202 protein-coding genes, 1 tRNA gene and 4 pseudogenes (2 of these 207 cut by a window edge) are annotated in these 230686 nt (G+C 59.1%); 114 read left to right on the top strand and 93 right to left on the bottom strand.

Annotation, left to right across the window (positions count from 1 at the left end; genetic code table 11):
- A protein-coding gene (locus tag D8779_RS10530) for a multifunctional CCA addition/repair protein (protein ID WP_136664352.1) crosses the window boundary here: on the top strand, positions 1-186 show its 3' end. 1053 nt of this gene lie to the left of the window's left edge; 186 of the gene's 1239 nt are visible here — the last part of the coding sequence; its start codon lies off the left edge, out of view; its stop codon occupies positions 184-186.
- An 11-nt stretch (positions 187-197) separates the two neighbouring features.
- Here D8779_RS10530 and folK read toward each other — a convergent pair whose 3' ends face one another.
- Together folK and folB are read right to left on the bottom strand one after the other, a co-directional pair.
- Entirely contained in the window at positions 198-734 is a 537-nt protein-coding gene (folK, locus tag D8779_RS10525) for a 2-amino-4-hydroxy-6-hydroxymethyldihydropteridine diphosphokinase (RefSeq protein ID WP_136664351.1), read from the bottom strand.
- Positions 725-1081, bottom strand: coding sequence for a dihydroneopterin aldolase (gene folB, locus D8779_RS10520; RefSeq protein WP_136664350.1), 357 nt, complete (start codon positions 1079-1081; stop codon positions 725-727). Before folB ends, folK begins: the two co-directional genes overlap by 10 nt.
- A 74-nt stretch (positions 1082-1155) precedes the next feature.
- Between folB and plsY the strand changes: the two genes are divergently transcribed.
- On the top strand, positions 1156-1725 hold the full coding sequence (gene plsY, locus D8779_RS10515) for a glycerol-3-phosphate 1-O-acyltransferase PlsY (RefSeq protein ID WP_136664349.1): 570 nt from the start codon (positions 1156-1158) through the stop codon (positions 1723-1725).
- A gap of 35 nt (positions 1726-1760) precedes the next feature.
- Here the strand turns inward: plsY and tsaD are convergent, their stop codons facing one another.
- The gene (gene tsaD, locus D8779_RS10510) at positions 1761-2786 is read right to left on the bottom strand and encodes a tRNA (adenosine(37)-N6)-threonylcarbamoyltransferase complex transferase subunit TsaD (protein WP_136664348.1); all 1026 of its coding nucleotides are present in this window, start codon (positions 2784-2786) and stop codon (positions 1761-1763) included.
- Positions 2787-2992: 206 nt separating this feature from the next.
- Between tsaD and rpsU the strand changes: the two genes are divergently transcribed.
- The 15 genes and pseudogenes from rpsU (at position 2993) to D8779_RS10435 (ending at position 21457) form a co-directional block, all read left to right on the top strand.
- The gene (gene rpsU, locus D8779_RS10505) at positions 2993-3208 is read left to right on the top strand and encodes a 30S ribosomal protein S21 (RefSeq protein ID WP_003296736.1); all 216 of its coding nucleotides are present in this window, start codon (positions 2993-2995) and stop codon (positions 3206-3208) included.
- Between the two features lie 165 nt (positions 3209-3373).
- Entirely contained in the window at positions 3374-5350 is a 1977-nt protein-coding gene (gene dnaG / locus D8779_RS10500) for a DNA primase (protein WP_136664347.1), read from the top strand.
- A gap of 65 nt (positions 5351-5415) precedes the next feature.
- Positions 5416-7260 (top strand): RNA polymerase sigma factor RpoD, encoded by a 1845-nt coding sequence (gene rpoD, locus D8779_RS10495; RefSeq protein WP_136664346.1) that lies wholly within the window; start codon positions 5416-5418, stop codon positions 7258-7260.
- 103 nt (positions 7261-7363) lie between these two features.
- Positions 7364-11098, top strand: coding sequence for a bifunctional diguanylate cyclase/phosphodiesterase (locus D8779_RS10490; RefSeq protein ID WP_136664345.1), 3735 nt, complete (start codon positions 7364-7366; stop codon positions 11096-11098).
- 15 nt (positions 11099-11113) lie between these two features.
- Positions 11114-11190 (top strand) — tRNA-Ile (locus D8779_RS10485).
- Positions 11191-11552: 362 nt separating this feature from the next.
- The gene (locus tag D8779_RS10480) at positions 11553-12080 is read left to right on the top strand and encodes a PAAR domain-containing protein (protein ID WP_136664344.1); all 528 of its coding nucleotides are present in this window, start codon (positions 11553-11555) and stop codon (positions 12078-12080) included.
- Between the two features lie 11 nt (positions 12081-12091).
- The gene (locus D8779_RS10475; RefSeq protein WP_136664343.1) at positions 12092-13123 is read left to right on the top strand and encodes a hypothetical protein; all 1032 of its coding nucleotides are present in this window, start codon (positions 12092-12094) and stop codon (positions 13121-13123) included.
- 86 nt (positions 13124-13209) lie between these two features.
- Positions 13210-13716 carry a hypothetical protein gene (locus tag D8779_RS10470; protein WP_136664342.1) on the top strand — a complete coding sequence of 169 codons (507 nt, stop codon included), beginning with the start codon at positions 13210-13212 and terminating at the stop codon, positions 13714-13716.
- 29 nt (positions 13717-13745) lie between these two features.
- Positions 13746-14177, top strand: a complete 432-nt coding sequence (locus D8779_RS10465; protein WP_136664341.1) for a hypothetical protein — start codon at positions 13746-13748, stop codon at positions 14175-14177.
- Between the two features lie 73 nt (positions 14178-14250).
- Positions 14251-14904 carry a CHAP domain-containing protein gene (locus D8779_RS10460; protein ID WP_136664340.1) on the top strand — a complete coding sequence of 218 codons (654 nt, stop codon included), beginning with the start codon at positions 14251-14253 and terminating at the stop codon, positions 14902-14904.
- Positions 14905-15093: 189 nt separating this feature from the next.
- Positions 15094-16227, top strand: a complete 1134-nt coding sequence (locus D8779_RS10455) for a Fic family protein (RefSeq protein ID WP_136664339.1) — start codon at positions 15094-15096, stop codon at positions 16225-16227.
- Between the two features lie 105 nt (positions 16228-16332).
- Entirely contained in the window at positions 16333-16689 is a 357-nt protein-coding gene (locus tag D8779_RS10450) for a DUF7079 family protein (protein ID WP_136664338.1), read from the top strand.
- Positions 16690-16756: 67 nt separating this feature from the next.
- Positions 16757-17526, top strand: a pseudogene (locus D8779_RS10445) (nuclease-related domain-containing protein).
- A 38-nt stretch (positions 17527-17564) separates the two neighbouring features.
- Complete coding sequence (locus tag D8779_RS10440; RefSeq protein ID WP_136664337.1) at positions 17565-18485, top strand: restriction endonuclease; 921 nt, start codon at positions 17565-17567, stop codon at positions 18483-18485.
- A 47-nt stretch (positions 18486-18532) separates the two neighbouring features.
- Complete coding sequence (locus D8779_RS10435; protein ID WP_136664336.1) at positions 18533-21457, top strand: P-loop domain-containing protein; 2925 nt, start codon at positions 18533-18535, stop codon at positions 21455-21457.
- Between the two features lie 546 nt (positions 21458-22003).
- Here D8779_RS10435 and D8779_RS10430 read toward each other — a convergent pair.
- Positions 22004-23089: a GGDEF domain-containing protein gene (locus D8779_RS10430; protein ID WP_136664335.1), complete on the bottom strand. Its 1086-nt coding sequence runs from the start codon at positions 23087-23089 to the stop codon at positions 22004-22006.
- 363 nt (positions 23090-23452) lie between these two features.
- Here D8779_RS10430 and D8779_RS10425 point away from each other — a divergent pair, with 363 nt between their 5' ends.
- The 3 genes from D8779_RS10425 to D8779_RS10415 all read left to right on the top strand — a co-directional run bounded on the left by D8779_RS10425 (position 23453) and on the right by D8779_RS10415 (position 28570).
- Positions 23453-24913 (top strand): sigma-54 interaction domain-containing protein, encoded by a 1461-nt coding sequence (locus tag D8779_RS10425; RefSeq protein WP_136664334.1) that lies wholly within the window; start codon positions 23453-23455, stop codon positions 24911-24913.
- Between the two features lie 616 nt (positions 24914-25529).
- Complete coding sequence (locus tag D8779_RS10420; RefSeq protein WP_136664333.1) at positions 25530-26915, top strand: GntP family permease; 1386 nt, start codon at positions 25530-25532, stop codon at positions 26913-26915.
- 95 nt (positions 26916-27010) lie between these two features.
- The gene (locus D8779_RS10415; protein WP_136664332.1) at positions 27011-28570 is read left to right on the top strand and encodes an acyl CoA:acetate/3-ketoacid CoA transferase; all 1560 of its coding nucleotides are present in this window, start codon (positions 27011-27013) and stop codon (positions 28568-28570) included.
- A gap of 57 nt (positions 28571-28627) precedes the next feature.
- On the opposite strand, the gene D8779_RS10410 is transcribed toward D8779_RS10415, so the two are convergent.
- Entirely contained in the window at positions 28628-29542 is a 915-nt protein-coding gene (locus D8779_RS10410) for a LysR family transcriptional regulator (protein WP_136664331.1), read from the bottom strand.
- Positions 29543-29650: 108 nt separating this feature from the next.
- Here D8779_RS10410 and gstA point away from each other — a divergent pair, with 108 nt between their 5' ends.
- Together gstA and D8779_RS10400 are read left to right on the top strand one after the other, a co-directional pair.
- The gene (gene gstA / locus D8779_RS10405) at positions 29651-30259 is read left to right on the top strand and encodes a glutathione transferase GstA (protein WP_136664330.1); all 609 of its coding nucleotides are present in this window, start codon (positions 29651-29653) and stop codon (positions 30257-30259) included.
- A gap of 17 nt (positions 30260-30276) precedes the next feature.
- Positions 30277-31353 (top strand): nitronate monooxygenase, encoded by a 1077-nt coding sequence (locus D8779_RS10400; protein ID WP_136664329.1) that lies wholly within the window; start codon positions 30277-30279, stop codon positions 31351-31353.
- Here D8779_RS10400 and speB read toward each other — a convergent pair.
- Both speB and D8779_RS10390 read right to left on the bottom strand, forming a co-directional pair.
- The gene (speB, locus tag D8779_RS10395; protein WP_136664328.1) at positions 31350-32348 is read right to left on the bottom strand and encodes an agmatinase; all 999 of its coding nucleotides are present in this window, start codon (positions 32346-32348) and stop codon (positions 31350-31352) included. The genes D8779_RS10400 and speB overlap by 4 nt on opposite strands.
- A 10-nt stretch (positions 32349-32358) precedes the next feature.
- Positions 32359-33438 (bottom strand): polyamine ABC transporter substrate-binding protein, encoded by a 1080-nt coding sequence (locus tag D8779_RS10390; RefSeq protein ID WP_136664327.1) that lies wholly within the window; start codon positions 33436-33438, stop codon positions 32359-32361.
- A gap of 114 nt (positions 33439-33552) precedes the next feature.
- Here D8779_RS10390 and D8779_RS10385 point away from each other — a divergent pair, with 114 nt between their 5' ends.
- On the top strand, positions 33553-34452 hold the full coding sequence (locus D8779_RS10385; protein ID WP_136664326.1) for a LysR family transcriptional regulator: 900 nt from the start codon (positions 33553-33555) through the stop codon (positions 34450-34452).
- Between the two features lie 185 nt (positions 34453-34637).
- Here the strand turns inward: D8779_RS10385 and D8779_RS10380 are convergent, their stop codons facing one another.
- From D8779_RS10380 to D8779_RS10370, 3 genes are all read right to left on the bottom strand, one after another.
- On the bottom strand, positions 34638-34826 hold the full coding sequence (locus D8779_RS10380) for a hypothetical protein (protein WP_136664325.1): 189 nt from the start codon (positions 34824-34826) through the stop codon (positions 34638-34640).
- Between the two features lie 223 nt (positions 34827-35049).
- The gene (locus tag D8779_RS10375) at positions 35050-36975 is read right to left on the bottom strand and encodes a M48 family metallopeptidase (RefSeq protein ID WP_136664324.1); all 1926 of its coding nucleotides are present in this window, start codon (positions 36973-36975) and stop codon (positions 35050-35052) included.
- Positions 36976-36987: 12 nt separating this feature from the next.
- Positions 36988-37584 carry a LemA family protein gene (locus D8779_RS10370; RefSeq protein WP_136664323.1) on the bottom strand — a complete coding sequence of 199 codons (597 nt, stop codon included), beginning with the start codon at positions 37582-37584 and terminating at the stop codon, positions 36988-36990.
- A 207-nt stretch (positions 37585-37791) separates the two neighbouring features.
- On the opposite strand from D8779_RS10370, the gene D8779_RS10365 reads away from it, so the two are divergent.
- From D8779_RS10365 to D8779_RS10350, 4 genes are all read left to right on the top strand, one after another.
- The gene (locus D8779_RS10365; RefSeq protein WP_136664322.1) at positions 37792-38382 is read left to right on the top strand and encodes a TetR/AcrR family transcriptional regulator; all 591 of its coding nucleotides are present in this window, start codon (positions 37792-37794) and stop codon (positions 38380-38382) included.
- Positions 38379-39257, top strand: a complete 879-nt coding sequence (locus D8779_RS10360) for an alpha/beta hydrolase family protein (RefSeq protein ID WP_136664321.1) — start codon at positions 38379-38381, stop codon at positions 39255-39257. The genes D8779_RS10365 and D8779_RS10360 overlap by 4 nt, the downstream gene beginning before the upstream one ends.
- Before the next feature lie 28 nt (positions 39258-39285).
- A complete protein-coding gene (locus D8779_RS10355) occupies positions 39286-39693 on the top strand; it encodes a PaaI family thioesterase (protein ID WP_136664320.1) in 408 nt (135 codons plus the stop codon).
- 433 nt (positions 39694-40126) lie between these two features.
- Positions 40127-40783 carry an endonuclease I family protein gene (locus D8779_RS10350; protein WP_136664319.1) on the top strand — a complete coding sequence of 219 codons (657 nt, stop codon included), beginning with the start codon at positions 40127-40129 and terminating at the stop codon, positions 40781-40783.
- Positions 40784-40790: 7 nt separating this feature from the next.
- Here the strand turns inward: D8779_RS10350 and hutC are convergent, their stop codons facing one another.
- From hutC to hutI, 6 genes are all read right to left on the bottom strand, one after another.
- Positions 40791-41504, bottom strand: a complete 714-nt coding sequence (gene hutC, locus D8779_RS10345) for a histidine utilization repressor (protein ID WP_136664318.1) — start codon at positions 41502-41504, stop codon at positions 40791-40793.
- A 155-nt stretch (positions 41505-41659) separates the two neighbouring features.
- Entirely contained in the window at positions 41660-43195 is a 1536-nt protein-coding gene (gene hutH / locus D8779_RS10340) for a histidine ammonia-lyase (protein WP_136664317.1), read from the bottom strand.
- Positions 43192-44874 carry a urocanate hydratase gene (gene hutU, locus D8779_RS10335; protein ID WP_136664316.1) on the bottom strand — a complete coding sequence of 561 codons (1683 nt, stop codon included), beginning with the start codon at positions 44872-44874 and terminating at the stop codon, positions 43192-43194. Before hutU ends, hutH begins: the two co-directional genes overlap by 4 nt.
- Before the next feature lie 38 nt (positions 44875-44912).
- Positions 44913-46238, bottom strand: coding sequence for a YjiH family protein (locus tag D8779_RS10330; RefSeq protein WP_136664315.1), 1326 nt, complete (start codon positions 46236-46238; stop codon positions 44913-44915).
- A gap of 120 nt (positions 46239-46358) precedes the next feature.
- Positions 46359-47297, bottom strand: coding sequence for a formimidoylglutamase (hutG, locus tag D8779_RS10325; RefSeq protein WP_136664314.1), 939 nt, complete (start codon positions 47295-47297; stop codon positions 46359-46361).
- Entirely contained in the window at positions 47287-48522 is a 1236-nt protein-coding gene (hutI, locus tag D8779_RS10320) for an imidazolonepropionase (RefSeq protein ID WP_136664313.1), read from the bottom strand. The genes hutG and hutI overlap by 11 nt, the downstream gene beginning before the upstream one ends.
- 269 nt (positions 48523-48791) lie before the next feature.
- Here hutI and D8779_RS10315 point away from each other — a divergent pair, with 269 nt between their 5' ends.
- Entirely contained in the window at positions 48792-49424 is a 633-nt protein-coding gene (locus D8779_RS10315; protein ID WP_136664312.1) for a HutD/Ves family protein, read from the top strand.
- A gap of 355 nt (positions 49425-49779) precedes the next feature.
- Here the strand turns inward: D8779_RS10315 and D8779_RS10310 are convergent, their stop codons facing one another.
- From D8779_RS10310 to bioB, 11 genes are all read right to left on the bottom strand, one after another.
- Positions 49780-51558: an acyl-CoA dehydrogenase C-terminal domain-containing protein gene (locus D8779_RS10310; RefSeq protein WP_136664311.1), complete on the bottom strand. Its 1779-nt coding sequence runs from the start codon at positions 51556-51558 to the stop codon at positions 49780-49782.
- Between the two features lie 170 nt (positions 51559-51728).
- A complete protein-coding gene (locus tag D8779_RS10305; RefSeq protein ID WP_136664310.1) occupies positions 51729-53525 on the bottom strand; it encodes an acyl-CoA dehydrogenase C-terminal domain-containing protein in 1797 nt (598 codons plus the stop codon).
- Positions 53526-53635: 110 nt separating this feature from the next.
- A complete protein-coding gene (locus tag D8779_RS10300; RefSeq protein WP_136664309.1) occupies positions 53636-54925 on the bottom strand; it encodes a GGDEF domain-containing protein in 1290 nt (429 codons plus the stop codon).
- Positions 54926-55110: 185 nt separating this feature from the next.
- Positions 55111-56916, bottom strand: a complete 1806-nt coding sequence (locus D8779_RS10295; RefSeq protein ID WP_136664308.1) for a phenylacyl-CoA dehydrogenase — start codon at positions 56914-56916, stop codon at positions 55111-55113.
- 165 nt (positions 56917-57081) lie between these two features.
- A complete protein-coding gene (locus tag D8779_RS10290) occupies positions 57082-57858 on the bottom strand; it encodes a putative metalloprotease CJM1_0395 family protein (RefSeq protein WP_136664307.1) in 777 nt (258 codons plus the stop codon).
- A gap of 59 nt (positions 57859-57917) precedes the next feature.
- Positions 57918-58217: a hypothetical protein gene (locus D8779_RS10285; RefSeq protein ID WP_136664306.1), complete on the bottom strand. Its 300-nt coding sequence runs from the start codon at positions 58215-58217 to the stop codon at positions 57918-57920.
- Positions 58218-58313: 96 nt separating this feature from the next.
- Positions 58314-59003, bottom strand: a complete 690-nt coding sequence (gene bioD, locus D8779_RS10280) for a dethiobiotin synthase (protein ID WP_136664305.1) — start codon at positions 59001-59003, stop codon at positions 58314-58316.
- Between the two features lie 84 nt (positions 59004-59087).
- Entirely contained in the window at positions 59088-59894 is an 807-nt protein-coding gene (bioC, locus tag D8779_RS10275) for a malonyl-ACP O-methyltransferase BioC (RefSeq protein ID WP_136664304.1), read from the bottom strand.
- A complete protein-coding gene (locus D8779_RS10270) occupies positions 59887-60618 on the bottom strand; it encodes an alpha/beta fold hydrolase (protein WP_136664303.1) in 732 nt (243 codons plus the stop codon). The genes bioC and D8779_RS10270 overlap by 8 nt, the downstream gene beginning before the upstream one ends.
- Positions 60611-61792, bottom strand: a complete 1182-nt coding sequence (gene bioF, locus D8779_RS10265; protein ID WP_136664302.1) for an 8-amino-7-oxononanoate synthase — start codon at positions 61790-61792, stop codon at positions 60611-60613. Before bioF ends, D8779_RS10270 begins: the two co-directional genes overlap by 8 nt.
- Positions 61793-61884: 92 nt before the next feature.
- A complete protein-coding gene (gene bioB, locus D8779_RS10260; RefSeq protein ID WP_136664301.1) occupies positions 61885-62940 on the bottom strand; it encodes a biotin synthase BioB in 1056 nt (351 codons plus the stop codon).
- Between the two features lie 107 nt (positions 62941-63047).
- On the opposite strand from bioB, the gene D8779_RS10255 reads away from it, so the two are divergent.
- The 4 genes from D8779_RS10255 to rarD all read left to right on the top strand — a co-directional run bounded on the left by D8779_RS10255 (position 63048) and on the right by rarD (position 66435).
- Entirely contained in the window at positions 63048-63755 is a 708-nt protein-coding gene (locus D8779_RS10255; protein WP_136664480.1) for a ComF family protein, read from the top strand.
- A 64-nt stretch (positions 63756-63819) separates the two neighbouring features.
- Positions 63820-64794 (top strand): serine/threonine protein kinase, encoded by a 975-nt coding sequence (locus D8779_RS10250; protein ID WP_136664300.1) that lies wholly within the window; start codon positions 63820-63822, stop codon positions 64792-64794.
- 33 nt (positions 64795-64827) lie between these two features.
- Complete coding sequence (locus tag D8779_RS10245; protein ID WP_136664299.1) at positions 64828-65421, top strand: DUF4166 domain-containing protein; 594 nt, start codon at positions 64828-64830, stop codon at positions 65419-65421.
- A gap of 120 nt (positions 65422-65541) precedes the next feature.
- Positions 65542-66435 (top strand): EamA family transporter RarD, encoded by an 894-nt coding sequence (rarD, locus tag D8779_RS10240; protein WP_136664298.1) that lies wholly within the window; start codon positions 65542-65544, stop codon positions 66433-66435.
- A gap of 27 nt (positions 66436-66462) precedes the next feature.
- Here the strand turns inward: rarD and D8779_RS10235 are convergent, their stop codons facing one another.
- Together D8779_RS10235 and D8779_RS10230 are read right to left on the bottom strand one after the other, a co-directional pair.
- Positions 66463-66981 carry a glycine cleavage system transcriptional repressor gene (locus D8779_RS10235; RefSeq protein WP_136664297.1) on the bottom strand — a complete coding sequence of 173 codons (519 nt, stop codon included), beginning with the start codon at positions 66979-66981 and terminating at the stop codon, positions 66463-66465.
- Positions 66982-67006: 25 nt separating this feature from the next.
- Positions 67007-67453 carry a GNAT family N-acetyltransferase gene (locus D8779_RS10230; protein WP_136664296.1) on the bottom strand — a complete coding sequence of 149 codons (447 nt, stop codon included), beginning with the start codon at positions 67451-67453 and terminating at the stop codon, positions 67007-67009.
- 295 nt (positions 67454-67748) lie between these two features.
- On the opposite strand from D8779_RS10230, the gene D8779_RS10225 reads away from it, so the two are divergent.
- Positions 67749-69926 (top strand): malate synthase G, encoded by a 2178-nt coding sequence (locus D8779_RS10225; RefSeq protein WP_136664295.1) that lies wholly within the window; start codon positions 67749-67751, stop codon positions 69924-69926.
- A 44-nt stretch (positions 69927-69970) separates the two neighbouring features.
- Here D8779_RS10225 and D8779_RS10220 read toward each other — a convergent pair whose 3' ends face one another.
- Together D8779_RS10220 and D8779_RS10215 are read right to left on the bottom strand one after the other, a co-directional pair.
- A complete protein-coding gene (locus D8779_RS10220) occupies positions 69971-70702 on the bottom strand; it encodes a substrate-binding periplasmic protein (protein WP_167492550.1) in 732 nt (243 codons plus the stop codon).
- Positions 70689-72368 (bottom strand): ABC transporter substrate-binding protein, encoded by a 1680-nt coding sequence (locus tag D8779_RS10215; RefSeq protein WP_136664293.1) that lies wholly within the window; start codon positions 72366-72368, stop codon positions 70689-70691. The genes D8779_RS10220 and D8779_RS10215 overlap by 14 nt, the downstream gene beginning before the upstream one ends.
- A gap of 252 nt (positions 72369-72620) precedes the next feature.
- Between D8779_RS10215 and D8779_RS21075 the strand changes: the two are divergent.
- The 11 genes and pseudogenes from D8779_RS21075 to D8779_RS10165 form a co-directional block, all read left to right on the top strand.
- Positions 72621-73385: pseudogene (locus tag D8779_RS21075) on the top strand (HAMP domain-containing protein); the annotation flags it as partial.
- Complete coding sequence (locus tag D8779_RS21070; RefSeq protein ID WP_405121206.1) at positions 73359-74243, top strand: methyl-accepting chemotaxis protein; 885 nt, start codon at positions 73359-73361, stop codon at positions 74241-74243. The pseudogene D8779_RS21075 and the gene D8779_RS21070, both read left to right, overlap by 27 nt.
- A 23-nt stretch (positions 74244-74266) precedes the next feature.
- Positions 74267-75442 (top strand): porin, encoded by a 1176-nt coding sequence (locus tag D8779_RS10205; RefSeq protein WP_136664291.1) that lies wholly within the window; start codon positions 74267-74269, stop codon positions 75440-75442.
- A gap of 11 nt (positions 75443-75453) precedes the next feature.
- Complete coding sequence (locus tag D8779_RS10200; protein WP_136664290.1) at positions 75454-75858, top strand: phosphate ABC transporter substrate-binding protein; 405 nt, start codon at positions 75454-75456, stop codon at positions 75856-75858.
- Between the two features lie 138 nt (positions 75859-75996).
- Positions 75997-77928, top strand: coding sequence for a putative nucleotidyltransferase substrate binding domain-containing protein (locus D8779_RS10195; protein ID WP_136664289.1), 1932 nt, complete (start codon positions 75997-75999; stop codon positions 77926-77928).
- Complete coding sequence (locus D8779_RS10190; protein WP_136664288.1) at positions 77925-78629, top strand: 3'-5' exonuclease; 705 nt, start codon at positions 77925-77927, stop codon at positions 78627-78629. The genes D8779_RS10195 and D8779_RS10190 overlap by 4 nt, the downstream gene beginning before the upstream one ends.
- 229 nt (positions 78630-78858) lie before the next feature.
- The gene (locus tag D8779_RS10185) at positions 78859-79377 is read left to right on the top strand and encodes an RNA polymerase sigma factor (RefSeq protein ID WP_136664479.1); all 519 of its coding nucleotides are present in this window, start codon (positions 78859-78861) and stop codon (positions 79375-79377) included.
- On the top strand, positions 79374-80327 hold the full coding sequence (locus D8779_RS10180; RefSeq protein ID WP_136664287.1) for a FecR domain-containing protein: 954 nt from the start codon (positions 79374-79376) through the stop codon (positions 80325-80327). Before D8779_RS10185 ends, D8779_RS10180 begins: the two co-directional genes overlap by 4 nt.
- A 247-nt stretch (positions 80328-80574) precedes the next feature.
- Entirely contained in the window at positions 80575-82974 is a 2400-nt protein-coding gene (locus D8779_RS10175) for a TonB-dependent receptor (RefSeq protein ID WP_136664286.1), read from the top strand.
- 60 nt (positions 82975-83034) lie between these two features.
- Complete coding sequence (locus D8779_RS10170; RefSeq protein ID WP_136664285.1) at positions 83035-84165, top strand: PepSY-associated TM helix domain-containing protein; 1131 nt, start codon at positions 83035-83037, stop codon at positions 84163-84165.
- Entirely contained in the window at positions 84162-84344 is a 183-nt protein-coding gene (locus tag D8779_RS10165) for a hypothetical protein (RefSeq protein ID WP_136664284.1), read from the top strand. The genes D8779_RS10170 and D8779_RS10165 overlap by 4 nt, the downstream gene beginning before the upstream one ends.
- Before the next feature lie 101 nt (positions 84345-84445).
- Here D8779_RS10165 and D8779_RS10160 read toward each other — a convergent pair whose 3' ends face one another.
- From D8779_RS10160 to creD, 7 genes and pseudogenes are all read right to left on the bottom strand, one after another.
- Positions 84446-84952 carry a hypothetical protein gene (locus D8779_RS10160; RefSeq protein WP_136664283.1) on the bottom strand — a complete coding sequence of 169 codons (507 nt, stop codon included), beginning with the start codon at positions 84950-84952 and terminating at the stop codon, positions 84446-84448.
- 163 nt (positions 84953-85115) lie between these two features.
- Positions 85116-86885, bottom strand: coding sequence for a sodium:solute symporter family protein (locus D8779_RS10155; protein WP_136664282.1), 1770 nt, complete (start codon positions 86883-86885; stop codon positions 85116-85118).
- A gap of 3 nt (positions 86886-86888) precedes the next feature.
- Complete coding sequence (locus tag D8779_RS10150; protein WP_136664281.1) at positions 86889-87149, bottom strand: DUF4212 domain-containing protein; 261 nt, start codon at positions 87147-87149, stop codon at positions 86889-86891.
- A 262-nt stretch (positions 87150-87411) separates the two neighbouring features.
- Positions 87412-87936: pseudogene (locus D8779_RS20810) on the bottom strand (PA3715 family protein); the annotation flags it as partial.
- A gap of 15 nt (positions 87937-87951) precedes the next feature.
- A complete protein-coding gene (locus D8779_RS20805) occupies positions 87952-88197 on the bottom strand; it encodes a hypothetical protein (protein ID WP_240789705.1) in 246 nt (81 codons plus the stop codon).
- 144 nt (positions 88198-88341) lie between these two features.
- Complete coding sequence (locus D8779_RS10140; protein ID WP_240789704.1) at positions 88342-88647, bottom strand: hypothetical protein; 306 nt, start codon at positions 88645-88647, stop codon at positions 88342-88344.
- A 56-nt stretch (positions 88648-88703) separates the two neighbouring features.
- A complete protein-coding gene (gene creD / locus D8779_RS10135; protein WP_136664280.1) occupies positions 88704-90062 on the bottom strand; it encodes a cell envelope integrity protein CreD in 1359 nt (452 codons plus the stop codon).
- A gap of 242 nt (positions 90063-90304) precedes the next feature.
- Here creD and gbpA point away from each other — a divergent pair, with 242 nt between their 5' ends.
- From gbpA to D8779_RS10105, 6 genes are all read left to right on the top strand, one after another.
- Entirely contained in the window at positions 90305-91726 is a 1422-nt protein-coding gene (gene gbpA / locus D8779_RS10130) for an N-acetylglucosamine-binding protein GbpA (RefSeq protein ID WP_136664279.1), read from the top strand.
- A 392-nt stretch (positions 91727-92118) separates the two neighbouring features.
- Positions 92119-93681: a S8 family serine peptidase gene (locus D8779_RS10125; protein WP_136664278.1), complete on the top strand. Its 1563-nt coding sequence runs from the start codon at positions 92119-92121 to the stop codon at positions 93679-93681.
- A 187-nt stretch (positions 93682-93868) separates the two neighbouring features.
- A complete protein-coding gene (locus D8779_RS10120) occupies positions 93869-94309 on the top strand; it encodes a DUF2628 domain-containing protein (protein ID WP_136664277.1) in 441 nt (146 codons plus the stop codon).
- A gap of 43 nt (positions 94310-94352) precedes the next feature.
- On the top strand, positions 94353-94823 hold the full coding sequence (locus tag D8779_RS10115; RefSeq protein ID WP_136664276.1) for an OsmC family protein: 471 nt from the start codon (positions 94353-94355) through the stop codon (positions 94821-94823).
- Between the two features lie 73 nt (positions 94824-94896).
- Positions 94897-95736 (top strand): alpha/beta fold hydrolase, encoded by an 840-nt coding sequence (locus D8779_RS10110; RefSeq protein ID WP_136664275.1) that lies wholly within the window; start codon positions 94897-94899, stop codon positions 95734-95736.
- 45 nt (positions 95737-95781) lie between these two features.
- Positions 95782-96111 (top strand): DUF2834 domain-containing protein, encoded by a 330-nt coding sequence (locus D8779_RS10105; RefSeq protein ID WP_136664274.1) that lies wholly within the window; start codon positions 95782-95784, stop codon positions 96109-96111.
- A gap of 59 nt (positions 96112-96170) precedes the next feature.
- Here the strand turns inward: D8779_RS10105 and D8779_RS10100 are convergent, their stop codons facing one another.
- Positions 96171-96323: a DUF3096 domain-containing protein gene (locus D8779_RS10100; protein WP_136664273.1), complete on the bottom strand. Its 153-nt coding sequence runs from the start codon at positions 96321-96323 to the stop codon at positions 96171-96173.
- Between the two features lie 129 nt (positions 96324-96452).
- On the opposite strand from D8779_RS10100, the gene D8779_RS10095 reads away from it, so the two are divergent.
- Entirely contained in the window at positions 96453-96959 is a 507-nt protein-coding gene (locus D8779_RS10095) for a DinB family protein (RefSeq protein WP_136664272.1), read from the top strand.
- On the opposite strand, the gene D8779_RS10090 is transcribed toward D8779_RS10095, so the two are convergent.
- The 13 genes from D8779_RS10090 to glyA all read right to left on the bottom strand — a co-directional run bounded on the left by D8779_RS10090 (position 96956) and on the right by glyA (position 113211).
- Complete coding sequence (locus D8779_RS10090) at positions 96956-97402, bottom strand: GNAT family N-acetyltransferase (RefSeq protein ID WP_136664271.1); 447 nt, start codon at positions 97400-97402, stop codon at positions 96956-96958. The two genes, D8779_RS10095 and D8779_RS10090, sit on opposite strands and share 4 nt — an antisense overlap.
- A 27-nt stretch (positions 97403-97429) precedes the next feature.
- Positions 97430-97864: a CBS domain-containing protein gene (locus D8779_RS10085; RefSeq protein WP_136664270.1), complete on the bottom strand. Its 435-nt coding sequence runs from the start codon at positions 97862-97864 to the stop codon at positions 97430-97432.
- A gap of 146 nt (positions 97865-98010) precedes the next feature.
- Entirely contained in the window at positions 98011-99444 is a 1434-nt protein-coding gene (gene creC, locus D8779_RS10080) for a two-component system sensor histidine kinase CreC (RefSeq protein WP_136664269.1), read from the bottom strand.
- Complete coding sequence (gene creB, locus D8779_RS10075; RefSeq protein ID WP_136664268.1) at positions 99444-100130, bottom strand: two-component system response regulator CreB; 687 nt, start codon at positions 100128-100130, stop codon at positions 99444-99446. Before creB ends, creC begins: the two co-directional genes overlap by 1 nt.
- A gap of 348 nt (positions 100131-100478) precedes the next feature.
- Positions 100479-102509 carry a methyl-accepting chemotaxis protein gene (locus D8779_RS21225; RefSeq protein WP_136664267.1) on the bottom strand — a complete coding sequence of 677 codons (2031 nt, stop codon included), beginning with the start codon at positions 102507-102509 and terminating at the stop codon, positions 100479-100481.
- A 177-nt stretch (positions 102510-102686) separates the two neighbouring features.
- On the bottom strand, positions 102687-103913 hold the full coding sequence (locus D8779_RS10065; RefSeq protein ID WP_136664266.1) for a cyclic di-GMP phosphodiesterase: 1227 nt from the start codon (positions 103911-103913) through the stop codon (positions 102687-102689).
- A 263-nt stretch (positions 103914-104176) separates the two neighbouring features.
- Positions 104177-105376, bottom strand: a complete 1200-nt coding sequence (gene fdhA / locus D8779_RS10060; protein WP_136664265.1) for a formaldehyde dehydrogenase, glutathione-independent — start codon at positions 105374-105376, stop codon at positions 104177-104179.
- A gap of 194 nt (positions 105377-105570) precedes the next feature.
- On the bottom strand, positions 105571-106434 hold the full coding sequence (gene purU, locus D8779_RS10055) for a formyltetrahydrofolate deformylase (protein WP_136664264.1): 864 nt from the start codon (positions 106432-106434) through the stop codon (positions 105571-105573).
- Positions 106435-106538: 104 nt separating this feature from the next.
- Positions 106539-107171: a sarcosine oxidase subunit gamma gene (locus tag D8779_RS10050; RefSeq protein ID WP_136664263.1), complete on the bottom strand. Its 633-nt coding sequence runs from the start codon at positions 107169-107171 to the stop codon at positions 106539-106541.
- Positions 107164-110181, bottom strand: coding sequence for a sarcosine oxidase subunit alpha (locus D8779_RS10045; RefSeq protein ID WP_136664262.1), 3018 nt, complete (start codon positions 110179-110181; stop codon positions 107164-107166). Before D8779_RS10045 ends, D8779_RS10050 begins: the two co-directional genes overlap by 8 nt.
- Positions 110178-110504: a sarcosine oxidase subunit delta gene (locus D8779_RS10040; RefSeq protein ID WP_090244105.1), complete on the bottom strand. Its 327-nt coding sequence runs from the start codon at positions 110502-110504 to the stop codon at positions 110178-110180. The genes D8779_RS10045 and D8779_RS10040 overlap by 4 nt, the downstream gene beginning before the upstream one ends.
- 53 nt (positions 110505-110557) lie before the next feature.
- On the bottom strand, positions 110558-111808 hold the full coding sequence (locus D8779_RS10035) for a sarcosine oxidase subunit beta family protein (RefSeq protein WP_090244107.1): 1251 nt from the start codon (positions 111806-111808) through the stop codon (positions 110558-110560).
- A 149-nt stretch (positions 111809-111957) separates the two neighbouring features.
- Positions 111958-113211, bottom strand: coding sequence for a serine hydroxymethyltransferase (gene glyA / locus D8779_RS10030; protein ID WP_136664261.1), 1254 nt, complete (start codon positions 113209-113211; stop codon positions 111958-111960).
- A 360-nt stretch (positions 113212-113571) separates the two neighbouring features.
- Here glyA and D8779_RS10025 point away from each other — a divergent pair, with 360 nt between their 5' ends.
- Complete coding sequence (locus D8779_RS10025; protein WP_090244111.1) at positions 113572-114618, top strand: threonine aldolase family protein; 1047 nt, start codon at positions 113572-113574, stop codon at positions 114616-114618.
- 9 nt (positions 114619-114627) lie between these two features.
- Here D8779_RS10025 and D8779_RS10020 read toward each other — a convergent pair whose 3' ends face one another.
- The 8 genes from D8779_RS10020 to gbcA all read right to left on the bottom strand — a co-directional run bounded on the left by D8779_RS10020 (position 114628) and on the right by gbcA (position 124891).
- Positions 114628-114888 (bottom strand): hypothetical protein, encoded by a 261-nt coding sequence (locus tag D8779_RS10020; protein ID WP_090244113.1) that lies wholly within the window; start codon positions 114886-114888, stop codon positions 114628-114630.
- Positions 114889-115073: 185 nt separating this feature from the next.
- On the bottom strand, positions 115074-115847 hold the full coding sequence (etfB, locus tag D8779_RS10015; RefSeq protein ID WP_136664260.1) for an electron transfer flavoprotein subunit beta: 774 nt from the start codon (positions 115845-115847) through the stop codon (positions 115074-115076).
- Positions 115848-115942: 95 nt separating this feature from the next.
- Positions 115943-117166 (bottom strand): electron transfer flavoprotein subunit alpha, encoded by a 1224-nt coding sequence (gene etfA, locus D8779_RS10010; RefSeq protein WP_136664259.1) that lies wholly within the window; start codon positions 117164-117166, stop codon positions 115943-115945.
- Positions 117167-117332: 166 nt separating this feature from the next.
- Positions 117333-119294 (bottom strand): dimethylglycine demethylation protein DgcB, encoded by a 1962-nt coding sequence (gene dgcB / locus D8779_RS10005; RefSeq protein ID WP_136664258.1) that lies wholly within the window; start codon positions 119292-119294, stop codon positions 117333-117335.
- Between the two features lie 108 nt (positions 119295-119402).
- Entirely contained in the window at positions 119403-121463 is a 2061-nt protein-coding gene (gene dgcA / locus D8779_RS10000; RefSeq protein WP_136664257.1) for a dimethylglycine demethylation protein DgcA, read from the bottom strand.
- Between the two features lie 104 nt (positions 121464-121567).
- Entirely contained in the window at positions 121568-122098 is a 531-nt protein-coding gene (locus tag D8779_RS09995) for a 4-vinyl reductase (protein WP_136664256.1), read from the bottom strand.
- 129 nt (positions 122099-122227) lie between these two features.
- Positions 122228-123205, bottom strand: a complete 978-nt coding sequence (locus D8779_RS09990) for a dipeptidase (protein WP_136664255.1) — start codon at positions 123203-123205, stop codon at positions 122228-122230.
- Positions 123206-123598: 393 nt separating this feature from the next.
- Positions 123599-124891 (bottom strand): glycine-betaine demethylase subunit GbcA, encoded by a 1293-nt coding sequence (gene gbcA, locus D8779_RS09985; protein ID WP_136664254.1) that lies wholly within the window; start codon positions 124889-124891, stop codon positions 123599-123601.
- Positions 124892-125243: 352 nt separating this feature from the next.
- On the opposite strand from gbcA, the gene gbcB reads away from it, so the two are divergent.
- Positions 125244-126347 (top strand): glycine-betaine demethylase subunit GbcB, encoded by a 1104-nt coding sequence (gene gbcB / locus D8779_RS09975; RefSeq protein ID WP_136664253.1) that lies wholly within the window; start codon positions 125244-125246, stop codon positions 126345-126347.
- Positions 126348-126752: 405 nt separating this feature from the next.
- Here gbcB and gbdR read toward each other — a convergent pair whose 3' ends face one another.
- Positions 126753-127856 (bottom strand): choline metabolism transcriptional regulator GbdR, encoded by a 1104-nt coding sequence (gene gbdR, locus D8779_RS09970; RefSeq protein WP_136664252.1) that lies wholly within the window; start codon positions 127854-127856, stop codon positions 126753-126755.
- Positions 127857-128321: 465 nt separating this feature from the next.
- Positions 128322-129701, bottom strand: coding sequence for an L-serine ammonia-lyase (locus tag D8779_RS09965; protein WP_136664251.1), 1380 nt, complete (start codon positions 129699-129701; stop codon positions 128322-128324).
- A gap of 615 nt (positions 129702-130316) precedes the next feature.
- Here D8779_RS09965 and choX point away from each other — a divergent pair.
- The 33 genes from choX to D8779_RS09795 all read left to right on the top strand — a co-directional run bounded on the left by choX (position 130317) and on the right by D8779_RS09795 (position 162751).
- A complete protein-coding gene (gene choX, locus D8779_RS09960; RefSeq protein WP_136664250.1) occupies positions 130317-131255 on the top strand; it encodes a choline ABC transporter substrate-binding protein in 939 nt (312 codons plus the stop codon).
- A 664-nt stretch (positions 131256-131919) separates the two neighbouring features.
- Positions 131920-133125: a quaternary amine ABC transporter ATP-binding protein gene (locus tag D8779_RS09955; RefSeq protein ID WP_136664249.1), complete on the top strand. Its 1206-nt coding sequence runs from the start codon at positions 131920-131922 to the stop codon at positions 133123-133125.
- On the top strand, positions 133118-133999 hold the full coding sequence (locus D8779_RS09950) for an ABC transporter permease (RefSeq protein WP_090244148.1): 882 nt from the start codon (positions 133118-133120) through the stop codon (positions 133997-133999). The genes D8779_RS09955 and D8779_RS09950 overlap by 8 nt, the downstream gene beginning before the upstream one ends.
- Before the next feature lie 30 nt (positions 134000-134029).
- Positions 134030-134974 (top strand): choline ABC transporter substrate-binding protein, encoded by a 945-nt coding sequence (locus D8779_RS09945; RefSeq protein ID WP_090244150.1) that lies wholly within the window; start codon positions 134030-134032, stop codon positions 134972-134974.
- 236 nt (positions 134975-135210) lie between these two features.
- Positions 135211-136062 carry a glycine betaine ABC transporter substrate-binding protein gene (locus D8779_RS09940; RefSeq protein WP_090244152.1) on the top strand — a complete coding sequence of 284 codons (852 nt, stop codon included), beginning with the start codon at positions 135211-135213 and terminating at the stop codon, positions 136060-136062.
- Between the two features lie 280 nt (positions 136063-136342).
- Positions 136343-136816 (top strand): hypothetical protein, encoded by a 474-nt coding sequence (locus tag D8779_RS09935; protein ID WP_136664248.1) that lies wholly within the window; start codon positions 136343-136345, stop codon positions 136814-136816.
- Positions 136817-136994: 178 nt separating this feature from the next.
- Entirely contained in the window at positions 136995-137759 is a 765-nt protein-coding gene (locus D8779_RS09930; protein ID WP_136664247.1) for an SDR family oxidoreductase, read from the top strand.
- A gap of 10 nt (positions 137760-137769) precedes the next feature.
- Positions 137770-138612, top strand: a complete 843-nt coding sequence (locus D8779_RS09925; RefSeq protein ID WP_136664246.1) for a methylated-DNA--[protein]-cysteine S-methyltransferase — start codon at positions 137770-137772, stop codon at positions 138610-138612.
- Between the two features lie 4 nt (positions 138613-138616).
- A complete protein-coding gene (locus tag D8779_RS21060) occupies positions 138617-138847 on the top strand; it encodes a nitroreductase family protein (RefSeq protein WP_136664245.1) in 231 nt (76 codons plus the stop codon).
- A 769-nt stretch (positions 138848-139616) separates the two neighbouring features.
- Complete coding sequence (locus D8779_RS09915; protein ID WP_136664244.1) at positions 139617-140513, top strand: alpha/beta fold hydrolase; 897 nt, start codon at positions 139617-139619, stop codon at positions 140511-140513.
- Positions 140514-140670: 157 nt separating this feature from the next.
- The gene (locus D8779_RS09910; RefSeq protein ID WP_136664243.1) at positions 140671-141123 is read left to right on the top strand and encodes a DUF302 domain-containing protein; all 453 of its coding nucleotides are present in this window, start codon (positions 140671-140673) and stop codon (positions 141121-141123) included.
- 47 nt (positions 141124-141170) lie between these two features.
- Positions 141171-141776 carry an HD domain-containing protein gene (locus D8779_RS09905; protein WP_136664242.1) on the top strand — a complete coding sequence of 202 codons (606 nt, stop codon included), beginning with the start codon at positions 141171-141173 and terminating at the stop codon, positions 141774-141776.
- Between the two features lie 97 nt (positions 141777-141873).
- Entirely contained in the window at positions 141874-142263 is a 390-nt protein-coding gene (locus tag D8779_RS21055; protein WP_420875599.1) for an MAPEG family protein, read from the top strand.
- Positions 142264-142958: 695 nt separating this feature from the next.
- Positions 142959-143249 (top strand): putative quinol monooxygenase, encoded by a 291-nt coding sequence (locus D8779_RS09890; RefSeq protein WP_205895796.1) that lies wholly within the window; start codon positions 142959-142961, stop codon positions 143247-143249.
- A 98-nt stretch (positions 143250-143347) separates the two neighbouring features.
- Positions 143348-143653: a cupin domain-containing protein gene (locus tag D8779_RS09885; protein ID WP_136664239.1), complete on the top strand. Its 306-nt coding sequence runs from the start codon at positions 143348-143350 to the stop codon at positions 143651-143653.
- A 47-nt stretch (positions 143654-143700) separates the two neighbouring features.
- Complete coding sequence (locus D8779_RS09880; protein ID WP_136664238.1) at positions 143701-144276, top strand: nucleotidyltransferase family protein; 576 nt, start codon at positions 143701-143703, stop codon at positions 144274-144276.
- On the top strand, positions 144273-144731 hold the full coding sequence (locus tag D8779_RS09875) for a hypothetical protein (protein WP_136664237.1): 459 nt from the start codon (positions 144273-144275) through the stop codon (positions 144729-144731). Before D8779_RS09880 ends, D8779_RS09875 begins: the two co-directional genes overlap by 4 nt.
- A 163-nt stretch (positions 144732-144894) precedes the next feature.
- Positions 144895-145533 (top strand): esterase/lipase family protein, encoded by a 639-nt coding sequence (locus D8779_RS09870; RefSeq protein ID WP_136664236.1) that lies wholly within the window; start codon positions 144895-144897, stop codon positions 145531-145533.
- Between the two features lie 29 nt (positions 145534-145562).
- Positions 145563-146537, top strand: coding sequence for an endonuclease/exonuclease/phosphatase family protein (locus D8779_RS09865; protein WP_136664235.1), 975 nt, complete (start codon positions 145563-145565; stop codon positions 146535-146537).
- 70 nt (positions 146538-146607) lie between these two features.
- Positions 146608-146916 carry an NIPSNAP family protein gene (locus tag D8779_RS09860; RefSeq protein WP_136664234.1) on the top strand — a complete coding sequence of 103 codons (309 nt, stop codon included), beginning with the start codon at positions 146608-146610 and terminating at the stop codon, positions 146914-146916.
- A gap of 28 nt (positions 146917-146944) precedes the next feature.
- Positions 146945-147490, top strand: coding sequence for a DinB family protein (locus D8779_RS09855; protein ID WP_136664233.1), 546 nt, complete (start codon positions 146945-146947; stop codon positions 147488-147490).
- A 160-nt stretch (positions 147491-147650) separates the two neighbouring features.
- Complete coding sequence (betI, locus tag D8779_RS09850) at positions 147651-148316, top strand: transcriptional regulator BetI (protein ID WP_136664232.1); 666 nt, start codon at positions 147651-147653, stop codon at positions 148314-148316.
- A gap of 219 nt (positions 148317-148535) precedes the next feature.
- Positions 148536-150008 carry a betaine-aldehyde dehydrogenase gene (gene betB / locus D8779_RS09845; protein ID WP_136664231.1) on the top strand — a complete coding sequence of 491 codons (1473 nt, stop codon included), beginning with the start codon at positions 148536-148538 and terminating at the stop codon, positions 150006-150008.
- Positions 150009-150125: 117 nt separating this feature from the next.
- A complete protein-coding gene (gene betA / locus D8779_RS09840; protein ID WP_136664230.1) occupies positions 150126-151814 on the top strand; it encodes a choline dehydrogenase in 1689 nt (562 codons plus the stop codon).
- A 215-nt stretch (positions 151815-152029) separates the two neighbouring features.
- Positions 152030-153769, top strand: coding sequence for an arginine--tRNA ligase (argS, locus tag D8779_RS09835; protein ID WP_136664229.1), 1740 nt, complete (start codon positions 152030-152032; stop codon positions 153767-153769).
- Positions 153770-154450: an SPOR domain-containing protein gene (locus D8779_RS09830; RefSeq protein WP_136664228.1), complete on the top strand. Its 681-nt coding sequence runs from the start codon at positions 153770-153772 to the stop codon at positions 154448-154450.
- Between the two features lie 141 nt (positions 154451-154591).
- The gene (gene hslV, locus D8779_RS09825; RefSeq protein WP_136664227.1) at positions 154592-155131 is read left to right on the top strand and encodes an ATP-dependent protease subunit HslV; all 540 of its coding nucleotides are present in this window, start codon (positions 154592-154594) and stop codon (positions 155129-155131) included.
- Positions 155132-155284: 153 nt separating this feature from the next.
- Positions 155285-156625, top strand: coding sequence for an HslU--HslV peptidase ATPase subunit (gene hslU / locus D8779_RS09820; protein WP_136664226.1), 1341 nt, complete (start codon positions 155285-155287; stop codon positions 156623-156625).
- A gap of 92 nt (positions 156626-156717) precedes the next feature.
- Entirely contained in the window at positions 156718-157092 is a 375-nt protein-coding gene (locus D8779_RS09815; RefSeq protein WP_136664225.1) for a gamma-butyrobetaine hydroxylase family protein, read from the top strand.
- A gap of 374 nt (positions 157093-157466) precedes the next feature.
- On the top strand, positions 157467-159146 hold the full coding sequence (gene phaC / locus D8779_RS09810; protein ID WP_136664224.1) for a class II poly(R)-hydroxyalkanoic acid synthase: 1680 nt from the start codon (positions 157467-157469) through the stop codon (positions 159144-159146).
- Positions 159147-159302: 156 nt separating this feature from the next.
- Positions 159303-160163, top strand: coding sequence for a poly(3-hydroxyalkanoate) depolymerase (gene phaZ / locus D8779_RS09805; protein ID WP_136664223.1), 861 nt, complete (start codon positions 159303-159305; stop codon positions 160161-160163).
- A 203-nt stretch (positions 160164-160366) separates the two neighbouring features.
- On the top strand, positions 160367-162049 hold the full coding sequence (phaC, locus tag D8779_RS09800; RefSeq protein ID WP_136664222.1) for a class II poly(R)-hydroxyalkanoic acid synthase: 1683 nt from the start codon (positions 160367-160369) through the stop codon (positions 162047-162049).
- Between the two features lie 87 nt (positions 162050-162136).
- A complete protein-coding gene (locus tag D8779_RS09795) occupies positions 162137-162751 on the top strand; it encodes a TetR/AcrR family transcriptional regulator (protein ID WP_136664221.1) in 615 nt (204 codons plus the stop codon).
- Positions 162752-162821: 70 nt separating this feature from the next.
- Here the strand turns inward: D8779_RS09795 and D8779_RS09790 are convergent.
- The 3 genes and pseudogenes from D8779_RS09790 to D8779_RS09780 all read right to left on the bottom strand — a co-directional run.
- Positions 162822-163547 (bottom strand): annotated as a pseudogene (locus D8779_RS09790) (phasin family protein); the annotation flags it as partial.
- A gap of 10 nt (positions 163548-163557) precedes the next feature.
- The gene (locus tag D8779_RS09785; protein WP_136664219.1) at positions 163558-163998 is read right to left on the bottom strand and encodes a phasin family protein; all 441 of its coding nucleotides are present in this window, start codon (positions 163996-163998) and stop codon (positions 163558-163560) included.
- A gap of 163 nt (positions 163999-164161) precedes the next feature.
- A complete protein-coding gene (locus D8779_RS09780; RefSeq protein ID WP_136664218.1) occupies positions 164162-164440 on the bottom strand; it encodes a polyhydroxyalkanoic acid system family protein in 279 nt (92 codons plus the stop codon).
- Between the two features lie 173 nt (positions 164441-164613).
- On the opposite strand from D8779_RS09780, the gene ubiE reads away from it, so the two are divergent.
- The 9 genes from ubiE (at position 164614) to D8779_RS09735 (ending at position 170481) form a co-directional block, all read left to right on the top strand.
- On the top strand, positions 164614-165384 hold the full coding sequence (gene ubiE, locus D8779_RS09775; protein WP_136664217.1) for a bifunctional demethylmenaquinone methyltransferase/2-methoxy-6-polyprenyl-1,4-benzoquinol methylase UbiE: 771 nt from the start codon (positions 164614-164616) through the stop codon (positions 165382-165384).
- Entirely contained in the window at positions 165384-166001 is a 618-nt protein-coding gene (locus D8779_RS09770; protein WP_136664216.1) for a ubiquinone biosynthesis accessory factor UbiJ, read from the top strand. The genes ubiE and D8779_RS09770 overlap by 1 nt, the downstream gene beginning before the upstream one ends.
- On the top strand, positions 165998-167587 hold the full coding sequence (gene ubiB, locus D8779_RS09765; protein ID WP_136664215.1) for a ubiquinone biosynthesis regulatory protein kinase UbiB: 1590 nt from the start codon (positions 165998-166000) through the stop codon (positions 167585-167587). Before D8779_RS09770 ends, ubiB begins: the two co-directional genes overlap by 4 nt.
- 66 nt (positions 167588-167653) lie before the next feature.
- The gene (hisI, locus tag D8779_RS09760) at positions 167654-168055 is read left to right on the top strand and encodes a phosphoribosyl-AMP cyclohydrolase (RefSeq protein WP_136664214.1); all 402 of its coding nucleotides are present in this window, start codon (positions 167654-167656) and stop codon (positions 168053-168055) included.
- Between the two features lie 7 nt (positions 168056-168062).
- The gene (locus tag D8779_RS09755; RefSeq protein ID WP_136664213.1) at positions 168063-168395 is read left to right on the top strand and encodes a phosphoribosyl-ATP diphosphatase; all 333 of its coding nucleotides are present in this window, start codon (positions 168063-168065) and stop codon (positions 168393-168395) included.
- 27 nt (positions 168396-168422) lie between these two features.
- Positions 168423-168653, top strand: coding sequence for a twin-arginine translocase TatA/TatE family subunit (tatA, locus tag D8779_RS09750; RefSeq protein ID WP_136664212.1), 231 nt, complete (start codon positions 168423-168425; stop codon positions 168651-168653).
- Between the two features lie 3 nt (positions 168654-168656).
- A complete protein-coding gene (gene tatB, locus D8779_RS09745) occupies positions 168657-168980 on the top strand; it encodes a Sec-independent protein translocase protein TatB (protein ID WP_136664211.1) in 324 nt (107 codons plus the stop codon).
- Entirely contained in the window at positions 168977-169777 is an 801-nt protein-coding gene (tatC, locus tag D8779_RS09740) for a twin-arginine translocase subunit TatC (RefSeq protein ID WP_136664210.1), read from the top strand. Before tatB ends, tatC begins: the two co-directional genes overlap by 4 nt.
- The gene (locus D8779_RS09735) at positions 169774-170481 is read left to right on the top strand and encodes a 16S rRNA (uracil(1498)-N(3))-methyltransferase (protein ID WP_136664209.1); all 708 of its coding nucleotides are present in this window, start codon (positions 169774-169776) and stop codon (positions 170479-170481) included. The genes tatC and D8779_RS09735 overlap by 4 nt, the downstream gene beginning before the upstream one ends.
- 83 nt (positions 170482-170564) lie before the next feature.
- On the opposite strand, the gene D8779_RS09730 is transcribed toward D8779_RS09735, so the two are convergent.
- Positions 170565-171059: a winged helix-turn-helix transcriptional regulator gene (locus tag D8779_RS09730; RefSeq protein WP_136664208.1), complete on the bottom strand. Its 495-nt coding sequence runs from the start codon at positions 171057-171059 to the stop codon at positions 170565-170567.
- Positions 171060-171160: 101 nt separating this feature from the next.
- Here D8779_RS09730 and D8779_RS09725 point away from each other — a divergent pair, with 101 nt between their 5' ends.
- Positions 171161-171889, top strand: a complete 729-nt coding sequence (locus D8779_RS09725; protein WP_136664207.1) for an SDR family oxidoreductase — start codon at positions 171161-171163, stop codon at positions 171887-171889.
- 39 nt (positions 171890-171928) lie between these two features.
- Positions 171929-172519 carry a 2-hydroxychromene-2-carboxylate isomerase gene (locus D8779_RS09720; protein WP_136664206.1) on the top strand — a complete coding sequence of 197 codons (591 nt, stop codon included), beginning with the start codon at positions 171929-171931 and terminating at the stop codon, positions 172517-172519.
- Between the two features lie 3 nt (positions 172520-172522).
- Here D8779_RS09720 and dtd read toward each other — a convergent pair whose 3' ends face one another.
- Together dtd and pip are read right to left on the bottom strand one after the other, a co-directional pair.
- A complete protein-coding gene (gene dtd, locus D8779_RS09715) occupies positions 172523-172960 on the bottom strand; it encodes a D-aminoacyl-tRNA deacylase (protein WP_136664205.1) in 438 nt (145 codons plus the stop codon).
- Positions 172957-173928, bottom strand: a complete 972-nt coding sequence (gene pip / locus D8779_RS09710) for a prolyl aminopeptidase (protein WP_136664204.1) — start codon at positions 173926-173928, stop codon at positions 172957-172959. Before pip ends, dtd begins: the two co-directional genes overlap by 4 nt.
- Before the next feature lie 122 nt (positions 173929-174050).
- On the opposite strand from pip, the gene D8779_RS09705 reads away from it, so the two are divergent.
- Entirely contained in the window at positions 174051-174485 is a 435-nt protein-coding gene (locus D8779_RS09705; protein ID WP_136664203.1) for an outer membrane protein assembly factor BamD, read from the top strand.
- Between the two features lie 3 nt (positions 174486-174488).
- Here the strand turns inward: D8779_RS09705 and D8779_RS09700 are convergent, their stop codons facing one another.
- A complete protein-coding gene (locus tag D8779_RS09700; RefSeq protein WP_136664202.1) occupies positions 174489-175043 on the bottom strand; it encodes a methyltransferase family protein in 555 nt (184 codons plus the stop codon).
- A gap of 102 nt (positions 175044-175145) precedes the next feature.
- Between D8779_RS09700 and D8779_RS09695 the strand changes: the two genes are divergently transcribed.
- The 6 genes from D8779_RS09695 to D8779_RS09670 are packed head-to-tail and all read left to right on the top strand — an operon-like array spanning position 175146 to position 179531.
- On the top strand, positions 175146-175553 hold the full coding sequence (locus D8779_RS09695; RefSeq protein WP_136664201.1) for a hotdog family protein: 408 nt from the start codon (positions 175146-175148) through the stop codon (positions 175551-175553).
- Entirely contained in the window at positions 175546-176433 is an 888-nt protein-coding gene (locus D8779_RS09690) for an ABC transporter ATP-binding protein (protein ID WP_136664200.1), read from the top strand. Before D8779_RS09695 ends, D8779_RS09690 begins: the two co-directional genes overlap by 8 nt.
- Positions 176430-177617: an ABC transporter permease gene (locus tag D8779_RS09685; protein ID WP_136664199.1), complete on the top strand. Its 1188-nt coding sequence runs from the start codon at positions 176430-176432 to the stop codon at positions 177615-177617. Before D8779_RS09690 ends, D8779_RS09685 begins: the two co-directional genes overlap by 4 nt.
- Entirely contained in the window at positions 177599-177865 is a 267-nt protein-coding gene (locus D8779_RS09680) for an acyl carrier protein (protein WP_136664198.1), read from the top strand. The genes D8779_RS09685 and D8779_RS09680 overlap by 19 nt, the downstream gene beginning before the upstream one ends.
- Positions 177862-178986 carry a beta-ketoacyl synthase N-terminal-like domain-containing protein gene (locus D8779_RS09675; protein WP_136664197.1) on the top strand — a complete coding sequence of 375 codons (1125 nt, stop codon included), beginning with the start codon at positions 177862-177864 and terminating at the stop codon, positions 178984-178986. The genes D8779_RS09680 and D8779_RS09675 overlap by 4 nt, the downstream gene beginning before the upstream one ends.
- Complete coding sequence (locus tag D8779_RS09670) at positions 178977-179531, top strand: hypothetical protein (RefSeq protein ID WP_136664196.1); 555 nt, start codon at positions 178977-178979, stop codon at positions 179529-179531. Before D8779_RS09675 ends, D8779_RS09670 begins: the two co-directional genes overlap by 10 nt.
- Positions 179532-179596: 65 nt before the next feature.
- Here the strand turns inward: D8779_RS09670 and darH are convergent, their stop codons facing one another.
- Genes darH through D8779_RS09650 form a run of 4 tightly spaced genes read right to left on the bottom strand, consistent with a single transcriptional unit; the run spans position 179597 to position 183108 of the window.
- The gene (gene darH / locus D8779_RS09665) at positions 179597-180604 is read right to left on the bottom strand and encodes a BtrH-related acyltransferase DarH (protein ID WP_136664195.1); all 1008 of its coding nucleotides are present in this window, start codon (positions 180602-180604) and stop codon (positions 179597-179599) included.
- On the bottom strand, positions 180601-181008 hold the full coding sequence (locus tag D8779_RS09660) for a DarG family dialkylresorcinol biosynthesis protein (protein WP_136664194.1): 408 nt from the start codon (positions 181006-181008) through the stop codon (positions 180601-180603). Before D8779_RS09660 ends, darH begins: the two co-directional genes overlap by 4 nt.
- The gene (locus tag D8779_RS09655; RefSeq protein ID WP_136664193.1) at positions 181005-182171 is read right to left on the bottom strand and encodes a beta-ketoacyl-ACP synthase III; all 1167 of its coding nucleotides are present in this window, start codon (positions 182169-182171) and stop codon (positions 181005-181007) included. Before D8779_RS09655 ends, D8779_RS09660 begins: the two co-directional genes overlap by 4 nt.
- A gap of 19 nt (positions 182172-182190) precedes the next feature.
- Entirely contained in the window at positions 182191-183108 is a 918-nt protein-coding gene (locus D8779_RS09650) for a dialkylrecorsinol condensing enzyme (protein WP_136664192.1), read from the bottom strand.
- A gap of 31 nt (positions 183109-183139) precedes the next feature.
- Between D8779_RS09650 and D8779_RS09645 the strand changes: the two genes are divergently transcribed.
- Positions 183140-183586: a DUF2141 domain-containing protein gene (locus D8779_RS09645; protein ID WP_136664191.1), complete on the top strand. Its 447-nt coding sequence runs from the start codon at positions 183140-183142 to the stop codon at positions 183584-183586.
- Positions 183587-183600: 14 nt separating this feature from the next.
- Here D8779_RS09645 and D8779_RS09640 read toward each other — a convergent pair whose 3' ends face one another.
- The 8 genes from D8779_RS09640 to D8779_RS09605 all read right to left on the bottom strand — a co-directional run bounded on the left by D8779_RS09640 (position 183601) and on the right by D8779_RS09605 (position 194997).
- Positions 183601-184164, bottom strand: a complete 564-nt coding sequence (locus D8779_RS09640; protein WP_205895795.1) for a lipocalin family protein — start codon at positions 184162-184164, stop codon at positions 183601-183603.
- The gene (locus D8779_RS09635; protein WP_136664189.1) at positions 184164-184418 is read right to left on the bottom strand and encodes an outer membrane protein assembly factor BamE; all 255 of its coding nucleotides are present in this window, start codon (positions 184416-184418) and stop codon (positions 184164-184166) included. Before D8779_RS09635 ends, D8779_RS09640 begins: the two co-directional genes overlap by 1 nt.
- 68 nt (positions 184419-184486) lie before the next feature.
- Complete coding sequence (locus tag D8779_RS09630) at positions 184487-185104, bottom strand: DUF924 family protein (RefSeq protein WP_136664188.1); 618 nt, start codon at positions 185102-185104, stop codon at positions 184487-184489.
- Position 185105: 1 nt separating this feature from the next.
- Positions 185106-186113, bottom strand: a complete 1008-nt coding sequence (locus D8779_RS09625) for a class 1 fructose-bisphosphatase (protein WP_136664187.1) — start codon at positions 186111-186113, stop codon at positions 185106-185108.
- Positions 186114-186195: 82 nt separating this feature from the next.
- Positions 186196-188055 (bottom strand): autotransporter domain-containing SGNH/GDSL hydrolase family protein, encoded by a 1860-nt coding sequence (locus tag D8779_RS09620; RefSeq protein WP_136664186.1) that lies wholly within the window; start codon positions 188053-188055, stop codon positions 186196-186198.
- 151 nt (positions 188056-188206) lie between these two features.
- Positions 188207-189859 carry a histidine kinase N-terminal 7TM domain-containing diguanylate cyclase gene (locus D8779_RS09615; protein ID WP_136664185.1) on the bottom strand — a complete coding sequence of 551 codons (1653 nt, stop codon included), beginning with the start codon at positions 189857-189859 and terminating at the stop codon, positions 188207-188209.
- A gap of 192 nt (positions 189860-190051) precedes the next feature.
- The gene (locus D8779_RS09610; RefSeq protein ID WP_136664184.1) at positions 190052-191410 is read right to left on the bottom strand and encodes a DUF3999 domain-containing protein; all 1359 of its coding nucleotides are present in this window, start codon (positions 191408-191410) and stop codon (positions 190052-190054) included.
- Positions 191407-194997, bottom strand: coding sequence for a DUF2339 domain-containing protein (locus D8779_RS09605; protein WP_136664183.1), 3591 nt, complete (start codon positions 194995-194997; stop codon positions 191407-191409). The genes D8779_RS09610 and D8779_RS09605 overlap by 4 nt, the downstream gene beginning before the upstream one ends.
- Positions 194998-195309: 312 nt before the next feature.
- On the opposite strand from D8779_RS09605, the gene D8779_RS09600 reads away from it, so the two are divergent.
- From D8779_RS09600 to D8779_RS09590, 3 genes are all read left to right on the top strand, one after another.
- The gene (locus D8779_RS09600; RefSeq protein WP_136664182.1) at positions 195310-195705 is read left to right on the top strand and encodes a YkgJ family cysteine cluster protein; all 396 of its coding nucleotides are present in this window, start codon (positions 195310-195312) and stop codon (positions 195703-195705) included.
- A gap of 66 nt (positions 195706-195771) precedes the next feature.
- The gene (locus D8779_RS09595) at positions 195772-197178 is read left to right on the top strand and encodes an NAD(P)/FAD-dependent oxidoreductase (protein WP_136664181.1); all 1407 of its coding nucleotides are present in this window, start codon (positions 195772-195774) and stop codon (positions 197176-197178) included.
- A gap of 139 nt (positions 197179-197317) precedes the next feature.
- Positions 197318-197761 carry a YtoQ family protein gene (locus D8779_RS09590; protein ID WP_136664180.1) on the top strand — a complete coding sequence of 148 codons (444 nt, stop codon included), beginning with the start codon at positions 197318-197320 and terminating at the stop codon, positions 197759-197761.
- A gap of 17 nt (positions 197762-197778) precedes the next feature.
- Here the strand turns inward: D8779_RS09590 and cptA are convergent, their stop codons facing one another.
- The 10 genes from cptA to thiI form a co-directional block, all read right to left on the bottom strand.
- Positions 197779-199542 (bottom strand): phosphoethanolamine transferase CptA, encoded by a 1764-nt coding sequence (gene cptA, locus D8779_RS09585; protein WP_136664179.1) that lies wholly within the window; start codon positions 199540-199542, stop codon positions 197779-197781.
- Positions 199543-199736: 194 nt separating this feature from the next.
- A complete protein-coding gene (locus D8779_RS09580; RefSeq protein WP_167492549.1) occupies positions 199737-200981 on the bottom strand; it encodes a M23 family metallopeptidase in 1245 nt (414 codons plus the stop codon).
- A 673-nt stretch (positions 200982-201654) separates the two neighbouring features.
- A complete protein-coding gene (locus tag D8779_RS09575; protein WP_136664177.1) occupies positions 201655-201909 on the bottom strand; it encodes a transposase in 255 nt (84 codons plus the stop codon).
- A 386-nt stretch (positions 201910-202295) separates the two neighbouring features.
- Positions 202296-203030, bottom strand: coding sequence for a substrate-binding periplasmic protein (locus tag D8779_RS09570; RefSeq protein ID WP_136664176.1), 735 nt, complete (start codon positions 203028-203030; stop codon positions 202296-202298).
- 132 nt (positions 203031-203162) lie between these two features.
- A complete protein-coding gene (locus tag D8779_RS09565; protein ID WP_136664175.1) occupies positions 203163-203855 on the bottom strand; it encodes a transposase in 693 nt (230 codons plus the stop codon).
- Positions 203856-203898: 43 nt separating this feature from the next.
- Entirely contained in the window at positions 203899-204231 is a 333-nt protein-coding gene (locus tag D8779_RS09560; protein ID WP_205895794.1) for a transposase, read from the bottom strand.
- A gap of 545 nt (positions 204232-204776) precedes the next feature.
- Entirely contained in the window at positions 204777-217412 is a 12636-nt protein-coding gene (locus D8779_RS09550) for a hemagglutinin repeat-containing protein (protein WP_136664173.1), read from the bottom strand.
- A 45-nt stretch (positions 217413-217457) separates the two neighbouring features.
- Complete coding sequence (locus D8779_RS09545) at positions 217458-219113, bottom strand: ShlB/FhaC/HecB family hemolysin secretion/activation protein (protein ID WP_240789724.1); 1656 nt, start codon at positions 219111-219113, stop codon at positions 217458-217460.
- Positions 219114-219560: 447 nt separating this feature from the next.
- Positions 219561-221381 carry a translational GTPase TypA gene (gene typA, locus D8779_RS09540; RefSeq protein WP_136664172.1) on the bottom strand — a complete coding sequence of 607 codons (1821 nt, stop codon included), beginning with the start codon at positions 221379-221381 and terminating at the stop codon, positions 219561-219563.
- Positions 221382-221536: 155 nt separating this feature from the next.
- Positions 221537-222991 (bottom strand): tRNA uracil 4-sulfurtransferase ThiI, encoded by a 1455-nt coding sequence (thiI, locus tag D8779_RS09535; RefSeq protein ID WP_136664171.1) that lies wholly within the window; start codon positions 222989-222991, stop codon positions 221537-221539.
- A 329-nt stretch (positions 222992-223320) separates the two neighbouring features.
- Here thiI and glnA point away from each other — a divergent pair, with 329 nt between their 5' ends.
- The 5 genes from glnA (at position 223321) to ntrC (ending at position 228818) form a co-directional block, all read left to right on the top strand.
- Positions 223321-224730: a type I glutamate--ammonia ligase gene (gene glnA / locus D8779_RS09530; RefSeq protein ID WP_136664170.1), complete on the top strand. Its 1410-nt coding sequence runs from the start codon at positions 223321-223323 to the stop codon at positions 224728-224730.
- Between the two features lie 185 nt (positions 224731-224915).
- The gene (locus D8779_RS09525; RefSeq protein ID WP_136664169.1) at positions 224916-225473 is read left to right on the top strand and encodes a DUF4124 domain-containing protein; all 558 of its coding nucleotides are present in this window, start codon (positions 224916-224918) and stop codon (positions 225471-225473) included.
- Positions 225474-225476: 3 nt separating this feature from the next.
- Positions 225477-226094 (top strand): DUF4124 domain-containing protein, encoded by a 618-nt coding sequence (locus D8779_RS09520; RefSeq protein WP_136664168.1) that lies wholly within the window; start codon positions 225477-225479, stop codon positions 226092-226094.
- Between the two features lie 208 nt (positions 226095-226302).
- Positions 226303-227388 carry a nitrogen regulation protein NR(II) gene (glnL, locus tag D8779_RS09515; protein WP_136664167.1) on the top strand — a complete coding sequence of 362 codons (1086 nt, stop codon included), beginning with the start codon at positions 226303-226305 and terminating at the stop codon, positions 227386-227388.
- Positions 227385-228818, top strand: coding sequence for a nitrogen regulation protein NR(I) (gene ntrC / locus D8779_RS09510; protein WP_136664166.1), 1434 nt, complete (start codon positions 227385-227387; stop codon positions 228816-228818). Before glnL ends, ntrC begins: the two co-directional genes overlap by 4 nt.
- A gap of 283 nt (positions 228819-229101) precedes the next feature.
- Here ntrC and D8779_RS09505 read toward each other — a convergent pair whose 3' ends face one another.
- On the bottom strand, positions 229102-229533 hold the full coding sequence (locus D8779_RS09505) for a hypothetical protein (protein ID WP_136664165.1): 432 nt from the start codon (positions 229531-229533) through the stop codon (positions 229102-229104).
- Between D8779_RS09505 and D8779_RS09500 the strand changes: the two genes are divergently transcribed.
- Positions 229532-230014 (top strand): tRNA (cytidine(34)-2'-O)-methyltransferase, encoded by a 483-nt coding sequence (locus D8779_RS09500; protein ID WP_136664164.1) that lies wholly within the window; start codon positions 229532-229534, stop codon positions 230012-230014. The genes D8779_RS09505 and D8779_RS09500 overlap by 2 nt on opposite strands.
- Positions 230015-230076: 62 nt before the next feature.
- Here D8779_RS09500 and D8779_RS09495 read toward each other — a convergent pair whose 3' ends face one another.
- On the bottom strand, positions 230077-230686 hold the end of the coding sequence (locus D8779_RS09495; RefSeq protein WP_136664163.1) for a DUF6701 domain-containing protein. It continues 3449 nt past the right edge of the window; only the last 610 of its 4059 coding nucleotides appear in the window; the start codon falls outside the window, past its right edge; it ends in the stop codon at positions 230077-230079.

Raw genomic sequence — 230686 nt, 5'->3', positions numbered from 1 at the left:
CTGGAACAACGCGACTACCCACAAGCAGGTTACCTGCGCGCGGCCATGCAGGCGGCGCGAGCAGTCGCGGTGCATCCCTTGCTCGCACAGGGGCTCAAAGGGGCAGACTTGGGCGAGGCGTTAAATCGCGAGCGGCTGAATGCACTTAGCACTTATAAAGCAAATACCGCAGCGCAACCTCGTTAGCCCCCGCAGGACTATGTCGCCGGATACGCCTGAAGCAACGGCGCCGGCGTTAGCGGTTGATCACGCCAGCTGAACGCCACCGGCCACAGCTGCTGGTCAATCTGCGCCGCCTTCCATAGTTCAGCAAAGCTGCGCTGCTGCGCCGGGTGCAGCAAGCTCGGCACCAACAAAGCCAGTGGCCAAAGCACAAAGGCATTTTTGAGGATTTCGGCGCGCGGCAGAATCAGGCCATCGAAATTGCCGACTAAATCGCCATACAACAACACATCGATATCCAGCGGCAGGCCTTTGCGCTCGGGCGCATAGCGGCCGTTATCGGCTTCGATAAATTTCAGGCGGCGATCCAGCTCAGCCAATGGCAGCGCGCTGTAACCGGCCACCACCAAGTTGAAGAATGGCCCACTCTTGATGCCAACTGCCTGGCTTTCAAATACAGGCGAGCAGCGCATATCACTGAGTAGGTCAGCGAGCGCATCGAGGCCGGCGCACAGGTGAGCTTCGCGCTCGACATTACTGCCCAGCCCCAACAGAACGGGAGTTAGCGACATCCGCGCTCGATCTCCACCCCGACACCGCCGCTGGCAGCAGGCACCGCGCCTGGCTTGGTCAGCTTGAGGCGCACCCAAGGGACCTGGAACTCATCCATCAACAGCTGCACCAAACGCTCAGCGAAGGTTTCTACCAAGATGAACTGCGACTCGCTGGCAAAAGCCTGAATACGCTGCGACACCTTGGCGTAATCAAGCGCCTTATCCAGGTCATCGTTCACTGCAGCGGGGCGGTTATCCCAGCCCAAGTAAAGGTCCAGCCGCAAACACTGACGAATGCTGCGCTCCCAGTCGTAGGCGCCGATGACGGTATCGACTTCCAGACCTTCGATAAAAACTGTGTCCAAGCACGCTCTCCGTGGCACGACAAGACTGTCGCACCTAGTTAGAATCAGGACTCCCTCGCCCTGGAATGGATACCATGTTTTGGCTGTTGGCAACCCTTGCCTACCTGCTTGGCTCATTGTCCTTCGCCATTTTGCTCAGCCGTCTTAGCGGCGGGCCAGATCCGCGCGCCAGTGGCTCAGGCAACCCCGGCGCCACCAACATGTTCAGGCTGGCCGGCAAGCGCCTGGCTATTCTGACGCTGATCGGTGACCTGCTCAAAGGCCTCTTGCCTGTAGTCATCGCGAGCCTGCTCGGCTTCAGCTTGCACCAGCAAGCTTGGATCGGTTTAGCCGCTGTTATCGGCCACATGTACCCGCTGTACTTCAACTTCCATGGTGGCAAGGGCGTCGCTACAGCTGCCGGCATGCTCCTGGGCCTGTACCCACCAGCCGCGTTACTGGCCGTTGCTGCCTGGCTGCTGACCTTCATTCTGACCCGCACTAGCTCACTGGCCGCGCTGATCGCCACGCCGCTGACCCTACCACTGCTGGCCTGGCAACAACCCGCCGCCCTGCTGCCCGTATGCGCACTAACCGGGCTGATCGTTTGGCGACATCGCGGCAATCTACGCGATCTATACGCCGGCCGTGAACGGCATTTTTAAATCCACCCACTGAGCCCGGCTCATCAACGCTGCGCTTACAGCGCGGGCAGTTGCTCCATCGGCCAACGCGCCTGCACCTGAATGCTCAAATCCTCATGCTGCCCCGCCAGCAAACGCTGGCAACCGGCATACGCAATCATCGCACCGTTATCGGTACAGAATGCTGGGCGGGCGTAGAACACCTCACCCTTCAGCTCACCGAGCATCTTCTCAAGCGACTGACGCAGCGCTTGGTTGGCACTCACCCCTCCCGCAATCACCAGATTATTCAGCCCGGTTTGTTTGAGCGCGCGCTTGCATTTGATGGTGAGGGTATCGACCACCGCCTGCTGAAATGCCAAGGCGATGTCGCAACGGGTTTGTTCGCTGTTATCGCCTTCGGCCTGACACTTCTGCCACGTATTGAGGGTAAAGGTCTTCAGCCCGCTGAAGCTAAACTCCAGGCCAGGGCGATCAGTCATCGGCCGTGGGAACTTGAAGCGCCCGGGTGTACCGCTCAGGGCCAACTTGGCAATCTCCGGGCCGCCTGGATATTGCAGCCCCATCAGCTTGGCGGTCTTGTCAAAAGCCTCACCGGCCGCATCGTCAAGGGACTCGCCAAGCAGTTGATATTGGCCAATGCCATCTACGCGAACCAGCTGGGTATGACCGCCAGACACCAACAAAGCGACGAACGGAAAAGCCGGTGGTTGCTCTTCAAGCATCGGGGCTAAAAGATGGCCTTCCATATGGTGCACACCGAGCGCCGGAATGCCCCAGGCAAAGGCCATGGCTTGAGCACAAGAGGCCCCAACCAGCAATGCGCCAACCAGCCCGGGGCCGGCGGTATACGCGATCGCATCGATGTCAGTTTTATGCTTACCAGCCTCGTCGAGCACCTGGCGAATCAACGGCAGCATGCGTTTGACGTGATCGCGCGAGGCCAACTCTGGCACCACGCCGCCATAAACTCGGTGTAAATCAATCTGACTAAACAGCGCATCAGCCAGCAGGCCGCGCTCACTGTCGTAGAGCGCGACACCGGTTTCATCGCAGGAGGTTTCCAATCCCAGAACCAGCATGGGCAGTGCCTTGTAGTAGTGTGTACGGCTTCGAAGGCGCGCATGATAATGGTCGCTGCCGCGAGCCGGCCAGCGCTTTTCGATCAGAGGCTTTGCATTCCTCTTGATGAGACGGTAACATCCGCAACCCTTAAAAACCTACGTTCTCCAGCGTCATTTGCCAGGAGCAACGTTACCCCCCGGTAATGAGAGAAGGTAAGCCCTGGATGCCAGCCGTAAAAGTTAAAGAGAACGAACCGTTCGACGTAGCCCTGCGCCGTTTCAAGCGCTCCTGTGAAAAAGCCGGTGTTCTGGCTGAAGTTCGCAGCCGTGAATTCTACGAAAAACCGACTTCAGAGCGTAAGCGCAAAGCAGCAGCAGCTGTTAAACGTCACGCCAAGAAAGTGCAGCGCGAGCAGCGCCGCAGCGTACGCCTGTACTAAGCACTGCGGCTTCGGCCTGCACGCTTAACTACAAGCAACGCCTGACACCCGGCCTCGCCTGGGTTTCACTTTTAGACTCCGCGCACCTCAGGGTGATGTTCGGAGTCTTTTAGTTTTTGCCCAACAATTGCTTTGCTCTCACGCATGACAATATTCTGAGCGCCTATGGCCGGCCTGATCCCACAGTCTTTTATCGATGATCTGCTCAACCGCACCGATATCGTCGACGTGGTGGCTTCGCGCATCCAACTGAAAAAAGCCGGCAAGAACTACACCGCCTGCTGCCCCTTCCATAAAGAAAAAACCCCCTCGTTCAGCGTCAGCCCGGACAAACAGTTTTATTACTGCTTTGGCTGCGGGGCCGGCGGCAACGCCCTGGGGTTTGTCATGGATCACGATCAGCTTGATTTCCCCCAAGCCATCGAGGACCTGGCCAAGCGCGCCGGCATGGAAGTACCCCGCGAGGAAGGCGGACGCAACAACAAGCCGCGCCAACCCACCGACTCGCCGCTTTACCCGCTGCTAACGGCCGCTGCCGAATTCTACAAACAGGCACTGAAAAACCACCCGCAACGTAAAGCCGCGATTGACTACCTAAAAGGCCGCGGCCTCTCCGGCGAGATTGCCCGCGACTTCGGCATGGGCTTCGCCCCGCCCGGCTGGGACAACCTGCACAAACACCTAGCCAGCGACAGCCTGCAACAAAAGGCCATGATCGACGCGGGCCTGCTGGTGGAAAACGCCGAAAGCGGCAAGCGCTACGACCGCTTTCGCGATCGCATTATGTTTCCTATTCGCGACAGTCGCGGCCGGGTAATCGCCTTTGGCGGTCGCGTGCTGGGCGACGAGAAACCCAAATACCTGAACTCCCCAGAAACCCCGGTATTTCACAAGGGCCAGGAACTCTATGGCCTGTTCGAAGCGCGCAAGCATAACCGCGATCTCGACGAAATCATGGTGGTTGAAGGCTACATGGACGTCATCGCACTGGCCCAACAAGGCCTACGCAATGCCGTCGCCACACTTGGCACCGCCACCAGCGAAGAACACCTCAAGCGCCTGTTCCGCGTCGTACCCAGCGTGTTGTTTTGCTTCGACGGCGATGCCGCCGGCCGCAACGCCGCCTGGCGCGCACTGGAGTCGACTTTATCGAGCCTGCAGGATGGTCGCCGCGCACGCTTCTTGTTTCTACCCGACGGCGAAGACCCAGACACCTTAGTGCGCAGTGAAGGCACCGACGCTTTCCGCGCCCGCATCAACCAGCACGCCCAGCCCCTGGCCGACTATTTCTTCCAACAGCTCAGCGAGGAAGCCGACCCACGCTCACTGGAAGGCAAGGCGCACCTGATGACACTGGCCGTGCCGCTGATCGACAAAATTCCCGGCAACAACTTGCGCGCGCTGATGCGCCAGCGCCTGAGCGAAATCACCGGCCTTTCCGGCGAGGCCATGCAGCAAACGGCGCCAGCCGCGCGCAGCAGCCAGCCAAGCCACAACAACGCCCCACCCAGCGATTACCCGGATTACGCAGCTATCCCCGACAGCGCCTATTACGATGTCGAGCCCAGCCGCAACGAGTACGAAAATCCCAGCCCCACCACACACTTCGAGCCCAACAACGGCAAGGGCAGCTGGAAAAAAGGCGGCGGCAAATGGAACAAAAAAGGTCAAGGTGAATTCGCGCCACGCGCACCACGAACTGCGGTGAGCGTGGAATCACCGCACTTGAGCGCTCTGCGCACCCTGCTGCATCATCCGCAATTAGCGCAAAAGGTCGAAGACGTCAGCCATTTCGCCGGCGAAGACGACACCTATGCGCAACTGCTGGTCGCCCTACTTGGGGCACTGCAGAAAAACCCTAACCTACGCTCGCTGCAGCTGATTGCACGCTGGCACGGTACCGAGCAGGGCCGTTTATTGCGCGCCCTGGCAGAAAAGGAATGGCTGATTTCGGCCGACAACCTTGAACAACAGTTTTTCGACACTATAACTAGTCTAGTAGCCCGCCAACGCGAGCGCAGCTTGGAACATTTGCTGCGCAAAGCCCGTCAAAGTGAGTTGAGCGCAGAAGAGAAAGATCAGCTGCGTAGCTTGCTGAGCCGTAATGCATCACCGGTAATCCCGAGTCCAACTGGCGCTTAGGGGTATTACTCGGGTATAATCCGCGGCTTGTTTTTGCCCGCCAGACCTTCAGTGGATAGGGTGTTATGTCCGTAAAAGCGCAACAGCAGTCTCGTATCAAAGAGTTGATCACCCTGGGTCGTGAGCAGAAGTATCTGACTTACGCAGAGGTCAACGACCACCTGCCGGAAGATATTTCTGATCCGGAACAGGTGGAAGACATCATCCGCATGATTAACGACATGGGGATTCCCGTACACGAGAGCGCTCCGGATGCGGACGCCCTTATGTTGGCCGACGCCGATACCGACGAGGCAGCCGCTGAAGAAGCGGCCGCAGCGCTGGCAGCGGTTGAGACCGATATCGGCCGCACAACGGACCCAGTGCGCATGTATATGCGTGAAATGGGCACCGTAGAATTGCTTACCCGCGAAGGCGAGATCGAAATCGCCAAACGCATTGAGGAAGGCATCCGTGAAGTAATGGGCGCTATCGCTCATTTCCCCGGTACTGTCGACAGCATTCTGGCCGAGTACAACCGCGTTACCACCGACGGTGGCCGCCTGGTCGAAGTCCTCAACGGCTATATCGATCCGGATGACGGCATCGTACCCGCTGAAGCGGCTGCGCCTGTTCCTGCCAAAGACGGCGATGCCGCCGCCGATGACAGCGACGACGACAGCGACGACAGCGACGACGAGGAAGAAGAAGGCGACGGCGGTCCGGACCCTGAAGAGGCATTGCGCCGCTTCACCGCGATTGGCGATGCCCTTGAGCTGGCTAAGAAAGCCCTGAAAAAGCATGGCCGTAGCAGTAAGCAAGGCATCGCCGCGCTGAAAGAAATGGCCGTTCTGTTCATGCCGATCAAGCTGGTGCCAAAGCAGTACGACGCTCTGGTTGTTCGTGTGCGCAGCTCACTGGAGCGCCTGCGCGCTCAGGAACGCGCCATCATGCAACTGTGCGTGCGTGATGCCCGCATGCCGCGCGCCGATTTCCTTAAGCTGTTCCCTGGCAATGAAATCAACGCCGAGTGGGCCGCAGGCCTCGCTAAAGGCAAAGCCAAGTACGCCGAAGCCATCGGTACGCTGCAAACCGACATCCAGCGTTGCCAGCAAAAGCTGTCTGCCCTGGAAGCCGAATGCGAGCTGACCCTGGCGGAAATCAAGGACATCAACCGTCGCATGTCGATCGGCGAGGCCAAGGCCCGCCGCGCGAAGAAAGAGATGGTTGAAGCGAACTTGCGTTTGGTGATCTCGATCGCCAAGAAGTACACCAACCGCGGCCTGCAGTTCCTCGACCTGATTCAGGAAGGCAACATCGGCCTGATGAAAGCGGTGGACAAGTTCGAATATCGTCGCGGCTACAAGTTCTCGACTTATGCCACCTGGTGGATCCGTCAGGCGATCACTCGCTCGATTGCCGACCAGGCCCGCACCATCCGTATTCCGGTGCACATGATCGAGACAATCAACAAGCTCAACCGTATTTCTCGGCAGATGTTGCAAGAAATGGGTCGCGAACCGACCCCGGAAGAGCTGGGCGAACGCATGGAGATGCCTGAGGATAAAATCCGCAAGGTATTGAAGATCGCTAAAGAGCCGATCTCCATGGAAACCCCGATCGGTGATGACGAAGACTCGCATCTGGGCGACTTTATCGAAGACTCGACCATGCAGTCGCCAATCGATGTCGCCACCGTTGAGAGCCTCAAAGAAGCGACACGCGAAGTTCTCTCCGGCCTCACTGCACGTGAAGCCAAGGTCCTGCGCATGCGCTTCGGCATCGACATGAATACCGACCACACCCTTGAGGAAGTCGGTAAACAGTTTGATGTAACCCGCGAGCGGATTCGTCAGATCGAAGCCAAGGCGTTGCGCAAGCTACGCCATCCGACGAGAAGCGAGCATCTACGCTCTTTCCTCGACGAGTGATACCAAAACCCCCGGCCCTGCCGGGGGTTTTGCATTATGGGCAACTACCAAGGCCTGCTGCACAGGTCTACACTTTTCCTATTGCCCATAAACGAGCCCGACCATGCCGCGTGTTTTGGCCACCCTCCTGTTGTGTCTGGCTTGTTGGTCCCTGCCTGCAGTCGGCTTGGAGCTGACTGCAGAAGAGCAGGCGTGGCTTGCTGCCCACCCCGAACTCAGCCTGGGCGTTGATCAAGACTGGCCACCCTATGAGTTTATCGACAACGAGGACCAGTATCAGGGGCTCGCTGCCGACTATGTGCGGGTGATAGAGCAGCGCCTATCGATCAACTTACGCCCGGCACCGGCGCAAAACTGGAGCGAAGTACTGGCCGACGCCAGAACCGGCAAAGTACACCTACTGCCTAGCCTGATGGCCACCCCAGAGCGCGAGCAGTACCTGACGTTCACCCGCCCCTACCTCGATTTTCCGATTGTCATCCTGACCCAGGAACAAGGCCCGCAACCACGCAAGCTAGGCGAGCTGCAGGGGCTAAAAGTGGCTGTAGTCGACAGTTACGCCACCCACGAACTGCTTCGCGACAAGCACCCTGAGCTGCGCCTCTGGCCACGCCCCAGCGTGGCTGCAGCCTTGCAAGCCCTAGCGTCCGGTCAAGCCGACGCCATGGTCGGCGACCTCGCCTCCAGCGTCTGGCACCTGCGCCAGCTCAAACTCGACGGCATTATCATCAGCGGCCAAACGCCGTACCGCTACCAACTGGCCATGGCGGTTCCCAAGGATCAAACGGTCTTGGCCGGCATTCTCGACAAGGTGTTGAGTGAGCTCACCCCAAGTGAGATCGCCGACATTCAGCAACGCTGGGTTGGCGAGCCGATTGACCAACGCCCGTTCTGGCGCAGCCTGCTGCTATTTGGTCTACCGGGGCTGCTGGCAGCACTGTTGATCATCTTCAGTATTCTGCGCATCAACCATCGCCTACGCAGCGAGATGCGCAGGCGCACCATGCTGGAAGACGAGCTGCGCAATAGCGAGCAGCATTACCGCGGCCTGGTCGAAAGCTTGAATGCAATCGCCTGGCAAATGGACCCGAGTGACTTTCGCTTCACCTATGTCGCCCCCCAGGCAGAAAGGCTGCTCGGCTACCCCGCTCAAGATTGGCTCCAGCCTGGCTTTATCGAACGCATCCTGCACCCCGATGACGCGCACCGCACCCTCGACTATTGCCGCACTGAAACGCAGGCCGGACGCGACCACAGTCTGGACTACCGCATGCTGGCCGCCGACGGCCGTGAAGTCTGGGTACGCGACATCGTCACGCTGTCACCGCAAAATGGCAGCCAGATGCTGCGTGGCCTGCTGATCGATATCACCGAAACCAAGCAGACCGAGCAGGCCCTCGCCCTGTCAGAACAGAAGTTTTCTTCGGTATTCCACAGCTGCCCCGACATCATCGCCCTGCTCAACCTGAACGATGGCAAGCTGCTGGCGGTCAACCAAACCTTCGAACAACAATTCGGCATCAGCGCCGCAGAGGCTATCGGCCACACCAGTTCAGAGTTAGACCTGTGGAACGATCAGGGCACCGGCCCACGCATTCTTGAAGTGCTGCGCAAAGGTAACGCACACAACATTGAAGGCTCGTTCCGGCGCCGCGATGGCCGCCAATTCACAGCACTGATTTCCGCGCAGAAGGTCATCCTCGATGGCGCCAGCACCCTGGTCGTAGCCGTGCGCGACATCAGTGAACTGAAAGACACTCAGCAGCGCCTGAAATTGTCCGAAGATAAATTCGCCAAAGCCTTCCACGCCTCTCCGGATGGACTGCTGATCACTCGCTTAAGCGACGGCCAACTCCTGGACGTCAACGAAGGCTTCAGCCGCATCACCGGCTACAGCATCAATGAGGCAACCGACAGTTCGACCCTGCAGCTAGGCATCTGGGCCAACCCGGAAGACCGCACCCGCATGCTCGAACAGGTACAACAGCACGGCTCTGTACGGGACTTTCGCGCCCTTATTCGCACCCGTAATGGTTCGCTGCGCACCTGTGAAATGGCGGTGCAGCCGATCCCCATCGAAGGCGATACCTGCATGCTGACCATCGCCCGCGACGTCACCGAACGCGAACAGATGCAGGAACATCTACTGCAAGCCGCGACCGTTTTCGAGAGCACAGCCGAAGGCGTCATGATTACCGACCTGCAACAGCGCATCACCGCGGTTAACCGCGCCTTCACCAGCATCACCGGCTACAGCGAAACCGAAGCCCTTGGCCAGTCGCCACGGTTGCTCGCATCCGGCAACCACGACAGTGCGTTCTACGCCGCCATGTGGCACAACCTCAGCGCGTCGGGCCACTGGCAAGGTGAGATTTGGAACAAACGCAAGAACGGCGAGCTCTACCCTGAGTGGCTGACTATCAGTGCCGTTCGCGATAGCGAAGAGCAGATCACCCACTTTGTCGGGGTCTTCGCCGACATCAGCTCGCTCAAGCACGCCCAGGCACGACTTGATCACCAAGCCCATCACGACCCCCTCACAGGCCTGCCTAACCGCATGCTATTCGAAGCCCGCTTGCTCACGGCCATCGACGACGCACTAATCGATCAAGGCTTAGGGGCCGTGCTGTTTATCGACCTGGACCGCTTCAAACACATCAACGACAGCCTCGGTCATCCAGTCGGCGACCAGTTACTCAAGAGCATTGCCGAGCGACTAAAAGCGCTCTTACGTGACATTGACACCCTGGCGCGCCTAGGCGGCGACGAATTCATCATCCTGCTGCCTGGCTTACAACACAAAAGCGACGCTGAGTTAGTGGCGCACAAGCTACTCGACTGCTTCAACCTGCCGTTCCGATTCGACGAGCAAGAGCTGTTTATTAGCGCCAGCATCGGTATCAGCTGCTACCCGGATGATGGCAAGGACGTCGCGACCCTCGTGAAGAATGCCGATGCAGCCATGTATCGCGCCAAAGCACGCGGGCGCAACCGCGTGGAGCGCTATACACGCGACCTAACCTTCCAGGCCACCGAGCGCATGGCCCTGGAGCGTGAGTTGCGCCGCGCCATCGAGCAGGAAGAACTGCAGCTCTACTACCAACCTAAACGCTGCCTAAGCAGCAACCGCCTGATCGGCGCCGAAGCCCTGGTGCGCTGGAATCACCCGGTGTTCGGCGAAATCCCACCCGATCGTTTTATTCCCCTGGCCGAAGAAACAGGACTGATTATCCCGCTCGGCGATTGGGTGCTGCGCCAGGCCTGCTGGCAAATGCAGCAATGGCAACAACAGCACGCACCATTTGGCCCACTGTCCGTCAATCTAACCGGCGTGCAGTTGCGCCAGCCGCACCTGCTAGTGCGTATCTCCAGCCTACTGGAGGACAACGGCCTGCCCCCTGAACTGCTGCAGCTGGAAATCACCGAGAGTTTCATCATGAACCAGGCTGAAGAAGCATTAAGCCTGCTGCATCAGCTCAAGAGCCTGGGCATTCAACTGGCCATTGATGATTTCGGCACCGGCTACTCCTCACTCAGCTACCTCAAGCGTCTGCCGGTCGACACCTTAAAAATTGACCAATCCTTCGTCCACGGCCTACCTAATGACACTAACGACGTTGCCATCGTGCGCGCCATCATCGCCCTGGGCCGCAGCATGCAATTGACGGTGATTGCCGAAGGGGTAGAGACCAAGGCGCAGGAACTGTTCCTTGCCGCCGAAGGCTGCGAACAGATCCAAGGCTTCGTGATCAGCCGTGCGATCCATGCAGAGGCCTTTGCACAAAACTTCCTCTCACCACGCCATTCGGTTGGCGCTGCCGAGAAGGCACCGGTATAATCCGCCCGCTTCTGAGGGCCCATAGCTCAGTTGGTTAGAGCAGAGGACTCATAATCCTTTGGTCCACGGTTCGAGTCCGTGTGGGCCCACCAACTCCAAAGCCGCGCACTGCGCGGCTTTTTCATGTCTGCAGGAAAAGCAGCTAGACCAGCCCTACAGTTCGAAAGCGAAAATCCAGTACGGTGCCGTTTGGGAGCAGGGAAAGATGCGTCCAACTAAAGTAGCGGTCGGTCATTGGCGAATGCAGTTTCCGGGCAACTATTGCGTGCGCATATTGCTGACCTGTGGCCCATGCGCGCCGAAACACCTCCCTCCGCTGAACGAGTGGCAGGCCTGTCGATAGGCCGCGCTTGCCGCACGCAGAATGTTTAAGCCGCGAAAGGTGAACTTAGCCACAACGGAAAAATCCCATGGAGCTCAGAATGCTTGATGATTCGGCACAAGGACGACTGCCATGGCAAAACCCGCCTCCCGCCTTAGCGATTTAAATGCGTGCCCCATTCCTGGGCATGGCACCAACCCGACCACCAATGGTTCGCCGGATGTACTGATCAACAACCTTCCCACCCTGCGGGTCGGTGACAGTACGGCCTGTGGCGATGCGGTCACCGAAGGCATCGGCAGCATCTTGGTCAATGGCAAGCCCATTGCCTTTCTGGGCAGTGCCACCGCCCATGGCGGGGTCATCATCACTGGCTCAGGCGACGTACTGGTCGGCACTCAATCGGGCAGCGCGCCGTTCAGCGCACCAGAGATCCTGCCCAGGCACAGCGAGCAGTACCAGTTGATAGACAGCAATAGCGGCCAGCCAGTCGAGGACGCGCTCTACTGCGTGGAGTGCGACGATGGCCAGCGCTTTGTGGGTTACACCAATGGCTACGGCAATACCGAGCGGGTATTTACCAAAGACCCACAATCTGTGGTCGTTCGCTGGGGTCGGGATGCCGCTAACCACCTCAAGCAAAAAGGCATTAGCTTCTAAGGACAGATGCAATGACAGCACCTCACCAGGGCAAGACCAGCTCCCAGCACGCGATTCAACAGATCCCTGTTTCTCTACAGCGCGACTTCATTACTGTGGTCGGTGCCTCGCATATGACCCTGATGGAAAAACTTCGGGGGCAGAAAGGCAACAAGATGCGCTTTATCAATCAGGGCATCCGGCAAACTCGCCTCTATCCGCCCGCAAGTGCTAACGATGCAACCCAACGAATTTTTCTGATTTTCACAGAAGACTACGAACGCCCCCTGCTCGATGCCGTAAAGGACGTGGTTGAAACGCGCTATGGCGCTAAGTACCGAGAACTGGACTCCATCGCCCAACTACTCGACTTTATCAACCTGCGCATCAGCAAGAAGCGCGAGATCAAGCAGCTCGACTTTTTCTCCCACGGCCTGGTTGGCACCATCGAGTTTGGTTATGAGCTGGATAAGGCCGACAGCTACCGCATGCGCGATGCTCAAGCTCAGATGCTCAAGCCTGAAGCGTTCGACCTAAGCGCCAAGATTCACTCCTACGCCTGCCGTACCGGCCTTGGTATTCATGCCGACGTACACGTCAGCGAGGACGAAGACCCGCTGTACGAGAAAAGCCTGGCGCAGTTGATCGCCAACACCGCTCAGACCTCTGTTTGGGCATTCCCACGGCGCAGCAATTATGACCAGACCTATGGCAATGCTAGTGATCGTGCAGGATTAGCCAATGCCCAGGAGAAAACCAAAGCCGACGCACAAGCAATGAAGGCATACAGACGCCGACTCAGCGACTATCAGAGGCGTCTAGCCGCGCACCGACAGACCAGTAAAGACGCAAACGCCCAACTACCTAACGAAACCGCGCCGCAGACACCGATCAGAACTGCCAGCGCGCAGGATGAGGCCCTAGTACGCCATGCCAATAGTCGCGATGGAAATGATCGAACCATAGGTTACCCACTGGACGCTGAGGGGGCGGTTCGCCCTGTGCGTGCAGGCGACTCGCCCACTGGGGTGCCGGCCACCCTGCGGGAATACAAGCCACTATGAGGCGCTTGAACAAGCTATTGCTATGTAGCATTGCCCTGGTCGCCAGCTTGGCGACCGGGCTTTATCTGAATGCCAAGGAAAGCCAAATGCCTAAAAAAATCATGATGTATTACGGCGGTTTCGAAGTCGAAGAGATGTTCGATGCCAGCCAGTGGTTTGTTAGTGGCATGTACAAACCACGCAACATTGAGGCCGACGGCGGAGCCAGCAATGTCACCATGCTACGCAGCCAGCTCAGGCAGTTTAAACCCGAGCAATTGGCCGAGCTTCCCTATGCCGCGGCCGAAGCCTTCGACAGCAGCTACCTTGAAGACACAGATACCCAGGCACTGATACTGAACCCGCCCGATCTCAGCTATCGCATCCGCTATACCTACAGCGCCTTCGCCGAGCCCAACAAGCCCGAAGACTACTACTACCTCTACTTGGAATTGGACGGTCGGAAGTTTGCCATCCTGTTCGCGCGCGATGCGCTGACTGGCAATGACCTAACCGGAAAAGATGCCAAGGAAATCAGCGGCGACTACGCCTCGCAAGCCGAGCATCGAAAAGCCTTTGCCGAAATAGCAGAACTCGAACGCAAATCGCGCTAACCACCTCCTCCGTAAAGAACAACGCAACCATGCTGCGAAATACGCTGCTCACTCTCTGTATGGCCATTCAGCTAACAGGCTGTGAAGTCCTCATGTTCGGTAATGTCGTGGTCGGCTGCGCCATAAGGCCTGCGCCGGAACTTCTGCCCAATGAGCTTCCTGCTGCAGTCGTGGGAGTCCCCTATCGCATACGTATAGATGTGATCAACGCCAGTACCCCCATAAGCCAGTTGCTGGTAGCTCCAGACACGCCACTGCCCAATGGCTTGGAGTTAACCCATATCGAAAGAGAAAAGCATGGCGTGATTCAGGGTATTCCCACCAAGGCCGGACGCTACGACGTACTGGTCTATGGCCGTACCTATGGCACCCAATGCGCGGGGCAAGATATAGAAAGGCTTTACAGGCTCGATGCCAGCGATAACGGGCACTCAACGGCAGCAGACCCAAACACGGATTAATGCCGCTCTGCGCCGCGCTAACGATCCAGCCAAAAAACCACAGCCGCGCCCTCCAACTTATAAAGCCCTCACGATGAACAAACGTCGAATCACCCTCCTCGCTAGCTGTGTGCTGCTGCCTTTGATCGCTCTGGCGACTTATGCAGCCGTTACCCGTATCAACCCCAACAGCCAGCATGCCGTGGGCGAACAACTTGATGAGCTGAATGGCGTGGCGATTTACTACAACGGCGGGGTCAATACGGTGCAGGGCCGTAACCTGAGCCAGGACGGTTACAACCTAGGCCTGCGCTATCAGTGCGTGGAGTTCGTCAAACGCTACTACTTCGAACGCCATGGCCACCGCATGCCGGACACCTACGGGCACGCCAAAGACTTCTTCGATCCAACCCTCAGCGACGGCAGTTTGAACGCCAAACGGGCGATGCTGCAGTTTCGCAACGGCAGCGCCGAGCAACCGCAAGCAGAAGACTTGCTGGTATTCGCCCCCTCACTACTCAACCGCTTCGGTCACGTCGCGATTATCGCCAGCGTAGGCACCGAAACCCTGCAAATCGCCCAGCAAAACCCTGGCCCCTTTGGCAGCTCCAGAGAAGACCTGGGGCTTACCCAACGAGAAGGCCACTGGTATCTCGAGCAGTCACGAGTACTGGGCTGGCTCCGCCTGCAGCCCGCCGACGAGCTGACTGTAAGACCGGCCACTAAAGAGCAATTGAATACTTACTGAGCGAGCAACGTTCGGGGAGAGACTGAGCATGATTCTTGACGTTCACGTCAGCTCAACGCGCGCCTGAAAAATCAGCACCTCAACCAAGCAACCCCGCTGAAGATTAGACAGTGAGCCGAATAGCCGGCATTATCGGCTCATCTAATGAGCCGAATAGAGCCGCTAATCGGCTCACCGTGAGCAAGCCCCATGAATGAACCCTTCTGGATCTGGCAGCAGCCCAACTGGCCGCACTTCAGCTGGCAAGCCGAGCCGCTTGCCCCGCTGCTGCGTGCCTGTGCACAGACACAGGGGCGCTTGCTCGGCATGCTCGGCGCTGTTGGTAGTGACACTGAGGTGCAGAGCAGCCTGGATGCCATGCTGCAGAACATCGTCACCTCATCTGCCATCGAGGGTGAGCAACTGAATGTCGGCTCGGTGCGTTCCTCTCTGGCTCGGCGCTTGGGATTGAACGAGGAAGGTCGCACCACTTCACGTTCCGAGGGGCTGGCAGAACTTTTACTCGATGCCACTCGCGTGCACCAACAACCGTTAGATCTGGAGCGGCTATATGGCTGGCACCGCTGGCTGTTCCCCAGCGACGACAACCTTTTGGCCCGCCCGCTACGCATCGGTACATTGCGCGGCGAAGAGCCCATGCAGGTTGTTTCCGGCCGAGTTGACCGCCCCATCGTGCACTTTGAAGCCCCGCCACGCGACGGGCTGGAAAAGCAACTGGCCGACTTCCTCACCTGGTTCGAGAACAGCCGCAGCGATGCCAGCCTTGATCCATTGCTGCGCGCTGGCATAGCCCATTTCTGGTTCGTCACCCTGCACCCTTTCGATGACGGTAACGGCCGCCTTACTCGCGCCATCACCGACTTGGCATTAGCCCAGGGCGAACAGCAGGCCATCCGCTTTTACGCCATGTCCGCCAGCATCCTCGACGACCGCGCCGGCTATTACCGCATCCTCGAGTCCAGCCAGAAAGGCATGCTGGATGTCACCGCCTGGCTGCAGTGGTTTCTCGGCACATTACTCAACAGCCTGGAACAGGCACTTGCCCGCATCGACCGCGTGTTGGCTAAGGCGCGCTTCTGGCACACGCACCGCAGCCATGCCCTGTCAGCCGAACAAATCAAAGTGCTTAATCGCCTGCTCGATGGCGGTGATAACGGTTTTGAGAACGGTATCAGCGCTGCCCAATATCAAGCCGTCGCCAAGGTGTCTAAAGCCACCGCTACCCGTCATCTAGGCGACCTGCTGGAAAAGGGCTACATCGTGCGGCTGCCGGGCGGTGGGCGCAGCACCCGTTACCACGTTAATTATGCCGTGAGCGGGTAAGACAGCCAGGCAACCTAAACAGGCAGGCGTGCACCCTAAGCGGAATAGCTTGGCTGCAGTCGCGCGGGATAACGAACTCGAAGAACTCTCACAGCGAGAAGTATTTTGACAAGACAGGAACAGGTCAGGCTTTGGGCAGCGCTGTCAGACGTATTCGTAGACAACGTCGTCGACTATGCCCAGGTCGCCAAAAGTCTTGGCGGCTATGAGCGCTCAGTCATCGAGGCTGCCTTCTTCGTGGACGTCGCACCTGCGTGCTACTCAAACCTGCAGGCAGCCATTCCTCCCATCTGGACAGCGTTCGACCCCGCTTGGCTTGCCGAGACTATCGACCGCATCCATGAAGCGCGAAGGTCTTCTTCACTCAGGCGCCTGCGCGACAAAGCCTTCATCGCCTATCTGCGCTACAGGCTAAGGCCAGAATGGCGGGACATCGAAACAGCTCTAGCACAACTTAAATAAACGTTCGTTTACCTGCGCCTACTTTCGGTACTATCCGGTTAACCCTGGATTACTGGAAGGTTGGGAAATGGACTTCACCCCCGTCATCGCGCAGGTCTGGGGCATGTTGAGCTGGTTTATTCCACTCATGCTGCTGATCACGCTGTTCAAGTCGCCTTGGGCCAAAGGCTATATCGGCGAGCTTCTGGTGCAGCTGTTTGCTCACTTCCAGCTGGATAAACAGACCTACCGCCGCCTGCACAACGTCACGCTAAACACGCCAGACGGCACCACGCAGATCGACCATGTATTCCTCTCGCCCTACGGCATCTTCGTGCTGGAAACGAAGAGCATGAGCGGCTGGATCTTCGGCAGTGAGAACCAAGCGCAGTGGACGCAAAAGCTCTACAAGCGCACCTTCAAATTCCAGAACCCGCTACGCCAGAACTACAAACACCTCAAAGCCCTGGAAGCCACCCTTGGCGTTAATCCCGAGCACCTGCACTCGGTCATTACCTTCGTTGGCGGCAGCACCTTCAAAACCGAAGTGCCGGCCAACGTGACGCAGGGCATCGGCTTTATCCGCTATATCAAGTCATTCCAGCAGCTAGTGTTTAGCGAGGCTGAAGTCGACGCCATGCTGCACGCCCTGCAAACCGGCCGCCGCGCCCCGACGCTCGCCACCCACCGCGAGCATGTACAAAACCTTAAACGCCGTAGCGATCCGGCAGCCGAGCGGCAATGCCCGAAATGCGGCAGCGCCCTGGTTATTCGCATCCGTAAAACAGGGCCAATGTCGGCCAACAATTCTGGGGCTGCTCAACCTTCCCCAAATGCAAAACCATGCAGAGCCTTTAGCACGCGGCCCTAACATCAATCCTGCGCCTGGAGTCGCAATGCCCGTCCCTACCTACGACCAGTTTATTGAGCCGATCCTGCGCTACCTGGCCGCCACGCCCGAAGGCGCGACAGCACGTGACGCCCATGAAGCAGCTGCTGATGCGCTGAACCTGTCGGAAGCACAGCGCCAAGAGCTAATTGCCAGCGGCCAGGCCACGTACAAGAACCGTGCAGGCTGGGCCCATGACCGCCTCAAGCGCGCCGGCCTGTCCAGCAGCGCCAAGCGTGGGTATTGGAAGCTGACTGACGCTGGCATTACCTATGCCGTCCAGCACCCCGCCCCTCTGACTGCGAATAAGATCGAACAGCTCGCCATTGGCTTTATGAATGTAAAACTCAAGACCCCGACAGATGCTGTCCCACTCGATGGGCAAGAGCAGCCTACAGCGGCGCTCATCTCAGCCACTGTTAGCCCTGATGATCGTCTGGAGCAGGCTTTGCGTGAACTGCGCGAAGCAACGGCTGCAGACCTGCTGGATAACCTCCTGCAAGTCAGCCCCAACCGCTTTGAAGTCATCGTGCTGGATGTGCTGCACAGCCTTGGCTACGGCGCTAGCCGCAACGATCTGCAGCGCGTCGGCGGCAGCGGCGACGGTGGGATCGACGGGGTGATCTCGCTAGACAAGCTCGGCTTGGAAAAAGTCTACGTCCAGGCCAAACGCTGGCAGGGAACAGTTGGCAGGCCAGAGCTGCAGGCCTTCTATGGAGCTCTTGCAGGGCAGAAAGCCAAGCGTGGCGTGTTTATTACCACCTCAGGCTTCACCTCACAGGCAGTCGACTTTTCCCGCTCGGTGGAAGGCATGGTTCTGGTGGATGGCAACCGACTGGTCAACCTGATGATGGATCACGAGGTAGGTGTGACTTCACGCCTACTGAGGTTGCCCAAGCTGGATAGCGACTACTTCGACGAAGAATAATTAAAAACTAAGAAAGCCAATATCAAATTAACTCACAGGCCTTAACAATGAAAGCGAGCATCATTGAATTAATTACTGAGCAAGAGTCTCCTACCCTCGAGTTCAAAAGACAATGGTACTGGGATGATACTACCCCCGCCACAGATATGGCCGACCTGTGGGGAGAGTTAATAAAAGACATCATTTCGCTATCTAACGGATACCTAGGCCATACAGGCAGAAATCGCCACCTAGTTATTGGCTATTCAGAGACAGAAAGAAAACCTTTTAATATTGGAATTTCAAAAATAAAGCAACTACAAAACCTCACAGCCTTCAAAAAAGACCTAATTCGTCGACTGGAAAAATATACAACCCCCTCCTTAACCGATATAAACATTGAAACCACAGTTCACGAAGGCTGCACACTACTTATAATCGAACTACCCGTGAAGGGATATATAACCGAACTAAAAACCGGGCTAAAAACAAAAACAAGGCACATTGATGAGGGCGGAGTACTAATACGAAAAGGGCAGAAAACGGATGAGGTAAGAACAGCAACTCCATCCGAGTACCAGAATCTTAAAGAAGAATTTGAATCACTTAGACGATCTGATTTTTTTGCAAGATTCACTCAACCCGAACCAGAAGAGCAACAAACAGAAAGAAGCATTGAGAAAACAGTCCAACTATTCATGGACAAAAACTCTAGCCTTTCCCTGGTAGAGAAATATCCAGTGCGAGTAAAAAACTGGAAAGACAGTATCATTTACGAAGTTTACAAGTTAACAGATGGATTTGATGGCGGGAAAGAATTTATCTACATACACGACAGTTCAAATCAAGGAAAGACAGTCGGTGAGATAAAAAGCAAAAACTACATTTCAAAACCGGAATCATCAATTATCTTGATTGACAGACCAAATTTAAAAGACATTGGAAAGCGAAAAGAAAATATATCAAGATTATTCGGTACAAAGTTTGTCTATTTCGTAGACGAATTCGGATGTAATTTCTTGTACAAAGACTGCATGCTGCCATATGAAAAGTTTAACTTACCAATTTATGTGAATGGCCTATATGATTTAGAGGAAGAACGCGATCTCCCTGCACTTGAAAAGCTTAAAGAATGGTACAACACAGAGAATGAGCCTTTATTTATTGTTAGCGGGCACGGTGGAATAGGGAAAACCACACTCGCCAAACAATTTCTAGATCAAATATATACCGAAGAAAATGACCAAGGTCTTCTTTTTATTGATTCTAAAGAGATAATTAACGAGCTATCTAGAAATTCAAAAATCAGTGACGTATTTGATTTTTACAGGGCACAGATGGACGTGGATGGCAACGACTCATCTAGATTCAACAAGGATCTTCTTAAGTTATCTATAGATAACGGAAGCCTAACTGTTGTCCTAGACGGCATAGATGAGGTAATAGCAAAGCTTGGGAATCGCTTCGATGTACAAGCCTTTATAACCTCAATTTTCCAAGAATACTCTTCAGACCTGCACAAAACGAAAGTATTAATTACATGCAGGGACCACTTCTGGAATGAAGTCGGCAAAAAAATACTTCTCCCTGAAATAGTACTCAAAGCCTTCAACGCCGACTTAGCACAAGATTTTTTTAATCAAAAACTAAAAGGTGATAAGAAGCGCATTACCAATGCCATGCTTATAGCTGACAAACTAGCAATTGAAACCAGAACAAAACAAGGCACCACTGAGCTCTTCTATATTCCTTTTCTTCTAGACATGATTGGATACCTAATAAATTCTAGAACTGAAGACATCAATTTAAAAAAACAATTCGCAAGCCGATATTTATCAACCGAAAATCATGTTGATTTCTTAATAGCGCAAGTGTGCGACCGAGAGATAATAAAACTCGGAGGACTAACAGTCGACCAGCAGATTGAGCTTTTCATTCGAATAGCCATAAGCAAAGACAACGGCGTAGATCTTTACGATATAAAGCAGGAACTTCAAAAAATCGTCACCGCCCCTGACAACGCACTAATAGAAAAGATTAAAGGCCACACCCTACTTGTGTGCTCTGATAACGGAATTCATTTCAGATACGATGTATTTGATGTCTACTTTGCCGCACTCCACCTCGTTTATTTTTTCAAGCAGAGAGATATAACAGCACTTGACGAGCAAACAGCCAGAGTTATATCTGGCTATTTAAAATATGACAGCAGCTTCACTGAGTCGGTATGCGAAAGAATAGAAATGCACGACGACCTTGTATTGTTTTGCATTGAAGTAATAGAGTCTGCAGCAAGCTATGAAAATCCCAATACTTTAATATCATCGATTGTTTCTTTGCTACTTTGCCTACTCCAAAAATCAGACAACAGCCAATCAAGCACTCACACCAGAACAGAGCTAATTGAAAAACTATTCTTGAAAAGCAACGAATTAGTAGGCATTTCCCTAATAGACATATTTGGCAACTCATCTATAAAACCCACATTCGACTTCAAAGACAGAGTTTTGCGAGATTGCACTTTCGACAATTATGAATATTTCTGGGAGTGCCAAATGAACGAGGGTACAAAATTTGAGAACTCGCAATTTAAAGACATAAACCCTAGAAGCGGCGTAACAATAAAACTACATAACAGCCTTTTCTCTAGCACCTGCGACCTCACGCAGATACAGCATCTTTTAACAGAAAAAGAGGAAGAAGCCGCAGAGAATAAAGAGGCCGTACTTACAGAACTAGAAAAGGTATTTAAACTATTCTACCAGCGAGGTAATTTCTACCCAAGAAAACAAGAGGAAGTAAGAAAGAAACTATCTGCGGTGAACTTCCTGCCCCACCTGCTCGAGAAGGGTGTATTAAAAAACTATAAAGACCCTAAAAAACCGACTATGCGGCAATTCAAAGTTAGTGATGAGTACAAAAGCGTGATTGATTATTTCGAGCAGGGAAGCCCCTCTATTGCGTTATTCCGCCTAGCGGAAGAGCTCTCTTAAATTTAGGTTTATCCTGGTGAGACTCATAAGACGTTACTCATCCAAACTCAGGAAGCGGCTCATGCTTGGCCGCTTCACAGTACGAGAAAGCGGTACGTTGACGGTACAGTGCCCAGCTTCTACCCATTTCGCCAAATTACGCTCAACACCAGTAACCACGCTACTTTCAGCTAACTGTACCTGCGCTAAGCTACGCACGATTTCACTGGGTTTGCAGCGTTTCTAGGCAACTCATAATCCTTTGGTCCACGGTTCGAGTCCGTGTGGGCCCACCAACTCCAAAGCCGCGCACTGCGCGGCTTTTTTCTGCCTTATTTTGGCTACACGCCAGCCCTGAGTTCGCGGCAGCCAGAGGGTGATCTCCAGCCCTGCACGATCAGGGGTTCGGGTAGTTGTAGATCGCGGTGATGCACTTCAATGGCGTGCACATTTAGCAATGCCGAGCATTACGGCGACACGCGTTGCTGGCTTATCGATGCGTTAGGGGGAGCCCGTGAGTGTTAACACCGCAGCAGACGTGCGTGATCGATGCCGGATCACGCCTACCTAATAGTCGCTAACCCTAACCTCAGACATGCTGCGGCCAACCAGCCGATTACGGCCTAGCGCTTTACCGCGATACAAGTGCTGATCCGCACAGCGGTAAAGCTGCTCGGCGGTGCGTCCATCGGTGGGCCACTCGGCCAAACCGAAGGTGGCTGACAAACGGATCGGTTGCGAGCCATAAAGCATCGGCTGACTGCACAATTGCGCGCGCAAGACCTCCACTAGCGGCTCGGCACCCTCGCCGTCGGTGTTGCGCAGCAGCAGGCCGAACTCCTCACCACCCAAGCGACCCAGGGTGTCGGTAATGCGTAATCGCTGGCTCAAGCTGTTGCATATATGCCGTAACGCCTGGTCGCCGGCTTCGTGGCCATACTGGTCATTCACCATTTTGAAGTGATCGACATCCAGAATCACCAGCACCAATTTGGCATGGCTGCGTTCGGCCTCACGGATACTCTGTTCCAGGCTTTGTTGGAAGCTGCCGCGGCTGGCTACGCCTGTCAGTGCGTCCGTACGGGCCATGCGTTCAAGTTGTTGATAAGCAGAGGCGCGGCGGGTTTCATAAAAATGCACAAAAACAATGATCAGCAACCCGCAGAAAACCGCGTTACCCAGATCGATCAACCCTCTGGTATCCACCGGAATTGAATAGGTCTGCAGATAAAGCAGACAAGCACCAACGACAAACGGTAGCGCCAGTTGACTGCCGCGCCTGCGCCCAAGCAACAGATAAGAAAGTACCGGGATGCTGTAAAGCCAGACAAAAGCCGTTTTGGATGCCTGGGGGACAATGATGATGTACACCAGAAAGCTAAAGGTAGGCAGCAGGTAGAGGTAGATCCAGGGCAACAGGTTGCGTACCCGAGGGATGCGCCAGGCACCCCACAGCACCACCACCGTTGCAACCAGTTCGAAACTGGCGAGTAGGTAATTCCCGGCCATAAATTGCAGGGCGCAGAACACTCCAAGGGTCAGCCCGGTGGACGCAAAGATCATCCGCACCAGCGAGCGCTGGCCGACGTCCTGCATATCTGCGAGGTCAGCAATGCCGTCATTACCTGTTTTGCTGTTCGGTCGGAAAGACATAGCGCGGCCCTGCGCAGGTGACGGAGTGATGCCGCACTGTGCCTGAAAACCTAACCGATTGGCCAGACATACAACCTGATCAAGCTGAAGCGCGTAGCCAAGCTGGCGATCAGATTACTACGTGCCATTACCTGCGCCAGCAAGCCAATGCACCTGAGCGAAGCATGCCGCGTACCCGTTGGAAAATAATCCGCACTGAACCAGTACCCACTGATGTGTAGATGCTGGCCGTACCCGCAGACCATGAGCAAAATCACAACGCAGCAGGTGGGCAGGATTACCGGGGTGGAATCGCCGCTGGTTGCCCGCTGCGCACAGCGCCACCCATAATCGGCCGCACCTGATTCTGAATGAACTGCACCCATGGCCATTGCCCGCGACGACCTCGACCAACACGGCCTGATTATCGGTGTTTCCCCCGAGCGTTTTCGCGCGGTGGCTATGCCCCTGCTGTTCGACCACCTCAACGCGCAATGTGAGGGCACCATTGCGGTTAATCGCCAGGCACGGATTGTCTGGATTAACGACAAGTACGCCGAGAAGGTTGGCATCAACGACCCGCGCAGCGTGCTCGGCAAGGAGATCGAGCAGGTGCTCCCCGCGAGCAAACTGCGCGAGGTGGTGGAAAGCGGTCAACCGAGCATGCTCGACCTGATGGCCTTCGGCAGCGAGCACTTCGTGGTCACGCGTATTCCGCTGCGCGATGAGGACGGCACCCTGGTCGGCGCGCTGGGCTTTGTACTGTTCGACCGCGCGCGCCATCTGAAGCCACTGATGGCCAAGTTCAATACTCTGCAAAGCCAGCTGGTCGCGACCCAGCATGAGCTGGCCAAGGCGCGCCGGGCGCGTTACACCATTGCCGGATTTATCGGCAGCAGCCCTGCGGCCAGTGAAGTGAAACGCCAAGCCCGCCGAGCGGCGCAACTGGACGCCACCGTGCTGCTACGTGGCGAAACCGGCACCGGCAAAGAACTGCTGGCCCAGGGCATCCACAACCTGTCGCCACGGGCTAACGGGCCGTTTGTTGCGGTCAACGTCGCGGCCATTCCGGAAACCCTGGTTGAGGCTGAGCTGTTCGGCACCGCGCCCGGCGCCTTTACCGGCGCCGACCGCAAGGCGCGCATCGGCAAGTTCGAGGTGGCCAATGGCGGCACACTGTTTCTCGATGAAATCGGCGACCTGCCCTTGCCACTGCAAGCCAAACTGCTGCGCGTGCTGCAGGAACAGGAAGTCGAGCCGCTCGGCTCCAACCAGGTCAAACCGCTGAATGTGCGGGTGATCGCCGCCACGCATATCGACCTGGAAGCCAAGGTCGCTGCCGGGCAGTTCCGTGACGACCTGTACTATCGGCTCAACGTCCTGGCCCTGCGCGTGCCACCGCTGCGTGAACGCCGTGAGGACATTCCAGCGCTGCTGGAACACCTGCTCGACGATATCGCCAATCGCTCCGCGCAAGCCCCACTGGAAGTGAGCGACGACGCACTCACCCTGCTTAGCGCGCAGCCCTGGCGTGGCAATGTACGCGAGCTACGCAACCTGCTGGAGCGCGCGCAATTGGATGTCGATGGGCGCCTGGATATGCAAACTGTACGGGCATTGCTGGTCGACCCGGTGACGCCAGCGGCGCACAGCCTTGCACCACAGCCAGCCGCTGGGGTGAGCCAACCGCTGGCAGAACAGCTGGCGCAGGTCGAACGCCAGGCATTGATCGAGGCCCTGCAAGCCACGGCCGGCAATCGCCAACACGCAGCCGAGCGCCTAGGCATTTCCCGCGCCGGGCTGTATGCCAAATTAGCCCTGCATGGGCTGGGTAAGCACGACTAAGCCAGACTCGATTCGTAGCCCGGATGTAATCCGGGGAGTACCGCGTAGACGAGCATTTCCCGGGTTTCATCCGGGCTACGGGCTGTAGGAGAGACGAGGGGTGCCTAACCCATGCCCGCGATGTTATTTGAGTCGTAGGGTGGATCACGCGTCATCGATCCACCCTAGGTTGTCCCAGTGAACGCATCGGTGGAAATGAACAGCGATTTCCACCCTACGGCGCTATAAGCGCAAGCCATGCAAGGGGGTGGGCGGCGCTTTAGCGGCGAGCGCTTAACCGCTCTTGTCGCGGCTAAAGCCCCTCCCACGATAGGTACAGCACACCGACATAAATCCAAATTTATGGAATTTATGCGACGCTATCTATCCAGACCTCTGGATTAATTCCAAAAATAAAGACACCTCCTTCTCCCCCAACAACCTCTCCGCCTCTCCCTGAAAGCCCGCACCCCATCAACCACTAGCCTTTCAGCCACCTAGACCAAAGTCGTAGAGCCGTCTGGCACAGCTTTCGCTCTAGTCTGCTCAACGCTTTGCCTCGCTGCCTGATTTCACGAGCAAGCTCATCAGCGTCGCCACAGAGCGGTGCTTAAAACAACAACAAAAGGAACTAACCATGGGTACCCTCGGTATTCTGATTTCCCTCGCTTTGTTGATGTACCTCGCCTATCGCGGCATCAACGTTCTGATTCTCGCCCCACTGCTGGCCTTGTTAGCCCTGCTGTTTGCCGGCGACATTGGCCTGCTGTTGCCCACCTACACGCAAGTGTTTATGAAGGCCATGGGCGGCTATGTAATCCAGTTCTTCCCACTGTTCTTGCTCGGTGCGTTGTTCGGCAAGCTGATGGACGACTCCGGTTCAGCCCACGCCATCGCCCACGGCATCGTCGCCAAGGTGGGCCGCGAGCGAGCGATTCTGGCCATTGTGCTGGCGTGCGGCATTCTCACTTACGGCGGTGTATCGCTGTTTGTGGTGGCCTTCGCGGTGTACCCAATCGGTGCCGCACTGTTCCGTGAAGCGGGCATTCCCAAACGCCTGATCCCTGGTGCTATCGCGCTCGGCTCGTTCACTTTCACCATGACCGCCCTGCCCGGCACCCCAGCGATTCAAAACGCCATTCCTAACCCATTCTTCGGTACCGACGCCTTTGCTGCGCCGGGCCTGGGCGTGATTGCCGGGCTGATCATGTTCGGCCTCGGCACCTGGTGGCTCACTGCGCAGTCGCGCAAATTGATGGCTGCCGGAGAAGGCTATGGCGAACACCGCGACGACCCAGTCGTCGAGAGCAAGCGCAACATCCCAGGCTTCTGGCTCGCGCTGTTGCCGATCTTCGTGGTGATTGGCCTGAACTTCCTAATGGCCAAGCAGATTCTGCCCAACCTCGACACCAGCTACCTGGCCAAACCGGAGTTCGGTGGCCTACAGGACGCCAAGTCGCTGATCGGTATCTGGTCGATCATCGTCGCCCTCGGCATTGCCATCGTGCTGCTGATCGGCTTGCACTGGCAGCGCTGGATGGACCTGAAGAAGAGCGTCAACGACGGTGCGTTCGGCTCCATGCTGCCGATCCTCAACACTGCCGCCGAAGTGGGTTACGGCACGGTGATCGCGTCCTTGGCGGGCTTTGTGATCATCCGCGACTTGGTGTTAGGCGTCTCCAGCAACCCGCTGATCTCCGAGGCGGTTGCTGTGAATATCCTCGCGGGCATCACCGGTTCGGCGTCTGGCGGCATGTCCATCGCCCTGAAAACCCTCGGCGAGCAGTACCTGACCTTGGCCAACGCCGCCGGTATCAGCCCTGAGCTGCTACACCGCGTTGCGGCCATGGCCTCGGGCTGCATGGACACCCTGCCGCACAACGGCGCGGTGATTTCGTTGCTGGCGATCTGCAAGCTCACCCACCGTGAGTCGTACAAATTTATCTTCGTTAACACCGTGGCGTTCCCGATGGTGGCCCTGGCCGTGGTGATTACGCTGGGCACACTGTTCGGCAGCTTCTGATTGATACCCCCGTAGGAGCGACCCATGGCCGCGCCCCCATCGCGGGCGTGGCCCGCTCCTACGGTCGAGATCCCCTTTTGTTTCGAGTACCCGCCATGAGCAAGATCATGACCGCCGCCGCCGCTGTGGCGCGCATCCCGGACAACGCCAACCTGGCCACTGGCGGTTTCGTCGGTATTGGTTTCGCCGAGGAAATCGCCATCGCCCTGGAGCAACGCTTCATGGACGAACAGGCACCGCGCGACCTGACCCTGGTGTATGCCGCCGGCCAAGGCGACGGTAAGGGCCGCGGCCTTAACCACCTGGCGCATGAGGGCCTGGTACGTCGAGTCATTGGTGGCCACTGGGGCCTGGTGCCTGGCTTGCAGAAGCTGGCGGTGGAAAATCGCATCGAGGCCTACAACCTGCCACAAGGCGTAATCTCCCAGCTGTTTCGTGACATCGCCGCGGGCAAACCGGGGCAGCTGTCGCGGGTTGGCCTGGGCACCTACGTCGACCCGCGCCACGGCGGCGGTAAGCTCAACGAACGCACCACCACCGAGCTGGTGCGGTTGATGCCCATCGATGGCGAGGATTACCTGTTCTACCCAACTTTCCCCGTGCATGTCGGCATCGTGCGCGCCACCAGCAGCGATGCCGACGGCAATCTGAGCTTCGAGCGCGAGGCGCTGACCATCGAGAGCCTGGCCATCGCCATGGCTGCGCACAACAGCGGCGGCTTGGTAATCGCCCAGGTTGAACGCATCGTCGAGCGCGGTGAAGTGAATGCGCGTGAGGTGAAGATCCCCGGCATCCTAGTGGACTGCGTGGTGGTAGCCGAGCCAGCCAATCACCAGCAGACCTTCGCCACCGCCTACAACCCAGCGTTTGCTGGCGAGGCCCGCATCCCGGTGGACAGCCTGGCGCCGATGCCGCTGGATGTGCGCAAGCTCATCGCTCGTCGTGCGGCACTGGAGCTCAAAGCGGGCGCAGTGGTCAACCTCGGTATCGGCATGCCCGAAGGCGTAGCGTCAGTGGCGGCCGAGGAAGGTGTAATCGAGCGCCTGGCGCTGACCGCCGAACCCGGCGTAATTGGCGGCATCCCCGCCTCGGGGCTGGATTTTGGCGCGGCCAGCAACTACAGCGCGCTGCTCGACCAGCCCTATCAATTCGACTTCTACGACGGCGGCGGCCTGGACATTGCCTTCCTCGGCTTGGCCCAGGCTGACGCCGCCGGCAACCTCAACGTGTCCAAGTTTGGCTCACGGCTGGCGGGTGCCGGTGGCTTTATCAACATCAGCCAGAACGCCAAGCAGGTGGTGTTCGTCGGCACCTTCAGCGCAGGGCCACAAGACATCCGTATCGAGGACGGTCAGCTGCGTATCGTCAAGGACGGCGAGCTGCGCAAGTTTGTCGCTGAGGTGGAGCACCGCACCTTTGCCGGCCGGCTGGCGGCTGAACGCGGGCAGCCAGTGCTCTATGTCACCGAGCGCTGCGTATTGCGCCTGACCTTGGATGGCTTAGAGCTGGTCGAGGTAGCCCCTGGCGTGGACATCGAACGCGACATCCTCGCACGCATGGACTTCGCCCCCATCGTGCGCGCACCGAAACTGATGGATGCACGGCTGTTCCAGCCAGCGCGCATCGGCCTGTGCGAGCAGCTGGCCGCCGACTAACGATTGAGTGTGAGTTTACGGGCCTATAGGCCCGTTTTTTTTGCTCGAACAACTGGCTTACTCCGGCCTCACGGCCTGCAGCAGAAAGTCGACAAAGACCCGCACCCGCTGCGGCAAATGGCGGCCACTGGGATACAGCAGCGAGAATGGGCGATTGCGCCCTGCGTAACCCTGCAGTACTTCCACCAACCGCCCCTCACGCAGATCGTCTTCGACGATAAAACCCAGCGCTTGGAATAATCCGGCCCCACTACGGGCCAACGTGGTGCCCGCCAGCACATCTTGCGCGCAGCAATAGTCGCCCGTGGTGGCCAACTCCAGATCATGACCCTGCTCGCGGAACAACCAGGGCACGGCTCGACCGTTGCGCGGCAAGAGAAACTGGATGCATTGATGCTCGGCCAAGTCTGCCAGGGTCACGGGGGTGCCCGCCTGGCGTAAATAACCGGGGCTCGCCACCACCAACAGTGGCGTTTCTTCCAGGGACCGGGCGATCAGGCTGGAGTCGGCTGGTGGACGGGCACGAATGGCCAAATCGAACCCTTCGTTGGAAAAGTCGATATTGCGATTGCTCAACTCCACTTCGATACGCACCTGCGGGTAACGGGCGCGAAATGCCGGCAGCAGTGGTAATACACGGTAATGCCCATAGGTGGTGGGCAGGCTGATACGCAATAACCCGGCCGGTTCGCTCTGCTGGCCGCTCAAGGTGCGCTCAGCCTCGACGAGCTGACCCAGCGCCTGACTGCACTGCTCGAAGTAAACCCGCCCGGCCTCGGTCAACCGTACTTGCCGCGTGGTTCGGGTAAACAGGCGCACCCCAAGACGCGCCTCCAAACGCGCCACCGAGCGACTAACCGCCGCCGGCGTCACCCCGGCCACGTGGGCTGCGGCAGTAAAGCTGCCGTGCTCGGCAACCAAACAAAACAACTCCATGCTGCCAAGCAGCACCCCACCCAATTGCCGCCGCATGATTAATTACATCCTGTATCAAGTGAAATGCCATTGATGCTATTTATTCAGCTATTGATCATCAATAACCTGAATCCGCTGCCTTATCCACCTTTGCGGAGTCATTGCATGAAACTCTTCTACAGCCCTAGCACCTGCTCTTTGGTCGCCCATATTCTGCTGCACGAAACCGACCTGCCCTGCACCCTGGAGCGAGTCGATCTCGCCAGCCATCGCACCGCCGCTGGCGAGGACTTTCACCGGTTAAACCCCAAAGGCTATGTGCCGTTGCTGCAACTGGACGATGGCCAACTGCTCAGCGAGGGCCCGGTGATTGCGCAGTACCTTTGCGAGCTGGCGGGACGCGCAGACCTGCTGCCGCCAACCGGTGCAATGGCGCGCTACCGGGTACTGGAGTGGCAAGCCTATATCAGCAGTGAGCTGCACAAATCCTTCGCCCCCCTGTTCAATCCAGCCCTGGATGCCTCCGCCAAAGCACTGTTTACCGCAGCGTTGCTGAAGAAATTCAGTTGGCTGAGCGAGCATCTGGGGCAGCGCGCCTACCTGTGCAATGATCGTTTCACCCTGGCCGACGCTTACCTATTTACTGTGGCGCGCTGGAGCAGCTTGGTCGGCCTGGACCTGTCCGCCCTGATGCCGCTGCAACGCTACCTCGCCGGCATCGGCGAACGCCCGGCAGTGCGCGCTGCATTAGCCGCTGAAGACCTGCAACCCTGAACCGCGAGGAGCCCAGCATGTGGCGCAATACTGAAGTTTCCCGACGTCTGCAATTGCTAGCACCGATTGTCCAAGGGCCGTTCGGCGGCGGCCTGTCCTCACCAGCCTTAGCCGGCGCGGTAAGCGAAGCCGGCGGGCTGGGCTCGTTCGGCGCACATCACCTGCACGGCGAGGGCATCCTGCAGACCGCTGCGGCCATCCGCGCCGTGACGGCCAAACCCTTCGCCCTCAACCTCTGGCTACCCCATGCCAGCGAGCAACGCGAGTTGAATGACAGCCAGTTCAGCAGCACGCTGGAACTGTTTCGTCGCTATTTCGACGAATTGGGCCTGCCGTTGCCCGATCGCCCCACATTCAAATGGCCGAGCTATGAAGAGCAAGTGGACGCCCTGTTGCAGGCACGCCCCGCGGTGTTCAGCTTTGTGTATGGCGTGCCCGCCGTCGAGGTGCTGGAGCAATGCCGGGCGCGCGGTATTCTGACCCTGGGCACAGCGACCACAGTGGCGGAAGCTCTGGCCTTGGAAGCCGCAGGGGTGGACATGCTGGTGGCCAGCGGGTGCGAGGCAGGCGGCCATCGGGTGGCCTTTCTGCGCCCAGCCGAAGAAGGCCTGATCGGCAACCTGGCACTGATCCCGCAGGTGGTGGATGCGGTGCGCATTCCAGTAATTGCCGCTGGTGGTATCGCCGACGGTCGTGGCATCGCTGCGGCCCTGTGCCTCGGCGCCCAGGGCGTGCAAATTGGCACCGCGTTTCTCGCCTGCCGCGAATCGGCTGCCAGCGAGCAGCACCGCCAGACGCTTTTCAGCCCGCAGGCCCAGCACACCGCGTTAACTCGGGCGTTCAGCGGGCGTCTGGCGCGCGGGATACGCAATCGTTTATTGGAGGAATTGACTGAGCAACAGGCAGCCCTGCCAGGCTATCCAGCCCAAGGCTGGTTCGCCAGCGCACTCAAACCCGCCGCACTGGCTCAGCAGCGGGACGATCTACTGGCGCTCTGGTGTGGCCAAGCCGCGCCTTTACTGCGCCAGCACACCGCCGTGGACCTCTGGAACAGCCTGCTTGCACAGACTGATCGCTTGCTGCCACAGCGTTAGCCGCGCCGGCAACGCAGGCCTGCGTTGCCACTTTCGCCTCGCTTATGCCGCGCCGCATACAAGCACACCAACTCCATCGCCACCGCAGCGCCAGCGAGGGCGGTGACTTCGGCGTGGTCGTAGGGCGGTGAAACTTCGACCACATCCATGCCGACCAGGTTGATGCCGCGCAGGCCGCGCAGAATCTCCAACGCCTGATGCGTGCTCAGGCCGCCGCACACTGGCGTGCCGGTGCCAGGGGCAAAAGCCGGGTCTAGACAATCGATATCGAAGGTCAGGTACACCGGGTTGTCGCCCACCCGCGCGCGTATCTGTGCAGCGATCTGCTCCGGCGTGCAGCGGTGCACCTCGCGCGCATCCAGCACCTGAAAGCCCATCACATCGTCATTGGTGGTGCGCAGGCCGATCTGCACCGAGCGCGCCGGATCAACCAAGCCTTCGCGCGCAGCGTGGTAGAACATAGTGCCGTGATTAACGCCCTGCTCGCTGTCATCGGCATCCGGCCAGGTGTCGCTGTGGGCATCGAAGTGCACCAGCGACAGCGCGCCGTATTTACGCGCATGGGCCTTGAGCAGCGGGTAGCTGATAAAGTGGTCGCCGCCCAGGGTGAGCATGGCGCAACCGGCCTGGACGATATGTTCGGCATGCGCCTCGATGGCCGCCGGAATGCTGTGCGGCAGGGCGTGATCGAAATTACAGTCGCCATAATCGATCACCGCCAGGTGGTCGAACGGGTCGAACTCCCAGGGATAATGCCGCTCCCAGGCGCTGGTTACCGAGGCCGTGCGAATCGCCCGCGGGCCAAAACGGGTACCGGGACGATTGGTGGTGGCAGTGTCGAAGGGCACGCCGCTGACGACCAGATCCACACCTTTCAGATCACGGCTGTAACGCCGGCGCATAAAGCTGGTGACCCCGGCATAGGTCGGTTCCGAAGATGTGCCGTAGAGGCTTTCGCGGGTAAATGCCTGGTCGTTGCCGTTAAATTCTTCCATTAGCGGGTACTCAATACTGACTGCGGAAAGTGGTCCAGATACGGGTGCGTTCACGCTGCTGGCGCAACGGCATTAATTGCTCGGCAAACAGCCGTGCTCGTACGGTTTCATCGGGGTAAATATCGGCATCGCCGCTGATCGCCGGGTCAACCAAGGCGGTGGCGGCCTGGTTGGCGTTAGCGAAAAACACACTGTTGGTCAGCTCGGCGATAGCCTCTGGACGCAGCATGTAATCGATAAAGGCGTGGGCGGCCTTGGGGTGCGGCGCATCAACGGGAATCGCCATGGCGTCAAACCACAGCAAGGTGCCTTCACGTGGTATGCGGTACTGCACGTCGAACGGCTGCTGGGTTTCCTGCGCGTTGGCCGCCGCCATAGAGGCATCGCCGTTGTAGGTCAGTGCCAGACAAATCTCCCCCCGGGCCAAGTCATTGATATGCCGACCGCTGCCGACATAGCGCAGGTTCGGCTGCAACTGGGCGAGTAACTGCGCCACCGCATCGAGGTCGGCGCGCTCGCGGCTGTAGGGGGCCTTGCCCAGGTAGTTGAGGGCAATGCTGATCACTTCCTGCGGCGAGTCGATCACCGCGATGCCGCAATCCTTAAGCTTGCTGGCATATTCGGGTTTAAACAGCAGATCCAGGCTGTTCAGCGGTACGCCCGGCAGGCGTTGTTCGAGCGCCTGGCGGTTGAAACCCACGCCAACCGTGCCCCAGGTATACGGCAGGCCGTACTGGTTGCCCGGGTCGGCGCTGGCGAGCTTGGCCAGCAACTCATCATCGAGATTGCCAAGGTGCGGCAATTGGGTGCGATCAAGCGGCTGCACGGCCTTGGCCTGAATCGCCCGGGCCAGGCCGCTGGAGGCCGGGAAAACCACGTCGTAACCGCTGCCGCCCGTAAGCAACTTACTGTCCAGGGCTTCGGCGCTGTCGAAGATGTCGTATTTGACCTTGATCCCGGTCTCATCCTTGAAGCGCTGCAGGGCTTGCTCCGGCAGGTAGGCGGACCAACTGTAGATATTCAAGGTTTTCTCTTCGGCCTGGGCGGCAAAGGCGCAACACAGCAGAAGCGGAACAAGGGCCTGACGCATACTGAATGACCTCGGTAACGTGATGAGCTGTGTGCATCCTGCCCGGCGGTTTGCTTAGCTTAAATATGAAGTGTTCTACTCTGGCATCGACATTCATCAATGTTTGGAGCCAGCATGCTCAGCCAGTTACGCGACCTTGATCTGCAGTTGCTGCGACTGTTCGTTACCGTGGTGGAATGCGGCGGTTTCAGCGCCGCTCAAGGTGAGCTGGGTATTGGCCAGTCGACCATCAGTACGCAGATGGCCAAACTGGAAACCCGTCTGGGTTTTCGTCTGTGCGAGCGCGGCAAGAGCGGCTTTCGCCTAACGCCTAAGGGCGAGCAGGTGCTAAGCGCCACGCGCAAACTGTTCAGCGCCATCGACACCTTTAAAAGCGAAGCCCAGGGCATGGCCGACAAGCTGCTAGGCGAGCTGCGCATTGGTTTGTCGGAGGGCCTGGCAGCCAGCGTGTTGGAGCAAGTGGCCGAGGCGATTGGGCGCTTTCGCGGGCGCAACCAGGCGGTACAGATCGAGCTGCTTACCGCCATGCCGGCTGAGCTGGAACGCCGTCTGCTGCAGGACCAGTTGCACCTGGCCATCGGCTATTTCTCCAGCAACCAGACCGCGCTGGATTATCAGCCGCTGTTTAGCGAGCGCCAGGTACTGTTTTGCGCGCAGGGGCATGCGCTGTTCAAGCGCCCGCAGATCAGCCTGGAAGACCTGCAACAAGCCGACCGCGTGCACCACCCCTACCGTTTCGTGCAAGCCCGCGAGCCCTTGCAGAATGCAGCCAGTTCGGCGCAGACCGAGCAGGTGGACGGCACCCTCGCGTTTATTCTCTCCGGCCAGCACATCGGTTACTTGCCCGAACATATTGCCGCGCCCTGGCTGACCAGCGGCCGTTTGCGCGCCATGCAGGCCGAGGCACTGAGTTTCGAGGTGCAATTCCACCTGGCCAGCCATCGCGGCCAGCATCCCAGTGATGCCCAGCGGGCGTTTAGCGAGGACCTGGCGCAGGCTTTTGCCACACAGTAAGAAGGCGTATGGCGGCCACTATGCCGCCAGACGTTGGCGTTGCTTAACAGGTAGTTGAGAACGTAGACGAGGCAGGCAAGACAAGGCAAAAACAGGCGAGGAAGCGGAGTTTACGTGCTGTAAATGAGCATTCCGAGCCTGTTTTTAACGCAGTATTGCCAACGCAGGTAGTTCTCATCTGCCTGCTAACGCTGCTGTGGCGGTTCAGGTGGCTGCTGCAAGTGCGCAGTCAGTTGGTCGATGGCGGCGATGGTGTGGATGATGTCAGCGTGGATGGTAGCGCTGCGCAGGTCAGCCTCAAGTGCATCAGGCTCGGCTTCAAGCTGTAGATGGGGATCAAACAGCCCGGCGGTGACAGGTTGCAACAGGTTCATGGCTCTCTCCTTGCCGCTCAAAAACGGCGTGACGGGGTCAGGAGGCAGTGCAATGAAAGGGCGAACGCCCCAAAGGTGGTTGTTATTGGCTGGCGAATCACTGAGTCGCACAGTCCGTTGCGCAGGTTCAGGATTGCCCGGTTTGATGACCGGGGCATGACAGCGCGACGCGGTTTTAGGATCTACCGCACGCGGCGCAGGGGCAAGCCGCACCGCCAAACGGTCAACCCCGTGCGCCAAGCAACGGCGGCATGGGGCAGTCGAGAATATCGGCAACGGCGCGCATCAGCTCGGCCTCGGCGGCATTGATCTGGCCATTATGCTCAATACAACGCGCCATGGCCTTGAGCAGCTGCGGCTTCTGCAAGGGCCAAAGCAGGCTCAAGCGCCGCAGCGCAGGTTCAAGCGCCAATAAGTCACTGGCGCTAGCCGGTAGCAACGTGTCAAGCGGGAACGACAACTCACCAGCGGCATGACTAAAAGCCTGATGTGCAGCAGGCTCATCCACACCGCCCGCGCGGGCCAGCAGCGACAGCACCACAGTGGTTTCAGCGGCCAGTTCCTGCAGCTGGTAGCGGCTGGTTTGTGCGCGCGCGCCTTCGACATTGCGCTCGACGATACGCAGCAACGTCCACTCCAGCAGGGCGACCCGGCCATCGGCGCGGATCAGCAGGGCCATGTTGGCCTTCAATGCCGCGAACTGATCGGCCGCCAATTGCTTGAGCGCTGGCATGGCCAGATCCAGCAGTGGCAAACGCATCCCAGGCGCCAGCTGGCGCAGCGGCTCACGCAACTGTTCCAGCTGCGCGGCAACCTCCGCGGCGATGCGCGGCTGCAGCAACTGTAACTGCTGCGACGCTTGCACCTCGACCGGGTCGAGCAGCAGGCCGTAGAGCAATGCCTGCGCACCATTGCAGCTATGCGCCGCCTCGCTCAGGGCAATATCCAGATGCGCCAGAGTGCTGCGCGCGGCCAGCAGATGCGGTGCCTGCGGATCGCCGATGGCGCCAATCGCTTCAGCCGCCGAAGCCGGGCTTAAGCCCGGTGCAAAGGCGCTCAGACTATGCACATTGACGGCCGCCTCGCTGGCTGCAGCAGCCGGCATTGCCGCGCCAAGTTCCGTCACATGCGGGTAGCGGCCATCCCAGCCTGGAGTGATGCGGCGGATGCGCTGATCCAAGGGTGGATGGGTGGCCAGCATGCCTTCTAGGGCCTGGCTGATGCCGGCGGCAAAATACATATGGCTGAACTCGGCGGCATGCCCGGCCTGCAGTTGTGAGCCATACAGATTGCCGCCGATCTTCTTCAAGGCGCCGGCAATGCTGTCCGGGTTACGGGTGTACTGCACCGCCGAGGCGTCGGCGAGAAACTCGCGCTGGCGGCTTACGGCAGCCTTGATCAGGTTGCCGAAAAAGGTTCCGGCATAGCCCAGCACCCACAACGTAACGCCGATGGCGATTACGATTGCCGCCGAGTTATCGCGGCTGGAGCGGCTACCACGGCCGCTGCTGCGCAGCAGAAAACCACCAATCAGCCCCAGCAGCAGAATGCCATGCAGCACCGACACCAGGCGCGTATTGAGGCGCATATCGCCGTGGAAGATATGGCTGAATTCATGGGCAATCACACCCTGCAATTCATCGCGATTGAGCTGGCAGATCGCTCCACGGGTTATCCCGATCACCGCGTCCTGCGGCGTCAGGCCAGCGGCAAAAGCATTGATCCCAACATCATCAAGCACATACACCGGCGGCACCGAGGTGCCAGAAGCCAGGGCCATTTCCTCCACCACATTAAGCAACCGGCGCTCTTCGAGGCTCTGTGGCGACAGGTTGATCAGACGCCCGCCCAGGCGCTCGGCAATCGCCTGACCACCACGGCTCAGTTGCAGCTGCTTGTACAGACTGCCCAACAGCACCACGCCAATCACCGCCAGCGCAACGCAACCCACCAGCGGCCAACTGGGCAACACGCTGTTCGGCGCGTCGCTGGCCAACCACAACGAGGTGTGGCTCTGACCAAAGAGCTGCCAGACCAAGCCCAGCACCAGACTGGTCAAGGTTATCAGGCTCAGCACCGCCAAAACCATAAGGATCAGCAAACGCCCACTGTTACGTCGGGCGCGATCCTGTTGCTCGAAAAAATTCATTCCAGTGCGCTCTTAAAACGACACCTTCGGCGCTTCCTGGATCGCCGCGCTGTCGGCGAACTCCAACAAGCTGGCGTCCTGAGCGTGACCGAAGCTGGCGGCCAGCAATACCGGCGGGAACGACTGCTTGTAGGTGTTGTAAGCCATCACGGCATCGTTGAAGGCCTGACGGGCAAAGGCCGCCTTGTTCTCGGTGCTGCTCAACTCTTCACTGAGCTGCTGCATATTCGCCGAGGCCTTGAGGTCCGGGTAGGCCTCAAGCGTGACATTCAGCCGGCCCAGGGCGCTGTTCAGCAACCCTTCCGCGCCGCCCAACTGCGCCATGCTCTGCGCATTGCCGGGCTGCGCCGCAGCAGCCTTGAGCCCGGTTACCGCGTTATTGCGCGCGGCAATCACCGCCTCCAGGGTCTCCCGCTCATGGGCCATATAGCCCTTGGCGGTTTCCACCAGATTGGGGATCAGGTCATAGCGGCGCTTGAGCTGCACCTCGATCTGCGCAAAGGCGTTCTGAAAGCGATTACGCAGGGTCACCAGCTGGTTGTAGATGCCAATGACGAAAAAAATCAACGCGGCGATAACCGCCAGGAAAATCAGCGTGGAGATAGACATGGGGAAATCTTTATCGCATGCGGAAGAGAAGCAGATGGTAGCGGAAAAGCATTAGAGGAAATGCTCACCGGCGCAAAACTGCAGGCCCTGATGCGCCCATGGAAAACGCCGCGCGGCCTGATGCTTAGTTTATGCAGCGCTATCCAGATGCCACATGGTGGAAAAAACTCTTGGCAAAACAGACCGACCGGTCTATATATTTAGTCCATGAAAAAGACCTCGACCCGCGACAAACTGATCCACGCCATGGCCGATGCCCTGCAACGCAAGGGGCTGCATGGCGTTGGCCTGACTGAGCTACTGGAAATTGCCGGCGCGCCCAAAGGCAGCCTCTATCACCACTTCCCTGGCGGTAAGAGCGAGTTGGCGGTGGCGGCCATCGACCATATCAGCCGGCACATCGACAGCCTGTTCAGCCAGCTGTTTGCTCAGCAGCCCGATCCGCTCAAGGCGTTGCACAACTGGTTGCAAGGTGCGCTGCAGCAGCTGGAAAGCAGTCAGTTCGAGCGCGGCTGCCCGCTGGCCACCATTGCCCTGGAAAGCGGCCCGGAAGACGTAGCAATTCGCGCCGCTCTGCAGCGCAGTTTTACCGCCGTGCGCCAGGCCCTGAGCGTGCAACTGCATGCCTACGGCTACCCCAGCGAGCAAGCGGACAACCTCGCCGCTTTGTTTGTAGCGCTGTATGAAGGCGGGCTGCTGCAAGCCCGCGTGGCCGGCAGCAGCGAGCCGCTCAAGCGCGCCGCCACTGCCTTGTTCACCCTAACCCGCGAACAGTTTCCGCGAGGAGTCCGCCCATGAACACCCCAGTTATCCTTAGCGAAACCGTGCAGCTGCCGGCACTCGACGGTTATCCGCTCACCGCCACGCTATATCACGCCCCGGAGCCGATCGCGCAATTGCTGATTGCCGGCGCCACCGGCGTGCCTCAGGGTTTCTACCGACGCTTTGCCGAATACGCGGCGCGGCGCGGTTACAGCACCCTGACCCTGGATTACCGCGGTATCGGCCAATCCAAGCCGGCCAGCCTGCGCGGCTTTGCCATGGATTATCTGGACTGGGCGCACCTCGATCTGGCGGCGGCTGTCGACCAGCATCGTCACCCGCAGCGACCGCTGTATATGGTTGGCCATTCGTTTGGCGGGCATGCCTTCGGGCTATTGCCCAACCATGATCAGGTCCAGGGTTTCTACACCTTCGGCACCGGTGCCGGCTGGCATGGCTGGATGCCCAAGGCCGAGCAGCTGCGCGTGCTGACTATGTGGCGGCTGATTGGCCCGCTGCTGACCCGCTACAAGGGCTATCTGGCCTGGAGCAAACTGGGCATGGGCGAAGACTTGCCGTTGGGCGTATATAAACAGTGGAAGCGCTGGTGCAGCTTCCCGCGCTACTTCTTCGAAGACCCGCAGATGCCGGATCTCGCCAAGCGTTTTGCTCAGGTCAGCACACCGATTATTGCCGCCAACGCGCTGGACGACCTCTGGGCCCCGCCTGCCTCGCGCGACGCTTTTATGGCCGCCTACAGCGCCGCGCCTTATCAAGCACGCACCCTCGATTCAGCCGCCAGCATCGGCCCTCTCGGCCATATGGGCTACTTCCGCCCGGCGGCGCAGCCGTTGTGGGATGAAACACTGAACTGGTTTGCCGAACTGCAGGCGCAGCGCCAGGCCGCCTGAACATCCCAGATGAAATGAGGTTGCGCTGATGAGCATAATCCCAGCAGGCTTTACCCCACTGTTTCGCAGCAGTCCCTTCCTCGATCTGCTCGGGCCGATTTACAACCAGCGCAGTGACACGGGCCTGGTGATTGGCCTGCGCGCCGAGGAGAAACACTGCAATGCACGCGGTCTGGTGCATGGCGGTGTGCTCAGCAGCCTGGCCGACGTGGCTCTGGGCTATAACAGTGCCTTCGCTCAAGAGCCGCCCACGCCGATAGTCACCAGCAGCCTGACCATCGACTATGCCGGCACGGCCAAACTCGGCGACTGGATCACCCTCGAAACCGATGTGCAAAAAGTCGGTAAAAGTCTGGCGTTCGCCAATTGCTACGTTGTGGTCGAGTCCGTGCGCATCGCCCGCGCCAGCGCGGTATTTAGCGTGATCACGCGATAACGTGCGACAGGTCGAGAAAGATTGTGTGATTTGGCGAATGCCATAAAAAATTGCCTGGAGCAATTTTTAACATCACGCAGCGATGGCCCGAAGGGTGGCTGCCATGGATGGCAGGCGATAAAAAAGAAAACCCCGCGATTGCGGGGTTTTTGCAGACTGTTTGCTGACATCCTTGATCTGCTTGCCATCCTGGCAGCTGTCCCACGTGTCCCTGTTGCTAAAGTGCGCTTCCTGCGCGACGTCCTTGGGTAACAGATTAGCCAGCACTAGACACCTGGCCTAGTGGCGATCTGCAGCACACCGTGTAAGCCAATGCCTACAGTGACGAAACCAAGCAAATGCTCGGCTTTATTTTGTGACGCAGGTCTTGCTAGACTCGAACCTGTCTCACAAAAACAACAGACCCCGTCAACGGCGGTCACTGGGGCCACACATGCGCTCACTGTTTATTGCCATCGGCTGCCTAGCAGTCAGCATCAGCCCGTTTGCATCCGCCAGCGGGCAAAACCAGATCTCCGATCCCAAAACCGCCGTGAAACTGTTCTGGAGCCAACTTTACGGCCAGGGCGGCACTTCGCTGTATTGCGGCGCAGCCTTTAGCGAGGAAAGTGCTCAGTTCAAGGCCAGCGCCATCTACAGCAGCAAGCAGCTGAAAAGCTCCCTGCGCTGCATAACCAACCGCCAGTGCGGAATCATGAACCCGCAGTACGTCTATATGGCTTCTGACCTGCACAACCTGTATCCGGCCATGACGCGTGTGGAGTTGGTGCGCCGCAATGCACAGTTCGGCGAACTGGACGACAGCGTACCAAGCAAGTTTGCTGACATTGGCTGCGACATGAAAACCAGTTTCCAGATGGTCGAGCCGCGCGATGAGGCCAAAGGCAATATCGCCCGCGCGATCTTCTATATGCATGTCGAGTACGGCCTGCCTATCGTCGGCCAGGTGCAGCTGTACAAGAAGTGGCACCAAATGGACCCACCGGACGCCGAAGAGAAAGCGCGCAACGACAAAATCGCCAGCCTGCAGGGCACGCGCAATCGCTTTATCGACAATCCAGAGCTGATCGAGCAGCAGATCAATAACTGATCCGTATTCAGCGCCGAGGTTTATGGCTGGAGCGCAGCTTGTAGCGATCGCCCGGATGGGTCAGCCGGGCGTAGCTGATCAGGTGCTCATCCGACCAGGTTCGGCGAATCACACTCAGGCACGGCGCACTCGGCTCGATAGCCAACCATTGCGCCACCTGCGCCCCCACTAGCACCGCCTCCACCACATGCTCGACATCGGAGATTGGGCAACTGCTGACCAACACCTCGTTGGGCGTCTGCAGGCTGAAGTCATGCTGCAGATAATCCGGCACCCAACGCGGATTGACGAAGCGATCTTCCAGCTGGATCGGCACCCCGTCTTCACGGTGGACCAAAATGCTGTGAAACACCTCTGCACCCAGGCGCATCCCCAAACGCAGCGCCACCTCATCATCCGCCGCCAGCGCCTCACAACGAATAACGTCATTGCTGTAAACATGCCCACGGCCACGGACTTCCGTGGCGATGTTCAACACATCATGCAGCGATGACTCAGCCTTGCGATCCGTGACAAAGGTGCCCAGCCCGGCCTGACGCAGCAGATAGCCTTGCTGCACCAGATCGCGAATGGCTTTGTTGGCGGTCATCCGGCTAACGCCGAAATCTCGCGCCAACTGCTCTTCGGCGGGAATCTGATGATTGACCGGGTAAACGCCGCTCTGAATGCGCTCCAGCAAAAACGCTTCAATCGCCTTGTAGCGCGGGGTGGTACTGCTCACAACAGCTCCTTGGGGTAGTACCCGATGCGCGGATGATAGCGCGTCAACAAGCCGCAACGTAGGGTGGGCAACGCTTTGCTTGCCCACCGTTGCAACACGCTAAGCCGGTAGACGCGCTTCGCGCTGCAACCCTACCAACTGCGCTCAACGCCAACCTACGCCAGCGACGGCAATACCCCGCTCGGCAGCAACGGGGTCAGCACGCGCTCGGCAAGCAGCGCATTGGCGGCCTCGATATCCGGGGAAAAGAAACGGTCTTCGACGTAATAGGCTACGCGGCTACGCAATACCTGACGCGCCTGCTCCAACAATGGCGAGCTCTTCAAGCCCTCGCGAAAGTCCAGGCCCTGACAGGCGCCCAGCCACTCGATAGCGATCACGCCACGGGTGTTAGCGGCCATTTCCCAAAGGCGCTTGCCGGCGGCCGGGGCCATGGACACATGGTCTTCCTGGTTGGCCGAGGTCGGCAGGCTGTCAACGCTGTGCGGATGGGCCAGCGCCTTGTTCTCGCTGGCCAGGGCCGCGGCGGTGACCTGAGCGATCATAAAGCCGGAGTTGACCCCGCCATTGGCCACCAGAAACGGCGGCAGCTGCGACATGTGCTTGTCCATCATCAACGAGGTGCGGCGCTCACTCAGGGCGCCAATTTCGGCGATGGCCAGGGCGATATTGTCGGCGGCCATGGCCACCGGCTCGGCGTGGAAGTTACCCCCGGAAATCACATCACCCTCGGCAGCGAACACCAGCGGGTTGTCCGAAACCGCGTTGGATTCGACGGCCAACACCTCGGCGGCCTGACGCAACTGGGTCAGGCAAGCGCCCATCACCTGTGGCTGACAACGCAGCGAATACGGGTCCTGCACCTTATCGCAGGCTTCATGGGAGCGACCGACTTCGCTACTGTCGCCAAGCAGATGACGATAAACCGCCGCCGCGTCGATCTGCCCGCGCTGGCCGCGAGCGGCATGGATACGCGCATCGAACGGCGAGCGCGAGCCCAAAGCGGCTTCCACGGTCAGGCCACCGCAAACAGTCGCGGCGGCGAACAGGTCTTCGGCCTCGAACAACCCGCGCAAGGCATAGGCGGTGGATACTTGAGTACCGTTAAGCAACGCCAGGCCCTCCTTGGCGGCCAGGGTCATGGGTTGCAAACCGGCAATCGCCAATGCCTCAGTGGCCGACAACCATTCACCGCGATAACGCGCCTGGCTTTCACCGAGCAACACCAGCGACATATGCGCCAATGGTGCGAGGTCACCGGAGGCACCCACCGAACCCTTGAGCGGAATATGCGGGTAGACCTCTGCATTGATCAGGGCGATCAGCGCATCGATCACCTGCCGGCGAATCCCAGAGAAACCACGGGCCAGGCTGTTGACCTTGAGCAGCATGATCAGGCGCACCATGGCGTCGTCCAGCGGCTCGCCAATACCGGCGGCGTGCGACAACACCAGCGAGCGCTGCAGCTTTTCAAGGTCCTCATTGGCGATGCGGGTCGAAGCCAACAAGCCGAAACCGGTGTTGATGCCGTAGGCGGTACGGCCCTCGGCGATGATGCCGTTAACGCAGGCGACACTGGCCTCGATGGCCGGGTAGGCCGACTCTGCCAACGTCAGGCGCAGCGGTGCCTGGAAGGCGGCGCGCAGTTGGGCCAGGGTCAACTGGCCAGGGTGTAGGGTGAACAGACTCATGCTCGGGCTCCTTGAGTGGCGCCAATCATAGGCAAGTCGAGGCCCTGCTCACGGGCACAATCGACGGCAATGTCATAACCGGCATCGGCGTGACGCATCACCCCGGTGCCTGGATCGTTACGCAGCACGCGGCCGAGACGAGCACGGGCTTCCGGCGTGCCATCCGCCACTATGACCACACCGGAGTGTTGCGAGTAGCCCATACCGACGCCGCCACCATGGTGCAGCGACACCCAGGTCGCACCGCCGGCGGTATTCAGCAGAGCATTAAGCAGCGGCCAATCGGACACTGCATCGGAGCCATCCATCATCGACTCGGTTTCGCGATTGGGGCTGGCCACCGAGCCGGAGTCCAGATGGTCGCGACCGATGACGATGGGCGCCTTCAGCTCACCGCTCGCCACCATGTCATTGAAAGCCTGGGCCAGACGCGCACGGTCCTTCAGGCCGACCCAGCAGATGCGTGCCGGCAGCCCCTGGAAGCTGATGCGCTCGCGGGCCATGTCCAGCCAGTTGTGCAGGTGGGCGTCGTCCGGGATCAGCTCTTTGACCTTGGCGTCGGTCTTGTAAATGTCCTCTGGGTCGCCAGACAGCGCCACCCAGCGGAACGGGCCGATGCCTTGACAGAACAGCGGGCGGATATAGGCCGGGACGAAACCGGGGAAGTCGAAGGCGTTGTCGACGCCCTCCTGCAGGGCCATCTGGCGGATGTTGTTGCCGTAGTCGAAGGTCGGCACGCCCATCTGCTGGAAGGCCAGCATGGCGCGCACGTGCACAGCCATGGACTGCTTGGCGGCCTTGACCACCACGGCCTCCTCGGTCTTGCCGCGCGCCACGTACTCGTCCCAACTCCAGCCAGCAGGCAGGTAACCGTGGCGCGGATCGTGGGCGCTGGTCTGGTCGGTGACCATATCCGGACGCACACCACGGCGTACCAGTTCCGGCAATATTTCAGCCGCGTTACCACACAGGGCGATGGACACGGCCTTGCCTTCACCGCAGTACTTGTCGAGGCGCGCCAGAGCGTCGTCCAGATCCTTGGCCTGCTCGTCGACATAGCGGGTCTTCAGGCGGAAATCGATGCGCGACTGTTGGCATTCGATGTTCAGCGAGCAGGCACCGGCCAGGGTCGCGGCCAGCGGCTGCGCGCCGCCCATGCCGCCCAGGCCTGCGGTTAGCACCCAACGGCCCTTGAGGCTGCCGTTGTAATGCTGGCGACCGGCTTCGACGAAGGTTTCATAGGTGCCCTGGACGATGCCCTGGCTGCCGATATAGATCCAGCTGCCGGCGGTCATCTGCCCGTACATGGCCAGACCCTTGGCATCCAGCTCGTTGAAGTGCTCCCAGGTGGCCCAGTGCGGCACCAGGTTGGAGTTGGCCAGCAGCACGCGCGGCGCGTCGGCGTGGGTTTCAAACACACCAACCGGTTTGCCGGACTGGATCAGCAGGGTCTGGTTATCTTCCAGGCGGGTCAGCACCTCGACGATCTTGTCGTAGCACTCCCAGTTGCGCGCGGCGCGGCCAATGCCGCCATACACCACCAGCTCCTTGGGGTTCTCGGCCACTTCCGGGTCGAGGTTGTTCATCAGCATGCGCAGCGGTGCTTCAGTCAGCCAGCTTTTGGCGGTCAGCGTGGTGCCACGGGCGGCGCGTATTTCGGTGTCACGGAAAAGGCTCATAAGAGGCTCCTTATCAACATATCGTCAGGTGTGGCGGCTTATAGCCAGCCCATGTAGAGCGCCAGGTAGCCCAGCGGAATGCTGAACAACAGGCTTAAAAACGTGCGCTGCAGCCAGACCAGCAACAGGTCGCGCAGGCGCAGGGGAATTCGCGTGGCCAGCACGCAGGGAATCGAAGCGGAGAGAAACAGCACGCTGCTCACCGAGACGATGGCGGTGACGAATTTGACCAGCATGTCGGCGTCTTTCAGCAACATGGCCGGCAGGAACATCTCCGCCAGGCCCGAGGAAATAGCGCGGCCCACCTCCATCGGTTCATTCAGGCCAAACAGCCAGGTCAGGGGATAAAACAACACGCCAAGGGCATCGAAGACTGGGGTGTACTTGGCGGCGAGCAAACCGAGCAAGCCGACCGCGAGAATGCTCGGCAGAATCGCAGCAGTCATGCGCAAGCCATCGACAAAGGTCTCGCGCAACGCGCTGAACAGCGAGGGCGCACTGGCCGCCTGGCTCAGCCCCGCACGCCAGGCGCTGGCAATACGGCTTGCTCCCGCTTGCAACTGCGGCTCGGGACGGCTTTCGGTAGGCAAGCGTGACAGTGGATAGATGCGCGCGCTGACGGCGGTGACGCTGAAGGTCACCAGCATCGCGCTCCAGAAATACAGGTTCCAGATCTCCATCAGGCCAAGAGTCTTGGCGATGATCACCATAAAAGGCGCCGACACGGTGGAGAAGCCGGTGGCGATAATCGCCGCCTCGCGCACGCTGTAGTGGCCCTGCTGGTACATGCGGTCCGTGATCAGCAGGCCCACCGAGTAGCTACCCACGAACGAGGCCACCGCATCAATCGCCGACTTGCCCGGCGTACGCCAGATCGGCCGCATTACCGGCTGCATCAGCACACCGACCAGTTCCAGCAGGCCGAAGCCGATCAAAAACACCAGGGCCAACGCGCCCAGCGGTACGATCAGCGCCAGGCTGAGCACCAGCTTGTCGAACAGAAACGGCAGCATGCCCGGCTGGTACAGCGCCTCGGGTCCAACGCCGAACAGGTAGCCAACGCCGATCAGCAGGCCGAGCACCTTGAGCACACTGAACACCGTGCGGGTCAGGTCACCGCGCCAGCTGCCACTCAGCCAGGGCTGCAGCGCGCCGTAGAGCATAAACAGCATGGCGATGACGATTACCAACGGCCGTGCATGGGTTTGCAGGGCGCTGGCGGCGTGGTCGAGAAGGATAGTGCTGCGCCCACCGATTTCGAACGGCACAAAAAAGATCAGCAGACCAATCAGGCTGTAACCGAGCAATCGGGACAAGGCGCGGCCCCTGGATACGCTGGCGAACGCCGTAAGTTGTTCAGACATGACAGCTCTCCGTGCGCAACGAACGAGGTGCCGGACTGCCGCCATGGCGGTGCTGGGTGAAGGATGTCATCTGTGCATTCCTCTGTATTTATTGTTGTCAGGGAAGTGGCTAATTAGCGTTTAGCCGGTCAGGGTCAACAGGTGAATCAGGCGTGCCGCGACCCTGGCGGTGCGGCTGTCGATGTCGTGTTCGGGGTTGAGTTCGGCCAAGTCAGCCAGGCGCAACTTGCCGCTGTCGCGCACCGTTTCCAGCAGCGGTTCGAGTAGCGCCAGCGGCACGCCACGCGCTGCCGGGGCGCTGACGCCGGGGGCTTCGCAGGCCGGCAGCACGTCGATATCGATGGTCAGGTAGATGGCGTCGCAACCGGAGATAAAGACCTGCAACTCAGCGCTGATAGCGGCCAGACTGGACTCACGGATCTCGCGGTCTTCGCGCACCAGCACATTCAGTTCGGCAGCGCGCTGGAACAAGGCGCGGGTATTGCTGGCGCGGCTGACGCCCAGGCAGGCATAGGCGAACGGCCAGCCACGGGCGGCGCACTGCTCGGCGATCTGCGCGAAAGGCGTGCCGGAAGAACGGGCGTGAGCCGGGTCGCGCAGATCGAAATGCGCGTCGAAATTGATAATGCCGATACGAGGAGTGCCGCCAGCCAAGTGCTCGGCGATGCCCTGCCAGCTGCCGAAAGCCACCTCATGGCCGCCTCCGAGCACGATGGGCAAATGCCCGGCATCCAGCAGCGCGCAGACGTTATGACCGAGACGCGCCTGGGCGCCTTCCAGATCACCAGCGGCGCACAGCACATCACCGGCGTCATAAGCGGCGCCCTGGCGATGCCAGGCTAAATTGGCCAACGCCTTGCGCATGGCCAGGGGGCCATTTACCGCACCAACGCGGCCATGGTTACGGCGCACGCCTTCGTCACTGGCGAAACCGAGCAGGGCGACGCCAGGCTGACTGTCCGCGCGCAGTTCCTGAATGCGCTGATGCCAGCGCGGGCTGTCGGCTTCCGGGTCGACGCGGCCCTGCCAGAGGTCCATGGAGGTGCGATCAGCGTGCATGGATATTGGCCTCTTTGCTGTAACTAATGGCGCCGTTGAAGATGCGCTGACGCAGCCGGCCCGGCTGGACTGCATAAGCCAGCTCGGCGGGTTGCTGCACATCCCACAGGCACAGATCGGCAGGTGCCCCAACCTCGATCCGACCGAGATCCGCGCGGCCGAGGGCGCGGGCGGCATGGGCGGTCATACCGGCCAGGGCCTCACGCGGGGTCAACCGGAACAGGGTGCAGGCCTGGTTAAGAGTCAGCGTGGGGAAGCAGATCGGCGAGGTGCCGGGGTTGGCATCGCTCGCCAGGGCCATCGGCACAGCGTACTGACGCAGCAACGCGATAGGCGGCAACTGGGTTTCGCGCAAGGTATAAAAGGCCCCCGGCAATAGGGTGGCCACGGTGCCGGCGGCGGCCATGGCTTGCACCCCAGCCTCGTCGAGAAACTCGATATGGTCGGCCGAGAGGCCCTGATAACGTGCGGCCAAGGCGCTGGCGCCCTGATTGGACAACTGCTCGGCGTGCACCTTGATCGGCAGGCCGTGGCGTTGCGCGGCCTGGAACACCAACTCGCACTGCGCCGGGCTAAAAGCGATGTTTTCGCAGAACACATCCACCGCATCGACCAGGCCTGCGGCAACGGCCGCCGGGATCATCTCGTTGCACACCAGGGCGATATAGCCATCGCTGTCGCCAGCAAATTCAGGCGGCAAGGCGTGGGCGCCGAGCAAGGTGGTGGTGATGCGCAGCGGCAGCAGCTCGCCGAGGCGGCGGGCGACGCGCAGCATCTTCAATTCATCAGCGCTGCTCAAACCGTAGCCGGATTTGATTTCCAGGGTGGTCACACCGTCGTCCAGCAGCGCCTGCAAACGCGGCAGGCTTTGCGCTAGCAGTTCGTCCTCGCTGGCCGCACGAGTGGCGCGCACAGTGCTGAGGATGCCGCCGCCGGCCTTGGCGATCTCGGCGTAGCTGGCACCCTCAAGGCGCTGCTCGAATTCAGCGGCGCGATTGCCGGCGTACACCAGATGAGTGTGGCAATCCACCAGACCCGGGGTCATCACCCCGCCACGCCCGGCTTCTACCGCACCTTCAGCCATAGCTTCAGGAAACAAGCGGGTCGGCCATAGCCCCGCGACCTTGCCATCCGCCACTAGCAGATTGATCGGCTCAGCCAGCGTCGTCAGGCCATCAAACAGGCAGAGCTCGCGCCAAAGCAGGCGCGGGGCGGACGGGGACATGGGACTCTCCTTGAGCGAATTTGTATATACAATAGAATTCACCCATGCCGTCGTCAACCCCGCTCGTCACTCAAAAATCACTACCGTGCGACACCTTCATATGACCGCGCTAAGGCATAACCAAATAAATCACCGAGATAAACAGCGCATGCTGGTCAACAGCAAAGCCCAGCAGCAGACCAACGGCAGCGCTCGGCTCACACAGCCGCTGTGCAGTCGTAAAACGTTAATGTATATACATATACAAACAGCCTGTATGAGTAACAGCCGTGAGCATCCGTATCATCGACAGCAGCACCGCCCGCCAACTGCCGTGGAAGAACGGCAAGGGCGTAACCCTGGAACTGGCCATCGCACCGCCTGACGCGGGCCTGGATGATTTCGACTGGCGCATCAGCAGCGCGCGGGTGGAGAGCGCCGGCCCCTTCTCTCATTACCCCGGCATCGACCGTAGCCTGGGTCTGCTCAGCGGCGCGGGCCTGCGCCTGAATCTGCCCGAGCAGATCAGCCTTGAGCTCGATAGCCGCACCCCAGTGGTGGCGTTTCCCGGCGAGCTGGATGTGCAGGCCGAACTGCTTGATGACCCGGTGCAGGACTTCAATCTGATGAGCCGGCGCAACCGCTGGCAACACCGCCTGCAATACCGCGAGCTAAAGGGCCAGCAGTGGCTCGACAGCAGCGCGGTGCTATTTATCTACTGCTGCAGCGGCGCAGGCCTGACCTGCGCCAGGGCCGACATGGTGCCCATCAGCCTAAGCGCCGAGCAAGGCTTGCTACTGGAAGACGAAGCCGGCCCCTGGCGCTTGACCAGCCACGGCCGCAGCGGCCTCTACCTGGCACGGCTGGAGCCGGTCACAGCCGAGCAAGAGGCCATTGATCTGCTAAGCGATGATTGGGCATAGCCCTCAACACTCAGCAAATCCAGGCCTGTATAAACTCAAAAGTCCCGGTACTCGGCCCGGGCTTTGTTCAGTTACGAACCCATCAACTATTGCATGCAGATTTTGTAGGGTGGGTTAGCCGCATGCCGTCATCACCACGCATCACGTCATTCGGATGCGGCGTAACCCACCATCGGCGCAACGCGCTCCATTGTCTGGCGGGTTACGCGGCGCACCACTGTCGCGTATGGATTCTCGGCAGGTATTAAGCGCCGCTAACCCACCCTACGAACTGGATATAGCAGCAGACAAAGCCAGGCCCTTAAACGCAAAAGCCCCGGCACTTGGCCGGGGCTCTGGTTTACTGCAAGCGCCGTTAGAACTGCGCGGCGTCGAGCAGATACAAGCTCTCGCTACCGGCCTTAACCGAAGCAGTCAGCGAGTGGATACGCGGCAGCAGGCGAGCGAAGTAGAAACGCGCGGTACCCAGCTTGCTCACGTAGAACTCGTCCTGATCCTGCTTGGCCAGGGCAGTGCGCGCCATCAGTGCCCACATGTAGGCGTAGGCGGTGTAACCGAACACCTGCAGGTACTCGACCGAGGCGGCGCCGACTTCATTCGGGTTGGCCTTGGCGCGCTCCAGCAAGTCGCTGGTCATCAGCTCCAGGTTGGCGATGGCGTCTTTCAACGGGTTCACGAACTCGGCCAGTGAGGCATCAGCCGAATCGGTAAAGGCTTTGATCTCGTCAGCAAAGTGCTTGTAGAACGCACCGCCGCTGCCGACCACTTTACGGCCGACCAAGTCGAGTGCCTGAATACCGTTGGTGCCTTCGTAGATCTGGGTGATACGGCAGTCACGAATCAACTGCTCCTGGCCCCACTCGCGGATATAACCGTGACCGCCGAAAATCTGCTGGCCGTGGGTGGTGGTTTCCAGCGCCATGTCGGTGAGGAAGGCTTTGGCCACCGGGGTCAGCAGGGCGACCAGCTCTTCAGCGCGCTTGCGGGTGGCCGCATCTTCGCTGAACTTGGCGGTGTCGAGCTGCATGGCCACGTAGCTGGAGAAGGCGCGACCGCCCTCGTTCAGCGCTTTCATGGTCAGCAGCATGCGGCGTACATCTGGGTGCACGATGATCGGGTCGGCGGCTTTGTCCTTGGCCACCGGGCCGGTCGGCGCGCGGCTCTGAATACGGTCGCGAGCGTATTCCACGGCGTTCTGGTAGCTGCGCTCACCCAGGGACAGACCCTGGATGCCCACGCCCAGACGCTCGTAGTTCATCATGGTGAACATGGCCGCAAGGCCCTTGTTCGGCGCATCAACGATCCAACCGGTGGCACCGTCGAAGTTCATCACGCAGGTGGCCGACGCCTTAATGCCCATCTTGTGTTCGATCGAGCCGCACGACAGCGCGTTCTGCTCGCCCAGCGAGCCGTCAGCGTTGACCATAAACTTCGGCACCAGGAACAGCGAGATGCCTTTCGGCCCAGCCGGCGCGTCCGGCAGCTTGGCCAGTACCAGGTGAATGATGTTCTCGGTCAGGTCGTGCTCACCGCCGGTGATAAAGATCTTGGTACCGGACACCTTGAAGCTGCCGTCAGCCTGTGGCTCGGCCTTGGTGCGGATGATGCCCAGGTCGGTGCCGGCATGCGGCTCGGTCAGGCACATGGAGCCCGCCCACTGGCCGGAATACATGTTCGGCAGGTATTTCTCTTTCAGCTCTTCGCTGGCGTGGGCGTTGATCGACAGGCAGGCGCCAGCGGTCAGCATTGGGTACAGACCGAACGACAGGTTGGCCGAGTTGACCATTTCCTCGACCTGCGCCGAAATCGCCTTGGGCATGCCCATACCGCCAAAGATCGGGTCCCCGCCAACACCGACCCAACCGCCTTCGGCGTAGGCCTGGTAGGCCGCTGGGAAGCCTGCTGGAGTTTTCACCGAGCCGTTGGCCCAGGAACAGCCTTCTTCGTCGCCGCTGCGATTCAGCGGAGCGATCACACCACCCGTGATCTTGCCAGCTTCTTCCAGAATGGCGGCGGCAGTGTCTTCATCCACCACTTCAGCCAGGGCCGGCAACTGGGCCCACAGCTTGGAAACTTCAAACACTTCGTTGAGCACGAAGCGCATATCACGCAGGGGAGCTTTGTAGTCAGCCATGGGGCAAATCCTCGGACGAACCAGCAGGTGTAAAGATGTGCACGAAGTTTACCCGAACAACTTTTCAGACACATAGGGTCGCGTCGTGACCATATATTCACAAAGCGTTTATCCAGCCCCAGTACGCAAAAGCCCGCCAGGTGGCGGGCTTTGCAGGGTTACGCCGCTGGTCAGAGGGCGAAATGTTCAGCCGGTAGTTTCATCAAGCTATCACTGCCCGCCTCGGCTCCCGCCAAGTGGGTCGCAGTACGCGGCAGCAAGCGCTTGAAGTAGAACTCGCAGGTGGCCAGTTTGGCCTGGTAAAACGCCGCGTCGTCAGTACCTGCCGCCAGCTTCTGCTCGGCCACTTCGGCCATGCGCAACCAGAAATACGCCAGGGTGACGTAGCCGGAGTACATCAGGTAATCCATCGATGCTGCACCGACCTCATCCGGGTTTTTCATCGCCGCCATGCCAATTTTCTGCGTCAATGCGCCCCACTGCTGGTTAAGCGTCGCCAGTTGAGCGGCATAGCCCTTGAGCTGCGGATGCTCGGCTTGAGCCTCGCAGAACTTGTGGACGATCTTGGTAAAGCCGCGCAGCAACTTGCCCTGACTGCCCAGCACCTTGCGCCCGAGCAGGTCGAGAGCCTGGATACCGTTGGTGCCTTCGTAGATCAGGGCGATGCGGCAGTCACGCACCAACTGCTCCATGCCCCACTCGCGGATAAAGCCATGACCGCCGAACACCTGCATGCCATGGTTGGTCACTTCAAGGCCGGTCTCGGTCATAAAGGCTTTGCAAATCGGGGTGAGGAAGGCCAGCAGGTTTTCCGCTTCCTCTCGTTGCTCGGCGCTTTCACCGCTGTGCGCCTGATCGATCAATTGCGCGGTGAAATAGGCCAGGGCGCGGTTGCCCTCATTAAATGCTTTCATGGTCAGCAGCATGCGCCGCACATCGGGGTGCACGATGATCGGATCAGCAGCTTTATCCGGCGCCTTGGGCCCGGTCAGCGCACGCATTTGCAAACGATCGCTGGCGTACTTGATCGCCCCCTGAAAGCTGGTTTCCCCCAGACACAAACCTTGCATGCCAGTGCCCAGGCGCGCGTGGTTCATCATGGTGAACATGCAGTTGAGGCCCTTGTTGGCCTCGCCAATCAGGTAGCCAGTGGCGCTGTCGAAGTTCATCACGCAGGTCGCAGAGGCTTTGATGCCCATCTTGTGTTCGATCGAACCGCAGCTAACGCCATTGCGCGCGCCCGCCTCGCCCTGCGCATCCGGGAGAAATTTGGGCACGATAAACAGCGAGATGCCACGGGTGCCTGCTGGTGCGTCGGGTAATTTAGCCAGCACCAAATGAACGATGTTCTCGCTCATGTCGTGCTCGCCGGCGGAGATAAAGATCTTGCTGCCCGTGACTGCGTAGCTGCCGTCCGCCTGAGGTACAGCGCGGGATTTAATCAAGCCCAAGTCGGTACCGCAATGCGCTTCAGTCAGGCACATGGTGCCGGTCCAACGGCCTTCAGTGAGCTTGCTCAGATAGCTTTGCTTCTGCGCCTCACTGCCGTGGGCGTGAATCGCCGACATGGCGCCGTGGGTCAACCCTGGGTACATGCCCCAGGACAAGTTACTCGACCCCACCATTTCACTGACGATTAACCCCAGCGAGGACGGCAACCCCTGACCACCGTAAAGCGGATCAGCGGAAAGACCGTTCCAGCCACCTTCGACGTACTGGGCAAAGGCCTCTTTGAAGCCCTTGGGCGTAGTCACCACGCCCTCGTTGATTTGGCATTCCTCTTCATCGCCGGAGCGATTGAGCGGCGCCAGCACCTGCTCACAAAATTTCGCGCCTTCGGCCAGGATTGCGTTGACCATGTCCGGGGTGGCATCGCTGGCACCCATCGCCGCGTAACCGGCATGAAAGTCGAAGACCTCGTCGATCAAAAAACGCATATCGCGCTGGGGGGCTTTGTACTCGGGCATGCTGGCTTCTCCGTCAGCTAGAGCGTGGATTAGTGCCCTACGCTAAGGCCCACAACGCGGCGCAACAATCACAGTGCGAATGCTGAATACACTGCCATTAGCCGCCAGCCTCAGCCGCGCGCAGCATCAAGTTTGACCGCCCCGCGCCGCTGGCCATAACTGCGCACACAGTTGCGTCCGGCATTCTTGGCGTTATACAGCGCCTGGTCGGCCGCTTTAAGCACCTCTTCTGGGCTGCGTTGCTCCACTCCACGTTCGGCCACGCCCATGCTCACGGTTACCGACACTTGAGTTGCCGCGCTGCCGGCCCGGCGCGCCCGACCTTGTTTGTCATCCTGCGGGCGCTGCTGCTTGTCACGCAGCTGGATGCGATAAACCTCGATGGCCTGACGAATGACTTCAAGATGCGGCAAGCACTCCTCAAGCGTTTTACCGGGAAATACCAGGGTAAATTCCTCTCCGCCATAGCGGTAGGCTTTGCCACCGCCACCGATCTTGCGCAGCTGAGCGGCGACCAGACGCAACACCTGATCGCCGACATCGTGACCGTGGCTGTCGTTAAATTTCTTGAAGTGATCGACGTCGGCCATGGCGATCACATAGCTACGACCCAGCCGTTGCAGCCGCTCATTCAGGGCGCGCCGCCCCGGCAGGCCGGTGAGCTCATCACGAAAGGCCATCTGGTAGGCCTCATGCGCCACCGCGGTCACCAGGATCAACATGATTTGGCTGCTCATCACATTTAACGCATTGGGCAGGATGAAGGTATTCGGCAGCATCCACAGCAAACCACACAACCCCAGCAACTGCGCGGCATGCAACGGCCGTGGCGCGCGCAGGTACTGCACCAGCAACAGAATCAGGCCGAGGATAAACACCGGATAGGCCAGCTGCACCAGCGCCAACCATTCGACCTGCAACGCCGGCCAGCGCACCAAGGATAACCAGTGCAGCAATCCCGCAGGAAAGCGCTGCGCCAGGCCCACCGCCACTGCACTGACGGCCAGCAAGACTGCCGCTCGGGCGATCAGGTCCTGCAACAGATGAGTACGTTCCTGCCAGGCGGCATACAGGCTATAGAGCAGCGGCAACAACAGGCTGCAGAGGTGGAAAATCAGCGCCGCATCGCTGCGCACCTGCCCCGTGGCGCGAAAATGATCGACCTGGCTATCGAGCAGAAAATAGCCGAGGTACAGCGTCAGCAGCAGAAACACCTCGCGCTGGCGCCCGTACACCAGACAGAACGCACCGCCAAGCAAGAGCAGCAGGGTTGGCAGCACATTAAACAGCGAGGTGAAGAACTCACTTAGCTGTGTGAGGCGAGCAAGCAGAAGCCCGCTGAGCAAGAGCAGCAGCGAGGGCAAGAAATGGCTGAAACGCACAGCGGCAAAACGCGACAAGACAGGCTCCACAAACCGCGAAAAGCAGATAACGCCGCGCAGTTTGCCTGTAACAGGTCGATTACGCACGGAACCCGCTAAGCAATTCGACCAGTTGCTTGGCGTGGCCATGGCTTTATTGATGGCATAAAAAAACCGCCGCCCCAAGGGGCAGCGGTTTTTCGACCTGCGTTGGAAATTAAGGCTTAGTAGCCCAGGTCGAAGTGAGCTTCGTCCATTTCCATCAGGTTGCTGGCACCGGACAACATGGCTTCAACATGAGTACGGGTACGCGGCAGGATACGTGCGAAGTAGAAACGAGCGGTCTGCAGCTTAGCCTTGTAGAAGGCCTCGTCTTCAGTACCGGCAGCGATTTTCTCGGCAGCCAGACGCGCCATGTCAGCCCAGAAGTAAGCCAGGCAGACATAACCGGAGTACATCAGGTAATCCACCGAAGCGGCACCGACTTCTTCGCGGTCTTTCATCGCGGCCATACCCACTTTCATGGTCAGGTCGCCCCACTCCTTGTTCAGCTTGGCCAGAGGCTCGACGAACGCTTTAACCGCGTCGTTGCCTTCGTTGGTTTGGCAGAACTTGTGCACGATCTTGGTGAAGCCTTTCAGCGCTTCGCCTTGAGTCTGCAGCACTTTGCGGCCCAGCAGATCGAGTGCCTGGATACCGGTGGTGCCTTCGTACAGCATGGAGATACGGCTGTCGCGAACGTTCTGTTCCATGCCCCACTCGGCGATGAAGCCGTGGCCGCCATAGATCTGTACGCCGTGGTTGGCTGCTTCAAAGCCGACTTCGGTCATGAATGCTTTAGCGATTGGCGTGAGGAAAGCCAGCAGTGCATCGGCTTGCTTCTTCTCAGCTTCGTCTTGGCTGTACTTGACGATATCAACCTGCTTGGCGGTGAAGTACACCATCGCGCGGTTGCCTTCAGCGAAGGCTTTCATGGTCAGCAGCATACGACGCACGTCCGGGTGGACGATGATCGGGTCAGCGGCTTTTTCCGGCGCTTTCGGGCCAGTCAAAGAGCGCATCTGCAAGCGATCGCGAGCGTACTTCAGGCCGCCCTGGATACCGATTTCAGCGTGAGCCAAACCTTGCAGAGCAGTACCCAGACGGGCCGTGTTCATAAAGGTGAACATGCAGTTCAGACCTTTGTTCGCTGGGCCGATCAGGTAACCGGTGGCGCCATCGAAGTTCATCACACAGGTAGCGTTACCGTGGATGCCCATCTTGTGCTCGAGCGAACCGCAGGTAACTGCGTTGCGCGCACCGATGGACTCGTCAGCGTTAACCGAGAACTTCGGCACGATGAACAGCGAGATACCTTTGGTGCCTTGCGGCGCGTCCGGCAGGCGGGCCAGTACGATGTGGACGATGTTATCGGCCATGTCGTGCTCACCAGCGGAGATGAAGATCTTGGTGCCGGAAATCTTGTACGAACCGTCAGCCTGAGGCTCGGCCTTGGTACGCAACATGCCCAGGTCGGTGCCGCAATGCGGCTCGGTCAGGCACATGGTGCCGGTCCACTCGCCGGATACCAGCTTGGTCAGGTAGGTGTGCTTCTGCTCATCGGTACCGTGCTCGGCGATGGTGTTCATCGCGCCGTGCGACAGGCCTGGGTACATGCCCCATGACCAGTTCGAGGTGCCAACCATTTCGCTAACAACCAGACCCAAGGACTCAGGCAGGCCTTGGCCGCCGTGGTCTACGTCGTGAGCCAGGCTCGGCCAGCCGCCTTCTACATACTGCTTGTAGGCTTCTTTGAAGCCGGTAGGCGTTTTCACGCCGTCAGCGGACCAGGTGCAACCTTCGGTGTCACCTACACGATTCAGTGGCGACAGCACTTGCTCACAGAACTTCGCGCCTTCTTCAAGGATGGCGTCGACCATGTCCGGAGTAGCGTCCTGGCAGCCAGGCAGGCTCTGATAATGCGCTTCGTAGCCGAGCAGTTCGTCGCGTACGAAACGGATATCACGCAAGGGGGCCTTGTAATCAGGCATAGCGGTTAACCTCTGCGGTGGATTCTTAGTGTGTAGGTGACCGGATATTCGGTCGTTTTCGGGATCAATCCCGATGCTCGACTGCCCCTTGGCAATCAAGGTAATCAAACAAGCGTTTGAAACATACGTTTATGCCTATTTAATGTCAAGCGCCCCAAGCGTCGTTCAAGCCACTAGATCGACAACCGGTGCGGGCTCCTGCAAGCCACTGAGCTGCTTGTAAAGATCAAGGCTAGAAGATGACGGTCGATCCTGCTGAGTAGCCGCGGCGGATTGGTCTGCCCCATCGTTTGGCTCTTTGTTTTTATTGCGTTGCTCAGCACGCGCCTCACTGGCTGACTGCGCTTCACTGCTCTGTTGTTGCGCCAACTGAGCACGGGCTTCAGTCATTTGCGCTTGAGCCTGCGCAGCAACCTGGCGGTCCTGCGCGGATGGCTCGGCAGGTGCCAGCGCTGCGCGGATAACGACCTCCATTTTGCGCAGTGTGGCTTCGGGATCATTGGGCAGCGCACCCGCATCAATACCCACCTCACCACCGACCGCATAACGCTTGCCATCCGGGCCGCGCTCGTAGGTATAGGTCGGAGCCCCCGCATATTGCCCACCGACCGCGGCGTGAGCTTGCTCATGGGTACGCACTTCCTGATCACGGCTGACCAGCTTGGCAACTTCCAGTTGTTCGAGACGTTGTTGCTCGGGGCTGGGCTCGCCTTGAGCGGCTTTGGACTTATCGGGGTTAGCCGACGAATCGGTGGGTTTGTCGGCTTCCTCACGCGCCGAGGCGGACTGCTCGTCGGCCAGAGGCTGGCCCGCAGTCACAGGCGCCTGGGCCGCACGGGTAATGTCGGGGGAAACATCGAGGGAAACGCTGGATGTAAGAGGCCGAGCCGGCAGTAAACTTGCTGCAGGCGCAGGATAAGACGTTGCGCCGCCGATCTGCATACGATGACTCCTCGCGCCTCAAGACCTGCTGACTATCAGGCCATTGAGAGGCGGGTGACTCAGGCCGTTGTGTCGATGAGAGTACCGAGCACTTCATCAGCAGTTTTCACCACCTTGGCGCCCGCCTGCGCTTCGTTCTGGCCTACACGCAAAGCGACCAGGCTCTCTGCGAGGTCAGGTCGCGTTTGCTCAGCTGCATTGGGCGCAGCGTTGACCTGATTAGCCGGCGGCGTCGACGTGGGCTGCTGGGGCTGAGTAACCGCATTACTGGCAATAGCTGACGCAGCCTGATCGACCCGGCGCTGGCCGGCTTGAATAGTGCTGATGCCCGAATTAAATGCACTTCCAGAAATTTCCATACCCAAGCTCCCGCTGTAGCGAACCACTAACAGCTTCAATTGAAGCAGAAATTGCTCGAAAAACGTACAAGCAAAAAGCTATGGCACTTTGCCTGCTTATAGCGGCTTGCACAGAATGTCGAGGTTGAGATAGCTGGAAACCGCAGCAGGCGAGGCCTCGGCCAGGCGCGGGACATAACCTAAACAGGGCGCGGGCAGACGTTCTGCCAAGGTCGCTAAATTATCCTCAAGCCGCGAAGTGAGAGGATCGACCACGTTTGCCACCCAGCCCGCCAACGGCAGGCCGTCGCGCAGGATCGCTTCTGCCGTCAACAGCGCCTGATTGATACAACCTAAGCGCACGCCAACCACCAAAATTACCGGCAGCTGCAATGCAATTGCCAGGTCCGACAACGTCGCCTGCCCGGCCAACGGCACGCGCCAACCACCAGCACCTTCGACTAAGGTGAAATCCGCCTGTTTATCCATAATGGCCTGCACCGGTCCTTGCAGTGCCGCAACATCCAGCAATACACCTACCTCACGTGCAGCCAAATGCGGGGCAATCGCGGGCTCAAACGCCAGCGGATTAACCTCTTCATAGCGTAACGCCAGGGTGCATTCGCCGAGCAGCGCCAAAGCGTCGTCATTGCGTAAACCTTGAGGCGTTAGCGTGCAACCCGAGGCCACCGGCTTGGCCGCCGCTGTGGATAGGCCTGCCAACCGCGCAGCATGTAACAGGCCAGCGGCGATGGTGGTTTTGCCAATTTCGGTATCGGTGCCGGTGACGAAAAATACCTGGCTCATAACAACTCCATCACGGCGGGGTTTGCCGGCTCTTCATAAAAGATCGGGATATTGATGTAGGCGCCAAAGAAGATCGCGCTTATCTCAATCCTTGCGTAATACGCCGTAAACCACCTGATAGGTAGCGGGCAGGCCTTGGGGCTGGCGGAATTGCTCATAAGCCTTGAGCAGCGCCAGCATGCGCGCCCGCCCAGTCAAACCACCTGGGCGCCCAGGGTTAAGGTTGTGCGCGCCAAGGGCTTTCAGCTCATGGGTCAGGCTGCGCACATCCGGGTAATGCAGCACCTCGGCTTGGGCTTGCAAGCTCGCCATCTGCAAACCACTGGCAGCGCAAAGTCGCTGATAGTCCTCAAACCGGCGGAAACGGTTGACGTGGACAAAGCCATCTACGGTCTGCCAGCTGTCGCGCAACTCCTGCAACGTACCCACGCACAAGCTGCTGAACGCCAGCACGCCACCCGGACGCAATACGCGCTCAGCCTCGCTCAGCACTGCCGTAAAGTCGGCGCACCACTGCAAGGCCAAACTGGAAAACAGCAAATCGCAGGAAGCGCTTTGCAGCGGCAAGCGCTCGGCATCACCGGCAATAAACTGCTGCGCACCACCCAGAGGCTGGGCATGGCGCAACATGCCTTCGGCGATATCAAGCGCCACACCCTGGCTGGCCGTAAAGCGCTCGCCCAAGGCGCGACTGAAATAACCGGTGCCACAGCCTAGATCCAGCCAGCGCTGCGGCTCGCATGAGGCAGGCAACTGCGCCAGCAGCTCAGCGCCCACCTTGCGCTGCAAAGCCGCCACGCTGTCGTAACTTTCGGCGGCACGGGAAAACGAAGCCGCCACCTGACGCTTATCCGGCAGGCCACCCTGCGGGCTGTGGCTGAGATCAGTCATCGTCGGCCTCATGCAGAAACGCCTGAATCGCCATGGCAATCTCATGCGGTCGTTCCAGGGCGAAGGCGTGACCGACGCCATCAATCAGGCCGATCTCGACATCCGGCAGCAGCGTTAGCAAGGCCTGCGCAGTATTTTCCGGAACCAGTGCATCCTGACCGGCGAACAAATGTAGCTGGGGGCCGACAAATGCCTGCAGCGCCACACGGGTATCTAGCGCGGCCAGTATGTCCAACCCGGCCAGCAGCACTGAGGGCTCTAGCTGCGGAGCGGCGCTCAGCAATTGCCGCGACAGCGCACGGGCATCTGTTGCGCCTTGGGTGCACAACAGGCTGAAGCGTTTCAGCGTGATCGCAGCATCCATCGCACAGCCCTGGCGAAACGCCGCAAAGGTTTCTGCGGCCATCGCGTCAGGCCAACTCGGCTCGGCAACAAAACGCAGGTTGCTGGCCAAGGTCAGCAAGCCGCTGCAGCGCTCGCCGCGCCGTGCAGCGAGCTCAGCCGCGAGCATGCCGCCTAGGGACCAACCGCCGAGCCAGGCGTCTTGTGGCAGATTGGCATCCAGTTCATCCAGCCAATCAGCCGGATTACTGGAGCTCAGCTGCGGCAGCGGCTCGATCTCCACATGCAGACGTGGATCGAGGCCGCGCAAGGCATCGGCTAGCGGTTGCAGCGGTGAGCTACCAAGCCCCCAGCCGGGCAGCAGAATCAACCGATCACGCATGCGCCCCACCCTCGACGGCCAGCTGCGGCCAGCACTCGGCCAGCGCCTCCAGCAGCAGTTCCAACTGCGCCAAGCTGTGCGCCGCCGACAGGGTCACGCGCAGGCGCGCACTGCCAGCCGGCACAGTCGGCGGGCGAATTGCGGTCACCAGCAAGCCGCGATCACGCAACAGCTGTGACAGCTGCATGGCGCGACTGCTATCGCCAATCAAAATCGGCTGAATCGGTGTAGCGCTGTCCATCAGCTCAAGGCCTATGGCCTGCGCGCCTTCGCGGAAACGCTTGATCAAGGTATTCAGGTGTTCCCGGCGCCAATGCTCGCTGCGCAGCAGTTCCAGGCTTTTCAACGTGGCGCAGGCCAAGGCCGGTGGCTGACTGGTGGTGTAGATATAAGGCCGGGCGAACTGCACCAACGTCTCGATCAGCTCCTCGCTGCCAGCGACAAACGCGCCGGCCGTGCCGAAGGCTTTACCCAGGGTGCCGACCAGCACCTGCACAGCGTCCACGCCCAAGCCGCACTGCTCAACGATGCCGCCGCCGGTTGCGCCCAGTGGACCGAAACCGTGGGCGTCATCGACCATCACCCAAGCACTTTTTTGCTTCGCGGCCGCGCACAGAGCCGGCAGGTCTGCTAAATCACCGTCCATGCTAAATACGCCGTCAGTCACCACCAAGGTGTTGCCCGTGGCTTTACCTAATCGACTGGACAGACTGACCGCATCGTTATGCAGATAACGCGAAAACCGTGCGCCCGAGAGTAGGCCGGCATCCAGCAGGGAGGCGTGATTGAGGCGGTCTTCGAGCACCGTGTCATCACGCCCAACCAGCGCGGTAACCGCGCCGAGATTGGCCATATAACCGGTGGTAAACAGCAATGCCCGCGGCCGCCCGGTGAACTCGGCGAGCGCTTCTTCCAATTCGTGGTGCGGCCTGCTGTGGCCAATCACTAGATGCGAGGCGCCGCCGCCCACGCCCCACTTTTGCGCGCCGGCGCGCCAGGCTTCGATCACCTGCGGATGATTGGCCAGGCCCAGGTAGTCGTTGGAGCAAAACGCCAGCAGCTCACGACCATCGACCTGTACCAGTGGGCCCTGCGGGCTTTCCAGCAGTGGGCGCTGACGATAGAGATTGGCCGCACGGCGTTCCGCGAGACGAGTGGTGAGATCGAAAGACATGAGCAACCTTGATGACCGTGGGAGCGGCTTCAGCCGCGATGCTGTTTAGTCATCGCGGCTGAAGCCGCTCCCACGCAAAAGACATCTGCGCCTCAGACGGCGGCGTTATAGAACAACTTGGAATCGCGCTGCTCGACCAGGGCTTGCTCGATGGCAGCCTGGTGCACTTCGTCGGCATGCTCTTCGCGCTCTTCCGGTTTGATACCGAGACGGGCGAACAGCTCCATGTCCTTGTTAGCCTGCGGGTTAGCTGTGGTCAGCAGCTTCTCGCCGTAGAAGATCGAGTTGGCGCCGGCGAAGAAGGCCAGGGCTTGCATCTGCTCATTCATCGCCTCGCGGCCGGCGGACAAACGCACGTGGGATTGCGGCATCATGATCCGCGCCACGGCGAGCATGCGGATAAAGTCGAACGGATCGACGTCCTGCTCATCGGCCAGTGGCGTACCTTTGACCTTCACCAGCATGTTGATCGGCACCGACTCTGGATGCTCCGGCAAGTTAGCCAGTTGGATCAACAAGCCGGCGCGGTCGTCCAGCGACTCGCCCATGCCGAGAATGCCGCCGGAGCAGATTTTCATACCCGAATCACGTACATAGGCCAGCGTTTCCAGACGCTCGCCGTAGGTGCGGGTGGTGATGATATTGCCGTAGAACTCCGGCGAGGTGTCGAGGTTGTGGTTGTAGTAATCGAGCCCCGCGTCGGCCAGGGCCTGGGTCTGTTCTTTATCCAGCTTGCCCAGGGTCATGCAGGTTTCCAGTCCGAGCTTCTTCACGCCCTCGACCATCTGCAGCACGTAAGGCATGTCTTTGGCCGACGGGTGCTTCCACGCCGCGCCCATGCAGAAACGGGTAGAACCGATGGCCTTGGCCTCGGCGGCTGCCTCCAAAACCTTCTGCACTTCCAACAACTTTTCTTTTTCCAGACCGGTGTTGTAGTGGCCGGACTGCGGACAGTACTTGCAGTCTTCCGGGCAAGCGCCAGTTTTGATCGACAGCAGCGTCGAGACCTGCACGCGGTTCGCATCGAAGTGCGCGCGGTGCACGGTTTGCGCGGCGAACAGCAGGTCGTTGAACGGTTGCTCGAAGAGCGCCTTGACCTCAGTGAGGGTCCAGTCGTGACGCAGGTTGGCGGCGGTGGTGGCGCTCATCGGTTATTCCTTGTTATTGGCAGTGGCTTGCTACGCTGAGCAAGCACGACACGGATGTTCGGCATAGTTATGGAAGGCTTATGCGCTGTCAACCCAACTCGCCATGCATGGTTTACAACTGGTTAAAAAACAAACAGCGCTGCTTGCTCTGTGATGAGAGTGCAGATGGCACGCTGGCCATCTGCACCAATTGCGAAGCAGAGCTGCCCTGGCTCGGCGGGCACTGCCAGGTGTGCGCCCTGCCACTGCCCAGCCACGGACTGGTGTGCGGGGCCTGCCTGAAAAAACCGCCAATTTTTACCAAGGTCGAAATACCCTGGCGTTACGCCTTCCCCATCGACAGTTTGATCAACCGGTTCAAGCATCAAGCCAAGTGGCCATTGGGACGCTTGCTCGGTGAGCTTTTGTCACACCACTTACTCCACGCCTTCGATGACGGCCTTGCCCGACCCGACTTGTTACTCCCCGTGCCGCTGGCGGATAAACGCCAACGCCAGCGTGGCTTTAATCAGGCAGGGTTACTCGCGCAGTGGCTGAGCGCCTCATTACAACTGCCGCAGCAAGCGCACTGGCTGCAACGCACGCTCGACACGCCAGCGCAGCAACAACTGGATGCCGCCACGCGCAAACGCAACCTGCGCAAGGCGTTCGCCTTGGCAGCAGACAGCCAGGTCGCAGGCCGGCATGTAGCGCTGATCGACGATGTGCTGACTACCGGCGCCACCGCTGAAAGCCTGGCCCGGCTATTAAAGAAGGCCGGCGCGGTGCGAGTCGATGTTTATTGCCTGGCGCGCACGCCAAAGCCGGGCGACTGAGATGCAGCCAGCGTCCACAGCGGGTTAAGGGTTACACTTTGCGGCCAACCTGCTGGAGCCGACCATGTCCCATCCATTTGCCGCACTCACGCCCGACTTGGTGCTGGATGCCGTGGAGAGCATCGGCTACCTCAGCGATGCCCGCGTTCTGGCGCTGAACAGCTATGAAAACCGCGTCTATCAGGTGGGCATCGAAGATGAAACACCGCTGATCGCCAAGTTCTACCGCCCCGACCGCTGGACCGATGCAGCGATTCGCGAAGAACACAGCTTCACCTTCGAGTTAGCCGAGTGCGACGTACCGGTGGTGGCGCCATTGGTGCGCGATGGCGAGACACTGTTCGAGTATTCCGGCTTTCGTTTTGCACTATTTCCCCGCCGCGGTGGCCGCGCGCCAGAACCCGGCAACCTCGACCAACTGTACCGGCTCGGCCAGTTGCTCGGCCGCCTGCATGCGGTCGGCTCATTAAAGCCATTCGCCCACCGCGAAGCCTTGCAAGTGACTAATTTCGGCCATCAATCGCTGGCGACCTTACTCGACGGCAACTTTATCCCGCGCAGCCTGCTGCCGGCTTACGAGTCGGTCGCCCGCGATCTGCTCAAACGCTTGGATGGGCTGTTCGCGGCCAACCCAGTACAAGCAATTCGCCTGCACGGCGACTGCCACCCGGGCAACCTGCTGTGCCGTGACGAGACCTTCCATATGGTCGACCTCGATGACTGCCGCATGGGCCCGGCTGTACAAGACCTGTGGATGATGCTCGCTGGCGAGCGACATGAGCGCCTCGGTCAACTCTCGGAGTTGATGGACGGCTACCAGGAGTTTCACGACTTTAATCCACGAGAGCTGCCGCTTATTGAGGGCCTGCGTGCCCTGCGCCTGATGCATTACAGCGCCTGGCTGGCGCGGCGCTGGGACGACCCGGCCTTCCCTATGAGCTTCCCCTGGTTCGGCAGCGAGCGTTACTGGGGCGACCAGATTCTGATCCTGCGCGAGCAAATGGCAGCCCTGGATGAAGAGCCGCTAAAGCTGTTCTAAACCGGTAACCCTCACACGAGAAAGGAACTCTCCATGTCTGTCGTCGAACGCTGGTTTGGTGCAGGTTTTACCCAGCTACACCCCTTGCTGCAACAACTGCATCAACAGGGCGGCAAGCTGCACGGGGACGTTGACCTGCAGTTTGGTCGCGGCCTTGCCGGTGTCATCGGCGTACGCCTGGCCACTCGATTAGGCGTCCCGACGAAGCAGGCTCGCGTGAAGTTTCAGGTGGATATTCATGACAGCGACAACACCCTGCACTGGAACCGCTACTTTGCCGATAGCGCCGTACTCTATTCGCGTTTTCAACCCAGCGGCAGCTGGCCGCATGGTCATTGGCTGGAATCGACTGGCGCAGTGAAACTGGCCTTGGCGGTGGATGTTATTGAGGGCGGCTGGTACTGGCGACCACTCAAGGCCTGGCTGCATGGTGTACGTATCCCGTTATGGCTGCTACCGCACACCGAGGCCTATAAACGAATTGAAGAGGGTCGTTATCAATTTTATGTCGGCTTCAACCTGCCGCTGCTCGGCAACCTGTTCAGCTACAGCGGAGCGCTGCAGCTGGAACACACAGCAACCATACCGAACAGCGCTACAGCCATAACAGTTGCCGCCGCACCGTAACGCCAGCTTTACACTAATCATAAGCTGGCCACTGACAGCAAAGCTGAACAGCCAGACAAGCCCATGCGTGCGCGACTAGAATTCTGCTTCGTTAGTTAGCCCCCTAAGCAAGGACCCTGCATGGCCACCGTCAACCCGCGTCGCGGGTACATTCTCGGCCTGACCGCCTACATCATCTGGGGCCTGTTCCCGCTCTACTTCAAAGCGATGCAAAACGTCCCCGCGCTGGAAATCATCGTCCATCGCGCGCTCTGGTCGGCCGTATTCGGTGCATTGCTGTTGATGGTTTGGAAGCACCCCGGCTGGCTACGTGAACTCTTGGCTAACCCCAAACGCTTCGCCGTGCTGGGCCTTAGCGGCGTGCTGATTGCCAGCAACTGGCTGGTGTATGTATGGGCGGTAAATGATGGGCGCATGCTCGAAGCCAGCCTGGGCTATTACATCAACCCATTGGTCAACGTGTTGCTGGGCATGCTGATTCTCGGCGAACGCTTGCGTCGACTGCAGTGGCTGGCCGTGACCTTGGCCGCATTGGGCGTACTGCAACAGCTGTGGCAGGTTGGCAGCATCCCTTGGGTTTCATTGGTGTTGGCGCTGACTTTCGGCTTCTACGGGCTGATCCGCAAACAGGCACCGGTGGCGGCCCTGCCTGGGCTGGTGGTGGAGACGTGGCTGTTACTGCCCGTGGCGATCGGCTGGCTGCTGCTAAACCCAGTGGCGATGAGCGCCCAAGCCGACTTCTGGGGCACACCGGAAGCACTCTGGCTGATCGCTGCCGGCCCAATCACCCTGGTGCCACTGGTGTGTTTCAACGCCGCCGCCCGCCACCTGCCTTACACCACGCTGGGTTTTTTGCAGTACCTGGCCCCGACCCTGGTGCTATTGCAGGCCATTTTTCTGTTTGGCGAACACTTCGACCCAAGCACACTGCTGGCCTTTATCTGCATCTGGGCCGGCCTAGCGGTTTACAGCGTGGATGCCTGGCTGACCCTGCGTAAACGACAGCCTGTTTAGCTGACGCGCTGCAGGTTCGAGCAGTTATTAGTCCTCGGCCTGCAGCTTCAGCTCTACCATCAGGTCATCCGCCAGGGTTTCCAGGTGCGCCTGCAGTTGCTCCAGCGTCACACTCTGCGGCACTGCCAGCAAGGCTTGGGCCTGGAACAGCAACTCGCCACTCATGGGTGCCGGGACCACTTCGGTATTCAGGCTTTCCAGGTTGACGCCCTGACTGCTAAGCAGCCGCGTGATATCGCGCACGATGCCGGGGCGGTCGTTGCCGACCAGCTCCAGCCGGATAGCGCGCCAGACGGTCACCGGATCAGCCCCGCCAACGGCGACCTGCACGCGAATGCCCTGCGCCTGCAACGCCTCTAGCGCCGACAGCAAACCCGCGTGGGCGTCCAGCGGCACATCCACCCGTAAGATTCCAGCGAACTGCCCAGCCATGCGCGACATGCGGCTTTCCAGCCAGTTACCACCATGTTCGCTGATGCAGTGGGCAACGCGCTCAACCAGCCCAGGCTGATCCTGAGCGATAACCGTAAGTACCAGATGATCCATGCTCTGCTCCTTGTTCAGCGGCTGTTCAATTCAAGCCTAGCCAATAGGTATAAAACGCCTCATCGCGCACATAGCCCAGGCGCTCGTAAAGGGCTTGCCCTGGCAGATTGCTCTTTGCCGTCTCCAACTGCAAACCGCAGGCACCTGTAGCCTGTGCATGGCCACGCGCCGCATTCATCAACGCCTCACCCACGCCCTGCCGACGCGCCTGCTGGCTAACGTACAGATCACTCAACAGCCAGGCCGGCTCAAGCGCTAACGAGGCAAAGAAGGCATACAGCTGCACAAACCCCAGCGCTATACCCGATTCATCGCGGGCCAGCAGAATCGTCGAGTCGAGGTTACCCAGCCGAGCGGCGAGAAACTCGCGCACCTGTGCCTGAGGCTTGGGCACCTCATAAAAACCCAAATAAGCGCCAAATAACTCGGCCAACTCGTCCAGATCTGCGGTTGTAGCTGCCCGTATATGCATGAGGTCGCACTCCAAAAAGATGCTGAGCAGTATAGGCAGGCACGCCGCAGGCAAATGGCGAGAGACGCGCACAATAATCTGTGTACTGTTTTTTGCTTTATATGAAACAATATTGACAAAACATAGCGACAAAAAGTCACATGTAGTGACTGCAAAGCACTTCTTGGTCGCGGAGCGACGCGCACCCACTGATTTTCCCCGAATCTTGATGTAGTATGCCGCGCCTCGGACTACATGACTTATTTCCCATGTCCGACGCGGCTATTGAGTAGAGCTGAGCAGAGTGAGGCAAGTGATGACTGAACGCGTTCAAGTAGGCAGCCTGCAGGTTGCCAAAGTGCTGTTCGACTTCGTGAACAACGAAGCCATCCCCGGTACCGGCATTGCAGCCGAGACGTTCTGGGCGGGTGCCGAAGCGGTCATCAATGACCTGGCCCCGAAAAACCGTACCCTGCTCGCCAAGCGCGACCAGATTCAGGCGCAGATCGACGCTTGGCACCAGGCCCGCGCTGGCCAGGCCCACGACGCCGCTGCCTATAAAGCCTTCCTGCAAGAAATCGGCTACCTGCTACCAGAGCCGGCTGACTTCCAGGCCACTACCCAGAACGTCGACGAAGAAATCGCCCGTCTGGCTGGCCCGCAGTTGGTTGTGCCGGTGATGAACGCACGCTTCGCGCTGAACGCCTCCAACGCACGCTGGGGCTCGCTGTACGACGCCCTCTACGGCACCGATGTGATCAGCGAAGAAGGCGGCGCCGAGAAAGGCCGTGGCTACAACAAGGTTCGTGGTGACAAGGTTATCGCCTTCGCCCGCGCCTTCCTCGACGATGCCGCGCCATTGGCTGCTGGCTCCCACGTCGACTCCACCGCTTACCGCATCGAAGCCGGCAAGCTGGTTGTCAGCCTCAAAGGCGGCAGCAACAGCGGCCTGCGTGACGACGCGCAACTGGTCGGTTTCCAGGGCGCAAGCGAGGCGCCAATCGCCGTGCTGCTCAAGCACAACGGCCTGCACTTCGAAATCCAGATCGACGCCAACACCCCGGTCGGCCAGACCGACGCCGCTGGTGTTAAAGACGTGCTGATGGAAGCCGCACTGACCACCATCATGGACTGCGAAGACTCCGTCGCCGCCGTCGATGCCGACGACAAAGTGGTGATCTACAAGAACTGGCTCGGCCTGATGAAGGGCGACCTGTCCGAAGAAGTCGCCAAAGGCGGCCAGACCTTCACCCGCACCATGAACCCGGATCGCGTCTACACCCAGACCGATGGCGGCGAGCTGACCTTGCACGGTCGCAGCCTGTTGTTCGTGCGTAACGTCGGTCACCTGATGACCAACCCGGCGATTCTCGATGCTCAAGGCAACGAAGTCCCAGAGGGTATTCAGGACGCGCTGTTCACCAGCCTGATCGCCATCCACAACCTGAATGGCAACACCACGCGCAAAAACACCCGCACCGGCAGCGTTTACATCGTTAAGCCGAAGATGCACGGCCCGGAAGAAGTGGCCTTCACCACTGAAATTTTCGGCCGCGTCGAAGACGTGCTGGGCATGGCGCGTAACACGCTGAAAGTCGGCATCATGGACGAAGAGCGTCGCACCACCGTTAACCTCAAGGCCTGCATCAAAGCCGCCAGCGAGCGCGTGGTGTTTATCAACACCGGTTTCCTCGACCGCACCGGTGATGAAATCCACACCTCCATGGAAGCCGGCGCCGTCGTGCGTAAAGCCGCCATGAAGAGCGAGAAGTGGATCAGCGCCTACGAAAACTGGAACGTCGATATCGGCTTGGCCACCGGCCTGCAAGGCCGCGCGCAGATCGGTAAAGGCATGTGGGCCATGCCCGACCTGATGGCCGGCATGCTTGAGCAGAAAATTGCTCACCCACTGGCCGGCGCCAACACCGCCTGGGTCCCGTCGCCGACCGCCGCCGCACTGCACGCGCTGCACTACCACAAGGTTGACGTGTTCGCCCGTCAGGCCGAACTGGCCAAGCGTGAGCGCGCCTCGATCGACGACATCCTGAGCATTCCGTTGGCGCAGAACACCAACTGGACGCCTGAAGAAGTGCAGAATGAGTTGGACAACAACTCGCAAGGCATCCTCGGTTATGTGGTGCGCTGGATCGACCAGGGCGTCGGCTGCTCCAAGGTGCCGGACATCAATGACGTCGGCCTGATGGAAGACCGCGCCACCCTGCGTATCTCCAGCCAACTGCTGACCAACTGGCTGCGCCACGGCATTGCCACTGAAGAGCAGATCGTGGCCAGCCTCAAGCGCATGGCACCGGTAGTGGATCGGCAGAACGCCAGCGACCCGCTGTACCGTCCGCTGGCACCGAACTTCGACAGCAATATCGCCTTCCAGGCTGCCCTGGAGCTGGTGGTTGAAGGTGCCAAGCAACCCAACGGTTACACCGAGCCAGTGCTGCACCGCCGCCGCCGCGAGTTCAAGGCCGCTAACGGTCTGTAACCCGCTGCTGTAGCCACATAAAAAACCGCCCTTCGGGCGGTTTTTTATTCCTGCTGTAAGCCATGACGCTGATACAGCGCCTGCACCCAGCCTTCGCTGTAGAGCTGCAACAGCGTTGCCTGCAAACGTTGCTGCAGAGCCGGATCGAACTGCGGATGGCAGGCCATATCTTCCATCAAGGTTAGAAACGGCAACACCAAACGCGGTGCGGGCTGGCCGCGCATCGAACTAACCACCGCCGAACTGGTGGCCCACAACTGAGCGCGACTGCGCTGCAGCATGCTCAGGTTGAGTGACTCTTTGTTCGAGGCAATCACCTCAAGCCCCACCTGATGCAAATACTCACCCGCACCAGAACCTTGATAGCTAAGGATGCGTAGACCGCGCGCCTGCTCCAAACTATTGAGCTGAAGTGGGTCATCGGCACGGGCGTATAAGCCGAGACGCGAGACCAGCAGCGGACCAACCCAGGCATAGTGTGGCTCGCGCTCCTGCTGGCGCTCCACCAGCAGAACGCAGCTATTGGCTTCGCGTTGCACGCGTTGCAGCGCGCGCTGCAGTGGCTGGAAGCTCAAGCGATAGGTCACGCCAACCTGGCTAAACAACTGCGCGGTCAACTCCGCCACCACCCCAGCAGCACGGCCGTCCGCCGCCATGTACAGCTGCGGCGGATGCTCCCAAGCGAACAACTGCACCGGTTCTGCAGCCAGTAACGGCAAACTCCACCCCAGTAAAAGGCTGCAGGCATAACCTCCGAGTTGCTTAATCCCACGCACGCAGGGCCTCCGCATATGGCAGCGTGCGTCCCGGTGGCCGCTCATTCAGCAGCTTCGGCCACGGTGCGCCAGGGTGTTTGAGCCAAAAGGCCGAGGTCTGCTGTGCATTCAGTCGAGGTGCGCAGGCGTGCACTTGACGCTGGCCAACACCATATAGATGCCGATCAAACATTTGCGCGAGGTTGTGCAAGGCCTCTGCACTGCTGAGCTGGCCACTGATTGCTGGGTGCAACTGCCGCCACCACAGGCTGGCCATACCACTGTAATCCGGAACATTGGCCCCGGTCGGGGTCCAGCGCCGCGCCGCAGGGCTGCGATAGAACTCAACTAAACCACCCAGCTTGGGTGCCGCGGCAAGCAGCGCTGGCGACTGTAGATCGGAGTGACGGATCGGCGTCAGCCCCACCAGGGTCTTACGTAACGACACCGACTTGGACACCACGAACTGCGCATACAGCCAGGCCGCCTGGCGCTGGCGCAGCGGCGTGGCCTTGAGCAAGGTCCAGGCGCCAACGTCCTGGTAGCCCGACTTCATGCCTTCACGCCAATACGCCCCACGCGGTGAAGGCGCAACTCGCCAACGCGGCTCGCCTTTTTCATCCAGCATTGGCGAATCTGCACGGGTGTAGTCGGCGGTAAAGGCGGTGTACCAGAAAATCTGTTGGGCAACCTGGCCACGCGCGGCAACATTACCGGCCTGATTAAAACTCATCTGCCGTGCTTCAGCTGGCGTGTAGCGTTTCAGCCAGTCGATGTACTGTTGCAGCGCGTAGACCGCCGCCGGGCTGTCCAGGGCGCCGCCACGCGCCATACTGGCGCCGGCCGGACGACAATCCTCAACGCGAATGCCCCAGTCATCCACCGGCAAACCATTAGGCAACCCCACGTCCCCGACGCCAGCCATACCCAGCCAGGCATCCGACAAGCGCCAACCGAGCGAAGGATCGAAGCCGCCATAGTCCATATGACCGTATACACGCTGGCCATCGAGCTCGCGCACGTGTTCGCTGAAGAACGCGGCGATGTCCTCGTAAGCACTCCAGTTCTGCGGCACATCCAGCTCATAGCCGTAACGCTGGCGAAAAGCTTCGCGCAATTCAGGCCGGGCAAACCAGTCGTGACGATACCAATAGAGGTTGGCGAACTGCTGATCTGGCAGCTGATAGAGCTTGCCATCTGGCGCAGTGACAAAGGGCAGACCGATAAAGTCCTGCAAGTCGAGCGTCGGCGAGGTGACACCAGCCCCTTCGCCAGCGATAAAGTCCGATAACACCAATACCTGATTATCACGGAAGTGCTGGCCGAGCAGGTCGCTGTCACTGATGTAGGCGTCATACAGCGCCAAGCCAGTCTGCTGCTGGGTGCGCAGCTTGTTGACCACGTCATCCTCACCGCTGATCTCATGGATCACCCGGATACCGGTGAGCTGACTAAATAGCGGGGCCAGCACATTGGCTTCATACCAATGGGTCGGAATGTGCTCGGCAATCACCCGCACCTGCACCCCTTGGAACGGCCGGGCGGCCTCGACAAACCACTGCAATTCAGCCTCTTGCGCAGGACGGCTGAGCGAGCTGGGCTGCAACTCGCGTTGAGCCTCGCGCAGGTCAGGTGCGGCGTAAACGACAGCGCTGCATAACCAGGCAAGCCAGATCAGCACACGCATAACACCCCCTTGTTGTTGTGCAATTCACTCTAGTGCATAGCCAGAATTTAGCCGCCTCAACAGCGCCGACAAAAATATTTTGTCGGACAACAGTGAGCGCGCGGCTGAATTATTGGCTATAGAAATAAGCGGGTCGGCCGAAAGCTATGACTGACCATACAAAAGAGAAATGGTCGCCCAATGACCGATCAGTGGCGATACGCCACTATCTGAACTCGGTATACTCCGCGCCCCTCTTTGGGTACACCTGCCATGTTGAAAAATCTGTCGCTCACCTTGAAGTTCTCGTTACTGCCGGCCATTGCCTTGCTCGGCCTACTGCTGTTCGTGGGCTATACCTCGCTGCAACTGGCCAACAACGACGTGCGCCTGGTCACCCTAGAAACCCACAGCTTTCCTACCTTGGAGAAAGCCGACGCGGTGATCTTCCAATATTCACGCTTGCCTGGCCTGCTCAACAGCGCCGTGGCAGCAGGGGAACTGGAAACGCTCGAAGAAGCGCGCAAGGTGCTCGCAGAAATCGCCAGCAAACAACAGGAACTGCAACGCCTTGCCGTTGATAATCCGGCGCGCCGCGAGGAGTTGAACGCCTGGCGTACAGCCATTCAGCGCTATGCCGATAATGCCCTGCCCGCCTCTGAGCAATTGATCAAAGGCAGCGCCAGCTTCGAAGACCTCGCCCCCAGCCTAGGCCGTATGGCCAGTGACCTGAGCCAGGCACAACAGCTGGCTGAGTCATTCCGTACACACGCCTACGAGGACTTCCAAGAAACCCTGGCGCAGACCCGCACCGATAACGCCACCACCACCCAGGTCGGTTTTGCCCTGTCGGCGCTGCTGGTGGCATTGGTCAGCATCAGCTCGTTTCTGGTCATTCGCGGCATCATGGCCAACGTACGTGGCGTGATCACCTCACTGCAGGCGATCGCCCGTGGGGATGGCGACCTGACCCGCCGGGTCAACGTCGATTCCAATGATGAAATTGGCGAAATGATTCAGTTGTTCAACAGCTTTATCGACAAGCTGCAAGGCACCATTCGCCAGATCATCGACGCTGCCAGCCCACTGGCAGGCATGTCACAGGAACTGTATCGCCTGACTCAAGGCGCCAATGAGAACGCACGCTCCCAGCAAGGCCACACAGACTCGATCAGTCGCGACATCCTGACGATGACTAACAGCATTCAGGAAGTCGCACATCGCTCTCAGCAGGCCTCTGCAGAAGCGGGCTCCGCCTCGCAACAGGCCGAGCAGGCGCGCAAGAATATTGGCAGCTTATCGACCAGCATCAGTGATCTGGGCAGCAGCGTGATGGGCGCAGTCAGCGCCATGGAGCAACTGGAAGAAGAAACCCAGCAGGTGGGTTCAGTGCTCACCGTCATCCGCAGCATTGCGGAGCAAACCAACCTGCTCGCGCTCAACGCGGCCATCGAAGCGGCTCGCGCCGGCGAGCAAGGTCGAGGCTTTGCCGTGGTGGCCGATGAAGTCCGCAACCTGGCGTCAAAAACTGCAGCCTCAACTGCCGAAATTCAGAACATCATCCAGCGCCTGCAGAACAGCGCAAACAGCGTACTCAGCGTGATGACCGCCAACGGCGAAAAAGCCCAGGCCAGTATCGAGCGCTCGGTGCAGGCGACCCAGATACTTGAAGCCATTGCGGGTGCCGTCGGCCATATCAACCAATTGAATGCCGGTATTGCGCAATTCACTCAAGAACAAATCGGCCTTTCCAGCTCGATTCAACAAGACACACAAGTGTTGCAGCAGGACGCACAAGCAACCGCTCAAGGTGCAGAAGCTACCGCCCGTCTCGGCGAACAGTTGGTCAGCACCGGGGACCATCTGCGCGCGGCGACAGCCCAATTCCGCGTTTAACCTGAACACAGGAGCATCACTGCATGTTTAACGTCCGCCTGCTTCCTTTGGCTATCTGCCTGGCCACTGCCCCAGCCTTCGCGCTGGAGCAGGGCGAACACCGCTTCAATACATTCGGCACGGTTGGTATCACTCACCTCGGCGGTGAAGATGATGGCCGCAGCTATGGCATCACCGGCCAAACCACCGACTCCTGGCGCGGCGATCAGCTGTCCAAATTCGGTGCGCAAATTCAATACGGTCTGACCGATACTTTGGGCATTACTGTACAAGCGACGGCCAAACCAGAGCAGGATGAGTGGAAAGCCAACTTGGAATGGGCCTACCTGTCCTGGCAGAGCACTGACAACCTGATGGTGCGCTTCGGTCGCCTGCGCACGCCGGTGTACATGTACTCAGAAAGCATCGACGTGGGCTTCAGCTACCCGTGGCTGCGCCTGCCTGACGAGGTGTATAGCCAGGTTCAGCTGTCTAACTACGAAGGTGTGGACGCGGTTTACACCGTACCGCTGTCTTACGGCTCGGTTGCCTTCCAAGTAGCCGGTGGCCAGGCCAAAAATCGCGACATCTTTGCCTTCGATGACATGTATGACATCGACTATGAAAAGGTTTTTGGGGCCAACATCAGCCTGGCCACTAACGATTTCGGCACGCTGCGGATCGGTTATGTTGAGGCGGATATCAGCACGGAAATCGAAGACTTCGTTAACCGTCCCAATATTCCGTTCGCCGGCCTGAACGGCCCAGGTGTTCAGAGCTTCCAGAGCATTGACAAGCAGAAAGGCAAATTCGTCTCGGTTGGCTATCAGTACGATAACGGTACTTGGCTCTCCAGCAACGAGTGGACCTCGCGCAGCATCGAAGCTGATGGTTCGGGTACCACCGACGCGTTCTACCTGATGGGCGGCCGCCGCTTCGGCGAGTTCCTCACCCACGTTACCTATGCGCAACTGGATGATGATGCCGGTCGGCAGAATTCCTGGACCCTGGGTCTGAATTACAACCTACTCCCTAACGTAGTACTGAAGAGCGAATACAAGCGCGTCGACACCTCGGGCGGTTATGAAGGGGTCTTTATCCGTTCCTCTCAAGAGGCCTTCGACAACGCCCTCTCCGAGGGCTCCAACGGCTTGCTGGGCAGCCCCGCCCGCAACTTTGACGGCGACATCGTCAGCGTTGGCGTTGACTTCGTATTCTGAGGAGAGTGTTGATGAAGTATTCCATTCAAACCCTCTGCGCAGTCGTCTGCCTGGGTTTCGCCACGCTGGTTCAGGCTGAAGTGGCCGTGATCGTTAACACGGCTGCTAGCGCCGCACCGAGCCAATCCGATGTAGGCAACATTTTTTTGGGCAAAGACAAGTCCATGAAAGGTGTCGATCACAAGGACTGGACCCCTACCAAAGAAAAGTTCTACAGCGGCGTAACCAATAAAAGTGAGTCGCAGCTGAAGTCTTACTGGTCCGGTCTGGTGTTCACCGGTAAAGGCCAGCCGCTGCCAAGCGTCGCCGGCGATGCTGAGGTTGTGGCCAAGGTGGCCGCTGAAGCGGATGCCATCGGCTATGTCGATGCAGCTGCAGTGAATGACTCGGTCAAGGTGCTGTTTACCCTGCCTTAATGTCGCTGTCATTTACACACAACGCCGAGGCCCTGCGCCTCGGCGTTGTGCTATGTGGGCTTGCGCGACTTAGGTCTAATGGGCTTAGCTGCAGGGGTCACCCAGGATAAATCCCTGACCCTTTTGGACATCGCCACCATGCCCCCAACGGACGCATTCCGCGAAGCGGGCAGGACCGCAGTGCTGCAGAACATCCACGGCACCATGGCGTTCTTGCAAAAATTTCCGCCGTTCAACCAAATGGACACGGCCCACCTGGCGTATCTGGTGGAGAACTGTCAGCTGCGTTTCTATGGCGCGGGCGAAACCATCATCAAACCGGATGACGGGCCGGTTGAGCATTTCTTTATAGTTAAACAAGGCCGCGTGCATGGCGAGCGCCCGCATTCGGCGCGACGCGGCACGGAGACCACCTTCGAGATCACCACCGGTGAGTGCTTCCCCCTGGCCGCGTTGATTGGCGAACGCGCCACCCGCACCGAACACCTGGCCGGCGAAGACACCTTTTGCCTGCTGCTAAACAAGCCCGCTTTTATCAAGCTGTTTGCCCTGTCCAACCCGCTGCGCGACTTTGCCTTGCGCGGTATTAGCAGCCTGCTCGACCAGGTCAACCAACAGGTGCAAATGCGCGCGGTGGAGGCCCTCGGCGCGCAGTACTCCCTGGATACGCGTCTCGGCCAGCTGGCCATGCGCAACCCGGTAAGTTGCGCCCCGGCAATGCCGCTGCGTGATGCGGTCAAGCTGATGCATGAACAGCAAGTCGGCAGCATTGTGATTGTCGATCCGGCACTTAAGCCCCTGGGGATTTTCACTCTGCGCGACCTACGCCGCGTAGTAGCGGATGGCATCGATCTGGCCCAGCCCATCGACCGCCTGATGACCCAATCGCCCTTTCACTTGCCGCCGGACGCCAGCGCCTTCGACGCGGCCATTGCCATGACCGAGCGCCATATCGCCCACGTCTGCCTGGTAGAACATGAGCAACTCTGCGGGGTGATTTCCGAGCGCGACCTGTTCAGCCTGCAACGTGTCGACCTGGTCCACCTCGCGCGCACTATTCGGCACGCCGGCCGGGTAGAAACATTGGCGGCGCTGCGCAGTGACGTGCGTCAGCTGGTGGACAGCATGCTCGCCCACGGCGCCAGCTCCACCCAGATCACCCAGCTGATCACCCTACTCAACGACCACACCGTGTGCCGAGTTATTGAACTGACCCTGGAAGACCTCGGCGACCCTGGTATTCCGTTCACCTGGCTGGTGTTCGGCAGCGAAGGACGCAGTGAGCAAACCCTACACACCGACCAGGACAACGGCATCCTGTTCGAGGCCGCCGATGCCGTCGAAGCGGCGGCCATCCGTGGCCGTTTGTTACCCCTGGCCCAGGAAATCAACCGACGCCTGGATCAATGCGGTTTCACCCTGTGCAAGGGCAATATCATGGCCGGCAACCCCGAGCTGTGCCTCTCGCGCCAGGAGTGGGCTAAGCGCTTTGACAGCTTTATCCAGGCCACCACTCCGGAAAATTTACTGGCCTCCTGCATCTATTTCGACTTACGCACCGTCTGGGGCGACTCGCAGGGCTGCGAACAGTTGCGCCACAACCTGCTTAAACAGGTGGCAAGCAATACGGTATTCCAGCGCATGATGGCTGAAACCGCCTTGCGCCAGCGCCCGCCGGTAGGGACATTCCGTGACTTCGTGGTATCGCGCAAGGGCGCCGAGAAGCACACCCTGGACCTCAAGGTACAAGGCCTTACGCCCTTCGTTGACGGTGCACGGCTATTAGCCCTGGCGCACGGTGTAAGCGCCTGCAACACGCTGGAACGCCTGCGCGCGCTGATCAATCAGGGCGTCATCGAAGCCCAGGATGGCGCGGCTTATGAGGAGGCCTACCATTACATTCAGCAAGAGCGCATGCAGCAACACCAGCTGCAGGCGCGTAAGGGGCTGCCCTACTCAAACCGTGTTGACCCCGACCACCTCAATCACTTGGATCGACGCATCCTGCGCGAATCCTTCCGCCAGGCGCAGCGTCTGCAAAGCAGCCTGTCTGTGAGGTATCAGCTGTGAGCACGTTTACTTGGCTGACCGGGCAAAAACCGGCTCTCACTCAAGCGCAACTGCAGCGCCGCGATAACCTGGCCACGGCCACCGTGCTCGATAACCGCATGCTGCAACAGCAACGCTTAGTCGTGCTTGATCTGGAAACCAGCGGCCTGAACATGCGCCGTGATCTGGTGCTATCGATCGGTGCCGTGGTGATCGAAAACGCCGCCATCGACCTCAGCCAGCAATTCGAATGCACCTTGCAACGCGAAGGGCACCAGGCCAGCGCCAGCACCCTGATCCACGGCATTGCACCCAGCGAAATCGCTAAGGGCGAAGCGCCTGCTGAGGCCCTACTGGCGTTTATGGAATTTGTCGGCGACAGCCCGCTGCTGGCCTTCCATGCCGAATTCGACCAACGCATGCTGGCGCGCGCACTCAAACAGAGCCTGGGTTTGCGCTTGCAGCATACGTTCGTTGATGTCGCCGAAATTGCCCCACTGCTGTGCCCCAAAGCCACCGTGAGCAATGCCGGTCTCGACGGCTGGACCCAGCACTTTGGCCTGCAGGTGCAGCAGCGCCATCATGCCAGCGCCGACGCACTGGTCACCGCCGAACTGGCGCTGATTCTGCTCAGCAAAGCGCGCCAGCAAGGCCTTGATAGCCTGCCCACGCTGCTGCATCAGCTCAATAGCCGACGCCGCCAGCTGGCACATTCGATGTAATGGCCCGACAAGCCCAGCATCAGTAGGCCAGCGTTCAGCGCCCTTCCGGCGCCCCTAACAAGCACATCACTCACCGTCGCGCGCTCGTACGGCCAACGGCTATCTATTTCGCCGCCCAGTTCAACCGCCCATCGTGGCGTCGTGGTGATGGATTGCGGGGAATGAGGCCAGCTGCCATCATATGCGAATAATTCTCGATTACTTTATTTTCCAGTCTAATGAGGTTCGCGTGTCGGCCGGCGACTCCACCCACCTGCAGTTGGTCAGCCTGCTCTATCGCGATCACCGTGATTGGCTGCTCGGCTGGCTGCGCAAAAGCTTGTACAGCCCGGAGCGCGCCGAAGACCTCAGCCAAGATACGTTCGTACGCCTACTCGCACGCCGCGATTTGGATCAGACCCGCGCCCCCCGCGCGCTGCTGACCACCATCGCCAAAGGCCTGCTGATTGACCATTTCCGCCGCAGCGCGCTGGAACGTACCTACCTCGAAGAACTCGGTCAGCAGCCGCAGAGCGTGCAACCCAGCGCCGAGGAGCAGGCCATGGCTCTGGATGCCCTCCGTGAAATCGACCGCCTGCTCGGCCAACTGTCGAGCAACGCGCGCGCGGCATTTCTGCATAACCGCCTGGACGGCATGGGCCACGTAGAAATCGCCGAACGCCTCGGCGTATCAGTCTCCCGCGTGCGCCAGTACCTGGCCCAAGGCCTACGTCAGTGTTACATCGCCCTGCATGGCGAGCCGCAATGAGCGCGGTATCAGCCCACGTTCTGGATGCCGCCATCGAATGGCAACTGTGCCTCGACTCCGGCACGGTCAGCGCGGAACAGCAGCATGCCTTCGCCCAATGGCTGGCGGCGCACCCCGAGCATGCGCGGGTCTGGCAGCAGCTCAATGGCCTGGATATTCGTCTCGCCTCAGCCGCTGCAAAGCCGGCGCGGCAAGCACTGCTGCTCAGTGCACGCAATAACGGCGTGCGCCGGCTCGCGGGTACCGCGTTCGGCCTGCTCCTGAGCGGTGCCTTGCTACTTGGCCTACTGGCGCAGCAACGCCCGCTCGGCGATTACCTGGCCGATGCGTACACCGCACGCGGCGAACAGCGCGAGCTGCAACTCAGTGACCGCAGCCGGGTACACCTCAACAGCGCCAGCGCCGTGGATATTGAATTCACCGACAACCAACGGGCCATACGCCTGCGCAGCGGCGAAATCTTGGTGCAAACCGCCCACGGTGATAACCGCCCGTTTGTGGTGCTCACCGAACACGGCAGCCTACGCGCACTCGGCACACGCTTTCTGGTGCGCCGTGAAGGCGACGGCACGCGCCTGACCGTGTTGCAGTCGGCCGTGGCCGCACACCCGGCGGACGCGGCCAACGAGCGGATCATTGAGGCCGGTGAACAGGTATTGATGCAGCGTCAGCGCCTTGGCGGCGTGCTGCCTGCGCCACTTAGCGCGGCAGCCTGGAGCCACGGCATGCTGGTGGCTGACAACTTGCGCCTGAGTGACCTGCTTGATGCGCTCGGCGAATACCGCAGCGGTTACCTGGGCCTCGATCCGAGCCTGGCCGACCTGCGTATCAGCGGCAGCTTCCCGCTGCATGACAGTGACAAGGCCCTGGCTGCCCTGCCACCCAGCTTGCCGGTGCGTATCGAGCGATTTGGCAACTGGTGGGCCAAGGTCGTACCTGCCGCCCCCTAAGCGTCCGCCTAAAAACCAGGCGGACGGGCAAGGATGGCAAGGCAGGGGCTGACGTGGGAGGGGCTTTAGCCGCGACATTGCAGCGTCGCGGCTAAAGCCCCTCCCACAAAGAATCGTCGCGCGGTTAGGGGTCGACAACAGCGATTTGGGATATCGCTAAAAAATAATTTCATCTCGCCCTATCACTTTTCCATTCTGCTTCGGCACCAGGTCATTGAGATATATTCCCGTTTAGGAGAGTTTCGTAATGACCCGCGCCCTGCCCCTGTTCCGCCCCGGCTTATTGGCCGTCGCCATCAGTCTCGCCAGCGTCTGCTCAGCAGCCATGGCCGACACTTACAAACTGCCTGCCGCGCCTCTGGCCAGCACCCTGACGCAGATCGCCAGCCAGGCCGGCATTGTCCTAAGCATCGACCCGACCCTAACCGCCAACAAGCAATCGGCCCCGGTTGCAGGCGACTACGACGCCGTTGATGCATTGCAGCAGGCCCTGCAGGATAGCGGCCTGCAACTGCAGCAAAGCAGCAGCGGCAGCTATAGCCTGACTCCAGCACCCCAAGCAGCCATGGCCTTGCCCGATGTCACCGTAACGGCTAACAGCCCGGTTGACGGTGGCGAAGCCGCTAGTTACCGCAGCAACGCCGTACAGAACATTGGCGCCCTCGGCGGCATGCGCCTGCAGGACGCCCCCTACTCGGTGAGCGTGGTGTCCACAGAATTGCTGCAAAACATCCAGGCCACCTCCACCGATGACGTGTTCAAGCTCAGCCCCGCCACCCAGTTCACCTCACCCACCACTGCCGGCTACGCCAGCGCGGTGAGCATGCGCGGTTTCAGCGGGTCCGGTAACCTGAGCATCGCCAACGATGGCCTGCGCTTCAGCAACGGTTATGACGGCGGTAACTTCATCGAAGAGATGCAGCAGCTGGAAATCCTCACCGGTCTTAGCGGCTTTCTCTACGGCCCGGCCAGCCCCGGCGGCCTGGTCAACTACGTGCTCAAGCGCCCGACCTATGAGCGCTACAACAGCGTCACCCTGGGTAATGCCGGTGGCGAGAACTACTACTTGCACGGCGACTTCGGCGGCCCGCTCGACGACGCCGGGGTATTCGCCTACCGCGTCAACATGCTGACCCAGGATGGCGAAACTGCCCTCGACCTGCAGAAGCGGCGCCGCGAAATGCTCAGTGTTGCGCTGGACTGGAACGTCAGCGATGACCTGCAAATTCAGTTCGACGCCTCGCATAAGAAGACCGAAACACGCGGTCTGAGCAGCTACTGGCACTTCGGTGAGCAGAGCCTGCGTCCCGACGCCGACACGCTGCGCAACGATGAGCTATACAGCCAAAAGTGGGCCTTCTCCGACAGCGAGCACGACCGCGTCGGCAGCCGCTTCAACTGGCGTTTAGACGATGTCTTCAGCCTGCGTGGAGCCTTGTCCTACAGCGAATACACCGAGGAATACACCTACACCGGCCCAACCGCCTACAGCGCCGGTCAATACACCCAACCGCTGTACGCCTTCGCCCCGGTGGAAAACGAGGAGACCTCCGGCTACCTGTTTCTCGATGCCGAATTCGCCACAGGCGTTATCGAACACAAGTCCACCGTTGGCTACCAGGGCAACGTCGCGCGCGTACGCAACTACACAGACCACATCCCTTACCCAGGCCCGCAATACAACGACGTCGTTGGCACCCCATCGCCCTTCAGCCAGAACCCACAGGTCGATAAGCCCGCCTATTCGATTGGCAACGGCGACCAGCGCCTGTCTTCGCGCACCCAGTCGGACAATTTCCTGATCGGCGACGTGATCACCTTCAACGAGCAGTGGTCGAGCATCCTTGGTCTGACCCACACCACGATCAAGACCTACAGCAACGACTTCATCTGGGCCGAAGCCTTCGGTTATGGCGAAACCACCAGCAACTATAAAGAGTCTGAAACCTCGCCCAACGTCTCGCTGATTTACAAGCCGGCACCTTGGCTGACCACCTACGCCAGCTATATCGAAGGCCTGCAGGCCGGCGGCATCGCCCCGAGCACCGCACTCAACGCCGGCCAGGCCATGGCGCCGCTGGTCAGCGAGCAGTATGAAGTGGGCGTCAAGGCCACCGTCGGCGAAACGCTGCTGACCCTGGCCCTGTTCAATATCGACAAGCCCAACACCTATACCAATGGTGCCGGTGTATTCGTCCAGGACGGTCGTCAGGAGAACAACGGCCTGGAGTTTGGTATCACCGGCAAAGTGCTGCCCGAGCTGACCCTGGTCGGCGGCGTGACGCTACTTGACCCGCAGGTGAAAGACTCCGGCGCTGCCGCCAGCGAAGGGCAAAAACCCACCGACGTTGCCTCCAAGCTGGCCAAGCTGTATGCCGAGTACGACATCAACGCCGTACCGGGCTTGGCGCTGACCGGTGGTACTTACTACACCGGCAAGCAGTACAGCGACGAAGCCAACCAGCACAGCCTGCCGTCCTTCACCACCTTCGATGCAGGCGCGCGCTATCGGGCGCAGCTGGGCAGCGACAACACCCTGACCCTGCGCACCAACGTCAGCAACCTGGCCAACAAGGAATACTGGCTGAGCAGCCATTACCTGGGCGCACCGCGCACCCTGACCTTCTCTGCTCAGCTTGAGTTCTGATCGCCTCGCAGCCACCCTGCGCCGCCATATAGGGCGGCGTAGGCATTTCTGGACATGCTGATGAAAACCACCACTATTCGCCGCTGGTCGCAGGTGCACACCTGGACCAGCCTGATCTGCACCCTGTTTTTGTTGATGCTGGCCCTGACCGGGCTGCCATTGATCTTCCACCACGAGCTGGAACACCTGCTGGGTGATGCGCCCGAGCTGCGTGAGATGCCAGCCGAGACGCCGCACCTGTCACTGCAACAGCTGGTCGACGCCGCCGAACGCCATCGCTTGGGCGAGGTCATCCAGTACCTGGGCTACGACGCCGACGAACCCAACGGCGTGGTCGCGATTACTGCGGCCACCGCCGGTACTGAGCCCAACTCGTCGCACACGTTTATGCTCGATGCCCGCAGCGGTGAAGCCGTGGCCATGCCCGCAGCCAACGGCGGCATTCTGATGGTCATTCTGCGCCTGCATGTGGATATGTTTGCCGACCTGCCGGGCAAGCTGCTGCTGGCCTTTATGGGCCTGCTGTTTGTGGCCGCGCTCATTTCCGGCGTGGTGCTCTATGCGCCCTTTATGCGCCGGCTGAAGTTCGCCGAAGTGCGCCGGGAAAAATCCGCGCGCACGCGCTGGCTCGACCTGCATAACCTAATTGGTATCGTTACCCTGACCTGGGCCATGACCGTCGGTATTACCGGGGTGATTAGCGCCTGTGCGGACCTGTTGATAAGCGCCTGGCGCGCAGAAAGCCTGGCCGCAATGGTCGAACCGTATCGGAATGCGCCCCCCCTGACCCTGCGCGCCCCAGTCGACGAGGTGCTGACGATTGCCGCAAATGCCACGCCCGCCATGCAACCTGACTTTATCGCCTTCCCCGGCACACGCTTCTCCAGCGCGCACCACTACAGCGTGTTTATGAAAGGCAATACGCACCTCACCGCGCACCTGTGGACGCCGGTGCTGATTGATGCGCGCAACCTGGAGGTTACCGCCATCGGCCAGCGGCCTTGGTATATGGACGCACTGTCGATGTCGCAGCCGCTGCATTTTGGCGACTACGGCGGCATGCCGATGAAAGTGCTGTGGGCCGTTTTGGATGTGCTCACTATCGTCGTACTGGGCAGCGGCCTGTACCTCTGGTGGGTACGCCAACGCGCCACGGCCACACGGCGTGAACGCAAAGAGGCAGCAGCATGAACTGGCGACAATCCACCTTCGCCCTGCCATTGCTGATCGGCCTATTCAGTGCCAGCGGCTTGCTCAGCGCGTTACTCGGCGATGGCGGCTGGGATGCGGTGGCTTGGCTCGGCCTGGGAGTCCCGACCGCACTGGGCTGCTGGCCACTGCTGCGACGCAGCCAAAGCCAGCGGCGCTAAGCCCTGGGCAAAACAGACTGCCTGCATATTGCAGTCGCGATGGGAGAATTGAGCGTACCGCGCTCCGAGTCGTAACAAACGAGCAGGAGCCGGCAGCGAGTTTACTGGCAGGCCTGCCGATAAAGCACATCATCCTTGGCAATCTGTTTCATCTGATCCAGTTGCGGTTTTTTCTGCGCATCCAGCGGCAGCAGTTCGGCGGTGCTGCAATTGAGCAAATGGGGCTGATGATTGACCCGATCAATATGCTGTTTTTCAAAGCGATACAGGTTGAAGGCGACCACGTTGTTACCCGAGGCATCTTCGCGCAGCAGGCTTTTGCTATCGAGCACGGTGAACGCGGTGGTCATCGGCCAAAAGAAGGTCCAAGGGCGCCAGAACACCTCGCCGGTTTCACTGGCCACCAGCACGGATTCGGCCGGCTGACGTTGTAGCTGATGTTCAAACCAGGAGTACTCGTAGTAAATCTGGTAGCTGAGCATGCCCAGGCCACCCAACGCCGGGATGATCCACTTCGGCAAGCGATTGCCTGACAGTTTGCGCAGCAGCATGGCGATACCAGCCGCCCCCAGCCCCGCAACTACGATGGCGAGTATTGTCCACAACATTGACTGACTCCCGAAAATAAAAAACTGCCTGAAGCAGTTTTTAACGTTGCACAGCAACGGCCCAAAGGGTGGGCGCCATGGATGGCCGCCAATAAAACGGGCCTCCCAAGGAGGCCCGCTAGTAAGACCCTGACCCCAATAGCTGAGTCAGGCTTGATTATGCTTAGTGGCTCAGAGCGCCGCCAGCACCTTTAGGAGTCCGTACGCTTTCCACCAGATCCTGGATCTCCTGAGGCGGAGCAACAGTGGCCAGCGACACGGCGTAGGCGACCGCGAAGTTAATCACCGCACCCACAGTACCGATGGACAGCGGCGAGATGCCGAACATCCAGTTATCCGGGGTGTTGGCGAAGGTCGCCGTGCCCGGAATAAAGAACCAGCCCAAGTACAGGAAGATGTAGACGACGGTGAACACCAAGCCAACCAGCATGCCGGCAATCGCGCCCTTGTCGTTTACCCGCTTGGAGAAGATCCCCATCATCAACGCTGGGAACAACGTAGCCGCCGCGATACCGAATGCCAGCGCCACCACCTGCGCGGCAAAGCCTGGTGGATTGAGCCCCAGCCATGTGGCCAACAAGATCGCCACCGCCATGGAGATTCGCGCGGCGCGCATTTCCCCCTTCTCACTGATTTTCGGGTTGATCATATTCTTGATCAGGTCATGACTCACCGCCGACGAGATCGCCAGCAACAACCCAGCCGCCGTCGACAATGCCGCCGCAATCGCACCTGCTGCAATCAGGCCAATGACCCAGCCCGGCAGGTTGGCAATTTCCGGGTTAGCCAGTACCAGAATGTCGTTGTTAACGACCAACTCGTTGCCCTTCCAGCCCAGTGATTCGGCCGTCGGGGTAAAGGCTGGAGCAGCATCGTTATACAGCTGGATACGGCCGTCGCTGTTCTTGTCTTCCCACTGGATCAAACCGGTGGTTTCCCAGGTCCTCACCCACTCCGGACGCTCTTCATACGCCAGCGCTGGCGCTTCAACACCCTGCGGATAAACCGTGGTCAGCAGGTTCAGGCGAGCCATGGAAGCCACAGCCGGCGCAGTGAGATACAGCAGGGAGATAAAGATCAGCGTCCAGCCAGCAGACCAACGTGCGTCAGCCACTTTCGGTACGGTGAAGAAGCGAATGATGACGTGCGGCAGACCGGCGGTACCGATCATCAGCGACAGGGTGAACAGCACCATATTTAGCTTGCTGCTGATATCCCCGGTGTAAGAGGTGAAGCCTAACTCCATGACCACGTCATTGAGTTTCTGCAACAGTGGCAAACCTGACTCAGTGTGCTCGCTGAACATGCCGAACATCGGGATAGGGTTGCCGGTCAGTTGCAGGGAGATGAACACCGCCGGGATGGTGTAGGCAATGATCAGCACTACGTACTGCGCCACCTGGGTGTAGGTGATGCCCTTCATGCCGCCGAACACCGCGTAGCAGAACACCACGCCAGCCGCGATCCAGATACCGGTGGAGTTGCTCACTTCAAGGAAGCGCGAGAACGCCACGCCAGCACCGGCCATCTGACCGATTACGTAGGTCACACAGATGATGATCAGGCAGACCACTGCAGCCAGGCGTGCGCCGTTGCTGTAGAAGCGATCGCCGATGAAATCCGGCACGGTGAACTTACCGAACTTACGCAGGTAAGGCGCCAACAGCATGGCCAGCAGCACATAGCCGCCGGTCCAGCCCATGAGGAAGGTTGAGTTGGCATAACCACCGGCGGCGATCAGGCCCGCCATGGAAATAAAAGAGGCCGCAGACATCCAGTCGGCTGCAGTGGCCATGCCGTTGGTCACGGGGTGAACACCACCGCCAGCGACGTAGAACTCCTTGGTCGAACCGGCGCGCGCCCAAATGGCGATGCCGAAGTAGAGCGCGAAGGAGGCGCCCACAAACAGCATATTGATTACAAACTGGCTCATGGCTTATTCCTCAACACCGAATTGTTTATCGAGTTTGTTCATTTTCCAGGCGTAGAAGAAAATGATCCCGACAAAGGTGATGATCGAACCTTGCTGGGCGAACCAGAAACCAAGGTCGGTGCCGCCGACAGAAATGCCTGCCAGCATGGGTCGAAGCAATATGGCAAAGCCGTAAGACACGAGTGCCCACACAATCAGGCTCCAGGTGATAAGCCGAACATTCGCCTTCCAATACGCTGCAGCGTTTGCTTTTTCAGAAGTCATAAACTCCTCCAGTTATTGTTATTCTCGTACGCCTTCAAACTAGCAGCAGGTCAGCACAAGCCGACAGCTAGACATTGGTATTAGCTGGCTTACGCTGCATTGCAAGGTGTTTATCGACAGGCACTTGGCATCGCACAGGAAAGCGCCTAAAGGAGGGAACAGCGCTGGCCTAAGCGTCAGACAGGAATATGCCTATTGCGGGAGCAAAATCAGCGACAGAGAATCTCCCTGCGGTGCGACATCAAATCTGTCTCACGCGCCGTTAGACGGGAGAAAACTCAATTGGCAGAAGGTAGCGCAGCTCATCGTACTCAAGGCGAAACTGCACTCGGCGTGTACTTTCTTCCACGGATTTGCACTCCCCTGCTACCTCAGCCATACGGCTTTCGACTCGTTTTTGTTTGAGCAGCAAGTCGTGATAACCCTTGTTTCCGGCGTGCTCGGTGATAACCAGTAGACCCTTTGTTTCAGTGAACTGTCCCGCACAACGGGTATCCCACTCTCCCCCCGAGCTCTCCATCACCAGTCCACTCAGCACCGAGCGCAGACGTTGCGACTGCAGCTCATAGAGACTCAGCGAGGTTTCATAGACGGGATTCGGGCGCGACATATTTCGACGTTTGACACGGATACCGAAAGCCAAATCACCCTCGCGTAAGCGATAGGGGGCGGTATCGATTTCCAGCCCATAAACAAAAATCGCATCCCAGTCGAGCAGGTTCGGTTCAACATGGCGCGCGACAATGGTCTGACTGATACTGTCCAGCACCAGCACCTCCAGATCACTTTCTCCATACCCATTCTACTCTGTACGCATCAGCGATACCGCTAACAAGGTCAGGTGCGGGCGTGCCGGCCAGACCTTACAGATGCTCAGCTCGGCACTCAGCCAAAAGTTGCCTCGTTCGTCATGCAGCTGTTGGCCCTGTGCCTGGCCTGGGTATGCCTGATCGAGCAATTTCGGCAACTGCGGCCGACAGTCATCAGCTTGCGCAAAACCCACCATCAACAGGCCACACAGTGCTACGGCGAAAGTTATCCGGTTCATCCCTGAGCTCCTTCTGATAATCAAGCGTCCAGTCTAAACCCGGCGCGGCACACTGCCCATGCTGGGAGTCACGGAACAATCGGGCAATCCGCCGCGCCAGTAAGTGCCCGGCGCGCGACTCTTCGCGTAACCCAACATGCCCGCTCACCGCGCATACCACAGGCGAAAGAAACCAAAAGCCAGCAGCAGGCCAATCTGGCCAAGCGCTGTGCACAAGCTGAGGAAGGACTGCACCGCTCGGTTCTGCGTGGCATCGGCCAGGCCTGTCAGGTCATTCCAGAACACATCCGGCAGCAGCACGAGGCTCAACTTCGCCAGAGGTTGGCCTGTGAGCTGCAAGCCTTTGATCAGGTCAAACTGGCCGCAGAACATCAGGCCCAACAGCACCATAAAGGCCACCGTCAGCCCCAGGGCAAAACAAGCAGAGAACTGCATCAGTAAACGCATCATGTTCAACTCCCGCACAGGTAAAAAAGCGGCGCAGGCTGGGCCCGCACCGCAATTAGTCAAAGGTCGCTGGCTGGGCTGGCCAGTGGTAGGCGGCCGACGCCGTACCAGTCGAGTTTGCGGGTCAGCACCATCACCCCGGCGAGCACGCCGAACACCAGCACCGAGCCCATCAACAGGGCATAGTCCTCAGCCCCAAGCAGGCCGAACAACATGCCGTAGAGCAGCGCCAGCAAGGTGCCAAAGCCCGCGCCGCGCAGGGCGCTGTGCAGCACATAACTGACGTAGAAGCCGATCAGCAGCACACAGGCGGTCGCGGCAATACCGTAGGCCAGGGCAAAACTCAGGTGCTCGGACAGCGACAGCAGCAACAGGTAGAACAGCGCCAGCGACATGCCCACCAGGGCGTATTGCACCGGGTGCACGGCCATGCGTTTGAGCACTTCAAAGAGGAAGAACACGGCGAAGGTCAGGCCGATAAACAGCAGCGCATATTTGATCGCACGCTCGGTCTTCAGGTACTGGTCCACCGGGTCGACAAAGCTCACACCGAAGTTGCGTGCAGTCAGCGCATTGCAGCTGTCTTCGCGTACACAATCTGCCAGTGCCTCTTCCAGGTTGGTGGCGAAGAAGCTGGTCTGCCACTGCGCCTTAAAGCCTTTGGCCGACACCTCACGACTACTCGGCAGGTATTCGCCGACAAAGCTCGGGTGTGGCCAGCCGGAAGTCAGCTCGACTCGGCTATCACGGCCTACCGGAGTGATGCTCAGCTGCTCGGTGCCCTGCAGTTTCAGGTCGAAAGCGAACTCCAGAGTTTGCCCGCCCTGGCTATCCAACACTGGCAAAGGGGCATGCACGCCAGCGCCAAAACGCTCTTCCGCGCTGCCGGGGGCAAAACTCAGGTTGCTGCCGTTGAAGCGCAGCTGCAGGTCATTGCTGATACCACGGATGTCGCTGATGCCGACCGAGAGAAACGGCCGATCAAACTGATACAGGCCCAGCTCATCACCCAATCCCAGACGCGCCGGCAGTTTGAAGGCACCACTGATCTGGTTGTCGCTGCGGTACAGCAGTGCCTTGTAGATGCCGCGTGCACGTTCCTCGGTACTGACCTGGCCATTGAGCACAAAGCGCTCCGGCAGGAAGTACAGACGCCCCCGGCTGCGTTGCTCCTCCATATAACGCTCACCGGTCTTAGCGTGGGTTTTCCATTGGTGCCAGACCTTGGTGTAAGGCATTACCAGAATCGGCCCGGTAAGTTGCTGGCGATAACTGGAGCTGCGCGCGATGTCCTGCAGCACCTCGGCGCGTTGATACTGCCGCTCGCTCACCAGCCCGCCGATCATCGACAGCGGGACCAGCAATAACAAAATCAGCAGGGCAATAGCGCCCAGCTTGAAGCCCAGAATGCGGCTCATGGTGCAACTCTCCGATACGGTTTAGGTAGGCAGAGTCTGGGCAGCGCAGGTGGTGGCTTTATGGAGGGCAGATGGAGAGTGTGTGGAGATCTATCGGCTAGTTGTGTGCGAACGGCTGCGACCGTTCGTCAATTCCACTGGAAGCCAAAGCTTCCTGCACTAGAGTACTAATTCACGTGTTGCTCACAAGGCGACCGGTATAGGGCCTCACCAAGATTTATCCAATCTGAAAAGGGACAGTCATGAACAAGCGCCAATGGATTTGCGCAGCCAGCGCACTATCGATGCTGGGTAGCGGCAACGTATTCGCCCACGGCTATATCAAACAACCTGAAGCACGCGGCTATCTGTGCAAGCTGGGTGAAAACAGCCAATGCGGTGCCGTGCAATGGGAGCCGCAAAGCGTGGAAGGCTACTCCGGCTTCCCACAAAACGGCCCCGCCGATGGGCAGATCGCCAGCGCCGGTCTGGCACAGTTTTCCCCCCTCAATGAGCAGACAGTCAGCCGCTGGGCCAAGCGCCCAATCACTGCAGGCCCGACGAATTTCACCTGGCGCTTTACCGCCAACCACGCCACACGCAACTGGCGCTACTACATCACCCGCCCCGACTGGCTGGCCAATCAGCCGTTAAACCGTGCCGCGTTCGAGCTGGTACCGTTCTGCGTGGTCGATGGCGGCATGCAACAGCCGCCGCAGGAGGTCACCCATAACTGCGATGTACCGCCGCGCGAGGGCTACCAGGTGATCCTCGGGGTCTGGGAAGTGGGCGATACGCCAATGAGCTTCTACAACGTGATGGATGTGATGTTCGCTGATGTGAGCACACCACCTGATCCATCAGCCTGGCAAGCCAAAGGCATGCTCTACCCCTCGATCGACCTGCAAGTCGGCGACCAGGCAATGACGCGGGTCTTCGATGCCAGCGGCGAACGCAGTGACTTGCAGACTCGGCTGCAGGTTGAAACCAGCGAGCAGGGCCAACGCAACCAGTGGACCTATCTGCTGGCCAGCCGCATCAACCAGCAACAGAGCCAGCTCAAGGCCGGCCAACGCGGCAGCGACGGCGCAATCCAGCCGGTATACGGTCAGAACAGCCTGTTCGCCCGCGCCGACAGTGGCATCCAGCGCATTGAGGTGCAGATCGACAAAGCCACGGCGCCGAACCACGACCTGCTGGTCGATGGTTTGCAGCCCAGCTATCGCATCCGTGGCGGTCAGCTGCGGCTTGAATTCAACGTCACCGCCGTCGGCGCGCTGCAGATCAGCAGCTACGTCTACGACCACGACGGCAATGCCAAAGGCTTTGCCGCCACCGAACTGGACAACAACAGCCAGCCCTTGAGCATCGATGTCGAGAGCCCTGTGCCCGGCCATCACCAGTTGGTGGTCAGCGCCAAGGTGGTCGGCAGCGAGCAGGTGCTGCAGAAGACCTTCGATATGATGTTCGTCGCAGACGACGGCAGCGCCAGCTACGACTTCACCTTCCCAGACGGCCTGCGCAGCTACACGGCCGGCACCCGGGTGCTGCAACCCAAGACGGGACAGCTGTATCAGTGTCGTCCCTTTCCTCAGAGTGGCTATTGCATGCAATGGTCAGCCGCCTCGACCCAGTTCGAGCCCGGTATCGGTAGCCATTGGCAAGACGCCTGGATAGCCGACTGAGATAAGCGCCGCGCCCGCCAAGCGGTTTGGCCGGCGCGGACACCTTATACCCCTGAAACACACCTACGACACAGGCGCATGCACTGCGCCTTGCTGTACGCCTTTGTGGAGCCACAGGTATGCCCAGGTACTGACGTGTAAGCACTAGCCGCCAGCGTTGCGCACATCACCGCTATTAGCCCGAGCCTGTGTAGCGGCAGCCTAGGAGCAGGTGCTAAGCCGTAGCGTTTCACACCCCTTTTCGAGCATTCAAAGGGACGCGCACTATTGGCTTAAATATATGATTTTATTGAATATTTTTACTTAAAGCCGACGAATGACCTTGGCTTTTCAACACAGTCTTCTAGGTTTTTTGGCAGCTGCACTACGCGGCACACAATTGGGAGATCACCATGCAAGGATTCCAACGCACCACTGCCTTACTGCTGTTGCTCAGCGCAGGCTGGGCCTCCGTCCAGGCCGACGAAAAGCCCAGCTTCGCAGCCCAAGCGCAGATCGCTGTCGATGATCAGCAATCACCGCGCTACATCATCAAATACAAGGAGCTGACGCCCTCGCCGATGAGCCAGGCCAACCAGCCACAACCCCTAAGCGCCGGCCAGTTCGAAAGCCGCGCCGCGCAGCGTCTGCTCAGCCAGGCGCAGGTACAGCCGCTGATGCACCTGGACAGCCAGGCCGCCAGCGTGGCTTACCTGAGCCCGGCGCAACTCAAACAACTGCAGGCCAACCCGGCAGTCGACTATATCGAGCTCGACCCACGCCGCTACCTGATGGCCGAACAGGTGCCCTATGGCATCCCAATGGTGCAGGCCGACCTGTTACCGGACAACGCCATTTCCAATATGAAGGTGTGCATCGTCGACTCTGGCTACGACCTCGGCCATCAAGATTTACCGTCAGCCGGCATCACCGGTAATGACGGTTACGGCAACGTCAACAGTGGCAACTGGTACGAAGATGGCAACGGCCATGGCACCCACGTCGCCGGCACTATCGCTGCGCTGGGGGGTAATGACCTTGGCGTGGTCGGCGTCAGCCCGTCGGGCAACCTCGGTTTACATATCGTCAAGGTGTTCAACAACAGCGGCAACTGGGCCTATGGTTCGGATCTGGTGATGGCCATCCAGCAGTGCCGGGCTGCCGGCTCAACGGTGATCAGCATGAGCCTGGGCGGCGGCGGCTCGTCAGTAACTGAGCGCAATGCCATGGATGCGGCCTACCAGAATGGTGTGTTGGTCGTCGCGGCGGCCGGCAACAGTGGCAACGGTACCCTGTCCTACCCGGCCTCCTACGACTCAGTCGTATCGGTCGCGGCGGTCGACAGCAGCGGTAATCGTGCCTCGTTCTCGCAGTACAACAACCAGGTCGAAGTCGCCGCTCCCGGCGTTGGCGTGCGCTCCACCCTGCCTGGCAATAACTATGCAAACTACAACGGCACCTCCATGGCCACACCGCATGTGTCAGCGGTCTATGCCCTGGTGTGGAGTCAGCACCGCCAGTGCACCCCTGCGCAGATCCGCAAGGTGGTTAACAGTACCGCCGAAGACCGTGGCACTCCGGGCCGCGACCCCTATTACGGCTACGGTATCGTCAAGGCCAAACGGGCCAGTGACCTGATCGCCCAGCGCGGCTGTGATGCCACGGGGGATGGCAATGGCGAGGAACAGACCTACCCCAACCTCGCCGGTGCGCAGAATGCCTGGCTGCGTTACAACGTGGTCGTGCCAAGCGGCGCCCAGCGTCTGACCGTACGAATCAGCGGCGGTACGGGTGATGCAGACCTCTACACCCGCCTGGGCAGCCAGCCCACCACCAGTCAATGGACCTGCCGGCCCTACCTCGAAGGCAATCAGGAAACCTGCACCCAGGAAAACCCGGCAGCCGGCACCTGGCATATAGGTTTGCGCGGCTACAACAGCTTTTCCGGGGTAACCCTCTACTGGCGTTACGAGTAAACCGTTCGGCCTCGGGTAGGCAACTGCTCGGGGCACCTCTCCCTGTAAACCTATCAACGCCTGAACCGAGCACATATGAAGCGGCGCAGAAAAGATCGCAAAACTGCGCAAACCAGCCCCGCGCAAATGGACAGTTTTTATAGAAATGCGTAGCGTGCCGCTGATCGCCAATTAAGGATGAGCGGCCATGACGCAGAGCAATCCATACGCCACCCCTCAAGCCGCAGTCGTCGACCCGGAGTCACAGGTCAGCGCCGAACATATCGCCGCCTTGCCGGTTTCAGATAAATGGAAGCAGCGCTTTAGCGCAATCCACCATGCCGGCGGCATCAAGATGCCCAAACTCAAGGAGCTGCCCGCAGCGGAGCGGCGCAAAGCCTTCAGCTTCAACTTCCTGGCATTCTTCTTCGGACCGATTTACTACGCCTTTAAAGGCATGTGGAAGAAAGGTTTGGCCCTGTTTGTGGCCTGCGCAGCCGTGGTGATCACGCTCGGGCTCGGCCTGGAGTACGTCGGCTACGGCAAGCTTGCCAATGCCCTGGGCTACGGCGTCAGCGCGGTATTCGCGGCGCGCGCCAATATCGATTACTACAAGAAGATGCTGCTCAACGATAACGGCTGGTGGTAGCAGGCGTAGGCACTCAATCACAGGCGAATGAAGGAACATAGCAATGACCGAATATAGCGCCGAGGTAATCTGGCAGCGCGGCGAGCAGGACTTTTTGGGTAATCGCTACAGCCGCCGGCATCTGCTGCGTTTCGATGGCGGCGCAGAAGTCGCCGGTTCATCCTCACCCCACGTGGTGCCGCTGCCGATGTCAGACGAAACAGCGGTAGACCCCGAAGAAGCCTTTGTCGCGTCGCTCTCCAGCTGCCATATGCTCTGGTTTCTCTCCATCGCCGCCAAACGCCGCTTCTGCGTCGATACGTACCATGACAACGCCAGCGGCCTGATGCAGGCCAACGATCTCGGCAAACTGTATATCGCCCAGATCACCTTGCGCCCAGCCGTTAGCTTCTCCGGTGAGCGCGTGCCGACGCACCAGCAGATTGAGCAGATGCATCATCAGGCGCACGAAGAATGCTTTATCGCCAACTCGGTGAAGTCCGAGGTGCGCTGCGAACCGCGTTTTACCGCGTAACACCACGCAGGCTACATCGGTCACTGCACCATGATGCGCGTTAACCATAACGGCTGGCGGTAGGAGAAGATGCGTGAACCCAACTGCATACGGCTGTCCCGATGGGCAGCCACTGTTCTACTTCCATGGCGTGCCAGGCGCAGCGGTTGAGGCGGCGATGCTGCATCAGGCCGCTTTGGCGCACGGCATCAAACTGCTAGTGGTGGAGCGCAATCTGCCGGGCGAACTTGGCAGTGCGGATTATCTGCAACAACTGGCGCAACAGATCAGTGATAGCGCGGCGGGCCAGCCAATTCGCCTGCTTGGCTTTTCCATCGGCGCCTGTCTGGCGTTACGTGTCGCCGCGCTGCTGGGTGAGCGGGTGACCGAGGTTTACCTGCTATCGGCTGCCGCACCGCTGCAGATCCCCAGCAACAGCATCGGCATGGGTGTGGGGCGCTATACCTTCCTCTGGGCGCAACATTATCCAAGGCTGTTCCGGGCCTTTGCCTGGTACCAGGCGCTGCTGGCGAAAATCAGCCCAGGCCTGCTGCTGAAGCTTCTGTTTAACGGTGCCGGCGGCAAAGACCCAGAACTCCTGCATCAGGCCGACACTCGGGCATGGCTGGCGGATATTCAACGCGCGTGTTTCAAACATGGGATTAGCAGCTATGCGCGCGACGTAAACCTCTATGTCGAGCCCTGGGCCGCAGAGCTGGAGAACGTCACGGCGGCGGTCAGCCTGTGGCATGGCGAAGCAGATAACTGGGCGCCCATTGCCATGTCGATTTACCTGCAGGAGCATCTGCGCACAGCCAGTGTCGTGAGCCGTGGCCCCGAACAAGCGCACTACTCTTGCCTGCTGGCGAACGCTGAAGCCGTTATGGTGACGGTGCAGCTGAACATTTCAGCAACCCCAACGGCCGAGAGCTAACACCCTAGAACGACCCTCGACTTACAACGACCCAAGGATGGCACCATGAAAAAGCTCGCCCTACCTCTGATCACCCTGCTGGCCTTCAGCGCCTACACGCTCTATGTGATGCTGCAAGCCGATCAATCACTGCTGCAATTTGGCTTGCAGCTGATGTCCAGCGCCGATACCGCTCAGGTGGTGATCGACCTTTATATTCTCGCGGCGCTGGCCTGCATCTGGATGTACCAAGATGGTCGCGCGCGCGGTAAGTCACTGACCTACCTGCTAGCGTTTTTCGGGCTTACCGCACTGTTTGTCTCAGCGGGGCCGCTGCTCTATCTGGTGCTCAAGGCCATAGACTCAGACCGCAACGCGGCGCAGGGCGCGCCATAACGGCTGCATTACCGCTGATTCACGCGGCAGCCCCGGACACAGCCGAGGCTGCGCCGCGGTTAAAAACTCAGATTGAAATTACCGGTGCCAAATATGCCGACCAAGCCAACCACAATCAGATAAATCGCCACGATGTAATTAAGCAGACGCGGCACAATCAGAATCAAAATGCCGGCAATCAACGAAAGTAGCGGAGTAAGGGCAAGGGTCATAGTTGTCACCTCAGAGTTATTGAAATATCAGTATGCGCGCCACGCTAGAACCGCACAGCACTATCACGCGGGCACAACCGTAGCGGGTTCATCAGCCTATTTAGCTCACCTGCGTATTTAAGGTCATTTATGAGCAACGCCCACCTATTAACCTCACTGCTGCAGTACAAAGCCTGGGCCAATCAAGAGTTATTGACTGATTTACAACGCCTTGATTCCGTCACCCAGCAAGCGGAGCTGCACGCGGCCCTGCGCATCCTCAATCACATCCATGTGGTCGAGTGCATCTTTGCCGCCAACTTGCAGGGGATTAGCCATCACTACAACGCCACCAACACCACCGAAACGCCCACGCTGGAAGCGCTGCGCCAAGCTGTAGTGGAGACTGATCGTTGGTATCTGGACTATGCCGCAGGGCTAAGTGCTGAACAGCTGGCCGAGCGCTTGAACTTCAATTTTGTCGATGGCGATACCGGCTGTATGAGCCGTGAAGAAATGCTCGCGCACATCATCACCCATGGTGGTTACCACCGAGGTGCAGTCGGCCGAATCATGGCGCAGCTGCAGTTGGCCCCACCAAGGGATATTTACACACGCTTTCTGCATCAGACCGAGCCGCAGCGCCGCAAACCTTAGAGCGGTGGCTTGGCGATAAATGCCTGCTTGTCATGCCGATCAAAGCCCGCCGCCTCATAGAAGCGCAGCGTGGCCGGATCCTGGCTGCTGGTCATCAGCATGACTTTGTAGCAGCCCTGTTCCCAGGCAAAGGCCAAGGCGTGTGCCAGCAACGCCTGACCGTAGCCACACCCGCGATACTCAGCATGGGTCACTACGTTTTCGACCAGGGCTAAGGGCCTGCAACCGCGCGTGAGATTGGCGACCAGGTTAATGCTGCAACTGGCCACCAGCTGCTCATCGAGGTACAGGCCCAAACAACGGTGAGAAGGATTGGCCATGATCGCCTGCCACACCGTTTCAACCTGACGGCGTTCCGGCAATGGTTGATCGTTAGGGTGTAAATGCTCATACAACGCAAGCAATGCATCCAGCTCACCGGCCTCGACGCGGCGAATATCCATCGACCTATCCCTGTTATCCGTCCCGGCTTATTCGCCGCGAATGTACTGCTCCAGTTGTTGGATCAGGCTGGCCTGTTCGGCGATGGTGTGTTTGACCAAGTCACCAATCGACAACAGACCGATCAGCTCACCGTCGCCCAAGACAGGCAGGTGACGTAAATGGCGGTCGGTCATCAGCTGCATGCAGTGCTGCGAGGTGTCACGCAGGCCAACGGTCAGGACATCTGCTGTCATAATTTCGCTGATGGCAATATCTGAAGCCGAGCGCTCCAGCAGCACGATTTTACGGGCGTAGTCACGCTCGCTGACGATGCCGGCCAGGCGGCCCTTGTCCAACACCACCAACGCACCGATGCCCTTTTCGGCCATCAGCTTGATGGCATCGAGCACCGAAGTAGTCGGGGTGACGCTGTAAACAGCGGCCTGTGGCTTAGCGCGGAGTATCTCGGCGACTGTGATCATGCAGTGGCTCCTGCTCTGTTTCTTATTAGACATTGAGGATAGTGCGCCGGGCGACTGTGGGTAAGCCTCCCGCTGCTCCGATCAGAGCATCTGTGCGGATTCAGCGCAACCACCCGGGGCCAGCAAGGTCGGTGCCACATACGCCGTCAGCGCTCGGTAAAACGCGGCAAGCGCAACCACGCCTCAACCCCGCCGGTGACATTACCGATGCGTAATTCGCCGCCGTGCAGTTGCATCACTTCCTCGACAAAATTAAGCCCCAAACCGGTGCTCTTGCGCCCATTGTTGGGGCGAGGCAGAGAATAGAAACGTTCGCTCAAGCGCGCCAACGCGTAGTCGGGGATCGGCTCGCCCTGGTTGAACAGGCGCAGCTCGACCTGCCCGCCATGGACCTCGGCACTGAAGCGGATCAGCCCACCGGGCGGGGTAAAATCCAGGGCGTTATCAAGCAGATTAGCCACGGCCTGGCGCAGCAAAAACGCCTCGCCGCAGGCACTTAGTTCGGGTGAAACCAGCTGTTCAATCTGTAAATGCGCGGCTTCGATGCGCGCCATTTGCGCCTGCAATAGGCCATCGACCAACGCCCGTAGCGGCACCGCCACTTGCTCCTCCAGTCCTTGACGCTGCTCGACCTGGGCCAGGTGCAGCAGGCGCTCGATCAGCTGCTGCATGCGCTCACTTTCCTGCTCGATATTGGCGACGAAGCGCTGGCGTTGCTCACTTGGCATCTCACCATCGAGCAGTTCCGCCGCACCGCGAATCGCCGCCAACGGGCTTTTCAGCTCGTGGGTCAGGGTGTGCACGTAGCGCTCGACATAGGCCTTGCCCTCCAGCTCGGTGCGCATGCGCTCGATGGCCTCGGCCAATTGCGCCAACTCGCCGCCACGTACGCTGGGCAACTCCGCACGCTGCCCGGCGCTGACCGCCTGGGCATAACGGGTCAGCTTGCGCAGCGCGGCACTGAGCCACCAGGAGAGAAATGCACCAATCAATAAGCCCAATACGATCAAGCCACCGCCAAGCCAGGCCAGGCGCTGCTCGGAGCGTTCAATGTAAGGCTGCAGCGTGCGATTGGGTTTGGCCACCGAGACCACGCCGATAATCTGCGCACCGTCCATAATCGGCGCGGCCACATACATCACCGAGGAATCCGGATCGCTCGGGTCTTCCTTGGTCGATCGCGCGCCGTACTCGCCACGCAGGGTACGCAGCACATCGTTCCAACGTGAATAGTCCTGCCCCACCGCTGCACCCGTAGAGTCGAGCAAAACCATACCCTTGGCGTCGGTGACATAGATGCGATGGTTAACCTGAGTCTTCTCCACGCCCCAGATTTGCGCCTGCGGCTGGCGCTGCCCGTAAGCCTGCAACACCTGAGGTAAACGGCTCTGCTGCAAGCGCCCGGCCTTGACCTCATCACGCAAAATTTCCGCCAGCAGGTTGGCAGTATCGACCAGGGTTTCCTCGGTGCTCTGGCGCACGCCGGGGCGGATTTCGTCCATCACCGTACTCAGGACGAACCAGCCGGCCAGGCCAACAAACAGGAAGTACACCAGAAAGATGCGTATCCCCAAGGGCATCAGGCGTGCCTCGGTGAATAGCTATACCCCAGGCCGCGATGGGTCTGAATCGGCTCAGCATCAGCGCTCACCTGGCGCAGTTTGGCGCGCAGGCTTTTGATATGGCTGTCGATGGTGCGCTCATAACCCACATCAGCCGCGACGCCCAGACCGTCGAGCAACTGCTCGCGGGAGAACACCCGCTCGGGTTGCGCCAGCAGGCTTTGCAGCAAACGGAATTCATGACGTGTGAGGCTCAGTAGCTGGCCGTGGTAGTGGATCTGCACCCGGTCGACATCCAACTGGAACGGTACGTTAGTAGAACTGGCGGCCGGTAGGTCGCGCGGGGCCATACGTTTGAGGATGACCTTGACCCGCGCCGCCACTTCACGCGGGCTAAAAGGCTTGACCACATAATCGTCGGCGCCAATTTCCAACCCCACCACGCGGTCGATTTCCTCGCTACGCGCGGTAAGAAAAATCACCGGCACCTCGGAGAATCGCCGTAAGCGCTTACAGGCTTCAAAGCCGCTGATATCCGGCAGGCCAACATCGAGAATCAGCAGGTCGGCGGGGTTGCGTTGCTGCTCCGTCAGGGCCTGCTCGGCCAGGCTCATCCACGTGGTGGTAAAGCCTTCACTTTGCAGGGCAAAGATCAGCGTATCGGCGATCGCGGCTTCGTCTTCGACAATCAGAATATGCGGCATGGGCGTCCTGCTCGTGGCAACTCGGCGAGGAGCCTGCGGCAGGCCGCTGCCAGCGTCAAGGGCAAGCCGAAAGGCCGAATGCACAGCCTCTTGTAGCCCGGATGGAATCCGGGAATGGTGGCGAGAGCAGGTATCCCCGGATTACATCCGGGCTACGTCTAAAAGGTTGTGCGGATATGGATGCGCCGTAACCCACCGCAACGGAGCGCAAGGCTATCGTACCGGTGGGTTACGCGGCGCTCGGCCTCGGCGGCTACGCCCAAGCACAGTGCTTTGCGCCGCTAACCCACCCTACCTAGCTGCTTTTAACGCAGCAGGGCCGACGCGCAGCAGATCGCAGACAGCCCCTCAATCGAGCTTGAAGCGCGCGGTGTTTTGCTCCAACACCTGGCTGCCCTGACGCAGTTGCTCGGCGGCGTGACTCACCGCCTGTGCGCTCTCAAGCAAGGCGCTGGCGGCCTGATCGACCTGCTGAATATTGCCGCTGACCTCATCAGCCGTGGCCGCTTGCTGCTCGGCGGCGGTGGCGATTTGCGCCAAGCGATCGGTCACCAGTTGCACTGACTCGACAATGGCGTCCAGGTCCTCACCCATGGCCAATACACTGCCGACATCACCTTCGGCCTGGCGTACGGCTTCTTCCATCTGGGTGACCGACTGGCCCACTACGCGATGCAGGTTGCCCACGGTTTCGGCAATTTCTGCGGTGGAGTTCTGCGTGCGCTGCGACAGTGAACGCACCTCGTCGGCAACCACCGCAAAGCCACGACCCTGCTCGCCCGCGCGCGCGGCTTCGATGGCAGCGTTAAGTGCCAGCAAGTTGGTTTGCTCGGCAATCCCCTTGATCACATCCACCACGCGGGTGATCTGCTCAGTCTGTACGCGTAGTTGTTGCAAGGTGGTGGCGCTGTCACCCAGACGACTGCTGAGCTGACGCATGCTCTGGCTGGTGCGGTTGCTGCGCTGGTTACTTTGATTGGCGATCTCGCGGGTTTGGTTGGCTTCCACCGCCGCCTGTTCACAGCTCTGCGCCACGCTCTGTGCGGTGGCGGCCATTTGCGTGGCGGCGGCGGCAATTTGGCTCATCTGCGCCTGCTGCTGCTCCACCGACTCCAACGCATTACGCGCCTCGCCATTGAGCATCTGCACGGTACCGCCCAGTTGCTGGCTCTGCTGATTGACCCCTTGCATGGAGCCGCGCAACTGATCAACTGCCGTATTCAGAGCCATGGCGATGCTGGCCAGATCATCCGCACCATGCACCTGCATGCGCACGCGCAGGTCACCATCACGCAAGCCTTCGGCGGCCTGGATGATCCCGGCTGTGCTACGACGGATTGAAGCATTGAGGCAGAACAAGACATACAGCGCCAGCAGGGTTAGCAGGCTGAACACACCGATCACTTCGACCATCGCGACCAGCGCTTTCTGTCGGTACTCGCCGAGGCTCGCGACAAACTGCTGGTACAACGCCGTCTGCAAGCCGAGTAACTGGCCCTGTAGAGCATCGCTACGCTGCACGAACTGCTCCGGCGTCAACGTCATCGGGCTGGCGTCGAACATGTCGCGGTCGATACCCGAGAGGAAGGCTTCGTAACCCTGCAATGCTTCATCGTAAGGCCCTTGTAGCTGACGCATCGCACGCGGTGCCTCTAACTTGAGCGTGGACTGAGCCTTAAGTAGCTGGCTACGCGACTCATCCAGACTGCGCCGTAGATCGCGAATCAGCACCCTGCTCTGCAGAGTGAAATGCTCCGACACCACCGCGCCATAGCCTTGGCTGGCAAAGCTGCCCAGCTGTTCGAGCAAGCGCGGCAGGGTGTAAGTCAATTGCTCCATCATCAGGTAGGTGTCGAGCTGAGGATCGAGGATCAGACCACTGTCGGTAGCCACCTGCTCACGCAGGGCGAGCAGGCTAAGCAGGTTCTTTTGGTAACGTTCGAGGGCATCGGGCAGGGCTAACTTACCCAACACATCGATACTCAATTCAGCCTGTGCCGCGCTAAGCCCCTGTAAATGTTGGCGGGCCTGATTGCTGAGCAACTTGGATTTAAGCGGCTGTTCCAGTGCTTGCAGGGCGGGTTCAAGACCACTGGCGCGTTCACGCAACAGCGCTTCGGCGGCTTTCTCAGTGCCTTTCCAACGCGATAACAGCGTGCGCTGTTCAATCAACTCCTGCTGCACGCCGGCCATGCCCTGCAAGGCATTGATGCCTTCCAGCTCATGGTCGATCGCGTTGAGCCGTTCAAGGTAATTGCTGCCGATCACCCACAGCGAAAACCCTAGCGGCAACGCAAACAGAACAAACACCAGCTGAAACTTGCGCGCGAAGCTAAAACGCTCCAGCAATCGCACACCCGGTTTGAGTACTCCAGTCATACCTACCTCAACCTGTGGAGCGCGCCAACTTCAAGGGCACGCCAAAGCAAAACTTCAAGCAAGAAGCACGCCCAAGCAACGCGCCTGCCGATATCCATGAATAGGAGCATAGATGAGGATGCGCAACAGTCCGTCACAGAGGTACCCGCAAAGCACCACTGACCTCTGCTCACGCACTTAGCCCGATAGGCCGCTCCAGAGCTCGTCAACATGGCGAAAGCCCCACGCCTCGGCGGACTCGCGACTGACGATCTTGTCGCGCCCGACCAACTTGCTCAGGTCGATCACTTCCTGCTCGATCGGCGCTTTCGATTTGGCCGAGAAGAACACCTTGACCTTCGGCATCAGCAAGGATTTGGTCTGCTGCTCCATGACCACACCGATGCGCCCGCTTTCCAAACGCACCAGTGAGCCCACTGGGTAAATACCCACGGTTTTGACAAAGGCCTGGAATACCACGGGGTCGAAATGGCCTTTCCACTCAGCCATTTTGCGGATCGACTCAGCTGGGTCCCAGCCTTTTCTATAGGCCCGGTCGGAAGTAATCGCGTCGTAGACATCACACACCGCGCCCATGCGCGCATACAGGCTGATTTGCTCGCCAGCCAGGCGATGCGGATAACCACTGCCATCCATCTTTTCGTGGTGATGCAGGCACACATCCAATACCAACGCACTCACCTGCTTGCTCTCAATCAGCATGTGCGAACCCGCCATAGGGTGGCTACGCATCGTCGCAAACTCGCGGTCGGTCAACTTATCAGGCTTGTTCAATATGTCATTGGAAATGGCCATTTTGCCGATGTCATGCAACAAGCCGGCGAGCCCAGCCTCACGCACCTGCACATCCTCAAGACCAAGCTGACGCGCCAGCGCAATCATCAGCGCACATACAGCCACCGAATGCATATAGGTGTATTCATCGGCATTTTTCAGCCGCGCCAGGCTGATCAGCGCATTGGGGTGCCGCATAACCGAGTCGGAAATTTCTTCAACCAACTCACCGGCCTGTTCGAACTGCAATGCCTGGCCCATGCGCGCATCGCTAAACATGCTGATTACTGCCGCTTTGGCATTGGCGCAGAGCTTAACTGCACGCTGCAGTTCATCGTCCATCGACACCGATCGAATCACCGGCGGGTTCTGCACAACAGCCATCAACTTGGCGTTGGTTTGTGCCGCCACCTCTTCGGCGCTGGCACTTGCAGCCCCGACTTCAACATCCAGCCCTTTACTGATATCGATCCACAGCTCACTGATGCTGCTGGCCTTGATCCGCAACAGATCTTTCTCGGATTCCAGCAGAAACTTGGACTTCCAGAAGGGATGGTCCATCCATGAACCACAAAACTCATGGATATACATACCGACACGCACGTCGGCCACAGCGATGCACTTCAGCATTTAACGCACCTGGGCGAGGGCAATAACTGTTCGGTTACTCACCAGCGTAGCCGATCACTTGGGCACAGGTGGTTGGAACGACCACGAAAAATGGCAATAGGACATCACCCCCACTGATCAACTGAGCGCCTGCGCGCGACTGCTTGTGGTGCTGGAGTCGCCATTGCCAAAGCGCTGCGGCGCGGCAGCGCTATACGGGAGAACGCGCGTGTCGCGGTTAAAGCCTCCTAGGGGGGCTTTAACCGCGAAGGTTTATCAACCTATCAGGAGGCGCTGAACATCTTGTGCGGGTCGATGACGAATTTCTTCGGCACGCCGGCATCGAACTCACCGTAACCACGCGGTGCGTCGTCCAGGCTGATGACCTGCACACCGACCACTTCAGCGATGTTGATACGGTCCCACATGATCGCCTGCATCAGCTGGCGGTTGTACTTCATCACCGGCGTCTGACCGGTATGGAAGCTGTGCGACTTGGCCCAGCCGAGGCCGAAACGAATGCTCAGCGCGCCCTTCTTCGCCGCGGCATCGACTGCGCCTGGATCTTCAGTGACGTAAAGGCCGGGGATACCAATTTTGCCGGCGACCCGCACCACACCCATCAACGAGTTGAGCACGGTGGCGGGTGCTTCGTGCTGCACGCCTTCGTGACCATGGCCGCGAGCCTCAAAGCCCACCGCGTCGATCGCACAGTCCACTTCCGGCTCACCCAGTAGTGCGGCAATCTGCTCGTGCAGCGGCGTATCCAGCGACAGATCGGCAATCTCGAAACCCTGGGATTTAGCATGCACCAGGCGCACCGGATTAACGTCACCGACGATCACCACCGCTGCACCCAGCAAGCGTGCCGAAGCGGCAGCGGCCAGGCCAACCGGACCCGCACCGGCGATATAAACGGTGCTGCCCGGCCCGACGCCAGCCGTTACGGCACCGTGGTAACCAGTGGGCAGAATGTCGGACAGACAGGTCAGGTCGAGGATTTTCTCCATGGCCCGCTCGCGGTCTGGCAGTTTCAGCAGGTTGAAATCGGCGTACGGCACCATGGCGTATTCGGCCTGGCCACCGGTCCAGTCACCCATGTCGACGTAACCGTAGGCACCGCCCGGGCGCGCGGGGTTGACCGACAGGCACACGCCGGTGTGTTGCTCTTTACAGCTGCGGCAACGGCCGCACGCCACGTTGAACGGCACCGACACCAGGTCGCCGATTTTCAGGTTCTCGACGTCGCTGCCTTTCTCGATCACCTCACCGGTGATCTCGTGGCCCAGCACCAGACCGGTTTGCGCCGTGGTACGGCCGCGCACCATGTGCTGGTCGGAGCCACAGATATTGGTGGATACCACTTTGAGGATGACCGCGTGCTCGATCTTCTTGCCGCGCGGGTCCTGCATTTTTGGATAGTCGATTTTCTGCACTTCGACCTTGCCAGCGCCGAGGTAGACGACGCCACGATTACCAGACATAGGTGTTCTCCTTTGTTGTTGTGGGTACAAAGGCGCAGCCAACGGCCACGCGGCCTCGTACTGGAGCGTTTAAGTCTGTTGCGCGGGAGAGACCGCCAAGGGCAGAGCGGTACTGCCTCTCCGGTTGTAATCCGGCTGCGTTTACACACCGGATCGGGTTGATGGGTATCGCTGCGCTCAACCCATCCTACGGATCATGCGTGCAGCACCACCGTGCGGCTGGCGTTGAGGAACACCCGCCGTTCAAGGTGGTAACCAATGGCCTTGGCCAGGGTTTGGCACTCGATATCACGGCCCTTGGCAATCAGGTCTTCGGGGTAATGCGCGTGATCCACCGACTCCACGCCTTGGGCGATGATCGGCCCCTCGTCGAGGTCGTTGTTGATGTAGTGCGCGGTGGCGCCCACCAGTTTGACGCCCTTTTCATAAGCCTGATGGTAGGGCTTGGCGCCCTTGAAACCGGGCAGCAGCGAGTGGTGAATATTGATCGCCCAGCCATCCAGCTTGCGGCACAGCTCGGGCGACAACACCTGCATATAGCGGGCGAGTACCACCAGTTCGGCACCGCTGTCCTCGATCACCTGCAGCACCTTGCGCTCCTGCGCCGGCTTGTCATTGGGGTCGAGCGGGAAGTGGTAGTAGGGAATGTCGTGCCAGCGCGCCAGCGGTTCCAGGTCCGGGTGATTGGACACCACCGCCACCACCTCCATGCCCAAGTGGCCAATGCGCTGGCGATAGAGCAGATCATTCAGGCAATGGTCGGCCTTGCTGACCATCAGCACCACCTTGGCCCGGTAGCCGGGCGGGGTCAGCTCGACCTGCATGCCAAAGCTGGTCAGGCGCTCATCGAGGCCGGCGCGAAAGGCCTGCTCATCAAAATCGTCCGGTTGGCGAAACTCGACGCGAATAAAAAACAGCGAGGACAGGCGATCATCAAACGAGTGATGCTCAGTCACGTAACAGCGCTGCTCGAAGAGAAAGCGCGTCACCGCATCCACCGTGCCGAGCACGCTAGGGCAGTGGGCAGTCAGAATCCAGGTATCAGGGGTGCGGCTCATGGTCGGGCCCTCGGTGGAACTCGTGGGAGAGGCTGGGCGGCATTCCGCTTTAGCCGCGAAAAGCAGTCGCGGCTAAAGCCCCTCCCACAGGATGTTTGTTGCCGTCAGGCCTTGATCGCCAAGCCGTACTCGGCGCTGGCGTCTTGCAGCCACAACCAGACGTAATCCGCGAAGCTGCGGCGCACCACTAATTCCCAGGTGTCTTCGCCGGTATGGCGGATCACCAGCTGCGACTTGGCGAACACCGTGCCCACGGCCTTACCCACCGGAAAGTTGCTGGGATGCACGTCATAGCTGCTGGACTTCATCAGCACGTCGCGCACCTTCGGCCCGGTAAGCTCCAGCAAGGTCTGCCCGCCGCTGACATTGACGATCGAGATGTGCTGGCCATCCAGCGCGGCCCGCAGCTTTTGCTCGACGGCAAACTCGGTGCCGCTTGGCACGACCAGCAACCACTCATCGGGGCCCAGCCATTGCAATGAGGCCTCACCAGCCGCCACCAGCATCAGTGCCGACGGCAGTTCCAGGCCTAATGCCTGATGCACGGCGCCGGCAAAGGCGCTGTCCTTGGCGTCGCCGCGCAGGGTCAGGTGACCGAGCAGCTTCTTCTCACGCAGGGTGACCCCAGCCTTGGCCGGCCCCTTGCCCACTAACTGATCGAGCTCGGCGTGGAACAGTGGCGACTCCGCATGGGCAGCCGCAGGGCGTTGCTGATAAACATTGATTGAATTAGACATTCTGGCGATCCCCTTTCGGGTCATAGAACACGGAGCTGACGATTTCGGCTTCAATCACGCTGCCATCCACCAAGGGTGCGAACACTCGCTCACCGATGCGTTTAAGACCGCCTTTAACCAAGGCCATGGCGATGGAGTGTTTCAACGCCGCGCTGGCGTAGCTGGAGGTGACGTGGCCGACCATATCCATCGGGATCGGCTGCTTGGGGTCACGTACCAGCTGCGCGCCTTCCGGCAGCACCTTGCTCGGGTCGATGGGCTTGAGCCCCACCAACTGCTTGCGCTCTTCACGCGTGCAGTCCTCGCGGTTCATGCCGCGCCAGCCGATCCAGGAGAACGGTTTAGTGCGACCGACACACCAGCCCATATTGAGATCGTCCGGGGTGACTGAACCGTCAGTGTCCTGACCAACGATGATGAAACCCTTCTCGGCCCGCAGCACGTGCATGGTCTCGGTACCGTAAGGCGTCAGGCCATGCTTCTTGCCGGCCTCGATGATCTTTTCCCACACGCCCAGGGCATAGTCGGCCTGCACGTTGACTTCATAACTCAGCTCACCGGTGAAGGAGATGCGGAACACCCGCGCCGGCACACCGCCAACCTGGCCTTCCTTCCAGGTCATAAAGGGGAAGGCGTCCTTGTCCAGGTCGATATCGGTGACCTCGGCCAGCAGCTTGCGGCTGTTCGGCCCGGACAGGGTCATAGTCGCCCAGTGATCGGTAACCGAGGTGAAGTACACCTTGAGCTCCGGCCACTCGGTCTGGTGGTAAATCTCCAGCCACTCCATCACCCGTGCGGCGCCGCCGGTGGTGGTGGTCATCAGGAAGTGATTGTCGGCCAGGCAGGCGGTGACGCCGTCGTCGAAGACCATGCCGTCTTCTTTGCACATCAGGCCGTAGCGCGCCTTGCCTACATCCAGCTTGGTCCAGGCATTGCTGTACACGCGGTTGAGGAACTCGCGGGCATCCGGGCCTTGGATATCGATTTTGCCCAGTGTCGAGGCATCGAGAATGCCCACCGCGTTGCGTACTGCCAGGCACTCACGGGCTACGGCAGCATGCAGGTCTTCACCGCCCTTGGGGAAATACCACGGGCGCTTCCACTGGCCGACATCCTCGAACTCGGCGCCGTTTTGCAGATGCCAGCTCTGCATGGCGGTGTAGCGCTTGGCTTCAAACAATTCACCGCAATGCCGGCCGGCCACTGCGCCGAAGGTCACCGGGGTGTAGTTGGGGCGGAACATGGTGGTGCCCATTTGCGCAATGCTGATGCCCAGCGAGCGCGCGGCGATGGCCAAGCCGTTGATGTTGCCCAGTTTGCCCTGGTCGGTGCCGAAACCCAGTGCGGTGTAGCGTTTAACGTGTTCGACCGACTCGAAACCTTCACGCGTCGCCAGCTCGATACCGGCGGCGGTGACATCGTTCTGCAGGTCGACAAATTGCTTAGGCGCACGCGCCGTGGGCTTGTCGTGGGGTACCTGGAACAACGCCTGCGTCGGCTCTTCCAAGTGCACAACGACCTGCGGCAAGCTGGCCGAAACGGCTTTATAACCAGCCTCGGCAGCAGCCGATACGCCGGCCTCGACGCCATCAGCCAGGGCATCACCCAGGCCGAATACACCATTGACCGCGCCGGCGCAGAAGCGCTTCTGCAAACCGTCACCCGGCACGAAGGCGAGGATGTCTTCACGCCAGGTCGGCTTGCCGCCCAGGTGTGAGGCCAGGTGCACCACCGGGCTGTAGCCACCGGAGCTGACAATCAGGTCGCAATCAAGCACTTCACCGGGGCTGGTCACCTTGTGGCTCTGCACATCGATGGCGCAGATACGCGCCGCCGTCACCCGCTTGCTGCCCGCCGCTTCCACCACGGCACTGCCGGTGAGGATGCGCACGCCACGCTTGCGCGCCTCTTCCACCCAGCTGCCGCGTGGGTTGCTGCGCGCATCAGCAACTGCCACCACCTGCAAACCAGCGTCGAGCCAGTCGAGCACCACACGGTAGGCGTAATCATTGTTGGTCGACAGCACCAGTTGCTTGCCCGGTGCTACGCCATAACGACGTACATAGGTCGATACAGCATCGGCGAGCATATTGCCCGGCACGTCGTTGTTGGCGTACACCAGCGGCCGCTCATGCGCACCGGTGGCCAGCACCACACGCTTGGCACGCACCCGGTGCATGCGCTGGCGCAACATGCCCATGGGCGCGATCTCACCGAGGTGATCAGTCAGGCGCTGATGAATAGTGAGGAAGTTGTGGTCGTGGTAACCATGCACCGTGGCCCGTGGCAGCAGGGTGACTTCAGGCATGCTTGCCAACTCGGCAAGCACCTTGGTCACCCACTCGCTGGCGGGTTTGCCGTCGAGGGTTTCGCGGGTGCTGAGCAGGCTGCCGCCGAACTCTTCCTGCTCATCGGCTAGGATCACTCGCGCGCCGCTGCGCCCGGCGACCAAGGCCGCAGCCAAACCTGCGGCACCACCGCCGACGATCAGCACGTCACAATGCTGGTTCATGTAGTCGTAGCTGTCCGGGTCAGCGGCTTTCGGCGCACGGCCAAGACCTGCGGCCTTACGGATGTACTTTTCGTAGGTCAGCCAGAGGTTCTGCGGGTACATAAAGGTTTTGTAGTAAAAGCCCGGCGGCATCACCTTGCCGCCGACCTTTCCAAGAATACCCATCAGGTCGGTGTTCACACTCGGCCAACCGTTGGTGCTGCTGGCAACCAGGCCGGCATACAACGCCTGCTGAGTGGCACGCACGTTGGGGATCTGCGCCGCTTCAGTGCTACCAATCTGCAGCACCGCATTCGGCTCCTCGCTGCCAGCCGCAACGATGCCGCGCGGCCGAGAATATTTAAAGCTACGGCCGACGATGTCTACACCGTTAGCCAGCAAGGCGGCGGCCAGGGTGTCACCGACAAAGCCTTGGTAGCTCTGCCCGTTGAAGCTGAAATTCAATGGCTGGCTGCGGTCGATGCGGCCACCTGTGGCAAGACGATTGACCTGGCTCATGCCGTTACTCCTTGGTCGATGGCCTGCTTCGCGGCGCCACCAGCGGCAGTGACGCTGGGCTTTTCGCCGATCTTGTAGGTTTCGAGAATTTCATAAGTCACCGTATGACGGGTGGCGTTGAAGTACTGGCGGCAACCGGCGGCATGTACCCACAGTTCGTGGTGAATGCCACGCGGGTTATCGCGAAAAAACAGGTAATCGCCCCACTCGGCATCGGTGCAGGCGGCCGGGTCCAGTGGACGCGGAATGTGTGCCTGGCCCTTGGCGTGGAATTCCTCTTCGGAACGCAGCTCGCCGCAATGTGGGCAGAAAATATGCAGCATGATCGGTACCTCCAGAAAACCTCAGGTCCTCTCCCATGGGAGAGGCGGCAAAATCAGTGCGCAACCCCGGCGGCGCCGTGTTCATCGATCAGCGCGCCATTGTGGAAGCGCTCAATGGAGAACGGCTTGGCCAGCGGGTGCATCTCGCCTTTAGCCAGGCTGGCAGCGAACACGTGACCAGAACCCGGCGTCGCTTTGAAGCCGCCGGTGCCCCAACCACAGTTGAAGAACAGGTTCGGCACCGGGGTCTTGGCGATGATCGGGCAGGCGTCCGGCGTGGTGTCGACGATGCCGCCCCACTGGCGGTTCATGCGCACCCGCGAGAGCACCGGGAACAGCTCGACGATGGCCTGCAGGGTGTGTTCGATAGTCGGGTAAGAGCCGCGCTGGCCATAACCGTTGTAGCCATCGATGCCGGCACCAATCACCAGGTCGCCCTTGTCCGACTGACTGATATAGCCGTGCACGGCGTTGGACATGATCACGCTGTCGATAATCGGTTTGATCGGCTCGGACACCAGCGCCTGCAACGGGTGCGATTCCAACGGCAGGCGAAAGCCCGCTAAACCGGCCAGGTGCCCGGAGTTACCCGCCGCCACCACGCCGACGCGCTTACCGCCGATAAAGCCCTTGTTGGTTTCTACGCCGATGCACACACCGTTTTCTTTGCGAAAACCGATCACTTCGGTTTGCTGGATCAAGTCGACACCCAATGCATCGGCGGCGCGGGCATAGCCCCAGGCCACCGCATCGTGGCGGGCGACGCCGCCGCGGCGCTGCAGGGAGGCGCCCATCACTGGGTAACGGGTGTTCTTGCTGCAATCCATGTACGGCACCAGCTCCTCGACCTGCTTGGCATTCAGCACCTCGCCGTCGATGCCGTTGAGGCGGTTGGCGCTGACCCGCCGTTCGATGTCGCGCATGTCCTGCAGGGTGTGGCCGAGGTTGAACACGCCACGCTGGGAAAACATGACGTTGTAGTTGATGTCCTGCGACAGGCCTTCCCACAGCTTCATCGCGTGCTCATACAAATGCGCCGACTCATCCCACAGGTAGTTGGAACGCACGATGGTGGTGTTGCGCGCAGTATTACCGCCGCCCAGCCAACCCTTCTCGATCACCGCGACGTTCTTCACGCCAAATTCTTTGGCCAGGTAATAGGCCGTGGCCAAACCATGCCCGCCGCCGCCGACTATGACCACGTCGTACACCGGCTTGGGCGTTGGGTTGCGCCACATCCGCTGCCAATTCTCATGGTGGCTGAACGCGTGCTTGAACAGGCCGAAGCCGGAATAACGTTGCATGGGATGCTCCTAAATCTGGGTAGTTCAAGCCGTAGGGCGAGTCGCGCTTTATCGATCCACCGGTACGCAGTGGAAGCCCGTAGGGTGGGTCACGCTTTACCGATCCACCGATACGCGGTGGAAGGAAACAGCGCCTTCCACCCTACGAGTCACCGATAAACCGGGTAATCGGCGCACAGCCCTGCCGCCAGCGCCGCCACCTGAGCTTCCACATCGGCATCGCCGAGGTGGTCGAGGATGTTGCAGATCCAACCGGCCAGCTCGATGCTCTGTGCTTCCTTGAAACCGCGCGTGGTGATCGCCGGTGTGCCGATGCGCAGCCCGGAGGTAACGAACGGCGATTGCGGGTCATTCGGCACGGCGTTTTTGTTGACGGTGATACCGGCGCGGCCCAGGGCGGCGTCGGCATCTTTACCGGTCAGGCCCTGACGAATCAGGCTGACCAGGAACAGGTGGTTGTCGGTGCCGCCGGAGACCACGTCATAGCCGCGTTCGATAAACACCTTGGCCATGGCCTGGGCGTTGTTAATCACCTGCTGCTGATAGGTTTTGAAGCCTGGCTCCATGGCCTCTTTGAAGCACACCGCTTTGGCGGCGATCACGTGCATCAACGGGCCGCCCTGAGCACCGGGGAATACCGCCGAGTTGAGCTTCTTCTCGATCTCCGGGTTGGCCTTGGCCAGAATCAACCCGCCACGTGGGCCGCGCAGGGTCTTGTGAGTGGTGGTAGTGACCACATCGGCGAACGGAATCGGGTTGGGGTACAGACCAGCCGCCACCAGACCGGCAACGTGGGCCATGTCGACAAACAGCAGCGCCCCGACCTTGTCGGCGATGGCGCGAAAACGCGGAAAATCCAGGGTTTTCGAGTAGGCGGAGAACCCGGCCACAATCATCTTCGGCAGGCACTCGACAGCCAGGCGCTCGACCTCGTCGTAATCGATCAGCCCGGTAGCGGTGTCGATGCCGTACTGCACGGCATTGTAGAGCTTGCCCGAGGACGACACCTTGGCGCCGTGGGTGAGGTGACCACCGTGAGCCAAGCTCATGCCCAAGATGGTATCGCCGGCATTGATCAGCGCCAGGTACACCGCGCTGTTGGCGGACGAGCCCGAGTGCGGCTGGACGTTGGCGAAGTCGGCACCGAACAATTGCTTGGCCCGGTCGATGGCCAGCTGCTCAACCACATCAACGTGCTCGCAACCGCCGTAGTAACGCTTGCCCGGATAACCTTCGGCGTACTTGTTGGTCAGGCCACTGCCCTGGGCCTCCATCACCCGCTGGCTGGTGTAGTTTTCCGAGGCGATCAGCTCAATGTGGTGCTCCTGACGGCTTTCCTCGGCGTTGATGGCGCTGAGCAGTTCGTCGTCATAGCCTTGAATCTGGTCATTCTTGCTGAACATCGCTGATCTCCTGCGGCGCCTTGGTACGGCGCATCGGTGTCGGAAGCGGGCAACAGGTCATTGAAAAACTATCTAGGTTGCCGATACGGCGACATCGCCTAGGTTTTCAACGGCCTGTTCAACCCTTGTGGAGCCGATGGTATGACTCGCCCTGATCGGTCAGATGCCTATGCACGCCACGGGAGATTGCGTTTGCGACATGCCGAGGTCGCAATTGCATAACCGCTCTGGCTACCCGGCCAATGGGTTCGCCTGTACGGCCGAGGATGTCGCCCAGGCATCTGTAAACTCAGGTGACTGCGGGTAGAGTAAAAGCATCCCAAACAGCTCAATCCGTCGGTTCTAAACAAGGAGCGCCACATGCCCGATCTCTCGCAACAGTTCGCCAGCGACAACTACTCCGGCATCTGTCCTGAGGCCTGGGCAGCAATGGCAGAGGCCAACCAAGGGCACCAGCGCGCCTACGGCGACGACGAGTGGACGGCACGCGCCGCCGATCATTTCCGCCGGCTGTTTGAAACCGATTGCGAGGTGTTTTTCGCCTTCAATGGCACGGCGGCCAACTCCCTGGCGCTTGCCGCGCTGTGCCAGAGCTACCACAGCGTGATCTGCTCGGAGACCGCCCACGTCGAAACCGACGAATGTGGCGCGCCGGAGTTCTTCTCCAACGGCTCCAAACTACTGTTGGCCAAGACCGAGAACGGCAAACTGACCCCCGAAGCGATCCGCGAACTGGCCCTCAAACGCCAGGACATCCACTTCCCGAAACCCCGCGTGGTCACCATCACCCAAGCCACTGAGGTCGGCACCGCCTACACGCCCGATGAGGTCCGCGCGATCAGCGCGGTATGCCGCGAACTGGGCCTGCACCTGCACATGGACGGCGCGCGCTTTTCCAACGCTTGCGCCTTTCTCGGCTGCAGCCCAGCCGAGCTGACCTGGAAAGCCGGTGTCGATGTGCTGTGTTTTGGCGGCACCAAGAACGGCATGGCAGTCGGTGAAGCGATCCTGTTTTTTAACAAGGACCTTGCCGAGGACTTCGACTACCGCTGCAAGCAGGCCGGTCAGCTGGCCTCGAAGATGCGCTACCTGTCGGCACCCTGGGTCGGCATCTTGCAGAACGATGTGTGGCTAAAATATGCCCAGCACGCCAACCACTGCGCGCACTTGCTTGCAGGCTTAGTCAGCGATATTCCCGGGGTCAACCTGATGTTCCCGGTCGAGGCCAACGGCGTGTTCCTGCAGATGTCGGAGCCGGCGCTGGAAATCCTGCGTGGCCAGGGCTGGCGTTTCTACACCTTTATCGGCGCCGGCGGCGCACGCTTTATGTGCTCGTGGGACACCGATGAAGCGCGCGTGCGCCAGCTGGCAGCGGATATTCGTAAGGCCATGGCAAGCACGCACTAGCCGCTGGGCTTAGCCTGGCGGGCTCTGTCGTGGGACGAGCGCCGGTAACAGCGTGCGCGAGATGGCCTCGCGCACATTAGGCAGCACCGTCGCGCTGCCACCGAGCAATTCCTCGACCAAACGCTTCAGCGCCACCGCCCGCTCCGGGCTGAGGCCGCTGACGGCATGTTCGCAGGCTTGCTCGGCCGTCACCCCAGGCGGAATCGACAGCCCCAGCGCCACCAGGCGTTCACGTAGATCTTCCTGATCAATCAAGTCGGCATGCATCATGATCAAATCCTCTAATGGTGCGGCGATAAATGGGCTCTCAACTCGGGCGGCGCATGGGTATCGCGACGCTCAACCCATCCTACGAACTGGAACATAAACCGTGGGAGGCGCTTTAGCGGCGAGCTTTAAACCACAGTTGTCGCGGCTAAAGCAGATCGCCGCCCGGCACCTCCCACAGCATCGACTTAGCGCAGCACGCCTTCTTCCAGTAGTAGCTTGAAGATAGCCTCGGCGCCGGCCTCTGGCGAGACATCCTTGAGTACCTGCCCCCCCCCGCCACTGGCTTTGGCCGTGGCGGCTTTCATGCGTTCCGCGCCGGTTTTCGCCTTGATCACCTTGAGCCGTTTGGGCCGTGGTTTAGCCGGTTGCAGTTGCGCGCTGGCAAACAACGGGTCAGCGACCAGCTCCACCTCCTCGGCGGTCAATAAACCACGGCGGGCAGGACCGAAGGCACTCTGCCGCGCGGTGGGTGCGGCGTTATCAACACTGGCAACAAAAGGCAGGCGCACCTGCAAACGCCGACGCTGACCACGGGGCAGCGCCTGCAGCACCTGAGCCACACCATCGCTGACCTGCTCCACCGCAGCCAGTCCCACCACCAGCGGCCAGCCAAGCTGTTCCGCCAAGAGGAAAGGCAGCATGCCCGAACCCTCACCGGTTTCCGCCTGGCTGCCGGTCAGTACCAGCTGCGCGCTGGAATCGGCCAGGTAGTCGGCCAGCACTGGCAGCGCATCGCTGTGCGCCGGTTGCTCAAGAATCTTGATCTGATCAAGGCCCATCCCCAGATAAGCCCGCAGCGCCTCCTGCTGCGGATCACCCGCATGCAGCACCTGCAAACGCTCACCGGCCAAGTGCAAACCCAGCTCGACCGCACGGGCGTCCTGCTCGGCGCGGCGTGGCCGCCCCGACAGCGGGTGGGCGCCCACGGAAACCAGCGTAATTACCTGCAAATCAGTCATGGCGCAGCTCCGTAGGGTGGAAGACGCTGTTTTCTTCCACCATCAATGTGCGGTCTTGCCCGGTGGATGGGTGAAGCGACATCCACCCTACGTATCTATGCTGCATCGCGCTCTGCTCCTTGTCGGTGGGCAGCCACCCGCTCGATCAACGCCTGCAGGATCGCGGCAGACTCGCCAATCACCGACAGGTCGGCGCGCTTGATCATGTCGCAGGTCGGGTCGAGGTTGATCGCCACCACCTTGTCGCAAGCGCCAATCCCTTGCAGATGCTGGATGGCGCCGGAAATACCCACTGCCACATACACCCGCGCGGTGACCCAGATGCCGGATGCGCCGACCTGACGTTCGCGGCCCATATAGCCATCGTCCACCGCGACGCGTGAAGCGCCTTCGGTCGCCCCCAGCGCCGCAGCGGCCTGATGAAACAGCGCCCAGTCCTTGACCCCGTTACCGCCGGAGAGAATGAACTCCGCTTCGGCCATGGGAATCTGCGCCGGGTCGACTGCCACCGCGCCGAGGTCTTGAATCCGCGGTATGTGCCTGACCAGCGCTTCATTGAGGGCTAGCGCACGCACTTCATGACGCGTCTCGCTGACCGGTTCGGCGCACTCGACGGCGGCCAGCACCACGCGCGGTGCTTGTTGCACTAAATCTTCACGGCCGGCGCCAGCACGCCCGCTGCTGATGCCATCGGCCACTTGCCAGACCCGCGTCGCCGGGCGCACGCCCAGCTTGGCCGCCAAACGCCGACCCAGCTCACCGCCACCGGTGCGGCTGTCAGGCAGCAACCAATGACGCGGCGCGAGTTGCCGTTCCAGCGACGCCAGCGCCAGTACGCGCGCTTCCGGGGCATAGCCGCTGAAATCGTCAGCCTCGAACTGCAGCAGGCGGTCCACGCCGTTGCAGTCCAAGGCGTTTTCTTTGTGCTCGCCAAATATCACAGCGACCACCGCGCCGTCGCTGCCGGCGAGTTTATGGGCGAGGCCAAGCAGGTCTTTGTCATGGGCACTGAGGCGGCCGCCGACCATGTCCGGCACCACCACGATATGAAAGGCAGGCTGCTCGATCACATGCAGCGGCAATTGCACCACGGCGCTGACGGCGCTGCGTTTCTGGCTGCCGCCCTGCTGACCACCGGAACGGTCGATACGCTTGAGCCCGTTGGGGCCGATAAAGCCGACGCCGTGTGGGTTCTTGCGAATCACGCCGTTAGGCCCCATCCAGCTCACGGCCGCTGGCTGCGCTGCGGCATGCAGCGGGTGCAGGCGATTACGGGCAATCCACTCAGCGCGTGGATCGCGGCGAATCAGGTCGCTCATGGACGGGCCTCCGTAGCTCTGGCGATCTCTATGGGAGGGGCTTTAGCCGCGATATGGACTGTCGCGGCTACGACTGCATGGATGCAGGAGGTAGAGCGAAGCAGGATGCCAGAGCCGAAAGCCCCTCCCACGAGGAATTGCGGCTTGTTCATGATATGCGTCGACATCAGTGCACCTCCGCCAGCTCAGGCTTTGCCGGCACCGGAGGCTTAGCCTCAACCACGCCTTCGATCAATACATCGGCCACCAGCTCGGCGATGTCTTTAACCTCTGGCCGTTGGCCGACCACGCCTTCGAGCATGGCGGTGCATTGCGGGCAACCCACGGCCACCACTTCAGCGGCGGTTTCCTTGATATCGGCCATGCGCATATCGGGAATCCGCTGCTTGCCGGGAATATCGGTAATCGGTGCACCACCGCCGCCACCACAGCAGCGCGAGCGGAATGCCGAGCGTTCCATCTCCCGGACCTCGATACCGATGGCCTTGAGCACCGCGCGCGGCGCTTCGTACTCGCCGTTGTAGCGCCCCAGGTAGCACGGGTCGTGATAGGTCACGCTGCCGCCTTTGTGTCTGCCAAGCGTGAGCTTTTGTGCGCTTATCAGCTGCTCCATGTAGGTGCTGTGGTGCAGCACCTGGTAGTGGCCGCCCAGCTCGCCGTATTCATTTTTCAGCACATGAAAGCTGTGCGGGTCGCAGGTGACGATGGTGCGGAACTGGTACTGGGCCAGGGTGGCAATGTTGCGTTTGGCCAGCAGCTGGAAAGTCGCCTCATCGCCTAAGCGGCGGGCCACATCACCACTGTCGCGTTCTTCCAGGCCGAGCACGGCGAAGTCGACATTAGCGGCCTTGAGCACTTTGACGAACGCACGCAAGGTGCGCTGGTTGCGCATATCAAAGGCACCGTCGCCGACCCAGAACAGCACCTCAACCGACTGTTTATCGCTCATCAGCGCCAAGTTCAGGTCCGCCGCCCAGTTCAAGCGCCCGCCCGGGGCAAAACCGCCGGGGTTGTCGGTGGCGATGAGGTTATCCAGCACTTCGGCGCCCTTGTTCGGCGTCGCACCTTTTTCCAAGGTCAGGTGGCGGCGCATGTCGACGATGGCATCGACATGCTCAATCATCATCGGGCACTCCTCGACGCAGGCGCGGCAGGTGGTGCATGACCACAGCGTCTCGGCATCGACCAGGGCCTTGCCATTAAGGTTGACGATTGGCAGGTGCGGGCCGCCGCTGTGCTCGCCAATAGGCTTACCCGGATAGGGAGAGCCAGCAAACTTGGCGTCAGTACCGCCCGCCAGACCGACGACCATGTCCTGAATCAGCTTCTTCGGGTTCAGTGGCTGACCGGCAGCGTAGGCCGGGCACGCCGCCTCGCACTTACCGCACTGCACGCAGGCATCGAAGCCGAGCAGTTGGTTCCAGGTGAAGTCTGTGGGCTTTTCCACCCCCAGCGGGGCGTTGCGGTTATCCAGATCCAGGGCTTTCAACCCGGTGGAGCGACCGCCCGCGAAACGTTCGGCGCGACGGTGCCAGGCCAGGTGCAGGGCACCGGCAAAGGCGTGCTTCATCGGCCCGCCCCAGGTCATGCCGAAGAACAGCTCGGACACGCCCCAGGCCACGCCCACGCTCAGCAGCAGGGCCAAGACCCAGCCACCAGAGTCCGCCGAGACAATCCCGGCGACCGGCAAGGTGGCGATAAAGAAGCTGGCGGCGAACATCAGCAGGCTTTTCGGCAGGCGCATCCACGGGCCTTTCGACAGCCGTGATGGCGGGTCGAGCCGGCGCTTGGCGACAAACAGCGCGCCGACAAACATCAGCGCAGTGGCCGCCAACAAGGCAAAGCCGAGCAGACGGCTGTGCAAGCCAAAACCGTGTACCAGAATCGCCAATACGGCGGCCAACACAAAACCACCGGCCGTGGCCACGTGGGTGTTGGCGATGTATTTGTCACGGGCGACCACATGGTGCAGGTCGACCATATAGCGCCGCGGCATGGCCAGCAGACCGCCCAACCAGTCAACCTGAGCCGGCCGACCGCGACGCCACATCAGAAAGCGCTTGCCCGCGCCGATGACCGCAAGGGCCAGGGCAGCGAACAGCAGAATAGGGAGCAGGGTGTTCAACATCGAGGACATCCTCAATCCAAAAGGTGAGGCTAGTGGGAGGAGCTTTAGCCGCGATGCTTTTCGCCTTGTCGCGGCTAAAGCCCCTCCCACAACGATTCAGCGCCCGGATCAAAAATCCTTGCACAAGCGCAGGGCGTCATAGATCGCCGCATGGATGTTGCGCTGGGCCACGCAGTCACCGATGCGGAACAGCAAGTAGCCGTCGCCGGCCTCGCTCAGGCAAGGCTGCGGTTTGATCGCGAACAGCGCCTCGACGTCGATCTGACCCTTGTTGCGCGAGCCTTCCTTGAGCCCGTAGTACAGGCTCTCATCGGGACGCACGCCGTTTTCTACCACCACCTGATCGACCACCCGCTCTTCTTTGGCGCCGGTGTATTCGTTCTCCAGCACCGCCACCAGCTTGTCGCCCTCGCGGTAGACCTTTTCCAGCATCATGTCGCCGGTCATGATCACTTCCTTGGGGTACATGCTGCGGTAGTAGGTCGGGAAGCTGGTGCCGCCCATGGCCACACCCGGCTTGATGTCGTCGGTAACGATCTCCACCTTGGCGCCTTTGTCGGCGATAAAGTCGGCCACCGACATACCGGCAAATTCACAAATGGTGTCGTACACCAGCACGTTATTGCCCGGTGCAACGCTGCCATCGAGGATGTCCCAGCTGCTCACCACCAGGCCTTCGGCTGAGCCCCAGTGCTCGTTCTGCTCGATAAACGCATGACCGCCGTTGGCCAGCACGACAATATCCGGACGCAGATCGAGAATGCTCGCGGCATCAGCACCCGTGCTCAGGCGCAGGTCGACGCCGAGGCGCGCGATCTCCAGTTGGAACCAGCGGGTGATGCCGGCCATCTGGTCGCGCTGCGGCGCCTTGGCCGCCAGGCTGATTTGCCCGCCGAGCTGGTCCTTCTTTTCAAACAGGGTTACATCGTGGCCGCGCTCGGCCGCCACGCGGGCTGCCTCCATACCGGCTGGGCCGCCGCCAACGATCACCACCTTGCGCTTGGCCCCAGTGGTTTTCTCGATGATGTGCGGCAAGCCCATATATTCGCGGCTGGTCGCCGCGTTCTGGATGCACAGCACGTCCAGGCCCTGGTACTGGCGGTCGATGCAGTAGTTGGCACCGACGCACTGCTTGATCTGGTCGACCTGGCCCATCTTGATCTTGGCGATCAGGTGCGGGTCGGCGATGTGCGCACGGGTCATGCCGACCATGTCGACGTAACCGCCTTCCAGAATCCGTGTGGCCTGGTTTGGGTCCTTAATGTTCTGCGCGTGCAGCACCGGCACCTTGACCACTTCCTTGATCCCGGCGGCCAAATGCAGGAACGGCTCCGGCGGATAACTCATGTTGGGGATGACGTTGGCCAGAGTGTTGTGGGTGTCGGCGCCAGAGCCGACCACACCGATAAAGTCGATCAGGCCGGTGGCATCGTAATACGCGGCGATCTGCTTCATGTCCTCGTGGGACAGGCCGTCCGGGTGGAACTCGTCACCGGAAATACGCAGGCCCACGCAGAAGTCGGCACCGACCTCGGCGCGCACCGCCTTGATCACTTCCAGGCCGAACTTCATCCGCCCTTCAAAGGTGCCGCCCCACTCGTCGGTACGCTTGTTCACGCGCGGCGACCAGAACTGGTCGATCATGTGCTGGTGCACAGCCGACAGCTCGACGCCGTCGAGGCCGCCCTCTTTGGCACGGCGTGCGGCCTGGGCGAAGTCACCGATAACGCGCCACATTTCTTCCGGCTCGATGGTCTTGCAGGTGGCGCGGTGCACCGGCTCACGGATGCCGGACGGCGACATCAGGGTTGGCCAGTCGAAACCATCCCAGCGTGAGCGACGGCCCATGTGGGTAATCTGGATCATGATCTTGGCGCCATGCTTGTGCATGGCGTCCGCCAGGTTCTGGAAGTGCGGGATGATGCGGTCGCTCGACAGGTTCACCGAGCTCCACCAGCTGTGCGGGCTGTCGATGGAAACCACCGAGGAGCCACCGCAGATCGCCAGGCCGACGCCACCCTTGGCCTTCTCTTCGTAATACTTCACGTACCGCTCGGTGGTCATGCCGCCATCGGTGGCCATCACCTCGGCGTGGGCAGTGGATACGATGCGGTTACGAATAGTCAGCTTGCCGATTTGGATCGGCTGAAACATTGCTTCGAAGGCCATGGCGGCATCCTCACGGAACTAAGGATTGTGGGAGGCGCTTCAGCGGCGAGCGGGTTGCGCTGTTCGCGGCTAAAGCCCCTCCTACGAAATTGTTGTCAGGTGGGTCAGAGTGGCTTAACCACAAACAGACCCTCATCGTGGCCTTCTTCAGAACCGCCGTACTCCTGCACCGTGACCGTGCGAATCGGGCTGCCGGCGGCCGCGAGGATCTGGTCGATGGCACCGGAGAACCAGCCGGTGAACATGTAATCGACCTTGCGCCCGCACTTGCCGTAGACATACACAAAGGCCGAGTGCTTGAGCTTGACCTCGGCATAGCCGGTTTCCAGGTCGAGCTTCTGTGTTTCAAACAGGCCCCAGCCGCGCTGCGACAGGCGTTTCATGTAATGCTCAAACACCGCCGCGCCGGACATGCCATGGCACTCGGCTTCTTTCTCACACCAATGCCAGGCGGATTTGTAGCCGGCCTTGTAGAGAATTTCGGCATAGGCCTCGGCGCCCAGAACTTCTTCGATACCGATGTGGTTATTGACGAAGAAATGCCGCGGCACATAGAGCATCGGCAGGGCGTCGGTGGTCCAAACGCCAGTTTCGTCGTCGACCTGGATCGGCATTTCGGGTGCGTGTGTGGCCATGTGTGCAAACTCCGGAATCTTGTTTGGTTTGTGGGAGGGGCTTTAGCCGCGAAGCTCTTAACAGCGCTGCTCCGGCGGAGCAGGTCGCGGCTAAAGCCCCTCCCACATTGATCGTGTTGTGTTCGGACCTTATTCGCCCCAGACATCAGCCAGGACGTTGACCCAGTTCTCGCCCATGATCTTGCGCACCACGCGCTCGGGATGGCCGCGCTTGAGCAGAGTTTCGGTAAGGTTGGGGAACTCGCCCACGGTGCGGATGCCCAGCGGGTTGATGATCTTGCCGAAGCTGGTCAGGCGGCGGGCGTAGCCCTTGTCGTGGGTCAGGTATTCGAAGAAATCTTGGCCGTGGCCCTGGGTGAAGTCGGTGCCGATGCCAATGGCGTCTTCGCCAACGATGTTCATCACGTACTCGATGGCTTCGGCGTAATCATCGATGGTCGAATCGATGCCCTTGGCCAGGAACGGCGCGAACATGGTCACGCCAACAAAGCCGCCGTGGTCGGCGATAAACTTCAGCTCTTCGTCAGACTTGTTGCGCGGGTGCTCTTTAAGGCCAGACGGCAGGCAATGCGAGTAGCACACCGGCTTCTTGGATTCGAGGATGACTTCTTCGCTGGTCTTGGAACCCACGTGCGACAGGTCGCACATGATGCCGACGCGGTTCATCTCGGCGACGATCTCGCGGCCAAAACCCGACAGCCCACCGTCACGCTCGTAGCAGCCGGTGCCCACCAGATTCTGGGTGTTGTAGCACATCTGTACGATGCCCACGCCGAGCTGCTTGAACACTTCGACGTAGCCGATCTGGTCTTCAAAGGCATGCGCATTCTGGAAGCCGAAGAGGATGCCGGTCTTACCCTGGGCCTTGGCAGCACGAATGTCGGCAGTGCTGCGCACAGGCATCACCAGGTCGCTGTTATCGCGGATCAGCTTCTGGCTGGCGGCGATATTGTTCACCGTGGCTTGAAAGCCTTCCCATACCGAGACCGTGCAATTGGCGGCGGTGAGACCACCTTTGCGCATGTCCTCGAACAGTTCGCGGTTCCATTTGGCGATGATCAGCCCGTCAATAACGATGCTGTCGGCGTGCAATTCGGCTGGGCTCATCAGGCAGTCCCCTTAGCTCGGCGCGCCGAATCTTCTGCCGGCGCTTTGGGGTGAGCATATCCCCGGGGGGCTGGGCGACCGGGTGCAAAAACGACTGGGGTATTGCCGAAAGCGTCAAAGCCGGGTCGCAGTTGGATATGCCTCAGATTAAGTAGGTGGGAGGCGCTTTGGCGGCGATGCTGTCGCGGCTAAAACGGATCGCCGCCCGGCCCCTCCCACGAAAGCAGTCGGCGTCCAAAAAAAAGCCCCTGCCCGGGGGTAACCGGCAGAGGCTAAGGTGAGCCCTTGAGGAGGGTCTCAGTGTGTCAATGCATTGGCCGGACGGCGGCGGGCGGCCAACAGGCCATACAGCGCTAACCCAAGCAGCAACCACAAGCCAAGCGTCATGCCGAGTTACTCCGCGCCGACCTGGCGCAAGTAGGCCGCCGGCTCAGCGCCGAGGTTGTTGAGCAGCCGCTCGCTGTACCAGTCGACAAAATTGACCACGCCAAACTCATAGGTAGTCGAGTACGGGCCGGGTTGATAAGCGGTGGAGTTGATGCCGCGCTGGTTCTCTTCGGCCAGGCGCCGGTCTTGATCGTTGGTGGCGTCCCACACCTGACGCAGGCGCGCCACGTCGTAATCCACCCCTTCCACGGCATCTTTGTGCACCAGCCATTTGGTGGTGACCATGGTTTCCTGGGCGCTGATCGGCCAGACGGTGAAGACGATCAAGTGATCGCCCATGCAGTGGTTCCACGAATGCGGCAGGTGCAGGATGCGCATCGAGCCCAGGTCCGGGTTCTGGATGCGCCCCATCAGTTTGCTGCAGCCTTGCTTGCCATCCATGGTCATGGATACGGTGCCTTTAAGCAGCGGCATGCGCACGATACGGTTACGCAGACCAAAGCTGGCGTGGGCGTAAGGAATCTTCTCGGCGTCCCACTTGGCGGACGACTCGGCGACATGGTCCTTGAAGGACTGGTTGGCGCGTGGATCGGTGACGTCGTCCCACTCCAGCAAGCTATTGAGCAACTCAGGGTGCGAACCGCTGCAGTGGTAGCACTCGCGGTTATTTTCCAGCACCAGCTTCCAGTTGGCCTTCTCCATCAAGGTGGACTGCACCGCCACCTTGGTGTTTTCCATGTCGTAGGGCTCCATGTAGTGAGCCAGGGTGCTGAGAAAATCGTCGATGGCCGGCGGGTTTTCTGCCAGAGAGATAAAGATGTAGCCGCCCGCGACCTTGCAGTTCACCGGCTTCAGGTTGTAGTCCTTGAGGTCGAAATCTGCGCCCATCTCGCTGCCGGCAAACAACAGCCGGCCATCCAGCTCGTAGGTCCACTGGTGATAGTGGCAAACCAGCTTGGCCACCTTGCCTTTTTCGCTGGTGCACAGCCGTGACCCGCGATGCCGACAAACGTTATGAAAAGCATGCACCACGCCTTCGGCGCCGCGAATCACGATGATCGGGTTGTCGCCGAGCTGTAGGGTGAGGAAATTACCCTTGGCTGGGATCTCGCAGGTCATGCCTGCAATCAGCCACTCCTTGTGGAAGATCTCCTGCATGTCGATCTTGAACAGCCGTTCATCGCTGTAGAACGGCTGCGGCAACGAGAAGGTGCGCTCGCGATTCTGCAACATCTCGGCAGTGGCCTTGCGTGCGGGCTCTAGCGGGTCGCCCAGGCTCAGGGTAGCGGTGACGTCCATCGGTAACTCCTCACTGGCAACTCGCTCTGCGAGTTGCCGCAATAGGGTGGCTATTCAGTTCACGCAAGCTGGCGTTTTTGACCCGATCTTAGCCTGCCGATGGCATCTGGATGAAAGGGCAATTCGCTCATGACCTTATATGTCGGCTGGTTGCGAGTTTGGCGCTGGGCGCGGGCAAATCCTTATCCATGGACGACATAGCCGCATCCGTTTCCGACGCGGCAATCCACGGCCTGTGCAGCAGGTCGCGATAAGCATGCAAATGTCGCAGACAGATAAATGAGTGCGACGGCCAGTGCGCACAATCCGCCCCATATAAGGCCGATGTCCGGCCGCGCGCGGAGAGACGTCCATGACGACGAACGACTTCCTCAATCCGGTCACTACCCAGACCTGGAGCAATGGCCGGCACATGGTGCGTTGCGTCAAAGCGATTCAGGAAACCTGGGACGTACGCACCTTCAGTTTTATGGCCGAACAGCCGCTGCTGTATTTCTTCAAGCCCGGCCAGTTCGTCACCCTGGAGCTGGAGATCGACGGCCAGCCGGTGATGCGCTCCTACACTATTTCCAGCTCGCCGGCGGTGCCTTACAGCTTCTCCATCACCATCAAGCGGGTGCCGGGCGGCAAGGTTTCCAACTGGCTGCACGACAACCTCAAAGAAGGCGACGAGCTGCCCGTGCACGGCCCGGTTGGCTTATTTAACGCCATCGATTTCCCCGCCGACAAGGTGCTCTACCTCAGCGGCGGTGTCGGCATTACCCCGGTGATGTCGATGGCACGCTGGTTTTACGACACCAACGCCAATGTCGACATGGTGTTTGTGCACAGTGCGCGCTCGCCCAAGGACATCATCTTTTACCGCGAGCTGGAACATATGGCCGCGCGGATCAACAACTTCAGCCTGCACGTGGTCTGTGAAAAACACGGCCTGGGCGAGGCCTGGGCCGGTTATCGCGGCTACCTCAACCAGAAGATGTTGGAGCTGATTGCACCGGACTACCTGGAGCGGGAAATTTTCTGCTGCGGGCCGACGCCGTACATGAATGCAATTAAGCGCCTGCTCGAAAGCAACGGTTTCGACATGCAGCACTACCACGAAGAGTCCTTCGGCGCGACGCCGGCCGATGTGCGTGAAGAAGCCAAAGAACTCGCCGCCGAAGCGGCCGATGCCGATCCGGTGCCGCTGGCCGACCAGCATCAGGTGGAATTCACCAGCACCGGCAAGAGCATCCGTGTCGACCCGGGCGAAACCGTGCACGCGGCCGCCGCCAAGCTCGGTTTACACATCCCCAAGGCCTGCGGCATGGGTATTTGCGGCACCTGCAAGGTGATGAAAACCTCGGGCGAGGTGAGCATGGAGCACAACGGCGGCATCACCGACGAAGATGTGGCCGAGGGTTATATCCTCTCCTGCTGCAGCGTGCCGCAGGGTGATGTGGCCATCGAGTACTAAACACCCGGACGACATACACAGCAGAACGCCGCACTCGCCTTCAGGCCGGTGCGGCGTTTTTGTTTTGTGCGCAATCAGCTGCGCTGGGCTGCCGTAGGGTGGATGACGCCTCAGCCATCTACTGCCCGACGATCACAATGGTGGATGAGAAAAGCCTCATCCACCCTACGGTCTGTGGGAGGGGCTTTCGGCTCTGGCATCCTGCTTCGCTCTATCTCCTGCATCCATGCAGTCGTAGCCGCGACGGCTGTAAGCAAAAGCTCGCCGTTAAAGCGCCTCCCACGAAACCATAACCCCGCGCTTCCCACAGCGGTAGTTTTGTAGGGTGGATGACGCTTTATCCATCCACCAACCCTGCGGACGCTATCGCGGGCAAGCCCGCTCCTACAGGGTATTCAGCGCGGCTTAGAGCCTGACGCTGGCGAAGGTCGACTCCCCCTGCGCCCGCGTCAGCGCTGCCATGGCCGAGGATGGCGAAGGACGCATCAGGTCTTCCGGCATAGGCAGCAGCGCCACCACGTTACCGCTGTGTTGACCGGCACGCTCGTCGCGCGGCGGGATGCCGAAATATTCGCGGTAGCACTTGGAGAAATGCGGCGTGGAAACGAAGCCACAGACCGAGGCCACTTCGATAATCGACATGCTGGTTTGCTTAAGCAACTGGCGGGCACGAATCAGGCGCAGCTTGAGGTAATAGCGCGACGGCGAGCAGTGCAGGTATTTTTGGAACAATCGCTCCAGCTGGCGCCGCGAGACATCGACATACAGCGCCAGCTGATCGAGGTCGATGGGCTCTTCCAGGTTGGCTTCCATCAGCGCGACGATTTCCTGCAGCTTCGGCTGATTGGTGCCGAGCATGTGCTTGAGCGGCACGCGTTGGTGATCTTGTTCGTTGCGAATGCGCTCGTAGATAAACATCTCGGAAATCGCCGCCGCCAGTTCGCGACCATGCTCACGGCCAATCACGTGCAGCATCATGTCCATCGGCGCCGTGCCGCCGGAGCTGGTGTAGCGGTTGCGGTCGATGGAGAACAAGCGAGTGGTCACGGCCGTACGCGGAAATGCTTCCTGCATGGCGGCCAAAAACTCCCAATGCACACTGCAATCATGGGCATCAAGCAACCCAGCCTTAGCCAGCGCCCAGCTGCCAGTACACACCGCACCCAGCTGCGCACCATGACGCGCCTGGCTTTGCAGCCACTGCACGTGTTCGCGGGTGACGCTGTGCTGAATATCCACACCGCCGCACACAATCACTGAATCCAAGCGTGGCGAATTGGCCAAGCTGGCATCTGGAGTAATCTGCAGGCCATCACTGGCATATACCGGCAGGCCGCTCTGCGTGAGGGTGTGCCAACGATAAAGCTCTTTGCCGGACAACTGATTGGCCATGCGCAGCGGCTCGACCGCTGACGCCAGGGAAATCAGGGTGAAGTTGTCGAGCAGCAGAAAGCCTATGGATTGCGGAGCACGGCTCTGGGGTTGTGCCCCTTGAGTGAACTGTGACATCAGGTAAACCCTCACGCGAAGCAAAACACGGTAGTGAGCCCCCTCTTTGGGCGGCTCTTCTTATGGTTCTGGGACTGCACAACGCCAGATCGACGCTTAGCACAACGCAAAGGCCGTGCCTAAATTGATTGGGCGTTCAATTAAAAACATAGCGACTAGTGCCACTAGGCGTTGGCAGGAGCGACAGGAGCATTCTGATTGCGACCGTAAACGCCCGTTTGACGGGCGTTTGAGCATTTCGGTAGCACTGTCTGACGCGGGCTTTGTCACCCCGCTACGCAGGGTAAAAAAGCAGGGTAACGGACCAACGGTCAGGTCGTGCTCAGCGGCGTTGCACCGCCCTTTTCAGCGCACCTAACACGGCTGCACCGCAATCGTGCACAGCACTCGCTACGCACCCGAATTGGCCACGCCAAACCTGCGTCCAACACAGCAGGATTGATACGCAACCTATCGTGAATCGTCTCAGCACTCGACTGCACTAACCGCCAAACCTCCACGCGAGGTTTCCTTGTACTTGTCGTGCATGTCGGCACCGGTGTCACGCATGGTACGGATCACCCGATCCAGCGAAATAAAATGTTCACCATCGCCCCGCAAGGCCATTTGCGCGGCGTTGATCGCCTTCACGGCCGCAATCGCGTTGCGTTCGATGCACGGCACCTGCACCAGCCCGCCGACCGGGTCGCACGTCAGCCCAAGATTGTGTTCCAGGCCAATCTCGGCGGCGTTTTCCACCTGCCCCGGTGTGGCCCCAAGAATCTCTGCCAGCCCTGCCGCCGCCATGGCGCAGGCCGAACCGACCTCACCCTGACAGCCAACTTCGGCCCCGGAGATGGATGCATTCTTCTTGCACAGAATGCCGATGGCCGCAGCGGCCAGCAGGTAATCCACCACATCGGCCTCGGTAACGGCCGGACTGAAGCGCACAAAGTAATGCAGCACCGCCGGGATGATGCCCGCCGCGCCATTGGTGGGCGCGGTGACCATGCGTCCACCTGCGGCGTTTTCTTCGTTTACCGCCAGGGCAAACAGGTTGACCCACTCCATGCCACTGAGGGTCGAGCCAATCACATTGGGTTTGCTCATTTCCTGCAGGCTGCGGTGCAATTTGGCAGCGCGGCGCTTCACATTCAGCCCGCCCGGTAGAATGCCTTCGTGCTTGAGGCCTTGCTCCACACACTCACGCATGGCTTGCCACAAGCGCATCAAGCCGCTGCGGATTTCCGCCTCACTGCGCCAGGCCTTCTCATTGGCCATCATCAACTCAGAAACGCGCAGGCCATGCTCCTTGCACAGGCTCAACAGCTGTGCGGCGCTGCTGAAATCGTAGGGCAGCACGCTGTGATCCAGGTCCAATTGGCCGCTGGCGGCCTGCTCAGCATCCACCACAAAACCGCCACCCACTGAGTAATAGGTGTTTTCGTGCAGTAGGCTGCCATCACTGGCAAACGCGCTGAGGGTCATGGCGTTGGGGTGATAGGGCAGGTTTTCCTCCAGCAGCAGCATGTCGCGCGACCAGTCGAAGGCGATGTTGACCCGCCCATCGAGCGGCAGCTGACCACTGGCCAATAATTCAGCGATACGCGGCTCGATGCTGCTCGGATCGACCTGATCTGGCCACTCGCCCATCAAGCCCATGACCACCGCGCGGTCGCTGCCATGGCCTACGCCCGTGGCCGACAACGAACCGTACAGGCGCACCAACACACGGGCGGTGCGCTCCAGCAAACGCCGCTCGACCAGCGCACCGCTGAACAAGGCAGCGGCGCGCATAGGCCCGACGGTATGCGAACTGGACGGCCCAATGCCGATCTTGAACAAGTCAAACACGCTGATAGCCACGACTCTCTCCTGCACGGTTGCACCATGCAGGCCATGATCAGGATTTAGCCACCGCGTCGCCGTCCCACACCGACCCGCCCATGCCTAAAGCCGCCAGCGCCCCGTCCACACAGCGGATGGGCGGTGCGGGGTTTCCAAGACCATGTACCAATCACATGTCGTACGCAGTTTTTTGTAGGGTGGGTTAGCGGCGCCGAATACTGCTCGACAATCCAAGTGCGATAGTGGCGCGGCGCGTAACCCACCAGACGATAGAACGCATTGCGTCGATGGTGGGTTACGCGGCGTCCAGGTTGCGTGGCGCCGCCGTACCTACTCCAACGCTGCTAACCTGCGCGGCCCGACCCTCCCTACAAAAGCAGACGACACACGGCATTGGCACAGCGCCATTCCCGCGGATTTTATCCGGGCTACGGGTTCACACTTTCAAGCGCTGCAGCAGCAATTCACGACAGCAACGTTCTAGTTGCGACCCCACGCATAGGCAGCAGAGGAAATCTGTCGGCATGATCGCCGCGCCCATGGATCGGTCAGCCGCTGTTCTGCCCTTGCCACCCATGGCCGGATAGCGCCCCTGCGCAGGCGCACCTTGTTACCGCTACTGGGAGAGGTTGGATGAAACGGAATACCTGCTGGCTGTTAATGGCTGCCCTGAATCTGCCACTGCTGGCCCAGGCCGCAGAACCGGCTAGCTGCGATGTGATTCGCTTCGCCGATGTGGGCTGGACCGACATCACCGTGACCACCGCAGTCACCCGCCAGGTGCTTAGCGAGCTGGGCTACCGCTCCCAGGTAAAACGCCTGTCCGTGCCAGACACCTACAAAGCCATGCAGGACGGCAAGATCGATGCATTCCTCGGCAACTGGATGCCGAGCATGGAAAACGACATCAAGCCCTATGCCGCCAACGGCTCAGTGAAGACCCTCGGCGCCAACCTTGAGGGGGCCAAATATACCCTCGCGGTCAACCAGGCGGCCTATGACGGCGGCGTGAAGAACTTCGCCGATCTCGCACGCTTCAGCAAGGAGTTAGGCGGCAAGCTGTATGGCATCGAGCCAGGCAACGATGGCAACAAGCTGATCCAGCAGATGATTGACAAGAATGCTTTCGGCTTGTCTGACTTCACCTTGGTGGAGTCCAGCGAGAACGGCATGCTGGCCCAGGTCAAACGGGCCGAGCACCTCAAACAATGGGTGGTGTTTCTCGGTTGGGCGCCGCACCCGATGAACAACCAGTTGCAGATGCACTACCTCGATGGCGGCGATGAGTTCTTCGGCCCCAACTACGGCGGCGCCACGGTGTACACCAACATCCGTGCCGGCCTGGCCAAAGAATGCCCGAATGTCACCCGCCTGCTGCAGAACTTGCGCTTCAGTTTGGAGATGGAAAGCTACCTGATGGGGGCGATTCTTAATAAAAACACCAACCCACGCCGCGAAGCCAAAGCCTGGCTAAAAGCTAACCCGCAAATACATGCTTCCTGGCTGCTGGGCGTAACAAGACTGAACGGTCAATCAATAAAAACCGCCGAAAACCTGTCAAGCGGAAATTAATTTGTCATTTTTTTCGAACACCACGCAGCCCCCTAACCACAATGGCTGCGGCCACTTAAAAAGCTGCAAACCACGGCCGGCGCGGCTTGCAGCCTTGGCAACAGAGGTGAAAAGTCTGTTATGGTTTTTTTAGCAAACGGTATGTCGCCGCGTAACACGTCAGAGTCGTAAACCGACAATTGCGGCAATTTGAAGACTATATCGTTGAGTCAGCCGATTTCGTCGCTCTGACCTCTCAGGGGAGGCAGAGACCGGGAGCCCACAGCCCCGGACCGAAGAATATATAAGCGCTGGCTCCTCATTGATGGGTGCCAGCCCAACAAGAAATTTCGGATGTACGCGCACCTCGGGTCGAGGTGTGTAAAACCCAAGGATTGGGCTTCGTAACACTGCCAGAGGGTATGGAACACGGTTTGCAGCACGACACAGTAAGGTTTACCCATCAGCTCACCTTCGTTACGTCCATTGCCCACAAGGCAACTGGAGCGTCGCAGTGGTTGTGCTCGGATGCTCCTGATCTGTTGCGCAGCAAAACACGCTCCCAACCTCGCAACCCAGCAAACACACACAGGCAAGAACAGTCGGCATCACCGCACGAACGCCAGCTGGCGCTCGCCCGGTTCCGCAGCACTGATCTAGATGTCTACTGAAGGGGAATCATCCCATGCAGTCTGGAAAAATCGTCGTCGAAAACCTCTACAAGGTATTCGGCCCGCAGCCACAAGAAGCCATTGAGCTGCTTAAACAGGGCTGGAGCAAGGAACGAATTCTTGCGGAAAAAGGCGCCGTTATTGGCGTTAGCGACGTGTCATTTAGCGTCGAAGAAGGTGAGATTTTTGTGCTGATGGGCCTCTCCGGCTCCGGCAAGTCGACCCTGATCCGCTTGATCAACCGCTTGGTTGAGCCCAGCGATGGCAACGTCTACATCGACGGGCAAAACGTCGCCAAGATGCCCAAGGCGGAACTCATCGACCTGCGCCGCCGCGACATGAGCATGGTCTTCCAGTCCTTCGCACTGATGCCTTCGCGCAGTGTGCTGGACAACGCCGCCTTCGGCCTCGAAGTGGCCGGCAAGAGTAAAAAGGTACGTGAAGAGCGCGCCATGCGCGTGCTCAAGCAGGTTGGCCTGGACACCTTTGCGCACAAGATGCCGCACGAGTTGTCTGGCGGCATGCAGCAGCGCGTCGGCCTGGCCCGCGCCCTGGCGGTGGACCCGTCGATGATCATCATGGACGAGGCATTCTCTGCCCTCGACCCGCTCAAGCGCCGCGAGATGCAAGACGTGCTGCTGGAGCTGCAGAAGACCGACCGCCGCACCATCATCTTCGTCTCTCACGACATCGAAGAAGCCATGCGCATCGGTACCCGCATCGGCATCATGGAAGGCGGCAAGCTGGTGCAGATCGGCACCCCGCAGGAGCTGATCGACAACCCCGCCAATGACTACGTGCGCAACTTCTTCAACACCGTCGACACCAACCGCTACCTCACGGCCGGTCAGTTGATGGCCGACAGCGTGCCGATCTATGTGCACAACGGCAAAGCGCCGGATGCACAAACGGTCTGCCAAGAGCTGCAGGACATGGACAAGCACTACGCCTTTATCGTCGACGAGCACAACAACTTCCAGGGCTCCATCAGCCTGGAAAAAATTGCCCTGCTGGTCGAAGGCGGCAGCAGCTGCGGCCTCGATGGCGACGTGTTGAAACAGATCAGCCCTCTCTCCGAAGACACCCCGCTGGATCAGGTGATCGAACGCCTGGTGGACAACGAAGGGCCGATTCCGGTGATTGATGAACATGGCCACTACAGCGGCGCCATCAGCAAGGGTCGCCTGCTGACGCGCCTGCAGGGAGAGTCCCATGAGTGAGAAAAAACTCGACCTAGGCAGCTGGGTTAATGACATCGTGCAGCACCTGCTGGACAACTACAGCGATGGCTTCGACAGCGTTGGTGCGGTGGTCAATGGCTTCTCCGAAGGCATTGAATGGGTGCTGATGCTGCCACCCGCCTGGCTGCTGATCGCCATCTTCGTCGGCCTAGGCCTGTGGCGGATTGGCTACAAGTTCGCCATCTTCACCGCCGTGGCCTTCGTGCTGATCGTGCTCACCGGCTTCTGGGAGCAAACGGTGGTCACCCTCGGGCTGACCTTCTCCGCCACGTTAATCAGCCTGCTACTGGGCATACCGCTCGGGATCTGGGCGGCGCGCAGCGAGCGCGTGGCGACCATCATTCGGCCGATCCTCGACTTTATGCAGACCATGCCGGCGTTCGTTTATCTGATCCCCGCCGCCATGCTGTTCGGCCTCGGCCGTGTGCCGGGGATTATCGCCACGGTGATCTTCGCCATGCCGCCGGCGGTACGCCTGACCAACCTGGGCATCCGCCAGGTCAACAAAGAAATCATCGAAGCCGGCCAGTCCTTCGGCTGCACCCCGCGTCAGCTATTGTTCAAGGTCCAGCTGCCCAACGCCATGCCGTCAATCATGGCCGGGGTCAACCAGACCATCATGATGGCGCTGTCGATGGTGATCATCGCCTCGATGGTCGGCGCGGGTGGCCTGGGTAACGACGTACTGGCCAGCATCCAGCGTCTGGACATCGGCCTGGGCTTCGAAAGTGGCATGGCCGTGGTGTTGCTGGCGATCATTCTTGACCGCATCACTGAAAGCTTCGGCACGCCGCAAACGGCCAACCGCAGCAGCCTATTCAGCTGGGTCAACAGCAAGCTGCAACGCCAGTAATCTAAATTTAACCATCACAGGGAATCGCAGATGAAGACGATTAAACAGCTCGCAGGCGTAGGCCTGCTCTCCGCCGCCATGCTCCAGAGCGCTTGGGCGCAAGAGCCAGAAAGCTGCAAGATGGTGCGCTTTGCCGAAATCGGCTGGGCCGACATCGCCGCCACCACCGGCGTCGCTATGACCCTCAGCGAAGGCCTGGGCTACCAGACCCGCAAAATCATGGCCTCAGTGCCAATCGCCTTTACCGGCGTGCAGAAAGGTCAGATCGACGTATTCCTCGGTTACTGGGCGCCGTCGATGGACGCCGTAATTGAACCGTTCCTGAAAGACGACGGCGTCAAGGTACTGCCCAAGGCCAACCTGGAAGGAGCCAAGTACACCCTGGCCGTGCCGACCTACGCAGCCGAAGCTGGGCTGAAAAGCTTTGCCGACATCGCCAAGTTCAAAGACCAGCTCAACGGCAAAATCTTCGGCATCGAGCCCGGCAACGACGGCAACCTGCTGATCGAAGGCATGATCAAGAGCAACCAGTTCGGCCTCGGCGACTTCCGCATGGTCGAATCCAGCGAAGCCGGCATGCTGGTGCAGCTGCAGCGTGCGGTGCGTAAGAACGAGCCAGCGGTATTCCTCGGCTGGGCGCCGCATCCAATGAACACGCAGTACGACATCACTTACCTTGAAGGTGGCGATGACGTCTTCGGCCCAGACTTCGGCGCCGCCAAGGTCTTCACCGTCGTGCCACCCGATTACGAAGCGCGCTGCGCCAACGTCGGCAAACTGCTGAACAACCTGCAGTTCACCGTCGCCATTGAAAGCCAGTTGATGGAAAAGGTTCTGGAAAAACAGGACCCCACCACCGTCGCGGCCGAGTGGATCAAAGCCAACCCCGCCATTCTTGATCAGTGGCTGGCCGGTGTGACCACCTATGACGGCAAAGACGGCATTGCCGCTGTGAAAAAACACCTGGGCCTCTAAGCCCTAGCCCTTTTAGCCCCATCCCAGGATGGGGCTGAAAACACTTCCCGCACGATCTCAGCGGCCGCTTCGGCAGCCGTGACGGGGAGTTTTTGCCCGCGAACCGACGATCTACAAGCGCCTGTCGGCCATCGCAAAGGTGTACCTGCGTAAACACGCTGAATACGCCTGCTAGGCCCGCAATCAGAACGAGCCAGAACACCATTTGAACTGCCACTCAACTGACGGAGCATCCAATGCGCACACTTAAGACCCTTAGCCTCGGCCTTGCCGCCCTGGCACTCGGCATGGGCACCGCCCTTGCCGCCGAAAAACCCACCCTAAAAATCGGCTATGTAAATGGCTGGGACGACAGCGTCGCCGCCACCCATGTCGCCGGTGAAATCCTCCAGAGCAAGCTTGGCTACACCGTCGAGCTGAAAGCGGTAGAACCCGCCATCATGTGGCAAGGCGTAGCCCGTGGCGACCTCGACGCCACCCTCTCCGCCTGGCTGCCCGCGACGCACGGCGAATACTTTGAAAAACTCAAAGACAAAGTCGAAGTGCTCGGCACCAACTACGCCGGCGCCAAAATCGGCCTGATCGTGCCCGACTACGTCGCGGCCAAAAGCATTGCCGACCTCAACACCTACAGCAAAGAATTCGACGGCAAAATCACCGGCATCGACGCCGGCGCCGGCGTTATGCGCCGCGCAGAAGAAGCCATTAAGGAATACGCCCTCACCGACATCAAACTGATGCCAAGCTCCGGCCCAGGCATGGCCACCGCCCTGACCCGCGCCGAAAAGAACAAGGAAGCGATTGTCGTCACCGGCTGGATCCCACACTGGATGTTCGCCAAGTGGAAACTGCGCTTCCTCGAAGACCCGAAAAAAGTCTTCGGCGATGACGAGCATGTCGACACCGTGGCCAACCCAATCATCAATACCAAAGCCCCAGAAGCTGCTGCCTTCCTGAAGAAGTTCTCCTGGAGCGGTGAAGAAGTGGGTTCGGTCATGCTCGCCATCCGCGATGGCGCCAAGCCGGAAGAAGCCGCCAAAGACTGGATCAGCAAAAACCCAGAGCGCGTCGCCGAGTGGCTTAAATAAGCCCAGACTTCACCTCACTAATAGAAGCGGGCCTAGGCCCGCTTTTTTGTGGGCGCAAAACGGCCAGCAAGAATGCTCTGGACACTGAGATAGGCCCGTAGATAGGGTTGTGCGATGGTGCTTCGGTGACGAAGTATGACTGCCGCCTAAGTCTGACTTTGCTAAAGCGACTGACGACATAAAGAACAGAAAACTGAAGGGCTGCCGCAGATAGAGTGACGCTATGCGAAAGATAAAAGCGACATTGCCTTGTCGCATAATAAATAATTAGGGAAACAACATGTTCAAACCCACGCACCAACTATTAACGCTAATTATTATTTCAAGCTTCATAGGTGGGTGCGCAGGTCCCCGTGGGAATGGAAAATCTCATGAGGGAGAGCCGCCATCAGAAGTGTGCGTGGTTAAGAATAATCGAGTACGCGAAGAAACATTTGCCACTGAGCTTATAAAAGCATTACAGAGAAGAAATATTTCACCAACGCTTGTAAACATACAAGCGCATTGCAATCAGAGCTTCGTTTTGAAGTACAGCGGCAGGCATAGCGTTTCATCCGCTGGATTTGATATGCCCGAGATAGACCTAGAGTTATTCAAGAGCGGAGAGCTAGTATCCTATAGTTATTGGAACTATAAAGAAGGGCAGTTCGATACAATTGACTTAAAGGGCGGCAGTGTTTTCTCATACAAATGGAAGCTTGAAGAAGCACTTGATGGCTTATTCGGCCTGAGAGAAATTCGTAACCGACCCTAGCAAATGGTTCAACTCGTTCGCTTCACTGGAGCGGGCTAAAGCCCGCCCCTTAACCAAACGTTATAGCGCAATTGAAGTACAGCAAGATTCGGGTCGGCAGCAGTCGTTTGTCCTCCTAATATTGCCTCTGTTCGGGCATATGCCCTTTTATAGTGAGCAGAGCTAGGAGAAATTATTGATGACCATACTTGCCAACAAAGTCGCTATTGTTACCGGCGCCAGCACCGGGATTGGCTTCGCAGCCGCGAAGCTTTTTGCGAGAGAAGGTGCTGCCGTCGTGGTGGCTGCAAGGCGACAGAAGGAGCTTGATGACCTTGTAGACTTAATCAACAGGGAAGGCGGGCAGGCACTGGCACTAGCCGGTGATGTTGGCGAAGAAACTTTTGCCAAAGCTTTGGTAGATAAGGCGGTAAGTCACTTTGGCGGATTGGATATCGCTTTCAACAATGCGGCTATCCTGGGTGCTATGGGCCCTGTCCCAGAGATGTCGCAAACGGACTGGAATCAAGTTATTGCGACCAACTTAACCAGCGCATTTTTGGGCGCAAAGTACCAGCTGCCCGCCATGGCTGCCCGAAAAGGAGGTTCGTTAATTTTCACCTCTACCTTCGTTGGTTACACCGTGGGTATGCCAGGCATGGCTGCCTACGCAGCCAGTAAGGCGGGTCTTATTGGGTTGACTCAAGTGCTTGCGTCAGAGCATGGGCCTCAGAATATCCGGGTCAATGCCCTTCTACCCGGTGGTACTGATACACCAGCGGGACGTGAATTTGCCAATACGCCAGAAGCATTGGCGTTTGTGCATAACCTGCATGCTCTCAAGCGTATGGCAACACCAGATGAAATTGCTCAATCCGCACTGTACTTAGCATCCGATGCCTCCAGTTTCACAACTGGTTCTGCGATGTTGGTAGATGGCGGTGTATCCATAAATCGTGTCTGAGAGGCGCGCCATGTCAGACTATGACCGAATCGCAAGCGCTATGGCCTATTTGGTTGATCGGGCAACTGATCAGCCCAGCCTTGAAGAGATAGCCGCCCACGTGCATCTGAGTCCGTATCACTTTCAAAGGCTGTTTTGTAGGTGGGCGGGTACTACGCCGAAGCGCTTTTTACAGGTCCTGACATTGGAACGGGGCAAAGTGCTGCTGGAGAATTCTCGTTCCTTGCTTGATGTCTCACATGAGCTTGGGTTAAGCGGCAGTTCAAGGTTGCATGATCACTTTGTGCAACTGGAGGCTGTCACACCAGGCGAGTATAAAAGTCGAGGTAAGCAGGTTCATATCGAGTACGGTGTACACGCTACTCCGCTGGGACCTATGTTTGTTGCGGTAACCCAGCGTGGTGTTTGCCGGGCAGAGTTCATGGAATTCAACAGCATGGAAGAGTTGCTATATAACCTGCATAACGCTTGGCCGCTCAGTTCGATCAGAGAAAGCCTGGCATCTACGCGCCATGCTATTGATGCCTTTTTTTGCAGTGGCACAGCTTCTAAGCATGGTCCGCTATCGCTCCATGTGGCAGGAACCAATTTTCAAATCGCTGTGTGGCGCGCGCTGCTGAAAATACCAACGGGCGCTGTGGCCAGCTATGCCGAAGTTGCCAAATCAATCGGCGCCCCCAAATCTGCAAGAGCAGTTGGTAATGCCATTGGAGCAAATCCAGTTGCTTTACTAATTCCCTGCCACCGGGTTATTCAGCAGAGTGGCGCGCTGGGGGGTTACCGCTGGGGACCAACCAAGAAGTTTTTGGTGCAAACCTGGGAAAGAATGCGTGATGAGCCGGTTGCACTATAAATAAATGTTATGCATAGGGGGTAAGCGCATGATCTTACAGCTACCTGTCCCAGAACTTAAAGACCCTGAGTCGTTGGTTAACTGTATTGAGGCTCGGCGCAGTGTGAGGGACTTCACGAATGCACCGCTACCTATAAGTGCTGTGTCTCAATTGATTTGGTCGGCCCAAGGAGTAACAGGGCCAGACCAGAAAAGAGCAACTCCTTCAGCCGGTGCGTTATACCCCTGCACCTGAGGATGTTGCTGCAGGGGGTAGCGCAACTTGAGCCGGGTACCTATGAGTATCACGCTGATAGCCATACCTTAAAGCTAATAGGCGGCCGTGTTCTGGGAGGGGTAGTGCAAGAGCTAGGGATTGGCGATCAATCATGGTTGAAACAGAAAACGGGGTCAGATGAACATTTCTGATCCCAACTATTTCAAGTCGTCCGATTGGGGTAAAGCCGCTGCGAATGTCCAAAAGCACAATCAAGTGATGGAATCTATTTGATGGCTCAGCCGGATAACAAGTCGCTCTTGCCGGACAATTTCTCCACCGCTTCGCGGCTACAAAATTGCCGCAAAGCTCTGCGTTAGGCCTCTACTGTGAAGAAGCTACCACTCGACATACCATTTACTAAACGCAGTTATACGAGTATGTGGATTATTTTGGGCTGCTTTCTATTGGCTATGTTTGTCGTCAAGCCAGCCACCATTGAAAGTTTTATTACTTCGACTTTTGTTGTTTTCCCGACTATCTGGCTACTTGTAAGTGCAACCCCCGAAGCACTAGACCGCTGGCAAGCAAGAAGCCGTTACCCTTTTGCAGGGTGGCTTATCTTATGCTGCAAAATAGCTTTATATATTTATGTAACGAGGGTTGTTGAGCCATTTCTGTCAACAGCCATTGGCGAGTGGCTACATGCCTAACAAGTGGTTCAAATCGTTCGCTGCGCTCACTGGGAAGGGCTAAAGCCCGCCCCTTAACCAAACGCTAGGCATTACGTACTCCTACTGGAGAAATGATGAACGCGCAATTCGAGTTGAAGGCGGTAGAGGCGGGTGTTCTCAAAGTAGCCTACTTAGAGAGTGGGTCACCCAGCGGCAAACCTGTTCTGCTGCTTCATGGGTTTCCGTACGACGTTCATGCATTCGACGAGACCACCTCCCTTTTGGTAGCCAAGGGTTGCCGGGTCATCACTCCGTACCTTAGAGGCTTTGGAGACACTCGATTTTTGAACCCAGAAACGCCCAGATCGGGGCAACAGGCGGCCCTCGCCCACGACCTCATCGCATTGATGAATGCAGTCGGTATTTCCTCTGCTGTTCTTGCTGGGTTCGATTGGGGTGGGCGGATAGCCTGTATTGCATCGGCGCTCTGGCCTGAGAGGGTTAAGGGTCTAGTTTCGGATGGTTACAGCATTCAGAACATTGCCAAATCTGGGGAGCCTCTGCCCCCGGAGACCGAAAGTCAGTATTGGTATCAGTACTACTTTCATGGCGAGCGCGGTCGGGCCGGCCTTACAACCTATCGGCGTGAACTATGCGAAAAGCTATGGAATACCTGGTCTCCGAATTGGAACTTCGATTCGGCAACATTTGCTCGCACCGCAGCTTCTTTTGATAACCCAGACTTCGTGGAAGTCGTTATCCACTCTTACCGGCATCGATTCGGTTTGACTCCAGGCGATCCGTTACTCGACGTGACGGAAGCCAAACTCGCAACCATCCCGTCAATTTCAATACCCACAATAACGCTTCACGGGGCTGCTGATACTGTCACGCCGCCATCCATCTCTGAATGTGACCGTTCCTTTTTTACTTCCACCTACGAGAGGCGAGTCATCCCCTCCGTTGGCCATAACCTCCCCCAGGAGGCTCCCCATGCCTTTGCGGAAGCAGTGCAGTCGTTAGCCTTATGAATCCATGCCAACGCCGCTGAGCATTTGCGTACGCTGCCTTCGTAAGCCTAACAAGTGGTTCAAATCGTTCGCTTCATTAGAATTGGCTAAAGTCCGCTCCTTAACCAAGCGTTAGGCCTCATACCATCGCCGCTTATTCACCGCTGAGGAATCATCAATGAAGTCCGTCAAATATCTTCTCGCGCTAGTTCTCCTTGTCGCTCTCACGGTTTCCCACGCGGCGGATGGCCTTATTGCAGTCAAGAGCCCGCTCGGCGCAAAGGCAACCATGGATAAATTCGAGGCCGTCGTCAAAGACAAGGGGCTGAACGTATTTGCTCGTATTGACCACGCTGCGGGTGCCGCAAAAATCGGCACCGCGCTGCGTCCGACCGAAGTGCTTATTTTCGGTAACCCTCAAGGCGGCACGCCATTTATGGAGTGCGCACAGTCAGTGGGAATCGATCTGCCACTGAAGGCATTGGTGTGGGAGGACGCGTCATCGCAGGTTTGGCTGGGTTACAACGACCCTGCGTATTTGGCGCAACGACACGGGGTGTCCAAATGCCCAGTGGTAGAGAGCCTTCGCAAGGCTTTGGCTGGGCTTGCTGCGGCAGCCGTAGCGCCCTAACAAGTGACGCCTAACCAATCGTTCAGCCGGACAGTCAGGCCACTCAAATGAGCATCTTCGAGAAATCATGGCCACAGGCGTGGTCCAACCTTGGCCTGAAGCAGCAACCCGACCTATTCGAGGCGCTGCTTGCCGCGTACAACGAGCCCCAGCGTCATTACCACTCCCAGCAGCACTTGGCCGAATGCCTCGCGCACTTCGATCAAGCGCGGCATCTTGCGGAGCAGCCAGGAGAGGTCGAAATTGCATTGTGGTTTCACGATGCAATTTACGACGTCCGCGGTAAATCGAATGAGCGCCTAAGCGCCGACTGGGCTGTCCGAGCGCTCCTCACGAGCAATGCCAGCGAGGCAACCCAGCGGCGCGTCGAGCAGCTGATCATGGCAACTAAGCATGATGTGACGCCAACGCGCAGTGATGAACAACTGCTCGTTGACATCGACCTTTCAATTCTAGGCGCGACGCCTGAGCGCTTCGCTGAGTACGACCGGCAAGTGCGTGCCGAGTACAGTTGGGTTCCAGGCTTCGTGTACAACATGAAGCGCAGGAGCGTGCTCAAGTCATTCTTGGCGCGCTCAAATATTTACAGCACGAGCTACTTCAGAGAACGTAATGAAACACAGGCGCGCATCAACCTGATGGCAACTGTCTAATTGATCAGCCAAGCGGATGTTTACCTTAGGCATTAGGCTGCCGATCTAAAATCGTCGTCACGGAGGACCACACACATTGAACTCACTCATAATTCCTATGGCAGCTCATATAGCACTCACCTCTTTTCTCTACGTGCTATTAACTATTGCACGCGCCCCTAAGGTGTGGGGCATATACAAAAACCCAGATGGAACCAACCCTTGGGCAGCTGTAGAGCCACGCATTAGTGCGAATCTTTCAAACCAGTTCGAGTGGCCTGTATTTTTCTATGCGGCGTGTCTTCTGTTAATTCATAGCCCATCAGCCTTAAACGCTGCTACCTGGCTTGCATGGATTTTCATTGCAGGGCGGGTGGCTCACAGCTGCGTACAGATACTCACCACAAACGTACGATTGCGCGGGTTAGTTTTCACAATAAACTTCCTTGCCACTCTCGGACTGTGGACTGTCGCAGTTCTTACCTTCCAATCGATTAAAACTGCCTAACACGTGATGCAAGTCGGCGCCCTAGATTGATCGTTAATTTATTCAAGGACGAATAATGTATAAATACTAGAGGCCCTTGGTTGAAATGCGTAACACCAAAGGGGTAAACACTTAAAACTGATTTTGAAGCTCTTTTAGCGCTAGACATTGACGCCGTTATAGCTGCACACGGCGCACTCATTGAAAGCCGCGCTAACGAACTACTCAAAACCGAAATCAGTAATGTGTTCACGTAAGCTAACATATTGATTCAAACCGCTCGCCGGGACGGGCTAAGGCCCGCCCCTACCCGAATGTTATGTGTCTTGAGGAGTAAGGTACTTGGAAGATCTAGCTGAAGGTGCGTTGAAGGGATTACTACGTATCATTGGACTTGTGGTCAGATCTCTCATTTGGTTAATTTGGGAGTTCTGCTTCGAGGAAATCTCTTGGTATATAGGCTGGCCTGTATGCCGCCTCATCACTATCGGAAAACTACCAAGAACACCTATTTCTGAGCGCGATAACGCCACCCACCTAACCATTTTTTTAGTATCCATGACCGGATTTCTCTCACTTTTGACACTCGGCATAGTAATCGCCAAGCTTGTTGGTTCCACTTAGTCGCGTACCAACACATAACAATTGCTTAGCACCGTTCGTCTCACTTTATGGAGCCGGATAAAGCCGACCTTCACCCAAACATTAGGCGTCTTATGAAAAACATGGAAATTACTCGAATCAATGAATTCCAATCTGCCGACGGGAAGTCAGATGAGCTATATAATTTTCTACTCTCACTTATTCCTTATATTTCGAACTCTAAAGGCTGCATTTCATGTGAAGTATTAAAACAGAAAGATTCTGACAACTGCTTTATTGTCATCGAAAAATGGGAATCTATTGAGTGCCACATGCAATCAATTGCTAATTTTCCAAAAGAAGAAATGCTATCTGCTATGAGTCTTTTTGGCTCACCACCAAAAGGCAACTATTACAGCGCCTAACAACTGACTCAAACCATTCACTGCGCTCACAGGGACGGGTTAAAACACCCTTAACCAAACATTAAAAACCATAATGAACTACAAGGAAGAAAGCTCATATGCCTGGTCAATACCCAAACAGAATCAAGCAGCTGCCCTTATTCGACGGCCGCTTTGACGCCTATAAGCTTGAGGCAAAAGACAGCACCGTCCTATTTGCCTCCTACCCCCCTGGCACATCCATCCCGCCGCACAGCCATGACACCGATAACCATGGCGTGATTACCCGCGGCGAATTGATCCTGAGCATGAATAACCAAACGATCAGGGTTGGCGTCGGCGAGTGGTATCACGTACCGGCAAATGTTGAGCACTCGGCTCTCTTTGAGGTCGAGACCGATGAGGTTGAATTCTGGTTTGTGTGAGGCATAACAACCCCAAAATAAATCTGCCGTCTTTTGTGTAGGCCACCATGCAAGCAAAGTTTCGCGCCGACGTACTGCATAACAGCCATAACGCACAGATCATTGAGCGCTGGGATGCGTTGAATCTCACGGATGGCTGGCTAGTCGCCGGCTGCCTTTTTCAGACGGTGTGGAATGTGCTTTCTGGAGAGCCGCCGGAGAGCAAGATCAAGGATTACGACTTCTTCTACTTCGACCCTGCCGACCTGAGCGAAGCGACTGAAAGCGCCGTACAGCGCCATGTAGAAACGGTGCTGGCAGACTTGGGCATAACCGTGGAAGTCGCCAACCAGGCGCGGGTTCACCTTTGGTATGAAGCGCATTTTGGCCATTCCTATTCAGCGCTGAGCAGTGCCAAAGAGGGCATCGACCGCTTTCTGATACCGGGAACATGCGTAGGCATTAATCCCGACGAGGTCTATGCACCAAACGGCCTTGAGCTTTTGTATAAGGGAACTCTGACGCCAAACCCGCTGACACCGCACAAAAGCCTTTTTGCCGAGAAAGCCGCGTCCTATCAGCAGCGCTGGCCTTGGCTCAGCATCAGCGCTACTGAGCAGCCACTTCACGAGTTCAAAACATGAACGGAACATTTCGCACGGACGCCATCGCAACGGCGATAGCTATAGCAGCAGTTACAGCACTCACCCTGATCAAAGGCGACGTGCTCTTTATGGGGCTTTGGTATTACACCTTGGTGCTTCTTGGCACCTTTGCCCTTGCACGACTGATTAAGCCAAAACCGTTATTTATCACTGGCGGCATTGTTGCAGCCTGCCTCTCATTCAGCATGTACATCTACGCCAACTGGACACCTGCGCCCACTAACGATCTGCTTGGCCTCGGCCATTTATGCTCATTACCCGGAGCAGCTATTGGCCTTTTAATTGGCGCAGTTATCAGTCGGCGTGCAAAACAAAAGAGCAGTACCGCCGCTTTTGTAGCCGGCATAAGCGGTTTCGGCCTGGGCTTTGCCGCTAATCAGGCAGTCCTTTGCTCTACCGTTATGTCCTGTCGTGCGTTGCTGCCGTTTTTATAACTCTCGCCCACCGCCACTGAAAAATGGACCGACCTAAGGCTGGCCCGAACATCGCAGCAAAACCCACAACCTCTTTTCTAGCGTACTTTTTTGCAGGGTTAACCCACATGCGCCTCACTCTTTATCTCTTGTTGCTTATCGCGCCGATATCTCTGGCCAATGAGTGCGTAGTGCTTTTGCATGGCATGGGCCGCACCAGCTATTCGATGAATGCAATCGAAGACTCGTTAGCCAAAAAGCATTACACCGTCATCAACAACAGCTACCCGTCCACGGAAAAAGACATCCAACAGCTGGCGTCAGTGGTGGGGATGGCATTGCCGAGTGTAAAAAAGCGGGCGCGCAGAGCATCCACTTTGTTACCCATTCTCTGGGCGGCATTTTGGTCAGGCAGTATTTTCAGAACAACGTCGTTGCAGAAGCCAAGCGAGTGGTCATGCTTGGCCCACCCAACCACGGCAGCGAGGTGGCAACGAAAAAGAAAGACCAATGGTGGTACGAAATGGCGACCGGGCCAGCCGGACAGCAACTCGGCACCGAAACCGACAGCACACCCAACCAGCTTAAATCTATCCCTCTGGAGATCGGTATAGTCGCCGGCACGGAAAGCCTAGACCCGTGGTTTACCGACGACTTGCCCAAACCAAACGACGGCAAGGTTTCGGTGGAGAGCGCAAAGCTCGCGGAGATGAAGGACTTTATTACTGTTCCGCACAGCCATACGTTTATGGCCAATGCAGATGTTGTGACCAGTCAGATCAAGTCGTTTCTGCAGCAAGGACATTTCAATCATGACCCTTAACGAGGTGCTGGGAGCGCGAATAATCAAACATGCCCACAACTAGCCTGCCCGATAAGCCCAAGCCATACCGCAGCGCCCTCTGGGCCCGGCGCGTGTATACGCTCGCGCTGCTTTGCCTATTCGGCTTGCTGCTGCCACTGCTCTCGCACTTGCTCGCCGACTCGACAGGAACGCTGGCCTGGCTGATCGATCTGGCCAGCCATTGGCAATGGCTGTTCCTGTTGGGACTGGTGGTATTTACCGGGCTGGCCTATTGGGGTGATAAGCGTTGGGCCGTTTTGCTGTTGGCCTTGCCGCTGCCCTGGCTTACGGCCTCCGCACCGGCACCGACAGACGAGCCACAGGCCGCCACGTTTTCCGTGGCCAGTGCCAACGTCAATCTGCATAGCCGCAACACCCAGGCACTGGCCACGTGGTTGGCGCAGGAAAAGCCGGATGTGGTGGTGCTGCTGGAGGTTTCTCCGGCCTATGCGGCTGGCTTGCGCACACTACGCGAGTACCCGTTTCAACGCATCGTGGCCCAGGACAGCCCCTTTGGAATCGCCGTGCTGTCACGCCATCCACTGCAGCGAATAGCAGTGATCGAGGATGCGCAGGGGATTGCCCATATCGAGGCGCAGTTGCAATGGCGCGGGCTGCCGGTCGGGATTATTGCGCTGCACCCGATGCCGCCGCTTTCGCCGCACTACCACCGCGTGCGTAACGCCAAGCTGACGGCCCTGGCCAAGCAAGCCGCCAGCAGCGCTATACCGACGGTTTTAGCCGGCGACCTCAATGCCACGCCGTGGTCGTCGGCCTTTAGCGGGCTGGCGCAATTGGGCTTGCACCGTGCCAGCGGTTTGGCCGCGACCTGGCCGGCGGTCTTGCAGGGCGTGCTCGGGCTGCCTATCGACCAGATACTGGTCTCGCAGCATTGGGCCGTGGTGGCGCGCCAAGTAGGCCCGCAGCTGGGCTCGGATCATTTGCCAGTACTGGTTCGCCTGGTGCCGGCGCTAGAGAAATAAAGGCGAGAGGTTTACCTTGCCTGGCAAACTTTGCTCGAACGGCAAGCCATTCAATCATTGAGGGACCCGCATGATCACCTGTCATCTGCGCTATGTGCTCGATCCACGCAAGCTCAAGGAATTCGAGCATTACGGCAAGCTGTGGATTGCCTTGGTGGCGAAGTTCGGCGGCACCCATCACGGTTACTTTTTGCCCTCGGAAGGGGCCAACAATATCGGCCTGGCGATGTTTAGCTTTCCCAGCTTGGCTGAGTACGAGCAGTACCGGCTCAAGTCCTTCGCCGACGCTGAGTGCCTGGCGGCTTTTAAATATGCAGAAGACACCCAGTGCATCATCAGCTACGAGCGCACCTTCTTCCGCCCGGTATTGGATGCCTAACTGAAGATTAATTGCCGAGTTAAATGCCATGTCCCAGCTGCCCCACTTCCAGTTACTGGCTCGCTATAACGCGTGGATGAACGACCGGCTCTATGCGGCCGCTGCCGCGCTTTCGCCGCAGGCGCTGCATGAGGACCGTGGCGCGTTCTTTAGCTCCATCTTCGGCACCCTCAACCATATTGCCGTGGCCGATATCATCTGGCTCAAGCGCTTTGCCGAGCACCCGGCCTGCCATGAACTGCGTGAGGCGATCAGCGATCTGGCGCGGCCAGCGGCGCTGGATCGGCTGTTATTCGACACGCTCCCCCCGCTGCAGGCTTTGCGCAGCCGCCTGGATGGGCATATCAGCGACTGGGTGGCGGCGCTAACCGAGCAAGACGTGGAGCAGCACCTGGCCTACAGCAATATGAAAGGCGTGCCGGCGCAACGTCCCTACGCCAGCCTGATGCTGCATTTCTTCAACCATCAGACCCATCATCGCGGCCAAGCCAGCACCCTGCTGTTCCAAGCGGGTCAGGATGTTGGCGTGACCGACTTACTCGCCCTGATTGCCGACAGCGACGGCCCGGCATAACCCGCCTTAGGCCCTCTGATACGTACGCGACAGCGTCTATCACGTGGCATGCCCATGACCGACGGGTCATCGCTGAAACGCCCTGTTTGATTGATCGCTCAACAATAACCGGCCTAGACTGCCTGCATTTCGGGGGGTGACCCCACTGATGGAGAAGCAGATGCCCAAGGTCGGAATGCAACCGATCCGCCGCTCACAATTGATCGCGGCGACCCTCGACGCGGTTGATCAGGTCGGCATGGGGGATGCCAGCATCGCCTATATTGCGCGGCTTGCTGGGGTCTCTAACGGCATCATCAGTCACTATTTTCGCGACAAGAACGGCCTGCTCGAAGCCACCATGCGCCATCTGATGCAGGCGCTTAGCGATGCGGTGCGCGAACGCCGCACCAACCTGCCACCAGACCAACCGCGCGAACACCTGCGGGCGATGATTGAAGGCAACTTCGATGACAGCCAGGTCAACGGCCCGGCGATGAAAACCTGGTTGGCGTTCTGGGCCACCAGCATGCACCAGCCGTCGCTACGGCGTTTGCAGCGGGTCAATGATCACCGTTTGTATTCCAATCTGTGCGGCCAGTTCCGCCTGGTGTTACCGCCGCTGCAAGCGCGCACGGCCGCCCGTGGCTTGGCCGCACTGATTGATGGTTTGTGGCTGCGCGGGGCGTTGTCTGGTGAGGGCTTCGATACTGAGCAAGCCATGCAGATCGCCTACGAATACCTCGACCTGCAACTGCTCAAAACCACGCAGGGTGGGCTAGCCGCCGCCCAACCACAGATGGCTGATTGCGCCATAACCCTCCCTACGCCCAAGGCACGTGCCTGAGTTCAATCCGCCCTCCGCTATCTGGGCTGACACGAGCCGGCTGAGCATACTCAACCAGCCATATATCGCTGCCAACACGGCCTGCATGTCGCGTTTGGCGCGGCCTTGTCGCTTTTATTGATTGAGCGTTCAATAAAAATACTTTAGCCTGTACAGCATTCCCCGCCGGCTTTCGCCCCGCGCACTGGCCGCCAACAAACCAGACACGAGGACAGCGCCATGCCACGTTTTGACGAGCAACAGCTCTACATCGGTGGCCGTTATGTAGCGGCCAGCACCGGTGAAACCTTCGATAGCATCAACCCTGCCAACGGCGAAGTTCTCGCCAAGGTGCAGCGTGCCAGCCAGGCTGATGTCGAGTTGGCAGTGGCCAGCGCCACGGCCGGGCAAAAAGTTTGGGCCGCGATGACCGCCATGCAGCGTTCGCGCATCCTGCGTAAGGCCGTAGACATCCTGCGCGAACGTAACGATGAATTGGCCGCGCTGGAAACCCTCGACACCGGCAAGCCTTTGAGCGAAACCCGCTATGTCGACATCGTCACCGGGGCGGACGTGCTGGAGTACTACGCCGGTTTGATCCCCGCCATCGAGGGCGAGCAGATCCCCCTGCGCGACACCAGCTTCGTCTACACGCGCCGCGAGCCGCTGGGCGTGGTGGCCGGTATCGGCGCCTGGAACTACCCGATTCAGATCGCCCTGTGGAAATCGGCCCCAGCGCTGGCCGCCGGCAACGCGATGATTTTCAAGCCCAGCGAAGTGACCTCGCTGACCACCCTCAAGCTGGCTGAGATCTATACCGCCGCCGGTGTACCGGATGGCGTGTTCAACGTGCTGACCGGCAGCGGCCGTGAAGTCGGCCAGTGGCTGACCGAGCATCCGGGCATCGAGAAAATCTCCTTCACGGGCGGCACCGTGACCGGCAAGAAGGTCATGGCCAGCGCTTCCAGCTCGTCACTTAAAGAAGTCACCATGGAGCTGGGCGGCAAGTCGCCGCTGATCATTTTCGAAGACGCAGACCTCGACCGCGCCGCCGATATCGCGGTCATGGCCAACTTCTACAGCTCCGGCCAGGTCTGCACCAACGGCACCCGCGTGTTTGTGCCGCGCATGCTGCAAGCGCGCTTTGAAGCCAAGGTGCTGGAACGGGTCAAACGCATTCGCCTCGGTGACCCACAGGTTGAAGACACCAACTTCGGCCCACTGGTCAGCACGGCCCACATGGAAAGCGTGCTCGGTTATATCGACAAAGGCCGCAGCGAAGGCGCACGCCTGCTGATTGGCGGCAACCGTGTGACCGAGGGCGACTACGCCAAGGGCGCTTATGTTGCACCCACGGTGTTCACCGACTGCAAAGATGACATGACCATCGTGCGCGAAGAAATCTTCGGCCCGGTAATGAGCATCCTGATCTACGACACGGAAGAAGAAGTGATCCGCCGCGCCAACGACACCGACTATGGTTTGGCCGCTGGCGTGGTAACTCGCGACCTGAACCGCGCGCACCGGGTTATCCACCAGTTAGAAGCCGGCATCTGCTGGATCAACACCTGGGGCGAGTCGCCAGCCGAGATGCCGGTGGGCGGTTACAAACAGTCCGGCGTCGGCCGCGAAAACGGCCTGAGCACCTTGGCGCATTACACACGGATCAAGTCCGTGCAGCTCGAAATGGGCGGCTACACCTCGGTGTTTTAAGCATCACGCCCGTGGGAGGGGCTTTAGCCACGAAAGGTGTCGCGGCTAAAGCCCCTCCCACAGATTGCCCCCTCCTCCGGGCAGCCCGATCTGTCGGCACGTTTCCAGGTACTGCATATGTCTCAAGAATTCGATTACATCATCATCGGCGCCGGCTCTGCCGGTAACGTACTGGCCGCTCGCCTAAGCGAAGATGCCAGCGTCAGCGTGCTGCTGCTAGAAGCCGGCGGCCCCGATTACCGCCAGGATTTCCGCACCCAGATGCCAGCCGCGCTGGCCTTCCCGTTGCAGGGCCGGCGCTACAACTGGGCCTACCTGACCGAACCCGAACCGCACATGAACAACCGCCGTATGGAGTGCGGGCGCGGCAAGGGCCTGGGCGGTTCTTCCCTGATCAATGGCATGTGCTATATCCGCGGTAACGCCATGGATTACGACGGTTGGGCCAAAGAAAAGGGCCTGGAAAACTGGAGTTATCTGGATTGCCTGCCGTATTTTCGCAAGGCGGAAACCCGTGACATCGGCGCTAACGCCTACCACGGCGGTGATGGCCCGGTGAGCGTCACCACACCCAAGCCCGGCAATAATCCGCTGTTCCACGCCATGATCGAAGCCGGCACCCAGGCCGGTTACCCGCGCACGGATGACCTCAACGGTTACCAACAAGAAGGCTTCGGCCCGATGGACCGCACCGTCACCCCCAAGGGGCGCCGTGCCAGCACCGCGCGTGGCTACCTCGACCAAGCGCGCGCGCGACAGAACCTGACCATCGTCACCCATGCCTTAACCGACCGCATTCTCTTCAACGGCAAACGTGCCATTGGCGTTGCTTACCTCAAGGGCGACAGCAACACCGCGACCACCGTCAACGCGCGTCGCGAAGTGTTGCTGTGCAGTGGCGCGATTGCCTCACCGCAAGTGCTGCAACGCTCCGGCGTGGGCCCAGCGGCGCTGCTGCGCGAGCTGGACATCCCATTGGTGCATGACCTACCCGGCGTCGGCCAGAATCTGCAAGACCACCTGGAGGTGTACCTGCAATACGCCTGCAAACAGCCGGTGTCGCTGTACCCTGCGTTGCAATGGTGGAATCAGCCGATGATTGGCGCCAACTGGCTGTTCCTCGGCAAGGGCATCGGCGCCAGCAACCAATTCGAGGCGGGCGGTTTTATCCGTTCCAGTGCAGATTTCGAGTGGCCGAACATCCAGTACCACTTCCTGCCGGTGGCGATTAACTACAACGGCAGCAACGCCGTGAAGGAGCACGGCTTCCAGGCGCACATGGGTTCCATGCGCTCGCCCAGCCGTGGCCGCATCCAGGTCAAATCCAAGGACCCGCGCGAGCACCCGAGCATCCTCTTCAACTACATGGCCAGCGAGCAGGACTGGCGCGAGTTCCGCGACGGCATCCGCATCACCCGCGACATCATGGCGCAGTCGGCACTGGACCCCTATCGCGGCCGCGAGATCAGCCCAGGTAAAGACGTGCAAAGCGATGCTGAGCTGGACACCTTTATCCGCGAGCATGCGGAAACCGCTTACCACCCGTCGTGTTCCTGCAAGATGGGCGAAGACGCCATGGCAGTGGTCGACGGCCAGGGCCGGGTGCACGGTGTGCAGGGTTTGCGCGTGGTGGATGCGTCAATCATGCCGCTGATCGTCACCGGTAATCTGAATGCCCCCACCATCATGATGGCCGAGAAGATTGCCGACAAAATCCGCGGCCGCAGCCCTTTGCCGCGCAGCACGGCGCCTTATTACGTGGCCGGCAACGCCGCGGCGCGCCTAACCTCGCAGCGCTCTGCTTAGTCAGCGCGATCACCCGTAGCCCGGATGCAATCCGGGAGCGGCTTTACCGGGGCCGACGTGCCCCGGATTTCATCCGGGCGACACAACGGTTCGGCAGCCTTTAACCAGGCTAAACCACACGCTGCTTGAAGCTGCGGGCGAAGGGCGTCGATAATGCGCAGTTTTCAACCAGCGCCATTGTGCGCCGCCGCCCCCCACGGCCGACCGAGCAGACCATGAAAGACAGCATTCGCCACCTGATCCAGCAAGCCCTGACCCGCCTCACCGCCGACGGCGTGCTGCCTGAAGGCCTGAGCCCGGCCATTCAGGTGGAGAACACCAAGGATAAAACCCACGGCGACTTCGCTAGCAACATCGCCATGATGCTGGCCAAGCCAGCCGGCATGAAGCCGCGTGACCTGGCCGAGAAGCTGATTGCGGCGCTACCGGCCGATGCGGATATCAGCAAGGTCGAAATCGCTGGCCCGGGTTTCCTCAATTTTTATCAAAACATCCATGCCCTGGCCGTGCGCCTGGACGCCCTGCTGGCCGACGCCACGCTCGGCGTGCGCAAAGCCGGTGTGGCGCAGCGTGTGGTGGTCGATCTGTCGGCCCCCAACCTGGCCAAGGAAATGCACGTTGGCCATCTGCGCTCGACCATCATCGGTGACGGTGTGGCGCGGGTGCTGGAGTTTCTCGGTGACGAGGTGATCCGGCAGAATCACGTGGGTGACTGGGGCACTCAGTTCGGCATGTTGCTGGCTTATATGCAGGAGAACCCAGGCGCTGCCGAAAGCGAACTGGCCGACTTGGAAGGCTTCTACCGCGCCGCCAAGAAGCGTTTTGACGACTCCGCCGAATTCGCCGAACGCGCTCGCGAGCTGGTGGTGCAGTTGCAGGCCGGCGACGCTGAGTGCCTGCGCCTGTGGCACCGCTTCAACGATATCTCCCTGAGCCACTGCCAGGCGCTGTACGACCGCCTGGGCGTCAAACTGAGCATGGCCGACGTAAAAGGCGAAAGCGCCTACAACGACGATCTGGCCAACGTGGTCGCCGACCTCAAGGCCAAGGGCCTACTCAGCGAAAGCGACGGCGCGCAGTGCGTGTTTATGGAGCAGTTCAAGAACGCCGAAGACAACCCGCTGCCGCTGATCGTGCAGAAGGCTGGCGGCGGCTACCTGTACGCCACCACTGACCTGGCTGCTACCCGCTACCGCGCCAACGTGCTAAAGGCTGACCGCGCACTGTACTTCGTCGATCAGCGTCAGGCCCTGCACTTCCAGATGGTCTTCACTGCCGCGCGTCTGGCTGGCTTCGTCCCCGCTGACATGCAGCTGGAGCACATGGGCTTCGGCACCATGAACGGCGCCGACGGCCGCCCGTTCAAAACCCGCGACGGCGGCACAGTGAAATTGGTCGACCTGCTCGATGAAGCCGAAGAGCGCGCCTACACCCTGGTCAAGGGCAAGAATCCCGAGCTGGACGAGGCTGAGCTACGGCAAATCGCCCGCGCCGTGGGCATCGGCGCAGTGAAGTACGCGGACCTGTCCAAGCACCGCACCAGCGATTACCGCTTCAACTTCGAGTTAATGCTGAGCTTTGAGGGCAACACAGCGCCGTATCTGCTGTACGCCTACACCCGCGTGGCCAGCGTGTTCCGCAAGCTGGGCAAGGGTTTCGATGAAATCGGCGGCCAGCTCAACCTGCAAGCGTCCCATGAGATCGAGCTGGCCGGCAAACTCGCACAATTCAACGAAGTGCTCGCCAGCGTCGCGGACAAAGGCGAGCCGCACCTGCTGTGCGCCTATTTGTATGACCTGGCCGGGCTGTTCTCCAGTTTCTACGAAAACTGCCCGATCCTCTCCACCGAGGACGAAGCGCTGCGCAACAGCCGTCTGCGCCTGGCCGCCCTGACTGGCCGCACCCTCAAGCAGGGCCTTGAGTTGCTTGGCTTGGAAACTCTGGAGCGCATGTAAGTGGCGGCTAAAAAGAAACCCGCAGCCAAGCGCGGCGCCAGCCGCTACCAAGCCCCGGCGAAAAAACCGGTGCCGGGCTGGTTCTGGCTGGTTTGCGGCCTGGTGATCGGCGGTTTTATGGTGTTCCTGTTCAGCCTCGAACCGGGTCGCGATGAAATCAAGCGCGCCAAGGTTGAACAAGCGCGCGCCGCTCAGGCCAGTAAAGCCGCAGCGGCTAAGCCAGCCAGCAATGAGCCGACCAAGCCCAAGTACGACTTCTACACCCTGCTGCCGGAGTCGGAAGTCATCCTGCCGCCGCAAGGCATCGAGCCCGTCGAGCCACCGGCGCAAAAGCCTGTCACCCCGGAGGAAGCGGCGAAGATTGATGCCGCACGCGCCGAAGCCGCCCTCAACGGTCAGGTGCCACCACCGCCACCGGTGGTCGCCAAAGGCCCGGTTAGCTCGCAGTTCTTCCTGCAGGCCGGTTCGTTCCGCCGCAAGGACGACGCCGACAGCCTGCGTGCGCAGATCATCCTGCTCGGGCAGAGCGTGCAGGTCGAGTCTGGCACTGTGCGCGAAGAAACCTGGCACCGCGTCTTGGTCGGCCCCTTCGCCACCCGCGAACAGCTCGGCCAAGCGCAGAAATCCCTGGCTGCTAGCGGTTTTAGCAATCTGTTGTTACAGCAGCGCCAGGCGCAATAAACCCCGCGACTTCAGGCCCTGCGGCGCGCTCTGACGACTATTTGTCGGACAGCGTGCGCTACAGGGCTTGAAGCAGGGCGCCGCTGCCCCCACTTCACTCAGCATTGGGCACTTTCGCCCCGCTGCGTGGAGACTCTCCCCTTGACCACCATCGTTTCAGTGCGCCGCAACGGCAAAGTCGTCATGGGCGGCGACGGCCAGGTGTCCCTCGGCAATACCGTGATGAAAGGCAACGCGAAAAAAGTGCGTCGCCTGTACCACGGCCAAGTGCTGGCCGGTTTTGCCGGCGCCACCGCCGACGCCTTTACCCTGTTCGAACGTTTTGAAGGCCAACTGGAAAAACACCAAGGCAACTTGGTGCGCGCCGCTGTCGAGCTGGCCAAAGACTGGCGCACCGACCGCTCGTTGAGCCGCCTGGAAGCCATGCTGGCCGTGGCCAACAAAGACGCCTCCTTGATCATCACCGGCAACGGTGATGTGGTTGAGCCCGAACACGGCCTGATCGCCATGGGCTCCGGCGGCGGCTTCGCCCAAGCCGCGGCCATGGCTTTGCTGCAGAAAACCGAATTGAGCGCCCGTGAAATCACCGAAACCGCGCTGAACATTGCCGGCTCCATCTGTGTCTTCACCAATCAAAACCTAACTATCGAAGAAGAAGACTGCGCCGATCAGACCGTTTAAAGCTGCTGCGCTCGGCCATGCTGCGTTGAAAGCAGGCTCGGAATGCTCATTTACAGACGTAAACTCCGCTTCCTCGCCTCCTTTCGCCTTGCCTGACCGTCGCTCGCGACGCTTTAAACACCCTGATTAGCGGTCTTTTCTGGAGTACGCCGCATGTCCATGACGCCCCGCGAGATCGTTCACGAGCTCAACCGCCACATCATCGGTCAGGACGACGCCAAGCGCGCTGTGGCCATCGCCCTGCGCAACCGCTGGCGGCGCATGCAGCTGCCGGTTGAGCTGCGCGCCGAGGTCACACCGAAGAACATCCTGATGATCGGCCCAACCGGCGTCGGCAAAACCGAAATCGCCCGACGCCTGGCCAAACTGGCCAACGCACCCTTTATCAAAGTGGAAGCGACCAAATTCACCGAGGTCGGTTATGTCGGCCGCGATGTCGAGTCGATCATCCGTGACCTGGCCGACGCCGCGATCAAAATGCTGCGCGAGCAGGAGATGATCAAGGTTCGTCACCGCGCCGAAGATGCTGCAGAGGAGCGCATCCTCGATGCCCTGCTGCCACCGGCCCGCACGGGTTTCAACGAGGAATCTGCGCCGGGCAGTGATTCCAACACCCGCCAGCTGTTCCGCAAGCGTCTGCGCGAAGGTCAGCTGGACGACAAGGACATTGAGATCGAAGTGGCCGACGCACCGGCCGGCATCGAAATCATGACCCCGCCGGGCATGGAGGAGATGACCAACCAGCTGCAAAGCCTGTTTTCCAACATGGGCAAGGGCAAGCAGAAGAGCCGCAAACTCAAGGTCAAAGAAGCACTCAAACTGGTGCGCGACGAAGAAGCCGCACGCCTGGTTAACGAGGAAGAACTCAAGGCTCAGGCCCTGGAAGCGGTGGAACAGAACGGTATCGTGTTTATCGACGAGATCGACAAGGTCGCCAAGCGCGGCAACACCAGCGGTGCCGATGTGTCCCGCGAAGGTGTACAGCGCGACCTGCTGCCACTGATCGAAGGCTGCACGGTGAACACCAAGCTGGGCATGGTCAAAACCGATCACATCCTGTTTATCGCCTCGGGGGCCTTCCACCTGAGCAAGCCGAGTGACCTGGTGCCCGAGCTGCAAGGCCGTCTGCCGATTCGCGTCGAGTTGAAAGCCCTGACCCCAGAAGACTTCGAGCGCATCCTCACCGAGCCGCACGCCTCGCTCACCGAGCAATACGCCGCGCTGCTGAACACCGAAGGCCTGGGCATCCAGTTCGTCGCCGAAGGCATCAAACGCATCGCCGAGATTGCCTACCAGGTCAACGAGAAGACCGAGAACATCGGTGCGCGCCGTCTGCACACCCTACTCGAACGCCTGCTTGAAGAAGTCTCCTTCAGCGCCGGCGATCTGGCCGGCCAGCAGAACGGCACGCCGATCGTGATCGACGCAGCCTACGTCAACAGCCACCTCGGTGAGCTGGCGCAGGATGAAGATCTGTCGCGCTATATTCTTTAACCACCCCGCCCTCGTAGCCCGGATGCAATCCGGGGCCACTCATCACGAAGCCCCCGGATTGCATCCGGGCTACACCGCCTCTGGAATCGTGCATGCGTATCCCCACCGCAATAAAACTGCACAAAGCCTCGAAAACCCTGGAGCTGCACTACGGGGCCGACGAACGCTACACCCTGCCCGCCGAGTTCCTGCGCGTGCATTCACCGTCGGCTGAAGTGCAGGGCCACGGCAAACCCATCCTGCAAACCGGCAAGCTCGGCGTTGGCCTGAGCAAGATCGAACCCGCCGGCAACTACGCCCTCAAACTGAGCTTCGATGACGGCCACGACAGCGGACTGTTCACCTGGGATTACCTTGAGCAATTGGCTTGCCGCCAGGCTGAGTTGTGGAACGACTACCTCGCCACCCTGAGTGCCGCCGGTAAATCCCGCGATCCCAGCGAAAGCGTGGTTAAGTTGCTGCTGTGAAGTCTTAGGGCCGCAGGCCTTCTGCAATTGATGAAAGCGTTTCAGTTATTTCCTCTCTTCCGCGCCGCAAGCGGCAATCTGCCGCAGTACAGCAACCCGTCTAGCCCAATGATCCTGACGGGTTAGAGCGCATTTTCTAATCCTTCCCGGCATACTCAACGCGCATTCGGCCTGACTCGCGGCCAGCTTGCACAAATTCTCAAACTCGGGTAACCAAGTAGTTGGAAGTTTTCTCGTGCCAGGCAACCCCTGCGACGAGGAAGATTGCGGAGCAATCCGCCCTTGGTAATCCGGGCAATACCTGGCCCTTAGCCCTGTGTCGCCGCGCACAGCAGTACGCCGGTATTTCGTCTCAGGACAATGGAGCGTTGTAGATGACTGATAAGAATAATGATGACCTGAAAAACCAGGCCTCCGAGAACACCCTGGGGCTTAACCCGGTGATCGGCATCCGTGGTAAAGATTTGCTCAGCTCCGCCCGCATTGTGCTCAAGCAAGCGCTTAAGCAACCGCTGCACAGCGCCAAACACCTGGCTCACTTCAGCATCGAGCTGAAGAACGTGATACTCGGCCAATCCGACCTCACGCCCACTGACGGCGACCGCCGCTTTGCCGACCCGGCCTGGAGTCAGAACCCGCTGTACCGTCGTTACCTGCAAACCTACCTGGCGTGGCGCAAAGAGCTGCATGACTGGGTCGAGCACAGCAACCTGTCTGAACAGGATGCCAGCCGTGGCCACTTCGTGATCAACCTGATGACCGAAGCCATGGCCCCCAGCAACAGCATGGCCAACCCGGCGGCGGTTAAACGTTTCTTCGAAACCGGCGGCAAGAGCTTGCTCGACGGTTTGTCGCACCTGGCCCAGGACATCGTTAATAACGGTGGCATGCCGAGCCAGGTCAACATGAATGCCTTCGAGGTTGGCAAAAACCTCGCCACCACCGATGGCGCCGTGATTTTCCGCAATGACCTACTGGAGCTGATTCAGTACAAGCCGATCACCGAGCAGGTGCAAGAGCGTCCGCTGCTGGTAGTACCGCCGCAAATCAACAAGTTCTACATCTTCGACCTATCACCGGAAAAAAGCGTCGCCCGCTTCCTGCTGCGCAATGGCGTGCAGACCTTCGTGGTGAGCTGGCGCAACCCGACCAAGGCGCACCGCGAATGGGGCCTGTCGACCTATATCGAAGCGCTGAAAGAAGCCATCGACGTGGTCACCGCGGTCACGGGCAGCAAGGACATCAACATGCTCGGGGCTTGCTCCGGCGGCCTCACCACCACCTCGCTGTTGGGCCATTACGCCGCGCTAGGTGAGAAGAAGGTGCATGCCCTGACCTTGCTGGTTAGCGTGCTGGATAACCGCCTGGAAACCGACGTGGCGCTGTTCGCTGACGAAAAAAGCCTGGAGTTGGCCAAGCGTCGCTCATACCAAGCCGGTGTGCTGGAAGGCAGCGACATGGCCAAAGTATTCGCCTGGATGCGCCCCAACGACCTGATTTGGAACTACTGGGTTAACAACTACCTGCTGGGCAATGAGCCGCCGGTGTTCGACATCCTCTACTGGAACAACGACACCACCCGTTTGCCCGCTGCTCTGCATGGCGAGTTTATCGACATGTTCACGTCCAACCCGCTGATTCGCCCTGGCGCATTGGAAGTCTGTGGCACGCCGGTCGACCTCAAACAAGTCACCTGCGACCTGTTTTGCGTGGCCGGCACCACCGACCACATCACCCCGTGGGAGTCGTGCTACAAGTCGGCCAACTTGTTCGGCGGCAAGGTCGAGTTCGTGCTATCCAACAGCGGGCATATCCAGAGCATTCTCAACCCGGTGGGCAATCCCAAAGGTCGCTACATGACCAACACCGAAATGCCCAAAGACCCGAAAGCCTGGCAAGCCAGCTCGACCAAGCACACCGATTCCTGGTGGCTGCATTGGCAGGTCTGGCTCGGCGAGCGCTCCGGCACACAGAAAAAAGCACCGACCCAACTGGGCAATAAGAAATACCCTGCCGGCGAAGCAGCTCCCGGCACTTACGTTCACGAACGTTGATCACCTGCGCACTGCGCAACACTGCCCGCGGCACTGGAAGTGTCGCTCGCCCATCCGCTCAATTGATCGGGTGGCGCGAACCAGGCTTTGCCCTGGCGTTTCTGGAAAAGACCCGGAGGGTCTAATTCAGCGTTTTAACTGATAGGGCTTTTGCGCATGTCGCTACCTTTCGTATTCCGTACCATTGAACTGGACGGCCAGACACTCCGTACCGCGGTTCGCCCCGGCAACGGCACCATGACACCGCTGCTGATTTTCAACGGCATCGGTGCCAACCTGGAACTGGTCATGCCGTTCGTGCGCGCACTCGACCCAGACCTGGAAGTCATCGCTTTCGATGTGCCCGGTGTGGGCGGCTCTTCAACGCCTAGCACGCCGTATCGCTTTCCAGGCTTGGCCAAGTTGGCGGCACGCATGCTCGATTACCTCGACTACGGTCAGGTCAATGCGATTGGCGTGTCTTGGGGCGGCGCATTGGCGCAACAATTCGCCCACGACTACCCGGAGCGTTGCAAGAAGCTGATCCTCGCGGCCACCTCGGCTGGCGCGGTGATGATCCCAGGCAAACCCAAGGTGCTCTGGTGCATGGCCAGCCCACGGCGCTACGTGCAGCCGTCCTATGGCGTGCAAATTGCCCCGGAAATTTATGGCGGCGCGTTCCGCCGCGACCCGAAACTGGCCCTGGCGCATGCCAGTAAAGTCCGTTCAGGCGGCAAGATGGGCTACTACTGGCAGCTGTTCGCCGGCCTCGGCTGGACCAGCATTCACTGGTTGCACAAGATCCGCCAACCGACCTTGGTAATGGCCGGTGACGACGACCCGCTGATCCCGCTGGTGAATATGCGCCTGCTGGCCTGGCGTATTCCCAACTCGGAACTACACGTGATCGACGATGGTCATTTGTTTCTAGTAACCCGCGCCGAGGCCGTTGCACCGATCATCATGAAGTTTCTTGAAGAAGAACGTCAGCGCGCGATCATGCACCCGCAACCCGCGCCCGCTCGTACGATCGGCTAAACGCACCCTAGCTGGGCAAGCACCTCGACAACCCGCACTGAGGCTGTGCTGATCGCACAACGCTTGACCCACTTATGGGCACGTTGTATTACCTGAGACTTGGCGCGCGGCAGTCTGGATGCACCTGCGCGCGCATTGGTACAAGCCTTGCTGCTTACCTACCAACCTTGAAGTCTCACGGTTTGACGACGGAGTGTTGCCCCATGCGAGACCAACCCGCCAAACGCGCCCTGCCTGTACGCAGCAGCGTGATGAATGCCCAAAATGCAATGGTCGGTCTACGCGGCCGCGACCTGTTCTCAACCTTGCGCGGCCTGGCCCTGCAGGGGTTCAAACAACCTATTCACAGCGCCCGGCATGTTGCCGCGCTGGGCGGCCAACTGGGCCGCGTGCTGCTGGGTGACAAGCCGTTCAAGGTCAACCCGCAAGACCCCCGCTTTGCTGACCCAACTTGGCGGGACAATCCACTCTACAGCCGCAGCCTACAAGCTTACCTGGCCTGCCAAAAACAGCTGAACAGCTGGATCGATGAAAGCAGCCTGGACGCTGACGACCGAGCCCGCGCGCGGTTTGTCGCCACTTTGCTGGGTGATGCGTTAGCACCCAGCAATACCCTGCTCAACCCGCAGGTGATCAAGGAACTGTTCAATAGTGGTGGCAGCAGCCTGCTCAAGGGCGTGACTCACCTGGTCGATGACTTGGTGAACAACGACGACATGCCCAGCCAAGTCAGCAAGCATGCCTTTGAAGTCGGCCGCAACGTAGCCACTACCAGCGGCGCCGTGGTGTTTCGCAGCGAGATGCTGGAGCTGATCCAGTACAAGCCGATGAGTGAGAAACAGTACGCCAAGCCACTGCTGATCGTGCCGCCACAAATCAACAAGTACTACATTTTCGATCTTTCCAGCGAGAAGAGCTTCGTCCAATACGCCCTGAAAAACGGCCTGCAGACGTTCGTTGTCAGCTGGCGCAACCCCGACCCACGACACCGCGAGTGGGGCCTTTCGAGCTATGTGGAAGCCCTGGAAAAGGCCATAGACGCCTGCCGCGAAATCACCGGCAGCAAGGACGTCAACCTGCTTGGCGCCTGCGCCGGCGGCCTGACGATTGCCGCTCTACAAGGCCACCTGCAGGCCAAGCGACAGCTGCGCAAAGTGGCCAGCGCCACTTACATGGTCAGCCTGTTAGACAGCCAAATTGATAGCCCGGCCATGCTGTTTGCCGACGAACTGACCTTAGAGGCGGCCAAACGCCGTTCCTATCAACAAGGCGTACTGGATGGCCGCGACATGGCGCGAGTGTTTGCCTGGATGCGCCCCAACGACTTGATCTGGAATTACTGGATCAACAATTACCTGCTCGGCAAGCAGCCGCCGGCCTTCGACATTCTTTACTGGAACAACGACAACACCCGCCTGCCGGCTGCCCTGCATGGCGACCTGATCGACTTTTTCAAACACAACCCGTTGACCCACCCGCGCGGCTTGGAAGTCTGCGGCACGCCGGTCGATATGCAAAAAGTCACAGTGGACAGCTTCAGTGTTGCCGGCATCAACGATCACATCACGCCCTGGGATGCGGTGTATCGCTCGACATTATTGTTGGGCGGCAATCGGCGCTTCATCCTGTCCAACAGCGGGCATATTCAAAGCATCCTCAACCCGCCAGGCAACCCCAAGTCCAACTACCTGGAAAACCCTAAGCTGACGGGTGACCCGCGCGCCTGGTACCACGACGCCAAACACGTGCAGGGCAGCTGGTGGCCAGTGTGGCTGGATTGGATGCAGGAGCGCTCCGGCGAACAGAGCGACACCCTGATGGCCCTGGGTAACCAGCACTACCCCGCCATGGAAGCCGCACCCGGCACCTATGTGCATGTCCGCTAAAACATCTACTGAGTCATAATCGACCTGGCCGCAGCCTGTTGCGGCCAGGTATCGTCAGCCTTTACGCGGCCAGAATAAGAAGACCGGATGAAAACCCGCGACAGAATCCTTGAATGCGCCCTGCTACTGTTCAACCAGAAGGGCGAACCGAATGTTTCCACCCTGGAAATTGCCAACGAACTGGGTATCAGCCCGGGCAATCTGTACTACCACTTCCACGGTAAAGAACCGCTGATCCTCGGTCTGTTCGAACGCTTTCAAGCCGAACTCGCGCCGCTGCTCTCGCCGCCTGAAGACGTGCAGTTGGATGTGGAAGACTATTGGTTGTTCCTGCACCTGATCGTCGAGCGTCTGGCCCATTACCGCTTCTTATTCCAGGACTTGTCCAACCTCACCAGCCGCCTGCCAAAACTGGAGCGCGGTATGCGCCACTGGTTGAATAGCCTGAAGCGCACGCTGGCCGAACTACTGGCGCAATTGCAGATCGATGGGCAGCTACAAAGTGATACCCAATCACTGGGTCAGTTGGTCGAGCAGATCACCCTGACCTTGCTGTTCTCGCTCGACTACCAGCGCATTATCGGCCGCGAAGGCGAGAGTCGTCTGGTCGTGTATCAAGTCATGATGCTGGTCGCCCCGCACCTGGCCGAAGAGCCCCGCTACGCTGCCGAACACCTGGCGCAACGTTATCTGGAAGATTAACCCGCACGCACAAACGCAAAACGCCCGGCACTAGGCCGGGCGTTTGCGTGAACTGCTGGGCGTCTTACGACTGGCTAGCAGGTGTTACAGGTGCAGCAGGAGCGGCGGCCGGAGCAGGTGCTGCTACGGCTGCTGGAGCAGCAGGCTTAGCGGCGGCTGGCTTGGCAGCAGGTTTTACAGCCGGCTTGGCGGCGGCTTTGGCAACTGGCTTAGCAGCGGGCTTGACCGCTGGTTTAGCTGCAGCCTTGGCGGCAGGCTTAGCTGCGGTTTTGGCAGCTGGCTTAGCGGCTGGTTTTGCAGCTGCTTTGGCAACCGGCTTAGCGGCAGGCTTGGCAGCAACTTTCTTGACCGCAGGCTTAACCGACTTAACCGATACACCGGTCAGTTGCTCGATCTGCTTGGTCAGGCTTTCGACTTTAGCGTTGAGCGCCTTCACTTCATTACGGCTCGGTACACCGAGACGCGAAATGGCATTGTTCAAACGCTTATCGAAGGCTTCTTCCAGCTCGCCCCACTTGCCCATTGCCTTGTCTTTAACTTCATCAACGCGCGACTTAGCAGTGTCCACTTTCGTGTTCACGGTGCTTTTCACGGCGCCAACTTGCTTGTCGACTTCGGTCTTTGCTTGCTTCTCAGCTTTCTCGCCATCCTTGACCAGCGTGTCGAACAGCTTGTTGCCGTCCTTGCTGACCTTGGAGTAAGCACCCAAACCAGCCAACCAGATTTGACGCGAGTATTTTTCTACTTCGCCGATCCAGGAAGTGGTTTGCTTTTCGGTTTTCTTTTTAACGGCCATCCTGCTCTCCTTATTTGGTACGCGCGACGTGCTCGAGCAACGCGCTCAGCTCATCCAGCTTAGCAGACAGTACTTCAACATCCTGCTTGGATGGGATGCCAATGCGGTTCAGTGCGCTGGCCACACGGTTATCAAATGCTTTCTCGATCTTGTCGATCTGCACTTCAAATTTGCTTTTCACGCTGCTGACGTTGCTGGTGACAGTGCTCTTAACGCTGTCGATCTGGCTGTTAGCTGCTTCAACTTGTTCGTTGACCAGCTTTTTGCCTTGCTTTTCAACGCCTTCGCCGCTTTTGACGAGGTCCTTGAAGTATTCGGAGCCTTCCTGACCGGCTTTGGCGTAAGCGCCCAGGCCAGCCAACCAGATTTTGCGGGCGTAAACTTTCGCGTCGCTCAGCACGCTGCTGGTTTCTTCAACGACGGCTTTCTTTTTAACGGCAACTTTCGACATGGTGCACCTCACTCTAAGTGTTTCGAGGAAACGCCCACGGGATGCAGGCTTAGATGCAAGGTATCGATGAAAATTAGAAACCGCATACTAAGCCTGTAAATAATTGCAGCGTGCGCGTGTTAGCACTCGCAGCGACGGCGTTGAATACCCGACCATCGAAACTTCAGGCCTGAAGATTTTTATCCAACACCTCTTCAATTTCGCGCTTGATACTGCTGCTCATCGCCGACAGCAACAGACCCAGGCTGAGCTGCACGCGCACACTGTTCTCATGCACCTCGATACGACCGTCGGCACCGCTGCGTTTGAACTCTAAGCTGTCGCCATTCCAGCGATAGCGCACGTCATATTGACGAGCCAGGCGCTCGGCCAGTTGCTCGGCTTTCTCCCGCGCCACTTCGCGGCCTAGGTTGTGGGGGCGTTCAATCGTGATCTTGGCCATGGCATTTCTCCTCGCCCGTTAACTGCGACCTTAAGTCGCGTGACTATAGCAAGCTGCACACCTGCAACGCTTTCAGGCTTTTACTTCGCACGTGCGGTTTGGAGCCTATGCCTGCATTTAGGTTTAGAATGGCCGCCACTTTGATTCAGCCTCTCTGTTTAGGAAAGGGCACGATGAACGACCCGCGCAAGAACAGCGACAGCGAACCCACCACACACTTTGGTTTCCAGAGCGTGCCAGAAAGCCAGAAGGCCGATAAAGTCGCCGAAGTTTTCCATTCGGTGGCCGCCAAATACGACCTGATGAATGACGTACTGTCCGGCGGTATGCACCGCCTGTGGAAGCGTTTCACCATCGAGCTATCTGGCGTACGCAGCGGCAATCGGGTGTTGGATATAGCCGGCGGTACGGGCGACCTGACCCGTAAATTCTCAAGCTTGGTCGGCCCGACCGGCGAAGTGGTACTGGCCGACATCAACGAGTCGATGCTGCGCGTCGGCCGTGATCGCCTGCTCGACAAGGGCGTGGCCGGCAACGTCAGCTTCGTTCAGGCCGACGCGGAAAAGCTGCCGTTCCCGGACAACCACTTCGACGTGGTGACCATCGCTTTCGGCCTGCGCAACGTCACCCACAAAGAAGACGCCATTCGCTCGATGCTGCGGGTACTCAAGCCCGGCGGCCGTTTGCTGATCCTGGAGTTTTCCAAGCCGTCCAGCCCGCTGCTGTCGAAGTTCTACGACGCCTACTCGTTCAAGTTCATGCCGCTGGCCGGCAAGCTGATCACCAATGATGCCGAAAGCTACCGTTACCTGGCCGAGTCGATCCGTATGCACCCGGATCAGGACACCCTCAAGGCCATGATGGTTGAAGCCGGTTTCGAGCGTGTGACCTTCCACAACATGACCGGCGGCATCGTCGCCCTGCACCGTGGCATCAAGCCCTGATGATCCTCACCGGACTGCTGGCCGGGGTCGAACTCGGCCTTAACCGAGTACTGGCCATGGACAGCACGGCGTTGCCGCGGCTGGCGCGGTTGAGTGGCCGGGTGATTGCCGTGGAGTGCAGCGCACCGAACCTGCAGCTGTTTATTCTGCCCAGCGCCAGCGGCTTGCAACTGGCCGCACAATGGGCAGGGGAGACGGATTGCCTGCTGCGCGCCCCGGCCGCCAGCCTGTTGCGCCTGGCCACCAGCAAAGACAAGACCAGCGTCCTGCACAGCCCGGAAGTCAGCCTGGAAGGTGACAGCGCGGCCTTGCTGGAGCTCGCCGGCATCCTGCAGGATCTGGAGCTGGACTGGGAATACGAACTGTCGCGCTGGCTTGGCCCAGTGGGCAGCCAACTGCTCGGCGGTCATCTGCGCAGTCGCGCCAACTGGAGCAGCCAGGCGCTCGATAGCCTGCGCCTGAACCTGGCTGATTACCTCAGCGAAGAATCCCGCAGCCTGGTTGGCCAACGCGAAGCCGATGCACGCTTCGCCGAGTTGGACCACCTCAAGCTGTCCCTCGACCGACTCGACGCGCGCATTGAGCGCCTCGCCCAACGCCATAAGCCCATCGCATGAAGCTGCTTGCCGTTCGTCGTCTGTTGCGTATCCAGCGCGTAGTGATTCGCTACCAGTTGGATGACCTGTTATTCGCCCTGCCGCTGCCCTTGTGGGCGCGCGTGCTGCGCTATGTGTTGCCCTGGCGCTGGCTGCCACGCCGCGATTTACTGCTGTCGCGCGGCGCACGTTTGCGGTTGGCACTGGAAGAACTGGGGCCGATCTTTATCAAGTTCGGTCAGCTGCTTTCGACCCGCCGTGACCTATTGCCAACGGATATCGCCGATGAACTGGCCAGGCTGCAGGATCAGGTGCCGCCCTTTGACCCCGCGCAATCACAAGCGCTAATCGAATCCCAGCTAGGGGCCAAGGTCAGCGAAGTGTTTGCCCGCTTCGATGCGCAACCACTGGCTTCGGCGTCCGTCGCTCAGGTGCATGCCGCGCAGCTGAAAACCGGCGAAGAAGTGGTGGTCAAGGTGATTCGCCCAGGCCTCAAACCAGTCATCGAACAGGACATCGCCTGGCTATTTCTGCTGGCCAAACTGGCGGAAAAATCTTCCGCCGATGCCCGCCGCCTGCGCCCGGTGGAAGTGGTCAGCGATTACGAGAAAACCATCTACGACGAACTCGACCTGCTACGCGAAGCCGCCAACGCCAGCCAATTGCGGCGTAACTTCGAAGGCTCGCCATTGCTCTATGTGCCGCAGGTGTACTGGGACTATTGCCGGCCGAAAGTGCTGGTGATGGAGCGCATCTACGGCATTCAGGTTACCGACCTGGCGACCCTGGCCGATCAGCGCACTGATATGAAGCTGCTGGCCGAGCGCGGCGTGGAGATTTTCTTCACCCAGGTATTCCGCGACAGTTTCTTCCATGCCGACATGCACCCCGGCAATATCTTTGTCAGCACCCGCACGCCATGGAACCCGCAGTACATCGCCATCGACTGCGGCATCATCGGCAGCCTGACTGCCGAAGATCAGGACTACCTGGCGCGTAACCTGATTGCTTTCTTCAAGCGCGATTACCGCCGCGTGGCGCAGCTGCATATCGACTCGGGTTGGGTTCCGGCCGAAACCAAGATCAACGACTTTGAAGCCGCGATACGCACTGTGTGTGAGCCGATCTTCGAGAAACCACTGAAAGACATTTCCTTCGGCCAGGTACTGCTGCGCCTATTCCAGACCGCGCGGCGCTTCAATATGGAAGTGCAGCCGCAGCTTGTTCTATTACAGAAAACCCTGCTGAACATCGAAGGTCTCGGCCGCCAGCTCTACCCGGACCTCGACCTGTGGAGCACCGCTCAGCCGTTTCTTGAACGCTGGATGCGTGAGCGGGTCAGCCCATTGCAGCTGCTGCGCAACCTGCAACTGCAAGCCGAGCAAGTGCCGCATCTGTCGCAAATCGCCCGGGAAACCCTGGAGCGACTCAATCAGCAGCCGGCTCCACGCCAGCAGCAACCTGCCAACACCCGGCAGTGGCCGGCACGTCTATTAGGTGCCGCCTTAATAGCCGGCGCCGTGAGCCAGGGCCTGACCTTGACCGTCCTCGCCTGGCCGAGCTGGCTAATGGTCGTAGGCGGCCTCTATCTGGTGTTGCGCCGATAGCCACGCCGGGGATGCACTGGCACACTAGTTTCTGAATCAAACAGCCCGGTATGGGCGGATATAGCGATGACTGACTGGCTCGACGAAATCAACTGGAACAGCGACGGCCTGGTGCCGGCAATCGCCCAGGATCATAAAACTGGCCGCGTGTTGATGATGGCCTGGATGAACCGTGAATCTCTGGCCCTGACCACCCGCGAACAGCGCGCCATCTACTGGTCACGCTCGCGCGGTAAGCTGTGGCGCAAAGGCGAAGAATCCGGCCATGTGCAGAAACTGCATGAACTGCGCCTAGATTGCGACGCTGACGTGATCATCCTGATGGTTGAGCAAGTGGGCGGCATTGCCTGCCATACCGGTCGGGAAAGCTGCTTCTACCGCGTGTTTGAGAACGGCAGCTGGAAAACCGTCGAGGCGGTGATCAAAGATCCGCACGCCATTTATAGCGCAGGCCACAACCATGAGTGATACGGGCATGAGCGACACCCTGAGCCGCCTGGCTGAAGTACTGGAGTCACGCAAGGGCGCGGATGCTGACAGCTCCTACGTTGCCAGCCTGTACCACAAGGGCCTGAACAAGATTCTGGAAAAGGTCGGCGAAGAGTCGGTGGAAACCATCCTCGCTGCCAAAGATGCTGCGGTCAGCGGTGACTGCAGCGATGTAATCTACGAAACCGCCGACCTGTGGTTCCATAGCCTGATCATGCTCGCCGCCCTCGGCCAGCATCCGCAGGCCGTGCTGGACGAGCTGGATCGACGCTTCGGCCTGTCCGGCCACGCGGAAAAAGCTTCACGTCCGCAGAACTGATTAACCTCTTATTACGGAGTACGCATTATGGGATTCGGTGGCATTAGCATCTGGCAACTTCTGATCGTCCTGCTGATCGTAGTCATGCTGTTCGGCACCAAGCGCCTTAAAGGCCTGGGTTCGGACCTTGGCGATGCGATCAAGGGCTTCAAAAAATCCATGGGCAGCGAAGAAGACAAGCCGGCCGTGGAAGAGCCTAAAGGTCAGACCATTGACGCCCAGGCGCGCAAGGTCGAAGAACCGGCGAAAAAAGACTAAGCCATGTTCGATATTGGCTTTACCGAGCTGCTGCTGGTTGGCATCGTGGCCTTGGTGGTATTGGGTCCGGACCGCCTGCCGGGAGCCGTGCGCACTGCTGGTTTGTGGATCGGCCGGATCAAACGCAGCTTCAGCGCGATCAAGGCGGAGGTGGAGCGCGAAATCGGCGCAGATGAAATCCGCCGGCAACTGCATAACGAAAACATTCTTGAGCTTGAGCGTGAGATGAACGCGGCTAAACAAAAGCTCAATTCACCGCTCAGCAGCCTGACCGAAACACCCTCCGCAACCGAAACCAGCCTCCAGGATAAAAACCCGCAGCCATGAGCCGACTATCGGACAGCGACCAGGAAATGCCCCTGGTCTCCCACCTGACTGAGCTGCGTACACGCCTGCTGCGGATTGTCGGGGCGGTTTTGCTGCTGTTTGCCGGGCTGTTCTATTTCTCTCAGGACATTTACGCGCTGGTCGCGGCGCCGCTGCGCGCCTACCTGCCGGAAGGCGCAACAATGATCGCCACCGGCGTGGCTTCGCCCTTCCTCACGCCGTTCAAGTTGACCCTGATGGTCGCGCTGTTTCTGGCCATCCCGATCATCCTGCATCAGATCTGGGGCTTTATTGCGCCTGGCCTGTATAAGCACGAGAAGCGCATCGCGATCCCCCTGCTGATCTCCAGCATTCTGCTGTTTTACGGCGGCATGGCTTTCGCTTATTTCGTGGTGTTCCCGATCATGTTTGGCTTCTTCGCCAGCGTGACCCCGGAAGGCGTGGCGATGATGACCGACATTGGCCAGTATCTGGACTTCGTCCTCACCCTCTTCTTTGCCTTCGGCGTAGCGTTCGAGATTCCGATTGCCACCTTTTTGCTGATCTGGATCGGTGTGGTCGATGTCGCCACCCTGCGCAAGAGTCGCCCCTATGTGGTGGTCGGTTGCTTTGTCGTCGGAATGGTACTGACGCCGCCCGACGTGTTCTCGCAGACCCTGCTAGCCCTGCCCATGTGGCTGCTATTCGAAACCGGGCTGCTATTTGGCGCTATGGTCAAACGCCGCGCCGAGCAGGAAGCCGACGAGAGCGATAGCGAAGACGCGCCAAGCGATCAACCGCCCGCCGCCCAACCGTGAACCTGCTGCTACTGGAAGACGGCGACTTTATCGCCGATGACCGCGTGTTGCTCACAGGCCGGCGCCTCAAACACCTGCATGAAGTGCACCGCGCCGAAGTCGGCGACAGCCTGCGTGTCGGCCGGCTGGATGGCCTGATGGGCAGCGGCCAGTTGCTGCGGCTGAATGCCGAGCACGCTGAGTTATCCGTTCAGCTCGACCAGCCGCCACCGGCCAAACTGCCATTGACCCTGCTGCTGGCCCTGCCCCGGCCAAAGATGCTGCGCCGTGTGCTGCAAACGGTCAGCAGCATGGGCGTGCCCCGACTGATTCTGCTCAATAGCTATCGGGTAGAAAAAAGCTTCTGGCAAACCCCGTTTCTTGAACCTGCGGCGATTCGCGAGCAACTGATTCTCGGCCTTGAGCAGACCCGCGATACCGTATTGCCCGAAGTGATCATCGAGAAGCGTTTCAAGCCCTTCGTCGAAGATCAACTGCCCGCCATTGCGGCGGGCACCCTTGGCTTGACCGGCCATCCGGGTGACTACCCGGCTTGCCCGCGCGCGGTCGAGCAACCGGTAACCCTGGCGATCGGTCCGGAGGGCGGCTGGATTCCCTACGAAGTAGAAAAACTACAGCACGCTGGCCTGCAACCTGTGCAACTGGGCGAGCGGATTTTGCGGGTGGAAACGGCGGTCACCGCCTTGCTGGCGCGCTTGTTTTAACTAGGCATCCCTGACTCGTAGGGTGGATGGCGCTGTATCCATCCACCACGTCGCGATGGTGGATGAGAAAAGCGTCATCCACCCTACAACGCCTGCTTGTCGTGCCAGTGCGCCGGCAGTAGCAGGCCCTTGAGAGCAGGCGCCTCCTCCAGCGTCACATCACGCGCCGCAAGCGGCTCTCCACACTCCGAACACACCAGCACGCCATGCATCGGTTTACCGCAGCCACGATGGATGTGACGGATCGGTGCGCCCTCGGTGCCACTCATATGGCGGTCGCCCCAGTGGACCAGGGCCATGATGGCTGGATACAGGTCGCGGCCCTTGGCACTTAGGCAATATTCCTCACGCAGCGGTCGCTGCTGATACGCCACCTTGTCCAGCACCGCCGCCTCCACCAGCTTTTTCAGGCGGTCGGCCAACACATGCCGGGTAATCCCCAGACGCTTCTCGAACTCGTCGAAACGCCGGATACCGAGAAAACTCTCGCGCAGCACCAACAAGGTCCAGCGATCACCCACCACCGATAAGGTGCGGGCCAAGGAGCAGGGTTGCTGCTCAAGTTCTTCCCAACGCATGCGCCATTCTCCCGCTGCAATGACTGCACGATAGCTTGACAGGTTCCAAAATGGAACCGACTATCTAGCCAAGTTCCAAAATAGAACTGTGGAGAACTGCAATGACCGAACGCAAAGCAATCCTGGTAGTCGGTGCCGGTGACGCTACCGGCGGCGCCATCGCCAAACGCTTCGCCCGCGAGGGCTATGTTGCCTGCGTAGCGCGACGTAGCGCCGACAAACTAGAACCCCTGGTGGCCGAAATTGAAGCGGCCGGTGGCAGTGCGCGGGCCTTTGCCTGCGATGCGCGAGTAGAGGAGCAAGTGATCGAGATGGTGGCCACCATCGAACGTGAAGTCGGCCCACTGCATGCCGTAATTTTCAACATCGGCGCCAACGTGCAATTCTCCATCACCGAAACCACCGAGCGGGTGTATCGCAAAGTCTGGGAAATGGCCGCCCTCGCAGGCTTCCTCACTGGTCGTGAAGCTGCGAAGGTCATGCTGCCACGCGGCCAAGGTACGATTATTTTTACCGGCGCAACCGCTTCGCTGCGCGGCAGTGCCAAGTTCAGCGCCTTCGCCAGCGCCAAGTTCGCCTTGCGCGCCCTGGCCCAGAGCATGGCCCGTGAACTCGGCCCTGAAGGCATTCATGTCGCTCACCCGATCATCGACGGAGCCATCGACACGGCGTTTATCCGCGACACCTTCCCCGAACTGTACAAACGCAAAGAGCAGGACGGCACCCTCAACCCGGAACACATTGCCGACACTTACTGGCAAATTCACTGCCAGCCTCGCGACTGTTGGGTACATGAGATGGATCTGCGTCCCTGGACAGAAAAGTTCTAGAAGCCACCACTAACCTCGAACCTGACAACAGGACACTCCATGAGCAAGACCGTAGAGTTTTTCTTCGATTTCGGCAGCCCGGCCAGCTACCTGGCCTGGACTCAACTTCCGCGCATTGCCGAGCAAGCAGGTGCACAAATCAGCTGGAAACCCATGCTACTGGGCGCTGTATTCAAGGCTGCGGGCAATCAATCGCCGGTGATGATCCCGAACAAAGGCCGCTGGATGTTGCAAGACCTGGCACGTTTCGCCGCGCGTTATGGCGCCACCATGCAGTTCAACCCAAGCTTCCCAATCAACACCCTGACCTTGATGCGCGGCGCGGCCGGCTACCAGGGCGGTGAGCGCTTCGAGCATTATGTGAAAACCGTGTTTGAGGCGTTGTGGATACAGCAGAAAAATCTCGGCAAACCTGAAGTGGTCGCTGAAGTGTTAAGCGCAGCGGGTTTTGACCCTGCCGAGTTCGAGCGTTTGGTCAGTGATGAAACGGTCAAAGAACGCCTTAAGGCCACCACCGAAGAAGCCATCAAGCGCGGCGTATTCGGCGCCCCGACCTTCTTTGTCGGCGATGAAATGCACTTCGGCCAGGATCGCCTCGACTTTGTCGCCGAGGCATTGAACACGCGCTAAGCGCTAGCTTTCCAGTAGGAAGGTCACCGGCCCGTCGTTGACCAGATGCACCTGCATATCAGCGCCGAACTGGCCGGTGGCAACATGCGGGTGCTTGGCGCGGGCTTGCGCTACCAGCAAGTCGAACAACTCAGCACCCAGGGCCGGCGGCGCGGCGCTGGAAAAACTCGGGCGTAAGCCGCTCTTGGTGTCGGCGGCCAGAGTGAATTGGGAAACCAGCAGCAAGCCACCCTCAACATCGCTTAGCGACAAGTTCATCTTGCCGGCGGCATCGCTAAACACTCGGTAGTTGAGCAGCTTGTGCAGCGCTTTTTCGACGCTGGCAGGGGTGTCCTGCGGCTCGACGCCGACCAGCGCGAGCAAGCCCTGATCAATCGCGCCAACCACCTCACCGGCCACCTCCACCCGAGCGCCACGCACACGCTGAATCAGCGCCTTCATGCTTCGTCTGGCGCCAGATTAAGTAAGCGATGGGCCAGTTCATCGGCTGCACGCACCAACGCATCGGTAATCCCCGTTTCGGCCGCTGAATGGCCCGCATCGCGAATAATCTGCAGCTCGCTGTTCGGCCAGGCCTGATGCAGGGCCCAGGCGTTATCCAGTGGACAGATCACGTCGTAACGGCCATGCACGATTACCCCTGGCAAATGGGCAATCTTCGGCATATCACGCAGCAGCTGATCCTGCTCAAGGAAGGCGTTGTTGACGAAGTAATGGCATTCGATGCGGGCAATCGACAGCGCTCGATGGCTGTCAGTAAAGCGATCGACCACCTGCGGATTAGGCCGCAGAGTAGCGGTACGGCCTTCCCAGGTCGACCACGCCTTGGCTGCATGCATCTGGGCAATCTGATCGGGCCCCGTCAGGCGCTTGTAGAACGCCTGCACCAGATCACCGCGCTCATCGGCCGGGATCGGCGCGAGGTAATCCTCCCAATAATCCGGGAACAAGCGGCTGGCGCCGGCCTGATAGAACCAGCTGATTTCCTGTGGGCGGCAGAGGAAGATGCCACGCAGAATCAACCCATGTACACGCTGCGGATGGGTTTGCGCGTAAGCAAGCGCCAGGGTTGAACCCCAGGAACCACCGAACAGCACCCACTTATCAATGCCCAGCTGCTCACGGATCACTTCCATGTCGGCGATCAGTGCTTGAGTGGTGTTGTTCTCCAGGCTGGCATGCGGAGTGGAACGCCCGCAGCCGCGCTGATCGAAGGTGATGATGCGGTACAGATTAGGGTCGAAGTAGCGCCGGCTGGCGGCGTCACAACCGGCCCCAGGGCCGCCATGGATAAACACCACAGGCAAACCATCCGGCGACCCACTCTCGTCGACATACAGCACGTGCGGCGACTGCACCGCCAGCTCATGACGGGCGTAGGGTTTGATTTCCGGATACAAGGTCTGCATGGCATGCTCCTGACTTGACCTGAATAAAGCGTTGCGTAACGTCAACGACCTTGCGCAACACAAACGCGGCGCAGACGTTTGACGCTCTGCCGGGCATCATAACCATGAAACAGGAGTTCAGCATGCCAACACGGATATTTGCCTTAGCTTTCCTAATGTTTTGCGCCCTACTCAGCGGTTGCGGTGGCAAAAATGACCCACAGGTTGCACTCGAGGCCGCCGTACAGCAACTGCAAGACAACCTCGAAGCAAAGCAGAACAGCGCGGTGCTCGACCAGCTGCACCCACAGTTCTCTGCTCAGGGCGAGTTCGACCGCGAATGGGCACAACGCACCATGTTGCTGCTGTTTATGCGGCACAAAAACGTCAAGGTGCTGGCCCTGAGCAAGAACAGCTTTGTCGACGCGACCTACAGCGAGAAAGGCCACACCGAGGCCCAGGTTGCAGTCGCCGGTGCCGAAGGCCTGATCCCCGACAGCGCCCGTCACTACAGCGTAAAAATGGAGTGGTGGCTGGAGGGTGATGAGTGGCAGCTGGCGCGCCTGAGCTGGGAGTAGCGGCTAAAACACCGCAGGAATAAACATCTTGCTGCGCTGCATATAACGGCGATACGCCTCGCCAAACTGCTGCAAGCATTCTGCTTCGTCGCGTTTGGCGGTCAACCACAGTGCCAGGCTGGCCAGCAGCGCCAAGACCAGGCTCAGACCATTGGGCTGCTTGCACGCCACGCCCCAGGCCAGCAAGAGCAACGACGCATACAGCGGGTGGCGGATGTAACTGAAGATACCGCTGGTCACCAATTGCGAGGTGCGTTCGAAGGCGAACAGCTCCGCGTCCGTGCGCTGCTGATCAGGACGCCCCATGCGCCGCAGCTGATAGAGACCGGGGAATAACACCAGCAAGGAGGCAAACAGCAGCGCCCAGGACGCCAGTTGATGGGCGGCAAAACGCTCGACAAACCACAGTGGGCCATTGAGCACCAGCAGCAGTAAAATCGCCTCCCAAGCGAAGAAGCGATAAAAACCGTGGGACTGGGGCCGGCGCAAAGCCTGCCAAGACAGCGCCAGCAACATCAGCGTCCCTAACCCAAAAACCAACCCCTGCAAGCCACTCATCCGCCCACCTCTAATACCTGTTCAAACTGCGGGCAAAGCCAGGCGCTGCCTGACCTGTAGCCCTCTGTTACACTGCCGACCTGTTTCTCTCGGCCGCCCGCAATGGATCGCACTCAACTGCACAGCCTGCTGCCCCACCAAGGCCCAGCCCTCTGGCTGGACGGCCTGTTGGCGCATAACCCGCTCAGCATTCAAGGCCTGAGTGCCTGGCACCATCTGCACGCCTTGGGCGCTGACGCATCGCCTTGCCTGCTGTTCGAGGCAGCGGCACAGTTGTGCGCCGCGCATGGTGCCTTATACGGCGATGCCAGCACCATTGAAATGGCCCTGGTCGGCAAGCTCTCGCAGTTGCAGTTGCACCATGAACCGGCGCAGCGCAGCGGTACGCTGCAGGTTAGCGCTCATCAGGAGGCGCTGAGCCCAGCCGGCGCACTCTACGCCTTCAGCATCCATAGCGAACAACGCTTGTTGCTCGACGGCAAACTGCTGCTGGTCCTGATCCATGCTTGAACTCAAGTGCGTCAGCCACTGCTACCCAGGCACCCGCCGAGCGGCGTTACAGAGCATTAATTTGCAGCTGAACGCCGGCGAGTGCCTCGGCCTGCTCGGCAGTAATGGCGCCGGCAAAACCACCCTGCTGTCGCTGCTCAGCGGCGTACTGGCCCTGCAGCAGGGCGAACTGCGTTGGGATAGCAGTCAACCCAGGCTCGGCCTGGTACCGCAGCAGCTGGCCTTCTATGCCGGGCTTAAGGTGGGTGAAAACCTCGAACTGTTTGCCGACCTGTATCGCTTGCGCGGCACCGAACGCCGTCAGCGCCTGCAACAATGCATCGACATCTGCGCCCTGGAAGACAAGCTGACGCGGCGCAGTGAGCAGCTTTCCGGCGGCGAACAGCGGCGCCTGAATTTCGCCATCGGCCTGCTGCAACCGGCCGAGCTGTATTTATTCGATGAAGCTACCGTGGGCGTGGATGCCAACAACCGCCAGTCTCTGCTGGCCGCCGTAGAAGCGCTGACAGCTGACGGTAAAGCGGTGATCTACACCAGCCACTACCTGGAAGAAGTTGAACGCGTGGCGCAGCGCATCCTGCTGCTGCATGAAGGTCAGGTACGCCTGGACCTGGATAAACGCCAACTGCTTGGCGATGACCACGGCCTGCTGCTGGAGTGGCCAGATGCGCCACCCGCTGGCCTAGATGAGTTGCTGGCGCGCCTGCAACTGCATGCCGAAATACTGCCCAAGGGCCTGCGTATCGCCGCGCTAAACAGCCAGCAGCTGCTGGCCATCAGCGAATTTATTGCCGCCCAGGATGGCCTACCCAACTTGCTGCGCTTTGGTCGCCCCTCGCTTGAGCAGCTCTACCTGCGCTTGAACGGAGGCCGGCTATGAGGCTCTGGGCGCTGACGCGCAAAGAAGCGTTGTTGCTGCTGCGCGACCCTCATGCGCTGGCCGTGCTGTTTATCATGCCGACCCTGTTCTTGCTGCTGATGGCCGGGGCCATGTCCAACTATATGCAGGACAAACCACCGGCCCTGCGCCTGGTGCTGGAACTGCAGCAGGATGACGACGCCAGCCAGTTCTTCCGCGAAGCCTTGCAGGCGCAATTAGCCGATAGCCAACTGCTGCCCAGCAGTGATGAGCGCCTGGCTCGCGTACACGTACCCGAGACGTTTGCCGATACGCTGCTGGACAGCCCGCACCAAGGGCCCAGCCTGAGCTTCCCCGCGCAGTTCGACAAACTCTCGCGCCAACGTCTGCGCAGCGCGGTGAGCATCGCCCTGGCGCAAACCCGCCTGCTGGCTTATCTGGAAGACAGCGGCGTGGTTGATGCTGAGCTAAGCCGCGCTGCGCGCCTGAAGCTGGTACAGCAACGCACCCAAAGCCAGATCATCGAGCAAGAACAACTGGCCAGCGGCGACCTTAGCGGCCGCGCTAACGCCACCCAACTGAGCGTGCCTGCCTGGCTGATTTTCGGCATGTTCTTCGTCGTTCTGCCCATGGCGGGCGGCTTCCAACGTGAGCAACAAAGCGGCACCCTGCTGCGTCTGCGCTGCCTGGGGTTGAGCCTGAGCACCCTGGTGCTGAGCAAGTTGCTGCCGTACCTGGCGATCAATCTGCTGCAGTTCGGGCTGTTACTGGCTATCGGTGTGTACGGCTTACCGCTACTCGGCTTACCCGCACTCAGCTTGCCCGGCAGTGCCGCAGCCTACGGGTTGCTGGCCATCAGCATCGCGCTGGCCACCTGCAGCCTCGGCCTGCTGCTCGCCGCCCTGGCGCGCAGCAGTGAACAAGCACTGTTGCTCGGTGGCGGCATCAATATCATGCTCGCCGCCATCGGCGGGATCATGGTACCCAAGAGCGTAATGCCGGCGGCCATGGCCCAACTGGCCGAAGTTTCGCCCATGAGCTGGGCGCTGGACGCCTTTCTCACCTTGCTGGTGGGCCACGGCTCACTGGCCGACATCGCCCCCTACTGCGCGCGCCTGCTGCTGTTTGCAACACTGTTCGGCGCAGGCGGGCTGCTTCTGTTCACCCGACGAGTACAGCGCACGCAATGGACCACTCATTACTAGAACAACAACTCAAACAACTGCTGATTCGCGAGTGCGACAAGGAAGACGATATCGATTGGCAGAGCATCGCCGACGATGAGGCTTTATTCGGCCCGAAGAGCCGTATTCAGATGGACAGCCTCGACGCCCTGCAGGTCTCCCTGGCCCTGCAGCAACACTACGGCGTACGCATTGAAGGCGCCAAAGATGGCCGGCGCATCCTCAACACCATCGCCACTATTGCGGCCTATATCAGGCTGCAACAGTGACGCCGGTTTACCTGCAACGCGCCGCCTTACACTGCGCCCTCGGCGAAGATCTACACACGGCCGCTCTGGCCATGCAGCAGGGCCGCACTGCACCAGCGGGGCAGTTCCAACTGCATGAAGTGCATGAGCCACGCAGTTATCTGTACGCTGCGCAGACCGGCGAAAGCCTGACCCAGCGCCTGAACCGGCTAATTGGCGAAACCCTCGGTGCCCAACCGCAGGCACTGGACGACTGCCTGCTGATTGTCGCCAGCACCAGCCTCGACATCGCCGACTTAGAAACACAGACCCGCGAGCACCACGGCTTTCAACCTGGCGACTCAACCTCACTGGACTTGATCGCCAAGCAGTTGCGCCAGAGCTGGGGCTTCGCTGCAGCGTTCACCCTCAACACCGCCTGCACCAGCGCCGCCAACGGCTTGCTCTACGCTGCCCGCCTGCTCAACACGGGTCAGTACACACGCAGCCTGGTGCTGAGTTTCGAAACGCCCAGCGCCATCGCCATGCAGGGCTTCGGCGCGCTGGGCCTAACCAGCCCCAGCGGCCAGTACCGGCCCTTTCATCCCGAACGCGATGGCCTCATTCTCGGTGAAGCCTACTGCGCGGCACTGCTCAGTCGCGAACCCGGCGCTAACCCGCTGGCACGTTTGCTCGGCGGTTTCAGCGCCTGCGACACCAGCAGCCTGACCACCACCCGCGAAGATGGCAGCCATATCCATTGGGTCATGCAGCAGGCACTGAAAAGCGCCGCTTGCACGGCCGACCAGATCAATTTGGTCAAGCTGCACGGCACCGCCACCGGCGCCAATGATGAAGCCGAAAGCAACGGCATACGGCTGTTATATGGCGCGCAAATGCCAGCCTTGAGCCTGCTCAAACCCTGGCTCGGACATACCTTAGGGGCCTGCGGCCTGAGTGAGAGCCTGCTGCTGTTGGGCTGTCTGCAGGAGGGCCCGTTACCGGGTGTGGCCTATGCCAACAGCGCCATGCTGCCGCTGAGCGCAACGCCGCAGCCACTGGCGGCAGACAGTATGCTGCTGGCCAATTTCTTTGGTTTTGGTGGCAATAACGCCAGCCTCGTCATGCAGGGTTGTATGCAGGGAGAAAGCCCATGCCGGTAATCGCCGCCAATGAAGTTCGTGGTTTGGCCACTACCGACGACAAGCAATTGAAGGCCGCCCTAGGACAATGGCTGGACAGTCCGCCGCGACGCATTGACCGTCTGATCCTGCAATGCCTGCTGGCCGCCGCCCCCTTGAAAGCCCAGGTGCTTAGCCACTGCGGCCTGTACCTGGCCTCCGCCCACCCAGCGCGGGCGACCATGGCCGCCTTGTTAGAGGCGACGTGTGTGCAACACAAGCAGCCGAAACCCTTCGAATTTGTGAATAGCGTGAGCAATGCGGCGGGTTTTCATATCGCTCAGCAGCTGGGCATTGATGGGCCGAATCTGTTTATCGGTGCGGGCGAGCAGGTCTGGACGCACTTACAGGCACTGGCCAATCTGGACCTTCAGGATGGTTTGATCGAGCAAGCACTGCTATTGGTTTGCGATGAGCATGGCGACTTCTGCGTGCAGGCGGTGCTACTTGAAGGGACGACGACGGCCCACGCTGCCAACTTTGCCGAGCTAAGCGCAGGCACTGAGGTGCTACGAATCAATCTGTAGGTGGATGACGCCGTTTTCATCCACCCTCGGTGCTTGGACGGTGGAGCTATAACGCACGCTCCGCCCTAACGCTTGCTCCAGGCCGCCAATTCTTTCATCAATCCACGCTCTTGCAACGCGATGCCGCGCAGGCTTTCGGCAATCGGCGCGAAGTTCGGCGTCTCAGTTTTGTTGCGGCTGGCGCGTACGCAGGCCGAAGCAAACTGGCGCCAATTATCACCAATCGCCGTCAGCTGCGCCGAAGCCTCTTGCAGGTTACTGTCGCCAAGTTTCTCGCCGGCTTCCTGCAGAAAGCTCGCGTACATAAAGCGGAAGCCCGCACCACCGGTGCCGATCTCTTCCTGCATGCGCACGATGTGAGTCAGGTACAGGCGGTTGTATTTGCTCTGCGCCGGGTCAAGCTTATCGATCTGCTTGGCCAGATGCTGGATGCCACGAACACCAATCCACGGCAACGGCATGCCGTCGAGGATGCGCGTGGTAGACAGCACGCTCTGGCGGATCAGCTTGCTCCAGTCCTGCTGCAGCGGCACGTCGTCGAGCCAGTACATCAGCCCTTTGGCGGCCAGCGCGCCTTTGGCAAAGCGGGCTTTCTGCAAATCCTCGACGGCGCAGCGCACCGGCTGTTCGAATACCGGGTCACTGATCAGGTATTCATTACCCTCGCGGCCGTACGCCAGCAGATTGTGCGCGTTGAAGTGAAAGCGCATCTCCGGTGGAAAGTACGGCAACCAGAACACCGAGCTCTGTAATCCGGCCAAACGCCCGCTGTCCAGCGCGGCATCAAGCTCGCGGCGGCCCTGCTCGGGGTTGCTGAAGGTTTGTGTGTGCAATTTCGCGCCGAGGCGTTTGCTCAAGGTTTTAATCAAATACTTGGGCGGCATACGGTAGGCAATCAGCGGCATACCGCTGAGCTTGACGATCGGCAAGTAAGCAAACGCCAAGCCCGACGCCAAGCCAAACGCCATCGGTTCGCTCATTGGTAAACCGGCATGGGTCAACAGGCTGGCCATCACCCCGCTTTCGCAGTGGGCGCTCTGCTGGTGCTGAAAGGGCTGCTGGAAACTGCTCATGCCAAATCCTTCTGGTACGTGATCAATTGCTCGACGGGCAGGCCAAAGGCCTCCGCATAACGCGCCAGGATGGCAGCTGAGAGTTTCGGGTAAATATTCGGGCGAAAATGCCGGCGAATGCGCCACTGCCAAAGCCCGGTAATTTGCGCGAGCGCCGGTTCGTCCAGGCGATAGCGGTACATCAAACATTTGAGCGGCGACAGCTCGCCACGCTGCCAGGCGGCCAGCGCCTCGGCTTCCTGCTCCTGTAATTCAGCCACCGCCATTTGCGTAGCAAAGGCCTCCGGCTCCCAGCCATCACTCTGCGCACCTTGGTAATGGCCGCTGGCATCCACCGCATAAACGAGCTTGCAGTGACCACCATAGGTGGAGCTGTGATCTTGCGGTACTTCATCAAGCTTCATGCTGGTTCGCTCGCATCGCCGACTACGGTCAGCTGCATAAAGGCGCTGGAGAAACGCCCACTTTCCGGTACATAGCACAGCAGGCGTTGGCCACTGCGCAACTCGCCCGAATTGAACAGTTCATCAAGCATGATAAAGATCGACGCCGCACCGGTATTACCCTTGCTGGTTAAATTGGTGAACCAGCGCTCCTGCGCAATCGGCAACCCTGCATTGGCCAAGCCCACCGCCAGGCGCTCGCGGAAAAACTCCGAGGAATAATGCGGAAGGAAATAATCGATGGCCTCAGCATGCAGTTCGCGCCGGGCCATGATCCGCTTGAGCGTTTCTTCAACGGTGTATTTGACGATGTTGTCGTTGAGCAGCTTGACGTCCTGCTTGATCGCCATCAGTGAACGGCGGTTGCGCTCGTGGCCGCTGTAGCGACTCCAGCCGTGCAGCTGGCCGTCGACCATATCGGCGCCGGCGTACATACACGCCGGCATCTGATCGGCGAACGAGAGAATGTCGATCCAATCGATACGCAGGCTCAGTCCGCTGCTATTCGGCTGGCCTTGAAGCAACACCGCACCGGCGCCGTCAGAAAGCATCCAGCGCAGAAAGTCCTTCTCGAAGGCGATCTCCGGGTGGGTTTCTAGCTCGTCGAGACGGCTTTCATATTCGCCGCTGAAGTTGCTCGCCTGCATCAAGGTCGAGGCCACTTCCGAGCCACAGGCCACGGCATTACGGCTTTCGCCACTGGCCACGCTCATCCAGGCATATTTCAACGCGGTCATGCCGCACAGGCAGATACCGGCGGTAGACACCACCTCACACGGTGGGTTGCCCAGTTCGCCCTGCACCATCACGGCATGCCCTGGCATGGTCTGATCCGGCGAGGCGCTGCTGGCCACCAAACAATCAACATCGCTCAGCTGGAAGTCACCACCCAGCAGCCCACGGATAGCCGCGGCACTGACCTGAGCATTGTTCATGCTCGGCGTGCCGGTTTGCGGGTCGATCACGTAGTGGCGCTGCTGAATGCCATTGCTGCGCAAGACCAGTTTGCGCGCCCGCGACGGCTTGCCGCCAACCAGCCCCAGGCGCGCTTCCATCTGCTCATTGCCGACTGGCTCATGGGGCAGAAAGGCACTGATGCGATTGATATATACAGGTTGTACCACGGGGCTTCCTCGGGTCACGTCACTCGCCAGACGGGCCGGCAAAGTACGCTTTTTCGCGCTGTGTACGCTCTTTTAACAGTGGCGCCAGCAGCTTTTTAAGCAAGGCACTGAGCGGCACCACGGTGACGATCAGGCACAACAAAAACACGATATACACCAGCAGCCCTGCCGCACGGCGACGACTCTGCTGCGGGCCAAGTGCGACCAGCAAACGGCTCCACAACTGAAAACTGCGGTTGCCGACTTTTTCACTGGCGATCAGCTTTTCATCGATGCGTACCGCGCCAAGGCCGGCAAGCATCGGCTGCTCGATTGGCCGATCATTCAACGTCAGTCGCTGCGCCATGGCCTCACCGAAACGACTGGCCGCGGTAATCTCTGCCTCAGCAATACCCGCACGCGGCACCCAGCTGTAAGGCTTCTGTCGGCCGGTAAACAGCCACAAAGGCGTTGCCAGAAAACTTGCCGCGGTGCCACAGGCGTCTGTCAGGGCGATATTGTCGACCAGCCTGGCACCCAACTCACCGAGCCGGGTTTTAATCTTCTCCTGGGCCATCAACCACATATTGCGGCAGCCAATCAGGGTGACCACCGGTGTGCCCTTGAGCAACTGCGCGGCTTCTGGCGAGGCGAGAAAGGCACTCATCGGTTGCGAAGGCGAGAGGAACCACACCTGATACGCCAAAATCACCAGGTCATAACGCTTGCTCGCATCCACCGCCAACGGCAGCAGAGGCTGCGGGCGCATCAACACCGTTTCTGGAAAAATCCGGAAAAAGTCGAGAAACGGCCAGGGAAACGGGTAAGGTTGCGCGGGTTGCAGCGCCAGGAAATCCAGCTGAATATCCGCGTGTTGCAGCAGCGGCGCGCAGACTGACTGCGCCAGCTTATCTAGCTGGCCAGTTTGCGAAAAATGAACGATCAAGACCTGACGCATCGCCAGCCACTTCCTGCGAAAGGCCCGGATTATGCCACAGAGAATTCTTCAAACCGTAAAGAAGACCGGCTATAAGGCTGGCCTTTTGCTGCTATTGGTCGGCTCGTACGCCCAAGCGGGTGACATTCTGGTCACAGTGGACGGCATTCACGCTGTCGGTACGCTGCATGCTGCGCTGGTGAACGCCGAACAGCAGCGCTGGCCCGAACAGCCGTTGCGCCAGTTGCGCAGCGAACATGGACAGTTGCGCTGGCCTGATGTGCCGCCGGGGCACTATGCCATCGAGCTGTTCCAGGACAGCAATGGCAACGGTCAGCTCGATCAAAGCCGGCGTGGTATCCCGCTGGAACCGGTGGGTTTTTCCGCCAACCCGCCGCTGCTCAACGGCAAACCCACGCCCCGTGACAGCCTGTTCGAGCACGGCACAGCGAACAGCCAACTGCACATCCGCTTGCAGCACCCGAAAGCCAAAAAATAAGCAGCTCCAGCTAACTAACGCTGCAACGCCATCTCGGCAGCCGTACGGCGCCAGATCAGCTCACGGGTGTCATAACCACGGCTGCGCGCCTCTTCAAGTAGCGTCGCCAGGTGTCTCGTGCTGGCGTCCTGATCTCGCGTTAACAACCAGAGATACTCACGATTGGGATGCCCAACCAACGCGGCCTTGTAGTCGTCATCCAGGTAAAGTATCCAGTATTCACCCTTGGTCAGGCCAGGCAGCAGGCTACTGGCCCAGTTCTCGAAACGCACCCAGAGCTTGTTAGTTTCACCCGGCACCTGAGGCACAGCTTGGCCCTGCACTTGCTGCGTATCGCCATCAAGCGTACGGCAGCGGTTGGTCACACCGATTGTGCCGCCTTCCTGCAGCTCATAAAGCGCCTCGGACTGCGCGCAGTTGCGCTGAAAGAACATCGGCAAACGCGCCTGTTCGTACCAGGTGCCCTGATAACGCTGCAGATCAACACTCTCGACAGTCTTCGGTGGCACCACGCCTGTGCCGGAATTGGCGCAACCTACCAGCATCGCTGCTGCGGCCAACGCCGCCAGCAGGCGCATCACTTCAAGCCCTTGCCGGAAAACATCATGACCTTGTCGCCGGCGTACTGAACGCTGATAAAGCGCTGCTCGTCGCCCCAGGTGCAGCTGGACATGCCCAACGCGCCCGCACATTCGGCCGGACCACCCAACAGGCTTTCCACCTCACCTTTGTGCATGCCCGGCTTAAGCTGGGCGTAGTTATCCTGATTGACCTTGTTGCAGGCAGCCAACAGCAGGCAACCAGCGAGTAGTGCGACGACACGCAGAGACATGGGGCAACTCCTGAGAAAATGACCAAGACCAGCTTGGCACAGCAATACCGAGCTTGCCTGCTTCGACGCTAGAAGCGCGAGCCAGGTTCCAGCAGAAAAGCAGATTCCTCGGTACTGGAAGGGCGACCGAGAATCTGATTGCGGTGGGGGAAGCGACCAAAACGGGCAATCACCTGCTGATGCCGTTCGGCATAATCCAGGTAACCGGCAAACAGCTCGCGCTCGGCGTCTGCAGCCTGTTGATACAAAGCACTGAACAGTCGCACGGCTTGATTTTGCAGCGCCGGTTCTTCGGCATGCTCTAACACCAAATAAGCGAACACCCGTTGGATGGGGCTCAATTGCTGATCCCAACCTTGAGTCAGCCCATACAGGGCCAGCGGGCGAGCCAGCGAGTCGCCGGCAAAGGCACGCGGCGTATCACGAAAGATCATCCGCGGCAGCTGATCGAGCAATAGCAAGGTTGCCAACCAGCCCTCAGGCTCGCGCTGCCAGTCTTGCAACTGATCGGCTAGGGCTTGCTCAACCAGCGCGCCAAACTGCTCGCGCGCCTGATCATCCTGACGGTCCTGCTTGCCAAACCACAGCGCGGTACGGCTGGCCGCCACCTCGGCAGCCGTTGCACCGGAACCGCCGCCGGCCGCACCGAACCACCAGTCGAGTAAAGGCTGCCAGGGCGCGTACATATCAGTCGCGATGGTAGGCGCTGATACGCAGCACTTCTTCTTTAGAACCGAGGAACACCGCCACACGCTGGTGCAACGAGGTCGGCTGAATGTCGAGGATGCGCTGGGTGCCGTTGGTGGCCACACCGCCGGCCTGTTCGATAATCATCGCCATCGGATTGGCTTCGTACATCAGGCGCAGCTTACCCGGCATCGCAGGGTCGCGGCTGTCGCGTGGGTACATAAACACACCGCCACGGGTAAGGATGCGATGCACGTCGGCCACCATCGCGGCCACCCAACGCATGTTGTAATTCTTGCCCAGCGGCCCAGCCTCGCCCGCCAGCAGTTCGCTGACATAACGCTGCACCGGTGCTTCCCAGTGGCGCTGGTTGGACATGTTGATGGCGAATTCTTTAGTCGCTTCCGGCACCTTGATGTCGTCATGGGTCAGCACAAAGCTACCCAGCTCGCGGTCCAGGGTAAAACCCTTGACGCCTTCACCGAGGGTCAACATCAGCATGGTTTGTGGGCCATAGATGGCGTAACCGGCTGCCACCTGCTCGGTACCCGGCTGCAGGAAGGCTTCTTCACCCAGATCACCTTCGGCACCATTGCGGTCCGGGCAACGCAGCACCGAGAAGATGGTGCCGACCGAAACGTTAACGTCGATGTTGCTGGAGCCGTCCAGTGGATCGAATACCAGCAGGTAGGCACCTTTGGGGTACTTACCGGGAATCTGGTAGGCGTTATCCATTTCTTCCGAGGCCATGCCAGCCAGGTGGCCGCCCCACTCGTTGGCCTCGAGCAGAATCTCGTTGGAGATCACGTCGAGTTTTTTCTGCACTTCACCCTGTACGTTCTCGGTGCCCATGCTGCCCAGCACACCGCCCAGTGCACCCTTGGAAACCTGATGGCTGATTTCCTTACAGGCACGGGCCACTACTTCGATAAGAAACCGCAAATCCGCCGGGGTATTGTGGCTGCGAGTTTGTTCAATCAGGTAGCGGCTGAGGGTAACGCGGGACATGACGAGGCTCCGGAGAGGGATAAATTGCGCGCAGTTTACCCTTAATGGGCCGGTAGCGCCTCACACTACCGGCCCAACTGACTTACCAGTCCAGCGCGAGGGAAAGGCTAACGGCTTGCTGGCTTTGCTCGTCAGACTGGCTGTAGCTATAGCCACCGCGCAGAGACAGGTCGCGAGTCAGCTGATGACTAACGCCCACACTGGCCGTATCGAGCTTGTCACCCGGGGTGTAGCCCTTCAGTTCGAAGTCGATACCCGGCAGACTGTTTAACTCAGAACGCACTTTGCTGGTGTCATCGGCGTACTCACGCTCGTGGCTGTACTCGGCAAACACTGCGGTTTGCGGGCTTAGCTGATAGCGCCCCTGAAGACCGGCACCCAGGCGACGGGAGTCACGCTGCTGGTCATCAAAGTTCAGGGCAGTGGAACGATTACCGTCTTCAGCATAACCATCGACGTCGATTTCAACGTAGTCAGCGCTGAAGAACGGGCTCAGGTGCCACTCACTTCCCGGCTGAGCAATGTCATAACCAACACGGCCACTCGCGCCCCAGAGATTGCCATCGGTGTCGCCTTTTTCCGTGCGTTTAACCTGGCCCAAATCGAAGGAACGCTTCAGGTTGTCGTAATCCAAGCTGCCAACACTTAGAGCAAAATCCGCCCACCAGCGGTTTTCCTGATACTGAGCAAACGCCGTGGCCAGGTAGCTATTCAGGTTGTAGTCCGAATTGGCAGCACCCGCCTCAAGATCCTGACCATACAGCCCCAATGCAAGGCCGACTCGCCAGGCATCGTTCAAACGGTAGCTGCCACCTACGTTAAGGTTGTAACCGTCACCGTCAGCGCTGCTGGAGTTATCTTGGCTGTCAAAGTCTTGCTGCTGACCACCACCAGTAACAAAGCCACGCCATTGCGAAACCGGCTGCCACGCCAGCCAATCGGCTTGCCATTGGCTACGCAACTGGCCCTGATGCGCGCGCAGGTTACCCAAGGCCATTTCAGGCAATAGGCTCACCTCTTGCGAGGCACTGAGCAGCGAATACGCATAATCGGCGGCAATCTGCTGTACCGCAGTGGTCGGGTGAACGCCGTCGTTGAACATCAACTTGCTTGGATCAGGCGTGGCGCTGTTGATGCCCCACGTGGCGTTGACGCTGGTACAACCGTTAAAGCAGGTGCCCGTCAGGTTTTGCGTGGCATCGAAGCCAAACGCACTCGGCATAGCGAGCACCTCTGTGACCAACAGAGGCAAATTCAATGGAATGACATTGGCATTGATGCCGCGCAACTGGCTGACCAGCTCAGTATTCAGGTCACTGCCCAGGCCGCCGATAAAGCTATTACCGCCACCCAGCGCAGGGGTGTTACCCACATTGGGCAGCAACGAAACCATGATGTAGCGCGCACCCGCCGCTTGCAGGGCTTCGACGCTGTCAACCAAACGGCCTGCCGCAGCCTGGGCTTGCGCGGTATTGAGGATTCGTCCTTGAAGGAAATCGTTGCCGCCGCCGTTTACGTAATACAAGGCATTGCGATCAAGACTTAAACCGCGGTTGGCCAGGTCCACAAGGAAACCGTCGCGCGTACGCGAACCGGCGACCGAGCCGCCAGCCTTGGTGATCGAGTCAAGAATTTGGTCCGTGCGATAACCACCCACCGCCCAGTTATTGCCATCAGCCAGACCATTGCTCTGGAACACCGATGAGGTCGAGGGTGACTGAGCGCCAAGCCCCAGTAACTCGCCGAGCAGCATGGGTGAAGTTTTGCCGTATACCTCACCGCTGGCATCCGTGAAAAGCGGGCCAACCCGGTTGGTGAACCGCTGGGTTTGACTAGATGGGTTAGCTGAATCCGGGAATTGCCCGGCATCGCTCAGGCTATCGCCAAACACATAGAGCCCGCTGTAAGGGGCGGCAGACACGGTGGGAGCTACAGCAGCCATGCAGCAGGCTACTGCCAACGGAGTTAGAAGACGCTTCACGAATCACCTTTGGAGTTTTTGTTGGTGGTTTTTATAAAAAGGAAATTTAGTCAGATTCGTGACTGAATGCACGCGCAAACATCGACGCTCACCCATTTAGGTGATGAGGCAGTTACGAAGACTCTGCGAGTGAACACACCCTATTACGCCCTGCATGCTTAGCCCGATAGAGCGCGGCATCGGCCACTTGCAGCAATTCATCGAGCGCCAGCCCCTGTTCGGGCCACAGAGCCAAGCCGGCGGACAGGGTCACGTAGCGTGCCCCGCCTCGGGTCGGCAAGGGATGGGCAGCCAGCTCACGGCAGATGGTCTCCAGCCGCGTGCGGGCTTCATGCGCATCGGCGCGCGGCAGGATCAGCAGGAACTCTTCGCCGCCGATACGGAAGACTGCATCCGAACTGCGCAGGTTCTCCAATAAATGCTGAGCCACACCCTTGAGCACATCGTCGCCTTCCAGGTGACCATGTTCGTCGTTGAGACGTTTGAAGTGATCCAGATCGATCAGCGCCAGGGAAATTGGCGTACGTTCGCGCTGTGCAATGGCCAGCTCACGGGCAAAGAACTCATCCAGATAACGCCGGTTGTAGAGCCCGGTAAGCGGGTCACACAGCGCCTGCTCCTGCAATTGTTCATGCAGATTGCTAATCGTGCGCAAACGTTCCTCGCTCAAGGCCAGGGCTTCGGCCAGCTTCAGTTCGCTGAGATGGCGCTGGGTGACATCGCGCAGATAGAGCATCTGCCCCAGCACCAAGGTGCCACGCTGAGTGACTCGCTCGATGGCGCGAACCCGCACCTCGAAGTAACGCGCCGAGTTAGCCAGGGTCAGCAGGCGATCTTGCTCACTGTGCACCGGCTGGCTCAGCAGTTGTTGCAAATCTGCCCCCAGGATCGGCCAATCCAGCAACTTTCGGCCCTGCCAACCGCTGCGCAATCCGGCCAGCTTCAGCGCTGCCGGGTTGGCCTCGATCACGCGTAGCTGCGCATCCACCACCAGCACCGGATCAAGCAATGCATCCAAAAGCAGATGACGAGCCACTGGCAGCAAATCAAACAGGCGCACGCCCACAATCAGCCAAGCAAACGCCACCAGAGTAAAAGCAAAACTGAACGGCGTCGGATCAAAGCCAAATAACATCCAGCCAAACACCACATAGCTGACATTGGCAGCCCAAGGCACCGCCGTGACGAAGACAAACGCCAGGTAGTGCCGACGGTGTACGCCATAGCTGACGATGGCAGCACGCAGCACCACGCCCATACAGAAGGTCATAAACAAATAAACGTAAGCGGCGGCGGCGTAGAACAGCGGCCCATGTTGATAGCGAATCGGTGCGCCTAACTCATCACTCAACGGCGCCGTGCCGGCCCCATAAAACAAGCCATGCCAAGGGTTACTTAAGGCCATCAGCCAGATCAGCAGCGGCACCACAGCCAGCCCCAGGGCGCTACGCAATGGCAGTGGCTGACGCACGCTGTTGACATACTGCCAGAGGAAAATCGCCCAAAAGGTAGGCACCGTAAGAATGCCCGGCCACGCCATGGTGGCCCAGAACACCTTGCAACTAGCGCCTTGCGCCGTCATTTCCAGGCTAGCGGCAAGCAGCCACCAGAGGCTGGCCAGGTGCAGCACGATAAAGCTCTCGCGCCCGGGGAAATAACGCTGCCGCGTGACCCAACGGGCCAGCAACAGCACGCCAATACACACCGTACACGTCAGGATTACCGGAGCACTCAACGCCCAGCCGGAATTACCGCAGGCGTTCATCGGCGGGGGCCTACGAGGGGAAATAACGGTAAGCGCTTGCCGAATGAGCCTGGCAAACGCACGGGAACACGCCGAGGGTGAATCGCAGTAGAAATACGCAAGGGCCTTCCTGACCTCAAACGCCAATCAAATCAAGGTGCCACCATACTGCAAAATCGTTAGGGCGCTGGGCTTTATTTCGGCCGCCACCCACTACTCAGCGCTCGGCCGGCGCAACAAACTGACAGCCATCAAAGCCAGCAAGCCGACCCCCAGTAGCAGCACCAACCACAGCCCCCAGCGCTTCCAGTTGTTGCCGGTAACAGCGGCCTGCTCTTGCTGGGCCAATGTGTCGTCTTGTAGATGGGCTGCGGCCGTACCCAACAGCTGTAAGCGTTGTGGCTGATAGCCTGGGATCAAGGTCGTTAACGGCAATGCAGCCGACTCCGCCCCGGCGCGCCCGAGAGCGAGCCGATACGGTGGGCTGCCACGCTGCAGGAATACCAACTGAGTCGCACGCAGCGCCACCTTGAGCTGCGGTGGCGGATTGCCAAGGCCACCGCCGCGCTCGTCCACCTGTAGGCGCAGCTGCTGCACCGCCCAGCCCGGTAACGGCAATTCATCCTGACGGATCTCCACGCCATTCTCCGGAAGCCGGTAGAGCAGGCCCTGAGCCAGGGATTGCCAGCTGCCCTTATTGTCACTGCGACCGCTGACGCGGACCGGCGCCAGGCTATTGGCCTGACTAAGTTCGACATGCAGACGTTCCAGCGGCAAGGCCAGGGGTAATTGCCACAGGTAGTGGCCGTCCGCACTGCGCGTCGCCGTCAGTGGCTGCGACCACACCAGCGGCGCCGGCAGGCTGTCAATGCGCTGGCTGCGTACGCTGGCCGCCTTCAGCTGCGGGGCCTGGAGCGGGCTTTGCCAGAGCAAACGTAGGTAGCGGGCCTTGCGTCCCGCAAGCTCGACTTGGCGCTGTTCGACACGCTCGCCGTCAAACGATAGGCGCGCCAGTTGACCGCTGCCCCAAGACTGCCAACTTTGCAGATCATCACTGGCCTCGATGCTGAAGCGCTGAAACCCTTCCTGACTATCCGCCCAGTCCAATTCCAGGCGCACCAGCGGCGCCTGCAGCGCACTGGCATCCAGCAGCCAGCCACGCAGCAGAGCGGGCTGGCCAGCAGCATCCGGCTGATCAAGCAGTTCGATCAAGGTGCCATTGGTGCTGCGCTGCACCCGCAGGCTCGGAGCGGCCGTGCTGTCACCCTGCTCGGCATACAGCGGAAACCACTTAACCGCCTGTTCCTGCTGACTGTCGCGCGACTCGCCCTGCCCCGCTACCAGGGCGTAGGCCAAAGCCTGGCCTTCAGCATTGAACACCCGTACGTCACGCAGATCGCCATAACGCGCGGCGAAATGCAGCGCCATCGGCACATCCAACCGATACCAAGGGCCTTCGCCCGCCAGGGTCAACGGCAGCTGTACGGCATAGTCCCCAGGCTGCTCCTGCGCCAGAGCTGGCGCACTGCACAGCAGGCTGAGAACCGTAGCGCTGATTAAACGACTGATCATGCTTGCTCCTGCGGCTGATCCGCATCCGCCTTGCGTGCCGGCAAGGGGGCGAAATAGCCCACCACCAACAGCAATACACCCACACCAATAAACGACACGATGCGCTCCAGGCCACCGCGATTACCCAGCTCGACAAAGAACAACTTGGCCACTACCAGTGCAATTAACGCTGCACCGATCAGCCACAGCTCACGCCGGCCCCGGCGATTCCCCAGCACCATCAGCGGCAGGGCGATCAGCGTCCAAACGATCGACAGGCCAGCCTGCACCAGCATCGAATCGAGCAAAGCATCCAGCTGATAGGGCACGCCCCCCCAATGATGGGCCGTGCGCATAACCATCGCCGTCAGCAGGGCGAACAGCGAAGCACCCGCCACGGCCTGGGTCAGCCACTGGCTGCGTACGCCATCCACCCCCAGCTCGGCCAACCCTATACGCGCCCAGGCGAACACCGCGCCAAGGGCAAACAACAAGCCCAGCTCCAGCGGATTAAGCAACGGCAGGTAGGCCAGCGGTTCGGCATCGCCGGCGCTGGCCACGTTGGCCAGCCAGAACCAGCCAAGCATTAATAGCGCCAGCGGCGTTGCCGCCAACAAACGGTATTCGCGCGCATAGGCGCCCACCGGCCAAAGCCAGCGGCGAGGTGCAGCCATCAGCCACAAATAGGCACTCGGCAGCAATGCCCAACCCAGCCAGCGCCAGGCGTTGTACTGCTCCGACAAAGCCAAGAACAGGTAGCGCAATTCCAGCGCCAGCACGCCCAGCAGTAACCAGCAGCCAAGCACATGGGCGGCGCTCAGAGCGCCCGCCGGCAATTGCGCAGCCAACCGGCGTAATGCCCAAAAGTGCACGGCAAACAGCAGCGCCCAGGCCAGCCAGCCGAACTGCGCCGCGGGGTGATACGCCAAGTGCCAGGCATGCAGCAACACCACGCCGGCCAGCGGAACCAACAGGCAACACAGCAGCGCCAGTTCGGCCCAGCGCGTGCGTGGGGCGAGGAACGCCGCCAGAGCCACACTGGCCGCCAACACCGCCAGCAAGGCACTGCTCTGCCATTCGGGCGCGATAAAGCGCAGCACTTCGCTGCTCAGCGCCAGCGCCCACCAGGCCGCGCCCCATACCAGCAGCAATTGCGCCAAGCCCAGCAAACTGAAGTTGCCCAAAGCCTCGGGCGCTTCGCGGCGTGCCAGCCGCTGCAAGCGCCAGGCACCGATCAAAGCGGCCACGCCGAGTACCAGTGGCGTCCAGAAGTCCATATGGGCCAGCGGCCGAATCCCCTCGGCCGACAGCTGGCCGAACAGCAGCGGGCTGACCGCGAGGAACACCAGCCCCGCCAGCACCTGCAACAACAGTCCGAAGATAAAACTGGCGCGCTGCTGCAGATGCAGGCTGAGCCAAATGATCAGCAACCCGCTGCCGCCCCATACTGCGCTGGCCGTAGCCCAGGGCAGGACGAACAGCACCGCCAGGTTGAGAAACACCAGACCGACCAGCAGCACCACCGACAGACCGCGTAGCAGACGACGATCCGCACCGACCTGCGGATCACGGGCGGCCAGCAGCATGCCGGCGATCAGGCCGAAGCCGATCAAGGAAGAGGTCAGCAAGCCCTGCCAACCAGCGGAAAAGCCGCCCATGCCGGTGGCCGCATTGCCGGCCATGTCCAGCATAAACACCAGGCCGCCGAGCAACTGCACCGCAAAGGCGCTAAACAGGAAACTCCGCGCCTGTATACGCAGGCCCAGCCACAAGGTCAGCACACCGGCAATGGCCCAGCTGATCGCGGTTCCTTGCGCGGCAAACAGCAGTGGTGCAATCAGATAAAGGAAGGCCAGCCCTGCGCAGGCCAGCACCGGCAAGCCGCGCACTTCCCAGCTGCTGGCGTGCTCCGTGTTCTGCCGCAGCTGCCAGTAGCTGAACAGCAAGGCCACGCCGAGCATCAGCGCCCCCAGCGGCGCGCCGTCCAGCAGGGTCAGCTCACCACCGCGCAAGCCGATGACAAACGCCAGCGCCGCGCCAAATTGCAGCAGCAAGGCAAACGCTCGCGCCAAACCGCGCTGTTGGCGCAGGCCGAGCCAGAAGATACCCGCACCTTCCACCGCCCAGGCGGCCGAGGTCCAGCGCGCATCCAGCCCCAAGGGAATCGCCAGGCTGGCGAACACCACACCCAGCGCCAGGCAGGTTTCCACCAGCAGTGCCGCGCGATCACCGGTACGACCGACCAGCAGCCGCGCCAGCACTAGGTAGAACAGCCCCAACGCCAGGGCGCTGAAGGCGGCGGCAAATTCGATGTGCTGCACCAGCGCAAACTGCAAACCAAAGCCCACCAGCGGCGGGCCGAACAGCACGGTGGCGTCGATATAGTCGCCCTTGCGCGCGGCCCAGCGCAGCAGTTCATCGCGATCTTGGGGCGCATCCAGGGCTTCGCGCAGCTTGCGCCGGGCAAACAGCAGGCCGATGGCCACATACATCAGGAAGAACAGAATCAGGAACGGTTCCGTGCTCCACAGCAGCTCCGGCGTGTAGGAGCGAATACCCCAGGCGAAACCGATGCCGAAGGTGCCGACAAAGCCGATCAGATTGAGCAGCCGCCAGGCCTTGAACCAGGCGATGGCAAAGATCCCAGCATTGAGCAGGGCAAAATAGCTAAACAGCGCGACATGGTTGCCGCTGCCTGTACTGGTCAGGATCGGCGCGGCAAACCCGCCCAGGGCCGCCGCGGCTGCCAGGCCCAGGGCATCCTGCTTGATCGCCAGAATTGCCGAAAACAACGTGACCAGCACCAGCAGGCCCAACGCGACGCCAGGGTCCAATAAAGGATGCAGGCGCATAGCGGCGAACACCGTCAGGTACAGCACCGCAATCCCGGTGCCTTGCAAGATCAATGCATAGCTCGGGTTACGCAGACGCAGCCACCAGCCCAACCCCAGCAAAGCCACCGCACTGGCGGCGACACTGGCGTAACGCAGCTCCACCGGCACAACCACGCCTTCGGTCGCATAGCGCAACAGGAAGGCCAAACCAAGAAACAACAGCACCACGCCGACGCGCAACACCGTGTTGCCGCCCAACAACCAGTCCTTGGCCGCTGCAAAGCCCCGCTCAAGCAAGGTTGGCTGACGCGGTTCCGCAGGCTTCCAGGGTGTAGCGGGCGGCGGTTTGATCGGTGCAGCGGCGGGCTCGGCCGCAGTCTGCATTGGCGCAACAGGCTCAGGCGTAGGTTCGGGCAGAACAAAATCCAGGGTCCAGTCCAACTCGGGCTCGGCCGCCTGAGCAGTGACAATCGGCTCAGGTGCAGGCTCGGCAACGGAATTGAGCGGTTCCGCCACGGGCAGAACCTCAGCGGCTGGCGCGGCGCCCTGCTCCAGCTTGAGCAAGCGCTCATACAACGCCGCAGTACCCTGCTCGAAACGCTGAGAAAAAGCCTTGAGCTGCGCCGTTAGTGCGGCCTTGTCGCGCTCCAAGCCGTGCAACTTGAGCGCCTGGCCAAGACCCAGCCCCACCAGAGCGCCGAGCAGCGAGGCCGTTAGCGTTTCATCCGCCAGCGCCCCGAGCACCAAACCGACCAGCATGAAAATCCATTGCATGCAGTGCATCCCCAAGTAAAAACCCGAATACCGTCATCCGACGGCGGGCGTAAATTGCGCAGCAGTATAGGAGCCGTCCTGCCGCATACCCAGAGAGACGAATGCCGCACGCATCACAGCACAGGGAGAAATAACCCGACGCCATTTTTAACGGCGCACAGCACCGGCACGAAGGAGCGGCGGCACGTGGCAGCCTTCAGCAATTAGCCCGAACGCGACCGCACAAAATATGACCAGCTGGCAGATAGTCATTCACAAATGCCTCAAGGCCGCTATCATCGCCCGCCGTACAACTGATGCATGCCCGCACCAATGAAAAACAACCTGATTGCCGCCGCCGAACTCGACCGCCTGGACACCTGGGCCAAATACACCGCTGACATGTGCCACAGCTGCCATTCCAGCTGCTGCACGCTGCCGGTCGAGGTGCGCCTCAACGACCTGATACGCATCGGCGTGGTCGATGAGTTCGAGCGCAGCGAGCCGGCGAAGAACATCGCCAAACGCTTGCAAAAGGACGGCCTCGTCGAACGCTTCCACCAGAAGTCGGGGATTTTCACCCTAACCCGTATGAGCAATAACGATTGCTACTACCTGGATCGCAAGACGCGCCTGTGCACCATCTACGAAAAGCGCCCCGACACCTGCCGTAACCACCCCAAAGTCGGCCCACGGCCTGGGTACTGCGCCTACAAACCGAAAAGCTGAGTACAGCACGCCGGCCTGCCCTGGCTTATCCTAGGTGGCATTGATCCGCGACCCAGGCAAACGCGCATGAGCCAGTGGCAGAACATCAGTTTATGGATGGACCAACTCGGTGAGTCGCTGAGCCCCAGAGCCGCATTGCAGGCAGACATTCACGCCGACGTTGCCATCATCGGCGCGGGCTACACGGGCCTATGGACCGCGTACTACCTCAAACGCCAGGCGCCGCACCTGCGCATCGTTATCTTGGAAAGTGAAATTGCCGGTTTCGGCGCCTCCGGGCGCAATGGCGGCTGGTTGATGGGCGGCCTGATGGGCGAGGATCGCCTGCTCGCAGGGCAGCCCAACTCCGCACGCCAAGCAGCTTACCGCCTGTTACACGACATTCCCGACGAGGTCGCCCGCGTGCTCAAGCGCGAGCAAATCACCTGTGATTACCGCAAGGCTGGCGCGCTGTATTGCGCCGCGCGCTACCCTGAGCAGCTCAGCAGCCTGCGTGCCCACTTGGCCGATCTGCGCGCTGAAGGCTTAGATGAAGCCGATTACCGCTGGTTGACCCCCTTTGACCTGGGCAAACAGTTACAGCTGGCCAACGCCTATGGCGCGATCTACACGCCGCACTGCGCGACCATTCAACCGGCCAAGCTGGTACGCGGCTTGGCTGGCTGCGTAACAACCATGGGAGTTGAGCTGTATGAGCAGAGCCAGGTGATCGACTGGCAAACCGGCCAGGTGCGCACCGCCAACGGCAGCGTGCACGCCGACTGGATAGTCCCGGCTGTGGAAGGCTATGCCGCCAGCCTGCCGCCGCTGGGCAAACACCAATTGCCGGTGCAAAGCCTGCTGGTGGCCACTGAGCCCTTGCCCAAAGAAGTCTGGGCCGATATTGGCCTGGAGCGCGGCCAGGCCTTTAGCGAATACAGCCGGCAAATCACCTATGGCCAACGCAGCGCCGACAATCGGCTGGTATTTGGCGCACGCGGCGGCTATCGCTTTGGCGGCAAGCTGCGCAGCAATTTTGCGCTCAACGAGGCCGAGCGCGAGCTGCGCCGCTATTTGTTCAGCGAGCTGTTCCCGCAGCTCAAGGACGTGCGCATTACCCATGCCTGGGGCGGCAACCTGGCCATGGCTCGACGCTTCCGCCCACATATGCTGGTGGACCGGCGCAACAAGATTGCCTTGGCCGGCGGTTATGGCGGTGAAGGGGTGGGCGCGAGCAACCTTAGCGGCCGCACATTGGCCGACCTGATTCTCAACCAGCCCAGCGAATTGACCCAGCAGCCCTGGGTGCTGGATGAGCAACACGTCAGCCACTTAGCGCGCTGGGAGCCCGAGCCACTGCGCTGGCTCGGTTATAACGCGGTCATGCACAGCTTCGCCCATGAGGACCGTGTACTGAGCAACCCACACAGCGCACCCTGGCGCCGGCGCATGGCCATGAACCTGGCCAACTGCATGCAAGGCTTGATGAACTAACCCCCGCCCCAGCGCTCTTGGCAACAGTTCACTGTCCAAGCCGCCATCTGCACCCGCCTGAAAAATCGCGCCAGGCATGGCAGACTGGCCGCCCTGTTGGGTCCACGCGACTCTGCCATTTCCACACCAAGAGGTTGTCATGAGCCTGACCGTTTACCTATCCGGCGAAATCCACACCGACTGGCGTCAGCAAATCATTCAGGGGGCCGAGCAGCATGGCCTGCAGCTGACCTTCACCTCCGCCGTAACCGATCACGCCAGCAGCGATGCCGCGGGCGATGTGCTGGGCGCGGAAAGCCAAGGGTTCTGGCGCGATCATAAATCGGCCAAGGTCAACGCGATTCGCACCAAGACCCTGCTGGAGAAATGCGACCTGGCGATTATTCGTTTCGGCGAGCAGTACAAGCAGTGGAACGCGGCCTTCGACGCGGGCTACTGCGCCGCGTTGGGCAAGCCGTATATCACCCTGCACGGCGCGGAGATTGTGCACCCGCTGAAGGAAGTCGACGGCGCTGCCATGGCCTGGGCACAAAGCCCAGAGCAGGTCGTCGAACTGCTCAAGTACGTCGCCAGCGGCCAGTAGCCGCTGAGGGCGCTGTGTTACAGCGCCTTGGTTGCGCGCTGCTCCGGGTCTTTCTGGGCGATACGCTGCGCCACCGGCGCCTGCGGCTTGATCAAACTGAAATCGATCAAACTCTTGGGTTTTTCCGGGTTACCAATCAACAGCGGCAATGGCCGGAAATTCTGACTCACCAGGCTTTTGTGCGCCTCGTATTCATCAAAGCGCAACCCGGCCAGATCCGCCCAGGTGTGAATAAAGTGCGAAGAGCTATAAGGCCGTGACAGCGCCGCACTGAAATCACGCGCCTGCTGCGCCTGCCACTGCGGCGAATTCCAAACAATAAACGGCACGGTGTACATCGGGCTGGTGGGAGCCGCCTCGTTACGCCCCAGCACATCCGGCTTGGGCGCATCGAACACCGCTTCACCATGGTCCGACAGGTACAGCAACATGCTGTTGGCCTGCGCGCCCGACAAATCCTTGATCAGACTGGCCACCACATGGTCGTTGTACAGCACCGCGTTGTCGTAGCTGTTGTAGGTCGGTAGCTGATCATCGCTGACGTTACCCGGCACTCCAGAACGGTCAGTGAAGCGCTCGTACTCAGCCGGATAGCGGTACTGATAGCTCATGTGGGTGCCGAGCAAATGCACCACGATAAATTTACGCGGCGCACCATCAGCCAACACCTTGGCAAAAGGCGCCAGCACGTCGCCGTCATACTGACGGGCGTTCTGCTCACGGTTGTTGTTCAGGTAGAACTGCTCATCAGCCTGCTCGGAAAACGTGGTGAGCATGGTGTTGCGCTTGGTCATGGTCTGCTGGTTGGTGATCCAGTAGGTCTTATAGCCCGCCTGCTTCATCAGGTTGATCACCGAAGGCGTGGTCAGGTAGCGCTCCGGGTGCTCCTGGTCAGCAAAGGTCAGCACCTGCTGCAAGGCTTCGATGGTGTATGGCCGCGGCGTAACCACGTTATCAAACACCTGCAGCTGATCACGCAGTGCATCAAGCTCCGGGGTGGTTTCACGGGGGTAGCCGTACAGGCTCATGCGCTGACGGTTGGTCGACTCACCGATCACCAATACCAGGGTTCCTGGCTGCCCGGCATGAGCATCTTGCAGGTTCGCCAAAGGAGGAATACTGGCGTTCTCAGCCAGCAACACCTGCATATTAGTCAGTTGCTCACGGTAGTTCTTGTAGCCCACCGCCAGCTGCCACGGTGTGGCTGTCTCAATGCGCTGGGTGAAGTTGTCAAAGCCGGCCTGCCAGCTGTCGTGCTTGCTGAACTGGCGCAGCGCCGGGTAGCCCACCGACACAAACAGCGCAATCGCTGCGGCAAACAAGGCACCAGGGCGCGACAGGTAAATCGGGCGCACCTTGCGCCACAGCAGCCAACCGCAGAGACCATAGGCGGCAAACGCCGGCAGCATCCACCAGGCAAAATACTGGATCAGGTATTCGCGGCTCTCATTAATGTTCGACTCGAACATGATGAAAATAACGCTCTGCGAGAACTCCTGGCCGTACACCAGAAAGTAGCCAAAGCTGCCCAGCGAACACAGCCACAGCAGCGTGCCGATTACCGCCGCCAACTGCCGAGTACGCGCCGGCCAGAGCAGCACCGGCACCAACCACAGCGCACTGGCCAGCAAGGCCTGGCGGAAACCAGAAAAGCCGGCCGTACCGGTTAACTGGATCAGTAATTGAGTAACACCCGAGAAATACCAGAAGAATAGAAAAGCCCAACCCAACCCGGCCCAATCCACGCCTTTGCGCGGCGACGTTTGCAGTACTGCTGACATGGCGACCTCATGAACCTAAATAAGCGCAGTCTTTATGCCAGCCAGCCTGTGAAAATTCCGTCAAACACCCTGACGGGGTGAGCAACTTTTTGCCCCCCCCAACAAAAAGCCCGCGTCGGCTCTCGCCGGCGGGGGCTTTAAAACCACAGAAAACTAATATTCTTGCTAACAATCCAAGCGCACCATGAATATGACTAATTCAACGGCCCGGCGTTGTACAGCGCACTCCACGCACACTGATAGTTCCCTGTATTCAAATTATAAAAATTGAATCGACTGCACTGATTATCATAATTGTAAGAACCTACAGAAACGCGAAACACACCTAAATTAACACCTTGCAACGACACATAGCGGCCATTGTATAAAAGTGAGAAATGCAAATGTGGCCCGGTTGAACTTCCGCCCTCACAAAGCGCAGTATTACGATTGCCGGCATACACCCCCAACTTGGTATTAACCGCAATGGTTTCCCCATTACTTACTCGAACATTATCCATATGATAATAATTAGTCGACCAGCCGTTAGCGTTTGTAACCCTTACCTGACAGCGAGACAGAACACTAACCCGACCACTATGCGCGGCCGCCACGCTGTATGTCTGCGCGCCCCAGCCTGGCCAATCGTAGGACACATCAATAGATGAGTACGGTGAACCTGAGCCGGTGTGAGAATGTGCGCCGTTTGATTGCCAAGAATAGCCTTGGTACCAAGGTAACTGCAGCATATTGGTCGGCGGGAGTGAGCTAACCGCAAGCACAGCCTTCGCTCCCGACTCAGCGCCACGCAGTTGCTCGGGAGCCATGTTAAATAGCGTTGCAAAGTGCTGGGTGAAGGTTTGCAACGGCGAGCTCCACTTGAGTACTGCAGGCGCATTGTTCGCACCCTGTAATACTCCAAGCAGCGCCGCACTGGCACCATTCAATCCCCCTGTATCTGGAGTAAAACGGGTAAGGCCATGCTCACGCTGGTATGCCTCATAGCTGTAGAAGCGCTGTGACAATTGCTGCAAAACATCGCGCAGCTGCCCCGCAAAACCGCTCGCCGTGGACAACTCAGCAAACGGCGCCCGCAATTTATCTGGGCTAGGCGCAGACAACAGCTCGCTCTTAAGCTCCATAAGCGCCAGTACCACCTTGGGGTTAATACTGTAGTAACCACTCCAGTGAGCTATTAACTCCTGCTTGTCGCGTAACTGAGGCGCATGCACTGCGAGATAACCACCGAGATCAAACGCCTCAGCATCTCGGCCATACAAGAACAGCTCATCACTGAAGAGCAAACCATCACTGGCGATTACCAACCGCTGTAATGCTTGCGCCGAATAATTAAACGCCGACTGTTTTATTTCGCTGGTGGTAGCATTTGCATATATGCCACCCAAGCCCAAGTAAGAAAAAACTAGCAAACCAGGTGCTACCCGCGCGAGTCTAATCATTGCTCTACCCATCCCTAGTATTAAGTACAACATCCACTCAAGAGAGTCGACACCATAACAATCGCCTACAACGGTACACACGCATGTGTACCGGCATATTCACAGGTGCGACTTGAGAACCATGAGACTAGACACGCAGCGTGAATTGACAAGAAGCAAATCAAAGCAACACCAACATAATTTGCGCTAAGCACTAGATTAAAATAATTGTAAATAAAATGTGCCAGCGTAGATGATTGCCGCGCTGCACCACGTGCGCCGGCACGCCAGGGAGATACATCCGTTGTTTTCTGGGCATGGCAAGCTCCTTTGCCAATCTCGTCAACCACCAGCCTAGCTGATGAAAATTTATTCACTCCGCCCCCCTTTAGTTACGCACTTTGATCTGGCCAACTGCTGCTCACCAAGCATGGCCCCACCTATAAATTACATATTCTGGTCTAAAGGGGTCGAGGGTCTAAAGGGGTCGGAGTGATTTATTTTTAACCGCTGGCCGACCAGAACCCTGGTAGCCACCGAGCGCCCAGCTGAATAGCTATCGACTCCCGAAAGCGATCATTACCCAAGGGGTAGTTGTGCGCGCAGGCCTCTCGCATAACATTGATGGCATTCGGTTCGAGATGGCCAGCAAATAGCGCCCGATGGCACACTGCCTATCTAACTCGAGTGCGATTCACATACAAAACATACATGCCTGCATCACGCGGGAAATGCCCGACTCGTCAGTAGGTGTCATTAAAAGATGCACATGTTTGGTCATCAATACGTAGGCATGCAATTGCATCCGGTACCGCCTCAACGCATCGCCCAGCACCGCAAGATAGAACTGGTAATCTTCATCTTGGAAAAAGCAGGACTCGCGATAATTGCCGTGCTGCACCACGTGCGCCGGCACGCCAGAGAGATACATCCGTTGTTTTCTGGGCATGGCAAACTCCTTTGCCAATCTCGTCAACCACCAGCCTAGCTGATCAAAATTTATTCACTCCGCCCCTTTAGTTACGCACTTTGATCCGGTCAGCTGCTGCTCACCAAGCATGGCCCTCACCTACAAATTACATATTCTGGAGCAGAGTTACTTACACTGTGCGCGACATAAGTTAGAGTTATTTTCCGCCGGCTCGGGAATCTGTGCTTTTCGTGGAAAGCAAGGCAACAAGGGATGCATGGATTAAAAGTGGATATTTTTTGGCGAGTAATTACAACATTTAAAATGCGTTCTTTAAATATTATTTTTGCCCCAAGAGACTCGAACGCATGCCAGCACGCCCAACATATTTACCAAAGCGACCAGCACTTATGAGCAGCGGGGTTTTAAAAGTCAGCAATGGGCCACTCGGTAGATACATACTGACTCTTCAGGTAATGCTCTCTAATTTCTTTGATGCGTCCTCGTAGCTGCATTCGCCTGAGTGCAGACTCAACCCTAGGCATAATCGCTGCATGCTTAGTGTTCAGATAATGATAAAGATTAATTTTTTCCAATGACTCATCCGCCATCACTATCCCGCTCAAACCTTGTTCTTTAATAGCTTGCTTGCCGTTAACATCAGGCAATATAGCTACATCACCTCGCCCGGCGTAGAGCATATTAATCGCCTGAGCAAACTGCGCAGCATAATAACAATTGATATTTCGTTCCGTCAGCCGAAGTTCAACTTGCTTACTGCCTTTCACAGACAGTACGTTGTACCCTCGCAGGCTTTCCCAACTCGGGACGTCAATGCCAGGGATCTTCGTAAAGGCCCGTATATCTAATACATTAACGGCCACGGGAACACGCTGCAGGTTTTTGAATTCCACCTCCATACCCACAACCCTAGAAACTTCGCCATCTGTGCGCCCCTCGTTCGCAAGCAATAACGAGCGTACATTGGCAGTGCGTATTATCTGCAATTCATAGCCGATTTCAGCATAGGCTTCTTGCAACACTTGAATGGAAATATCTTGAACCGCCGAACCTTCAGCCGTTGACAATATCAATTGTGGCCCTGCATAGATTTTTACGCTGAACACGACATATAAAATAGTTAGAAACATTCTTCTCATCAGTGCGACTCCATCTGCGCCCGTTCAATATAGACGAAGATCTTTTACCGCGAATTCGCTGAGACACTGCCGCGGAACTACGCGCATAAAAAAGCCCCCGCCGGCTCTCGCCAAGGACTAAAGGGGTTGGAGTTATTTATTTTTAACCACTGGCCGGCCAGGACTGTTCTGCCCCACCGAACGGCCAAGCTGCACGGCTATCGACTCCCGAAAGCGATCATTACCCAAGGGGTAGTTGTGCGCGCAGGCCTCTCGCATAACGCGGACGGCATTCGGTTCGAGGTGGCCAGCAAATAGCGCCCGATAGGCACACTGCCTATCTAACTCGTTAGACGCCAACCCTTGGTAAAGAGCATGATCGCTAATCAACGGGTCAGTCTTCCCCCACCCATGCCAGCCGTAGCTTGACCAGCGATACGCCTCGGGCACGGTAACCATTCCCGCACGTACAGGGTTCAATTCGATATACCTGTAGCACGTCAGTAAGTACTCAGCAGCGTTGATCAGGCTGGCCTTGTGCCGACCCTCCCACAATGTGCCTGAACGCCGGTAAGTGCGATTCACATACAAAACATACATGCGGCCCAGGTGCTGCATCACGCGGGAAATGCCCGACTCGTCAGTGGGCGTCATTAGAAGATGCACATGGTTGGTCATCAGCACGTAAGCGTGCAATTGCACCCGGTACCGCCTCAACGCATCGCCCAGCACCGCAAGATAGAACTGGTAATCTTCATCCTGGAAAAAGCAGGCCTCGCGATTATTGCCGCGCTGCACCACGTGCGCCGGCAAGCCAGGGAGATACATCCTTTGTTTTCTAGGCATGGCAAGCTCCTTTGCCAATCTCGTCAACCACCAGCCTAGCTGATCAAAACTTATTCACTCCGACCCCTTTAGCGCCTTCCCACAAGGTGCCTGAACGCCGGTAAGTGCGATTCACATACAAAACATACATGCGGCCCAGGTGCTGCATCACGCGGGAAATGCCCGACTCGTCAGTGGGCGTCATTAGAAGATGCACATGGTTGGTCATCAGCACGTAAGCATGCAATTGCACCCGGTACCGCCTCAACGCATCGCCCAGCACCGCAAGATAGAACTGGTAATCTTCATCCTGGAAAAAGCAGGCCTCGCGATTATTGCCGCGCTGCACCACGTGCGCCGGCACGCCAGGGAGATACATCCTTTGTTTTCTAGGCATGGCAAGCTCCTTTGCCAATCTCGTCAACCACCAGCCTAGCTGATCAAAACTTATTCACTCCGCCCCCTTTAGTGCCGGTTATTTCAACCGACTCTAGGAAGGCATCGCTGTTGTGCGCACCAGAAATCGTCCCCGCCTTACTATTTCGCACGCCAATCTGGGTGTTATGACCGAGAACTGACTCGCCAAAGTTCTTCGGAAGTGTAGAAGCTGCTTGACCTCCAGTCGTGGCAGTTCCTTTTGCACCAAAAAACCCAACTCGCTGACTGGAGCTAGATCCAGTAATGGCTACTCAACAATGTAAGTAGTGAACTTGTTTGGCTCTTCCTCTAAGTGCAATCGCCTGCACTTCGGGCACCGATACACCGTAATGGCCTTTTCATCAAGAGTTTCATATAACTGATCAGAAGACAGCTTATCCTCACTATCTAACCTATCCCCCAAACCCTCTATTGTTGACTCCGGAATCAGAGTCAACTCATAGCCTGACCACCCTTGCGAAAGGTTCATAACGTAGCCGCAGGCACACGTGTACTTCGACATAATTAACCTCCTCCAGCAGGTCGATCAAACCGGACCAATGATCCATCAGGTTTCTGGAAGAATATAGTTTTTATACTCTGCGCGTTAGTCTTCCCCCACATACGAACAGCAATGGATGACATGTCAGTGCTTGGCAAGTCCGCCTGCACCAAGACTCCGCCGGCTTGATTCGACTTCTTCTCTATCGCTCGAACTATCTTTGTCGGATCAAGATTCTTCGGCGTATACACATCAATGGAACCGAGTCCATCAATATGCAAGTCCGCAGTTCGCTGCCCTTGAACACCTTTAGCTGACGCAGTGGTTTGGTGCGTAACATCGTACCCAAGACCAGATAATCCTTGCCCTGCACGCACTTCATTTGCGTCAGGTATTGCGCCGGGTTCAATCTTAATCTTTCCTGCTGTCCCAGTCGCTTTTGCACCCTCTCTTTTCGCCAGAATCTCAATCAGTGCCCCTGTAAGCCCCTTGCCTCCTTGGAAACCAGCCTTAAGCAGCGAGCCAAGCCCAAGTGTCGCAAGATCAAAATCTGTCGTGTCAGGTTTGATTGCATCCAGCACCGACCAAGAAAGCCGATCTGGCAGATCTGTGTCCGCATGGGGCGACTCAGTAAATCTATACAACTCGAGATAGTGCTTGCTGAGGGTTTCGGCATCAAATTCGTTATGAATCCACTCGACGCTCTGCCCCCCTCTACCCGCTTGAGCGACCGCAAATGCGTTGCTGAAAAGCCGAGAATCCTGGAACTGCTCTTCCGTTGCCTGGAATGCATACACCGGTTTCCCATGAGCAATAACCGGAGAACCATCCTCCCATGTCAGCACCATGCTGGAAGAGGCCATGACCACCAGCGTTCCAAGCACTGCATCCATATCGCGCTGAAAGGCTTTACGCAGCGGGTTATTCGTTTCGGATGGCCCACTGATAGACGCCAACAGCTGCACATACTGCTGGCGCTTCGTTGCGTCAACCTCCGCACCAGCAGCAAGGGCTAGCAGCTCTGTCCAGGTATACCCTTCCAAGGAGGGAGTACCCAGGTCTTTCTCAAGCGCCTTGGCCTTGCTCTCTAGCAGTGCTTTCTCAAGTGGGTGCAATTGGCGGTTGTACTTATCCGCGGTCAACGCTACTGCCGCACCTAAGCCCCCACCACCGGTAGCGCCACCCACAATGCCGCCAACGAGTACTGCTGTAAGCTCTCTTAGCTTTTTCTCACCGGCCGCATCCCCTTCCGCAATAGCGCCCTGTTCTTTCAGCAAGTCATAAATAACGCTGTTAAGCGCTTGATTCGCTGCCGCCGATACGCCGCCTGCAGCGGCACCGAAACCTGAGGCCTCCCCAAGCAGCGCCCCCAGTGCCGCATGCATTAATACTCTGTTTGCACCACCGTCTTTCCAGGCATCCGCCTGGCTACGCCAATATGAAGCATCAGTTGCATTACCGGCCGCCTCGGCCTTAGCCGCATTGAATTCAGCCTCTATCACTTTATTAGTGGCGTAATCACCGACGGCCTTATACCCCTCCTGCGCCGCAATCCCCAACAACTCACTTTTCGCGCTGTACTCACTGATCGCCGCACTGTCGGTTTCTTTATGCGCCCCAGCCACATCGCGGCTGATGTCGGTGTCGAGTTCTTCGCCTGCATGGTTGCGAATAACCCCTTTGCCTATCGCCGCGCGAGTGTCACCACCCTCCAGGTTGGCAATCGGCACACCCGCACTGAAGCCATTGCCTTCCTGCGCCTCACCGCCATTACCCCAAGTATCACCATCGCTCGAACCGCTGTAACTGACGCTGCCTTGGCTCGCCCTGTCATGGTTTTTCAGGTCCTCATAGCTCAGGGTTTCAGTGACCAGCTCCAGGTTGCCGGTGCCACTGTCAATCTGGCTGCCCTTGAGGTGAGTGTTCTGCGCCACATCGATGCGCAGTCGGTCGTCCGCTGTGATGGTGGCGGGTCTGTCCACCGCCTGGCGGTCGCGTTCGCTTGCGCTGGCGTTGAAGCTGTAACTGCTACCCACGGTGAAGGAGGCGCTGGAACTTTGTTGGTCGATGGTGCCTTGCTGGCTGATAAGCGCCAGGTTGCGGCCGACCGACATTTCCACGTCACCGCCATGCAGATTGCCGCCGATGATGATGGTGTCGCGGCCACTGTCGGTAACCAGGGTTTGCCCGGCGGTAACGCTGGCGTTCTGGTATTGCGCACTGTCGCCACGGCTGCTGTTGCCATCCAAGCCGCCGTACCAACCGCCGTTGTAGCCGACGGTTATGCCGCCGCCGCTGGAGCGCTCTTTGCTGGCGTTCTCGGCCGAGCGGATGATGATGTCGCGACCGCCCACCAGATAGGCCTCGCGCACGGCACTGGCTTGGGTGCCATCCACCAGGGCCAGGTCTTGTCCCGCTTCGAGGTAAAGGTCACGGCCGGCAGCCAGCTGGCTACCGCTCTGCTCGTTCCACTCCGATTGGCTGCGCTGGTAGCCCAGACGGCCGTTAATGCCGCGACTCAGGTCAAAGCCATAGGACGCTGCTGTACTGGCGCCGGTTGACTCGCCACTGCCCGCAGAAGGATTACCGCTATATAAGCGGTAGCCCAGAACGGCGGCATTCTGCCACTTGTCCTCATCGTTATCGGTTTTGGCGATGTTATTGATGTTGTTCAGCAGCGGGTTGGCCTGAGCGGCTGCACTCAGTATCTCGGCACCGGACTTGCCTTCGCTAAACGCGCGGGCCATTTCGCCCAAGCCGAACATATCGCCTTTGATGCCCAGGCTATTGCTGCCGGTACTACGCTCACGCTGGGTGGCACCTATGGTCAGGTCGCGCCCGGCGATGATGTCGATATCACGGCCGGCCTCGGCCAGTAGATTCCGGGCAACAATATCCCGGCCTGCTTGAATCGAAACGTCCCTACCGGCCTGAATCTGCAACGGTGCACTAGCGGTGGAATTGAAGTCGGTATCGGTTCTGTCCACCGAAGCCATGGAGTTGCTGACCACATTGTTGTGGTTATCGACCGAAACCGATGCGCCACTCAGGTGCGCATCGCGTACGGCGTCGATCACCACATCGCGCTGGGCCAGCAGTGAAGCACCCTGAATTTTGACGTCTTGCCCGGCCCTCAGGCTGATATCGCCATCGGTCGCTACGATGCTGCTCGGCTGGATGCTTGGCGAGGTAATGCCTGCATTCTCCTCATGCGGACGCAGCCCGACAGCCAGACCGACGCCGCCTTGCATTACATCGCGGTAAAGGATGTCTTTGTTTTCTGGGCTATCGATACGGATATCGCGACCTGCATCGATGCTGACGTTGTCCGCCACCAGATTGCCGCCCGCGATCTCGGTGTCGCGGCCACTTTTGAGCGACAGATCGCCCTCAGCGGAAATGGCGCTGTAAATCTCGGATTGCTGAGTCGCGCGGTTGTAGCCATCCAGGTAGTCGACATCGTGCATCACACCGATGCCGGCCGGGCCCTTGGCCGGGCTTTTCAGCAGACCGCCGCCATAGTTCTGGGTTTGATCTTTTTCCGCCACATCAACGGTGTGCGTCGAAGAGCTAATGCGGATGTCGCGACCCGCATCGAGGCTAGCGTCGCCGCCTGCCAGCAACTGCGAGCCCTTGACCTGGATGTCGCGGCCGGCATTGACCGTCATGTCTTCGCCGGAGTGGATCAGTGATGGAGCAACGCTTTGGGTTGTGACGCCGAGGACGTTCTTGGTGGCCTCATAGGCATCGCCAACGTAGATTCGCTCTTCCTCGGAGGTATAGGGCGATGATGACTTCATACCCAGCGCGATACCGATCCGCTGACTTTCTTCCCAGGCTTTGTCGGTACTGCTGCTGGAGGCAGCCAGAACATTCACGTCTCTGCCAGCACCTAGCGCGACATTGCGACCGGCACTGACTCCGCTGCCGATGATATTGATGTCGCGTTCGGCGTTGAGGGTTGCATCGCGATCAGCGCTTACTTGGCTGCCTACACTGGTGCTGCTTTGGGCTTCCTGCCCGGCTTTTTTGGCCGAGGCGAAGGAAAGCATGCCACCGGACAACGAAGCACCAAATTTCTGCTTGTATTCCTGCTTCAAGCTGTACGCCGTGTCATTAGCCGACACCAGGTTGATATCACCGGTATCGGTCACCAGCCCGGCGCGCAACTCCACGTCGTTACCGGCCGTGGTTTCGCTGGCGCGTAAGCGGATATCGTTACCAGCGGCGATCACCACATCGTTGCCAGCGTCCAGCTCACTGGAAACCTGGCTGGCTGTGGTCTTCAGCTGGCTCTTGCCTGACTTGGAGAGCCCGAGGAAACCGGACTTGGTCTTCTTGCTGTAAGAGCCATGCTCTTCAACACCCGACAGTACGGCGATATCGCCCGTTGCACCGACCAGTAGATCGTTACTGGCCTTCAATTGGCTGCCGATAACCGTTACATCGCGACCACCATCGATACTCATGCTGCCATCAACGGCCTTGCTGGTATTAATGGTTAGATCGTTACCGGCATCGATCACCGAGGCGATGTTGGTGCTGTCGTATTTTTCCTTTTGTTCACTCTTGCTGCGGCCAAACGAGCCTTTGCTTTTCTTGGAGTAGAAGGAAGCGCTCTCGTTTTTAGCGGAGAGAATATTGATGTCCTGCTGGGCGTCCAATGCGATGTCGTTGCCCGCTTTTACGTGGCTGGCGACAACCGTTAGATCTTTACCGGCATCAATGGAGATATCCCGGCCAGCCTGGACACTGCTTGCTTGCTGCAGCACGAGATCAGCACTGCGGGTGACCTTTTTGCTTTTTGAGTACGAGTGGCTTTCGTTAGCCGCCGCAGCCAAGGTCACGTCCTGCCCTGCATCCAGCTTGATATCGCGCTGCGCATCGATGCGACTGGCAATAGCGGTCAAATCCCGCCCGGCGCTGATCTCGATGTCGCGCCCAGCGCTGACTTGCGCGCCATGCTGGCTGACAGACTCCCTCCGGTATCTGCTACCGCGCGTCTGCAGATTGCGCTCTTCCACTGAGGCGATAGTGACATCGCGGCCGGCAATGAGACTCAAATCACCACGGCTGTCGAGAATGCCACCAAGGTTGGCGACATCGCGGCCTGCGCTGATTTCCAGGCTGTTGGCGGCTTCGATACGCGAAGCGCTGTCGACGTAATCCTTTATATATTGCCGATTTCCAATCGAAGTATTCTGACGAGTCACCGTACGCTCGTTGAGCACATCGCCCGTCCGCGCAATGAGACTGACATCGCGGCCGCTAATAACTCCACCCTGAGCGTTACGAATACTATCGGTAGCCAATAGATCGAGGCGATTTCCTGCGGCAATCAATCCCCGATTACTAATGCTGCCACCGGCAACCGCGCTAAGGTTATTGCTGGCACGCAGGGTGCCCTGATTAAGTAGGCCCCCACCGGAAATCAACGCCACGTCTTGACCTTGGATCAGCGCCCCATTCGGCGCCAGACGCCCCTCTGCCTGGGCTAGGTAGAGCACTGGCACCAGCACTTTCTCACCGGCCACCTCGTACTCTTCCAGCCAGACGATATCGTGGGTCAGCGCCGCGACCTGCTCTGCACTCAAGCTGATACCGACAGAAAGTTTAAGTGCTTGCTTGCTGGCAATCGCGTTATCCATCAGGTGGCGAAACATTGCTTCGTCACTGTTCAGGCCAGCAAGGAAGCGCTGTCCGGTGCGAGCCACCACAGCTTCACGAATCAATCGCTGTTCGTAGAGGCCGTCTCCCAGACGCTTCTGGGCTTGATCGGGGTCGTAACCAAGATTTCCGAGCATGTAGTCAGAACCGAGGAACTGTTTGAGGCTGGTCAATTCCGGGTTGGTTTCGATCAAATACTTGTGACTAACGGATGGCAGCACGCTCCTAGGTAGGCTCTGCACGCCAACAACTTGCGACGTGACACTATCCAAAGACGATCCACCACCAGCAACTTGGATGTTATGCATACTCCAGTTACTGGCCAAAACAGCCCCAACCCCTTGGGCTGCTTGGACCGAACCTAGTGCTATCGAACTACCTCCCGAGGTGTAATCGCTAACAGAGCTAGGAGTTGCGCTCACCATGCTGCCTGTGCCGCCTTGCCCACTTAGACGAAATAAACCGTTTACGCCTTGCGGAAGCGAAAATCCAGACAAACTAATAGGGTTGATTTGAGACTGGCGTAAATCTGGTGGAAGTTGTGAATTAATTTGGACAATTTTAGTTATACCTGACCCTAAAATTTTTGTTTCGCCGACACGAGAACCCGGGACGGCCGCAGTAACACCCGAAAGCTGCACGCCGTTTACTATTTTATCTTTCGCATTAATAACAACCTTACCACCAGCCTGAACTACAGCGGCAGAGTGGCTCGAACTATTGCCCACTGAAATCAAGTCAGAAAACGGTGTGGCATTTTTTATAGCAACAGGAGCTTCAACCCTTACACCAGAGGAATAACGTGAATCGCTTAACTTAACAGCATTCTTACGAGCAGCACTAGCATATGAGGGGCCCAGCGAAAGACGCATTGTTCCAAAATATTGATACAACTCCCGATCAACAGGCTTTCCACCATGCTCTACAATACTAGGCTTAACCATTGACTCCTGATCAGAAGAGTTCCAGAAGTGAATACTCTTATTGTAGGCAGCATCATTATATGAATTATAATCAACTATCTCCTGCCACAGACCCTTTCCAGGTTTAATGTCTATATATCGGCGACGAGAAAAATCCTCTAATACCGACCCTGAATTCTCAAATAAATCCGTGTTTATTTCCAAATCACCTACAGCGCTTACCGAAGAGTTAGAATTCAAGAATACAGTGCTATTTGTTGTAAAATTACGCCCAGCAGAAATTATTGAAGATGGAGAGTCCTGTAATACCTTAGCCGTGAAATTCTCAATCCAGACCAGATGTGAGGATAATCCTGCATAACCTGCCACAGACGAAGAGCAACTGTAACAACGAACACCTATAGCACCGGACTTCAACTCAGCAATAGTGTCAAATCTTTCCTTTTTATTTATGATTGAATTCGAGAAAATCATCATATCTCCACCACTTTCTATAGCAGCAGAAATATTCTCGACCGAATTAGAGCGCGCCAACTGATCATTGGCGGCGATGTTTAACTCGCCTAGGCTGTACACATCCGCATAACGGTTAGTGAAGTTATTCACCCGCAGCGTCATATCGTCGCCGCTAAAAATTAGCCCGTTCTCGTTAAGCAGCGTCGGCGCAACTAGACGCAGTTTTTCCGCACTGCCGAGGGTGCCTCGGTTGTTCAAGGTATTGGCGGTAACCGTGAGGTCGCCCGCGGCGGTGAGTTTGCCGAAGTTGCTGAGTAAGCCGGCGCTGACGTTGGTCAGGCCACCACCGGCGATACGTGCACTGCTGCTGAGGTCGATACTGCCAGCGCTAAGCGTTAGATCACCAAGGCTGGTGACCTGACCATTACCGCTGTAGGCACCACTCAGGTTCAGGCTGAAGTTGCCGTCGCTGGCCAGTAGACCGTGGTTAACCCAGTTACCGCCGCTACCGCTAAAAGAATTACCAGCCAGCAGTTGGCCGCTGGCGGTTTGGGTGAAGTTGCCGATATTCAGCACTAACTGGCCGGCTTGCAGTACGCCGCTGTTGGTCCAGTTGTCAGCGGTCAGGGTGAGCAGGCCATTGGTGCTGAGGTCGCCACCGGCCCCAGTAACCTGGGCGGCGCTCAGGCCAAAATCACCGGTACCTACGTGCAGGATGCTGCCACCGCTGCTCTGCAGGCTGGCGACGTTCAGGTCGAGATTGGTGTTGGCGGTTTCGAGCTTGCCGTTTCGGTTGTCCAGGCTGCTCGCAACGATACGGGTATCGCCGCTGGTACCCAGCGCGCGCAGGCTGCCGTAACGGTTGTTGATGCTGGCGGCGGCCAGCTTCAGGGTGCTGGCACTCTCCAAAATGCCGTAGCTGTTGTTCAGCGCACCGGAGAGGCTGAAGTCAATCCGATCGGCTGCTACTTTGCCGCCCTCACCCTGAACTGCGCCCTGGTTATTGAAATTACCGGCAATGACTTTGAGCAGTTGGTGGGCATACAGGCCACCGTTTTGGTTGTTAAAGGTAGCGCTACCGCTGTCGATCACGGTGTTGCCGGACAGCGCGGAGATATGACCGCCACGGTTGTCCACACCCCTGGCGTCAATTGCCAAAGATTGCGCCTGAGTGGTGCCGGCGTCGTTATCAAACAGCCCGGCCGTGACCAGTTTCAACCAACCCTTGATACTGCTGAGTACGCCGGCGCTATTGTCCACTGCTGTGGATTTTTGCAGGTCGAGGTTACCCGCGAGGCTTTCGATACGACCGCTCTGGTTGTCCAGCTTGGCGTTCAGGTTCAGCGTCAGGTTTTGCTGGCTGCTTAATGCACCGCCGTTGTTATTCAGGCTCTGCGCACTGATGTCGAGAGCGCCTTGCTCACTGTGGATCAAGCCATCGGCGCTGTTGTTTAGCGCGCCGGTGAGCAGCAGGGTGAGGCCGCTACGGGCCGCCACGGTGCCGCCATTGGCGTTGTTCAAGTTACTGCCGGTGATATTGAGCAGGTTCTGGCTGACCAGGCTACCGCCTTGGTTGTCGATAGCCTGAGCCTTGAGGACAAGCGGGCCAGCGCTGGCCAGTTTGGCCTGCTGGGTATTGATCAGATTGCCCGCGAGGGTCAGGGTCAGAGCCGCATTGCTGGAGAGCTGGCCGGCGCTGTTATCCAGGCTGCTGGCGGTCAGGCTTGCGGCCTTCAAGCTGCCGATCTGCCCGCTGTGGTTGTTGACTGCACCTGCGCTTGCACTCAGCGCGCCTTGGCTGTCGATCAGACCGCCATCATTGTTATTCAGCGCGCCACTGAGGCTCAGTTCAAGGTCACCTTCGCTGGAGAGGATGCCCTTGCCGCTGTTATTCAGGCTGCCAACATCGACGCTGAGCGTGCCCTTGCTGACCAGTGCACCTTCACCGCTGTTGTTCAGCACGCGCTCGCTGCCGCTCAGTTCGACCGTAAGTGCGCCGTTGCGGCTGGACAGGGTGCCCAGGACGCTGTTGTCCAGATTGCCGGCTTTCACCGCCAAACCTTGCCAGCCAGAAATCAGGCCACCGGCGGCGTTACGTAAGTTGCCGTTGCCCAGATCGAGGTTAAGGTTGCCGGCACTGATCAAGCGGCCCTGTTCGCCGTTGTCGATGGCGCTGGCGTTGAGGCTATAGCTCTGGCTGCTGGAGATTTCACCGGCGTTGCGGTTATCCAATTTCCCCAGGTTATGCAGGGTCAAGGAACCTGTGGCGCTGAGCAAGCCGCCGCGGTTATCCAGGTCGCCACCTTTGAAGTCGATGCTCACACCGGCTTCGCCGATCAAGCGGCCCTGCTGTTGAATCAGTTTGTTGACCGTCAGTTGCAGCCTCTGCTTGGCCGAAACTTCGCCACCGCTAGTGCCTAGATCACGGCTGGAGTCGAGGCTGGCGGCGCTCAGGGTCAGCTGGCTGGTACTGGTGATCAGGCCCTTATCGCGGTTGTCGATGGCGCCGGCGCTGAGCGTCAGCGCCTGTTGGCTGCTCAGCACCCCACCGCGGTTGTCGAGAGCGACGGTGCTGACGTCCAGTTCGGCCTGGCTGAGGATGCTGCCGCCCTGGTTATTCGCCGCGCCTGTATCCAACTGCAAAGCACCACCGCTGGCCAGCAGGCCATTATTGGAGTTATCCAGCGACGCACTGGCAACAGTCAGCGCCTTAACCGCGGAGATAACGCCTTGGTCGTGGTTGTCCAGCTTGCCGGTGAGGCTCACCTGGATATCGCCCTTGCTGGCGAGCACGCCTGCGGCGGAGTTATCCAGGCTGGCGGCGGCGACTGTGAGCTTGGCGGCAGAGAGCACGCCCTTGAGGTTGTTCAGCAGCGCCTGGGTAATCTGCACTTGCAGATGCTGGCCACTGATCACGCGGCCGGCGCTGTTGTTCAGCTGGTTGGCTTTGAGCAGGAAACTCTGACTACTGGAGATCTCGCCGCCGGCACTGTTGTTGAGCGCACCGAGGTTATTCAGCAACAGCGCGCCAGGGGTTGCGATCAGGCCTTTACCACTGTTGTTCAGCGCACCACCTTGCAGGTCGAGGCTCAATGCAGCTTCGCTGATCAGCTCACCGCTGGCGTGTTGATCGAGACCGGTTGCGGTGACCTGCGCATCGCCTTTGGCTGCGATCAGCCCCTGCTCGTAATTGTTGATCTGGCCCGCCGTGACCTTCAAGCCAGCGCCGCTGGTGATCAGACCCTTGCTCTGGTTATCCAGCTGCCCAGTACCGATGGTCAACGCTTGTTTGGCGCTGATGATGCCGCTATTGCTGTTGTCCAGACGGCTGTTGCTAATCGTCAGTTGGCCATCGCTGACCAGCTTGCCGCCCTGGTTGCTCAGGCTGCCGCCACCGACTTCCAGCTTAGTGGCGCTGGAGAGCAAGCCACCGGCACTGTTGTTCAAACTGGCCGCGTTAACTGTCAGGCTGCCGCCGCTGAGCAGCGCGCCCTGTATCTGGTTCTGTAGCTCACCAGTCAATTGCACGCTCAGCGCCTGCTGGCTGCTCAGGGTGCCCGCGTCGCGGTTATCTAGGCTGTCGCCGATCAGCACCAGGCTATCGCGACCGGCGAGCAAGCCCTTGGCGTTGTTCAGCAGGCGCTGGACAGTCAGGGTCAGCCCTTGGTCGCCGATAATGGTGCCGGCGCCGCTGTTGTCCAGCAACGCAGTTGGTTGCCCGCCAGCAGCCTTTACCAGAACGCTGGCTTGGCCCTGAGTGGAGATTTCGCCGCCGCCATTGCGCAGCAGCTTGCTGGCGCTAATATCCAGCCCCTTGCTGGCAGCGATCAGGCCGCCCTTACGGTTATCGATACTATCGGCCACCAGGGTCAGTTTGCCCTGGCTGAGCAGCTCGCCGGCCGTTGTTGCGACGTCGCCCTGCTGGCTCAGCTCGCCGACGCTAATCGCCAGGTCGCCCTTGGCGGCCACCTGGCCACGGTCGCCGTTGCGCAGTTCGGCGGCATCGAGGGTCAGCTTGCCATCGGCGACCACGGTGCCTTGGCTGCGGTTGTCCAGCACAGTGTCCACGCTGACGCTGAGATCCGCCTTGCCGCTGACCTGGCCGCCACGGTTGTCGAGGCTCTTGCCGTCAATGCTCAGGTGTTGTTTCGCGGCGATCAAACCTCCCTGATTATTCAGGCTTCGCCCCTCTAGGGTGACGGAAGCCTGGCTAGAAATTTCGCCACCCTGGTTGTGCACATCGCCCCCGGCAATGACACGCAACCCATTAGCGCTAGCGATCAGGCCGCCGCGGTTATCCAGCCCATCGACGCCGACAGTCAGGTTGCCTTGGGACACGATGCGACCCTCTGCGCCGTTGCTCAAGCCGGCGGCAGTGAGGTTAGTGTTGGCTTTACCACTGAGGGTGCCGGCACGATTATCCAGCAGCCCCCCCACAGTGCTACTCAGCTCGCGGCTGGCGATCACGCTGCCACTGTTGCGCAGGCCGCCACCTATCAGGGTGATATCGCCGTTCAGGTTGCGGCTGTTATCGGCGTTCACACCGGCTTCGATAAGGCCCTGGTTATCCAGTTGGCCACCCTTCAGTTTGATGCTGTCGCGGGCCGCCAAGCTCTGACCCTGAGCGAGGGTCAGGCCCTGCTGCGCCTGCGCGTCAACATGACGCCCAGCATAGGCCTTACTGGTTAGCGCGATGCTCTCGCCCGTGAGGCGGATGTCACGGCTGGCTGCAGCCTGCGCCATGCTCAACTTGCCATTGGCATCAATCTGAATATCGCCCGCGCTGGCAGCCATATTGCCGGCCAGCTTGACGCCGACACCGGCCTCGCTACCAACCAGACGGATCGCTCCGGCATACATGCCGCCGAGGGCGGAGCTGTCGATGGCCAGCAGTGGTTTAGCACTGCCATCATCGGTTTTGGCCGTGACGGCGAGATCATCCGCCTTGACCTGGTTACGCCCAGTGATGACGTTGAGCTTATTGGCGTAAAGCTCAGCGTTGATCTTGGCACTGCGGGTGATCAGGTCGAACTGCTCGATATTACTGGCGTTGAGCCCGCTACCTTCGATGTTTATCTGCCCACTATTTACATCAAAGCGATCAAGGCGCCCGCCCTCTATCACCGGCCTGCCGGTGCTAAGGGTAACGCGCGGGGTGTTGATAAAGCCGCAACCGTCACAGGTGATGCCATGGGGGTTGGCGACTATTACTGCTGCTGATTTGCCAGCCACTTCGGTGTAACCCCTGAGCTGGCTGGTATTGCTTCCGGTGACCTCGTTAAGGATCAGGTTGGCCGCACCGTCTTTGAGATTGGAGTTGCCAACGATGATGCCGCCAAGCTGAGTGCTCTGCAGCCTATCGGTAGTGTTATTTAAGATCAGCCCCTGCTGACCGACGTTGAAGTCGCTGAACGTGTTATGCGACAGACCACTGCCATTGGGCGTGGCGATATTAACTACGGGCACACCATTGCCAGCCTGACCTAGGCTGGCATTACCACCGGCCTGGGCATCCAAGGCCAGTTCGGCCGCCGTGGCCACAATCGGATTAAGGAACAGGACACCGATCAGAACACTGGCAATATTTTGGAAAAATGGTGTGCGAACGTCCATGTAACAACTCCAACCCGTAGGGCTATAAAGCAGAATTCAGAAAAATCAGAAGAACAGGTCGACCCGGAAATACACCGGATGCTCCTGACGCTCGATGGCGTCCGGGCGTTCCAGTGAACGGGCGAAGGTCAGCGAAGCGGCCAAGTGCTGACCACGGGCACTCAGCTCGATGGCATTGCCGGAGAGGCGGCCATGCTGGTCCGGGTTGTAACGCCCGCCGCTGATCACACCCATGTCGTAGGCGAATGCCACGCCGTATTCACTGACAAAGGGCTGCAACGGTTGCCAGCTCACCGCTTTGCGCCAGCGCAGCTGGTTACGCCAGTACGCGCCGCTGTCGCCAGATAGCGATTGCTCCTTGAAGCCACGCACCGAGCTCAAGCCGCCCACGCTGATGCGTTGCGGGCTATACAAGACGTCCTCGCTGCGCTGACCGTTGGCCAGGCTGTCGAAGCTGAACGACTCGCCCCACAGCTGAAACGGCTGCAGGTAGCTCAGGGTTAGGCTGTATTTGTTGTAACGCGCTACGGGCTGGCCACCTTGCGGGTTGCCACTGCGCTGCGCGTCGAAGGCCCCTGTGCCGTGCTGCCAGCCGAGATCGGCGTTGACGAAAGCGCTGCCAATGCGCCGACCATGGTTAAAGCCCAGCTGGGCCTCGGACAGGCGCTGACTGGAGACATCGATCCGATTGCCGAGGATAAAGTTGTTGCTGTTCAGGTGGCTGACACCCAGGCTGACGGCGGTTTTACTCAAGCTGTCGCGGTGCAGTACACGCTCGGCACGCAAGGCGTGGGTTTTGCTGTCGCCATCCTGATCAAAGGCGAAGCCATTGGCCTCACTCTGGGTGCGGTAGTAGCTCTGGCTGTAGCTGTAGTTGAAGGTCCACCAGCCGTACGGCAGGCTGTAGTTGAGGCTCTGGTTGTGCGAGTGGCGGTAGCTGTCGCTGACCGCATCACCGCCGGCGCGTAGGCTCAGTTGATCGGCCAAACCCAGCGGGCTGTCCCAATCCAAGCCCAGACCCCACTGCTGCTCACCGGTACTGAGCTGGCCATCGTTGTGACGCGCCAGGCTCACACGCCACGGTTTGCTGCGCTGCCCTTGCAGCTGCACGCGACTACCACCGACCTGCTGGCCTGGCACCAGCTCAAGCTGGGCCTGGCGCGATGGCAAGCGATTAAGCTGCTCAATCAACTGTTCCAACTCGCGCAGGTTCAGCACTTGCTCGGAGCGCCCAGGAAAGCTCATGGCCAATTCACGATCCGACGCCAGATCCGAGCTATTTAAGCCTTCAAGCTGGCCCTCGACCACTGTGACCTGCAACGTGCCGCTGGAGAGATCCTGCTGCGGCAAGTAGGCACGCGTGGTGACATAACCGCGCCCCAAATAATGATTGGTAATGTCTTTGAGCAGCTGATTGAGCTGCCCGACACCCAGGCACTGGCCATTGTAGGGTTTGAGAATGGCGACCTGATCCGCCGGGCTGAGCAGCGTGGCGCCCACCAAGTTGATCTGTTTGATGGCAAAGCAACGCTCATCGTCGGCAATCGGCTGTGCGGGTAATTGCTCGGTCTTGCCTGGCAGTTGCTGCAACTCATCCAGACGGCGCTCCTGCTCTTGCAGCAGGCGCTCCTGACGTTCGCGGACAAGGTCACGATCTCCTGGCGTTTGCGCCAGCGATACAGCGGGTATAAGTGAGCACATCAGCCAGATGGCCAAGAAATGGCCGGAAGCCATTTTTAACGTTGCGCAGCGACGGCCCGCAGGGTGGCCGCCAGGGATGGCAGGCCATAAAGATTTACTACGAAGAGCCATGCCTTCAGTCCTTTGAATAGCGGGTAAGCAGAAGCAAAAATTCGGCGCGCATTAGAACACATGGCGAGTTGCCATCACTCGCATGACATGTGACATACCTCACATAACCAGACGCTCATCCTGAACTTCTGACCATCGGCAGCTGTCGCGGCGAACCTTACACAAGGCGCCCACGAATGAGAAGCAGCACTCTTAAATGCCAGACATAAAATCGTCGAGAACGATTTTTAACATCGTACAGCGACAACACACAACGTTTGCAGCCAGGGATGGTAGCCAACAAAAAGCCCCCGCAGGCTCTCGCCGGCGGGGGCTTTTTAGTTAGCTAGAACTGAATCAGTTCTTAGCTTTCTTGGCAGCGCGGGTGCGCTCGCCTTCGTCCAAAATCTTCTTACGCAGACGGATCGACTTAGGCGTAACTTCGCACAGCTCGTCGTCCTGGATGAACTCCAGAGCTTGTTCCAGGGTGAACTTCACCGGTGGAACCAGAGCGATGGTTTCGTCTTTACCGGAAGCACGCATGTTGTCGAGCTTCTTGCCTTTGGTTGGGTTAACGCCCATGTCAGTGTCACGGCTGTTAAGACCAACGATCTGACCGTTGTAGATTTCCTGGCCGTGCTCAACGAACAGCTTGCCGCGCGCCTGCAGGGTTTCCAGGGAGTAGGTCAGTGCCTTGCCGGTTTCAACCGAAACCAGTACGCCGTTCTGACGGCCGGACATTTGACCGGACTTCATGGTGTCGTAACGATCGAAGATCGAGGTCAGGATGCCAGCACCGTTGGTCAGGGTCAGGAACTGGTTACGGAAACCGATCAGACCGCGAGCAGGGATGTTGTATTCCAGACGTACACGGCCTTTGCCATCCGGCACCATGTTGGTCAGGTCGCCTTTACGCAGGCCCATCTCTTCCATGACCTTGCCCTGGGATTCTTCCGGGGTGTCGATGGTGACGTTTTCGAACGGTTCGTGCTTCACGCCGTCAACCTGACGGATGATCACTTCTGGACGACCAACACCCATTTCGAAGCCTTCGCGACGCATGGTTTCGATCAGTACCGAGAGGTGCAGCTCACCACGGCCGGAGACCTTGAACTTGTCAGCCGAGTCGCCTTCCTCAACGCGCAGAGCAACGTTGTACAGCAGCTCTTTGTCCAGACGCTCTTTGATGTTACGGCTGGTGACGAACTTGCCTTCTTTACCGCAGAACGGCGAATCGTTGACCTGGAAGGTCATGGATACGGTCGGCTCGTCGACGGTCAGCGGCTTCATCGCTTCAACATTGTTGATGTCGCACAGGGTGTCGGAGATGAACAGCTGGTCCATACCGCTGACGCAGACGATGTCGCCGGCAGTGGCTTCTTCAACGTCGATGCGGTGCAGACCGTGGTGACCCATCAGCTTGAGGATACGACCGTTGCGGCGCTTGCCGTCGGCGTCGATGGCAACCACTGGGGTGTTTGGCTTGACCTTGCCGCGAGCAATACGACCAACACCGATAATGCCGAGGAAGCTGTTGTAGTCCAGTGCCGAGATTTGCATCTGGAACGGGCCGTCGATATCAACCTTAGGCGACGGTACGTTGTCGACGATGGACTGATACAGCGGGGTCATGTCTTCAGCCATGGCGGTGTGCTCCAGACCGGCAATGCCGTTCAGGGCCGAGGCGTAGACAACTTTGAAGTCCAGCTGCTCTTCGGTGGCACCGAGGTTGTCGAACAGGTCGAAGATCTGGTCCAGAACCCAGTCCGGACGCGCGCCTGGACGGTCAACCTTGTTGATCACCACGATTGGACGCAGGCCGGCTTCGAAGGCCTTCTTGGTCACGAAGCGAGTCTGTGGCATCGGGCCGTCTTGGGCATCAACCAGCAGCAGCACGGAGTCAACCATCGACATCACACGCTCAACTTCGCCGCCGAAGTCGGCGTGGCCGGGGGTGTCAACGATGTTGATGTGGTAGCCGTTCCAGTTGATCGCGGTGTTCTTGGCGAGAATGGTAATGCCGCGCTCTTTTTCCTGGTCGTTGCTGTCCATCACGCGCTCGTCGTTGAGCTCGTTGCGCTCAAGGGTGCCGGACTGACGCAGAAGTTTGTCTACCAGGGTGGTCTTACCATGGTCAACGTGGGCAATGATGGCGATGTTGCGTAGATTTTCGATCACGTGTGTATCTCGATCAGAGGATTCGGTGTGCCGCCTAGTGTAGGTGGCGAATATTAACTAACTGCGATTTCGGCTCGGCGGCGTGAAACGTGAATCACGCCGCCGGTATGTCGGGAGGGCGATGGCGGATGCTACCGCCATTCAACCCGGGCGTTTTATGTCGGACGATAAACGCGCACATTGGCATGCCCCTCGCTAAGCAGGTGGTGGGCATGCAAACGGCTCATGACGCCTTTGTCGCAATACAGCAAGTATTGGCGCGCGTCATCCAGCTCTTTGAAACGGCTGTTGAGGGCATAGAAGGGCAGCGTTTGCACCTCAATACCGGCCAACTCGAGCGGCTGCTCTTCGGCATTATCCGGATGACGGATGTCGATCACCACATGACCGCTCAACGCTTCATTAACTTCCTCGACCTGAACGTCTTTGCCGAGCTCATCGATCACTTTGTCGATGGGCAACAAGGTCGCGCACTCCAAGGCGCGCTCAAGCACGGCCATATCGAAATGGCTCTCTTCATGCTCGACGCGCAGCTTCTTCGCCTTGGTGGTCGGGTTGACTGAAATCACCCCGCAGTACTCCGGCATGTGCTTGGCGAACTCGGCAGTGCCGATCTGCGTGGCAGTGTCGATGATGTCTTGCTTGTGGGTGGCTAAGAGCGGACGCAGCACCAGCATCTCGGTAGCCGAGTCGATCACCGCAAGGTTCGGCAGCGTTTGACTGGAGACCTGAGAAATCGCCTCACCGGTGACCAGCGCATCAATCTGTAAGCGCTCGGCCATGCGCGTGGAGGCGCGCAGCATCATGCGCTTGAGGATAACGCCCATGTGGCTGTTATCGACCTTGCCGAGAATTTCGCCCAGCACCTCTTCAAACGGCACGCTAACAAAGAGTACGCGCTGCGAGCTGCCGTATTTCTGCCAGAGGTAGTGCGCCACTTCCATTACGCCCAGCTCGTGAGCGCGGCCGCCGAGGTTGAAGAAGCAAAAATGGGTGACCAAGCCACGACGCATCATTTGGTAGGCGGCGACGGTGGAGTCGAAACCACCACTCATCAATACCAGGGTCTGTTCCAGTGAGCCCAGCGGATAACCGCCCAGGCCTTCGTGCTGGTGATGAATAACAAACAGGCGCTGGTCGCGGATTTCCATCCGCACAATCACTTCTGGGTCTTTCAGTGAGATGCCGGCCGCACCGCACTGCTGGCGCAACTGGCTGCCAACATAGCGCTCAACATCCATGGAGCTGAACGCGTGCTTGCCGGCGCGCTTGCAGCGCACGGAGAAGACCTTGCCCGGCAATTGATCGGCAAAATGCAGCTTGCACTTGGCCAGCACATCGTCGAAATCACCCAAGGGGTACTCATCGACTTGCAGGAAATGGACAATGCCCGGCGTACAGCTCAAACGCTCGATCATCGCCTGCAGGGTTTTCGCCTCACTGACCTGAGTCTCGACTTCCAAGTTGTCCCACACGCCGCTGACTTGCAGCTGTGGATCGAACTCACGCAAAACCGAGCGAATGTTCTTCGCTAGCTGCCGGATAAAGTGCTTACGCACTGGCCGGCTCTTGATGGTGATTTCGGGGAAGACTTTAACAATCAGTTTCATGAAAACAGTAAGCGCCGAGGCCGCGAAAAAACAGGGGCGCGGATTATAGCGGAAATTGCTCACGCTTTGATCAAAAATCCTCACACCACCAAAACGCGCACCATTTAAGTGCCCATCGCAAATATCGCGCACCATAATGAAGCAAATATTTATCACAGAGCACTGCGCAGCCCCCGCCAGCCCTGAGTTTCACGGCTTGCACCCATTGCTGTGCACTGGCATGCAATTTGCTCCCTTGTGAGGCAGGACGCTCCGGAGGACTATGCCGCCGGGCCGCACCATACTATTGAGGGCTCACCATTCCGAGCCTTAGCCACCTGGAGGACAGCATGTCGAAGTCGATTCAACTTATTAAAGAGCACGACGTGAAGTGGGTAGACCTGCGCTTCACTGACATTCGCGGCAAGCAGCACCACATCAGCATGCCCGCTCGCGACGCGCTGGACGAAGACTTCTTCGAAGTCGGCAAAATGTTCGACGGCTCCTCCATCGAAGGCTGGAAAGGCATCGAAGCCTCCGACATGATCCTGCTGCCGGATGACAGCTCCGCTGTACTGGACCCGTTCACCGAAGAGCCAACCCTGATCCTGGTTTGCGACGTGATTGAGCCGTCGACCATGCAAGGCTACGAGCGCGACCCACGCGCCATCGCCAAGCGCGCCGAAGAGTTCCTGAAAACCACCGGCATCGGTGACACCGTATTTGTTGGCCCAGAGCCAGAGTTTTTCATCTTCGACTCCGTTAAGTACAAGTCGGACATGTCTGGCTCGATGTTCAAGATTTTCTCCGAACAGGCCTCGTGGAACAGCGACGCTGACACCGAAGGCCGCCAGGGCAACAATGGCCACCGCATCGGCGTGAAAGGCGGCTACCTGCCGACTCCACCAGCCGACTCGGATCACGAAATCCGTACCGCCATGTGCAACGCTCTGGAAGAAATGGGCCAGATCGTTGAAGTGCATCACCACGAAGTAGCTGCTGGCCAGAACGAAATCGGGGTTAAGTTCAACACCCTGGTTGCCAAAGCCGACGAAGTGCAGACCCTCAAGTACTGCGTACACAACGTCGCCGAAGCCTACGGTCGCACCGCTACCTTTATGCCGAAGCCGCTGTATGGCGACAACGGCTCGGGCATGCACGTACACATGTCCATCGCCAAAGACGGTAAGAACACCTTCGCCGGTGAAGGCTATGCCGGCTTGTCCGATACCGCCCTGTACTTCGTTGGCGGCATCATCAAGCACGGTAAGGCGCTGAACGCCCTGACCAACCCAGCCACCAACTCCTACAAGCGTCTGGTGCCTGGCTTCGAAGCGCCGGTCATGCTGGCTTACTCGGCACGCAACCGCTCAGCCTCGATCCGTATTCCTTACGTCGCCAGCCCACGAGGCCGTCGTATCGAAGCACGCTTCCCGGATCCAGCAGCCAACCCGTACCTGTGCTTCGCGGCACTGCTGATGGCCGGCATCGACGGCATCCAGAACAAGATCCACCCTGGCGATGCTGCCGATAAGAACCTCTACGACCTGCCTCCAGAAGAGTCCAAGCTGATCCCGCAAGTGTGCGGCAGCCTGAAAGAAGCGCTGGAAGCACTGGAAGCCGACCACGACTTCCTGCTCAAGGGCGACGTGTTCACCAAGGACTTCTTGGAATCCTTCACCGAGCTGAAATCGGAAGAAGAAGTTAAGGTTCGCACCTTCGTACACCCACTGGAATACGACCTGTACTACAGCGTCTAAACCAGCAAGCAGTACAAAAGGCCACCTTCGGGTGGCCTTTTTGCGTTTAATGGCCGCTGCGTGAGAACCCAACAGCACCGTTTAACCCGATGTTTTCTGCGCTGGCACACGCCCGTTCATCAACACGCTTGCCAGAGCGCCCGACCAGTGCAAGGCTTAGCGCACATTAATCGGGAGAGTCAGGCATGCGCCCTTTACTCATCTGCCTGTTGCTGAGCCTGGCGTTGCCAGCCAGTGCACAGATCTACAAATACACCGACGCCAATGGCAACACGGTATTCACCGACCAGCCGCCGGAAGGCCAGGCAACCCAGGATGTCCAGCTACCGGCAACCAATAGCGTGTCGATGCCGGTACCTACTAGTAGCGCGCCGACTGCATCGACCTCCGACCCAGCCGGCAACGCAGCGCCCTACAGCACCTTGCAACTAACCGGCATTCCCGATGATGAAGCGATGCGCTCCAACAACGGCACGTTCAGCATCGGCGTTGATATCCAGCCGCGCCTGGCTAACAACCACCGCCTGCGCTTGTTGCTAGATGGTAAGCCCCACGGCTCACCGAGCAATGTACCGCGCCTGCAAGTGAGCAATGCTGATCGCGGTGAGCACAGCGTGGCCGTGGAGGTACTTAACGGCGAACAGTCGATCCAGCAGAGCGCCACCACCACCTTTACCGTGCAGCGGGTCAATACCAGCAGCCCCGCCTTGCGACCAAAACCAACACCCAAGCCAGCCACCTGACCTATGCGCCATTTGCTGTTCTGCTGCCTGATGCTACTTGCCCTGCCCACCCTAGGGCAGGTCTACACCTACATAGACGCTGAAGGGAATCGCGTCTTCACGGACAAGCCTCAGTCCGGCAATGCCGAACGTGTCGAGCTAGCGCCCAGCAACTCGATGCCCGCCATCCAGACCCAAGCCGCTCCTGCTGCAGAGGCGCCGCCGGAGCCCGGTCAGCGCTACAGCCTGTTGCGCATTCTGGTGCCACAACCCGACGCCAGCATTCGCGACAGCGCCGGCAACCTGATTGTCAGCATCAATAGCGAGCCTAAACTCTTCCCTCAGCACAGCTATCGCCTGCTATTGGACGGCAAACAAGTCGGCGAAGTCGGTAGCAGCCCCGTTTTTCCGCTGGAAAATATCGACCGCGGCACCCATCAACTGGCGGTAGAAGTTATCGACCAACAAGGCCGTATTATCGAGCGCACGCCTAACCAGCCGTTCCATATGTTGCGAATATCCCTGGCGCAAAAGCGCATGGTTACCCCGTGCAAAAAAGTCGATTACGGCGTACGCCCAGAATGTCCGCTCAAAGACAAACCACCAGAAAAGAAAGACATCCCCTTCGTGCCTTTTATCTAGCCCGGCACAAAGCACCAATTCGGTGCACTTATTCTCACGTATTTCTATACTCTCCCTGTTTTGGGTCGCCATGCGCGACCCGGCTGCGCTGCAAAGCAGCTAATTCCCGGCATCCCACGGCCAAACACGCTTCTTTTCGGGGCTTTGGTTTGCTTCTTGCATTTTCCAGCTGCATTGCTGGAACCCAAGGGTCTGCTGACATCCCACTATGATCATCAACGACGCGCTGCACCGCCTGCTGCTGGACAACCTGACCACCGCCACCTTGCTGCTCAATGACAACCTGCGTCTTGAGTACATGAACCCGGCAGCGGAGATGCTCCTGGCCGTCAGCGGTCAACGCAGCCATGGGCAATTCATCAGCGAACTGTTTACCGAATCCAGCGAAGCACTGAGCGCACTGCGCCAGGCCGTGCAGCAGGCACACCCGTTCAACAAACGCGAAGCAGTACTGACCTCGGTCAACGGCCAAACCCTGACCGTCGACTATGCCGTGACCCCGGTACTCAGTCGTGGGCAAACCCACCTGCTGTTAGAGGTGCACCCGCGCGACCGTCTGCTGCGCATCACCAAGGAAGAGGCGCAGCTGTCCAAGCAGGAAACCACCAAGATTCTGGTGCGCGGCCTGGCTCATGAGATCAAGAACCCACTCGGCGGCATTCGCGGCGCCGCACAGCTGCTGGCGCGCGAACTGCCCGAGGAAAGCCTCAAGGATTACACCAACGTGATCATCGAGGAGGCCGACCGCCTGCGTAACCTGGTGGACCGTATGCTCGGCTCAAACAAACTGCCGTCCCTGGCACTGACCAACGTGCACGAAGTACTGGAGCGCGTCGGTAGCCTGGTGGAAGCGGAAAGCCAAGGCAGCATCACCTTGGTGCGCGATTACGACCCGAGCATCCCGGACGTGCTGATCGATCGCGAGCAAATGATCCAGGCTGTGCTCAATATTGTGCGCAATGCCATGCAAGCCATCGGCTCGCAAAATGATCTGCGCCTGGGCCGCATCACCCTGCGCACCCGCGCCTTGCGCCAGTTCACCATCGGCCATTGCCGCCATCGCCTGGTGACCAAGATCGAGATCATCGATAACGGCCCCGGCATTCCGGCTGAACTGCAAGAAACCATCTTTTACCCCATGGTCAGCGGGCGTGCCGACGGCACCGGCCTGGGCCTGGCCATCACCCAGAACATCATCAGCCAGCACCAAGGCTTGATTGAGTGCGAAAGCCATCCTGGCCACACCGTGTTCTCGATCTTCCTGCCGCTGGAACAAGGAGTAACCTCGTCATGAGTCGCAGTGAAACCGTCTGGATTGTCGATGACGACCGCTCCATCCGCTGGGTCCTGGAAAAGGCGTTGCAGCAGGAAGGCATGACCACCCAGAGCTTCGACAGCGCCGACGGGGTGATCAGCCGCCTGAGCCGCCAACAGCCGGACGTGATCATTTCCGACATCCGCATGCCAGGGGCCAGTGGCCTGGAGTTGCTGGCACGCATTCGCGAACTGCACCCACGCTTACCCGTCATTATCATGACCGCCCACTCCGACTTGGACAGCGCAGTGGCGTCCTACCAGGGCGGCGCATTCGAATACCTGCCCAAGCCTTTCGACGTCGACGAAGCCGTCTCGCTGGTCAAGCGCGCCAATCAGCATGCTCAGGAGCAACAAGGCCTGAGCGTACCCGTCGAGCAGCCACGCACGCCGGAAATCATCGGTGAAGCGCCGGCCATGCAGGAGGTGTTCCGCGCCATTGGCCGCCTCTCGCACTCCAACATCACTGTGCTGATCAACGGCGAATCCGGTACCGGCAAAGAGCTGGTCGCTCACGCCCTGCACCGCCACAGCCCGCGCGCCGCCTCGCCGTTTATCGCCCTGAACATGGCGGCGATTCCTAAAGACTTGATGGAGTCGGAACTGTTCGGCCATGAGAAAGGCGCCTTTACTGGCGCCGCCAACCAGCGGCGCGGCCGTTTCGAGCAGGCCGACGGCGGTACGTTGTTTCTCGATGAAATCGGCGACATGCCGGCGGATACCCAGACTCGCCTGCTGCGTGTGCTGGCTGATGGCGAGTTCTACCGCGTCGGCGGCCATACGCCGGTGAAGGTCGATGTACGCATCATCGCCGCCACCCACCAAAATCTGGAAACCCTGGTGCAAGCGGGCAAGTTTCGCGAAGACCTGTTCCACCGCCTCAACGTGATTCGCATCCATATTCCTCGGCTGTCCGATCGCCGCGAGGACATTCCCACCCTCGCTCGACACTTCCTCAGCCGCGCGGCGCTGGAGCTGGCGGTTGAGCCCAAGCTGTTGAAAAGCGAAACCGAAGACTACCTGCAGCACCTGCCGTGGCCTGGTAACGTGCGCCAGCTGGAGAACACCTGCCGCTGGATCACCGTCATGGCCTCTGGCCGAGAAGTGCATGTCAGCGACCTTCCGCCCGAACTGCTCAGCCAACCTCAAGAAAACGCCCCCGCCAGCAACTGGGAACAGGGATTGCGGCAATGGGCTGATCAGGCGCTGGCGCGCGGCCAGTCAAGCCTGCTGGACACTGCAGTGCCTGCGTTCGAGCGGATCATGATCGAAACCGCCCTTAAACACACCGCCGGACGTCGCCGCGACGCCGCCGTATTACTGGGCTGGGGCCGCAACACCCTGACGCGCAAAATCAAAGAACTGGGCATGAACGTCGACAGCAGCGATGACGAGGATGGCGACGACTAACGCACTGCGCGCCACTCACAATAAAAAACGGGCCCTATGGGCCCGTTTTTTCATGCGGCAAACACCCTGAAAAATGCGCCAGAGCAATGCACCCGATCAACTTGATGCACAGCAGCAGTTCACGCGTGCACCCTGAACATTGCCAAAACACACTTAACCCGCTCTAAGGCCCAGCATTTACAGCGCATTCAGCCAGCGTAATAAAACTGGCACACAGCCTGCATAGACTCAAGTAATCCAGTTTTGGGGACCTTGGTACAGGCAGGCCGGGGAATCCCCTCTTTTATTGCTCCACCAGGCTGACCACCAGCCGCCAGCGCCCGTCCACGTTCTCAGCGCGCCACTCGCCGCGCAGTGGACGGGCCGCCACCACCCTCAGCAACAGATCCTTGCGCTCACGCTGCAAACGCCAATTGGCCAACCGCCCCTGCACCTTCAGCTGGCCTTGTTGTTCGCGGCCAAAGCTCTGCAGACGCAAGATAAATACACCCCCCACATGCTCTTCACGCGGCACCGGCTCGACGTTGAACCACAGTTCAAGGCCTTGCTCGCGCACCTCTACCTGCTCGAGCCAGAGTGGGTCCGGCTGAAACAACCGACCGATCATCAAACCGATCAAAAACCCAAACAGTGCCAACGAACCAATTACCCGCACCCACGGACGGGGTCGCGGGTCTGTAGAATACTGCTCGCCTTCAAGCTCGGAGCCGCGCATGTTTCACGTCATCCTTTTTCAACCGGAAATCCCGCCCAATACCGGCAACATTATCAGGCTCTGCGCTAACAGCGGCTGCCACTTGCACCTGATCGAGCCTTTGGGCTTTGATCTGGATGACAAACGCCTACGCCGCGCCGGGCTGGATTATCACGAATATGCCACCTTGCAGCGCTACCCCGACCTTGCCAGCTGCCTGGAGAGCCTCGGCCAACCGCGGGTATTTGCCTTTACCACCAAGGGCACGCAACTGTTCCATCAGGTGCGCTACCAGCCGGGCGATGCGTTCCTGTTCGGCCCAGAAAGCCGGGGCTTGCCACAGGAAGTCCGCGACAGCCTGCCCGCCGAGCAGCGCCTGCTACTACCCATGCGCCCCGGCTGTCGCAGCCTAAACCTGTCTAATACCGTGGCCGTAGCGGTGTACGAAGCCTGGCGCCAGCATGATTTCGCCATGGATCAAACGGCAGCCATCACGCCGTAGCAATAGCGCACTGGTTTTTCCACACACAAAAAGGCCACCCCATCAGGTGGCCTTTTTGTGTGTTAACGGTAGAGTTCGCGGCGAAAGATCAAGGGTACAGCCCCTTTGTAAATGCCAAAACTGGCCAGCCCCACAGCAGCCTGACGCGTCGTCCCGTTCCACGGGTAATGCAACCAGTTGGGGGCACTGGCAAAACGCACTTGCACCGACCCATCGTTACCACTGCCTGGGGCACTCAGCTGCACGCGGCCCACGCCGGCAACTGGCGCAACCAGACTCGGCGAGGTTTCCGTGGCGCCCAGGTTGCCGGTGTAGTTAAACAGCTCGGGCGTACCCAGCACGCTGCTGGTGGTGCAGGTATCCAGGCCCTCAGCTTGAAAACTTCCGCCAGCGATGTTTTGCCAGGTCTCCAGTGCCACGGGCAGGCTTAGGCTTTGCAGCTCGGAGCCATGGGCGTTGCCGATACGCAGGCGACCCAAGCGTACTTCACTACCCGGTAGATCCGTGAAGTCGAAACTGTAGTCGGTGCAGGCACCGCCAGTCCCATGACACGCGCCATCAACATCGGTCAGCACAGCCGCCGTAAAGCGCTGCTTGAGCTTGGCCATAAATGGATAATCATCGCTGCTGGGGAACAGTGCCGCTTGGTAGACCAGCTGCTCGCCGGACCAA

The organism is Pseudomonas leptonychotis (genome assembly GCF_004920405.1).
Taxonomy (GTDB): Bacteria; Pseudomonadota; Gammaproteobacteria; order Pseudomonadales; family Pseudomonadaceae; genus Aquipseudomonas; species Aquipseudomonas leptonychotis.
This window is presented reverse-complemented; position numbering and strand designations above follow the sequence as displayed.

Bases quoted from the DNA above. Each gene is read 5' to 3' on its own strand.
- D8779_RS10440 (WP_136664337.1), top strand. From the start codon at position 17,565: ATGCCCGTCCCTACCTACGACCAGTTTATTGAGCCGATCCTGCGCTAC.
- D8779_RS10435 (WP_136664336.1), top strand. From the start codon at position 18,533: ATGAAAGCGAGCATCATTGAATTAATTACTGAGCAAGAGTCTCCTACC.
- D8779_RS10065 (WP_136664266.1), bottom strand. From the start codon at position 103,913: ATGCTGAAGTGCATCGCTGTGGCCGACGTGCGTGTCGGTATGTATATC.
- D8779_RS10230 (WP_136664296.1), bottom strand. From the start codon at position 67,453: ATGCATATACGGGCAGCTACAACCGCAGATCTGGACGAGTTGGCCGAG.
- dgcA (WP_136664257.1), bottom strand. From the start codon at position 121,463: ATGGCCTTCGAAGCAATGTTTCAGCCGATCCAAATCGGCAAGCTGACT.
- D8779_RS10290 (WP_136664307.1), bottom strand. From the start codon at position 57,858: ATGCAGATCGGCGGCGCAACGTCTTATCCTGCGCCTGCAGCAAGTTTA.
- D8779_RS09620 (WP_136664186.1), bottom strand. From the start codon at position 188,055: ATGGCTGCTGTAGCTCCCACCGTGTCTGCCGCCCCTTACAGCGGGCTC.
- D8779_RS21070 (WP_405121206.1), top strand. From the start codon at position 73,359: ATGATTCAGTTGTTCAACAGCTTTATCGACAAGCTGCAAGGCACCATT.
- D8779_RS09940 (WP_090244152.1), top strand. From the start codon at position 135,211: ATGCGCACACTTAAGACCCTTAGCCTCGGCCTTGCCGCCCTGGCACTC.
- plsY (WP_136664349.1), top strand. From the start codon at position 1,156: ATGTTTTGGCTGTTGGCAACCCTTGCCTACCTGCTTGGCTCATTGTCC.
- D8779_RS09865 (WP_136664235.1), top strand. From the start codon at position 145,563: ATGCCCACAACTAGCCTGCCCGATAAGCCCAAGCCATACCGCAGCGCC.
- D8779_RS10150 (WP_136664281.1), bottom strand. From the start codon at position 87,149: ATGACTTCTGAAAAAGCAAACGCTGCAGCGTATTGGAAGGCGAATGTT.
- glnL (WP_136664167.1), top strand. From the start codon at position 226,303: ATGATCATCAACGACGCGCTGCACCGCCTGCTGCTGGACAACCTGACC.
- pip (WP_136664204.1), bottom strand. From the start codon at position 173,928: ATGCAGACCTTGTATCCGGAAATCAAACCCTACGCCCGTCATGAGCTG.
- D8779_RS09725 (WP_136664207.1), top strand. From the start codon at position 171,161: ATGACCGAACGCAAAGCAATCCTGGTAGTCGGTGCCGGTGACGCTACC.
- D8779_RS10270 (WP_136664303.1), bottom strand. From the start codon at position 60,618: ATGCGTGATCGGTTGATTCTGCTGCCCGGCTGGGGGCTTGGTAGCTCA.
- D8779_RS09880 (WP_136664238.1), top strand. From the start codon at position 143,701: ATGCAAGCAAAGTTTCGCGCCGACGTACTGCATAACAGCCATAACGCA.
- D8779_RS10415 (WP_136664332.1), top strand. From the start codon at position 27,011: ATGAGCAAGATCATGACCGCCGCCGCCGCTGTGGCGCGCATCCCGGAC.
- tsaD (WP_136664348.1), bottom strand. From the start codon at position 2,786: ATGCTGGTTCTGGGATTGGAAACCTCCTGCGATGAAACCGGTGTCGCG.
- D8779_RS09590 (WP_136664180.1), top strand. From the start codon at position 197,318: ATGAGCCTGACCGTTTACCTATCCGGCGAAATCCACACCGACTGGCGT.
- D8779_RS10095 (WP_136664272.1), top strand. From the start codon at position 96,453: ATGAGCAACGCCCACCTATTAACCTCACTGCTGCAGTACAAAGCCTGG.
- D8779_RS09995 (WP_136664256.1), bottom strand. From the start codon at position 122,098: ATGGCCACACACGCACCCGAAATGCCGATCCAGGTCGACGACGAAACT.
- D8779_RS10390 (WP_136664327.1), bottom strand. From the start codon at position 33,438: ATGCGTCAGGCCCTTGTTCCGCTTCTGCTGTGTTGCGCCTTTGCCGCC.
- D8779_RS10100 (WP_136664273.1), bottom strand. From the start codon at position 96,323: ATGACCCTTGCCCTTACTCCGCTACTTTCGTTGATTGCCGGCATTTTG.
- D8779_RS09815 (WP_136664225.1), top strand. From the start codon at position 156,718: ATGCGTATCCCCACCGCAATAAAACTGCACAAAGCCTCGAAAACCCTG.
- hutI (WP_136664313.1), bottom strand. From the start codon at position 48,522: ATGTCCCCGTCCGCCCCGCGCCTGCTTTGGCGCGAGCTCTGCCTGTTT.
- thiI (WP_136664171.1), bottom strand. From the start codon at position 222,991: ATGAAACTGATTGTTAAAGTCTTCCCCGAAATCACCATCAAGAGCCGG.
- D8779_RS09575 (WP_136664177.1), bottom strand. From the start codon at position 201,909: ATGCCCAGAAAACAACGGATGTATCTCTCTGGCGTGCCGGCGCACGTG.
- darH (WP_136664195.1), bottom strand. From the start codon at position 180,604: ATGAGCAGTTTCCAGCAGCCCTTTCAGCACCAGCAGAGCGCCCACTGC.
- D8779_RS10330 (WP_136664315.1), bottom strand. From the start codon at position 46,238: ATGTCTGAACAACTTACGGCGTTCGCCAGCGTATCCAGGGGCCGCGCC.
- D8779_RS10120 (WP_136664277.1), top strand. From the start codon at position 93,869: ATGACGCAGAGCAATCCATACGCCACCCCTCAAGCCGCAGTCGTCGAC.
- tatC (WP_136664210.1), top strand. From the start codon at position 168,977: ATGAGCCGACTATCGGACAGCGACCAGGAAATGCCCCTGGTCTCCCAC.
- D8779_RS21060 (WP_136664245.1), top strand. From the start codon at position 138,617: ATGTTATGCATAGGGGGTAAGCGCATGATCTTACAGCTACCTGTCCCA.
- D8779_RS10255 (WP_136664480.1), top strand. From the start codon at position 63,048: ATGGTTTACAACTGGTTAAAAAACAAACAGCGCTGCTTGCTCTGTGAT.
- bioB (WP_136664301.1), bottom strand. From the start codon at position 62,940: ATGAGCGCCACCACCGCCGCCAACCTGCGTCACGACTGGACCCTCACT.
- D8779_RS09640 (WP_205895795.1), bottom strand. From the start codon at position 184,164: ATGCGCCTGCTGGCGGCGTTGGCCGCAGCAGCGATGCTGGTAGGTTGC.
- D8779_RS09935 (WP_136664248.1), top strand. From the start codon at position 136,343: ATGTTCAAACCCACGCACCAACTATTAACGCTAATTATTATTTCAAGC.
- D8779_RS10310 (WP_136664311.1), bottom strand. From the start codon at position 51,558: ATGGCTGACTACAAAGCTCCCCTGCGTGATATGCGCTTCGTGCTCAAC.
- hutU (WP_136664316.1), bottom strand. From the start codon at position 44,874: ATGAGCCTTTTCCGTGACACCGAAATACGCGCCGCCCGTGGCACCACG.
- ntrC (WP_136664166.1), top strand. From the start codon at position 227,385: ATGAGTCGCAGTGAAACCGTCTGGATTGTCGATGACGACCGCTCCATC.
- D8779_RS09500 (WP_136664164.1), top strand. From the start codon at position 229,532: ATGTTTCACGTCATCCTTTTTCAACCGGAAATCCCGCCCAATACCGGC.
- D8779_RS09605 (WP_136664183.1), bottom strand. From the start codon at position 194,997: ATGCAATGGATTTTCATGCTGGTCGGTTTGGTGCTCGGGGCGCTGGCG.
- D8779_RS10295 (WP_136664308.1), bottom strand. From the start codon at position 56,916: ATGCCTGATTACAAGGCCCCCTTGCGTGATATCCGTTTCGTACGCGAC.
- D8779_RS09755 (WP_136664213.1), top strand. From the start codon at position 168,063: ATGAGCGACACCCTGAGCCGCCTGGCTGAAGTACTGGAGTCACGCAAG.
- D8779_RS10180 (WP_136664287.1), top strand. From the start codon at position 79,374: ATGAGCGCGGTATCAGCCCACGTTCTGGATGCCGCCATCGAATGGCAA.
- D8779_RS10470 (WP_136664342.1), top strand. From the start codon at position 13,210: ATGCCTAAAAAAATCATGATGTATTACGGCGGTTTCGAAGTCGAAGAG.
- D8779_RS09695 (WP_136664201.1), top strand. From the start codon at position 175,146: ATGGATCGCACTCAACTGCACAGCCTGCTGCCCCACCAAGGCCCAGCC.
- D8779_RS21225 (WP_136664267.1), bottom strand. From the start codon at position 102,509: ATGACTGGAGTACTCAAACCGGGTGTGCGATTGCTGGAGCGTTTTAGC.
- D8779_RS09520 (WP_136664168.1), top strand. From the start codon at position 225,477: ATGCGCCATTTGCTGTTCTGCTGCCTGATGCTACTTGCCCTGCCCACC.
- D8779_RS10480 (WP_136664344.1), top strand. From the start codon at position 11,553: ATGGCAAAACCCGCCTCCCGCCTTAGCGATTTAAATGCGTGCCCCATT.
- D8779_RS09890 (WP_205895796.1), top strand. From the start codon at position 142,959: ATGAAAAACATGGAAATTACTCGAATCAATGAATTCCAATCTGCCGAC.
- D8779_RS10090 (WP_136664271.1), bottom strand. From the start codon at position 97,402: ATGGATATTCGCCGCGTCGAGGCCGGTGAGCTGGATGCATTGCTTGCG.
- dtd (WP_136664205.1), bottom strand. From the start codon at position 172,960: ATGAAGGCGCTGATTCAGCGTGTGCGTGGCGCTCGGGTGGAGGTGGCC.
- D8779_RS21055 (WP_420875599.1), top strand. From the start codon at position 141,874: ATGGCAGCTCATATAGCACTCACCTCTTTTCTCTACGTGCTATTAACT.
- D8779_RS10245 (WP_136664299.1), top strand. From the start codon at position 64,828: ATGTCTGTCGTCGAACGCTGGTTTGGTGCAGGTTTTACCCAGCTACAC.
- folK (WP_136664351.1), bottom strand. From the start codon at position 734: ATGTCGCTAACTCCCGTTCTGTTGGGGCTGGGCAGTAATGTCGAGCGC.
- D8779_RS09875 (WP_136664237.1), top strand. From the start codon at position 144,273: ATGAACGGAACATTTCGCACGGACGCCATCGCAACGGCGATAGCTATA.
- D8779_RS10125 (WP_136664278.1), top strand. From the start codon at position 92,119: ATGCAAGGATTCCAACGCACCACTGCCTTACTGCTGTTGCTCAGCGCA.
- D8779_RS09690 (WP_136664200.1), top strand. From the start codon at position 175,546: ATGCTTGAACTCAAGTGCGTCAGCCACTGCTACCCAGGCACCCGCCGA.
- D8779_RS09625 (WP_136664187.1), bottom strand. From the start codon at position 186,113: ATGTCCCGCGTTACCCTCAGCCGCTACCTGATTGAACAAACTCGCAGC.
- speB (WP_136664328.1), bottom strand. From the start codon at position 32,348: ATGGAAGAATTTAACGGCAACGACCAGGCATTTACCCGCGAAAGCCTC.
- D8779_RS10020 (WP_090244113.1), bottom strand. From the start codon at position 114,888: ATGATGCATGCCGACTTGATTGATCAGGAAGATCTACGTGAACGCCTG.
- D8779_RS09580 (WP_167492549.1), bottom strand. From the start codon at position 200,981: ATGATTAGACTCGCGCGGGTAGCACCTGGTTTGCTAGTTTTTTCTTAC.
- rarD (WP_136664298.1), top strand. From the start codon at position 65,542: ATGGCCACCGTCAACCCGCGTCGCGGGTACATTCTCGGCCTGACCGCC.
- betI (WP_136664232.1), top strand. From the start codon at position 147,651: ATGCCCAAGGTCGGAATGCAACCGATCCGCCGCTCACAATTGATCGCG.
- hslU (WP_136664226.1), top strand. From the start codon at position 155,285: ATGTCCATGACGCCCCGCGAGATCGTTCACGAGCTCAACCGCCACATC.
- D8779_RS09860 (WP_136664234.1), top strand. From the start codon at position 146,608: ATGATCACCTGTCATCTGCGCTATGTGCTCGATCCACGCAAGCTCAAG.
- tatA (WP_136664212.1), top strand. From the start codon at position 168,423: ATGGGATTCGGTGGCATTAGCATCTGGCAACTTCTGATCGTCCTGCTG.
- D8779_RS09705 (WP_136664203.1), top strand. From the start codon at position 174,051: ATGCCAACACGGATATTTGCCTTAGCTTTCCTAATGTTTTGCGCCCTA.
- D8779_RS10400 (WP_136664329.1), top strand. From the start codon at position 30,277: ATGTGGCGCAATACTGAAGTTTCCCGACGTCTGCAATTGCTAGCACCG.
- D8779_RS10170 (WP_136664285.1), top strand. From the start codon at position 83,035: ATGAAAACCACCACTATTCGCCGCTGGTCGCAGGTGCACACCTGGACC.
- creD (WP_136664280.1), bottom strand. From the start codon at position 90,062: ATGAGCCGCATTCTGGGCTTCAAGCTGGGCGCTATTGCCCTGCTGATT.
- bioD (WP_136664305.1), bottom strand. From the start codon at position 59,003: ATGAGCCAGGTATTTTTCGTCACCGGCACCGATACCGAAATTGGCAAA.
- D8779_RS09680 (WP_136664198.1), top strand. From the start codon at position 177,599: ATGGACCACTCATTACTAGAACAACAACTCAAACAACTGCTGATTCGC.
- hutH (WP_136664317.1), bottom strand. From the start codon at position 43,195: ATGAGTCTGTTCACCCTACACCCTGGCCAGTTGACCCTGGCCCAACTG.
- D8779_RS10360 (WP_136664321.1), top strand. From the start codon at position 38,379: ATGAACACCCCAGTTATCCTTAGCGAAACCGTGCAGCTGCCGGCACTC.
- D8779_RS10235 (WP_136664297.1), bottom strand. From the start codon at position 66,981: ATGGATCATCTGGTACTTACGGTTATCGCTCAGGATCAGCCTGGGCTG.
- gstA (WP_136664330.1), top strand. From the start codon at position 29,651: ATGAAACTCTTCTACAGCCCTAGCACCTGCTCTTTGGTCGCCCATATT.
- D8779_RS09615 (WP_136664185.1), bottom strand. From the start codon at position 189,859: ATGAACGCCTGCGGTAATTCCGGCTGGGCGTTGAGTGCTCCGGTAATC.
- etfB (WP_136664260.1), bottom strand. From the start codon at position 115,847: ATGACTGATTTGCAGGTAATTACGCTGGTTTCCGTGGGCGCCCACCCG.
- creC (WP_136664269.1), bottom strand. From the start codon at position 99,444: ATGCCCTTGGGGATACGCATCTTTCTGGTGTACTTCCTGTTTGTTGGC.
- D8779_RS10165 (WP_136664284.1), top strand. From the start codon at position 84,162: ATGAACTGGCGACAATCCACCTTCGCCCTGCCATTGCTGATCGGCCTA.
- tatB (WP_136664211.1), top strand. From the start codon at position 168,657: ATGTTCGATATTGGCTTTACCGAGCTGCTGCTGGTTGGCATCGTGGCC.
- D8779_RS10475 (WP_136664343.1), top strand. From the start codon at position 12,092: ATGACAGCACCTCACCAGGGCAAGACCAGCTCCCAGCACGCGATTCAA.
- D8779_RS10195 (WP_136664289.1), top strand. From the start codon at position 75,997: ATGCCCCCAACGGACGCATTCCGCGAAGCGGGCAGGACCGCAGTGCTG.
- D8779_RS10085 (WP_136664270.1), bottom strand. From the start codon at position 97,864: ATGATCACAGTCGCCGAGATACTCCGCGCTAAGCCACAGGCCGCTGTT.
- D8779_RS09670 (WP_136664196.1), top strand. From the start codon at position 178,977: ATGCCGGTAATCGCCGCCAATGAAGTTCGTGGTTTGGCCACTACCGAC.
- ubiB (WP_136664215.1), top strand. From the start codon at position 165,998: ATGAAGCTGCTTGCCGTTCGTCGTCTGTTGCGTATCCAGCGCGTAGTG.
- D8779_RS10285 (WP_136664306.1), bottom strand. From the start codon at position 58,217: ATGGAAATTTCTGGAAGTGCATTTAATTCGGGCATCAGCACTATTCAA.
- D8779_RS10305 (WP_136664310.1), bottom strand. From the start codon at position 53,525: ATGCCCGAGTACAAAGCCCCCCAGCGCGATATGCGTTTTTTGATCGAC.
- D8779_RS10225 (WP_136664295.1), top strand. From the start codon at position 67,749: ATGACTGAACGCGTTCAAGTAGGCAGCCTGCAGGTTGCCAAAGTGCTG.
- choX (WP_136664250.1), top strand. From the start codon at position 130,317: ATGAAACGGAATACCTGCTGGCTGTTAATGGCTGCCCTGAATCTGCCA.
- D8779_RS10040 (WP_090244105.1), bottom strand. From the start codon at position 110,504: ATGCTGCATATTTTCTGCCCACATTGCGGCGAGCTGCGTTCCGAAGAG.
- D8779_RS09905 (WP_136664242.1), top strand. From the start codon at position 141,171: ATGAGCATCTTCGAGAAATCATGGCCACAGGCGTGGTCCAACCTTGGC.
- bioC (WP_136664304.1), bottom strand. From the start codon at position 59,894: ATGACTGATCTCAGCCACAGCCCGCAGGGTGGCCTGCCGGATAAGCGT.
- D8779_RS09700 (WP_136664202.1), bottom strand. From the start codon at position 175,043: ATGAGTGGCTTGCAGGGGTTGGTTTTTGGGTTAGGGACGCTGATGTTG.
- D8779_RS09885 (WP_136664239.1), top strand. From the start codon at position 143,348: ATGCCTGGTCAATACCCAAACAGAATCAAGCAGCTGCCCTTATTCGAC.
- bioF (WP_136664302.1), bottom strand. From the start codon at position 61,792: ATGTCTTTCGATCTCACCACTCGTCTCGCGGAACGCCGTGCGGCCAAT.
- creB (WP_136664268.1), bottom strand. From the start codon at position 100,130: ATGCCGCATATTCTGATTGTCGAAGACGAAGCCGCGATCGCCGATACG.
- D8779_RS09720 (WP_136664206.1), top strand. From the start codon at position 171,929: ATGAGCAAGACCGTAGAGTTTTTCTTCGATTTCGGCAGCCCGGCCAGC.
- D8779_RS10425 (WP_136664334.1), top strand. From the start codon at position 23,453: ATGGCCATTGCCCGCGACGACCTCGACCAACACGGCCTGATTATCGGT.
- D8779_RS10410 (WP_136664331.1), bottom strand. From the start codon at position 29,542: ATGCGGCGGCAATTGGGTGGGGTGCTGCTTGGCAGCATGGAGTTGTTT.
- D8779_RS10375 (WP_136664324.1), bottom strand. From the start codon at position 36,975: ATGAATTTTTTCGAGCAACAGGATCGCGCCCGACGTAACAGTGGGCGT.
- D8779_RS09565 (WP_136664175.1), bottom strand. From the start codon at position 203,855: ATGCCTAGAAAACAAAGGATGTATCTCCCTGGCTTGCCGGCGCACGTG.
- D8779_RS10035 (WP_090244107.1), bottom strand. From the start codon at position 111,808: ATGCAACGTTATTCCGGCTTCGGCCTGTTCAAGCACGCGTTCAGCCAC.
- D8779_RS09910 (WP_136664243.1), top strand. From the start codon at position 140,671: ATGAAGTCCGTCAAATATCTTCTCGCGCTAGTTCTCCTTGTCGCTCTC.
- D8779_RS10420 (WP_136664333.1), top strand. From the start codon at position 25,530: ATGGGTACCCTCGGTATTCTGATTTCCCTCGCTTTGTTGATGTACCTC.
- dnaG (WP_136664347.1), top strand. From the start codon at position 3,374: ATGGCCGGCCTGATCCCACAGTCTTTTATCGATGATCTGCTCAACCGC.
- D8779_RS09685 (WP_136664199.1), top strand. From the start codon at position 176,430: ATGAGGCTCTGGGCGCTGACGCGCAAAGAAGCGTTGTTGCTGCTGCGC.
- D8779_RS10105 (WP_136664274.1), top strand. From the start codon at position 95,782: ATGAAAAAGCTCGCCCTACCTCTGATCACCCTGCTGGCCTTCAGCGCC.
- gbcB (WP_136664253.1), top strand. From the start codon at position 125,244: ATGACGACGAACGACTTCCTCAATCCGGTCACTACCCAGACCTGGAGC.
- D8779_RS10050 (WP_136664263.1), bottom strand. From the start codon at position 107,171: ATGTCTAATTCAATCAATGTTTATCAGCAACGCCCTGCGGCTGCCCAT.
- D8779_RS10175 (WP_136664286.1), top strand. From the start codon at position 80,575: ATGACCCGCGCCCTGCCCCTGTTCCGCCCCGGCTTATTGGCCGTCGCC.
- cptA (WP_136664179.1), bottom strand. From the start codon at position 199,542: ATGTCAGCAGTACTGCAAACGTCGCCGCGCAAAGGCGTGGATTGGGCC.
- fdhA (WP_136664265.1), bottom strand. From the start codon at position 105,376: ATGTCTGGTAATCGTGGCGTCGTCTACCTCGGCGCTGGCAAGGTCGAA.
- D8779_RS09915 (WP_136664244.1), top strand. From the start codon at position 139,617: ATGAACGCGCAATTCGAGTTGAAGGCGGTAGAGGCGGGTGTTCTCAAA.
- gbdR (WP_136664252.1), bottom strand. From the start codon at position 127,856: ATGTCACAGTTCACTCAAGGGGCACAACCCCAGAGCCGTGCTCCGCAA.
- D8779_RS09660 (WP_136664194.1), bottom strand. From the start codon at position 181,008: ATGAAGCTTGATGAAGTACCGCAAGATCACAGCTCCACCTATGGTGGT.
- D8779_RS10490 (WP_136664345.1), top strand. From the start codon at position 7,364: ATGCCGCGTGTTTTGGCCACCCTCCTGTTGTGTCTGGCTTGTTGGTCC.
- glyA (WP_136664261.1), bottom strand. From the start codon at position 113,211: ATGTTCAGCAAGAATGACCAGATTCAAGGCTATGACGACGAACTGCTC.
- rpoD (WP_136664346.1), top strand. From the start codon at position 5,416: ATGTCCGTAAAAGCGCAACAGCAGTCTCGTATCAAAGAGTTGATCACC.
- rpsU (WP_003296736.1), top strand. From the start codon at position 2,993: ATGCCAGCCGTAAAAGTTAAAGAGAACGAACCGTTCGACGTAGCCCTG.
- D8779_RS10430 (WP_136664335.1), bottom strand. From the start codon at position 23,089: ATGTCTTTCCGACCGAACAGCAAAACAGGTAATGACGGCATTGCTGAC.
- D8779_RS09560 (WP_205895794.1), bottom strand. From the start codon at position 204,231: ATGCCTAGAAAACAAAGGATGTATCTCCCTGGCGTGCCGGCGCACGTG.
- D8779_RS10385 (WP_136664326.1), top strand. From the start codon at position 33,553: ATGCTCAGCCAGTTACGCGACCTTGATCTGCAGTTGCTGCGACTGTTC.
- D8779_RS09570 (WP_136664176.1), bottom strand. From the start codon at position 203,030: ATGAGAAGAATGTTTCTAACTATTTTATATGTCGTGTTCAGCGTAAAA.
- gbpA (WP_136664279.1), top strand. From the start codon at position 90,305: ATGAACAAGCGCCAATGGATTTGCGCAGCCAGCGCACTATCGATGCTG.
- D8779_RS09730 (WP_136664208.1), bottom strand. From the start codon at position 171,059: ATGCGTTGGGAAGAACTTGAGCAGCAACCCTGCTCCTTGGCCCGCACC.
- D8779_RS09925 (WP_136664246.1), top strand. From the start codon at position 137,770: ATGTCAGACTATGACCGAATCGCAAGCGCTATGGCCTATTTGGTTGAT.
- D8779_RS09770 (WP_136664216.1), top strand. From the start codon at position 165,384: ATGATCCTCACCGGACTGCTGGCCGGGGTCGAACTCGGCCTTAACCGA.
- D8779_RS10355 (WP_136664320.1), top strand. From the start codon at position 39,286: ATGAGCATAATCCCAGCAGGCTTTACCCCACTGTTTCGCAGCAGTCCC.
- D8779_RS09785 (WP_136664219.1), bottom strand. From the start codon at position 163,998: ATGTCGAAAGTTGCCGTTAAAAAGAAAGCCGTCGTTGAAGAAACCAGC.
- D8779_RS09945 (WP_090244150.1), top strand. From the start codon at position 134,030: ATGAAGACGATTAAACAGCTCGCAGGCGTAGGCCTGCTCTCCGCCGCC.
- D8779_RS09550 (WP_136664173.1), bottom strand. From the start codon at position 217,412: ATGGACGTTCGCACACCATTTTTCCAAAATATTGCCAGTGTTCTGATC.
- D8779_RS09930 (WP_136664247.1), top strand. From the start codon at position 136,995: ATGACCATACTTGCCAACAAAGTCGCTATTGTTACCGGCGCCAGCACC.
- D8779_RS10380 (WP_136664325.1), bottom strand. From the start codon at position 34,826: ATGAACCTGTTGCAACCTGTCACCGCCGGGCTGTTTGATCCCCATCTA.
- D8779_RS09595 (WP_136664181.1), top strand. From the start codon at position 195,772: ATGAGCCAGTGGCAGAACATCAGTTTATGGATGGACCAACTCGGTGAG.
- D8779_RS10115 (WP_136664276.1), top strand. From the start codon at position 94,353: ATGACCGAATATAGCGCCGAGGTAATCTGGCAGCGCGGCGAGCAGGAC.
- D8779_RS09635 (WP_136664189.1), bottom strand. From the start codon at position 184,418: ATGTCTCTGCGTGTCGTCGCACTACTCGCTGGTTGCCTGCTGTTGGCT.
- D8779_RS10200 (WP_136664290.1), top strand. From the start codon at position 75,454: ATGAAGTATTCCATTCAAACCCTCTGCGCAGTCGTCTGCCTGGGTTTC.
- D8779_RS10370 (WP_136664323.1), bottom strand. From the start codon at position 37,584: ATGTCTATCTCCACGCTGATTTTCCTGGCGGTTATCGCCGCGTTGATT.
- D8779_RS10205 (WP_136664291.1), top strand. From the start codon at position 74,267: ATGTTTAACGTCCGCCTGCTTCCTTTGGCTATCTGCCTGGCCACTGCC.
- hutG (WP_136664314.1), bottom strand. From the start codon at position 47,297: ATGCACGCTGATCGCACCTCCATGGACCTCTGGCAGGGCCGCGTCGAC.
- D8779_RS09645 (WP_136664191.1), top strand. From the start codon at position 183,140: ATGCCACAGAGAATTCTTCAAACCGTAAAGAAGACCGGCTATAAGGCT.
- D8779_RS10140 (WP_240789704.1), bottom strand. From the start codon at position 88,647: ATGATGCGTTTACTGATGCAGTTCTCTGCTTGTTTTGCCCTGGGGCTG.
- dgcB (WP_136664258.1), bottom strand. From the start codon at position 119,294: ATGTTGAACACCCTGCTCCCTATTCTGCTGTTCGCTGCCCTGGCCCTT.
- etfA (WP_136664259.1), bottom strand. From the start codon at position 117,166: ATGAGCGACCTGATTCGCCGCGATCCACGCGCTGAGTGGATTGCCCGT.
- argS (WP_136664229.1), top strand. From the start codon at position 152,030: ATGAAAGACAGCATTCGCCACCTGATCCAGCAAGCCCTGACCCGCCTC.
- D8779_RS10160 (WP_136664283.1), bottom strand. From the start codon at position 84,952: ATGTTGTGGACAATACTCGCCATCGTAGTTGCGGGGCTGGGGGCGGCT.
- D8779_RS09545 (WP_240789724.1), bottom strand. From the start codon at position 219,113: ATGTGCTCACTTATACCCGCTGTATCGCTGGCGCAAACGCCAGGAGAT.
- D8779_RS10365 (WP_136664322.1), top strand. From the start codon at position 37,792: ATGAAAAAGACCTCGACCCGCGACAAACTGATCCACGCCATGGCCGAT.
- D8779_RS09610 (WP_136664184.1), bottom strand. From the start codon at position 191,410: ATGATCAGTCGTTTAATCAGCGCTACGGTTCTCAGCCTGCTGTGCAGT.
- D8779_RS10350 (WP_136664319.1), top strand. From the start codon at position 40,127: ATGCGCTCACTGTTTATTGCCATCGGCTGCCTAGCAGTCAGCATCAGC.
- D8779_RS20805 (WP_240789705.1), bottom strand. From the start codon at position 88,197: ATGAACCGGATAACTTTCGCCGTAGCACTGTGTGGCCTGTTGATGGTG.
- D8779_RS09955 (WP_136664249.1), top strand. From the start codon at position 131,920: ATGCAGTCTGGAAAAATCGTCGTCGAAAACCTCTACAAGGTATTCGGC.
- D8779_RS10155 (WP_136664282.1), bottom strand. From the start codon at position 86,885: ATGAGCCAGTTTGTAATCAATATGCTGTTTGTGGGCGCCTCCTTCGCG.
- D8779_RS09630 (WP_136664188.1), bottom strand. From the start codon at position 185,104: ATGTACGCGCCCTGGCAGCCTTTACTCGACTGGTGGTTCGGTGCGGCC.
- phaC (WP_136664224.1), top strand. From the start codon at position 157,467: ATGACTGATAAGAATAATGATGACCTGAAAAACCAGGCCTCCGAGAAC.
- D8779_RS09990 (WP_136664255.1), bottom strand. From the start codon at position 123,205: ATGAGCCCAGCCGAATTGCACGCCGACAGCATCGTTATTGACGGGCTG.
- phaZ (WP_136664223.1), top strand. From the start codon at position 159,303: ATGTCGCTACCTTTCGTATTCCGTACCATTGAACTGGACGGCCAGACA.
- D8779_RS09525 (WP_136664169.1), top strand. From the start codon at position 224,916: ATGCGCCCTTTACTCATCTGCCTGTTGCTGAGCCTGGCGTTGCCAGCC.
- D8779_RS10215 (WP_136664293.1), bottom strand. From the start codon at position 72,368: ATGCGTGTGCTGATCTGGCTTGCCTGGTTATGCAGCGCTGTCGTTTAC.
- D8779_RS09795 (WP_136664221.1), top strand. From the start codon at position 162,137: ATGAAAACCCGCGACAGAATCCTTGAATGCGCCCTGCTACTGTTCAAC.
- D8779_RS10460 (WP_136664340.1), top strand. From the start codon at position 14,251: ATGAACAAACGTCGAATCACCCTCCTCGCTAGCTGTGTGCTGCTGCCT.
- D8779_RS09855 (WP_136664233.1), top strand. From the start codon at position 146,945: ATGTCCCAGCTGCCCCACTTCCAGTTACTGGCTCGCTATAACGCGTGG.
- D8779_RS10250 (WP_136664300.1), top strand. From the start codon at position 63,820: ATGTCCCATCCATTTGCCGCACTCACGCCCGACTTGGTGCTGGATGCC.
- D8779_RS10455 (WP_136664339.1), top strand. From the start codon at position 15,094: ATGAATGAACCCTTCTGGATCTGGCAGCAGCCCAACTGGCCGCACTTC.
- D8779_RS10025 (WP_090244111.1), top strand. From the start codon at position 113,572: ATGCCCGATCTCTCGCAACAGTTCGCCAGCGACAACTACTCCGGCATC.
- betB (WP_136664231.1), top strand. From the start codon at position 148,536: ATGCCACGTTTTGACGAGCAACAGCTCTACATCGGTGGCCGTTATGTA.
- D8779_RS09600 (WP_136664182.1), top strand. From the start codon at position 195,310: ATGAAAAACAACCTGATTGCCGCCGCCGAACTCGACCGCCTGGACACC.
- D8779_RS09780 (WP_136664218.1), bottom strand. From the start codon at position 164,440: ATGGCCAAGATCACGATTGAACGCCCCCACAACCTAGGCCGCGAAGTG.
- ubiE (WP_136664217.1), top strand. From the start codon at position 164,614: ATGAACGACCCGCGCAAGAACAGCGACAGCGAACCCACCACACACTTT.
- D8779_RS09650 (WP_136664192.1), bottom strand. From the start codon at position 183,108: ATGCGTCAGGTCTTGATCGTTCATTTTTCGCAAACTGGCCAGCTAGAT.
- hisI (WP_136664214.1), top strand. From the start codon at position 167,654: ATGACTGACTGGCTCGACGAAATCAACTGGAACAGCGACGGCCTGGTG.
- D8779_RS10465 (WP_136664341.1), top strand. From the start codon at position 13,746: ATGCTGCGAAATACGCTGCTCACTCTCTGTATGGCCATTCAGCTAACA.
- phaC (WP_136664222.1), top strand. From the start codon at position 160,367: ATGCGAGACCAACCCGCCAAACGCGCCCTGCCTGTACGCAGCAGCGTG.
- D8779_RS09950 (WP_090244148.1), top strand. From the start codon at position 133,118: ATGAGTGAGAAAAAACTCGACCTAGGCAGCTGGGTTAATGACATCGTG.
- purU (WP_136664264.1), bottom strand. From the start codon at position 106,434: ATGAGCCGCACCCCTGATACCTGGATTCTGACTGCCCACTGCCCTAGC.
- glnA (WP_136664170.1), top strand. From the start codon at position 223,321: ATGTCGAAGTCGATTCAACTTATTAAAGAGCACGACGTGAAGTGGGTA.
- betA (WP_136664230.1), top strand. From the start codon at position 150,126: ATGTCTCAAGAATTCGATTACATCATCATCGGCGCCGGCTCTGCCGGT.
- D8779_RS10045 (WP_136664262.1), bottom strand. From the start codon at position 110,181: ATGAGCCAGGTCAATCGTCTTGCCACAGGTGGCCGCATCGACCGCAGC.
- gbcA (WP_136664254.1), bottom strand. From the start codon at position 124,891: ATGGACGTCACCGCTACCCTGAGCCTGGGCGACCCGCTAGAGCCCGCA.
- D8779_RS09505 (WP_136664165.1), bottom strand. From the start codon at position 229,533: ATGCGCGGCTCCGAGCTTGAAGGCGAGCAGTATTCTACAGACCCGCGA.